Source organism: Aquabacterium soli (genome assembly GCF_003933735.1).
GTDB classification, from domain to species: Bacteria; Pseudomonadota; Gammaproteobacteria; order Burkholderiales; family Burkholderiaceae_C; genus Aquabacterium; species Aquabacterium soli.
Genome location: NZ_RSED01000002.1, coordinates 55,588 through 280,851, shown reverse-complemented (window position 1 = coordinate 280,851; position 225,264 = coordinate 55,588). Strand labels below are relative to the sequence as shown.

205 protein-coding genes and 5 tRNA genes (2 of these 210 cut by a window edge) are annotated in these 225,264 nt (G+C 66.1%); 129 read left to right on the top strand and 81 right to left on the bottom strand.

All coding sequences use genetic code 11. From position 1 onward, the window contains the following. Window positions 1-236, bottom strand: partial view of a LuxR C-terminal-related transcriptional regulator gene (locus EIP75_RS03480; RefSeq protein ID WP_125241838.1) — the start only. 505 nt of this gene lie to the left of the window's left edge; the window shows 236 of its 741 coding nt (coding positions 1-236); it begins with the start codon at window positions 234-236; its stop codon lies off the left edge, out of view. 207 nt (window positions 237-443) lie between these two features. On the opposite strand from EIP75_RS03480, the gene surE reads away from it, so the two are divergent. Genes surE through rlmD form a run of 4 tightly spaced genes read left to right on the top strand, consistent with a single transcriptional unit; the run spans window position 444 to window position 4,538 of the window. After that, window positions 444-1,217 carry a 5'/3'-nucleotidase SurE gene (surE, locus tag EIP75_RS03475; protein ID WP_125241837.1) on the top strand — a complete coding sequence of 258 codons (774 nt, stop codon included), beginning with the start codon at window positions 444-446 and terminating at the stop codon, window positions 1,215-1,217. After that, complete coding sequence (gene pcm, locus EIP75_RS03470; protein ID WP_125241836.1) at window positions 1,214-2,062, top strand: protein-L-isoaspartate O-methyltransferase; 849 nt, start codon at window positions 1,214-1,216, stop codon at window positions 2,060-2,062. The genes surE and pcm overlap by 4 nt, the downstream gene beginning before the upstream one ends. A gap of 23 nt (window positions 2,063-2,085) precedes the next feature. Beyond that, on the top strand, window positions 2,086-3,024 hold the full coding sequence (locus EIP75_RS03465) for a peptidoglycan DD-metalloendopeptidase family protein (RefSeq protein WP_125241835.1): 939 nt from the start codon (window positions 2,086-2,088) through the stop codon (window positions 3,022-3,024). 56 nt (window positions 3,025-3,080) lie between these two features. Continuing rightward, window positions 3,081-4,538 carry a 23S rRNA (uracil(1939)-C(5))-methyltransferase RlmD gene (gene rlmD / locus EIP75_RS03460; RefSeq protein ID WP_125241834.1) on the top strand — a complete coding sequence of 486 codons (1,458 nt, stop codon included), beginning with the start codon at window positions 3,081-3,083 and terminating at the stop codon, window positions 4,536-4,538. A gap of 12 nt (window positions 4,539-4,550) precedes the next feature. Here the strand turns inward: rlmD and EIP75_RS03455 are convergent, their stop codons facing one another. The 7 genes from EIP75_RS03455 to EIP75_RS03425 all read right to left on the bottom strand — a co-directional run bounded on the left by EIP75_RS03455 (window position 4,551) and on the right by EIP75_RS03425 (window position 9,374). Further along, window positions 4,551-4,832, bottom strand: coding sequence for a cysteine-rich CWC family protein (locus tag EIP75_RS03455; RefSeq protein ID WP_125241833.1), 282 nt, complete (start codon window positions 4,830-4,832; stop codon window positions 4,551-4,553). Next, on the bottom strand, window positions 4,829-5,188 hold the full coding sequence (locus EIP75_RS03450; protein WP_420797143.1) for a tRNA-binding protein: 360 nt from the start codon (window positions 5,186-5,188) through the stop codon (window positions 4,829-4,831). Before EIP75_RS03450 ends, EIP75_RS03455 begins: the two co-directional genes overlap by 4 nt. Further along, window positions 5,176-5,682 (bottom strand): RDD family protein, encoded by a 507-nt coding sequence (locus EIP75_RS03445; protein ID WP_125241832.1) that lies wholly within the window; start codon window positions 5,680-5,682, stop codon window positions 5,176-5,178. The genes EIP75_RS03450 and EIP75_RS03445 overlap by 13 nt, the downstream gene beginning before the upstream one ends. A gap of 12 nt (window positions 5,683-5,694) precedes the next feature. Beyond that, the gene (locus EIP75_RS03440) at window positions 5,695-6,105 is read right to left on the bottom strand and encodes a polyhydroxyalkanoate granule-associated phasin (RefSeq protein WP_125241831.1); all 411 of its coding nucleotides are present in this window, start codon (window positions 6,103-6,105) and stop codon (window positions 5,695-5,697) included. A gap of 173 nt (window positions 6,106-6,278) precedes the next feature. Then, entirely contained in the window at window positions 6,279-8,078 is a 1,800-nt protein-coding gene (locus EIP75_RS03435; RefSeq protein ID WP_125241830.1) for a PhoH family protein, read from the bottom strand. Window positions 8,079-8,387: 309 nt separating this feature from the next. Next, on the bottom strand, window positions 8,388-8,867 hold the full coding sequence (locus EIP75_RS03430; protein ID WP_125241829.1) for a peroxiredoxin: 480 nt from the start codon (window positions 8,865-8,867) through the stop codon (window positions 8,388-8,390). A gap of 132 nt (window positions 8,868-8,999) precedes the next feature. Then, on the bottom strand, window positions 9,000-9,374 hold the full coding sequence (locus EIP75_RS03425; protein WP_125241828.1) for an Mth938-like domain-containing protein: 375 nt from the start codon (window positions 9,372-9,374) through the stop codon (window positions 9,000-9,002). A gap of 178 nt (window positions 9,375-9,552) precedes the next feature. Here EIP75_RS03425 and EIP75_RS03420 point away from each other — a divergent pair, with 178 nt between their 5' ends. The 10 genes from EIP75_RS03420 (at window position 9,553) to EIP75_RS03375 (ending at window position 21,384) form a co-directional block, all read left to right on the top strand. Beyond that, the gene (locus EIP75_RS03420) at window positions 9,553-10,776 is read left to right on the top strand and encodes a pyridoxal phosphate-dependent aminotransferase (protein WP_125241827.1); all 1,224 of its coding nucleotides are present in this window, start codon (window positions 9,553-9,555) and stop codon (window positions 10,774-10,776) included. A 103-nt stretch (window positions 10,777-10,879) separates the two neighbouring features. Continuing rightward, entirely contained in the window at window positions 10,880-12,199 is a 1,320-nt protein-coding gene (locus tag EIP75_RS03415; protein ID WP_125241934.1) for a homoserine dehydrogenase, read from the top strand. A 152-nt stretch (window positions 12,200-12,351) separates the two neighbouring features. After that, window positions 12,352-13,773, top strand: a complete 1,422-nt coding sequence (gene thrC, locus EIP75_RS03410) for a threonine synthase (protein WP_125241826.1) — start codon at window positions 12,352-12,354, stop codon at window positions 13,771-13,773. 41 nt (window positions 13,774-13,814) lie between these two features. Further along, window positions 13,815-15,083, top strand: a complete 1,269-nt coding sequence (locus EIP75_RS03405; protein ID WP_125241825.1) for a molybdopterin molybdotransferase MoeA — start codon at window positions 13,815-13,817, stop codon at window positions 15,081-15,083. A 6-nt stretch (window positions 15,084-15,089) separates the two neighbouring features. Continuing rightward, on the top strand, window positions 15,090-15,347 hold the full coding sequence (locus EIP75_RS03400; RefSeq protein ID WP_125241824.1) for a MoaD/ThiS family protein: 258 nt from the start codon (window positions 15,090-15,092) through the stop codon (window positions 15,345-15,347). Between the two features lie 2 nt (window positions 15,348-15,349). After that, on the top strand, window positions 15,350-15,916 hold the full coding sequence (locus EIP75_RS03395; protein ID WP_233584652.1) for a molybdenum cofactor biosynthesis protein MoaE: 567 nt from the start codon (window positions 15,350-15,352) through the stop codon (window positions 15,914-15,916). Continuing rightward, complete coding sequence (gene crcB, locus EIP75_RS03390; RefSeq protein WP_233584651.1) at window positions 15,913-16,293, top strand: fluoride efflux transporter CrcB; 381 nt, start codon at window positions 15,913-15,915, stop codon at window positions 16,291-16,293. Before EIP75_RS03395 ends, crcB begins: the two co-directional genes overlap by 4 nt. A 151-nt stretch (window positions 16,294-16,444) precedes the next feature. Beyond that, entirely contained in the window at window positions 16,445-17,611 is a 1,167-nt protein-coding gene (locus EIP75_RS03385) for a GGDEF domain-containing protein (RefSeq protein ID WP_125241823.1), read from the top strand. 122 nt (window positions 17,612-17,733) lie between these two features. Further along, window positions 17,734-20,328 carry an ATP-dependent chaperone ClpB gene (clpB, locus tag EIP75_RS03380; RefSeq protein WP_125241822.1) on the top strand — a complete coding sequence of 865 codons (2,595 nt, stop codon included), beginning with the start codon at window positions 17,734-17,736 and terminating at the stop codon, window positions 20,326-20,328. A 123-nt stretch (window positions 20,329-20,451) separates the two neighbouring features. Next, window positions 20,452-21,384 carry a PEP-CTERM sorting domain-containing protein gene (locus tag EIP75_RS03375; protein ID WP_125241821.1) on the top strand — a complete coding sequence of 311 codons (933 nt, stop codon included), beginning with the start codon at window positions 20,452-20,454 and terminating at the stop codon, window positions 21,382-21,384. Here the strand turns inward: EIP75_RS03375 and EIP75_RS03370 are convergent. Beyond that, window positions 21,374-22,435 (bottom strand): MBL fold metallo-hydrolase, encoded by a 1,062-nt coding sequence (locus EIP75_RS03370; RefSeq protein ID WP_125241820.1) that lies wholly within the window; start codon window positions 22,433-22,435, stop codon window positions 21,374-21,376. The two genes, EIP75_RS03375 and EIP75_RS03370, sit on opposite strands and share 11 nt — an antisense overlap. A gap of 98 nt (window positions 22,436-22,533) precedes the next feature. Between EIP75_RS03370 and EIP75_RS03365 the strand changes: the two genes are divergently transcribed. Further along, window positions 22,534-22,953, top strand: coding sequence for a host attachment protein (locus tag EIP75_RS03365; protein ID WP_158622729.1), 420 nt, complete (start codon window positions 22,534-22,536; stop codon window positions 22,951-22,953). Between the two features lie 82 nt (window positions 22,954-23,035). Here the strand turns inward: EIP75_RS03365 and EIP75_RS03360 are convergent, their stop codons facing one another. From EIP75_RS03360 to EIP75_RS03345, 4 genes are all read right to left on the bottom strand, one after another. Further along, a complete protein-coding gene (locus EIP75_RS03360) occupies window positions 23,036-24,562 on the bottom strand; it encodes a fumarate hydratase (RefSeq protein ID WP_125241818.1) in 1,527 nt (508 codons plus the stop codon). A gap of 124 nt (window positions 24,563-24,686) precedes the next feature. Next, window positions 24,687-26,369 carry a GGDEF domain-containing protein gene (locus EIP75_RS03355; protein ID WP_158622728.1) on the bottom strand — a complete coding sequence of 561 codons (1,683 nt, stop codon included), beginning with the start codon at window positions 26,367-26,369 and terminating at the stop codon, window positions 24,687-24,689. A gap of 247 nt (window positions 26,370-26,616) precedes the next feature. Continuing rightward, window positions 26,617-27,117, bottom strand: a complete 501-nt coding sequence (locus EIP75_RS03350; protein WP_125241816.1) for a DUF2062 domain-containing protein — start codon at window positions 27,115-27,117, stop codon at window positions 26,617-26,619. Window positions 27,118-27,133: 16 nt separating this feature from the next. Beyond that, entirely contained in the window at window positions 27,134-27,736 is a 603-nt protein-coding gene (locus tag EIP75_RS03345; protein ID WP_125241815.1) for a TIGR00645 family protein, read from the bottom strand. Between the two features lie 149 nt (window positions 27,737-27,885). On the opposite strand from EIP75_RS03345, the gene acs reads away from it, so the two are divergent. Together acs and EIP75_RS03335 are read left to right on the top strand one after the other, a co-directional pair. Then, window positions 27,886-29,877: an acetate--CoA ligase gene (gene acs / locus EIP75_RS03340; protein ID WP_125241814.1), complete on the top strand. Its 1,992-nt coding sequence runs from the start codon at window positions 27,886-27,888 to the stop codon at window positions 29,875-29,877. A 216-nt stretch (window positions 29,878-30,093) separates the two neighbouring features. Further along, window positions 30,094-31,746: an MFS transporter gene (locus EIP75_RS03335; protein ID WP_125241813.1), complete on the top strand. Its 1,653-nt coding sequence runs from the start codon at window positions 30,094-30,096 to the stop codon at window positions 31,744-31,746. Between the two features lie 99 nt (window positions 31,747-31,845). Here the strand turns inward: EIP75_RS03335 and EIP75_RS03330 are convergent, their stop codons facing one another. Next, window positions 31,846-32,163, bottom strand: coding sequence for a c-type cytochrome (locus EIP75_RS03330; protein ID WP_199758477.1), 318 nt, complete (start codon window positions 32,161-32,163; stop codon window positions 31,846-31,848). Between the two features lie 132 nt (window positions 32,164-32,295). Here EIP75_RS03330 and EIP75_RS03325 point away from each other — a divergent pair, with 132 nt between their 5' ends. Then, the gene (locus EIP75_RS03325; protein WP_125241812.1) at window positions 32,296-32,559 is read left to right on the top strand and encodes a TIGR04438 family Trp-rich protein; all 264 of its coding nucleotides are present in this window, start codon (window positions 32,296-32,298) and stop codon (window positions 32,557-32,559) included. A gap of 61 nt (window positions 32,560-32,620) precedes the next feature. Here EIP75_RS03325 and ilvD (EIP75_RS03320) read toward each other — a convergent pair whose 3' ends face one another. Both ilvD (EIP75_RS03320) and EIP75_RS03315 read right to left on the bottom strand, forming a co-directional pair. After that, on the bottom strand, window positions 32,621-34,321 hold the full coding sequence (gene ilvD, locus EIP75_RS03320) for a dihydroxy-acid dehydratase (RefSeq protein WP_125241811.1): 1,701 nt from the start codon (window positions 34,319-34,321) through the stop codon (window positions 32,621-32,623). A gap of 45 nt (window positions 34,322-34,366) precedes the next feature. Continuing rightward, window positions 34,367-35,740: a chloride channel protein gene (locus tag EIP75_RS03315; RefSeq protein WP_125241810.1), complete on the bottom strand. Its 1,374-nt coding sequence runs from the start codon at window positions 35,738-35,740 to the stop codon at window positions 34,367-34,369. Between the two features lie 62 nt (window positions 35,741-35,802). Between EIP75_RS03315 and EIP75_RS03310 the strand changes: the two genes are divergently transcribed. Further along, window positions 35,803-36,312, top strand: coding sequence for a MarR family winged helix-turn-helix transcriptional regulator (locus EIP75_RS03310; RefSeq protein ID WP_125241809.1), 510 nt, complete (start codon window positions 35,803-35,805; stop codon window positions 36,310-36,312). Window positions 36,313-36,629: 317 nt separating this feature from the next. Continuing rightward, complete coding sequence (ilvD, locus tag EIP75_RS03305) at window positions 36,630-38,489, top strand: dihydroxy-acid dehydratase (RefSeq protein ID WP_125241808.1); 1,860 nt, start codon at window positions 36,630-36,632, stop codon at window positions 38,487-38,489. Window positions 38,490-39,254: 765 nt separating this feature from the next. On the opposite strand, the gene EIP75_RS03300 is transcribed toward ilvD (EIP75_RS03305), so the two are convergent. Beyond that, window positions 39,255-40,523, bottom strand: a complete 1,269-nt coding sequence (locus EIP75_RS03300) for a putative Na+/H+ antiporter (protein ID WP_125241807.1) — start codon at window positions 40,521-40,523, stop codon at window positions 39,255-39,257. Window positions 40,524-40,570: 47 nt separating this feature from the next. Here EIP75_RS03300 and lgt point away from each other — a divergent pair, with 47 nt between their 5' ends. Beyond that, a complete protein-coding gene (gene lgt, locus EIP75_RS03295; protein ID WP_125241806.1) occupies window positions 40,571-41,413 on the top strand; it encodes a prolipoprotein diacylglyceryl transferase in 843 nt (280 codons plus the stop codon). Between the two features lie 163 nt (window positions 41,414-41,576). Here the strand turns inward: lgt and EIP75_RS03290 are convergent, their stop codons facing one another. From EIP75_RS03290 to EIP75_RS03275, 4 genes are all read right to left on the bottom strand, one after another. Beyond that, window positions 41,577-42,377 carry an ABC transporter ATP-binding protein gene (locus EIP75_RS03290; protein ID WP_199758476.1) on the bottom strand — a complete coding sequence of 267 codons (801 nt, stop codon included), beginning with the start codon at window positions 42,375-42,377 and terminating at the stop codon, window positions 41,577-41,579. 27 nt (window positions 42,378-42,404) lie between these two features. Beyond that, complete coding sequence (gene ntrB / locus EIP75_RS03285) at window positions 42,405-43,346, bottom strand: nitrate ABC transporter permease (protein ID WP_125241804.1); 942 nt, start codon at window positions 43,344-43,346, stop codon at window positions 42,405-42,407. Window positions 43,347-43,578: 232 nt separating this feature from the next. Beyond that, the gene (locus tag EIP75_RS03280) at window positions 43,579-44,802 is read right to left on the bottom strand and encodes a CmpA/NrtA family ABC transporter substrate-binding protein (RefSeq protein WP_420797142.1); all 1,224 of its coding nucleotides are present in this window, start codon (window positions 44,800-44,802) and stop codon (window positions 43,579-43,581) included. A gap of 266 nt (window positions 44,803-45,068) precedes the next feature. Then, the gene (locus EIP75_RS03275) at window positions 45,069-45,698 is read right to left on the bottom strand and encodes an ANTAR domain-containing response regulator (protein ID WP_125241802.1); all 630 of its coding nucleotides are present in this window, start codon (window positions 45,696-45,698) and stop codon (window positions 45,069-45,071) included. Window positions 45,699-45,753: 55 nt separating this feature from the next. Between EIP75_RS03275 and tsaD the strand changes: the two genes are divergently transcribed. From tsaD to EIP75_RS03150, 25 genes are all read left to right on the top strand, one after another. After that, complete coding sequence (tsaD, locus tag EIP75_RS03270) at window positions 45,754-46,863, top strand: tRNA (adenosine(37)-N6)-threonylcarbamoyltransferase complex transferase subunit TsaD (RefSeq protein WP_125241801.1); 1,110 nt, start codon at window positions 45,754-45,756, stop codon at window positions 46,861-46,863. An 82-nt stretch (window positions 46,864-46,945) separates the two neighbouring features. Further along, on the top strand, window positions 46,946-48,130 hold the full coding sequence (locus tag EIP75_RS03265) for a helix-turn-helix transcriptional regulator (protein WP_125241800.1): 1,185 nt from the start codon (window positions 46,946-46,948) through the stop codon (window positions 48,128-48,130). Window positions 48,131-48,335: 205 nt separating this feature from the next. After that, window positions 48,336-48,605 (top strand): 30S ribosomal protein S15, encoded by a 270-nt coding sequence (rpsO, locus tag EIP75_RS03260; protein WP_125241799.1) that lies wholly within the window; start codon window positions 48,336-48,338, stop codon window positions 48,603-48,605. 192 nt (window positions 48,606-48,797) lie between these two features. Continuing rightward, the gene (pnp, locus tag EIP75_RS03255) at window positions 48,798-51,089 is read left to right on the top strand and encodes a polyribonucleotide nucleotidyltransferase (protein ID WP_125241798.1); all 2,292 of its coding nucleotides are present in this window, start codon (window positions 48,798-48,800) and stop codon (window positions 51,087-51,089) included. After that, window positions 51,089-51,844, top strand: coding sequence for a triose-phosphate isomerase (gene tpiA / locus EIP75_RS03250; protein WP_125241797.1), 756 nt, complete (start codon window positions 51,089-51,091; stop codon window positions 51,842-51,844). Before pnp ends, tpiA begins: the two co-directional genes overlap by 1 nt. Before the next feature lie 36 nt (window positions 51,845-51,880). Continuing rightward, on the top strand, window positions 51,881-52,234 hold the full coding sequence (secG, locus tag EIP75_RS03245) for a preprotein translocase subunit SecG (protein ID WP_125241796.1): 354 nt from the start codon (window positions 51,881-51,883) through the stop codon (window positions 52,232-52,234). 143 nt (window positions 52,235-52,377) lie between these two features. Continuing rightward, window positions 52,378-52,462 (top strand) — tRNA-Leu (locus EIP75_RS03240). Between the two features lie 265 nt (window positions 52,463-52,727). Continuing rightward, window positions 52,728-53,090 (top strand): NADH-quinone oxidoreductase subunit A, encoded by a 363-nt coding sequence (locus EIP75_RS03235; protein WP_125241795.1) that lies wholly within the window; start codon window positions 52,728-52,730, stop codon window positions 53,088-53,090. A gap of 54 nt (window positions 53,091-53,144) precedes the next feature. Further along, window positions 53,145-53,621 (top strand): NuoB/complex I 20 kDa subunit family protein, encoded by a 477-nt coding sequence (locus EIP75_RS03230; protein ID WP_125241794.1) that lies wholly within the window; start codon window positions 53,145-53,147, stop codon window positions 53,619-53,621. 35 nt (window positions 53,622-53,656) lie between these two features. Then, window positions 53,657-54,268, top strand: a complete 612-nt coding sequence (locus EIP75_RS03225) for an NADH-quinone oxidoreductase subunit C (protein WP_125241793.1) — start codon at window positions 53,657-53,659, stop codon at window positions 54,266-54,268. 2 nt (window positions 54,269-54,270) lie between these two features. After that, window positions 54,271-55,524 carry an NADH-quinone oxidoreductase subunit D gene (locus tag EIP75_RS03220; protein WP_125241792.1) on the top strand — a complete coding sequence of 418 codons (1,254 nt, stop codon included), beginning with the start codon at window positions 54,271-54,273 and terminating at the stop codon, window positions 55,522-55,524. 36 nt (window positions 55,525-55,560) lie between these two features. Then, a complete protein-coding gene (gene nuoE, locus EIP75_RS03215; RefSeq protein ID WP_125241791.1) occupies window positions 55,561-56,046 on the top strand; it encodes an NADH-quinone oxidoreductase subunit NuoE in 486 nt (161 codons plus the stop codon). A gap of 24 nt (window positions 56,047-56,070) precedes the next feature. Continuing rightward, window positions 56,071-57,414: an NADH-quinone oxidoreductase subunit NuoF gene (gene nuoF / locus EIP75_RS03210; RefSeq protein WP_125241790.1), complete on the top strand. Its 1,344-nt coding sequence runs from the start codon at window positions 56,071-56,073 to the stop codon at window positions 57,412-57,414. Window positions 57,415-57,504: 90 nt separating this feature from the next. Continuing rightward, a complete protein-coding gene (gene nuoG / locus EIP75_RS03205) occupies window positions 57,505-59,829 on the top strand; it encodes an NADH-quinone oxidoreductase subunit NuoG (protein WP_125241789.1) in 2,325 nt (774 codons plus the stop codon). Window positions 59,830-59,848: 19 nt separating this feature from the next. Then, window positions 59,849-60,946, top strand: coding sequence for an NADH-quinone oxidoreductase subunit NuoH (gene nuoH / locus EIP75_RS03200; RefSeq protein WP_125241788.1), 1,098 nt, complete (start codon window positions 59,849-59,851; stop codon window positions 60,944-60,946). A gap of 14 nt (window positions 60,947-60,960) precedes the next feature. Continuing rightward, entirely contained in the window at window positions 60,961-61,458 is a 498-nt protein-coding gene (gene nuoI, locus EIP75_RS03195; RefSeq protein ID WP_125241787.1) for an NADH-quinone oxidoreductase subunit NuoI, read from the top strand. Between the two features lie 10 nt (window positions 61,459-61,468). Further along, entirely contained in the window at window positions 61,469-62,128 is a 660-nt protein-coding gene (locus EIP75_RS03190) for an NADH-quinone oxidoreductase subunit J (protein ID WP_125241786.1), read from the top strand. After that, window positions 62,125-62,436: an NADH-quinone oxidoreductase subunit NuoK gene (gene nuoK, locus EIP75_RS03185; protein ID WP_125241785.1), complete on the top strand. Its 312-nt coding sequence runs from the start codon at window positions 62,125-62,127 to the stop codon at window positions 62,434-62,436. Before EIP75_RS03190 ends, nuoK begins: the two co-directional genes overlap by 4 nt. A 27-nt stretch (window positions 62,437-62,463) precedes the next feature. Further along, window positions 62,464-64,500, top strand: coding sequence for an NADH-quinone oxidoreductase subunit L (gene nuoL / locus EIP75_RS03180; protein WP_125241784.1), 2,037 nt, complete (start codon window positions 62,464-62,466; stop codon window positions 64,498-64,500). A gap of 24 nt (window positions 64,501-64,524) precedes the next feature. Then, the gene (locus EIP75_RS03175; protein ID WP_125241783.1) at window positions 64,525-66,003 is read left to right on the top strand and encodes an NADH-quinone oxidoreductase subunit M; all 1,479 of its coding nucleotides are present in this window, start codon (window positions 64,525-64,527) and stop codon (window positions 66,001-66,003) included. Window positions 66,004-66,022: 19 nt separating this feature from the next. Further along, on the top strand, window positions 66,023-67,504 hold the full coding sequence (gene nuoN / locus EIP75_RS03170; RefSeq protein ID WP_125241782.1) for an NADH-quinone oxidoreductase subunit NuoN: 1,482 nt from the start codon (window positions 66,023-66,025) through the stop codon (window positions 67,502-67,504). Window positions 67,505-67,534: 30 nt separating this feature from the next. Further along, on the top strand, window positions 67,535-67,846 hold the full coding sequence (locus EIP75_RS03165; protein WP_125241781.1) for a DUF2818 family protein: 312 nt from the start codon (window positions 67,535-67,537) through the stop codon (window positions 67,844-67,846). Then, window positions 67,846-68,463: an NUDIX domain-containing protein gene (locus EIP75_RS03160; RefSeq protein ID WP_125241780.1), complete on the top strand. Its 618-nt coding sequence runs from the start codon at window positions 67,846-67,848 to the stop codon at window positions 68,461-68,463. The genes EIP75_RS03165 and EIP75_RS03160 overlap by 1 nt, the downstream gene beginning before the upstream one ends. Window positions 68,464-68,695: 232 nt before the next feature. Next, window positions 68,696-70,192 (top strand): PhoX family protein, encoded by a 1,497-nt coding sequence (locus tag EIP75_RS03155; RefSeq protein WP_125241779.1) that lies wholly within the window; start codon window positions 68,696-68,698, stop codon window positions 70,190-70,192. A gap of 47 nt (window positions 70,193-70,239) precedes the next feature. After that, window positions 70,240-70,824, top strand: coding sequence for a PEP-CTERM sorting domain-containing protein (locus EIP75_RS03150; protein WP_158622727.1), 585 nt, complete (start codon window positions 70,240-70,242; stop codon window positions 70,822-70,824). A 96-nt stretch (window positions 70,825-70,920) separates the two neighbouring features. On the opposite strand, the gene EIP75_RS03145 is transcribed toward EIP75_RS03150, so the two are convergent. Then, window positions 70,921-72,387 carry an FAD-binding oxidoreductase gene (locus tag EIP75_RS03145; RefSeq protein WP_125241777.1) on the bottom strand — a complete coding sequence of 489 codons (1,467 nt, stop codon included), beginning with the start codon at window positions 72,385-72,387 and terminating at the stop codon, window positions 70,921-70,923. Window positions 72,388-72,393: 6 nt separating this feature from the next. Then, window positions 72,394-72,876: a DUF2069 domain-containing protein gene (locus EIP75_RS03140; RefSeq protein ID WP_125241776.1), complete on the bottom strand. Its 483-nt coding sequence runs from the start codon at window positions 72,874-72,876 to the stop codon at window positions 72,394-72,396. A gap of 107 nt (window positions 72,877-72,983) precedes the next feature. Here EIP75_RS03140 and EIP75_RS03135 point away from each other — a divergent pair, with 107 nt between their 5' ends. The 3 genes from EIP75_RS03135 (at window position 72,984) to aroC (ending at window position 76,017) form a co-directional block, all read left to right on the top strand. Next, window positions 72,984-74,168: a YihY family inner membrane protein gene (locus tag EIP75_RS03135; RefSeq protein WP_233584650.1), complete on the top strand. Its 1,185-nt coding sequence runs from the start codon at window positions 72,984-72,986 to the stop codon at window positions 74,166-74,168. 174 nt (window positions 74,169-74,342) lie between these two features. Next, window positions 74,343-74,810: a CBS domain-containing protein gene (locus tag EIP75_RS03130; protein ID WP_125241774.1), complete on the top strand. Its 468-nt coding sequence runs from the start codon at window positions 74,343-74,345 to the stop codon at window positions 74,808-74,810. Between the two features lie 100 nt (window positions 74,811-74,910). Further along, window positions 74,911-76,017: a chorismate synthase gene (gene aroC, locus EIP75_RS03125; protein WP_125241773.1), complete on the top strand. Its 1,107-nt coding sequence runs from the start codon at window positions 74,911-74,913 to the stop codon at window positions 76,015-76,017. A 337-nt stretch (window positions 76,018-76,354) separates the two neighbouring features. Here the strand turns inward: aroC and gloA are convergent, their stop codons facing one another. The 4 genes from gloA to EIP75_RS03105 form a co-directional block, all read right to left on the bottom strand. Further along, window positions 76,355-76,759 (bottom strand): lactoylglutathione lyase, encoded by a 405-nt coding sequence (gene gloA / locus EIP75_RS03120; protein ID WP_125241772.1) that lies wholly within the window; start codon window positions 76,757-76,759, stop codon window positions 76,355-76,357. Window positions 76,760-76,866: 107 nt separating this feature from the next. Next, a complete protein-coding gene (locus EIP75_RS03115; protein WP_125241771.1) occupies window positions 76,867-78,714 on the bottom strand; it encodes a chorismate-binding protein in 1,848 nt (615 codons plus the stop codon). Window positions 78,715-78,783: 69 nt separating this feature from the next. Further along, a complete protein-coding gene (locus EIP75_RS03110) occupies window positions 78,784-79,281 on the bottom strand; it encodes a disulfide bond formation protein B (RefSeq protein ID WP_125241770.1) in 498 nt (165 codons plus the stop codon). Window positions 79,282-79,286: 5 nt separating this feature from the next. Next, entirely contained in the window at window positions 79,287-79,745 is a 459-nt protein-coding gene (locus EIP75_RS03105; RefSeq protein WP_125241769.1) for a RidA family protein, read from the bottom strand. Window positions 79,746-80,035: 290 nt separating this feature from the next. Between EIP75_RS03105 and EIP75_RS03100 the strand changes: the two genes are divergently transcribed. Beyond that, window positions 80,036-82,114 carry a putative bifunctional diguanylate cyclase/phosphodiesterase gene (locus EIP75_RS03100; protein WP_125241768.1) on the top strand — a complete coding sequence of 693 codons (2,079 nt, stop codon included), beginning with the start codon at window positions 80,036-80,038 and terminating at the stop codon, window positions 82,112-82,114. Between the two features lie 19 nt (window positions 82,115-82,133). Here EIP75_RS03100 and EIP75_RS03095 read toward each other — a convergent pair whose 3' ends face one another. The 5 genes from EIP75_RS03095 to EIP75_RS03075 form a co-directional block, all read right to left on the bottom strand. Continuing rightward, window positions 82,134-83,312, bottom strand: coding sequence for an SGNH/GDSL hydrolase family protein (locus EIP75_RS03095; RefSeq protein WP_158622726.1), 1,179 nt, complete (start codon window positions 83,310-83,312; stop codon window positions 82,134-82,136). Window positions 83,313-83,453: 141 nt separating this feature from the next. Beyond that, on the bottom strand, window positions 83,454-84,062 hold the full coding sequence (locus tag EIP75_RS03090) for a chemotaxis protein CheB (protein WP_125241766.1): 609 nt from the start codon (window positions 84,060-84,062) through the stop codon (window positions 83,454-83,456). Next, on the bottom strand, window positions 84,059-84,898 hold the full coding sequence (locus EIP75_RS03085) for a CheR family methyltransferase (RefSeq protein ID WP_125241765.1): 840 nt from the start codon (window positions 84,896-84,898) through the stop codon (window positions 84,059-84,061). The genes EIP75_RS03090 and EIP75_RS03085 overlap by 4 nt, the downstream gene beginning before the upstream one ends. Window positions 84,899-84,910: 12 nt before the next feature. Further along, a complete protein-coding gene (locus tag EIP75_RS03080) occupies window positions 84,911-88,351 on the bottom strand; it encodes a response regulator (protein WP_125241930.1) in 3,441 nt (1,146 codons plus the stop codon). A 208-nt stretch (window positions 88,352-88,559) separates the two neighbouring features. After that, window positions 88,560-89,492, bottom strand: coding sequence for a LysR family transcriptional regulator (locus tag EIP75_RS03075; protein WP_125241764.1), 933 nt, complete (start codon window positions 89,490-89,492; stop codon window positions 88,560-88,562). Between the two features lie 120 nt (window positions 89,493-89,612). On the opposite strand from EIP75_RS03075, the gene EIP75_RS03070 reads away from it, so the two are divergent. Next, on the top strand, window positions 89,613-90,263 hold the full coding sequence (locus tag EIP75_RS03070) for a glutathione S-transferase family protein (RefSeq protein ID WP_125241763.1): 651 nt from the start codon (window positions 89,613-89,615) through the stop codon (window positions 90,261-90,263). A 2-nt stretch (window positions 90,264-90,265) separates the two neighbouring features. Beyond that, the gene (locus EIP75_RS03065) at window positions 90,266-91,213 is read left to right on the top strand and encodes a pyridoxamine 5'-phosphate oxidase family protein (protein WP_125241762.1); all 948 of its coding nucleotides are present in this window, start codon (window positions 90,266-90,268) and stop codon (window positions 91,211-91,213) included. A gap of 24 nt (window positions 91,214-91,237) precedes the next feature. On the opposite strand, the gene EIP75_RS03060 is transcribed toward EIP75_RS03065, so the two are convergent. The 3 genes from EIP75_RS03060 to EIP75_RS03050 form a co-directional block, all read right to left on the bottom strand. Next, a complete protein-coding gene (locus EIP75_RS03060; RefSeq protein WP_125241761.1) occupies window positions 91,238-93,952 on the bottom strand; it encodes a DNA internalization-related competence protein ComEC/Rec2 in 2,715 nt (904 codons plus the stop codon). 87 nt (window positions 93,953-94,039) lie between these two features. Then, window positions 94,040-94,450, bottom strand: a complete 411-nt coding sequence (locus tag EIP75_RS03055; RefSeq protein ID WP_125241760.1) for a globin family protein — start codon at window positions 94,448-94,450, stop codon at window positions 94,040-94,042. Between the two features lie 92 nt (window positions 94,451-94,542). Continuing rightward, window positions 94,543-95,397 (bottom strand): hypothetical protein, encoded by an 855-nt coding sequence (locus tag EIP75_RS03050; RefSeq protein WP_233584649.1) that lies wholly within the window; start codon window positions 95,395-95,397, stop codon window positions 94,543-94,545. A gap of 210 nt (window positions 95,398-95,607) precedes the next feature. On the opposite strand from EIP75_RS03050, the gene EIP75_RS03045 reads away from it, so the two are divergent. From EIP75_RS03045 to EIP75_RS03025, 5 genes are all read left to right on the top strand, one after another. Next, complete coding sequence (locus tag EIP75_RS03045; protein ID WP_125241759.1) at window positions 95,608-99,099, top strand: transglutaminase family protein; 3,492 nt, start codon at window positions 95,608-95,610, stop codon at window positions 99,097-99,099. A gap of 58 nt (window positions 99,100-99,157) precedes the next feature. After that, window positions 99,158-101,752, top strand: coding sequence for a circularly permuted type 2 ATP-grasp protein (locus EIP75_RS03040; RefSeq protein ID WP_125241758.1), 2,595 nt, complete (start codon window positions 99,158-99,160; stop codon window positions 101,750-101,752). A 16-nt stretch (window positions 101,753-101,768) separates the two neighbouring features. Then, complete coding sequence (locus tag EIP75_RS03035) at window positions 101,769-102,731, top strand: transglutaminase family protein (protein ID WP_125241757.1); 963 nt, start codon at window positions 101,769-101,771, stop codon at window positions 102,729-102,731. 348 nt (window positions 102,732-103,079) lie between these two features. Then, window positions 103,080-104,513, top strand: a complete 1,434-nt coding sequence (locus EIP75_RS03030; RefSeq protein ID WP_125241756.1) for a circularly permuted type 2 ATP-grasp protein — start codon at window positions 103,080-103,082, stop codon at window positions 104,511-104,513. A 197-nt stretch (window positions 104,514-104,710) separates the two neighbouring features. Continuing rightward, complete coding sequence (locus tag EIP75_RS03025) at window positions 104,711-105,673, top strand: alpha-E domain-containing protein (protein WP_125241928.1); 963 nt, start codon at window positions 104,711-104,713, stop codon at window positions 105,671-105,673. Window positions 105,674-105,722: 49 nt separating this feature from the next. Here the strand turns inward: EIP75_RS03025 and EIP75_RS03020 are convergent, their stop codons facing one another. From EIP75_RS03020 to argA, 7 genes are all read right to left on the bottom strand, one after another. Next, window positions 105,723-106,121 carry a hypothetical protein gene (locus EIP75_RS03020; protein ID WP_125241755.1) on the bottom strand — a complete coding sequence of 133 codons (399 nt, stop codon included), beginning with the start codon at window positions 106,119-106,121 and terminating at the stop codon, window positions 105,723-105,725. 73 nt (window positions 106,122-106,194) lie between these two features. Next, complete coding sequence (locus EIP75_RS03015) at window positions 106,195-107,361, bottom strand: SGNH/GDSL hydrolase family protein (RefSeq protein ID WP_125241754.1); 1,167 nt, start codon at window positions 107,359-107,361, stop codon at window positions 106,195-106,197. 158 nt (window positions 107,362-107,519) lie between these two features. Continuing rightward, entirely contained in the window at window positions 107,520-108,155 is a 636-nt protein-coding gene (locus tag EIP75_RS03010; RefSeq protein WP_125241753.1) for a DUF599 domain-containing protein, read from the bottom strand. Then, complete coding sequence (locus tag EIP75_RS03005) at window positions 108,152-108,592, bottom strand: DUF6691 family protein (protein ID WP_420797141.1); 441 nt, start codon at window positions 108,590-108,592, stop codon at window positions 108,152-108,154. Before EIP75_RS03005 ends, EIP75_RS03010 begins: the two co-directional genes overlap by 4 nt. Then, the gene (locus EIP75_RS03000) at window positions 108,592-109,035 is read right to left on the bottom strand and encodes a YeeE/YedE family protein (protein WP_125241752.1); all 444 of its coding nucleotides are present in this window, start codon (window positions 109,033-109,035) and stop codon (window positions 108,592-108,594) included. The genes EIP75_RS03005 and EIP75_RS03000 overlap by 1 nt, the downstream gene beginning before the upstream one ends. Before the next feature lie 14 nt (window positions 109,036-109,049). Then, window positions 109,050-109,322: an oxidative damage protection protein gene (locus tag EIP75_RS02995; protein WP_125241751.1), complete on the bottom strand. Its 273-nt coding sequence runs from the start codon at window positions 109,320-109,322 to the stop codon at window positions 109,050-109,052. Window positions 109,323-109,358: 36 nt separating this feature from the next. After that, window positions 109,359-110,741: an amino-acid N-acetyltransferase gene (argA, locus tag EIP75_RS02990; RefSeq protein WP_125241750.1), complete on the bottom strand. Its 1,383-nt coding sequence runs from the start codon at window positions 110,739-110,741 to the stop codon at window positions 109,359-109,361. Window positions 110,742-111,069: 328 nt separating this feature from the next. On the opposite strand from argA, the gene EIP75_RS02985 reads away from it, so the two are divergent. Then, window positions 111,070-111,771, top strand: a complete 702-nt coding sequence (locus EIP75_RS02985; protein WP_125241749.1) for a hypothetical protein — start codon at window positions 111,070-111,072, stop codon at window positions 111,769-111,771. Between the two features lie 3 nt (window positions 111,772-111,774). On the opposite strand, the gene EIP75_RS02980 is transcribed toward EIP75_RS02985, so the two are convergent. After that, the gene (locus EIP75_RS02980; RefSeq protein ID WP_125241748.1) at window positions 111,775-113,259 is read right to left on the bottom strand and encodes an amidase; all 1,485 of its coding nucleotides are present in this window, start codon (window positions 113,257-113,259) and stop codon (window positions 111,775-111,777) included. Window positions 113,260-113,368: 109 nt separating this feature from the next. Continuing rightward, window positions 113,369-114,421, bottom strand: coding sequence for a diguanylate cyclase (locus EIP75_RS02975; RefSeq protein ID WP_158622725.1), 1,053 nt, complete (start codon window positions 114,419-114,421; stop codon window positions 113,369-113,371). Window positions 114,422-114,621: 200 nt separating this feature from the next. Here EIP75_RS02975 and hrpA point away from each other — a divergent pair, with 200 nt between their 5' ends. The 4 genes from hrpA (at window position 114,622) to EIP75_RS02955 (ending at window position 121,046) form a co-directional block, all read left to right on the top strand. Continuing rightward, entirely contained in the window at window positions 114,622-118,566 is a 3,945-nt protein-coding gene (hrpA, locus tag EIP75_RS02970) for an ATP-dependent RNA helicase HrpA (RefSeq protein ID WP_125241746.1), read from the top strand. Further along, window positions 118,563-119,429 (top strand): EamA family transporter, encoded by an 867-nt coding sequence (locus EIP75_RS02965; protein ID WP_199758471.1) that lies wholly within the window; start codon window positions 118,563-118,565, stop codon window positions 119,427-119,429. Before hrpA ends, EIP75_RS02965 begins: the two co-directional genes overlap by 4 nt. A gap of 152 nt (window positions 119,430-119,581) precedes the next feature. After that, a complete protein-coding gene (gntA, locus tag EIP75_RS02960) occupies window positions 119,582-120,406 on the top strand; it encodes a guanitoxin biosynthesis heme-dependent pre-guanitoxin N-hydroxylase GntA (protein ID WP_158622724.1) in 825 nt (274 codons plus the stop codon). Between the two features lie 10 nt (window positions 120,407-120,416). Then, window positions 120,417-121,046: a DUF1989 domain-containing protein gene (locus EIP75_RS02955; protein ID WP_125241744.1), complete on the top strand. Its 630-nt coding sequence runs from the start codon at window positions 120,417-120,419 to the stop codon at window positions 121,044-121,046. A gap of 99 nt (window positions 121,047-121,145) precedes the next feature. Here EIP75_RS02955 and EIP75_RS02950 read toward each other — a convergent pair. Next, a tRNA-Pro gene (locus EIP75_RS02950) sits at window positions 121,146-121,222 on the bottom strand. 210 nt (window positions 121,223-121,432) lie between these two features. On the opposite strand from EIP75_RS02950, the gene EIP75_RS02945 reads away from it, so the two are divergent. Then, complete coding sequence (locus EIP75_RS02945) at window positions 121,433-121,651, top strand: hypothetical protein (RefSeq protein WP_125241743.1); 219 nt, start codon at window positions 121,433-121,435, stop codon at window positions 121,649-121,651. A gap of 12 nt (window positions 121,652-121,663) precedes the next feature. Here EIP75_RS02945 and pncA read toward each other — a convergent pair whose 3' ends face one another. Both pncA and EIP75_RS02935 read right to left on the bottom strand, forming a co-directional pair. Then, window positions 121,664-122,380 carry a bifunctional nicotinamidase/pyrazinamidase gene (gene pncA / locus EIP75_RS02940; protein WP_125241742.1) on the bottom strand — a complete coding sequence of 239 codons (717 nt, stop codon included), beginning with the start codon at window positions 122,378-122,380 and terminating at the stop codon, window positions 121,664-121,666. Between the two features lie 66 nt (window positions 122,381-122,446). Next, entirely contained in the window at window positions 122,447-123,397 is a 951-nt protein-coding gene (locus EIP75_RS02935; protein ID WP_125241741.1) for a LysR family transcriptional regulator, read from the bottom strand. Between the two features lie 108 nt (window positions 123,398-123,505). Between EIP75_RS02935 and EIP75_RS02930 the strand changes: the two genes are divergently transcribed. Continuing rightward, window positions 123,506-124,747, top strand: a complete 1,242-nt coding sequence (locus EIP75_RS02930) for an MFS transporter (RefSeq protein ID WP_199758470.1) — start codon at window positions 123,506-123,508, stop codon at window positions 124,745-124,747. A 26-nt stretch (window positions 124,748-124,773) separates the two neighbouring features. Here the strand turns inward: EIP75_RS02930 and EIP75_RS02925 are convergent, their stop codons facing one another. Continuing rightward, entirely contained in the window at window positions 124,774-125,754 is a 981-nt protein-coding gene (locus EIP75_RS02925) for a LysR family transcriptional regulator (protein ID WP_125241739.1), read from the bottom strand. A gap of 148 nt (window positions 125,755-125,902) precedes the next feature. Between EIP75_RS02925 and EIP75_RS02920 the strand changes: the two genes are divergently transcribed. The 4 genes from EIP75_RS02920 to EIP75_RS02905 all read left to right on the top strand — a co-directional run bounded on the left by EIP75_RS02920 (window position 125,903) and on the right by EIP75_RS02905 (window position 132,963). After that, a complete protein-coding gene (locus EIP75_RS02920) occupies window positions 125,903-126,958 on the top strand; it encodes an NAD(P)-dependent alcohol dehydrogenase (protein ID WP_125241738.1) in 1,056 nt (351 codons plus the stop codon). 224 nt (window positions 126,959-127,182) lie between these two features. Further along, complete coding sequence (locus tag EIP75_RS02915) at window positions 127,183-130,401, top strand: efflux RND transporter permease subunit (protein ID WP_420797140.1); 3,219 nt, start codon at window positions 127,183-127,185, stop codon at window positions 130,399-130,401. Then, window positions 130,391-131,548, top strand: coding sequence for an efflux RND transporter periplasmic adaptor subunit (locus EIP75_RS02910; RefSeq protein WP_125241737.1), 1,158 nt, complete (start codon window positions 130,391-130,393; stop codon window positions 131,546-131,548). Before EIP75_RS02915 ends, EIP75_RS02910 begins: the two co-directional genes overlap by 11 nt. Next, the gene (locus EIP75_RS02905; RefSeq protein WP_199758469.1) at window positions 131,545-132,963 is read left to right on the top strand and encodes an efflux transporter outer membrane subunit; all 1,419 of its coding nucleotides are present in this window, start codon (window positions 131,545-131,547) and stop codon (window positions 132,961-132,963) included. The genes EIP75_RS02910 and EIP75_RS02905 overlap by 4 nt, the downstream gene beginning before the upstream one ends. Window positions 132,964-132,980: 17 nt before the next feature. Here EIP75_RS02905 and EIP75_RS02900 read toward each other — a convergent pair whose 3' ends face one another. Beyond that, on the bottom strand, window positions 132,981-133,319 hold the full coding sequence (locus tag EIP75_RS02900; RefSeq protein ID WP_125241736.1) for a hypothetical protein: 339 nt from the start codon (window positions 133,317-133,319) through the stop codon (window positions 132,981-132,983). 250 nt (window positions 133,320-133,569) lie between these two features. On the opposite strand from EIP75_RS02900, the gene EIP75_RS02895 reads away from it, so the two are divergent. The 7 genes from EIP75_RS02895 to EIP75_RS02865 are packed head-to-tail and all read left to right on the top strand — an operon-like array spanning window position 133,570 to window position 141,516. Then, on the top strand, window positions 133,570-134,091 hold the full coding sequence (locus tag EIP75_RS02895; RefSeq protein ID WP_125241735.1) for a MarR family winged helix-turn-helix transcriptional regulator: 522 nt from the start codon (window positions 133,570-133,572) through the stop codon (window positions 134,089-134,091). A 17-nt stretch (window positions 134,092-134,108) separates the two neighbouring features. Continuing rightward, window positions 134,109-134,708 carry a 5'-deoxynucleotidase gene (yfbR, locus tag EIP75_RS02890; protein ID WP_125241734.1) on the top strand — a complete coding sequence of 200 codons (600 nt, stop codon included), beginning with the start codon at window positions 134,109-134,111 and terminating at the stop codon, window positions 134,706-134,708. Between the two features lie 55 nt (window positions 134,709-134,763). Beyond that, window positions 134,764-135,885: an LD-carboxypeptidase gene (locus EIP75_RS02885; protein ID WP_125241733.1), complete on the top strand. Its 1,122-nt coding sequence runs from the start codon at window positions 134,764-134,766 to the stop codon at window positions 135,883-135,885. 29 nt (window positions 135,886-135,914) lie between these two features. After that, window positions 135,915-137,735 carry an extracellular solute-binding protein gene (locus EIP75_RS02880; protein WP_125241732.1) on the top strand — a complete coding sequence of 607 codons (1,821 nt, stop codon included), beginning with the start codon at window positions 135,915-135,917 and terminating at the stop codon, window positions 137,733-137,735. 5 nt (window positions 137,736-137,740) lie between these two features. Then, entirely contained in the window at window positions 137,741-138,787 is a 1,047-nt protein-coding gene (locus tag EIP75_RS02875) for a microcin C ABC transporter permease YejB (RefSeq protein WP_125241731.1), read from the top strand. A gap of 12 nt (window positions 138,788-138,799) precedes the next feature. Continuing rightward, window positions 138,800-139,882 (top strand): ABC transporter permease, encoded by a 1,083-nt coding sequence (locus tag EIP75_RS02870; protein WP_420797139.1) that lies wholly within the window; start codon window positions 138,800-138,802, stop codon window positions 139,880-139,882. Further along, entirely contained in the window at window positions 139,879-141,516 is a 1,638-nt protein-coding gene (locus EIP75_RS02865; protein WP_125241729.1) for an ABC transporter ATP-binding protein, read from the top strand. The genes EIP75_RS02870 and EIP75_RS02865 overlap by 4 nt, the downstream gene beginning before the upstream one ends. On the opposite strand, the gene EIP75_RS24025 is transcribed toward EIP75_RS02865, so the two are convergent. After that, on the bottom strand, window positions 141,510-142,334 hold the full coding sequence (locus EIP75_RS24025; RefSeq protein WP_158622723.1) for a response regulator: 825 nt from the start codon (window positions 142,332-142,334) through the stop codon (window positions 141,510-141,512). The two genes, EIP75_RS02865 and EIP75_RS24025, sit on opposite strands and share 7 nt — an antisense overlap. Further along, the gene (locus tag EIP75_RS02855) at window positions 142,331-143,797 is read right to left on the bottom strand and encodes a PAS domain-containing sensor histidine kinase (RefSeq protein ID WP_125241728.1); all 1,467 of its coding nucleotides are present in this window, start codon (window positions 143,795-143,797) and stop codon (window positions 142,331-142,333) included. The genes EIP75_RS24025 and EIP75_RS02855 overlap by 4 nt, the downstream gene beginning before the upstream one ends. Window positions 143,798-144,072: 275 nt before the next feature. On the opposite strand from EIP75_RS02855, the gene EIP75_RS02850 reads away from it, so the two are divergent. After that, entirely contained in the window at window positions 144,073-145,653 is a 1,581-nt protein-coding gene (locus EIP75_RS02850; RefSeq protein ID WP_125241727.1) for a methyl-accepting chemotaxis protein, read from the top strand. Between the two features lie 6 nt (window positions 145,654-145,659). Here the strand turns inward: EIP75_RS02850 and EIP75_RS02845 are convergent, their stop codons facing one another. Beyond that, window positions 145,660-146,211 carry an NADPH-dependent FMN reductase gene (locus EIP75_RS02845; RefSeq protein ID WP_125241726.1) on the bottom strand — a complete coding sequence of 184 codons (552 nt, stop codon included), beginning with the start codon at window positions 146,209-146,211 and terminating at the stop codon, window positions 145,660-145,662. Window positions 146,212-146,412: 201 nt separating this feature from the next. On the opposite strand from EIP75_RS02845, the gene arfB reads away from it, so the two are divergent. After that, complete coding sequence (arfB, locus tag EIP75_RS02840) at window positions 146,413-146,832, top strand: alternative ribosome rescue aminoacyl-tRNA hydrolase ArfB (protein WP_125241725.1); 420 nt, start codon at window positions 146,413-146,415, stop codon at window positions 146,830-146,832. 26 nt (window positions 146,833-146,858) lie between these two features. On the opposite strand, the gene EIP75_RS02835 is transcribed toward arfB, so the two are convergent. The 4 genes from EIP75_RS02835 to EIP75_RS02820 form a co-directional block, all read right to left on the bottom strand. Next, entirely contained in the window at window positions 146,859-147,251 is a 393-nt protein-coding gene (locus tag EIP75_RS02835; protein WP_125241724.1) for a tautomerase family protein, read from the bottom strand. Between the two features lie 69 nt (window positions 147,252-147,320). Further along, window positions 147,321-147,737, bottom strand: coding sequence for a MarR family winged helix-turn-helix transcriptional regulator (locus tag EIP75_RS02830; protein ID WP_125241723.1), 417 nt, complete (start codon window positions 147,735-147,737; stop codon window positions 147,321-147,323). A gap of 84 nt (window positions 147,738-147,821) precedes the next feature. After that, entirely contained in the window at window positions 147,822-148,205 is a 384-nt protein-coding gene (locus EIP75_RS02825; RefSeq protein WP_125241722.1) for a VOC family protein, read from the bottom strand. 18 nt (window positions 148,206-148,223) lie between these two features. Next, window positions 148,224-149,480 (bottom strand): MFS transporter, encoded by a 1,257-nt coding sequence (locus EIP75_RS02820; protein ID WP_125241721.1) that lies wholly within the window; start codon window positions 149,478-149,480, stop codon window positions 148,224-148,226. A gap of 94 nt (window positions 149,481-149,574) precedes the next feature. Between EIP75_RS02820 and EIP75_RS02815 the strand changes: the two genes are divergently transcribed. Further along, window positions 149,575-150,453: a LysR family transcriptional regulator gene (locus tag EIP75_RS02815; RefSeq protein ID WP_125241923.1), complete on the top strand. Its 879-nt coding sequence runs from the start codon at window positions 149,575-149,577 to the stop codon at window positions 150,451-150,453. A gap of 12 nt (window positions 150,454-150,465) precedes the next feature. Here EIP75_RS02815 and EIP75_RS02810 read toward each other — a convergent pair whose 3' ends face one another. After that, window positions 150,466-151,215: an SDR family oxidoreductase gene (locus tag EIP75_RS02810; protein ID WP_125241720.1), complete on the bottom strand. Its 750-nt coding sequence runs from the start codon at window positions 151,213-151,215 to the stop codon at window positions 150,466-150,468. A 91-nt stretch (window positions 151,216-151,306) separates the two neighbouring features. On the opposite strand from EIP75_RS02810, the gene EIP75_RS02805 reads away from it, so the two are divergent. From EIP75_RS02805 to kefC, 3 genes are all read left to right on the top strand, one after another. After that, window positions 151,307-151,660, top strand: coding sequence for a winged helix-turn-helix transcriptional regulator (locus EIP75_RS02805; protein ID WP_199758468.1), 354 nt, complete (start codon window positions 151,307-151,309; stop codon window positions 151,658-151,660). A gap of 80 nt (window positions 151,661-151,740) precedes the next feature. Beyond that, a complete protein-coding gene (kefF, locus tag EIP75_RS02800) occupies window positions 151,741-152,358 on the top strand; it encodes a glutathione-regulated potassium-efflux system oxidoreductase KefF (protein ID WP_125241718.1) in 618 nt (205 codons plus the stop codon). 5 nt (window positions 152,359-152,363) lie between these two features. Further along, the gene (gene kefC, locus EIP75_RS02795) at window positions 152,364-154,220 is read left to right on the top strand and encodes a glutathione-regulated potassium-efflux system protein KefC (protein WP_125241717.1); all 1,857 of its coding nucleotides are present in this window, start codon (window positions 152,364-152,366) and stop codon (window positions 154,218-154,220) included. A gap of 3 nt (window positions 154,221-154,223) precedes the next feature. Here the strand turns inward: kefC and EIP75_RS02790 are convergent, their stop codons facing one another. Beyond that, window positions 154,224-154,910, bottom strand: coding sequence for an LON peptidase substrate-binding domain-containing protein (locus EIP75_RS02790; RefSeq protein ID WP_125241716.1), 687 nt, complete (start codon window positions 154,908-154,910; stop codon window positions 154,224-154,226). Between the two features lie 99 nt (window positions 154,911-155,009). Here EIP75_RS02790 and EIP75_RS02785 point away from each other — a divergent pair, with 99 nt between their 5' ends. Further along, window positions 155,010-155,927 carry a metallophosphoesterase gene (locus tag EIP75_RS02785; protein WP_158622722.1) on the top strand — a complete coding sequence of 306 codons (918 nt, stop codon included), beginning with the start codon at window positions 155,010-155,012 and terminating at the stop codon, window positions 155,925-155,927. A gap of 43 nt (window positions 155,928-155,970) precedes the next feature. On the opposite strand, the gene fabI is transcribed toward EIP75_RS02785, so the two are convergent. Further along, window positions 155,971-156,759 (bottom strand): enoyl-ACP reductase FabI, encoded by a 789-nt coding sequence (fabI, locus tag EIP75_RS02780; protein WP_125241714.1) that lies wholly within the window; start codon window positions 156,757-156,759, stop codon window positions 155,971-155,973. A gap of 370 nt (window positions 156,760-157,129) precedes the next feature. Between fabI and rimP the strand changes: the two genes are divergently transcribed. From rimP to EIP75_RS24270, 10 genes are all read left to right on the top strand, one after another. Then, a complete protein-coding gene (rimP, locus tag EIP75_RS02775; RefSeq protein WP_125241713.1) occupies window positions 157,130-157,711 on the top strand; it encodes a ribosome maturation factor RimP in 582 nt (193 codons plus the stop codon). Further along, on the top strand, window positions 157,708-159,186 hold the full coding sequence (nusA, locus tag EIP75_RS02770; RefSeq protein WP_125241712.1) for a transcription termination factor NusA: 1,479 nt from the start codon (window positions 157,708-157,710) through the stop codon (window positions 159,184-159,186). The genes rimP and nusA overlap by 4 nt, the downstream gene beginning before the upstream one ends. A 64-nt stretch (window positions 159,187-159,250) precedes the next feature. Next, the gene (infB, locus tag EIP75_RS02765) at window positions 159,251-162,286 is read left to right on the top strand and encodes a translation initiation factor IF-2 (RefSeq protein ID WP_125241711.1); all 3,036 of its coding nucleotides are present in this window, start codon (window positions 159,251-159,253) and stop codon (window positions 162,284-162,286) included. Between the two features lie 96 nt (window positions 162,287-162,382). Beyond that, a complete protein-coding gene (gene rbfA, locus EIP75_RS02760; protein ID WP_125241710.1) occupies window positions 162,383-162,748 on the top strand; it encodes a 30S ribosome-binding factor RbfA in 366 nt (121 codons plus the stop codon). Window positions 162,749-162,772: 24 nt separating this feature from the next. After that, window positions 162,773-163,876, top strand: coding sequence for a tRNA pseudouridine(55) synthase TruB (gene truB, locus EIP75_RS02755; protein ID WP_125241709.1), 1,104 nt, complete (start codon window positions 162,773-162,775; stop codon window positions 163,874-163,876). Between the two features lie 53 nt (window positions 163,877-163,929). Further along, window positions 163,930-165,762 (top strand): translational GTPase TypA, encoded by a 1,833-nt coding sequence (gene typA / locus EIP75_RS02750; RefSeq protein ID WP_125241708.1) that lies wholly within the window; start codon window positions 163,930-163,932, stop codon window positions 165,760-165,762. A gap of 138 nt (window positions 165,763-165,900) precedes the next feature. Then, complete coding sequence (locus tag EIP75_RS02745) at window positions 165,901-167,559, top strand: GMC oxidoreductase (RefSeq protein WP_125241707.1); 1,659 nt, start codon at window positions 165,901-165,903, stop codon at window positions 167,557-167,559. A 148-nt stretch (window positions 167,560-167,707) separates the two neighbouring features. Beyond that, window positions 167,708-168,838, top strand: coding sequence for an enoyl-CoA hydratase/isomerase family protein (locus EIP75_RS02740; protein WP_125241706.1), 1,131 nt, complete (start codon window positions 167,708-167,710; stop codon window positions 168,836-168,838). 37 nt (window positions 168,839-168,875) lie between these two features. Then, window positions 168,876-169,946, top strand: a complete 1,071-nt coding sequence (dusA, locus tag EIP75_RS02735) for a tRNA dihydrouridine(20/20a) synthase DusA (protein ID WP_125241705.1) — start codon at window positions 168,876-168,878, stop codon at window positions 169,944-169,946. A gap of 104 nt (window positions 169,947-170,050) precedes the next feature. Further along, on the top strand, window positions 170,051-170,740 hold the full coding sequence (locus EIP75_RS24270) for a hypothetical protein (protein ID WP_199758467.1): 690 nt from the start codon (window positions 170,051-170,053) through the stop codon (window positions 170,738-170,740). A gap of 45 nt (window positions 170,741-170,785) precedes the next feature. Here the strand turns inward: EIP75_RS24270 and EIP75_RS02725 are convergent, their stop codons facing one another. The 3 genes from EIP75_RS02725 to earP all read right to left on the bottom strand — a co-directional run bounded on the left by EIP75_RS02725 (window position 170,786) and on the right by earP (window position 173,752). Next, complete coding sequence (locus EIP75_RS02725) at window positions 170,786-171,799, bottom strand: GGDEF domain-containing response regulator (RefSeq protein WP_338014891.1); 1,014 nt, start codon at window positions 171,797-171,799, stop codon at window positions 170,786-170,788. 178 nt (window positions 171,800-171,977) lie between these two features. Further along, window positions 171,978-172,532 carry an elongation factor P gene (gene efp, locus EIP75_RS02720; RefSeq protein WP_125241703.1) on the bottom strand — a complete coding sequence of 185 codons (555 nt, stop codon included), beginning with the start codon at window positions 172,530-172,532 and terminating at the stop codon, window positions 171,978-171,980. A 56-nt stretch (window positions 172,533-172,588) separates the two neighbouring features. Further along, window positions 172,589-173,752 carry an elongation factor P maturation arginine rhamnosyltransferase EarP gene (gene earP / locus EIP75_RS02715; RefSeq protein WP_125241702.1) on the bottom strand — a complete coding sequence of 388 codons (1,164 nt, stop codon included), beginning with the start codon at window positions 173,750-173,752 and terminating at the stop codon, window positions 172,589-172,591. 21 nt (window positions 173,753-173,773) lie between these two features. Here earP and uvrC point away from each other — a divergent pair, with 21 nt between their 5' ends. The 7 genes from uvrC to EIP75_RS02680 all read left to right on the top strand — a co-directional run bounded on the left by uvrC (window position 173,774) and on the right by EIP75_RS02680 (window position 179,686). Next, window positions 173,774-175,747 carry an excinuclease ABC subunit UvrC gene (uvrC, locus tag EIP75_RS02710; RefSeq protein ID WP_125241701.1) on the top strand — a complete coding sequence of 658 codons (1,974 nt, stop codon included), beginning with the start codon at window positions 173,774-173,776 and terminating at the stop codon, window positions 175,745-175,747. Beyond that, window positions 175,734-176,306: a hypothetical protein gene (locus EIP75_RS24405; RefSeq protein WP_233584647.1), complete on the top strand. Its 573-nt coding sequence runs from the start codon at window positions 175,734-175,736 to the stop codon at window positions 176,304-176,306. Before uvrC ends, EIP75_RS24405 begins: the two co-directional genes overlap by 14 nt. A 33-nt stretch (window positions 176,307-176,339) precedes the next feature. Beyond that, complete coding sequence (gene pgsA / locus EIP75_RS02700) at window positions 176,340-176,909, top strand: CDP-diacylglycerol--glycerol-3-phosphate 3-phosphatidyltransferase (protein ID WP_125241700.1); 570 nt, start codon at window positions 176,340-176,342, stop codon at window positions 176,907-176,909. A 199-nt stretch (window positions 176,910-177,108) separates the two neighbouring features. After that, window positions 177,109-177,411: an HU family DNA-binding protein gene (locus EIP75_RS02695; protein ID WP_476561135.1), complete on the top strand. Its 303-nt coding sequence runs from the start codon at window positions 177,109-177,111 to the stop codon at window positions 177,409-177,411. 25 nt (window positions 177,412-177,436) lie between these two features. After that, window positions 177,437-177,512: transfer RNA gene (locus tag EIP75_RS02690), tRNA-Val, on the top strand. 131 nt (window positions 177,513-177,643) lie between these two features. Continuing rightward, on the top strand, window positions 177,644-179,572 hold the full coding sequence (locus EIP75_RS02685; protein ID WP_125241698.1) for a SurA N-terminal domain-containing protein: 1,929 nt from the start codon (window positions 177,644-177,646) through the stop codon (window positions 179,570-179,572). A 38-nt stretch (window positions 179,573-179,610) separates the two neighbouring features. Then, window positions 179,611-179,686, top strand: a tRNA-His gene (locus tag EIP75_RS02680). 72 nt (window positions 179,687-179,758) lie between these two features. Here the strand turns inward: EIP75_RS02680 and EIP75_RS02675 are convergent. Then, the gene (locus EIP75_RS02675; RefSeq protein ID WP_125241697.1) at window positions 179,759-180,688 is read right to left on the bottom strand and encodes a LysR family transcriptional regulator; all 930 of its coding nucleotides are present in this window, start codon (window positions 180,686-180,688) and stop codon (window positions 179,759-179,761) included. A gap of 100 nt (window positions 180,689-180,788) precedes the next feature. Between EIP75_RS02675 and EIP75_RS02670 the strand changes: the two genes are divergently transcribed. The 7 genes from EIP75_RS02670 (at window position 180,789) to EIP75_RS02640 (ending at window position 186,070) form a co-directional block, all read left to right on the top strand. After that, on the top strand, window positions 180,789-181,343 hold the full coding sequence (locus EIP75_RS02670; RefSeq protein WP_125241696.1) for a flavodoxin family protein: 555 nt from the start codon (window positions 180,789-180,791) through the stop codon (window positions 181,341-181,343). 15 nt (window positions 181,344-181,358) lie between these two features. Then, window positions 181,359-181,565, top strand: coding sequence for a tautomerase family protein (locus tag EIP75_RS02665; protein ID WP_125241695.1), 207 nt, complete (start codon window positions 181,359-181,361; stop codon window positions 181,563-181,565). After that, a complete protein-coding gene (locus tag EIP75_RS02660) occupies window positions 181,562-181,930 on the top strand; it encodes a nuclear transport factor 2 family protein (RefSeq protein ID WP_125241694.1) in 369 nt (122 codons plus the stop codon). The genes EIP75_RS02665 and EIP75_RS02660 overlap by 4 nt, the downstream gene beginning before the upstream one ends. A gap of 80 nt (window positions 181,931-182,010) precedes the next feature. After that, the gene (locus EIP75_RS02655) at window positions 182,011-183,660 is read left to right on the top strand and encodes an isovaleryl-CoA dehydrogenase (RefSeq protein ID WP_125241693.1); all 1,650 of its coding nucleotides are present in this window, start codon (window positions 182,011-182,013) and stop codon (window positions 183,658-183,660) included. 106 nt (window positions 183,661-183,766) lie between these two features. After that, on the top strand, window positions 183,767-184,066 hold the full coding sequence (locus EIP75_RS02650) for an iron uptake protein (RefSeq protein WP_125241692.1): 300 nt from the start codon (window positions 183,767-183,769) through the stop codon (window positions 184,064-184,066). Window positions 184,067-184,086: 20 nt separating this feature from the next. Next, the gene (locus tag EIP75_RS02645) at window positions 184,087-185,760 is read left to right on the top strand and encodes a PepSY-associated TM helix domain-containing protein (protein WP_125241691.1); all 1,674 of its coding nucleotides are present in this window, start codon (window positions 184,087-184,089) and stop codon (window positions 185,758-185,760) included. Continuing rightward, window positions 185,753-186,070 carry a DUF3325 domain-containing protein gene (locus EIP75_RS02640; protein WP_125241690.1) on the top strand — a complete coding sequence of 106 codons (318 nt, stop codon included), beginning with the start codon at window positions 185,753-185,755 and terminating at the stop codon, window positions 186,068-186,070. Before EIP75_RS02645 ends, EIP75_RS02640 begins: the two co-directional genes overlap by 8 nt. 19 nt (window positions 186,071-186,089) lie before the next feature. Here the strand turns inward: EIP75_RS02640 and EIP75_RS02635 are convergent, their stop codons facing one another. The 3 genes from EIP75_RS02635 to EIP75_RS02625 all read right to left on the bottom strand — a co-directional run bounded on the left by EIP75_RS02635 (window position 186,090) and on the right by EIP75_RS02625 (window position 188,805). After that, complete coding sequence (locus EIP75_RS02635) at window positions 186,090-186,833, bottom strand: hypothetical protein (protein ID WP_125241689.1); 744 nt, start codon at window positions 186,831-186,833, stop codon at window positions 186,090-186,092. 119 nt (window positions 186,834-186,952) lie between these two features. Next, window positions 186,953-187,156: a ribbon-helix-helix domain-containing protein gene (locus tag EIP75_RS02630; protein ID WP_125241688.1), complete on the bottom strand. Its 204-nt coding sequence runs from the start codon at window positions 187,154-187,156 to the stop codon at window positions 186,953-186,955. Window positions 187,157-187,290: 134 nt separating this feature from the next. After that, a complete protein-coding gene (locus EIP75_RS02625) occupies window positions 187,291-188,805 on the bottom strand; it encodes a galactose oxidase early set domain-containing protein (RefSeq protein ID WP_125241687.1) in 1,515 nt (504 codons plus the stop codon). Window positions 188,806-188,973: 168 nt separating this feature from the next. Between EIP75_RS02625 and EIP75_RS02620 the strand changes: the two genes are divergently transcribed. Further along, a complete protein-coding gene (locus EIP75_RS02620; RefSeq protein ID WP_125241686.1) occupies window positions 188,974-189,615 on the top strand; it encodes a YbhB/YbcL family Raf kinase inhibitor-like protein in 642 nt (213 codons plus the stop codon). Then, a complete protein-coding gene (locus EIP75_RS02615) occupies window positions 189,615-189,989 on the top strand; it encodes a RidA family protein (RefSeq protein WP_125241685.1) in 375 nt (124 codons plus the stop codon). The genes EIP75_RS02620 and EIP75_RS02615 overlap by 1 nt, the downstream gene beginning before the upstream one ends. Here the strand turns inward: EIP75_RS02615 and EIP75_RS02610 are convergent, their stop codons facing one another. The 4 genes from EIP75_RS02610 to EIP75_RS02595 all read right to left on the bottom strand — a co-directional run bounded on the left by EIP75_RS02610 (window position 189,990) and on the right by EIP75_RS02595 (window position 193,706). Beyond that, window positions 189,990-190,631: a peroxiredoxin gene (locus EIP75_RS02610; RefSeq protein WP_125241684.1), complete on the bottom strand. Its 642-nt coding sequence runs from the start codon at window positions 190,629-190,631 to the stop codon at window positions 189,990-189,992. 35 nt (window positions 190,632-190,666) lie between these two features. Next, window positions 190,667-191,323 carry an RBBP9/YdeN family alpha/beta hydrolase gene (locus EIP75_RS02605; RefSeq protein WP_125241683.1) on the bottom strand — a complete coding sequence of 219 codons (657 nt, stop codon included), beginning with the start codon at window positions 191,321-191,323 and terminating at the stop codon, window positions 190,667-190,669. Between the two features lie 162 nt (window positions 191,324-191,485). Further along, window positions 191,486-192,775 (bottom strand): O-acetylhomoserine aminocarboxypropyltransferase/cysteine synthase family protein, encoded by a 1,290-nt coding sequence (locus EIP75_RS02600; protein ID WP_125241682.1) that lies wholly within the window; start codon window positions 192,773-192,775, stop codon window positions 191,486-191,488. 106 nt (window positions 192,776-192,881) lie between these two features. Next, the gene (locus tag EIP75_RS02595; RefSeq protein WP_125241681.1) at window positions 192,882-193,706 is read right to left on the bottom strand and encodes a dienelactone hydrolase family protein; all 825 of its coding nucleotides are present in this window, start codon (window positions 193,704-193,706) and stop codon (window positions 192,882-192,884) included. 98 nt (window positions 193,707-193,804) lie between these two features. Here EIP75_RS02595 and EIP75_RS02590 point away from each other — a divergent pair, with 98 nt between their 5' ends. Continuing rightward, a complete protein-coding gene (locus EIP75_RS02590; RefSeq protein WP_125241680.1) occupies window positions 193,805-195,061 on the top strand; it encodes a cystathionine gamma-synthase family protein in 1,257 nt (418 codons plus the stop codon). 22 nt (window positions 195,062-195,083) lie between these two features. Here the strand turns inward: EIP75_RS02590 and EIP75_RS02585 are convergent, their stop codons facing one another. Beyond that, window positions 195,084-195,986 carry an AEC family transporter gene (locus EIP75_RS02585; RefSeq protein WP_125241679.1) on the bottom strand — a complete coding sequence of 301 codons (903 nt, stop codon included), beginning with the start codon at window positions 195,984-195,986 and terminating at the stop codon, window positions 195,084-195,086. Window positions 195,987-196,154: 168 nt separating this feature from the next. On the opposite strand from EIP75_RS02585, the gene EIP75_RS02580 reads away from it, so the two are divergent. Both EIP75_RS02580 and xerD read left to right on the top strand, forming a co-directional pair. Next, the gene (locus EIP75_RS02580; protein WP_233584661.1) at window positions 196,155-196,781 is read left to right on the top strand and encodes a chalcone isomerase family protein; all 627 of its coding nucleotides are present in this window, start codon (window positions 196,155-196,157) and stop codon (window positions 196,779-196,781) included. Beyond that, window positions 196,738-197,682, top strand: a complete 945-nt coding sequence (gene xerD, locus EIP75_RS02575) for a site-specific tyrosine recombinase XerD (RefSeq protein WP_125241677.1) — start codon at window positions 196,738-196,740, stop codon at window positions 197,680-197,682. The genes EIP75_RS02580 and xerD overlap by 44 nt, the downstream gene beginning before the upstream one ends. A 15-nt stretch (window positions 197,683-197,697) precedes the next feature. Here the strand turns inward: xerD and EIP75_RS02570 are convergent, their stop codons facing one another. After that, window positions 197,698-198,564, bottom strand: a complete 867-nt coding sequence (locus EIP75_RS02570; protein ID WP_125241676.1) for a ferritin-like domain-containing protein — start codon at window positions 198,562-198,564, stop codon at window positions 197,698-197,700. Between the two features lie 68 nt (window positions 198,565-198,632). Next, window positions 198,633-199,475, bottom strand: a complete 843-nt coding sequence (locus EIP75_RS02565; RefSeq protein ID WP_125241675.1) for an undecaprenyl-diphosphate phosphatase — start codon at window positions 199,473-199,475, stop codon at window positions 198,633-198,635. Window positions 199,476-199,691: 216 nt separating this feature from the next. Between EIP75_RS02565 and EIP75_RS02560 the strand changes: the two genes are divergently transcribed. The 5 genes from EIP75_RS02560 (at window position 199,692) to EIP75_RS02540 (ending at window position 203,516) form a co-directional block, all read left to right on the top strand. After that, window positions 199,692-201,269 carry a protein adenylyltransferase SelO gene (locus EIP75_RS02560; RefSeq protein WP_125241674.1) on the top strand — a complete coding sequence of 526 codons (1,578 nt, stop codon included), beginning with the start codon at window positions 199,692-199,694 and terminating at the stop codon, window positions 201,267-201,269. Continuing rightward, window positions 201,266-201,667: a peptide-methionine (R)-S-oxide reductase MsrB gene (msrB, locus tag EIP75_RS02555; RefSeq protein ID WP_125241673.1), complete on the top strand. Its 402-nt coding sequence runs from the start codon at window positions 201,266-201,268 to the stop codon at window positions 201,665-201,667. The genes EIP75_RS02560 and msrB overlap by 4 nt, the downstream gene beginning before the upstream one ends. Window positions 201,668-201,716: 49 nt before the next feature. After that, the gene (locus EIP75_RS02550) at window positions 201,717-202,367 is read left to right on the top strand and encodes a septation protein A (RefSeq protein ID WP_125241672.1); all 651 of its coding nucleotides are present in this window, start codon (window positions 201,717-201,719) and stop codon (window positions 202,365-202,367) included. After that, window positions 202,364-202,648 (top strand): BolA family protein, encoded by a 285-nt coding sequence (locus EIP75_RS02545; RefSeq protein WP_125241671.1) that lies wholly within the window; start codon window positions 202,364-202,366, stop codon window positions 202,646-202,648. The genes EIP75_RS02550 and EIP75_RS02545 overlap by 4 nt, the downstream gene beginning before the upstream one ends. Before the next feature lie 67 nt (window positions 202,649-202,715). Next, window positions 202,716-203,516, top strand: a complete 801-nt coding sequence (locus EIP75_RS02540) for a peptidylprolyl isomerase (RefSeq protein WP_125241670.1) — start codon at window positions 202,716-202,718, stop codon at window positions 203,514-203,516. Here EIP75_RS02540 and EIP75_RS02535 read toward each other — a convergent pair. After that, window positions 203,506-206,667, bottom strand: coding sequence for a proline dehydrogenase family protein (locus tag EIP75_RS02535; protein WP_125241669.1), 3,162 nt, complete (start codon window positions 206,665-206,667; stop codon window positions 203,506-203,508). The two genes, EIP75_RS02540 and EIP75_RS02535, sit on opposite strands and share 11 nt — an antisense overlap. Before the next feature lie 89 nt (window positions 206,668-206,756). Then, on the bottom strand, window positions 206,757-207,506 hold the full coding sequence (gene trmB / locus EIP75_RS02530; RefSeq protein WP_125241668.1) for a tRNA (guanosine(46)-N7)-methyltransferase TrmB: 750 nt from the start codon (window positions 207,504-207,506) through the stop codon (window positions 206,757-206,759). A gap of 244 nt (window positions 207,507-207,750) precedes the next feature. Here trmB and EIP75_RS02525 point away from each other — a divergent pair, with 244 nt between their 5' ends. Both EIP75_RS02525 and EIP75_RS02520 read left to right on the top strand, forming a co-directional pair. Beyond that, window positions 207,751-208,482, top strand: a complete 732-nt coding sequence (locus EIP75_RS02525) for a hypothetical protein (RefSeq protein WP_125241667.1) — start codon at window positions 207,751-207,753, stop codon at window positions 208,480-208,482. 233 nt (window positions 208,483-208,715) lie between these two features. Further along, window positions 208,716-209,477 (top strand): PEP-CTERM sorting domain-containing protein, encoded by a 762-nt coding sequence (locus EIP75_RS02520; RefSeq protein WP_158622721.1) that lies wholly within the window; start codon window positions 208,716-208,718, stop codon window positions 209,475-209,477. A gap of 49 nt (window positions 209,478-209,526) precedes the next feature. Here EIP75_RS02520 and EIP75_RS02515 read toward each other — a convergent pair. Together EIP75_RS02515 and EIP75_RS02510 are read right to left on the bottom strand one after the other, a co-directional pair. Beyond that, a tRNA-Gly gene (locus EIP75_RS02515) sits at window positions 209,527-209,600 on the bottom strand. Between the two features lie 42 nt (window positions 209,601-209,642). After that, window positions 209,643-210,572, bottom strand: coding sequence for an aspartyl/asparaginyl beta-hydroxylase domain-containing protein (locus EIP75_RS02510; protein ID WP_125241665.1), 930 nt, complete (start codon window positions 210,570-210,572; stop codon window positions 209,643-209,645). Between the two features lie 179 nt (window positions 210,573-210,751). Here EIP75_RS02510 and alaS point away from each other — a divergent pair, with 179 nt between their 5' ends. From alaS to dut, 8 genes are all read left to right on the top strand, one after another. Continuing rightward, window positions 210,752-213,379: an alanine--tRNA ligase gene (alaS, locus tag EIP75_RS02505; RefSeq protein WP_125241664.1), complete on the top strand. Its 2,628-nt coding sequence runs from the start codon at window positions 210,752-210,754 to the stop codon at window positions 213,377-213,379. Between the two features lie 143 nt (window positions 213,380-213,522). Continuing rightward, window positions 213,523-214,077, top strand: a complete 555-nt coding sequence (locus EIP75_RS02500) for a PEP-CTERM sorting domain-containing protein (RefSeq protein WP_125241663.1) — start codon at window positions 213,523-213,525, stop codon at window positions 214,075-214,077. Between the two features lie 287 nt (window positions 214,078-214,364). After that, window positions 214,365-215,267 carry a metal-dependent hydrolase gene (locus EIP75_RS02495; RefSeq protein WP_158622720.1) on the top strand — a complete coding sequence of 301 codons (903 nt, stop codon included), beginning with the start codon at window positions 214,365-214,367 and terminating at the stop codon, window positions 215,265-215,267. 178 nt (window positions 215,268-215,445) lie between these two features. Continuing rightward, window positions 215,446-216,345, top strand: a complete 900-nt coding sequence (locus tag EIP75_RS02490) for a metal-dependent hydrolase (RefSeq protein ID WP_125241661.1) — start codon at window positions 215,446-215,448, stop codon at window positions 216,343-216,345. 119 nt (window positions 216,346-216,464) lie between these two features. After that, window positions 216,465-217,529 carry a helix-turn-helix domain-containing protein gene (locus tag EIP75_RS02485; protein ID WP_125241660.1) on the top strand — a complete coding sequence of 355 codons (1,065 nt, stop codon included), beginning with the start codon at window positions 216,465-216,467 and terminating at the stop codon, window positions 217,527-217,529. Between the two features lie 7 nt (window positions 217,530-217,536). Continuing rightward, window positions 217,537-218,178, top strand: a complete 642-nt coding sequence (locus EIP75_RS02480) for a carbonic anhydrase (RefSeq protein WP_125241659.1) — start codon at window positions 217,537-217,539, stop codon at window positions 218,176-218,178. A 16-nt stretch (window positions 218,179-218,194) separates the two neighbouring features. Continuing rightward, window positions 218,195-219,430 (top strand): bifunctional phosphopantothenoylcysteine decarboxylase/phosphopantothenate--cysteine ligase CoaBC, encoded by a 1,236-nt coding sequence (gene coaBC / locus EIP75_RS02475; protein ID WP_125241658.1) that lies wholly within the window; start codon window positions 218,195-218,197, stop codon window positions 219,428-219,430. 46 nt (window positions 219,431-219,476) lie between these two features. Beyond that, the gene (dut, locus tag EIP75_RS02470) at window positions 219,477-219,935 is read left to right on the top strand and encodes a dUTP diphosphatase (RefSeq protein WP_125241657.1); all 459 of its coding nucleotides are present in this window, start codon (window positions 219,477-219,479) and stop codon (window positions 219,933-219,935) included. Between the two features lie 15 nt (window positions 219,936-219,950). Here the strand turns inward: dut and EIP75_RS02465 are convergent, their stop codons facing one another. Continuing rightward, window positions 219,951-220,484, bottom strand: coding sequence for an FKBP-type peptidyl-prolyl cis-trans isomerase (locus EIP75_RS02465; protein WP_125241656.1), 534 nt, complete (start codon window positions 220,482-220,484; stop codon window positions 219,951-219,953). A gap of 67 nt (window positions 220,485-220,551) precedes the next feature. Here EIP75_RS02465 and EIP75_RS02460 point away from each other — a divergent pair, with 67 nt between their 5' ends. From EIP75_RS02460 to EIP75_RS02450, 3 genes are all read left to right on the top strand, one after another. Beyond that, window positions 220,552-221,763 carry a JmjC domain-containing protein gene (locus EIP75_RS02460; protein ID WP_233584644.1) on the top strand — a complete coding sequence of 404 codons (1,212 nt, stop codon included), beginning with the start codon at window positions 220,552-220,554 and terminating at the stop codon, window positions 221,761-221,763. Between the two features lie 11 nt (window positions 221,764-221,774). After that, window positions 221,775-222,293, top strand: a complete 519-nt coding sequence (locus EIP75_RS02455; RefSeq protein ID WP_125241654.1) for a hypothetical protein — start codon at window positions 221,775-221,777, stop codon at window positions 222,291-222,293. Between the two features lie 159 nt (window positions 222,294-222,452). Next, complete coding sequence (locus tag EIP75_RS02450; RefSeq protein ID WP_125241653.1) at window positions 222,453-222,704, top strand: hypothetical protein; 252 nt, start codon at window positions 222,453-222,455, stop codon at window positions 222,702-222,704. Between the two features lie 203 nt (window positions 222,705-222,907). Here EIP75_RS02450 and bamC read toward each other — a convergent pair whose 3' ends face one another. The 3 genes from bamC to EIP75_RS02435 all read right to left on the bottom strand — a co-directional run. After that, window positions 222,908-224,056 carry an NlpB/DapX family lipoprotein gene (gene bamC, locus EIP75_RS02445; protein WP_125241652.1) on the bottom strand — a complete coding sequence of 383 codons (1,149 nt, stop codon included), beginning with the start codon at window positions 224,054-224,056 and terminating at the stop codon, window positions 222,908-222,910. Between the two features lie 92 nt (window positions 224,057-224,148). Further along, the gene (dapA, locus tag EIP75_RS02440; RefSeq protein ID WP_125241651.1) at window positions 224,149-225,030 is read right to left on the bottom strand and encodes a 4-hydroxy-tetrahydrodipicolinate synthase; all 882 of its coding nucleotides are present in this window, start codon (window positions 225,028-225,030) and stop codon (window positions 224,149-224,151) included. Window positions 225,031-225,057: 27 nt separating this feature from the next. Further along, window positions 225,058-225,264 carry the 3' portion of an SDR family oxidoreductase gene (locus tag EIP75_RS02435; RefSeq protein WP_125241650.1) on the bottom strand. 606 nt of this gene lie beyond the right edge of the window, so 207 of the gene's 813 nt are visible here — the last part of the coding sequence; its start codon lies beyond the right edge, outside the window — the gene reads right to left on this strand; the stop codon is at window positions 225,058-225,060.

The window sequence follows — 225,264 nt, the reverse complement described above, 5'->3', positions numbered from 1 at the left end:
GAGAGCAGCTCCAGCCCGCTGCCGTCGGGCAACTCAAGATCCACCAGGATCAACTGGAATGGATCGGGGGTGGCCGCCGCACGTTGCCCGGCCGCATGCCCCAACAGCCGACGCACGGCCTCCAGATCACCGGCTTCGGTGATGCTGCTGACGTCGCTGAAGCTCTCTCGAACCACGCGACACAAGAAACCCCGGGCGACCGGGTTGTCTTCAAGAATCAGTACTTTGACTGCCATGACTTGCTCCCGAGGGGGCCGACCGGCGCACCCCCTGGGTTGAAAACGCTGCGCCCGAACGATGCTGATGCCGCACCTTGCCGAGGAAGGCTCCCCTGTTTCCAACCAAAATGAACCGCCCTCATTATCATCTTGTGCGAGCGGATGCGACAGACCCCCAAGGGGGGCCTTCACCGCCGAACGTGTCTGCCCGCCTACAATGTGCCCATGCGTATCTTGATCGCCAACGACGATGGCTACCTGGCCCCTGGCCTCGAAGCCCTCGTGCAGGCCTGCCAAGGGCTGGGCCATGTGGATGTCTTTGCCCCTGAGCGCAATGCCAGCGGCACCTCCAACTCGCTCACCCTGCACCAGCCCTTGACCGTGCACACGGCCCGCAATGGTTTTCGTTTTGTTACAGGAACACCTTCCGATTCCGTGCACCTGGCCCTCACCTCTGGCTTGATCGAAACCCCTGACTTGGTGTTGTCCGGAATCAACAATGGCGCCAACATGGGCGACGACACGCTCTATTCGGGCACCGTCGCCGCGGCCACGGAGGGCTTCCTGTTCGGCGTGCCCTCCATCGCGTTCTCGCTCACTGACAAGGGCTGGGCCCACCTGGACACTGCGGCCACCGTGGCCCGCCGGGTGGTCGAGCACGTGCTGGCCCGCCCTCCGGGCACCGGGCCCTGGCTGCTCAACGTGAACATCCCGGCCATTCCCGACTGCGACCGCGCGCCCTGGCACATCACCCGCCTGGGCCGCCGCCATGCCAGCCGCCCGGCGATCTCCACCACCAACCCCCGTGGCGAGCCCATCTACTGGATCGGCCCGGCTGGCGAGGCGCGCGATGAAAGCGATGGCACCGACTTCGGCGTCACGCGTCAGGGCGGCGTGTCCATCACCCCTTTGCAGGTCGACATGACCGACCACGCCGGGTTGCCGCGCTGGCGCGACTGGGTGGGGGCGCCCGTCGACGACCAGGGCTCGGCCGCATGAGCACTCCGCCTGGCGGCCCGCGCACCCGGCGTTTCCCGCTGAGTCTGGACCGCGTGGCGGCCCCTGCCAAGGCTGCGCCTGCGCGTGAATTGCTGCGCCCGCAGGCCCCGCTGGAGCAGGCGGCACGCGACAAACGCCAGCACAGCACGCCGCAGGGCCTGGGCATGGATTCCCGCGCCGTGCAGCGCCGCATGGTTGATCGCCTGCAAGCCGATGGCATCCGCAATCCGCGCCTGCTGCAAGCCTTCGGGACCATTCCGCGCCACTGGTTCGTCGATTCGGCCCTGGTCAACCAGGCCTATGAAGATACCAGCCTGCCCATCGGGCTGGGACAGACCATCTCCAAGCCTTCCGTCATCGCCTCGATGGTCGAGTTGCTGTGCACCCGGCCTGGCCTGGCGCCCGATGCGGCCTTTCCGCTGGGGCAGTGCCTGGACATCGGCACAGGCTGCGGCTACCAGGCGGCGCTGCTGTCCTGCCTGGCGCGGCGCGTGGTGTCCATTGAACGCCTGCGTGATCTGCACCTCAAGGCCCGCACCAACCTCGACCGCCTGCGCGCGGGCCTGCCCGGATGGCAGGACGTGCGCCTGGTCTATGGCGACGGCATGCTGGGCCATGCGCCCAACGCACCCTACGACACCATCATCGCCGCGGCGGGCGGGGCAGCCTTGCCACCAGCCTGGCTCGACCAGTTGGCCCCCGGAGGCCGCCTGGTGGCTCCGACGGAAGACCCCAGAACCGGCACCCAGATCCTGACCATCGTCGACCGCCTGCCTTCCGGGCAATTGCAGCAGGCGACGGCAGGTCAGGTGCTCTTCGTGCCTCTAAAATCAGGCACGACGTGATGTCTCGGCTTGTTTGCTTCAACATGCACCAAACGCAAAATATCTTCAAGCTGTTGACCGCTGTCGCGGTCGTGGCCACCTTCGCGGGCTGTTCCACCCCCATCAACAAGGCGCCGGTCGAAGACCGCGGGCGCGTCGGCACGGGCCTGAGCCCCAGCCGGCTGCCGCCGGGCGCCGAGAACGCCGGCAAGGCGGGCTACTACACGGTCAAGCCGGGCGACACGCTGATCCGCGTGGCACTGGAAACCGGGCAGAACTGGCGCGATCTGGCCGCCTGGAACAACCTGGACAACCCCAACCTGATCGAGGTGGGGCAAGTGCTGCGCGTGCTGTCGCCTTCGGTCGATCCCAGCACGGTGACGGCTTCCACGCCGACGGCAGGCAATGCCTTGCCGGCGGCCAAGCCCATCACCAGCTCGAAGCTGGAGGCCCGCAGCCTGGATGCCAAGCCCTTGCCGCCCGCTTCGGGCAGCAGCACGGCCGCAGCCGCCAGTGGCGCGTCCAAGCCGGCGTCGGCCGGCAGCGACGCCGCCTCGGCAGGGACGCCAGCCGCGACACCTCCCACCGCAGCGCCCGCCGCGGACCGCGACGCTGACGAACCGGCTTGGCAATGGCCTGCCTCCGGCCCCTTGCTGGGCAGCTTCGAAGAAGGCAAGCGCAAGGGCCTGGTCATCGGAGGCAAGGCGGGGGATCCGGTCTTCGCCGCGGCCGATGGCCGAGTGGTCTACGCCGGCTCTGGCCTGCGTGGCTACGGCAACCTGATCATCGTCAAGCACAACGCCCAGTACCTCACGGCCTACGCCCACAATCAGACACTGCTGGTCAAGGAAGACCAGGCTGTGCGCAAGGGCCAGAAGATCGCCGAGATGGGCAGCACCGACACCGACCGCGTGCAGCTGCACTTCGAGGTGCGCAAGCAGGGCAAGCCCATCGATCCGGCCAAGTCGCTGCCGACGCGCTGAGCCTTGGGCCGCACGGACCGCTGAAAACCGGCCTCATCCCCTGAGACAATCGGGGGATGACCGACGAGATTCTTTCCACTTCCGCGCCGTCCCCCCAGGCACCCACCCCCGCCGCACCGCTGCCGGCTGACGCCGAAGCACTGGCGGTGCCCCCCCATCTGCAATGGCTGAAGGTCGAATCGCTCGACCTCGAAGCCCAGGGCGTGGCCCACCGGCCTGACGGTAAGGTGGTGTTCATTGAAGATGCGCTGCCCGGCGAAGAGGTGCGCGTGAGCGTCACGCGCCGCAAGAACAACTGGGAGCAGGCCACCATGGCCGAGCGCCGCAGCGAGAGCTCGCAGCGCGTCACGCCGCGCTGCACCTACTTCGGCCTGTGCGGGGGCTGCAAGATGCAGCACTTCCACCCGTCGGCCCAGGTGGCCGTCAAGCAGCGCGTGCTGGAGGACAACCTCTGGCACCTGGGCAAGGTGCGCGCCGAGACGCTGCTGCGCCCGATCGAAGGCCCCACCTGGGGCTACCGCTACCGTGCCCGCCTGTCGGTGCGCCATGTGGCCAAGAAGGGCGCCGTGCTGGTGGGCTTTCATGAGCGCAAGTCGCGCTATGTGGCCGACATGCTCACCTGCGAGATCCTGCCGCCCCACGTCAGCCGCCTGATCGCGCCTTTGCGCGAGCTCGTCTATTCGATGGACCAGCGCGACCGTCTGCCGCAGATCGAAGTGGCCGTGGGCACGCAGGTGACGGTGCTGGTGCTGCGCCACCTTGAGGCGCTCAGCGCCGCCGACATCCAGCGCCTGCGTGATTTCCAGGCCGAGCACAGCGCGTGGAATGAAGGCCGCTTCCCGCTGTCGTGGTGGCTGCAGCCCAAGGGGCCCGACACCGTGCACCCGCTGGACGAGCACCTGCCCGGGCTGGATTACACCCTGCCCGAGTTCGGCATCACCATGCCGTTCAAGCCCACGGACTTCACCCAGGTCAACCACCACATCAACCAGGTGCTGGTCAGGCGGGCGCTGCGCCTGCTGGATGTGCGGGCCGACGAGCGCGTGATCGACTGGTTCTGCGGCCTGGGCAACTTCACCTTGCCGCTGGCCACGCAGGCGCGCGAGGTGCTGGGCATCGAGGGGAGTGAACAGCTGGTGGCCCGCTCGCGTGAGAACGCGCGCGCCAACGGCCTGCACGACAAGACCAGTTTCGTGGCCCGCAACCTGTTCGAGATCACGCCGGCCGAACTGACCAGCTACGGCCACGCCGGCAAGTGGCTGGTGGACCCACCGCGTGAAGGGGCCTTCGCGCTGGCCAAGGCCGTGGCCGATCTGCACCAGGATCCGTCCCTGGCGCCGGATTGGGTGCCGCCGCAGCGCATCGTCTACGTGAGCTGCAACCCGGCCACGCTGGCGCGCGATGCCGGGCTGCTGGTGCACCAGGCCGGTTACCGCTGTGTGCTGGCCGGTGCTGTCAACATGTTTCCGCACACGGCCCACGTCGAAAGCATGGCGGTGTTCGAGCGGGCTTGAGCCGGGCGTTGCTCAGCGCTTTGGCGTTGTGCTGGCCGAGGTGTGGGGCGCCTGATCGGGCGCATCGGCCGCCGCCGGCGTGGTTCCTGCCTTCAACTGCGCGCACCGGGGGCACAGGCAGGATTGCCCCTGGTTGCTGGATACCTGGGCGCGTGCCCAGGGCGACACCGTCACCTCCCGGCACCAGCAGGGCGTGTCGAAGCTGCCTGCCTGCGCAGGCGCGCAGGCGTTGGGGCCGCCGCACAGGGGGCAGCTGCGGTTGGGCAGAGGTGCCCCGATAGCCTCGGGTTTCACAGCAGCCGCGTGCCCAGGGGCACGTCCTGATCGGGCACGCACAAGGCCACGTGGCCCTGCGCGTTGTGAAAGCCGGTGACCAGGCACTCGGACATCAACGGCCCGATCTGCTTGGGCGGGAAGTTGACCACGGCCATCACCAGGCGGCCCACCAACTGCTCGGCCGCATAGAGCGCCGTGATCTGCGCGCTGGATTTGCGGGTGCCGATCTCAGGGCCGAAATCCACGTGCAGGATGTAGGCCGGCTTGCGGGCTTGCGCGAAGGGCTCTGCGCTGAGGACGCGGCCCACGCGCAGTTCCACCTTCATGAAGTCATCCCAGGTGATCGTGGGCACGGATGAGGTCAGGTCGGCCATGCGGTGTCGTCGTGTCGTGCGGCGGGCGCGCCATTGCTGGTGGATGTGGTGGGTTGGGGCTCGACGCCGGTGCCCGGCACGCGGATGACCAGCGTGCCGGCCAGCTTGTCGTGCCAGCCCTGCTTGCGCGCGTCCCAGCCTACCCACAGCAGGCCCAGCGCCAGCGGGGCCGCGGCGACATAGTAGCCGGCGTAGCGCAGCAGCAAACGTGGCATGGGCACCGGCCCCAGGGTTTGTGCATCCACCACCTTCAGCTTGAGCAGCATCTTGCCCGGCGTCGCTGACCGGAACAGCCAGAACCCGATGACCAGGGCGATGGGCAGCACCCACTCCACCAGGAAGCGCAGCGGTGTGTAGGGCGCATCGGGCAGCATGGCCTGCGGCCCGACCAGCAGCGCCAGCAAGGTGTAGACGATGAGGCACAGCCAGACAGTGTCGATCAGCGATGCGGCGACGCGCAGCCAGAAGCCGGCATAGTCAGGTGGTGTGCTCATGGGCCCATTGTGTCAGCGCAGCTTGGTGCGGTTCAAGCGCTTGGCATTGGCCACGGCGCGGCGGTGCACCGGGGCCATGCCCTGGCCCAGGATACCGATGGTGGCTTTTTGCCATTGTTCCAGGGCGTTGGTGGATGAGCCACCCACGCGGCTCCAGGGCATCCAGAACGATTGCATGGCGGTGGCCATCATCTGCTGCTGCACGCGCCAGGCCTGCAGGTACATCGCCATCCATGATTCCTGAAAAGCAGCGACCTTTTCCGCGCCCATCTGCTGGAACTCCTTGCGGTCTCGCGCGTTTGGGGTGTGTCCTGCCAGCGCCATGCGTGTCAAACGGTGGGCGACGACCTGGGGTGCGGCCAGGGCCAGTTCTGCGGTCTGCGTGGCGAGGGAGCGGGATCCGCGTCGCGAAGATGTGGTCATGTCGAGGACTCCTGGTGTGCGGGCGTGTCTGGACAGTGTGCCTGGGTGCTTGGGCGGCTCCAACCGCGGCGGCATTTGCCCTCGCTGCATGCAAGGCGGCTCGCCCATGAATGGGGCATGAAAAACGGCCCCGAAGGGCCGTTGGACAAGTGAAGAGCGTAGGCGCCTGGGCGTCAAAGCACCTCGGAGGCGAAATCCGCCAGGCGCGAGCGTTCGCCGCGTGCCAGCGTGACGTGCCCGCTGTGCGGCCAGCCCTTGAACTTGTCGACCGCGTAGGTCAGGCCCGAACTGCCCTCGGTGAGGTAGGGCGTGTCGATCTGCGCGAGGTTGCCCAGGCAGATGATCTTGGTGCCGGGGCCGGCACGGGTGATCAGGGTCTTCATCTGCTTGGGCGTGAGGTTCTGCGCCTCGTCGATGATCACGATCTTGTTGAGGAAGGTGCGCCCGCGCATGAAGTTCATGCTCTTGATCTTGATCTTGCTGCGCACCAGCTCGTTGGCGGCCGCGCGGCCCCACTCGCCCGCGCCACCGCTGCTGCCATCGCCACGCGAGAGCACTTCGAGGTTGTCGTCGAGGGCGCCCATCCAGGGCGACATCTTCTCTTCCTCGGTGCCGGGCAGGAAGCCGATGTCCTCGCCCACCGGCACCGTCACGCGGGTGACGATGATCTCGGTGTAGCGACGGTCGTCGAGCACCTGGCTCAGCGCGGCGGCCAGGGTCATCAAGGTCTTGCCGGTGCCGGCCGAGCCGGTCAGCGTCACGAAGTCGCATTCCGGGTCCATCAGCAGGTTCAGCGCGAAGTTCTGCTCGCGGTTGCGGGCGGTGACGCCCCACACGGCGTTCTTCTGGTGCGTGAAGTCCTTCAGTGTCTTGAGCGTGGCCGTCTTGCCGGTGATCTCGGTGACCTTGCCGTACCAGGCGGCGGCGCCCGGCGTTTCGAGGTAGACGAACTGGTTGACCAGCAGCACCGGCACCATCGGCCCGCTCACGCGGTAGTAGGTGATGCCCCCTTGCTGCCAGCTCTCCATGCCCTTGCCATGGCGGTCCCAGAAATCGGCCGGCAGCGGCAGCACGCCGGTGTAGAGCAGGTCGCCGTCGTCCAGCGTCTTGTCGTTGAAGTAATCCTCGGCGGGCAGGCCCAGGGCACGCGCCTTGATGCGCATGTTGATGTCCTTGGACACCAGCACCACATCGCGGGTGGTGTGGGTGCTGCGCAGCGCCTGCACCACACCCAGGATCTGGTTGTCGGCCTTGCCGGGAGGCAGGCCGATGGGCAGTTGCGCGTCCAGGCCGGTGGTCTGGAAGTACAGCTTGCCGGCGGCCTCCACGTGGCCTGTCTTGGCCAGGTCGATGCCCACGGCCGGGTCGGCCTGCTGGCGGCTGCCCATGTCGGCGGCCAGCGCGTCCAAGTCGCGGCTGACCTGTCGGGCGTTGCGCGCCACCTCGGTCATGCCCTTCTTGTGGCCGTCCAGCTCTTCGAGCGTGATCATCGGCAGGTAGATGTCGTGCTCGTCGAAGCGGAACAGCGACATCGGATCGTGCAGCAGCACGTTGGTGTCCAGCACGAACAGCTTGGCCGGGCCGGCGATCTTGCGGCGGCGCGTGGTGCCGCTGGTGCCCGTGGCGCGTCCCGGGGCGGCGCTGGCGGGCTTGTCGGCCGGGGCGGTCGGGGTGTCCGAACCTGTGCGCTCAGCCACTGGGCTGGCCACGGGCGATGCCACGATGGCAGGGCGCTGGGGCGGTGTGCCGCGTGTCGGGGCATGGGCCGGTTGTTCGGCGGCAGCGGGGCGCGGCACCAGTTCGAGCACAGGTGCCTGCGCCACCACGATGCGGGGGGCTGCGGGCGGGATGGACACTGCACTGGTGGATTTGGAGCCGCGTTTCAACCCGGTCTTGGCCGGTTTGGGCTGGGACTCGTAGTCCACTGTGGTGAGCATGTCAGCGCGTTTGGCAGGCGGCTTGGGAAGGGGCATGGTGGTGTCCGTCTTTCTTCAGGCTAGGCACAAACAAAAAGGCCGCACAACAGAGTGTGCGGCCTAGACCTTGAGCCGGGGTGCTCCGCCGACCGTTGAGGCCGGGGAGACGAGTCAGCGTGGTATCGATGACAACCCAGATGCATGAAACCCATTATGCACACTCGGTGGCCTGGGCCATCCGGGTCCCCATGGATGTAGGGGGGGCACAACAAGCACCGGCTGTCACGCAATTCACGAAAGATTGCGTTTACGCTTTCTGGCTGGCGTGTGCATCACGAAGACGCACACGGACACAGCATGCGCAGATCAGGCGGCTTCCTTCTTGAGGCCCTTGACGGCGTCGAGGACCTCGTCGACGTGACCGGCCACCTTGATGCCACGCCATTCGGCGCGCAGGATGCCGCCGGCATCGATCAGGAAGGTGCTGCGCTCAATGCCCTTGACCTTCTTGCCGTACATGATCTTGTTCTTGACCACGCCGAACATGTGGCACAGCTTTTCTTCGGTGTCGGCGATCAGTTCATAGGGCAACTCGAGGTTCTCCTTGAACTTGTCGTGCGACGCCATGTTGTCTCGCGAGACGCCGAAGATCACCGCGCCGGACTTGACGAATTCCTTGTGCTTGTCGCGGAATTGCATGGCCTCGGTGGTGCAGCCCGGGGTATGGTCCTTCGGGTAGAAGTAAAGGATCACAGTCTGACCCTGGAAGGTCTGAGGCGTGAACTTCACACCACCCGTGGCAGCTGCTTCGAATTCCGGCAAAGGTTTGTTGAGAGCGGGTGTCATGTTGTAGTGCTGATCTACCTGCGTGAATAACTTCCGATTATAAAACGAGCTTGCGGTCCATCCCCGACCCGAGGGACCGAACCCCTCCAGAAAATGTAAGATCCGCGGTTTTTCGCCTGGTTCATAGGGGCGTCAGGGGTGGATGATCAGTGCCGCCAGCACCTTTCGCCCCTCGGACATCAGCACGTTGTACGTGCGACAGGCGGCCGGCGTGTCCATGGTCTCGACGCCGATGCCCGCGTCGATCAGCGGGCGCAGCACCGACGGATGGGCAAACCGCAGGGCGGGGCCGCTGCCCAGGATCACCAACTCCGGCTTGAAGGGCAGAATTTCCGCGATGTGGTTTGCCGTCAGCTCTTCCATGGTGGCGGGAGCCCAGGCCGTGAGCGGAGCATGGCCGGGCACCAGCACGCTGCTGGTGTGGGGCTGGCCGTTCACGGACACCTGCGTCCGCGTGACCGCGTGGATGATGTTGGTGCCTTCGGGTAGATCAGGTTGGAATTTCATCTGGGAAATCGGCGCTTGGCCATCCGTTCCCGCGGGTGCGGGCAGGGTCTGCGTGTGGTTAAATTGTAGGTTCCCCTAGAAAACCCGCGCTTCATGCCCGATTAGGACGTGACTGCGCGCGAAGTTTCGCCGCACATCCCCGCTGTTTTCCGCCATTGCCGCCTCTGTGGAGTCCGTTTTGAAGCCGATCGCCAAGTCCAGCAAGCTCGCCAGCGTCTGTTATGACATCCGTGGGCCCGTGCTGGAAAAGGCGCGGCAGATGGAAGAAGACGGCCACAAGATCATCAAGCTCAACATCGGCAACCTGGCCGTGTTCGGGCTGGAGCCGCCCGACGAGATCGTGCAGGACATGATCCGCAACCTGTCGAGCGCGGCTGGTTACACCGATTCCAAGGGCCTGTTCGCCCCGCGCAAGTCGGTGGTGCATTACTGCCAGGAAAAAGGCATCCAGGGCGTGACCGTCGACGACGTCTACCTCGGCAACGGCGCATCCGAGCTGATCGTCATGTCGCTCAACGCCTTGCTGAACGATGGCGACGAGGTGCTGCTGCCAGCGCCCGACTATCCCCTGTACACAGCGGCCGTGTCGCTGTCAGGCGGTCGTCCGGTGCATTACATCTGCGACGAGCAGGCCGAGTGGTACCCCGACATCGCCGACATCAAGGCCAAGATCACGCCGCGCACCAAGGCCATCGTGGTCATCAACCCGAACAACCCCACGGGTGCGCTCTACCCCGACAGCCTGCTGCAGGAGATCGTCGACCTGGCCCGCCAGCACGACCTGATCGTGCTGGCCGACGAGATCTACGACAAGACCCTGTACGACGGCAACACGCACACCTCGATCGCGTCGCTGGCCGACGACGTGCTGTTCCTCACCTTCAACGGCCTGAGCAAGAACTACCGCTCCTGCGGCTACCGTGCAGGCTGGATGGTGGTGTCCGGCGAGAAGCGCCATGCGCGCGACTACATCGAGGGCCTGAACATGCTGGCCTCGATGCGCCTGTGCGCCAACACGCCGGGCCAGCTTGCCATCCAGACCGCCCTGGGCGGCTACCAGAGCATCAAGGACCTGGTGGTGCCAGGCGGCCGCCTGTGCAAGCAGCGCGACCTGGCCTATGAGCTGCTCAACCAGATCCCTGGCGTGAGCGTGGTCAAGCCCAAGGGCGCGCTGTACATGTTCCCGCGGCTTGACCCGAAGCTCTACCCGATCGCCGACGACCAGCAGTTCGCCTACGAGCTGCTGGCCGAAGAAAAGGTGCTGATCGTGCAGGGCACGGGCTTCAACTGGATCCACCCGGACCACTTCCGCCTGGTGTTCCTGCCCAACAGCGATGACCTGAGTGATGCCATCGGCCGCATCGCGCGCTTCCTGGACAACTACCGCAAGCGCCACGCCTGAACACCACGCCGGCTTTTTCAAGCCGGCGCCCATTTCAAGAACCAAGAGACGCGGCCCACCAGGCTGCGCACCCCTGAGAGAGAAACGCATGAGCCAACCACAACTGCGACCCGTGCGGGTCGGCCTGCTGGGCATCGGAACCGTCGGTGGCGGCACCTTCACCGTGCTGCGCCGCAACCAGGAAGAGATCCGCCGCCGTGCGGGGCGTGGCATCGAGATCGCGATGGTGGCCGACCTGAACGCCGACCTGGCCCGCCAGGTGGTGGGTGACGCCGCGCAGATCGTGTCCGACGCCCGCCAGGTGATCGCCAACCCCGACATCGACGTGGTGGTGGAACTGATCGGCGGCTACGGCGTCGCCAAGGCTTTGGTGCTGGAAGCCATCGCGGCCGGCAAGCACGTGGTCACGGCCAACAAGGCCCTGCTGGCCGTGCATGGCACCGAGATCTTTGCAGCGGCGCGCGCCAAGGGCGTGATCGTGGCGTTCGAAGCCGCGGTGGCCGGTGGCATCCCCATCATCAAGTCACTGCGCGAGGGCCTCACGGCCAACCAGATCCAGTGGGTGGCCGGCATCATCAACGGCACCACCAACTTCATCCTGTCCGAGATGCGCGACAAGGGCCTGGATTTCGACGTGGTGCTGAAAGAGGCACAACGCCTGGGCTATGCCGAGGCCGATCCCACGTTCGACATCGAAGGCGTCGATGCCGCCCATAAGGCCACGCTGCTCAGCGCGATCGCCTTCGGCATCCCGGTGCAGTTCGACAAGGCCCACGTGGAAGGCATCACCAAGCTGTCGGCCACCGACATCAAGTACGCAGAGCAACTGGGTTACCGCATCAAGTTGCTGGGCATTGCGCGCCGCCGTGACAGCGGCATCGAGCTGCGCACCCACCCCACGCTGGTGCCGATGCGCCGCCTGATCGCCAATGTGGAAGGTGCGATGAACGCGGTGCTGGTGCAGGGCGATGCCGTGGGCACGACCATGTACTACGGCAAGGGTGCCGGCGCCGAGCCTACCGCTTCCGCCGTGGTGGCCGATTTGGTCGACATCGCCCGCCTGATCGATGCCGCCCCTGAGGCGCGCGTGCCGCACCTGGCTTTCCAGCCCGATTCGATGTCGGCGCTGCCCATCCTGCCGCTGGATGAAGTGATCACGTCGTTCTACCTGCGCCTGCGCGTGGCCGACAAGGCGGGCGTGCTGGCCAAGCTCACGGGCATTCTGGCCGAGCAGGGCATCAGCATCGACGCCGTGATCCAGCGCGAGGCCGATGAGGTCAGCGGCGAAGGCAACCAGACCGACCTGATCATCCTGACGCATGACACGAAGGAAGGCAGCATGAACCAGGCGCTGGCTGCGATGCAGGCCCTGCCGACGGTGCTCGCCCCGATCGTGCGCCTGCGCAAGGAAGAGCTGGCTTGATGTGACCCACCCCCTACGCGCTTCGCGCGCCCCCTCAAGGGGGCGACACCATTGGACAGGCAGAGCCGGATCCTTGGTGTCTGCTGGATCGATCGTGTGGGGGTATTTGGCGGGCATGTGCATTGCTGCGATGCTTTCCGTAAGGAACTGACATGAAATACATCTCGACGCGCGGCGATCAGACCGAACGTGGTTTTTCTGAAATCCTGCTCGAAGGCCTGGCGCCCGATGGCGGGCTGTACCTGCCGGTGCACTACCCGCAGGTCGATGCGGCCCTGCTGGCCAAATGGCGCGGGCTGCCTTATGCCGAGCTGGCCTACGAGATCCTGTCGCTGTACATCGACGACATCCCGGCTGCCGACCTCAAGGCCATCGCCGCCAAGACCTACACCAAGGCCACCTACGGATTCGACGAGATCACCCCGTTGAAGCTGCTGGAGCCGGGTGTGGCCCTGCAGGCCCTGTCCAACGGCCCTACGCTGGCCTTCAAGGACATGGCCATGCAGCTGCTGGGCAACCTGTTCGAGTACGAACTGAGCCGCCGCGGCGAGACGCTCAACATCCTGGGCGCCACCTCGGGCGACACCGGCAGCGCGGCCGAGTACGCCATGCGCGGCAAGAAGGGCGTGCGCGTGTTCATGCTCAGCCCCCACGGCCGCATGAGCGCCTTCCAGCAGGCCCAGATGTTCAGCCTGCAGGATCCCAACATCCACAACCTGACGGTCGAAGGCGTGTTCGACGACTGCCAGGACATCGTCAAGGCCGTGTCCAACGACCTGGCCTTCAAGCGCCAGTACAAGATCGGCACCGTCAACTCCATCAACTGGGCGCGCCTGCTGGCCCAGGTGGTGTACTACTTCGCCGGCTACTTCTACGCCACGAAATCGAACGACGAGAAGGTCAGCTTCACGGTGCCCTCGGGCAACTTCGGCAACGTCTGCGCAGGCCACGTGGCCCGCATGATGGGCCTGCCCATCGACAAGCTGGTGGTGGCCACCAACGAGAACAACGTGCTCGACGAGTTCTTCCGCACCGGCAATTACCGCGTGCGTGGCAGCGCCGAGACCTTCGAGACCTCGTCGCCTTCGATGGACATTTCCAAGGCCTCGAACTTCGAACGCTTCATCTTCGATCTGTTGGGCCGTGACGGTGCGCGCACCAAGGCCTTGTTCAAGGACGAGGTGGAGCAGCGCGGTCTGTTCACCGTGGCTGCCGACGAGTTCGCCAAGGTGCCAGCTTACGGGTTCGTGTCTGGCACCAGCACGCACGCTGACCGCCTGGCCACCATCCGCGATACCTTTGAGCGCTTCGGCGCGATGATCGACACCCACACGGCCGACGGCCTGAAGGTGGCCCGAGATCATCTCGATCCCACCGTGCGCATGATCGTGCTGGAGACGGCGCTGCCGGCCAAGTTCGAAGAGACGATCGTCGAGGCCACCGGCCAGAAGCCTGCGCGCCCCTTCTGGATCGCCGGACTGGAGGGCCTGGAATCGCTGCCCAAGCGCTTCACCGTAGTGCCGGCCGACGCGAAGGTGATCAAGGACTACATCGTCCAGCATTGCAACGACTGACAGCAGGCTGAGCTTTCTTGCTCCACGGGGGTGACGTGACGATGGCTTTCAAACCGCTGATGCCCCTGGACGAGGCCTGGTCGCGTCTTCAGCTCGTTGCAGAGCAGCATGTGAAGGCGATCGGCGGCGGTGCCGGCCTGCCTCAGGAATCCGTTGCCAGCTTCGATGCCCTGGGCCGGGTGCTGGCGCAGGATGTGGTGTCCGCCGTGGATGTGCCTCCGCTGGACAACAGCGCGATGGACGGCTATGCCGTGCGCACGGCCGAGGTGGGCCAGCCCTTGCCGCAGGCACAGCGCATCGCCGCAGGCGAGATTGGTGCGGCCTTGCCACCAGGCACCTGCGCCCGTATTTTCACCGGCGCACCCGTGCCCGAAGGCGCCGATGCGGTGGTGATGCAGGAGCAGGCCACGGTGGGTGACGACGGCCGCGTTGGATTCAGCCAGCCCGTCGAGCCAGGCCAGAACATCCGCCGCCGGGGCGAGGACATCGCCACCGGGCAGACCGTGCTGTCCGCCGGTCTTCGCCTGGGGCCGGCCGCGCTGGGCGTGGCCGCCTCCGTGGGCGCCGAATCGCTCCAGGTGTTCCGTCGCCCTCGTGTGGGCGTGCTCACCACCGGCAGCGAACTGGTCATGCCCGGCCAGCCATTGCCGGCGGGCGCCATCTACAACAGCAACCGCCATACCCTGCGCGGCCTGGTGCAGGCCATCGGCGCGCAGGGCAGTGACCTGGGGGTGGTGCCCGACGATTTGCAGGCCACCCGCGACGCGCTGCGCGAGGCGGCGCGCCACCACGACCTGGTCATCACCAGTGGCGGCGTGTCGGTGGGCGAAGAAGACCACCTGCGCGCTGCCGTGCAGGCCGAAGGCGGGCTGGATTTCTGGGCCCTGGCCATCAAGCCGGGCAAGCCCTTCGTGCTGGGCTGGCTGAACCGAGATGACGGCACCCGCGCGCTGTACATGGGCCTGCCGGGCAACCCGGTGGCCAGCTTCGTGACCTTCCTGTTGCTGGTGCGCCCCGTGCTGGGCGTGCTGGCCGGCGAGGCCTGGACCTTGCCGCGCGCGCTGCCCTTGCGTGCCGACTTCACCTGGGCACGGCCTGACAAGCGCCGCGAGTTCCTGCGCGCGCGCCTGAACGAGCAGGGCGGCCTGAGCCTGTTCCCGCACCAGGGCTCGGGCGTGCTTACCTCGGCCGCCTGGGCGGGCGGCCTGATCGACCTGCACCCGGGCCAGACCGTGGCCGCAGGCGACACCGTGCCCTTCGTGCCCTTGGCACAATGGCTGCAGCCTTCGGGCACCCAGACCCAGGGCTGAATGATCATGAAGATTTCCGTGCGTTATTTCGCCAAGGTGCGTGAAGCCTTGGGTCCGGGCGAGGACCTGTCCTTCGAGGCGGATGGCCCGGCCACCGTGGGCGCCCTGCGCGACTGGCTGGCGGCGCGCTCGCCGAGGCATGGCGCGGCGCTCAGCCACGAGCAGGCCGTGCGCACGGCCTGCGACCAGGTGATGTGCGGCGCTGACGAGGCGCTGTACGACGGGGCCGAGGTGGCCTTCTTCCCGCCGGTGACCGGGGGCTGACGGTGGCCGGGCCCCCGCCAGCACACATCCCGCACCGCCATGTGGCCGTGCAGGAGGCCGATTTCGACCTGGGCAACGAGGTGGCCGCTTTGCGTGAGGGAGACACGGGCATTGGCGCCGTGGCAAGTTTTGTGGGCACGGTGCGCGAGTGGGCGCTTGATGGGGCTGCTGCCGCGCCCACGTCCGGCCTGGTGCTGGAGCACTACCCGGGCATGACCGAGCGCAGCATCGAGGCCATGGTCGACGAGGGCATCCGCCGGTTCGGGTTGCGCGGCGTACGCGTGATCCACCGCGTCGGGCCGCTGGCCCTGGGTGATCAGATCGTGCTGGTGGCCGTGAGCGCGCCGCACCGGCGTGCGGCTTTCCAGGGCTGCGAGTTCCTCATGGATTGGCTCAAGACCCAGGCTCCTTTCTGGAAGAAGGAAGTGTCTGCGCAGGGCGCCCAGTGGGTGGATGCGCGCGAGCAGGACGATGCCGCGCTGGCGCGCTGGGGCGAGGTCCCGGGCGCCGTGCCGAACGCAGCGGGTGGCCCCGATGCCGAAGGTCAAGGCCAAGGGAGCAAGGCGTGATTTCTCTGTGGTTCGCGTTGTACGTGGCAGCGGGGGCCATGGTGGGCGCCTGGGCCCGCTGGCTGGCGGCTGTGTGGATCAATCCGCTGTGGATGGGCTTCCCGTTGGGCACGCTGGCGGTCAACCTGATCGGCGGGCTGCTGGCGGGGGCGGCCTATGTGGTGTTCGGGCGCCAGCCCAACGAGGCGGCCCGTCTGCTGCTGGTGACAGGCTTCCTTGGTGGGCTGACCACCTTCTCGTCCTTCTCGATGGAATCGCTGGCGCTGCTGGAACGAGGGCGGTGGCCCCTGGCCCTGGCCCACACGCTGCTGCATGTGGTGGGCGCCCTGGCCTGTGCGGCACTGGGCGCCAGGCTGGCACGCGGCTGGCTCGGCTGACCGGTCAGAGTGCGATCGGGCGCAAGCATCCAAGCACGCGCCGCCACCCTCCCATCTACCGATATTTCCGCATGGTGCATTGTGGTGCGTGTGCGCAAGATGTGAGGCATAGTCCAACCTGACAGGACAGGCGGCAACAAAAAGTGCGGGCATGCTGGTCGTAGACATCCTTACTTGCTATGCGGTGGCGGGCATCGGCTCGGTAGTGGGCCTGGGGCTGATGAGCTTCATCCAGACCGACCAGCCCCGCCTGCTGCAGACCCTGAACATCTACCGGTGGGCCTTTGCCGCGCTGTCGGTGATGTCGATCATCCTGTTTGCGCCGCCCCCCCAGGTGCCCGCCTTGACCAAGGCCTTGATTGGCTTTGCCGGCATGGGCGTGTGCCTGATCGCCTGGGCCTTTCGCCAGCTCAACGGCCGCCGCACGCACCCTTACCTGGGCGCCGGCCTCACGCTGGTGGTGGGGGCTCTGCTGTGGGCGGCTGCCCTGCTGCCCGAGGCCGAGTACGTGCGGGCCGTGGCCGTGATCTTCGCGGTGTTGAGTGTGGCGATGGCGGTGGACCAGGGCTGGCTGATCATGAGCAGCGTGCGCGGGCACATCAGCGAACTGAGCCTGATGGGCGTGGCGCTGGCCTTCGCGCTGCACTGGCTGGTGGTGGCCTACCACGCGTTCACGGTGCCCGGGCCTTACCCGCCCGACTGGCTGCATGGGCCGGTGTGGCTGCGGCCGGTCAGTGGCATCGGTGTGGCGCTGCTGCCGCTGGCCGTGGCAGCGCTGGCGTTCTCGACGATCAACGCGCGCCTGAGCCAGCAGTTGCGGGCGAGGGCCTTGTCCGATGACCTGACGGGTGCCTTGTCGCGCAGGGGCCTGCGCGAGCTGGGTGAGCGCATGCTGGCCATCCAGCAGCACCAGAGCAGCCAGATCGCGGTGCTGATGATGGACCTGGACCATTTCAAGGCGGTCAATGACCGCTACGGGCACCTGATCGGCGATGACGTGCTGCGGCATGTGACCCAGGTGATACGCGACCGGCTGCGCGATGACGCCCTGCTGGCCCGCTATGGCGGCGAGGAGTTCACCGTGCTGCTGCCGGTCAAGAGCGCCCAGGAGGCCTACGGGGTGGCCGAGCGCCTTCGCAAGGCGGTCGAGACGCACCCCTGCGAAACCAAGGTGGGCCCCATCCGGATCACGATCAGCATCGGCGTGAGCTTCCACCAGGCGTCCACCTCGCTGGAGGAAGACCTGGCCAAGGCGGACGGGCGGCTGTACGTGGCCAAGAACAATGGGCGCAACCGGGTCGAGTTCGCCGAGGGCTGACGGCTGGGGGCGCGCTGCCCCTTGAAATCCCCCGCCTCGGGCCCATTTCAGTCGGTAGTTCAATATCCATCGCGGCCTCCCGGGCACCATAGGCAAGCCCACCGGCCGCCCCAGGAGCCCCTATGCGACTCGACAAGCTCACCACGAAATTCCAGGAAGCGCTCACCGAGGCCCAGAGCCTGGCGGTGACCCGCGACAACCCCTACATCGAGCCGGCCCACATTTTGTTGGCCATGCTCCAGCAGGACGATGGCCCCAAGGCATTGCTTGAACGCGCCGGTGTCAAAGTGCCTGCGCTGGCAGCCGGTCTGGCCAAGCAACTCGACAAGCTGCCCCAGGTTCAGGGCGGTGAGCAGGTGCAGGCTGGCCGCGATACCGTCAGCCTGCTGCAGGGCGCCGAGAAGGAAGCCCACAAGCAGGGCGACCCGTACATCGCCAGCGAGATGTTCCTGCTGGCCCTCAGCGAGCACAAGGGCGAGACGGGCGAGCTGGCCCGTGATTTCGGCCTGACCCGCAAGGCGCTCGAAACCGCCGTGAAGGCCGTGCGTGGCGACCAGAAGGTCGACAACCCTGAGGCCGAAGGCCAGCGTGAATCCCTCAAGAAGTACACGCTGGACCTGACCGAGCGCGCCCGCCAGGGCAAGCTCGACCCGGTCATTGGCCGCGACGAAGAGATCCGCCGTGCCATCCAGGTGCTGCAGCGCCGCTCCAAGAACAATCCCGTGCTGATCGGTGAGCCGGGCGTGGGCAAGACCGCCATCGTCGAAGGCCTGGCGCAGCGCATCGTGGCCGGCGAGGTGCCCGATTCGCTCAAGAGCAAGCGTGTGCTGGTGCTGGACATGGCCCTGCTGCTGGCCGGTGCCAAGTACCGTGGTGATTTCGAAGAGCGCCTCAAGGGCGTGCTCAAGGAAGTGGCCAAGGACGAAGGCCAGACCATCATGTTCATCGACGAGATCCACACCATGGTGGGTGCGGGCAAGGCCGATGGTGCGATGGACGCGGGCAACATGCTCAAGCCCGCCCTGGCGCGCGGCGAGCTGCATTGCATCGGCGCGACCACGCTGGATGAATACCGCAAGTACATCGAGAAGGACGCCGCCCTGGAGCGCCGCTTCCAGAAGATCCTCGTGGGCGAGCCCACCGTCGAGGCCACCATCGCCATCCTGCGCGGTCTGCAGGAGAAGTACGAAGTGCACCACGGGGTGGAGATCACCGACCCGGCCATCGTGGCCGCGGCCGAGCTGTCCAACCGCTACATCACCGACCGCTTCCTGCCCGACAAGGCCATCGACCTGATCGACGAGGCTGCGGCCAAGATCAAGATCGAGATCGACTCCAAGCCCGAGGCGCTGGACCGTCTGGATCGCCGCCTGATCCAGCTCAAGATCGAGCGCGAAGCCGTCAAGCGCGAGAAAGACGAAGCCTCCATCAAGCGCCTGGGGCTGATCGAGGACGAGATCAAGAAGCTGCAGAAGGAAATCGCCGACCTGGAAGAGATCTGGAAGGCCGAGAAGGCCCAGGCCCAGGGCTCGGCCCATGTGAAGGAAGAGATCGACAAGATCCGCTTCCAGATCGAGGAGTTCAAGCGCAAGGGTGATTTCAACAAGGTGGCCGAGCTGCAGTACGGCAAGCTGCCCGCGCTTGAAAAGAGCCTGAAGGAAGCCCAGGACAAGGAGAACACCAAGGCCAAGGACGCCAGCAAGCCCACGCTGCTGCGCACCCAGGTCGGTGCCGAAGAGATTGCCGAGGTGGTGGCGCGTGCCACGGGCATCCCCGTGTCCAAGCTGATGCAGGGCGAGCGCGACAAGCTGCTCACGATGGAAGACAAGCTGCACGAGCGCGTGGTGGGCCAGGAAGAGGCCATCGTGGCCGTCTCCGATGCCATCCGTCGATCGCGCGCTGGCTTGTCGGATCCGAACCGTCCATACGGCTCCTTCCTGTTCCTGGGCCCGACCGGCGTGGGCAAGACCGAGCTGTGCAAGGCGCTGGCCGGCTTCCTGTTCGACAGCGAGGAGCACCTGATCCGCATCGACATGAGCGAGTTCATGGAGAAACATTCGGTGAGCCGCCTGATCGGCGCGCCTCCGGGCTATGTGGGCTACGAAGAAGGCGGCACGCTGACGGAGGCCGTGCGCCGCAAGCCCTACAGCGTGGTGCTGCTCGACGAGGTCGAGAAGGCCCACCCGGATGTGTTCAACGTGCTGCTGCAGGTGCTGGACGATGGCCGCCTGACCGACGGCCAGGGCCGCACCGTGGACTTCAAGAACACCGTGATCGTGATGACCAGCAACCTGGGCTCGCACCAGATCATGCAGATGGCGGGGCAACCTTCCAGCGACATCAAGGACGCGGTGTGGGTGGAGGTGAAGCAGCATTTCCGTCCCGAGTTCCTCAACCGCATCGACGAGGTGGTGGTGTTCCACGCGCTGGACCAAGCCAACATCGAATCCATCGCGAAGATCCAGCTCAAGGGCCTGGAAAGGCGCCTGGAGCAGATGGAGATGAAGCTGGACGTGTCGCCGCAGGCCCTGGTGGAACTGGCGAAGGTGGGCTTCGATCCGGTGTTTGGTGCGCGGCCGCTCAAGCGGGCCATTCAGCAGCGCATCGAGAACCCGGTGGCCAAGTTGATCCTGCAGGGCAAGTTCGGACCGAAGGACGTGATCCCGGTGGTGACGGACGGGGAGGGGGGCTTCAGGTTCGAGCGCACGGTGCACTGACGCTGCCACTGTGGTGAGCCACCCTCAGACAGAGGGTAGGGGACTCTTTTTGTTACCAAACGTGCTCAGTTTTGGCAGAATGTGAACGCTGGCACCCGCCAGCGTCCACAACAAGGGAGTCTCATGCCGCGTCTGCACTCGGCCATGATGGTCATCATGGCTGCCCTGTCCGTCTCTACCGCCCAAGCCGGTTCTCAGGCGTCTGCCAGCCTGACCGGACTGACATTCACGCTGATCGATCTGAATCCCACCGATGGTGTGGAAGCGTCTTTCAGCTTCACCAACGCCATTGGTTCCACCAGCTTCGCCCTGAATGCGATCGATACCGCACAAGGAGCCTCCGAAGGTGTCTCGTCAACCCGCTCTGGCACATTCAGTTTCTCCCGTGATGAGTGGGTTTCGTTGACCAACGCCAATGCCCACGGGGTGATTGGTGAGGAGGTGCTGGCCGTCAGCGGCGTTGCCAATGGTCCTTCGACCTCCTTCAATGCGTCGGTGTCCACGGGCTCGCCCAGCAACTACTATTACGGTGCGCCGGTCAACCTGTCGCTGTCCGCCAACACCCTGCTGTTGATTGACTCGCAGTACGACCTCAAGGCCTCGGCCAACAATCCTTCGGCCTGCAGTTATTACTACAACTGCTCGACCGAGTCGGCCAAGGCCACCGTCACTTCATCGCTGAGCTACAACTACACAGGCAGTTCCGTCAGTGCCAGCTACAACGGCGTTGAGACCCGCTCTCTGCAGGCCGTGGCGCAAGGTGGAACCACCTCGTACGTCTACGTTTACGACCCTTTGCTCGGGTATTCGGTGCCGGTGTACACGACAACACCCTCCACGGAGCAGTTCCTTGAGGAGTCAGGTGTGCTGCGCAGCGTGTTCAGCAATTCGAGTGGCCTGACGCAGTCCGCAGCGTTCTACCTGAGCGCGTCGGTGACGGGCTCGGCCACCACGCCTGTGCCGGAGCCGGCCTCTTACGTGCTGATGCTTCAGGGGCTGTTGCTGGGCGGCTGGGCTCTGGCGCGTCAGCGCCGCGCCAAGAGCGCTACAGCCTAGGTGTCAGACGCCGAGTGCCGCCCACCGGCAGCACGAAGAAGCGCTGCTCGCCGACCCTTGCGGCGGCCAGCGCTTTTTTCAATGCCCGTGGCGGTTCGTCCAGTGCTTCGTCGGTGAGCTGGAAAGTGCCCCAGTGCACGCCCAGCGCCTGCTTGGCGCCCAGGTCCTTGAAGATCTGCACAGATTCGGCCGGGTTGCAGTGCTGATCCCTCATGAACCAGCGCGGCTCATAGGCGCCGATGGGCAGCAGGGCGATGTCGAAGCCGCCACCCAGGCCGGGCGCGTGGTCGATGGCGAAGTGCTGGCGGATGTCTGCAAAATCCTTCGAGTAGGCGGTGTCTCCCGCGAAGAAGAGGTGGCAATCCGGTGACAGCACGGCAAAGCCGCCCCACAGGCTGCGCAGCGCGTCCGTTGCGGTGCGGGCCGACCAGTGCTGGGCCGGTGTCAGCACGATGGGGATGCGGGCGTTCTGCTCGGTGGCGTGGATCATGTGGCGGTCCCACCAGTCCAGCTCGATCACGCCATGGATGCCATGACGCTCGAACCAGGCCTTGTGGCCCAAGGGCGTGATGAACATGGGCGGGCCACCGGCCTGCTTCGCCAGCGCGAGCAGCGAACCCTCGTCCATGTGGTCGTAGTGGTTGTGGGACAGCAGCACCACGTCGATGTGAGGCAACTGCGCCAGTCGAAGGCCCGGCGGCGTGTGGCGGCGCGGGCCCGCCCATTGCACAGGGAAGCAGCGTTCAGAGAACACCGGGTCGGTCAGGAAGTTCAAGCCGCCGATCTGAGCCAGCACGGTGATGTGCCCCACCCAGGTGATGGCCGGTGCCATGGCCATGCCGGCCTTCGCGTTGGCGTGGATGAAGGCCAGGTCCGGCTCCACCACCGGTATGGAGTCTTTCGGGGGCTTGGGTTCGCCTTTGCGCCAGGCTCCCCAGCGCCAGCGCAGCAGTTCGTGCCAGCGCTTCTCCCGGAACTCCAGGTAGTTGTTCTGGAAGCCACCCGGGCGGTGGTGAGGCTTGGTGGGATCGAAGTAGGGATTCCGCTTCATGGTCGCCATCGTAACGGCCAGCAGCATGCCTGAGTGCCGGGCACATGGGTTGCCCATGAAGGGCATCGCCACCCCTGAGGCGAAGAATGGAGCACCCAATGAAAAAAACCTGGATCGTGGTGGCGGACGAAGCCATTGCACGTCTGCTGGAAGTCGATGACCGCATCCTCAAGCCGGTTGAAGAGTTGACCGACCCCGATGCCCATGCCAAGGCTGCGGAGATGCGCCATGACGCCCACGGGCGCCGTGGCAACAGCATCACCGCGTCTGCGGGCGAGGCAGAACTCCACCAGGAGGGGCAGCGATTCGCCAAGCAGGTGGCTCAGCGCCTGGCGCAGTTCCATCAGGAAGGGCGATTCTCGTCCTTGAAGGTGGTGGCCGCGCCTCGCTTCCTGGGCTATCTACGCCAGGCCTGGAGCCCTCAGGTGGCCGGGATCATCGCCGATGAGCTCGACAAGGATCTGGTGAAGGCCAGCTTCGATGAGCTCGAAAAGCGGCTGCTGCCGGCCCATGCCTGAGTTCGCCGATCCCTGATCGCGATTGGCGAGTGCAAAAAAACCCGGCCAGGGATGGCCGGGTTTTTTTGTGGATGGCATGTGGTCAGCCCACCGCCACCGGGATCTTGCCGATCCTGGCCTGCCACAGCTTCGGCCCCTCGATGTGGGCGCTGGTGCCGCCGGCATCCACCGCCACCGTCACCGGCATGTCGACCACGTCGAACTCGTAGATGGCTTCCATGCCCAGGTCGGCAAAACCGACCACCTTGGCACCCTTGATGGCCTTGGACACCAGGTAGGCGCTGCCGCCCACGGCCATCAGGTAGGCCGATTTGTGCTTCTTGATCGATTCGATGGCGATGGGCCCGCGCTCGGCCTTGCCCACCATGGAGATGAGCCCTGTCTTCTCCAGCATCATGTCGGTGAACTTGTCCATGCGCGTGGCGGTGGTGGGGCCGGCGGGGCCGACCACCTCATCGCGCACGGGATCGACCGGGCCCACGTAGTAGATGACGCGGTTGGTGAAATCGACGGGCAGTTGCTCGCCCTTGGCCAGCATGTCCTGGATGCGCTTGTGAGCAGCATCACGGCCCGTCAGCATCTTGCCGTTGAGCAGCAGGGTGTCGCCTGGCTTCCAGCTGGCCACCTCGGCGGGTGTGAGCGTGTTCAGGTCGACGCGCTTGGATTTGTTGTAGTCAGGCGCCCAGTGCACGTTGGGCCACAGGTCCAGGCTGGGCGGATCCAGGTAGACGGGGCCGCTGCCGTCCATCACGAAGTGGGCGTGGCGAGTGGCCGCGCAGTTCGGGATCATGGCGATGGGCTTGGAGGCTGCGTGCGTGGGGTAGGTCTTGATCTTCACATCCAGCACGGTGGTCAGGCCGCCCAGGCCCTGCGCGCCGATGCCCAGGGCGTTGACCTTCTCGTACAGCTCGATGCGCAGCTCTTCGAGCTTGTTCTGCGGGCCGCGCTCGAGCAGTTCGTACATGTCGATGTCGTCCATCAACGATTCCTTGGCCAGCAGGGCCGCCTTCTCGGCGGTGCCGCCCACGCCGATGCCCAGCATGCCGGGCGGGCACCAGCCGGCGCCCATGGTCGGCACGGTCTTGAGCACCCAGTCGACGATGTTGTCCGACGGGTTGAGCATGTAGACCTTGGACTTGTTCTCGGAGCCGCCGCCCTTGGCCGCGACCGTCACATCGACCGTGTCGCCGGGCACCAGTTCCATGAAGACCACGGCAGGCGTGTTGTCCTTGGTGTTCTTGCGCTCGAAGATGGGATCGGACAGCACCGAGGCGCGCAGCTTGTTGTCCGGGTTGTTGTAGCCACGGCGCACGCCTTCGTCGACCGCCTCTTGGATGCTGCGGTTGCCGAAACCTTCCCACTTCACGCTCATCCCGATCTTCAGGAAGACGTTGACGATGCCGGTGTCCTGGCAGATCGGGCGGCGACCCTCGGCGCACATGCGCGAGTTGGTCAGGATCTGCGCGATCGCGTCCTTCGCAGCCGGCGATTCTTCACGCTCGTAGGCTCGGGCCAGGTGGGCGATGTAGTCGGCCGGGTGGTAGTAGCTGATGTACTGCAGGGCAGCAGCGACGGATTCGACGAGGTCGTCGTGGCGGATGGTCGTCATGGTGGGCTTGGGCTTGTGGCTTGAGCAGGGGGCACCCCGGGGAAGGGTGGTCGGGTGACGGCGGGCATTTTACCGCGCATGCTCCCGCAGTGGTGGCGCGAGTTGAGCCTTGCCGCGCCCTGCCTCAGCCTGGATGCTCGGCGGCGTGAGGCTGGGCGATGCCGGGCGCAGGGCTGTGCATCACCGTGGCCATGCCGCTGTGAGCCGCCCCTGGCGTCAGGAATGTGCAGGTGCGGTCGCGGCCCTGTGCCTTGGCCTGGTACAGGCGTTGGTCTGCCAGGTCCACCAGCTTTTCGAGCGGCAGCCCCTCCTCGAAGGCGGCCAATCCGCATGAGAAGGTGACGCGCAGCCGCGGCACGCTGGCAGACATGCCGGTGCGGCCCACTTCCAGCCGCGCCCGTTCAATGCCCAGCGCCGCAGCGTCCAGGTCGCTGTCGTTGAGCAGCACCAAAAATTCTTCGCCGCCCCAGCGGGCCACCACATCGGTGTCGCGCAGGCCGGCCTTGAGCGCCTGCGCGAAGTTGCGCAGCACTTCATCACCCACGCCATGGCCGTGCGTGTCATTGACCGCCTTGAAGTGGTCCAGGTCGATGAGGGCGATGCAGGCGGGCGCGCCGGAGCGTGCCCCCAGCCTGATCTGCTGATTGAGCAGGTCCATCATGTGGCGGCGATTGACCAGGCCCGTGAGCTCGTCGCGGGTGGCCAGCATCTGGATGCGCTCAAGCGCTTCAGCCAGCTCGTTCTTGCGCCGCATCAGCGAGTTGCGCAACTGGCCCAGTTGGTGCGCCAGCCAGGACATCACGGCCAGCACCACCACCATCACGCCGAAGGTCACGCCCTGCAGCTTGAGCTGGCCCGGGTCGGTCTCGGTCCGGGCCACGGCCAGCATCGACACCGAAAACGCCACCGCGGCGAAGGCGCTGATGCGCGCCACCTGCGTCGGGGTGATCACGAACATGCCGAACATCTCCAGCGTGACCAGCAAGGTCAGCGCCAGGCCGCGGCCGATGCCGCCCAGGTAGTAGCCGAAGGCCAGGAACACCACGCAGACCAGCAGCTTGGGCTCGGTCATGGTGCGGTCGCCCAGGTTCTTGTTCAGGCCCGATCGGGTGACAAGGTAGAAGCCGATCACGGTGGTGGTGGCCAGGCAGGTCATCCATCGCGCGGCCACCGCGTCGATCAGGCCGAGCGTGGCACCGTACTCCAGTGCTGCGATGCCTGTCATGGCCGCAACACAGGCGATCAGAAACCGCAGGATGAACACGCCCTGGGACGGGTCATCGGACAGCAGCCAACGCCTGGCGGCGCTCCAGCGAAGGTGGCGCAGGCGGCCTGTGGACCACAGGGGGAGCAAGGGCGCGGCCGTCAGGCCTGCCAGGGCCGCCAGCAGGGTGTCGTCCAGGCGGGTGGTCAAGCCGGCGACCAGCAGCGCGGCGCCCACCGCGAAAGCGGTGAGCGCGCCGGCATGCCGCCACGCACTGCCGCGCAGGTGTGAGCAGGCCAGCAGCAGCGAGGGCAGCACACAGGCCAGCAGCCACCACCGATCTGTCGCGTGGGCCAGCGAGGCCACGCACACAAGCGCTGCGACGCTCAACAAGGTCAGCGGTCCGAACAGGACGGGGTCGAAGCGGTGCACGGGAATACCGCGCCGCGCGATGGCGGGCAGCAGGGCGCTGGCCGCGATGGTGGCTGCGATCATTCCCAGCACGCCGCCCCAAGGGAGCTTGTGGAAACTGGCTGCCACGGCCAGCAACACCCATGCCGCTGCATGCCGCACCACCGCATGGGTCAGCACACCGCTGACCACGCGGAGCCTGCGGTTCGCCCGCGCCGCTGCGTGAGCGGGGACGGGCGAGGCGTGCGGAACATCATTGACCATCGTTACGGCTGTCGATTCGATGGCGCCGGTACTGTCATGGTGCCTCGATGGCGCCATTGTCCGTGAAGCGATTTACTTGCGCGTCAGGGCGCCTGCCAAGGCTTCGTCCACTCTTGCCAACTATGCACGCGGTGGTTGATTTCGTGTGTTTCACAACGCCCAACAGGCGTTTCAATCACGGGTTGGCTGCGGGAGGGCGTGGCCAGCACAGCCAGACCAGGGCGTAACCCACCGCCGCTGTGATGCTGGCCATCACGGCCAGGCCGGTCAGCAGGGGCACGCCCATCGCTGCTGCCCAATGTATGGCCTGGGCAAACCAGCTGCCGGCGCTTTCCAGGGTGTCCAGCGTCTCGTGCCGGTGGGGCAGCAGATAGCCGCCAATCTGATAAGCCAGCCAGTAGATGGGCGTGACCGTCAAGGGATTGGTCACGAAGGTGCACGCCGCACTCACTGGAACGTGGCCGCGCAGCAGCACCGCCCCGGCGATGGCGAACAGGAACTGCGCCACAGGCAGCAGCAGCCCGATGAACAGGCCTACCGCCACGCCCCGCGCCACGCTGCTGCGGTTCAGATCCCACAGGCTGTCATCGCCCAGCCAGGGGCGCACCGGGCTCAGCCAGCGGTAGGCCAGGATCTGGTCCTTTTCCGGCATCCATCGGCGCTTGGGCGTGGTCATGGCTGGGTGGGTTCGGTCAGTGCGCTGCGGGTTCGGGCGGGTGGGGCGACTGGAGCAGCTTGTCGGTGGCGGCGATGGCCAGGGCCGACAGCAGGAAAGTCACGTGGATCAGCGTCTGCGCGATCAGCACCCTGTCAGTGTAGTTGTCGGCATTGATGAAGGTCTTGAGCAGGTGAATCGACGAGATCCCGATGATGGCGGTGGCCAGCTTGACCTTGAGCACCGAAGCGTTCACATGGCTGAGCCACTCCGGCTGATCAGGGTGGCCTTCCAGGTTCATGCGCGACACGAACGTTTCATAACCCCCCACGATCACCATGATCAGCAGGTTGGAGATCATCACCACGTCGATCAGGCCCAGCACCACCAGCATGATGGTGGTCTCGGTGAGCTGGGGTGGCGCACCTTCGACCACCTTCTGTCCCGTGGCCGTGATGATGGCCTGCAGGGCGTGCTGGTTGCCGAAAGCCGCTTCGATCAGGTGGACGAGTTCCACCCAGAAGTGGTACACATAAACCGCCTGCGCCAGGATCAGACCGATGTACAGCGGAAGTTGAAGCCAGCGGCTGGCGAAGATGACGGAAGAGAGAGGGCCGAGTTTGGCGCGTGGATTGGACATGTGTCAGATTGGTGCAGGGATACTACGTAGCAGCAAATTCTAAAGTTACACGAAAGTTCCGGGTGGACGGGGCCTTTGCATGCATGACGTGCAGCCCGGTCCTCGATCATGCGCCACAAGCGCGATTGCAGCATCGGAGTGAGCATCAGATGACAACCGGCAGCCCCCAGCACGACACCCCTCACCACGCACAGACCGTTCCCGTTCCCGCGGAGTTCGCCCGCCACGCCCACATCGGCAGCCGTGCCGCGTATGACGATCTCTGCGCCCAGGCGCAGGCCGATTACCCTGGCTACTGGGCTGGCCTGGCCCGCGAGATGGTGAGCTGGAAACAGCCCTTCAACCAGGTGCTCGACGAGAGCAACGCCCCTTTCTACCGGTGGTTCGCCGACGGCACGCTCAACGTGTCGTACAACTGCCTGGACCGCCACGTCGAGGCCGGCCTGGGCGACAAGACCGCGATCATCTTCGAAGCCGATGACGGCACCGTGACCCGCCACAGCTACAAACAGCTGCTCGAGAAGGTGTCCCAGCTGGCCAACGCGCTCAAGGCGCAAGGTGTGCAAAAAGGCGATCGCGTCGTCATCTATTTGCCGATGTCGGTCGAGGGCGTGATCGCCATGCAGGCTTGCGCCCGCATCGGCGCCACGCACTCGGTGGTGTTCGGCGGCTTCTCCGCCCAGAGCCTACGTGACCGCGTCGAAGACGCCGGCGCCGTGCTCATCATCACCGCCGACGAGCAGCAGCGCGGCGGCAAGAGCCTGCCGCTCAAGGCCATCGTCGACGAAGCCCTGTCCCTGGGCGGCTGCGACAGCGTGCGCCGTGTCATCGTCTACCGCCGCACCGGCGGCAAGGTGGCCTTCGACGCCGGCCGCGATGTATGGTTGCACGAGGTGATGGCGGCCGAGTCCACCACCTGCGAGCCCGAGTGGGTCGAGGCCGAGCACCCGCTCTTCCTGCTCTACACCTCGGGCTCGACCGGCAAGCCCAAGGGCGTGCAGCACTGCACCGGCGGCTACCTGCTGCAGGCGGCGCTCACCACCAAATGGACCTTCGATCTCAAGCCCGACGACATCTTCTGGTGCACGGCCGACATCGGCTGGGTCACCGGCCACACCTATGTGGCGTATGGCCCCCTGGCCAACGGCGGCACGCAGATCGTGTTCGAAGGCGTGCCCACCTTCCCGGATGCAGCCCGCTTCTGGCGCATGATCGAGGCGCACAAGGTCACCATTTTCTACACGGCGCCCACGGCCATCCGTGCGCTGATCAAGGCCGCTGAGATCACGGCCGAGGTGCACCCGCGCAACTTCAACCTGGGCAGCCTGCGCCTGCTGGGCACGGTGGGCGAGCCCATCAACCCTGCCGCCTGGGATTGGTACCACCGCGAGATCGGTGGCGGCCGCTGCCCCATCGTCGACACCTTCTGGCAGACCGAGACCGGCGGCCACATGATCACGCCGCTGCCTGGCGCCCACGCACTCACGCCGGGTTCTTGCACCTTGCCCTTCCCGGGCATCGATGCGGCCGTGGTCGACGAAACCGGCAAGGAAGTGCCCTGGGGGCAAGGCGGCGTGCTGGTCGTGCGCAAGCCCTGGCCCGCGATGATCCGCACCATCTGGGGTGATCCGGAACGCTTCAAGAAGAGCTACTACCCGGCTGACCTGGGCGGGACCTTCTACCTGGCCGGCGACGGCGCCATCCGCGATGTGGAAACTGGGTACTTCACCATCACCGGTCGCATCGACGACGTGCTGAACGTCTCCGGCCACCGCATGGGCACGATGGAGATCGAGTCGGCGCTGGTGTCGCACCCGCTGGTGGCCGAGGCCGCCGTGGTGGGACGACCCGATGACCTGACCGGCGAGGCCATCTGCGCCTTCGTGGTTCTCAAGCGCGCCCGCCCCAGCGGCGAAGAGGCCCGCAAGCTCGCGGCCGAGTTGCGCAACCACGTGGCGCAGGAGATCGGCCCGATCGCCAAGCCCAAAGACATCCGCTTCGGCGACAACCTGCCCAAGACCCGCTCCGGCAAGATCATGCGGCGCCTGCTGCGCGTGATCGCCAAGGGCGATGCGGTCACACAAGACACCAGCACGCTGGAGAACCCGGCCATCCTGGAGCAGTTGGCCCAGGCCAACTGACACGCGACGAGGGAGAAGGGCGGGGCGACCTGCCTTGGTGGATACCCTGCCTGGTTTTTCGGGTGATGGTCTGAATCGGCGGATACCCTGGGGTCAATCCGTGTGGTTTTGCCGGGTGTATCCGCATTCCCCCTCATTACATCCGTTCACAACCCCCCTAAATTGGGGGTGAGAAGGTCACAAACCTTCGTTTCGCAACGATGAGGAGCATCCCACATGGCAACAGCAGCAACCAACACCCCGATGACGGCGGAGGAGAAGAAGGTCATCTTCGCCTCCAGCCTGGGCACCGTCTTCGAGTGGTATGACTTCTACCTCTACGGCTCGCTGGCGGCGATCATCGCCAAACAGTTCTTCGCGGGCCTTGATCCCACATCCGCCTTCATCTTTGCGCTGCTGGCCTTTGCCGCGGGCTTCATCGTGCGGCCTTTCGGGGCGCTGGTGTTCGGTCGCCTGGGCGACATGATCGGCCGCAAGTACACCTTCCTCGTCACCATCCTGCTGATGGGCGCCTCCACCTTCCTGGTGGGGATCCTGCCCAACTACAACTCGATCGGCGTGCTGGCTCCTGTGGTGCTGATCGTTCTGCGCATGCTGCAGGGCCTGGCCCTGGGCGGCGAGTACGGCGGTGCCGCCACCTACGTGGCCGAGCATGCACCGCATGGCCGTCGCGGCGCCTACACGGCCTGGATCCAGACCACCGCCACGCTGGGTCTGTTCCTGTCGCTGCTGGTGATCCTGGGCACCCGCACCATCACCGGTGAAGAGGCCTTCGCCGACTGGGGCTGGCGCATCCCATTCATCCTCTCCGTGCTGCTGCTGGGCATCAGCGTGTGGATCCGGATGAGCATGAATGAAAGCCCCGCCTTCAAGAAGATGAAGGCCGAGGGCAAGACGTCCAAGGCGCCGTTGTCCGAATCCTTCGGCCAGTGGAAGAACCTCAAGATCGTGATCCTGGCCCTGGTGGGTCTGGTCGCCGGCCAGGCCGTGGTCTGGTACACGGGCCAGTTCTACGCGCTGTTCTTCCTGACGCAGACGCTGAAGGTCGATGGCGCCACCGCCAACATCCTGGTTGCCATCTCGCTGCTGATCGCCACGCCGTTCTTCGTCGTGTTCGGCACGCTGTCGGACAAGATCGGCCGCAAGCCCATCATCCTGGCGGGCTGCCTGATCGCGGCGCTCACCTACTTCCCGCTGTTCAAGGCGCTGACGGTGGCGGCCAACCCGGATCTGGCACATGCGCAGGCCAACGCCCCGGTGACGCTGATCGCCAACCAGTCGGAGTGCTCCTTCCAGTTCAACCCGACGGGCACCGCCAAGTTCACCAGCTCTTGCGACATCGCCAAGCAGGTGCTGGCCGCCGGTTCGGTGAACTACGAGAACGTGGCTGGCACGGGCAACGCCCAGATCAAGGTGGGTGACAAGGTCATCGAGTCCTACACCTCCAAGGGCCTGCCTGCGGATGAGGCCAAGGCCAAGGACGCTGCCTTCAAGAAGGAAGTCACCGCCGCCATCAAGGAAGCAGGCTATCCGGCCAAGGCCGATCCGGCCAAGCTGAACAAGCCGGTGGTCATCGCGATCCTGACGCTGCTGGTGATCTACGTGACCATGGTGTACGGCCCGATCGCGGCCATGCTGGTGGAAATGTTCCCCACCCGCATCCGCTACACCTCGATGAGCCTGCCGTACCACATCGGCAACGGCTGGTTTGGCGGCCTGCTGCCTACCACCGCCTTTGCCATCGTGGCGCAGACCGGCAACATCTACAACGGCCTGTGGTACCCCATCATCGTGGCGCTGATCACCTTCGTGGTGGGCCTGCTCTTCGTGCGGGAAACCAAGGATGTGGACATCTACGCCGGCGACTGACGCTGGTTCGGGCACCCGCCTTTGCTGGCGGGCGCCCCCAAAGAAAAAGCCCCGCAGTGCGGGGCTTTTTTTATGAGAGGCCGGTGATGCCCCCGAGGATCACTTCAAGGTGAGGATCCACTTGACCAGTTGCTTGGCTTCGGCCTCGGAGACCTGAGGGTTGGCCGGCATGGGCATGGTGCCCCACACGCCGCCGCCGCCCTTGGTCACCTTGGTGGCGAGCTGGGCTTCGATGCCCTTCTTGCCGGCGTACTTCTTGGCGATCTCCTTGAAGGAGGGGCCGACCACCTTCTTGTCGATGTTGTGGCAGGCCAGGCAGGCTTTGCTCTGGGCCAATTGCTGGGAGGCTTGAGCGGGCAGGCTCAGGGTGGACAGCAGGGCGATACTGGCCAGCAACGGGGACAGCAACAGTCTCATCGGGGGACGTCCTTTCAGTTCTAGGGGGCTGCATTGCATGCAGACCGACTTTATAAACGTTTATCTGGGCCCCGACGGTTGACGGAGGGTGTTCAAATTGGGTTGAAACAACCCTGATTTGAGGGAGTGGGTATGTGGTTTGTTGTGATTGGCGTGGCGCTGATGGTCATGAACATCGCCGGAATCGGTCCTGTGGCCGAGTGGACCTGGAAGTGGGATGGCGATCTGTGGAAGTTCCTGCTGCCGTTCGGCCTGGCCGTGGCGTGGTGGTTCTGGGCAGATGCCAGCGGTTGGACGCAGCGCAAGGCGATGGAAAAAGTCGACGCCAAGCGGGGCGCCCGTCGAGACAAGCAGTTGGACGCCCTGGGCATGGGGCCCAAGAAGTCAAAGCGCTGACGAGTACTTGTTTTCGCCTGCCGAAAGGCCGCACCCCGTGCGGCCTTTTTCATGTGCTTCGTCAGCGATCGAACTTGTCCAGCACGGCGCCCGAGCTGGCGCTGGACGCGTTGAAAGCGAACTTGGCCAGCACGCCGCGCGTGTAGCGCGGGGCGGGGGCCTTCCATGCGGCACGGCGGCGGGCAATCTCGTCATCAGCCACATGCAGCTCCAGCACCAGCTGGTGTGAATCGATGGTGATCGAATCACCCTCCTGCACCAGCGCGATCAGGCCTCCGGCAGCGGCCTCGGGCGCCACGTGGCCCACCACCATGCCCCAGGTGCCACCCGAGAAGCGCCCGTCGGTGATCAGCCCTACGCTCTCGCCCAGGCCCTGGCCGATCAGCGCGCCGGTGGGCGCCAGCATTTCGGGCATGCCGGGGCCGCCCTTGGGGCCCAGGTAGCGCAGCACCATCACGTCGCCCGCCTGGATCTGCTTGCCCATGATCGCGGCCAGCGCGGATTGCTCATCGTCGAACACGCGGGCCGGGCCGGTCATCACCGGGTTCTTCAGGCCGGTGATCTTCGCCACGCAACCTTCTGGCGCCAGGTTGCCCTTGAGTATGGCCAGGTGGCCTTGTGCATAGACCGCATCCTTGATCGGGCGGATGACCTTCTGGTCGGCCCGTGGCTCGTCCGGCACATCGGCCAGCACCTCGGCCATGGTCTGGCCTGTGATGGTGAGGGCATCGCCATGCAGCAGGCCGGCGTTGAGCAGCAGCTTCATCACCTGGGGGATGCCGCCGGCGCGGTGCAGGTCGATGGCCAGGTACTCGCCGCTGGGCTTCAGGTCACACAGCACGGGCACCTTCTGGCGGATGCGCTCGAAGTCGTCGATGGTCCACTCGACCTCGGCCGCGTGGGCGATCGCCAGGAAGTGCAGCACCGCGTTGGTGGAGCCGCCCGTGGCCATGATCACCGCCACGGCGTTCTCGATGGCCTTCCTGGTGACGATGTCGCGCGGCTTGATGTCCTGGCGGATGGCCTCGACCAGCACACGGGCGCTCTCGCGGGTGTTGAGGGCCTTCTCGTCTTCGACATTGGCCATGGTGCTGCTGTAGGGCAGGCTGATGCCCAGGGCCTCGAAGGCCGATGACATGGTGTTGGCCGTGTACATGCCGCCGCAGGAGCCGGTGCCGGGGATGGCGCGCTTTTCGATCTGGCAGAAGTCCTCTTCGGACATCTTGCCGGCGGTGAACTGCCCCACGGCCTCGAACACACTGACGATGTTCAGGTCCTTGCCCTTGTAATGGCCAGGCAGGATGGTGCCGCCGTACACGTAGATGGCGGGTACGTTGGCGCGCAGCATGCCCATCAGTCCGCCGGGCATGTTCTTGTCGCAGCCGCCGATCACGAGCACGCCGTCCATCCACTGGCCGCCCACGCAGGTCTCCACGCAGTCGGAGATCACCTCGCGCGACACCAGCGAGTACTTCATCCCCTCGGTGCCCATGGCCATGCCATCGGAGATGGTGGGCGTGCCGAACACCTGCGGGTTGGCGCCGGCGGCCTTCAGGCCCTCGATGGCGGCGTCGGCCAGCTTCTGCAAGCCGGAGTTGCAGGGCGTGATGGTGGAGTGCCCGTTGGCCACACCCACCATGGGCTTGACGAAGTCTTCCTGCTGGTAGCCCATGCCGTAGTACATGGAGCGGTTGGGCGCGCGGGCAACGCCTTCGGTGATGTTCCTGGAACGGCGGTTCAGGCTCATGGTGTCGGGCTTCATTCGGTGGACAGCGATGGCCGCTGCGGGGAAAAAAGGGGGCTGAACCTATTGTCGGTCAGCAGGCAGGGTGGTGTCGCTGAGGGTGTCCCCGGGCGCGGTCGGGGCATGGGCTTGCTGCCTCGGGCCCAGCATGTGGTCGGCCAGTTGCGGGTAGAGCGAGGGCCCAAGCAGTCTCGACAGGCCACTGGCCAGCAGCGCGCAGGCCATCAGGCTGAGCACCATGGTGTGGCCATCCACCATTTCCATCACGATGATGAAGGCCGTGATCGGTGTCTGCGTGGCCGCGGCCAGAAAGCCCACCATGCCCAGGGCGATCAGGGCCGTGGCGGCGGGGTGCCCGGTCCAGGCGGCGACGTCGCTGCCGATGCCCGCGCCGATGGCCAGGGCCGGCGCGAAGATGCCGCCCGGTGCGCCGCTCCAGGCCGACAGCCAGGTGGCGATGAAGCGCAGCGGCACATACAGGGCCGAGGTGGTGTCCTGGCCTTCCAGCAGCAGCCGCGTGGGCTGGTAGCCGCTGCCCAGGGTGGCACCCTGGCTGGCCACGCCGATCAGGGCCACGGCAAAGCCGCAGCCGGCGGCGAAGCGCACTGGGTAGCGCTGGCGCCAACGGCTGAACCGATCACGGCCCTGGCCCGTCAGCGAGCGGATCAGCAGGCGAGAGAACAACCCGCCCAGCAGCCCGCTCAGCAGGACCACCAACAAGCCTGGCAGCAGCAGCGACCACGACAGCGAAGCCACCTGCATCACGCCGAAATACGCGTTGTTGCCATAGACGGACACCGCCATCAAGCCGGCCAGCACGATGGCCGCCATCAGCAAGCCGCTCGACCGGTGCTCAGGCCGCCGCGTGAGTTCCTCGATGGCGAACATGACGCCGCCCAAAGGAGTGTTGAACGCCGCGGCCACGCCGGCGGCCCCTCCAGCGACCATCAGCCCGTGCTCGTTGATGGCGGTGCGGTCAGGCAGCCATCGACGCGCATGGTGCATCACGCCCGCGGCCACCTGCACCGACGGGCCTTCACGCCCGACGGACAGGCCGGCCACCAGCGAGCCCGCAGTGCCCAGGATCTTGGCCAGCGACAGCTTCAGGGAGACGAAGCGCCGCCGCTCCTCCGGGGGCAGTCCGGGCTCCAGCGCCGCCAGTACCTGGGGTATGCCGGATCCAGCTGCACTGGGGCACCAGCGCCTGACAGCCCACACGACGAACGCCGTGCAGGCCGGCGTCCACAGCAGAGGGCTCCACCAGGCGCGCGTCTGCATCGCGTAGAACACCTCCAGTGCCAGCTCACCCAGCCAGGTCAGGGCGACCACGCTCAGGCCCGACAGGGCCGCGAACAGCAGTACCACCGCGCGGGCGGCCCAGCGGCGCCAGTCGTACAGCTCCTCGCGCAGCGCGTCTGCAATAGGGCGTTCACGCATGTTCATGGCTCCCCGAGCGAGGGCAGTTCCGGCACAATCGCCCCACCCACGAGCGCCCCAACATGACACCCCTTGACGCCGCCACGCCAGAGCAGGGCCCGCATGAGCCCATCAAACCTTCTGCCACACGCGTGCTGCGGCAGTTTCGGGTGGTCTTCAACGCGGTCAAGACCCACTTCCAGCAGGTCGAGAAGCAGGCGGGCATCGGCGGCGCCCAGGTCTGGGCGTTGAGTGTGGTGCAGGCCCATCCCGGCATCGGGGTCGGAGAGCTGGCCAAGGCCATGGACATCCACCAGTCCACTGCCAGCAACCTGGTCAAGGCCCTGGTGTCGCGGCAATTGCTGGCCACCAGCCGTGATGTGCAGGACCGCCGTGCCGTGTGCCTGTCGGTCAGCGAGGCTGGGTTGGCCGTGCTCAATGCCGCGCCCGCGCCGTTCGCGGGTGTGCTGCCCGATGCGTTGAACACACTGGACGAGGCCACGCTGGCCCGGCTCGACAAGGATCTGGAGCGGCTCATCAAGGTCCTGGGGGGCGATGCCAACGCGGCACAGACGCCCCTGGCACCGCTGTAGTCCTGATGTTCTGGCATTGCATTTGATCAAATATAATGCCCGCGCTGACAAACGGCAAGAGTCGCCAGCGCAGCCGGAAGCGATCTTGCAGGCCCCGCCTTGGCGGGGTCTTTTTTTTGACCAGCCGCTGTTGCCAGGCGCCTGGGGGCGCCAACCGTTCCACACGGGATGAAGCACAGTCCTTGGCACGCCTTCAAGTGCGTGGGCGATAATTGCGCTCTGCCCAGAGCGTGGCTCAGAAGGCGTTCGCACCAAGGTGCGGGTGGCCTGCACCCCCGTGGCCCGCTTCACTCTGCGATATTTTTCAGCCCCCCACGATGCCCGCATACCGTTCCAAAACCTCCACCGCCGGTCGTAACATGGCTGGGGCGCGCTCCCTGTGGCGCGCCACCGGCATGAAAGATGAAGACTTCTCCAAGCCCATCATCGCGGTGGTCAACTCCTTCACCCAGTTCGTGCCCGGGCACGTGCACCTGAAGGACCTGGGCCAGCTCGTCGCGCGCGAGATCGAGGCGGCGGGCGGTGTCGCCAAGGAGTTCAACACCATCGCGGTCGATGACGGCATCGCCATGGGCCACGACGGCATGCTGTACTCGCTGCCCAGCCGCGACATCATCGCGGACTCGGTGGAGTACATGGTGAACGCGCACTGCGCCGACGCCATGGTGTGCATCTCCAACTGCGACAAGATCACCCCCGGCATGCTGATGGCTGCCATGCGGCTGAACATTCCGGTGGTGTTCGTTTCCGGCGGCCCGATGGAAGCCGGCAAGACGCGCCTGGCCAACCCCGTCACCAAGGTCATGGAGTTCAAGAAGCTCGACCTGGTGGACGCCATGGTGATGGCCGCCGACAAGTCCTACTCCGACGCCGAAGTGGCCGAGGTGGAACGCTCTGCCTGCCCGACCTGCGGATCGTGTTCGGGCATGTTCACGGCCAACTCCATGAACTGCCTGACCGAGGCGCTGGGCCTGTCGCTGCCGGGCAATGGCACCGTGGTGGCCACGCACGCCGACCGCGAGCAGCTGTTCAAGCGCGCCGGCCGCCGCATCGTCGAGCTGGCCAAGGAATACTACGAGCAGGACAACGAGCGCATCCTGCCGCGCTCAGTGGGCTTCAATGCCTTCGAGAACGCGATGACGCTGGACATCGCCATGGGCGGCTCCACCAACACCATCCTGCACCTGCTGGCCATTGCCCGCGAAGCCGAGATCGACTTCACGATGGCCGACATCGACCGCCTCTCACGCGTCGTTCCCCAGCTGTGCAAGGTGGCACCCAACACCAACAAGTACCACATCGAAGATGTGCACCGCGCAGGCGGCATCATGGCCATCCTGGGCGAGCTGGCCCGCGCCGGCAAGCTGCACACCGATGCGCCGACCGTGCATTCGCCGACGCTGGGCGATGCCCTGGCACAGTGGGACATCGCCGTCACGCAGGACGAGGCCGTGCGCCACTTCTACATGGCCGGCCCGGCGGGCATCCCCACCCAGGTGGCCTTCAGCCAGAACACGCGCTGGCCCAGCCTGGACCTGGACCGCGCCGAAGGCTGCATCCGCTCCAACGAGCATGCCTTCTCGCAGGAAGGTGGCCTGGCCGTGCTGCGCGGCAACATCGCGCTCGATGGCTGCGTGGTCAAGACCGCTGGCGTCGATGAAAGCATCCTGGTGTTCGAGGGCACGGCCCATGTCACCGAATCACAAGACGAAGCCGTTGAGAACATCCTGGCCGGCAAGGTCAAGGCTGGCGACGTGGTGATCGTGCGCTATGAAGGCCCCAAAGGGGGGCCCGGCATGCAGGAGATGCTCTATCCCACCAGCTACATCAAGTCGCAGGGCCTGGGCAAGGTCTGCGCTCTGCTGACGGATGGCCGCTTCTCGGGCGGTACCTCGGGGCTGTCCATCGGCCACTGCTCGCCGGAGGCTGCCGCGGGTGGTGCCATCGGCCTGGTGCGCAATGGAGACAAGATCCGCATCGACATCCCGCAGCGGTCGATCAATGTGCTGCTGTCCGACGCCGAGCTGGCGGATCGCCGTGCGGAGCAGGATGCCAAGGGCTGGAAGCCTGCCAAGGTGCGCCCGCGCAAGGTGTCCGCAGCATTGAAGGCTTACGCGATGCTGGTCACGTCTGCCGATACCGGGGCGGTGCGGGATCTGTCGCTGCTGGATGATTGAGCTGGTGGCAGGGTTCTAGCGCCTTGCCTATCGGGCTCTCATCTCAAGCCGCTCTTCGGAGCGGCTTTTTCTTGGTCGACGTTGGTTTGAGCATTTTGTCGTGAGAGCGCGGGGCGCAGGATGTGTGGGCATCCGGCCGAGCGCCTATGTTGTCGATCCTGCCTGCGGCAGGACTGCCTTGCGATGCTCGCGACGAGGTGGGGCCGCAGAACTCGCTACGCGGCTTCGCCACTTCGCTCAAACAGCTGCGACCAGTCAGATGAACGAAGCGCGCTGCGCGCGCCCACCTCGCCGCTGCGCTTCTCAGCGCCAACGAAGGCGCCCGGCCGGCTGCCCCCACATCCCTTCTTCGCCCCGCTGGTGGCGTGCGGAGAAGTCCGTGGCGTGCAGCCTTCTGCGCGCATGGAATGGCCGCAAGCGTTCTGTTGAAACGTCAGGCCGTGCAAGTCAAAGGACAACACCCTCCGCATGCGGCAAGCGGGGCATCTAAGGGCTGAGGGGGCCTCTGGCCGGGCGCCTTGTTGGCGTCGGAGGCGCGCAGGGAGGGAGAGGTCTGCCCCTCGCGCAGCGAGGGGATGGCGAGCATGTTTGAGCCCGCAGGGCGAGTTGCGCAGCCACCTGTCCCGTACGAGCACCGGCGAGCAGTCACGCCGAAGGCGGGCCCGCCAACATTGAAGCCCGGCCAGAGGCCTCCTCAGACCCCGCCCCGCGTTCTCACGGTAAAGCGATCAAACCGTCGCAAGCGAGAGAGCAAGCAAACAAACTTCAAAGAAGCCAGAACGCCAGCAAGGCCACCAGCGTTGGTGGCAAAGCGGCCAAAGCCAGCCCGCCCACGCTGATGGACTGGCCTTCAAACGCCCCCTTGAGGATGGACGCCCCCGCCGGATTGGGTGCATTGGCAATGATCGTCAGCCCGCCCCCAGTCACGGCCCCCGCCACCAGCGCGTACTTGAACTCATCGCTCAACCCCGGCACCAGCGATCCGAGGTAGGTCAGCGCCGCGTTGTCGGTGATGGCCGTGAGGGCGGTGGCCCCGAAGAACACGGCGTTGTGGTCCATGCTGAGCAGCAGCGGCTCCAGCCACCACTGCTGCTGGCCGCCCAGCACCACCAGCCCGCCCAGGAAAAAAGCCACCAGCAGTCCTTCCCGCAGGATCAGCCGGTCCTGGTAGCGCTCGTAAGCCGCCGTGAACCCCAAAAAGAACAGGAACAGGCCGATGAAGACGGCAGGGTAGTGGGCGAACACCACGATGCCGGTCAGGAACAACAGGTGGATCACCGTGACCGGCCAGGGCGGCAGGGTGTGCGTGTCGGGTTGCCCCAGCTCGACCTGGCCGGGCAGGGCCAGCAGCTCGCGGCGGAACATCAGCACCAGGGCCACCGTGTTGACCACCACGGCCAACAGAGCCTTGTCGCCGAAATTGAAGAACATGTAGCTCAGGTCCCAGCCCCAGGCAGCGGCCACCATCAACACCGGTGGCGCTGCATAAGGCGTGAGCGTGCCGCCGATGGACACGTTCACGAAGAGCACCCCCAGCGTGGCGTACTTGAGCCGCTCGGACACCGGGTGGGCATAGACCCGTTCACGCAGCAGAAGGGCGGCCAGCGTCATCGCCGCCGGTTCAGTGATGAACGAGCCCAGCAAAGGCACCACCGTCAGAACCACCAGCATGAAGGACATGCCGGGGGGCAGCGGCAGCCACCGTGCCAGCGTGCGCACCAGCCAGCCGGCCAGCTGAAGGATGGGTTTGCTGGCCGCGGCCACCATGATCGCGAAGACGAACAACGGCTCGGTGAAGTTGCGCGATTCCAGGTAGCTGGTCGCGGCCTGCTTGCCCTCGAGGGCGAACATGGCCAGCACCAGCACCATGGCCCAGAAGCCGAACACGACCTCGACCTCGGCCAGCAGGTGCCACAGGCCGGCGTGGCCAGGCCGGCTGTCGGCCAGGCGATCGAAGAATTTGGTCGAGAAGGTGTGCAGCAGCGCGATCGCGAACAGGGCGGCGCCGACGATCTGGATCGTGCTCGGGTTCATCCGGTCGATGCTACCAGCAGGCACCGCATGGGTTATCGTTCGCACCCATGCTGATCCACCCGCACATCGACCCCATCGCCCTCGAACTGGGGCCCCTCAAAATCCACTGGTACGGACTGACCTACCTGGTGGCCTTCGCCGGTTTCTACCTGCTGGCCACGCTGCGCGCGCGCAAGGCGCCTTATGCGCAGACAGGCTGGAACCGCCAGCAGATCGAGGACATGCTGTTCTTCGGCGTGCTGGGCGTGGTGCTGGGCGGACGCCTGGGCTACGTGCTGTTCTACAAGCCGATGCATTTCCTCAGCCACCCGGCGGAGATCTTCGCGGTGTGGCAGGGCGGCATGTCCTTCCACGGCGGCTTGCTGGGTGTGATCGGCGCCATGGCCCTGTACGCCTGGAAGACCCGCCGGCACTTCTTCGAGGTGGCCGACCTGGTGGCGCCCTGCGTGCCCGTGGGACTGGCCTCCGGCCGCATCGGCAACTTCATCAATGGCGAGTTGTGGGGCCGCCTGGCCGATCCCAGCCTGCCCTGGGCCATGGTGTTCCCGGCGGCCGGCCCCGATCCTCGCCACCCGTCACAGCTCTACCAGTTCGGCATGGAAGGCCTGCTGCTGTTCGCCTTCCTGTGGTGGTACGGCCGCAAGCCCCGCCCGCTGGGTGCCGTCGCCGCCTGGTTCCTGATCGGCTATGGGACCTTCCGCTTCATCGCCGAGTACTTCCGCGAGCCGGACGATTTCCTGGGGCTTCTGGCACTGAACATGAGCATGGGCCAGTGGCTGTGCGTGCCCATGATTGGTGCCGGCGTGCTCTTCCTGGTGCTGTCACGCCAGGGCGTGTGGCAGCGCCAGGCCGATGCATTGGCCTCCAAACAGCCCGCCGTCAGCCCATGACATAAAAAAACGCCCCCGGGTGATGAGACCCGAGGGCGGTAAAGAGGTCTGTGGAGTTTTCGCGGACCCACTGACCCCCGCTGAGGAGGACCCCGACGGTCTGGCGAACATCGGGGGCCCACGTCTAAAAAGCAAGCGGTGTGCCAGCTTTTGTGGAGCGGGGTCAGGCGGCCTGCTTGTGGCCCACGCCGTGGCGCGTGTACAGAAAGTCCAGCACCTCTTTGCGGCAGTGCATGTAGGTCGGGTCCTCGGCCAGTTCCACTCGGTTGCGCGGGCGGGCCAGGGGCACGCTCAGGATCTCGCCGATGGTGGCGGCCGGGCCGTTGGTCATCATCACGATGCGGTCCGACAGCAGCACGGCCTCGTCCACATCGTGGGTCACCATCACCACCGTGCTCTGCGTGCGGGCCACGATCTTGAGCAGTTCGTCCTGCAGGTGGGCACGGGTCAGGGCGTCCAGGGCGCCGAAGGGCTCGTCCATCAGCAGCACCTTGGGCTCCATGGCCAGTGCCCGGGCGATGCCCACGCGCTGCTTCATGCCGCCGGAGATCTCGTTAGGGCGCTTGTGCGTGGCGTGCCCCATGTTGACCAGCTCCAGCGCGTCGTTGGTGCGCTTTTTCAGCTGCTCCTTGCTTTCCTTGCCGCCGAACACGCGCTCCACCGCCAGGTGCACGTTCTGGTAGCAGGTCAGCCAGGGCAGCAATGAGTGGTTCTGGAACACCATGCCGCGCTCGGGGCCGGGCCCTGCGATCTCCTTGTTGTCGCAGATCAGGCCGCCGCTGCTGGGCATCAGCAGGCCGGCGATCAGGTTCAGCAGGGTGGACTTGCCGCAGCCCGAGTGGCCGATCAGCGCGACGAACTCGCCCTTGTCGATGCCCAGGTTGATCTCGCGCAGGGCGTGGAAGCTGCCCTTCTTGGTGTTGAACACCATCTCGGCGTTCTGGATGTCGATGAATTGGGTCATGACGATGCTCCTGAAATGGGGCCGGGGTTATTCAAAGCTGAAGCGCTTGGCGACGGCCACCAAGGCGTTTTCCAGCAGCAGGCCGACCACGCCGATCACGAAGATCGCGATGATGATGTGCTGCACGTTCAGGTTGTTCCACTCGTCCCAGACCCAGAAGCCGATGCCCACGCCGCCGGTCAGCATCTCGGCGGCCACGATCACCAGCCAGGCCGTGCCCACCGACAGGCGCACGCCGGTCAGCATGTAGGGCAGCACCGAGGGAAACAGGATCTTGGTGACGATCTTCCACTCGCTCAGGTTCAGCACCTTGGCCACGTTGAGGTAGTCCTCGGGCACGCGCTGCACGCCCACGGCGGTGTTGATGATCATCGGCCAGATCGAGCAGATGAAGATCGTCCAGATGGCGGCCGGATCGGCCGACTTGAACACCAGCAGGCCGATCGGCAGCCAGGCCAGCGGCGAGACCGGGCGCAGCAGGCTGATGATCGGATTGAGCATGCTGCTGATGACCTTGGAGCGCCCGATGATGAAACCCAGCGGGATGCCCACCAGCGCGGCCAGGCCGAAGCCCATGGCCACGCGCTTGAGCGAGAACAGGATGTTCCAGCCGATGCCCTGATCGTTCGGGCCATTGCTGTAGAAAGGATCCGAGAACAGCACGACGGCGGCCTTCCAGGTGGCGGCCGGCGTCGGGAAGGTGGCGCTGTTCATCGTCAGCAGCGCCCAGATGCCCACCAGCAGTGCAAGCCCTGCAAGCGGCGACAGCGTCTTGAGGATCAGTGCGCCCCAGTCGGTGGGTATCTTGGGTGGGGCGGCAGGCTTGGCTGCAGCCGTGGGCGCAACCGAGAGAGAGGTGAGGGCGGTGGCGGATGTCATCGGGCTGCTGGAAGACGGCGTGGCGGGCGCGCGGGAAGCCTTGTGGGCCTCGCTGGCGTCGAGGGGGCTGTGGAAGACGGCACTGACCATGGTGGACTCCTGGTGCGGGGTCAAAAGGAAGGCGAGCCAAGCGCAGGGCCTGCCCGATTCGATGTCTGCAAAAAGTCGGCCATCGGTGCCATCCATCGGGTGGATGACCTGGATCGTGTCCGGTGCCTTCGTGGGCGCCCCGGGGCCGGGTCTCAGCGGGACTCAGTGGTTCTTGAAGCGAAAACGTCGAATCGGGCAGGTTGCACAACTGGGTGATCAAGGTGCCTGCGGGTCAGGCCTTGATCTTGAAGCTGTCGGCGTACTTCTTGGGGTCCTTGCCGTCCCACACGGTGCCGTCGATCAGCTTGCTGGTCCGCATCACATCCTTCGGGATGCTCACGCCCACGGCCGTGGCGGCCTGCTTGTACAGATCGATCTGGTTGATCTGCTTGGCCACGCCCAGGTAGTCCGGGTGGTCCTTCAGCAATCCCCAGCGCTTGTGCTGGGTCAGGAACCACATGCCATCGCTCAGGTACGGGAAGTTGACCTTGCCGTCGTTGAAGAACTTCATGTGGTTGGGGTCGTCCCAGGTCTTGCCCAGGCCGTTCTGGTAGCGGCCCAGGATGCGCTGGTTGATCGCATCGACGCCGGTGTTCACGTAGGACTTGGCCGCCACGGTCTCGGCCATCTTCAGCTTGTTCTGCAGGCCGGCGTCGATCCACTTGCCGGCCTCGAGCACCGCGCTGATCACGGCGCGCGCCGTGTTGGGGTACTTCTTGGCGAACTCGGCCGTGGTGCCCAGCACCTTTTCGGGGTGGTCCTGCCAGATGTCCTGCGTGGTGACAGCCGTGATGCCGATGCCGTCCATGATGGCGCGGTGGCCCCAGGGCTCGCCCACGCAGTAGCCGTCCATGTTGCCCACACGCATGTTGGCCACCATCTGGGGCGGCGGCACGGTGATGACCTTGGCATCCTTCATCGGGTTGATGCCATAGGTGGCCAGCCAGTAGTACAGCCACATGGCGTGTGTGCCGGTGGGGAAGGTCTGCGCGAAGGTGTACTCGCGCTTGTCCTTGGCCATCACCTTGGCCAGCGAGGCGCCGTCGACTGCGCCGGCATCGGCCAGCTTCTTGGACAACGTGATCGCCTGGCCGTTGTTGTTCAGGGTCATCAGCACGGCCATGTCCTTCTTGGGGCCGCCGATGCCGAGGTGCACGCCGTAGATCAGGCCGTACAGCGAGTGCGCCATGTGCAGGTCGCCATTCACCAGCTTGTCTCGCACGCCCGCCCAGGACGCTTCCTTGGTCGGAATGATCTTGATGCCGTATTTCTTGTCGATGCCCAACACCGAGGCCATCACGACGGAGGCGCAGTCGGTCAGCGGGATGAAGCCGATCTTGACTTCTTCCAACTCAGGCTTGTCGGAGCCGGCGGCCCATACAGCTGACTGGAGTCCGGGCACAGCGCCGACGGCACTGGCGGCGGCTGCGGTTTTCAAGATGGTGCGGCGGGTCATTTTCAGATCCTGCGAGTTCATGATGGCAAGCGTTCCTGTTTTGCGAAAACAAAAAAGGTGTCTCGGTAGGCCGGCCGCGCACGCGCAGTTGACCTATCGATGACACCTTTGTCGGGAAGCTTGGTAACCCAGCATTGGGTCCCAAAGCACGCAAAGTCGCCGTTGACTTTGCTTGTCCTTGTTTATGCAATCGCTGTGCCAGCTTTCAGGTCGCCTTTTTGCGCCGATGTGGTGCAGTGCTTTGTGCACATCCCGCGCACGGCAGATCAACCCAGCAGGTCGGCAGCGTCGATCAGGCGTTGCGCCACTTCCGACAGCTTGATGCCCTTGTCCATCGCGGCCTTGCGCAGGCGCGCGTAGGCCTCCTGCTCGCTCAGGCCCTGGCGCGTCATGAGCAGGCCCTTGGCGCGGTCCACCACCTTGCGCTCTTCCAGCTGGTTCTTGGCATCGGCCAGTTCGCGGCGCAGTTTTTCTTCCTGCTCGAAGCGGGCCATGGCCACCTCGATCACCGGCTTGATGCGCTCGGACGGCACGCCCGAGGCCACATAGGCCGACACGCCAGCCGCGATGGCGCGGCGCACATGGCTGGTGTCCTCGTCATCGGAAAACATCACGATGGGACGACGCTCTTCGCGCGTGGCCATCACCACATGTTCCAGGATGTCGCGCCCCTGTGATTCGGCATCCACCACGATCATGTCGGGCTGGATCTGCGCAATCCGTTCGGGCAGGAAGCGATCGCCAGGCAAGGTGGCCACCACGTTGAAGCCCGCCTCCAGCAGGGCCATGCGCAGAATGCGGGAGCGCTCGACCTCTGCCACCTCCTCGTCGTCGGGCTCGACGGACAAGGGCACGGGCAGAACGATCACCAGCCTCAGGTCTTGCGCATTGCTCATGGGGCGGCATCATGCAACAAGTACGCCCGGCGTGGCATCCGCCTACACTGGCGGGATGTCAGTTGTTACCCACATTCCAGGCGAGCCTGCGGCCCCCCTGGCCGAGCGCCTCGTTCTGGGCATCGAATCATCCTGCGATGAAACCGGCGTGGCGTTGGTGGCGCTGCCCGCCCAGGGCCCGGCCCGCCTGCTGTCCCATGCCCTGCACAGCCAGATCGACATGCACCAGGCCTATGGCGGCGTGGTGCCTGAACTGGCCTCGCGCGACCACATCCGCCGCGTGGTGCCGCTGGCCCGCCAGGTGCTGGCCGAGGCCGGGCGTGCGCTGCCCGATGTCGACCTGATCGCGTACACCCGGGGCCCTGGCCTGGCGGGGGCGCTGCTGGTGGGGGCGGGCGTGGCCTGCGCCCTGGGCGTGGCGCTGGACAAGCCCCTGCTGGGCGTGCATCACCTGGAGGGGCATCTGCTGTCGCCTTTCCTGTCGGCGGATCCGCCGGAGTTTCCTTTCGTGGCGCTGCTGGTGTCGGGTGGGCACACCCAGCTGATGCGCGTGGACGGTGTCGGCTGCTACGAAATGCTGGGCGAGACGGTGGATGACGCTGCAGGCGAAGCCTTCGACAAGTCAGCCAAATTGATGGGCCTGCCTTACCCGGGCGGCCCGCACCTGTCCAAGCTGGCCACTGAAGGCCGCGCCGATGCGTTCGAGCTGCCCCGGCCCATGCTGCACAGCGGCAACCTGGATTTCTCTTTCGCAGGCTTGAAGACGGCCGTGCGCACGCATCTGGTGCGCCAGAACCTGCTGGACGACACCGCTGCGCTGGCCGCAGCCGAAACCCGCCCCCTGCTGGCCGATCTGGCAGCCTCAGCCCAGGCGGCCATCGTCGAGGTGCTGGTCAAGAAATCGCTGGCCGCGCTCAAGGCCACGGGGCTGAAGCGGGTGGTGGTGGCCGGCGGGGTGGGGGCCAACCGCCTGCTGCGTGAGCAGCTCGATCAGGCCTGCGCCCGGCGGGGCGTGCGCGTGCACTACCCGGAAATGCATTTGTGCACGGACAACGGCGCCATGATCGCGCTGGCCGCGGCCATGCGGCTGCAAACCGGCCTGGCCCAGCCCACGCGCGAGCCCGTGTTCGACGTCAAGCCGCGCTGGGATCTGTCGGCGGCTTGAGATAGCAGCCACAGCTGGCAATTGACTTGCGTTCTTCCCCGTTGGATCATGACCCCAAGAAAAACGGACATATGGGGGTGCGATGCAATCAGCGCGCGAGTTCGACGATCTCATGGCGTCGCTGTACGAGGCGGCATTGCAGCCATCTTTCTGGGCCGAGGCGCTGAGTAGGCTGTCGCGCTGGGTGGGCGGAGCCGATCTTTGCCATGTCCTGGGATGGGATGTACAGGATGGCAGTGCGCTGTTCCACCTGGATGTCTCCCCGATCTATGACGCGGACGCGCTGCTCGGCCATGACCACCTCTATTTCGGCACCTACCGCGCCATGGATCCCAGGATGTCGCTGCTCGAGCGCCCGTTGGCGAGAAGCGCGGTCGCGGATCATCAGTTTCTGGAGTCCGACTTCGTGTCGCGCAGCGAGTTCTATCAGGATTACCTGATGGGCATCAAAAGGGTCCGATGGTCAGCGGGCGCCCGGCTTTACCGGGATGATTTGCTGTGTTTCGACCTTGCGATCGAACGGGTGCACGATCGGCCGCCGTTCTCGCCAGCCGATCTGTCGCGGCTGGATCAGGTCATAGGACACCTGAGACGCGCTTTGCTGCTGTACTGGCGCATGGTCGAGAGGGACATGCACCATGCCTTGTCTGCCAGATGCGTGAACACCGTGGACCATGGTCTGATCGCCCTGGATTCCTTTGGCAGGATCGTGTCCATGAATGCCCGGGGCGAGGCCATGTTGCGCAATGGTCGCTACGTGCTGCAGAAGGAGGGCCTTCTCTTGGCAGCCTCCGCGGTGGAATCGCGTGGCTTGAGAGCCGCGTTCGATCAGGTGGTGCATGCAGAGGTGGCGTCGAGCCTTCGGCTCTTCGGCTTGCGCTCGAAGGCTGACGATGACCAGGGTTCATGCGCCGTCATGCTGGTGCGCGCGCCGGTTGCCAGGCCTGCGACAAAGGCGGGCTCCTGGTTCTCCTCCTGCGCCCACGTCATCTGTCTCCTGTCCTGCCAATCCGATGAGCGCTCTCCGAATGCCTATCAGCTCATGGACCTTTTCGGATTGACCGCGGGCGAAGGTCGGGTCGCGCGCCTGCTGGCTCGGGGATTGACCGCAGAGGAGTGCGCGCATGAACTGGGCTTGAGCGTCAACACGCTGCGCACCCACATCAAGGCTGTGGTTCAGAAGTCGGGTGCCCGCAGTCTCGCGGATCTGTACCGTTGCTTGGCGAGGCTTCCATCCGCGAGATACCCCCAGGACCACCGCCGGTAGGTGTTGCAGCCGCAGGTTGCGGCGGGTGCAGTCAGGGAAGTTTCTGCTATACTGGTGAGCTTGCCGTACCGCAATGTGCGGCATTTCGCACGGCCCGGGTCGGTTTCACCTGGCGCCGCAAGTTCAACGCGGAAACCGAAGCAGTTGCTTGGATGACCCCAAGCCCAACTGCCAAGGCTCTGCACATGCTGTTAGGAAACACACCATGTCCGTCGCCGACCTCAACAAGGCCGAGATCGTCAAGTCGAACGCCCGTGCCGCCAACGACACCGGCTCCCCCGAAGTGCAAGTGGCCCTGCTGACCGCTCGCATCAACGAACTGACCCCGCACTTCAAGACCCACAAGAAGGACCACCACGGTCGTCGCGGTCTGCTGCGCATGGTCAGCCGTCGCCGCAAGCTGCTCGACTACCTCAAGTCCAAGGACGCCAGCCGCTACGTGGCCCTGATCCAGAAGCTGGGCCTGCGCAAGTAAGCACCGCATGACGACAAAAAGCCTGTCTGGTTTCGACCCAGCACAGGCTTTTTGTTTTTCAACGCCAGCCACTCGATTCGAGCGATCGCTGTGTCATTCCAACAGGCTCTCGGCTTTCAAGGCCGGCCAAGGCCCTGCTGGAATGGCATCGCGACAGAGTGAACGGCACCTCACCACACGGAGAACACTTCCATGAGCTTGTTCAACAAAGTCACCAAATCCTTCCAATGGGGCGATCGCACCGTCGTGATGGAAACGGGCGAAATCGCCCGTCAAGCCTCCGGCGCCGTCGTCGTTGACATCGAAGGCACCGTCGTGCTGGCCACCGTGGTGGCCGCCAAGAACGCCAAGCCCGGCCAGGATTTCTTCCCCCTGACCGTCGACTACATCGAGAAAACCTACGCCGCCGGCAAGATCCCCGGCAGCTTCTTCAAGCGCGAAGCCAAGCCCAGCGAGCACGAGACACTCACCTCGCGCCTGATCGACCGCCCCATCCGCCCGCTGTTCCCTGAAGGCTTCTTCAACGAAGTGCAGCTGGTCATCCATGTGGTGTCGCTGAACCCCGAGGTCTCGTCCGACATCGCCGCCATGATCGCCTCCAGCGCTGCGCTGTCGATCTCCGGCATCCCCTTCAACGGCCCCATCGGTGCCGCCCGCGTGGGCTACATCAATGGCGAGTACGTGCTGAACCCGGGCCCGGCCCAGATCGCCGAGTCCAAGATGGACCTGATCGTCGCCGGCACCGAAACCGCCGTGCTGATGGTCGAATCCGAAGCCGACCAGCTGTCGGAAGACGTGATGCTGGGTGGTGTGGTCTACGGCCACGACCAGGGCAAGATCGCCATCGCCGCCATCCATGAACTGGTGCGCGACGCCGGCAAGCCCGAATGGCAGTGGGAAGCCCCCGCCAAGGACGAAGACTTCATCGGCAAGGTCAATGCCCTGGCCGAAGAAAAGCTGCGCGCCGCCTACCAGATCCGCTCCAAGCAGGCCCGCACGCAAGCCACCCGCGCCGCCTACGCTGAAGTCAAGGCCGCCCTGACGGCCGAAGGCATCGTGTTCGACGGCGTCAAGGTCGAAGGCCTGCTGTTCGACATCGAAGCCAAGATCGTTCGCAGCCAGATCCTGGCCGGCGAGCCCCGCATCGACGGCCGCGACACCCGCACCGTGCGCCCCATCGAGATCCGCACCGGCGTGCTGCCGCGCGTGCACGGCTCGGCCCTGTTCACCCGTGGTGAAACCCAGGCCCTGGTCGTCGCCACGCTGGGCACCGAGCAAGACTCGCAGCGCATCGACGCCCTGACCGGCGACTACCGCGACACCTTCCTGTTCCACTACAACATGCCTCCGTTCGCCACTGGCGAAACGGGTCGCGTGGGCACCCCCAAGCGCCGCGAGATCGGCCACGGCCGCCTGGCCAAGCGCTCGCTGGTGCCTCTGCTGCCCCCGAAGGACGAGTTCGCCTACACCGTGCGCGTGGTCTCCGAGATCACCGAATCCAACGGTTCGTCGTCGATGGCTTCGGTCTGCGGCGGCTGTCTGGCGCTGATGGACGCCGGCGTGCCCATGAAGGCGCACGTGGCCGGCATCGCCATGGGCCTGATCAAGGACGGCAACAAGTTCGCCGTGCTGACCGACATCCTGGGCGATGAAGATCACCTGGGCGACATGGACTTCAAGGTGGCCGGCACCACCGGCGGCATCACCGCCCTGCAGATGGACATCAAGATCCAGGGCATCACCAAGGAAATCATGCAGGTGGCGCTGGCGCAAGCCAAGGAAGCCCGCCTGCACATCCTGGGCAAGATGGTCGAAGCCATGGGCACGGCCAACACCGAGGTGTCCGAGTTCGCTCCGCGCCTGTACACCATCAAGATCAACCCCGAGAAGATCCGTGACGTGATCGGCAAGGGCGGCGCCACCATCCGTGGCCTGACCGAAGAGACCGGCTGCCAGATCAACATCGGCGAAGACGGCACCGTCACCATCGCCTCCACCGATGCTGCCAAGGCCGACATCGCCATCAAGCGCATCAGCGAGATCACGGCCGAGGTCGAGATCGGTGCCATCTACGAAGGCGCGGTCACCAAGCTGTTCGACTTCGGTGCCCTGGTGAACCTGCTGCCCGGCAAGGATGGCCTGCTGCACATCAGCCAGATCGCCCACGAGCGCGTCGAGAAGGTCTCCGACTACCTGCAAGAAGGCCAGGTCGTCAAGGTCAAGGTCCTCGAGACCGACGAGAAGGGCCGCATCAAGCTGTCCATGAAGGCGCTGACCGAGCGTCCCGAAGGCCTGCCCGAGCCCCGCTTCGAGCGCGGCGACCGTCCTGATCGCGGTGACCGTGGCGACCGCGGTGGCCGTGGCGACCGCGGCGATCGCGGCGGTGACCGTGGTGAGCGCCGTGACCGTGCGCCCCGTGCCGAGCAGCAAGCTGCCGACCAGGGTGGCGATGCGGGCGACCAACAACAGCAGCAGCAACAGTGATGTCGGGCGCCAAGAAACTGGTCGTCGGCAACTGGAAGCTGCAGGGCAGCCGTTCGGCCAACGCCGAGCTGCTGCAGGGGCTGCTGGCGGCCGACCTGTCTGCATCGGCGCCCCGCGCCGACGTGGCGGTCTGCCCGCCGTTCGTCTACCTGGCTGAAGTGGTGTCGGCCCTGCAGGGCAGCGCCATCGCGGTCGGCTCGCAGGATGTGTCCGCGCAGGGGCAGGGCGCCTTCACGGGTGAGGTGTCTGCCGCCATGGTGCGCGAGCTGGGTGCTCGCTACGCCATCGTCGGCCACTCCGAGCGCCGCAGCTACCACGGCGAGAGCGACCAGCTCGTGGCCGACAAGGCCAAGGCGGCCCTGTCACACGGCCTGGTGCCCATCGTCTGTGTGGGCGAAACCCTGGCCGAGCGCGAGTCCGGCGAGACCGAGGCTGTCGTGGGGCGTCAGCTCCAGGCCGTGATCGACACCCTGGGTGCCGATCTGGCCCGGGTGGTGGTGGCCTATGAGCCCGTCTGGGCCATCGGCACCGGCAAGACCGCTTCGCCCGAGCAGGCTCAGGCCGTGCACGCGTTCCTGCGTGCGCGCCTGACGGCTGCCCAGGCCGATGCCGCCCGCGTGCCCCTGTTGTATGGCGGCAGCGTCAAGCCCGACAACGCCGCTGAATTGTTCGCCCAATCGGACATCGACGGTGGCCTGATCGGCGGCGCATCTCTCAAGGCTGCGGATTTCGCGGCCATCGCGCGGGCCGCCTGACGCCCGCGTGTCTCGAAGGTTGAGGAGTTTTCTTTCATGCAGATGTTACTTATCCTGGTGCAGATCGCGTCCGCGTTCACCATGATCGTGCTGGTGCTGGTGCAGCACGGCAAGGGTGCCGACATGGGTGCTTCCTTCGGCAGTGGCGCCTCCGGCAGCCTGTTCGGGGCCACCGGCAGCGCCAACTTCCTGTCGCGCTCCACGGCTGTGGCGGCCACGGTGTTCTTCGTGAGCACCCTGGCGCTGGCGTATGTGGGCAGCAAGGGCGGCATGGTCGCACCGCAAGGCAGCGTGCTCGATCAGGCGGCCAGCGCACCGGCTTCGGCTGCGGTGGTGCCTTCGGCGCCGGCGATCCCGGCCTCGGGCGCGGCACTGATCCCTAGCAAATGATCGTGAACCGGAGGGCAATGCCTGAGCAAATCAGGCAGCGCCCTCTGGGGTAACCCGCGAAAACGGGTTACAATGAGAGGCTTCGGTGAGCAACACCTCACGCAGGCCGAAGCAGTGATAAAACCGGTCTTCGGGCAGGTTTTGCCGACGTGGTGAAATTGGTAGACACGCTATCTTGAGGGGGTAGTGGCGAAAGCTGTGCGAGTTCGAGTCTCGCCGTCGGCACCAGAGAATTCAACAGAGTCTTCGTGCCCTCACACATGATCAGCCCGTTTTGCATGAACCAGGTTGATCAGGGGCAGGCAAGTGTCCGCTTCCGGTCTGGCAGTGGTTTTGTCGCAGTCGTGATGGGTGGTACGCAAGACTCAAGCGGGCGCGTTGAGGGTTTGGCAAGAACGGTCACGTTCGATCGCTAGGCTCACAGCGCGCTTTTTTGTTGTGCGGTTTTTGTTGTCCGGTTTGATGACCATCAAGCAGCAAAGGGATCTGATCCATGTTCAGCCTTGAGCAATACCTTCCTGTCATCCTGTTCATCCTCGTCGGCGTGGGTGTGGGTGTGGCCCCACAGTTGCTCGGTTTCCTGATGGGCCCCCGCCGCCCGGATCCGGCCAAGAATTCGCCGTACGAGTGCGGCTTCGAGGCCTTCGAGGATGCGCGCATGAAGTTCGACGTGCGTTACTACCTCGTCGCCATCCTGTTCATCCTGTTCGACCTCGAAATCGCCTTCCTGTTCCCCTGGGCCGTCGCGCTGCGGGAAATCGGCGCCGTGGGCTTCTGGACCATCATGCTGTTCCTGGGCATCCTGGTGGTGGGCTTCGTCTACGAATGGAAGAAGGGCGCCCTGGATTGGGAGTGATCTCCCGTTCAGGAACCGTTGTCGTCGAGCATCAGCATTCAAGGTAGCTTCATCATGGGTATCGAAGGCGTCTTCAAGGAAGGCTTCATCACCACCACGGCCGACACGCTCATCAACTGGTCCAAGACCGGTTCGATGTGGCCCATGACCTTCGGTCTGGCATGTTGCGCGGTCGAGATGATGCACGCGGGTGCCGCCCGCTACGACATTGACCGTTTCGGCATGTTGTTCCGTCCCAGCCCCCGCCAGTCCGACCTGATGATCGTGGCCGGCACCCTGTGCAACAAGATGGCGCCGGCCCTTCGCAAGGTGTACGACCAGATGGCAGAGCCCCGCTGGGTGCTGTCCATGGGCTCGTGCGCCAACGGCGGCGGCTACTACCACTACAGCTATTCGGTCGTGCGTGGCTGCGACCGCATCGTCCCGGTCGATGTGTACGTGCCGGGCTGTCCGCCCACGGCCGAGGCCTTGCTCTACGGCATCTTGCAGCTGCAAGCCAAGGTCCGACGAGAAAACACCATCGCCCGCTGAGCCCGCAACGCCCGTTCAAGCCCTAAGTCCCCACCATGAGCCTGAAACTCGACACCCTTGAAGCCGCGCTGCACAGCGTGCTCGGCGACGCCGTGGCCCGCCTTGAGCGGGTGCGCGGCGAGCTGACCCTGACCGTCAAGGCGGCCGATTACCTGCAGGTGGCCACCACGCTGCGTGACCACGCCCAACTGCGCTTCGAGCTCCTGATCGACCTGTGCGGCATGGACTATTCGGCCTACCGAGACGGCGCCGAATCGCAGTTCATCGACGGCCCGCGCTACGCCGCCGTGCTGCACCTGCTGTCGGTCGAGAAGAACTGGCGCCTGCGCGTGCGCGTGTTCGCCCCCGACGACGAGCTGCCCATCGTGGCCTCCGTCAACCCCGTCTGGAACGCTGCCAACTGGTTCGAGCGCGAAGCCTTCGACCTGTACGGCATCGTGTTCGAAGGCCACGAAGACCTGCGCCGCATCCTGACCGACTACGGCTTCATCGGCCACCCCTTCCGCAAGGACTTCCCGGTCTCGGGCCACGTCGAGATGCGCTACGACGCCGAGCAAAAGCGCGTGATCTACCAGCCGGTCTCGATCGAGCCGCGCGAGATCACCCCGCGCATCATCCGTGAAGACAACTACGGTGGCTTGAAGTAATCATGGCTGACATCAAGAACTACACCCTGAACTTCGGTCCGCAACACCCGGCCGCACACGGCGTGCTGCGCCTGGTGCTCGAGCTGGACGGCGAAGTCATCCAGCGCGCCGACCCGCACATCGGCCTGCTGCATCGGGCCACCGAGAAGCTGGCCGAATCCAAGACCTTCATCCAGTCGCTGCCCTACATGGACCGCCTGGACTACGTCTCGATGATGTCCAACGAGCACGCGTACTGCCTGGCCATCGAGAAGCTGATGGGCATCGAGGTGCCGCTGCGGGCCCAGTACATCCGCGTGATGTTCTCCGAGATCACCCGCGTGCTGAACCACCTGATGTGGCTGGGCGCGCACGGTCTGGACTGCGGTGCGATGAACATCTTCATCTACTGCTTCCGCGAGCGCGAAGACCTGTTCGACCTGTACGAGGCCGTGTCGGGTGCGCGCATGCACGCGGCCTACTTCCGTCCGGGCGGCGTCTACCGCGACCTGCCGGACACGATGCCGCAGTACAAGGTCAGCAAGATCAAGAACCAGCGCGCCATCAACGACCTGAACAAGAACCGCCAGGGCACGCTGCTGGATTTCGTCGACGACTTCACCCAGCGCTTCCCGCGCCTGGTCGATGAGTACGAGACCCTGCTGACCGACAACCGCATCTGGAAGCAGCGCACCGTCGGCATCGGCGTGATGACCCCCGAGCGCGCCATGAACATGGGCCTGACGGGCGCCATGCTGCGCGGCTCCGGCATCGCCTGGGACCTGCGCAAGACGCAGCCCTACGAGGTCTACGACCGCCTGGATTTCGACATCCCCATCGGCAAGAACGGCGACTGCTACGACCGTTACCTGGTGCGCGTCGAAGAGCTGCGCCAGTCCAACCGCATCATCAAGCAGTGCGTGGACTGGCTCAAGGCCAACCCGGGCCCGGTCATCACCGACAACCACAAGGTGGCACCGCCTTCGCGCGTCGAGATGAAGTCCTCGATGGAGCAGCTGATCCACCACTTCAAGCTGTTCACCGAAGGCTTCCACGTGCCTGAGGGCGAAGCCTACGCCGCCGTCGAACACCCCAAGGGCGAGTTCGGCATCTATCTCGTCAGCGACGGGGCCAACAAGCCCTATCGCCTCAAGATCCGCGCCCCCGGTTTCGCGCATCTGGCCGCCCTCGACGAAATGTCGCGCGGCCACATGCTGGCAGACGCCGTGGCCATCATCGGCACGATGGACATCGTGTTCGGAGAGATCGATCGATAGTCAACCCTGGCATCAACCAGCGAGACAGACTCCCCTATGTTGAGCGAACAAACCAAAGCGCGTTTCGACCGCGAAATCGCCAAGTACCCGGCCGACCAGCGCCAGTCCGCCGTCATGGCGTGCCTGACGATCATCCAGGAAGAGCGCGGCTGGGTGTCACCCGAAAGCGAGCAGGAGATTGCCGAGCACATCGGCATGCCCGCCATCGCCGTGCACGAGGTGACGACCTTCTACAACATGTACAACCAGCAGCCTGTGGGCCGCTTCAAGGTCAACGTCTGCACCAACCTGCCGTGCCAGCTGCGTGACGGCGCCAAGGCGCTGGAGCACCTGTGCCACAAGCTGGGCATCGAGGCTGGCGGCACCACGGCCGATGGCCTGTTCACCGTGCAGCACGGCGAGTGCATGGGCGCCTGCGCCGACGCCCCCGTGATGCTGGTCAACGACCTGCAGATGGTGAGCTTCATGAGCGAGGAGCGGATCGACGATCTGGTCGACACGCTCAAGTCGCAGGCCCGTTGAACGCCAGGCCAAGGACACACCGACATGCTTGACCTTTCCAAATTCCAGTCGACCGGCCAGGAAACCGTGTTCCACGGTCGCCACATCAGCCCCCAGATCTATGCCGACCTGAACGGCAGCAACTGGGGCCTGCAGGATTACCAGGCGCGCGGCGGCTACCAGGCCTTGCGCAAGATCCTGGGCCTGGACGGCGGCGAGGGCATGACGCCCGAGCAGGTGATCGCCGACGTGAAGCTCTCGGCCCTGCGTGGCCGTGGCGGCGCCGGTTTCCCCACCGGCCTGAAGTGGAGCTTCATGCCCCGCGCCTTCCCGGGCCAGAAGTACCTGGTCTGCAACTCCGACGAAGGCGAGCCGGGCACGTGCAAGGACCGCGAGATCCTGATGTACAACCCGCACATCGTGATCGAGGGCATGGCCATTGCCGCGTACGCGATGGGCATCAGCGTGGGCTACAACTACATCCACGGCGAGATCTTCGAGGTGTACAAGCGCTTCGAGGCCGCCCTGGAAGAGGCCCGTGCCGCAGGCTTCCTGGGCAACAACATCATGGGCAGCAACTTCAGCTTCCAGCTGCATGGGCACCATGGTTTCGGCGCCTACATCTGCGGTGAAGAAACCGCGCTGCTCGAATCGCTCGAAGGCAAGAAGGGCCAGCCCCGCTTCAAGCCGCCGTTCCCGGCCAGCTTCGGCCTGTACGGCAAGCCCACCACCATCAACAACACCGAAACGTTTGCCGCGGTGCCCTGGATCATCCGCAACGGCGGCCAGGCCTTCCTCGATGTGGGCAAGCCCAACAACGGCGGTACCAAGCTGTACTCGGTCAGTGGTGACGTCGAGCGCCCCGGCAACTACGAGATCCCGATGGGCACGCCGTTCTCGACGCTGCTCGAGCTGTGCGGTGGCGTGCGTGGCGGCAAGAAGCTCAAGGCCGTGATCCCCGGTGGATCGTCGTCGCCCGTGCTGCCTGCCCACATCATGATGGACTGCACGATGGACTATGACTCCATCGCCAAGGCCGGCTCCATGCTGGGTTCGGGCGCGCTGATCGTGATGGACGAGACCCGCTGCATGGTCAAGAGCCTGCAGCGCCTGTCGTACTTCTACATGCACGAAAGCTGTGGCCAGTGCACGCCCTGCCGCGAAGGCACGGGCTGGCTGTGGCGCATGGTCGACCGCATCGAGACGGGCCACGGCCGCGTCGAGGACATCGACCTGCTGAACTCCGTCGCCGACAACATCCAGGGGCGCACCATCTGCGCCCTGGGCGATGCCGCCGCCATGCCGGTGCGCGCATTCATCAAGCACTACCGCGATGAATTCCTGCACCACATCGAACACAAGACCTGCACGGTCCCGACCTATGTCTAAGTGCCCCCACGCTCCTTTGTCGCTGCCCCCCGAGTGGGCTGGGCTTGCTTGGGGCGGCCCGGCGCAAGCCCGTACTGGTGAGTAAAAGCTATGGTTGAAATCGAACTCGACGGACAGAAGGTCCAGTGCCGTGAAGGCAGCATGGTGATGCATGCCGCCGAACAGGCCGGCACCTACATCCCGCACTTCTGCTATCACAAGAAGCTCTCGATCGCCGCCAACTGCCGCATGTGCCTGGTGGACATCGAGAAGGCGCCCAAGCCCATGCCTGCCTGCGCCACGCCTGTGACGCAAGGCATGATCGTGCGCACCAAGAGCGACAAAGCCATCAAGGCCCAGCAGGGCGTGATGGAGTTCCTGCTGATCAACCACCCGCTGGATTGCCCGATCTGCGACCAGGGCGGTGAGTGCCAGCTGCAGGATCTGGCCGTGGGTTATGGCGATTCGTCCTCGCGCTACAAGGAAGAAAAGCGCGTGGTGTTCCGCAAGGACGTGGGCCCGCTGATCTCGATGGAAGAGATGAGCCGCTGCATCCAGTGCACCCGCTGCGTGCGCTTCGGCCAGGAGATCGCCGGCGTGATGGAGCTCGGCATGATCCACCGTGGCGAGCACTCCGAGATCACCACCTTCGTGGGCAACACGGTCGATTCCGAGCTGTCGGGCAACATGATCGACATCTGCCCCGTCGGCGCGCTGACCAGCAAGCCCTTCCGCTACCAGGCCCGCACCTGGGAGCTGTCGCGCCGCAAGAGCGTCAGCCCGCACGACAGCACCGGCGCCAACCTGGTCGTCCAGGTCAAGAACGGCAAGGTGCTGCGCGTGCTGCCGCTGGAGAACGAAGACGTCAACGAATGCTGGATCGCCGACCGCGACCGTTTCAGCTACGAGGCCGTCAACAGCGAAGACCGCCTGACCAAGCCCATGCTCAAGCAGGGCGGCCAGTGGCGCGAGGTCGACTGGACCACCGCGCTCGAGTACGTGGCCAACGGCCTGAAGGGTGTCAAGAACGACCATGGCGCCGCCGCCATCGGCGCACTGGCCACCGAGCACAGCACGGTTGAAGAGCTGTACCTGCTGGGCCAGCTGGTGCGTGGCCTGGGCAGCGAGAACGTCGACACCCGCCTGCGCAACGCCGAATTCACGGCAGGGCAGGGCGCCCGCTGGCTGGGCCTGCCCATCGCAGCCCTGTCCACGCTGGACGCGGCCCTGGTGGTCGGCTCCTTCCTGCGCAAGGACCACCCCCTGTTCGCCTCGCGCCTGCGCCAGGCGGCCCGCAAGGGTGCTGCCATCAGCGCCATCGGCGCCACCACCGACGACTGGCTGATCCCGCTGGCGCAACGCGTCACCGTGGCACCGAGTGCATGGGCCCAGGCCCTGGCCGACGTGGCCGTGGCGGTGGGCGAGGCCAAGGGCGTCGCCGCTCCGGCCCAAGGCAATGCCACGCAGGCTGCACAGGCCATCGCGCAATCGCTGATCGACGGCACGCACAAGGCCGTGCTGCTGGGCAATGCCGCCGCGCAGCACCCCAACGCCTCGGGCCTGCAGGCCCTGGCACAGTGGATCGCCGAACAGACCGGGGCCACCCTGGGCTTCCTGGGTGAATCGGCCAACACCGTGGGCGCGCAACTGGTGGGCGCACAGCCAGGCCAGGGCGGCCTGAACGCCGGCGAGATGCTCAACGGCCAGGCCCTGAAGGCCGTGCTGCTGCTGGGCGTCGAGCCCGCGTTCGACACCGCCAACCCGACCGCCGCCCGCGCCGCCATCCATGGCGCGCAGATGGTCGTGTCGCTGTCGCCCTTCAAGAACTCGGCCACCGACCTGGCCGATGTGATCCTGCCCATCGCCCCGTTCACCGAAACCTCGGGCACCTTCGTCAATGCCGAAGGCCGCGTGCAGAGCTTCCATGGCGTGACCAAGCCCCTGGGCGATGCACGCCCGGCCTGGAAGGTGCTGCGCGTGCTGGGCACGATGCTGGATCTGCCGGGCTTCAACGCCGACACCTCCGAGCAGGTCAAGGGCCAGGCCCTGGGCGATCTGTCGACCATCCCGTCCCGCCTGTCCAACCAGACCTCGGCCGCCGCCACGGTCAACGCCTCGACGGGCGGCCTGGAGCGCATCGCCGAAGTGCCCATCTACAGTGCCGACGCGTTGGTGCGCCGCTCGCCCGCGCTGCAGGCCACGGCCGACGCAGCCGCCCCGGTGGCCAGCCTGCCGCAGGCCCTGTGGGCCGAGCTGGGCCTGGCCGAAGGTGCGCAAGGCGCGCAGGTCAAGGTCTCGCAGGATGGCGGCTCTGCCGTGCTGAACGCCGTGCTCGACGCCAGCCTGCCCGCCAACGTGGTGCGCGTGCCGACCGGCCATCCGCTGACCGCCTCGCTGGGCGCCGCCTTCGGCACCGTGCGTGTCGAAAAAGCCTGAAGCAGGGGGATAGAACACCATGATTGACACCCTCTACAACGCTGGCGCCGCCAACCTGGGCGCTGCCTGGCCCCTGGTCTGGGCGCTGATCAAGATCGTGGCGCTGCTGCTGCCCTTGCTGGGCTGCGTGGCCTACCTGACCCTGTGGGAGCGCAAGGCCATCGGCTGGTCGCAGATCCGTCCAGGCCCCAACCGCACCGGCCCCGCCGGCCTGCTGCAGCCCATCGCCGACGCGGTCAAGCTGATCTTCAAGGAGATCATCGTGCCCACGGCAGCGCACAAGGGCCTGTTCTTCCTGGGCCCGATCATGACGATCATGCCGGCCCTGGCCGCCTGGGCCGTCATCCCCATGGGCCCGGATGCCGCGCTGGCCAACGTCAACGCCGGCCTGCTGTTCCTGATGGCCATCACCTCGCTCGAGGTCTATGGCGTGATCATCGCCGGCTGGGCCTCGAACTCGAAGTACGCCTTCCTGGGTGCGCTGCGCGCCTCGGCCCAGATGGTGTCCTACGAAATCGCCATGGGCTTTTGCTTCGTGGTGGTGCTGATGACGGTCGGCTCGCTCAACATGACCGACATCGTGGTCAGCCAGAACACCGGCATGTTCGCCAGCATGGGCGTGAACATCCTGTCGTGGAACTGGCTGCCGCTGCTGCCGATCGCCGTGGTGTACTTCATCTCGGGCCTGGCCGAAACCAACCGCCACCCCTTCGACGTGGTCGAAGGCGAATCGGAAATCGTGGCCGGCCACATGGTCGAGTATTCGGGCATGGCCTTCGCCATGTTCTTCCTGGCCGAGTACGCCAACATGATCCTGGTGTCGGCCCTGGCCGTGCTGATGTTCCTGGGCGGCTGGGCCGCGCCGGTGTCCTTCAGCGCCTTCGGCATGGACACGCCGGGCTGGATCGAAAGCTCGATCTGGTTCTGGAACTGGGTCTGGCTGTTCGGCAAGACGTTTGTGGTCGTGACCCTGTTCCTGTGGGTGCGTGCCTCGTTCCCGCGCTTCCGTTATGACCAGATCATGCGTCTGGGCTGGAAGATCTTCATCCCTGTCACCCTGGTGTGGCTGGTGGTCGTGGGCCTGTGGATCCAGTCGCCCTGGAACATCTGGAAATAAGGAAGGGACACACCATGTCTACATTGGCGTCCTTCAAGGATTTTTTCTCAAGCTTCCTGCTGGTCGACTTCCTCAAGGGATTCGGCGTGACGGGCAAGCACTTCCTGTCCAAGAACATCACCATCCAGTTCCCGGAAGAAAAGACACCGCTGTCGCCTCGCTTCCGCGGCCTGCACGCCCTGCGCCGTTATGACAACGGCGAAGAGCGCTGCATCGCCTGCAAGCTGTGCGAAGCCGTCTGCCCGGCCATGGCCATCACGATCGAATCCGACGTGCGTGACGACGGCACCCGCCGCACCACGCGCTACGACATCGACCTGACCAAGTGCATCTTCTGCGGCTTCTGCGAAGAAAGCTGCCCGGTGGATTCGATCGTCGAGACGCACATCTTCGAATACCACGGCGAAAAGCGCGGCGACCTGTACTTCACCAAGGACATGCTCCTGGCCGTGGGCGACCGCTACGAGAAGGACATCGCTGCCACCAAGGAGGCGGACGCGAAATACCGCTGATCCGAGACCCATGCAAACAACGACCCTGCTTTTCTACATCTTCTCGCTGGTGCTGGTGTATGCGGCCTTCCGCGTCATCACCGCCAAGAGCCCCGTCAGCGCGGCGCTGCACCTGGTGCTGGCCTTCTTCAACGCCTCGTGCGTTTGGATGCTGCTGCAAGCCGAGTTCCTGGCCATCGCCCTGGTGCTGGTCTACGTGGGCGCGGTGATGGTGCTGTTCCTGTTCGTGGTGATGATGCTGGACATCAACATCGACTCGCTGCGGCGCAATTTCTGGAAGCACTTCCCGGTGGCGGGCATCATCGGCGCGATCATCGCCGTCGAGATGGCCTTCGTGCTGGTGCGTGGCTTCGACGTCAAGCAAGCCGCCCCCTTCGCGCCTGAAGTGGCCAAGGTGGCCAACACCAAGGCCCTGGGCATCGACCTGTACACCAACTACCTGTTCCCTGTGCAGGTGGCGGCCGTGATCCTGCTGGTGGCCATCATCGCCGCCATCGCCCTCACGCTCCGCGCCCGCAAGGACGCCAAGGGCCAGAACCCGGCCGAACAGGTCCGCGTCAAGAAGGCCGACCGCCTGCGCATCGTCAAGATGGCGCCGGTCATCGAGCAGCCCTCCGCGCCGCCCGCCGATGCCGCTGCTTCGGCACCTACCCAAGGAGGCCAGGCATGACCGGCATCACCCTCGGACACTACCTGTCGCTCGGCGCGATCCTGTTCTCTCTGTCGGTGATCGGGATCTTCCTGAACCGCAAGAACCTGATCGTGCTGCTGATGGCCATCGAGCTGATGCTGCTGGCCGTCAACCTGAACTTCGTGGCCTTCTCGCACTACCTGGGCGACATGGCCGGACAGGTCTTCGTTTTCTTCATCCTGACCGTCGCGGCCGCTGAGTCGGCCATCGGTCTGGCCATCCTGGTCGTGCTGTTCCGCAATCGCTCGTCGATCAATGTGGACGAACTCGACACGCTCAAGGGCTGACCGGCCGACGCTAGGAGAGACACAACAATGTCAGAACTTTCTCTCAACTCGCTGCTGGCGGTGCCCCTGGCGCCGCTGGTCGGTGCCATTGCCGCAGGCCTGTTCGGCAAGGTGATCGGCCGCCGCGGCGCGCATGTCATCACCATCCTGGGGGTGCTGGTGTCCTTCATCATCTCCGTGATGGTGCTCAAGGACGTGGTGGGCGGGGCCCGCTTCAACGCCACCGTCTACGAATGGATGACGCTGGGCACGCTGAAGATGGAAATCGGCTTCATGGTCGACGGCCTGACGGCGATGATGATGTGCGTGGTGACCTTCGTGTCGCTGATGGTGCACATCTACACCATCGGCTACATGGAAGAAGACGACGGCTACCAGCGCTTCTTCAGCTACATCTCGCTGTTCACCTTCTCGATGTTGATGCTCGTGATGAGCAACAACCTGCTGCAGCTGTTCTTCGGCTGGGAAGCGGTGGGCTTGGTGTCCTACCTGCTGATCGGCTTCTGGTTCAAGAAGTCCACGGCCACCTTCGCCAACATGAAGGCCTTCCTGGTCAACCGCGTGGGTGACTTCGGCTTCATCCTGGGCATCGGCCTGCTGCTGGCCTACACCGGCACGCTCAACTACACCGAGCTGTTCGCCAAGGCGGGCTCGCTGACCGGCCAGACCCTGCCGGCCACCGACTGGCAGCTGATCACTGTGATCTGCGTGTGCCTGTTCATCGGCGCGATGGGCAAGTCGGCGCAGTTCCCGCTGCACGTGTGGCTGCCCGATTCGATGGAAGGCCCCACGCCCATCTCCGCGCTGATCCACGCCGCCACCATGGTGACGGCCGGCATCTTCATGGTCACGCGCATGTCGCCGCTGTTCGAGCTGTCCGACGCCGCGCTGAACTTCATCCTGGTGATCGGTTCGATCACGGCGCTGTTCATGGGCTTTCTGGGCATCATCCAGAACGACATCAAGCGCGTGGTGGCTTACTCCACGCTGTCGCAGCTGGGTTACATGACGGTCGCCCTGGGCGTGTCGGCCTACAACGTGGCTGTGTTCCACCTGATGACGCATGCCTTCTTCAAGGCACTGCTGTTCCTCGGCGCGGGCTCGGTCATCATCGGCATGCACCACGACCAGGACATCCGCAACATGGGTGGCCTGTGGAAGTACATGAAGATCACGTGGATCACGTCGCTGCTGGGCTCGCTGGCCCTGATCGGCACGCCGTTCTTCGCGGGCTTCTACTCCAAGGACTCGATCATCGAGGCCGTGCACGTGAGCACGCTGCCGGCGGCCGGGTTCGCCAACTTCGCGGTGCTGGCGGGTGTGTTCATCACGGCCTTCTACAGCTTCCGGATGTACTTCCTGGTCTTCCACGGCAAGGAGCACTTCCACCACAAGCCCTTCCCGGGCGAGCATGATCACCATGATGCGCACGACGAGCACGGTGATCACGGTCATGGCCATGGCCATGACGACCACGCGCACACGCCGCACGAATCGCCCTGGGTGGTGACGGCGCCGCTGCTGCTGCTGGCGATCCCGTCGGTGGTGATCGGCTTCCTGGCCATCCAGCCCATGCTGTACGGTGACTTCTTCAAGGACGCGATCTTCGTGAACCATGAGCTGCACCCGGCCATGGAAGAGCTGGCGCACGAGTTCCACGGCGCCACCGCCATGGCCATCCATGGCCTGACGACGCTGCCGTTCTGGCTGGCGCTGGCCGGTGTGGTCACGGCCTTCGTGTTCTACATGCTGTACCCGCAGATCCCGGCGTTCTTCGCCCGTGTCCTGCGTCCGCTGATCGTGATCGGCGAGAACAAGTACTACCTGGACTGGTTCAACGAGAACGTCATCGCCCGTGGTGCGCGCCTGCTGGGCCGCGGCCTGTGGAAGGTCGGTGACCAGACGCTGATCGACGGCCTGCTGGTCAACGGCTCGGCCAAGCTGGTCGGCCTGACCGCCTCGCTGGTGCGCCTGTTCCAGACGGGTTACCTCTATCACTACGCACTGGTCATGATCCTGGGGGTGTTCGCCCTCATGACCTGGTTCGTGTTCTGGCAGCACTGAGCACGGGGCCGGCATATGCAAACAATGAGCAACATCCTTTCCCTGTCCATCTGGGTGCCAGTGGCTTTCGGCCTGCTGCTGCTGGTCGCTGGCCGCCAGGACAACGCCAAGGCCGCGCGCTGGATCGCCCTGATCGGCGCCATCGCGGGCTTCCTGGTCACCCTGCCGTTGATGATCGACTTCGACACGACGACTGCCGCGATGCAGTTCGTCGAGAAGGCACCCTGGATCGAACGCTTCAATGTGTTCTACCACCTGGGCGTTGACGGCATCTCCATGTGGTTCGTGCCCCTGACGGCCTTCATCACCATCATCGTGGTGCTGGCCGGCTGGGAGGTCATCGAAGACCGCCCGCACCAGTACTACGGCGCCTTCCTGATCCTGTCGGGCCTGATGGTCGGCGTATTCTCCGCACTGGACGGCATGCTGTTCTATGTGTTCTTCGAGGCCACGCTGATCCCGATGTACATCATCATCGGTGTGTGGGGCGGCCCGCGCCGCGTGTACGCGGCCTTCAAGTTCTTCCTGTACACGCTGCTCGGCTCGCTGCTGATGCTGGTGGCGCTGATCTTCCTGTACTACAAGTCGGGCGGCTCCTTCCAGATCACCGACTGGCACAAGCTGCCGCTGGCCTCGCTGCCGCAGTCGCTGCTGTTCGGCGCCTTCTTCGCGGCCTTCGCCGTGAAGGTGCCGATGTGGCCGGTGCACACCTGGCTGCCGGATGCCCACGTGGAAGCGCCCACAGGCGGCTCCGTCGTGCTGGCCGCCATCATGCTGAAGCTGGGCTGCTATGGCTTCCTGCGCTTCGTGCTGCCCATCGTGCCCGATGCGGCCCACCAGTTCGCACCCGTGGTGATCACGCTGTCGCTGATCGCGGTGATCTACATCGGCCTGGTGGCCATGGTCCAGCAGGACATGAAGAAGCTGGTGGCTTACTCGTCCATCGCGCACATGGGTTTCGTGACCCTGGGCTTCTTCATCTTCAATGAGCTGGGCATCGCCGGCGGCCTGGTCCAGATGATCGCCCACGGCTTCGTGTCGGGCGCGATGTTCCTGGCCATCGGCGTGCTGTATGACCGCGTGCACTCGCGAGAGATCGCCTCCTACGGCGGCGTGGTCAACACCATGCCCAAGTTCGCCGCCTTCGTGCTGCTGTTCGCCATGGCCAACTGCGGCCTGCCGGGCACGGCGGGTTTCGTGGGCGAGTGGATGGTGATCCTGGGCGCCGTGCAGTACAACTTCTTCATCGGTCTGTTGGCCGCCACCGCCCTGATCCTGGGCGCGGCCTACACGCTGTGGATGTACAAGCGCGTGTACTTCGGTGACGTGACCAACGACGACGTGCGCAACCTGAAGGACATCAATGCGCGCGAGTTCCTGATCATGGCCATCCTGGCTGTGGCCGTGCTTTGGATGGGCATCCAGCCCAAGCCCTTCACCGACGTGATGCACGTCTCGGTGACCGAGCTGATCAAGCACGTGTCGCAAAGCAAGCTGAATTGACGACGAAGGTTCACACCAAATGAACAACATGAACTGGCTCGCGGTGGCGCCCGAGATCCTCCTGCTGGCGATGACCTGCGTCATCGCCCTGGTGGATCTGTTCGTCACATCCCCCCGCCGGCGCCCCACCTACCTGCTGAGCATGCTGACGCTGGCCTGCGTGGCCGGCCTGCACATCGGCTACCTGGACAACCCCGTGTCGGGCTATGCCATGCAGGGCATGCTGGTGACCGATGCCATGGGCCACCTGCTGGCCCTGAGCGCGACGCTGGCCGTGATGGCCAGCCTGGTCTACGCCCAGGTCTATGCCGGCGACCGGGACATCCTCAAGGGTGAACTGTTCACCCTGAGCCTGTTCTCGCTGCTGGGCATCTCGATCATGATCGCCGGCAACAACTTCCTGGTGATCTACCTGGGCCTGGAGCTGATGTCGCTGTCGCTGTACGCCCTGGTGGCGCTGCGCCGTGACCATGCCCAATCCACCGAAGCCGCCATGAAGTACTTCGTGCTGGGTGCGCTGGCCTCGGGCTTCCTGCTGTACGGCCTGTCGATGATGTACGGCGCCACCGGTTCGCTGGACCTGGCCGAGGTCTACAAGGCCACGCTGACGGGCCAGATCAACAAGCAGGTGCTGACCTTCGGCCTGGTGTTCATCGTGGCCGGCCTGGCCTTCAAGCTGGGCGTGGTGCCTTTCCACATGTGGGTGCCCGATGTGTACCAGGGCGCCCCCACGGCCGTGACGCTGATGGTGGCCGGAGCGCCCAAGCTGGCCGCATTCGCCATCACGGTGCGCCTGCTGGTCGAAGGCCTGATCAACTCTGCCACCGACTGGCAGCAGATGCTGATGGTGCTGGCCGTGTGCTCGATGGTGGTGGGCAACCTGGCCGCCATCGCGCAGACCAACCTCAAGCGCCTGCTCGCCTATTCCGGTATCGCGCAGCTGGGCTTCATGCTGCTGGGCTTCGTGCCCAGCGTGGTGGCCGGCAACACGGTGTCGGCCGGCAATGGCTACGGCTCGTCGCTGTTCTACGTGCTGACCTATGTGCTGACGACCCTGGGCACCTTCGGCCTGGTGATGCTGCTGTCGCGTCCGGGCTTCGAATCCGAGCAGGTGTCCGATCTGGCCGGCCTGGCCAAGCGCAGCCCGCTGCTGGCCGCCGTGATGGGCGTGTTCATGTTCTCGCTGGCTGGCATCCCGCCGACCGTGGGCTTCTACGCCAAGCTGGCCGTGCTTCAATCGCTGATCACGACCAACTCGCCGGGGCTGATCGTGCTGTCGATCGTGGCCGTGCTGCTGTCGCTGGTCGGTGCCTTCTACTACCTGCGCGTGGTCAAGGTCATGTACTTCGATGAGCCCACCGACACCACGCCGCTGGTGGCGGGTGGCGAAGCACGTGCGCTGCTGTCGGCCAATGCCGCGGCCATTTTGCTGCTGGGCATCCTGCCGGGTGGCCTGATGGCCCTGTGCGCCCGCGTGATCACGCAGTCGCTGGCAGGCTGAGCCTGCTTGCTGCAGTGAAGCGCTGAGCTCATGAACGGCCTGGTGCCCGCCTGGGCGGTCTTCAGTGTGATGGCGGCGGCCCTGGTGGCCGCCAACTTGCCGTTCCTGAACCAGCGCCTGTTCCTGGTCGGGCCAGTGCGTCGGCCCAAGCCCACAGGCTGGCATGTGCTCGAACTGCTGGTCTATGCCGTGCTGGTGGCCTTGCTGGGCCGATGGCTGGAAAGCCATGTGGGCCAGCCCGCGCCACAGCGCTGGGAGTTCTATGCCATCTGGGGCTGTGTCTTCCTGACATTGGCTTTTCCCGGCTTCGTGTGGCGCTACCTGCGTCGTGGGGGGCGGTGATGAGCCAGGAGTCCATCAAGGCGGCAGGCATCGTCTCTGACGACGACGCCCACCTGCGCGAAACCCATCTGCACACCGACGTCATCCAGCAGGGCAAGTTCCTGCAATGGCGCCGCGACCGGGTGCAACTGCCCGATGGCCGGGAGGCCACGCGCGAGTACGTGGTGCACCCGGGCGCCGTGATGGTGGTGCCCATCCTGCCCGACGGCCGCCTGGTGATGGAGCGCCAGTTCCGCTACCCCGTGGGCATGACGATGATCGAGTTCCCGGCGGGCAAGCTGGACGCGGGTGAGGGCGCTCTGGCCTGTGCGCAGCGCGAGCTGCTGGAAGAAACGGGCTATGTGGCCACGCAATGGGCCCGCGCCGGCCTGATGCACCCGGTGATCGGCTATGCCAACGAGTTCATCGAGATCTGGTTCGCCCAGGGCCTGACGCTCACCGAACGCCACCTGGACGATGGCGAGTTCCTGGACGTCTTCGCTGCCACGCAGGACGAGCTGGAAGCCTGGATGCAGCAGGGCCGCCTGACCGATGCCAAGACCATCGTCGGCATGATGTGGCTGCGCCAGTGGCGCGCAGGCGCCTGGCCGCTGGACTGGCAGAACCTGCCCGCCTGAAAGACGGCGCGCAGGCGCGTTGCCCTGCCGCATCGACTGGTTCCCGAATCGCCCCCCTATGTGCGGGGGGGTACGCGCTTTGTGACATCCAGGCCTGGCGACGGTGGTCTGTTCGGCTCATTCATCGCAGCGTCCCCATCGTCGACCATTCACCTGACATTCATAAGCTCCTCAGCGGTTCCCCACCACGGCCCATCCAGGCCGGACCCCAACCGCTGTACCAGGAGTCTTCATGCCCACGTCCCCCTTTCTCTCCAGCCGCCGCAGCCTGCTCAAGGGCGCCGGCGCTGCCGCCGCATTGCCCTTCGTCGGCGCACTGACCGCACTGCATGCACGCGAGGCGCTGGCCGCCGGCACCACCACCCGCATCGCCAGCCCCTACGGCCCCATCGCCCCGGTCAATGACCTGACCACCGGCCTGCCGCTGCTGCAATTGCCCGCCGGCTTCACCTACAAGAGCTATGGCTGGACGGGTGACCTGATGGCCAACGGCAAGGCCACGCCCGGCTCGCACGACGGCATGGCCGTGGTGCAGACCCGCAAGGTGGGCCGCAGCACCGAGTTCGTGCTGGTGCGCAACCACGAGCGCGGCACCGGCAGCGATGCCACCTTCTTCGGCGCCCCCGGCGTGTACGACAACTCGCCCAGCTCGGCCGGTGGCAGCAGCTACTCGGCCGGTGGCACCACCAACCTGGTCTTCCGCGACGGCAGCTGGCTCAAGACCGAGCCCAGCCTGGGCGGTACCCGCACCAACTGCGCCGGCGGCCCCACCCCCTGGGGCACCTGGCTGAGCTGCGAAGAAGTCGGCTCCGACTCCGTCAGCGCTGGCGGCAAGAAGCATGGCTATGTCTTCGAAGTCACGGCCGACCCGCTGCAGACCACGGGCGAGCCCATCATTGCCATGGGCCGCTTCGCCCACGAGGCGGTGGGCGTGGACCCGAGCACGGGCATCGTCTACCAGACCGAAGACAGCAGCGGCAAGTCCGGCTTCTACCGTTATGTGCCGGTGAACCCCACCGGCGCCATCGGTTCGCTGGCCCAGGGCGGCGTGCTGCAGATGGCCAAGGTCGTCGGACAGAACAACGTGAGCGTGATCGGTGCCCAGCTGGGAGACACCTATGCGCTGGAGTGGGTGACCATCGCCAACCCCGATGCCAACCGCGCCAGTGCCACCGGTTTGAATGGCCAGACCATCAGCAACGTGGCGGGTCCTTTCGCACAAGGCTGGCAACAAGGCGGGCTGCGGATGAACCGCGGTGAAGGCGTGTGGTACTTCAACGGCAAGCTCTACGTGATGGACACCTCCGGTGGCCCCGTCTCGCAAGGCACCATCTGGGAGCTGAACCTGCGCACCCAGGTGATGACCTGCATTTACTCGTCGCCGAGTCTCAACGTGGGCACCATGGGCGACAACATCACGGTCAGCCCACGCGGTGGTCTGCTGATCTGTGAAGACGGCGGCAACGTGACCGACGAGTTCGGCACCGGCCTGCGCCTGATGTCGCTGCACGGCGATGGCCAGGTCTCCATCTTCGCCAAGAACAACGTCAACACCACGCAGGCCCAGATGACCGCTGCCGGCAAGCAGACCTCGCTGGCCGGTGACCACCGCGGCAACGAGTTCTGCGGCGGCTGCTTCGACCCGACCGGCCGCTACCTGTTCGTCAACATCCAGACCCCTGGCATCACCTTCGCCATCACGGGCCCGTGGGCCAACGGCTCGCTCTGATGCCCTGTGTCCATCAGCATTACCCAACACGTTCCAAAGGCATTCAGATGAAACTGCATCACATCGCTCTGGCCATCATGGCCGCCGCCACCGTCGGCAGCCAGGCCCAGGCCGCCGTCTTCAACGGCGCCACCACGGCCGGTGGCAACACCGTCTTCGAGCAAACACTGGGCTCTGACCTGAGCTTCGACCTGGACCTGCTGTCCAAGGCACCGGTCACGCTGAACTTCACCCTGGAATCCAGCGACTTCAGCGGTGACGCACTGACCTTCAGCGCCCTGGTGCGCAACCTCACGGGCCTGGGCTTCGGCAACGTCAGCGTGACGCTGTCGGGCATCACCTTCGCCAGCAACGGGGGCACCTTCGCCACCGACGGCTTCGCCGCCGTGAGCGCTTCGGGCAGTTCGGCCACCCAGGCCTGGGCCACCTTCACGCCGGACCTGACCAGCGAGTTCTACGTCGGCAATCCGCTGGGCAAGGCCGGTCAGGCCAACTGGACGCTGAACCTCGACGGCCTGCACGCTGGCAACCAGTTCTCGGTGACGGTCGCCGTGCCCGAAGCTGAAACCTACGCCATGGTGGTGGCGGGTCTGGCCGTGATGGGCCTGGCTGTGCGTCGTCGCAAGGCCTGATCGTTTCGATAACTAGAAAGCGAAGCACTGGCGCAGGAGCATGCGCCGGTGCACTGGTGTGTCTTGGGAGATTGGGGCGCCTTCGGGCGCCCTTTTTCATGGCTCGTCGTGAGGTCGCAACACGCGGCCCGGATTGAACAGGCCCTGAGGGTCGAGGGCCTGCTTGATCGACCGCATCATGGCCAGCGCCTCGGGCGGCTTGCGCCGCGCCAGCTCATCGCAGCGCAACTGGCCGATGCCGTGCTCGGCCGACAAGGTGCCACCGAATCGGTCCACCAGATCGAACACCACCTGGTTGGCCTGGTACTCAAAGGCCAGCAGGGCCTCACCCTGGGATTGGCCCGCCGGCGGCTGCACGTTGTAGTGCAGGTTGCCATCGCCCAGGTGGCCGAAGCAGACCACGCGGCTGTCGGGCCAGCGCGCCTGCAGTTGCTGGCCCGCCTGTTCGACGAAGGCCGGGATGGCCGATGTCGGCACGGCGATGTCGTGCTTGACCATCAGGCCTTCGGTGCGCTCGGCCAGCGGGATGGTTTCGCGCAGTTGCCAAATAGCTTTGCGTTGCGTATCGCTGGCGGCGAGGCTGGCGTTGCTGATCTCTCCGGCCTCGAGTGCGCCGGCCAGCAGGGCCTGCAGGCGCTGATCGGCATGGTCTTGCGAATCGGGGCTGGCGTGTTCGATCAGCACTGTCCAGGGCGGGGCGTGCCCCTGGTTGCGCAGGGCATCGGTGCAGCGGCTGATGTCCGGGTGGTGGCGGGCCACCAGGTCCAGCGGCAACGCTCCCATGGCCTCGAAGGCCGTGAGGCCGGCATCGAGCAGCCCACGCGCACGCGACAGCAGGGCCACGGCGTCGGCCAGGCTGTTGCAGGCGGCCAGTGCGGTGGCCTGCCCGCGCGGGCGCGGGTACAGGCGCAGGGTGGCGGCCGTGATCACGCCGAGCGTGCCTTCGCTGCCGATGAGCAGACCGCGCAGGTCGTAGCCGGTATTGTCCTTGCGCAGGCCGGACAGGCTGGACCACAGGGTGCCGCTGGCGGTGACCACCTCCAGGCCCAGGCAGAGCTCGCGCGCCGTGCCATAGCGCAGCACCTGGGTACCGCCGGCGTTGGTGGCCAGGTTGCCGCCGATGGTGCATGAGCCCTCGGAGGCCAGGCTGAGCGGAAAGAGCAGGCCGTGGTCCTGCGCGGCCTGCTGCACCTGCGCCAGGGTGCAGCCGGCATCGGCGGTCAGGCTCAGGTTGGCTGGATCGACCGCGCGCACCTGCTTCAGCCGGGTGAGGTTGAGCAGCAGTTGCCGGCCACTGGTGTCGGGGATGGAGCCGCCGACCAGGCCGGTGTTGCCGCCTTGAGGGATCAGCGCAACACCATGCGCGGCGCAGGCCCGCACCACCGCCTGGACCTGCGCCACGCTGTCAGGCCGTGCGATCGCCAGGGCCTGCCCGCGGTAGCGGCGGCGCCAGTCCAGCTCGAAGGGTTCGCGGTCGTTGGCTGACAGGCCCTGATCCGGGCGCAGCAGGCCGGTGGGGCCGAGCAGGGCGCCCAGGTCGTCGAGCCAAGCTGTGCGGTTCATGGACGGTCAGGGTTCGGCGCCGGCAGCGCCCCTCTTGGTCTTGGGTGGCAGCACCTTCAGGCGCAATCGCACGTACACAGCGCAGGCGGCGAAGAGCAGCACGCTCAGCCCCGTCTCGGCCATGGCCAGCATCTGCGACAGGCCGGCATCGCCCGTGGCGCGCACCACGCCTTCGGTGAAGTACAGCCACACCAGCAGCGACAGCCAGCGGTAGGTGTAGAGGCGGTGCTTGAGCAGACCCGCCACGGCCAGGGTCAGGGGCAGCACCTTGAGCGCCAGGGCACCGGTGCCACCGGGCAGGGGCGCGAGCCACAGCTCCCAGGCCACGCCGAGTGCGATCAGGCACGCTGTCAGGCCCACGGCCAGTGCGCGAACCAGGCCGATGTGGCGCAGGCGCTCTGGCGTGTGCGTGCCGGCCAGGGCCTCGACGGGCTCATGCGCTTGAGAGGCCAGGGGTGATGCCAGGGAGCGGGCGGTGGGGTCGGTCATGGCGGGGCAGGGCGGCGTCCCTCCAAGTGGGGAGCCGGTGGGGTGGCATGATAGCCCCCATGACTTGGTACCGGCGTTTTCTTGTGCTGCTGCAGCACTGGCCATGGATGGCCACCCTCCAGACCTTGCGCCTGAGATTTCGCGAAGATCGGCTGGGCGTCACGGCCGGCAGCCTGACCTTCACCACCACCATTGCGCTGGTGCCCTTGTTCACCGTGATGCTGGCCCTGTTCAGCGCCTTCCCGGTGTTCGCGCGCTTTCGCAAGGCACTGGAGACCCAGTTCCTCAGCGGCCTGGTGCCCGATGTGATCGCCAAGCAGGTGATGCTGCTGCTGACGCGGTTTTCGGGCAAGGCCAGCCAGCTGGGCGGCGTGGGCCTGATCGCCCTGGGCCTGACGGCCATGTTCCTGATGCTGACCATCGACCACACGCTCAATGCAATCTGGCGGGTGCGCACGCGGCGGCCCATCGCGCAGCGGGTGCTGGTGTACTGGGCCGCGCTCACGCTGGGGCCGTTGCTGATCGGCGCCAGCCTGACGGTCACCTCGTACGTGTTGTCGGCCTCGCGCGGCTGGGTGGGCGAGTTGCCTGGCGGTGTCAGCGTGCTGCTGGGCATGATCGTGTTCGTGGTGCAGACCGCGGGCTTTGCGGCCTTGTTCCGGTATGTGCCCAACACCCATGTGCGGTGGGAGCATGCGGCGTCGGGCGCGCTGTTCGTGTCCGTCGGGCTGGAGCTGGCGCAGAAGGTGCTGGCCTTGTACTTGTCGAATGTGCCGGTGTACGCCACCGTGTATGGGGCGTTCGCCGCGCTGCCGATCTTCCTGGTCTGGATCTTCCTGAGCTGGCTGATCGTGCTGCAGGGCGCGGTGGTGGCGGCCTATGCGCCCAGCTTGCTGTCACGCGTCAAACGCTGGCCGGATGCGCCGGGCTACCGCTTCCAGATGGCGCTGGCGCTGCTCAAGACCCTGGCCGATGCGCAGCACACGGCCACGGCCGGTCACTCGGGCTTGCGCCTGGCGCAGATCCTGCGCACCGACCCGCTTCAGCTGGAACCGGTGCTCGACACCCTGGTGACCCTGGACTGGGTGGCCCGCCTGGACGAGCCCGAGTCGGATGATGGCGGACGCTTCGTGCTGCTGTGTGATCCGGCATTGACGCCGGTGGCACCGCTGGTCAGGCAACTGCTGCTGGGGCCCGACAACTGGAGCCTGGCGTTCTGGCGGCAAGCCCGTTTCGACGACCTGTCGCTGGCGGCGGCACTGGGGCAAACACTGAGCAAAGACGCGCCCTGAACCTGGGTTTAACAGTGGCGCTCGTGTTGGATCGGGGCTATATTGACTCGACGCGAAGTCGGATCCGTGCGCGGCCAACAGCTGCTTGCGGCACACTGTGACCCCACACCTCGTGGCCCGGTGGCGTGATCCGCCCGCGGTGCCGCAGATTCCCGCCCCCAAGGAGACTTCCCCATGAAAGTCAGCGACATCCTCCGCGTCAAAGGCAGCACGCTGTTCACCGTCCGCCCGGAGGACCCTCTGTCCGAAGCGGCCACCACCATGTCGCAGCACGACATCGGCTCTCTGGTGGTGATGGAGCATGGTGAACTGGTGGGCATGCTCACCTTCCGCGAGGTGATCCAGGCCGTGGTGCGCAACGATGGGGCCTTCGGCTCGCAAGCCGTGCGCTCCGTGATGGACGACCACCCGCTGACCTGCACCCCCGACACCGAGATCGACGAAGTGCGCCGCATGATGCTCAACCGCCATGCGCGCTACATGCCCGTGCTGACCAACAAGACGCTGGCCGGTGTGATCTCCTTCTACGACGTGGCCAAGGCCGTGGTCGATGGCCAGGATTTCGAGAACCGCATGCTCAAGGCCTACATCCGCGACTGGCCGGTTGAAGAAGGCCAGGGCGAGCGCCAGGCCCTGCTCTGATCGTCGGCCTTTCAGGGCCGCACCATCCCCCAGACCCGGCCTTGGCGCCGGGTTTTGTCTTGGGGGACAATAACGGTTTCCCCACGCATCCCTGATCTCCATGGCCGGCAGCACCTTCGGACACCTGTTTTCCGTCTCCAACTTCGGCGAATCGCATGGCCCGGCCATCGGCTGCGTGATCGACGGCTGCCCCCCCGGCATGGCCCTGACCGAGGCCGACATCCAGCATGATCTGGACCGCCGCCGCCCCGGCACCTCGCGCCATGTCACCCAGCGCAATGAGCCCGATGCCGTCGAGATCCTGTCAGGCGTGTACGAGGGCAGGACCACGGGGGCGCCCATCGCCCTGCTGATCCGCAACACCGACCAGCGCAGCAAGGACTACGGCAACATCCTGCAGACCTTCCGCCCTGGCCACGCCGACTACACCTATTGGCACAAGTACGGCATCCGTGATCCGCGGGGCGGTGGCCGCTCGTCGGCACGTCTGACAGCACCCATGGTGGCGGCTGGGGCCGTGGCCAAGAAGTGGCTGAAAGAGCACCATGGCGTGTCCTTCCGCGCCTGCATGACCCAGCTGGGTGAGTTGCCCATCGCTTTCGAGGGCTGGGAGCATGTCAGCCAGAACCCATTTTTCGCGCCCAATGCCAGCCAGATCGAGGCACTTGAGGCCTACATGGACGATCTGCGCAAGCAGGGCGATTCTTGCGGCGCGCGGCTGTATGTCGAGGCCACCGGCATGCCGGTGGGCCTGGGCGAGCCCTTGTTCGACAAGCTGGACGCCGACATCGCCTTTGCGATGATGGGCATCAATGCGGTCAAGGGTGTGGAGATTGGCGCTGGCTTTGGCTGCGTCACGCAGAAGGGCAGCGAGCACGGCGACGGGCTCACGCCCGAGGGCTTCATGTCCAACCACGCGGGTGGTGTGCTGGGCGGCATCTCGACGGGGCAGGATCTGCGCGTGTCGATCGCGATCAAGCCGACCAGTTCGATCCGCACGCCGCGGCCTTCGATCGATCTGGAAGGGAACCCTGCGACGGTGGAGACCTTCGGGCGTCATGATCCCTGCGTGGGCATTCGCGCGACGCCGATCGCGGAGGCGATGCTGGCGCTGGTGGTGATCGACCATGTGCTGCGGCACCGGGCACAGTGTGGTGATGTGTCGGTGAGCACGCCGAAGATTGCGGCACAGCGGCCGTCTGAGTGATCTGCTGAAGCCTGGCTTTCCTTGGCCTTCGTTGGCTTGAGCGCCTTGCCACAAGAGCGCGGGGCACGGGATGTGGTGGCAGCCGTCCGGGCTTCATTGTTGTCGGTCACGCCTTCGGCGTGCTTGCGCACATGCCCACCTCGCCACTGTGCTGCTCAGCGCCAACAAGGCGTCCGGCCGTCTGCCCCCACATCCCTCTTGTGCCCCGCTGGTGGCGTGCCAAGAGGGGCGCGCGCGCGCGCGACGGTTTGCGCGTTTGGATCAACAGGCTCTTCGCTGTGCCGAGCGGAGCATCAAAGGGGCTTCAGACCCCGCCCCACGCTCCAACGACAAACGCTCAGATCGGCGATCCGTGCTGAATCAGCTCAACCTTGTACCCATCGGGATCCGTCACAAAAGCAATCACCGTATTGCCCCCTTTGACAGGCCCGGGCTCGCGCGACACCACCCCGCCCAATGAGGCACCCAACCCACGAACCTTCTCGCAGACGGCGTTGATGTCATCCACGCCCAGCGCGATGTGCCCATAAGCCGTGCCCAGCTCGTACTTCTCGGTGCCGTAGTTGTAGGTGAACTCCAGCTCGGCATGCTCGGGGTTGGGGCCGTAGCCCAGGTAGGCCAGGGTGTATTGCTGATCGGGCCGGTCGACGGTGCGCAGCAGGGTCATGCCCAGGGCCTGGGTGTAGAAATCGATGGAGCGCTGGAGCTGGCCAACGCGCAGCATGGTGTGCAGCAGGCGCATGGAGGTCTTTCAAGGGGACGGCAGAAGGGCGACAGTCTGCCAGGGATCGGGGCTGGTCGGTGGGCGGCCGCCGGGAAACCCGGTGGGGTGCTCTGCCAAATTGGCCCCTACGCCGCCAGCACCACATCCACCCAGCCGCGCACGCTGTTGAGCAGGGCAAGCCCCTCGGCTCGGGGCACGTCGCCCACCAGCAGCACACGCTCTCGCAGGCGGCCCTCGGCCAGCAGGGATTCGCGCATCACGCCAGGCAGCAGCCCGCAATGCAACGGGGGCGTGAACCACTGCCCATCCAGCTTCAAGGCGACATTGCCGATGGTGAACTCGGTCAGCTCGCCGCACTCGTTGTGCAGCAGGGTGTCGAAGACTCCTGCCGGTGGCGCGAAAGGCGCATAGGCCTGGCGCTGGGTGGTCTTGTGGCGGATGAACTCGTCCCGATCGGCGCGGGGCAGGGCGGTGGTGGCCAGCACCACGGGGCGAGGGCCGTCAGGCGGTGAGGGCAATGGCGAGGCCTCGGCCAGCGGGCAGCCACGGGCGTCCAGCAGCAGCCGCAACTTGAACACACCGGTGGGATGGGCCTGTGCGATGGTCTGCAGGGCCTGCAGGCAGGCGGCCTCGATGCGGTCGTTCCAGGCAAAGCCGAAGTGCTGTGCGCTGCGTGCCAGGCGTGCCAGGTGAGCCTCGATGCGGGCGACGGCGCCGTCCTGCAATCGCAGGGATTCAAGCAGCTGGAACGGCCGGTCGGCGCGCCGCAGGAAGGCCTGCTTGGCCTGCCATTCGAGCGCCTCGCCCTCGGGCGTGGCGTCCAGTGTGATGCCGCTGCCAATGCCGCAGCGCAGCGTCCAGGGGGCGGGCGGGGGCGGCGTGTGCACGGCCACGGTGCGGATGGGCACGTTCAGGGTGACGCGCCCGCCAGGCGCCATCACGCCCGAGGCGCCGCAGTACACGCCCCGCGGCCCGGTTTCCATGCGCGCGATGTGGTGCATGGCCTGGCGCTTGGGTGCGCCGGTGACGGAGCCGCAAGGAAACAGCGCGGCGAACACTTCGCTCAGGTGCACGCCGGGCCGCGTGCGGGCCGTGACGGTGGACGTCATCTGCCAGACCGTGGGCAGGGCCTGCACATCGAACAGGGTGGGCACGGCCACGCTGCCCACCTGGGCCACGCGCGACAGGTCGTTGCGCAGCAGGTCCACGATCATCAGGTTCTCGGCCCGCTCCTTGGGGCTGGTGCGCAGGTGCTCGGCCCCCTGGGCGTCCTGCGCCGGGTCGGCTGACCGAGGCGCGGTGCCCTTCATGGGGCGGGCCATGAGTTGCTCGCCATCCCAGTCGAAGAACAGCTCGGGTGACACGCTGAGCACGGCGCCGGGCTGGCGGGCCGCAGCCCGGTTGTCCAGCATCAGGCCATAGCCTTGCGGCTGGCTGCGTTGCAGGGCGCGGAAGTAGCTGTGCAGGGCCTGTGTCAGGTGCGGGCCGTCCGCGGCATCCGCCTCGAAAGTGCCCTTGAGCGTGGCGGTCAGGTTGATCTGGTAGACCTCGCCATCACGGATCAACTCGCGGATCTGCTCCACCTGCTGGTGCAGGCGGGCGTCGTCCAGGCTGGACTGCCAGGCGCCGGCCTGCCAGCCAGGTGTTGCCGTGCACGGTGTCCCGTCCTCCGGCCAGGCCTGGGCCTGGGCCTGGTCGAACACGGCCCACACGGCGTACGGCGTGTCGGGTGGCAGGGCCTTGACGGGCAGGTGGGCATCCAGGCCCGGGGCGGCCTCGTAGGCGACCCAGCCCACGCACCAATCGCCCCCTCGCGCGGCTTGATGGGCGGCGTCCAGCAGGGCAGGCACCTGCGATGGGTCGTGTGCCACCAGCCATTGCCGCGGCTGGTGGAAAGCCAGGCGGCGGCGTGCGCCCGCGTGATCGGGAAAATCGATCAGCGCGGTGGGGAGGGTGGGGTCGACGTCCAGCATGGCTGCAGTACAGGGCCGGGCGCCCCGCCTGTCAAGGCATGAGGCACCGCGGCAGGGCGTGGCCCTCGTTCAGTTGAAGAGGCGGTTGCGGCGCGACAGGGCGCAGGCCAGGGCCACCACGCCGGCCACGGCGAACAGCGCCAGGCTCCAGAACTCGAAAGGCACGCCCAGCAGCTGGGTGGCCGCGTCGGCACAGGAGGCGCGCACCTCGAAGACCTCGGGCCAGCGTGTGTCCAGGCCCAGGCCCCCAACGATGCGGTCGGCCAGGGTGAGCGCGCAGGAGGCCGTCTTGGCCGCCACGAAGTGCTGCCACAGGGCGGCGGCCACGCCACCGGCCGACACCGGCACCACCAGCACCGCCAGCACGCGTCGCGCGGTGGCAGAGGGCAGGGCGGCCGCCACCAGCGACAGCACGGCGATCACGATGAACAGCAGGCGTTGCAGGATGCACCAGGGGCAGGGCTCCATGCCGAAGCGGTGCTGGGCCACGAGGGCGCCGGCCACGGAGGCTGCACACACCAGGCCCAGCAGGGCCAGCACCTTGCGGGAAGGGGACTGCGCTGTCATGGGGCTCAGTCGCGCACTTCGGCGATCAGTTCGATCTCGACGCAGGAGCCCAGTGGGATCTGGGCCACGCCGAAGGCGCTGCGCGCGTGTCGGCCGGCATCGCCGAAGACCTCGGCCAGCAGGTCTGAACACCCATTGGTGACCAGGTGCTGCTCGGTGTAGTCAGGCGTGCTGTTGACCAGGCTCATGACCTTGACGATGCGCACCACCTTGTCCAGGCTGCCGGCGGCGGCGTTCAGCGTGCCCAGCAGGTCGATGGCCACGGCCCGGGCGGCCTGCTGGCCTTCCGACGTGGTGATGTCCTTGCCCAGCTGGCCCACCCAGACCTGGCCGTCCTTCTTGGCGATGTGGCCCGAGAGGAACACCAGGTTGCCCGTGCGGGCGAAGGGCAGGTATGCGGCGGCGGGCACGGCCACGGGGGGCAGTGTGATGCCGAGGGCGGACAGGCGGTCAGCGATGGACATGGTGTTATGGAGGCGGCTGGAGGCGGCGATTGGCTGCGCTGGGGGATGGGATACCGGGCACTGCGGTGAGGTTCCGTCAGGCCAGGCCTGATCCTACACCGGGGCCAACGGATGGTCTGTGATGCGAGATGACGTCCCGTGCCGTGGCTGGGTTTCCCCTGCTAAAGGCAGCGGGCAGGCCGGTCGATAAGCACATGGGGCCCTGCGTCGGGATGCCCCACAGTCCGGAGACAGACAACTACATGCAGCAAGACAGCCCTGAAGGTTGCGCGGAATCCTTCACGGACCTCATGCCCTCGCCCCATTCGCGGGCGACCTTCCCGACGACAGCCTTGCAGCTGGAGGCGGCAGAAAACCTCAACCAGATCGGGTTGCTGACCTGGGAATTCGGTCAGCCTCTGGTCAAGCTCAGCGCGATTGCCTGCGGCCTGCTTGCCCTGCCCGAGTCAGTGTCTCTGGACACCCTGCTGGACCTGCTCGATCCGAAAGAGCGGCCCAACCTGCAGGCGCATTGGCAGCAGGTGCTGAACGGGGGGCAGCGCAATGTGGTGGCCGAATTCGCCGCCTGCCTGCCCGATGGCCGCCGCCGTTTTGGCGCCAACGCGCTGTTCGAGCGCGGCGCGGATGGGGCCCTGCGGTGCTGTGTCGTGGCCCTGCAGGACATCACCAGCCATGACGCGATGATCCAGGCCTTGTCCGACAGCGAGACGCGCCTGGAAGAAGCCCAGCAGATCGCCCAGTTCGGCTACTGGGAGTGGGATTTCGAGCAGCGCCGCGCCGTGCTGTCGGACCAGGCCGTGAAGATGTGGGGCCTGCCGCCCGACTGGCAGGCCGATGAGCGAGGCCTGCTGGGCCTGCTGCCGGCCGACCAGCGCGAGTGGGTGGGGCAGCTGTACGCCGAGGCTTTCTCCAAACGCGAGACCTCGCTGCGCTACGAGGTGCGCAAGAGCGATGCCGAAGGTAACGTGCGAGAGTTCCATTCGCTGGTGAAGATCGATTACGGCGCCAGCGGCAAACCCCGTCGGCTGCTGGCCACCCTGCAGGACATCAGCGAGGTCAAGTCGTACAGGCGCCAACTGCATTCACTGTCCTTCTTCGATACCGTCACGGGGCTGCCCAACAGGGCCCTGTTTGTGGATCGACTGAACCAGGCGCTGACGGACGCGTCCTGGCACAACCAGCAACTGGGCCTGCTCATGCTGGACCTGGACCGCTTCAAGGACATCAACGATTCCCTGGGTCACACCGCGGGCGATGCCTTGCTGCAACAGGCTGCCCAGCGCCTGCAGCAGGCCATGCGCGAGTACGACACCGTGGCCCGGCTGGGTGGTGACGAGTTTGCGGTGCTGCTGCCCGAGGTGCGCCATGCCACCGACATGGGCTCGATCGCGCAGAAGGTGCTGAGCGCCTTCGCGCGGCCGTTCGACCTGGGTGGGCAGGAGGTGTTCGTCACGGCCAGTGTGGGCGGCGCCTTCTACCCGGCCGATGCACAAGACGCGGTGCAGTTGATGCAGTACGCCGATGCGGCCCTGTACCACGCCAAATCGCAAGGCCGCAACAACTTCCGCTTCTACTCGAAGGAGCTCACGCGCCAGGCGTCTGAGCGGCTCAGCCTGGAAAGCGAGTTGCGCAAGGCGATCGAGATGGACGAGCTGGAGCTGTACTACCAGCCCAAGTTCGACCTGGCCAGCGGCGTGCTGGTGGGTGCTGAGGCGTTGATGCGCTGGAACCATCCCTACCGGGGCATGGTGCCGCCATTGAGCTTCATCTCGATGGCCGAGGACACCGGCCTGATCGTGCCCATGGGGGCCTGGGCCCTGCGCAGCGCCTGCGCGGCCGCCACCACCTGGAACGCGGGCCGCAGGCTGCCGCTGAAGATCGCCGTGAACCTGTCGGCCCGTCAGTTCGTGGGCACGCCGTTCTCGGTGACGGTGAGCGAAGCGCTGCGCAGCACAGGCTGCCGCCCCGAATGGCTGGAGCTGGAGATCACCGAGAGCCTGCTGCTCGATGGCCGCGACGAGATCCTGGCCATCCTGCAGGACATCGCGGCGCAAGGCATCAGCATCGCGCTGGACGATTTCGGCACCGGCTATTCGGCCCTGAGCTACCTGACGCGCTTCCCGGTGGACACGCTCAAGATCGACCGGTCCTTCATCAAGGACCTGCCGGGTGATCGCAGCAGCGCCGAACTGGTCAAGGCCATCGTGTCACTGGGCCACAGCCTGGAGATGAACCTGGTGGCCGAGGGCGTGGAAACGCGCGAGCAGGCCGATCACCTGGTCGGCCTGGGCTGCCAGCTGGTGCAGGGCTACCTGTATGGCAAGCCCGTGCCCCATGGCCTGTTCTCGGAGATGGTGGCGCTGGCCTGAGCGCGCATAAGCACCTACATCAGGGCGCGGTCACCACCTTGCTGAACTCCAGCCCCAGCACGCGGCTGGCCGCATCGGTCGGGTGGTTCTTGTCCCAGTACAGGTAGTTGTCAGGATCGTCGCAAACGGTCTTGACGTACTCGGTGCCGACGAACTTGCCGCTGTAGCAGGAGTCGGTCACGTTGACGCCGCGTGCCTTGGCATTGGCGGTTTCCACGCGCAGGAAGGTCAGCGAATCGAAGGTGCGCAGGTCGATGCCCGGCAGATCCTGCCGAGCCTTGGCCAGCATCTTCAGCATCTCGGCCTTGAACTCTTCGGCGCGCCGCAGGGTGGCCGGGCTGTAGGTCTTGTCGCGCTTGTTGAAGCCGGCCGACTGCGGCGTGAGGCTGAAGTCAGGCATCAGCGGCACCAGGAAGTGCCGCGAGCCACGCTGGTACAGCGACCTGATCGCCTTGGACAGGTTGTTGGCCGCGTTCTTGGCCGTGTACGTCGAGTACATGCTCAGGCCTTCGAAGAAGTCGTTCGGGCCGGCCCACACGAAGTACAGCGCGTCCGGGTCGTTGCGGCCGATGCCCTGCTTTGACAGGGTCTTGTGGAACTCGTCGATCTGGAACAGCGTGCCCTTCTGCCATGACCAGAAGGGCAGCAGGTTGCCGTAGCCTGTCTGGCCCCCGGAGAAGCTGTAGTTGGTCAGGGGCAGGCGCAACTGGTTGGCCATCACTTCCAGCGCCACCACGCCGTTGCTGAATCGGCCTTGGTAACTGGGCTCGACGGGCATGCCGAACTGCGTCATCTCTTTCGTCATCTTGAACAGGTTGCCCGTGTCGGACATGCTGTCGCCGAAGGCGAAGATCTGGGTGTAGTTGTTGGGGAAGTAGGTGTCGTCGTGCGAGGGGGGCACGCGGAAGGTCGGGTTGATGGCGCTTGGCGGCGTGATCGACCACTTGCGCACACGCGGCACCCATTCTTCGATCGGGCCGTAGTAGTCGCCCAGGAAGGGCACGTTGTTGAACACATAGCCCAGCGTGCCCAGGAACTCCTTGCTGGTGACCGGTGCGATGAAGCCGGCGTACATCGTCAGCGGCGTCAGGGTTTCGGCAACGTAGAGCTCGGGCGGGATGGCTTGGGCGCTGGTGCCGCCCCATGCCAGGGCTCCCGCGACGACCATCCGTCGGATGAAGGGGTGTTGGAGGTGCATGGTTGATCCCATATTCGTGTGACATCACTTGAACTCAGATGACGCAACGACCGGGATAGGTAAACCCCCTGACCCTCCCTTGAATGGGTGGTGTTGGATGCCCCTTGATTGAGGGGCCGCCAGATACGCTGGGTTACAGCCTTACAGCCCGCTGAGCAGCCTGGCGATCTGTGCCAGGCTCATCACGGCCGAAGGGGTGACCGTGGCCAGGGCCGCTTCGGGCATGAACGACAGTTGCGCGTCGGCCGGGTCCTGCACGATGGTCTGGCCCTGGGCCTCGTGGATGGCCTTCAGCCCGGCCGCGCCGTCATGGTTGCCGCCCGTCAGCACGATGCCCAGCAGGCATTCGCCGTAGATGTCGGCGGCCGATTCGAACAGCACGTCGATGGCCGGGCGGGAGAAGTTCACCAGGGCATCCGCCGACAGCGCCAGGTGAGGCCAGGCACCGGGACCGCGGTCCAGCAGCAGGTGGTAGTCAGGGGGCGCGAAGTAGATGGTGCCGGGCACCACGGGCTCCTTGTCCTGGGCCTCGCGGCAGGGCAGTGCACACTTGCTGGCGAAGATGTCGGCCAGCAGGCTGGGCCGGTCGCGCGGCAGGTGCAGCACCACGAACACCGGCACCGTGGCCTGGCGCTGCAACGCTGGCAGCAGCACGGACAGCGCGTCGACCCCACCGGCCGAGGCCCCGATCACGATGCCGCTGATGCGGCGCGGATCGATCGAGGTGCTCTCGGCGGCCGGGGCGCTCATCGGAGTTCCTTCTTCTGGAAGATGCGCTCGTGGCGGGCCACTTCGTCGAAGGCGTTGGCGTAGGCCGAAAAGCTGAGCGATTCCTTCGAGCCCAGCCCCAGGAAGCCCTTGCGGCACAGCGATTCGTTGAACAGGCCCAGGGCGCGGTCCTGCAACTCGCGGTTGAAGTAGATCAGCACGTTGCGGCAGGACACCAGCTGCATCTCGGCGAACACGCTGTCGGTGGCCAGGCTGTGGTCCGAGAACACCATGTGCTTCTTGAGCGATTTGTCGAACACGGCACGCCCGTAGGCTGCGGTGTAGTACTGCGACAGCGAGCTGTGGCCACCCGAGCGCTGGTGGTTGTCGGTGAAGCCGGCGATGCGGTCGATGCCGTACACGCCCGCCTCGGCCTTCTGCAGCGCGTGGGCGTTGATGTCGGTGGCGTAGATCAGGCTGCGTTCGAGCAGGCCTTCCTCCTGCAGCAGGATCGCCAGCGAATAGACCTCTTCGCCCGTGCTGCAGCCGGCCACCCAGATCTTCAGCGACGGGTAGGTGCGCAGGACGGGCACCACTGCTTCGCGCAGGGCCTTGAAGTAGGCCGGGTCGCGGAACATCTCGCTGACCTGCACGGTCATGTAGTCGAGCAGGGCCGGGAAGGTGCCGGGCTCGTGCAGCACCTTGTCCTGCAGCTGCGACAGGCTGGTGCAGTTGAAGCGGTCCATCGCCGACTTCAGCCGGCGCTTGAGCGACGAGCCGGCGTAGGCCCGGAAGTCGTAGTGGTACTTCAGGTAGATGGCATCGAGCAGCAGCTGGAACTCGATGTCGGCATCCTTGGGCTGAACCACGTCGTCCATGTCGCTCGCCCCCTACTTCGGCATCCAGACACGCACCAGCGACAGCAGCTTCTCGACATCCAGCGGCTTGGCGATGTAGTCGTTGGCACCGGCGGCCAGGCAGTCGTCCTGGTCGTTCTTCATGGCCTTGGCCGTGAGCGCGATGATGGGCAGCTTCTTCCACTCGGCGCGCTTGCGGATCTCGCGCATGGCCGTCAGGCCGTCCATCTCGGGCATCATGATGTCCATCAGCACCAGGTCGATGCGCGCGTTGCCGGCGGTGCCTGCACCTGCCAGGGCTTCGAGTGCCTCCAGGCCATTGCGGGCGATCTGCACCGCGATGCCCTTGGGCTCGAGCACGCTGGACAGCGCGAAGATGTTGCGCACGTCGTCTTCGACCACCAGCACGCGGCGGCCATCGAGCGCCACCTCGCGGTCACGCACCTCGCGCAGCATGCGCTGGCGTTCGGGGGGCAGACTCGATTCCACCTGGTGCAGGAAAAGGGTGACCTCGTCGAGCAGCCGCTCTGGCGAGCGCACGTCCTTGATGATGATGGAGCGCGAGAAACGGCGCAGGCCCTGCTCTTCATCGCGTGTCAGGCTGCGGCCGGTGTAGACGATCACCGGCGGGAAGGACACATCCTCCTGGCTGGCCATCTTCTCGAGCAGCTCGTAGCCGCTCAGGTCCGGCAGGCTCAGGTCCATCACCATGCAGTCGAAGGTGGTGGTCTGCAGCTGGGCCAGGGCCTCGGCGGCGGTGGCCACGCCGGTGATGCTCACATCCTGCGAGCCCAGCAGCTGCTGGATGCTGTCGAGCTGGCGCGGATCATCTTCGACCACCAGCACGCGCTTGAGGCCTTGCGAAAGCTTGGCCTCCAGGCGCTCGAAGGCCTCGATCAGCTGTTCGCGCTTGACGGGCTTGAGTGCGTAGCCCACCGCGCCCAGCTCCAGCGCTTCCTGCACGTAGTCAGCCACGGAGGCCACGTGCACCGGGATGTGGCGCGTGAGCGGGTTGCGCTTGAGCTGGTCCAGCACGCCCAGGCCGGAGTGGTCGGGCAGGTTGATGTCCAGCAGGATGGCATTGGGGCGCAGGCTCTGCGCCGCGGCCAGGCCTTCGCTGGCGCTGGTGGTGACCACGCACTGGAAGTGCATCTCGTGGGCCAGGTCACGCAGGATGGCCGCGAAGCGCACATCGTCCTCGATGACGAGGATGTGGCGGGTGTTGGGCTCAAGGTGGTCGCGGTCGTCCTCGACCACCGCGGTGCCGAGGGCAGGGCGGTGCGGCAGGGCCGTGGCAGGTGCCGCCGCGGCAGCATGGGCTGCATGGGCGCTCGGATCCAGCTGGCGCGGAGCAGGTGCCGGCCTGGCCGGGGGCATGGTGGGCGAGGCCGTGGTGTTGGCGGCCCGCTCGGCCAGGGCCTGGTCAATGCCGCCCTTGACGGGCAGTGTCAAGGTGAACAGGCTGCCCTGGCCCGGGGTGCTCTGCACGGTGATGTCGCCGCCGAGCAGGCGGGCCAGATCGCGAGAGATGGACAGGCCCAGGCCTGTGCCGCCGTACTTGCGGTGGGTGCTGCCATCGGCCTGGCGGAAGGCCTCGAAAATGATTTCCTGCTGCTGCGGCGCGATGCCGATGCCGGTGTCCTGCACGGCGAAGACCACGTGGCCAGCATCGCCGTTGCGCACCCGCATCGTCACCTGGCCCCGGTCGGTGAACTTCAGTGCGTTGGACAGCAGGTTCTTGAGGATCTGGCCCAGGCGCTGGGCATCGGTTTCCAGGCGCTCGGGCGCGCCGGGTTCGATCTCGACCTGGAAGGCCAGGCTCTTCTGGTCGGCCAGCGGGCGCAGCGTGGAGGCCAGGGCCTCGACCGTGCGCTTGAGAGGCACGGACTCGTTCACCATCTCGACCTGGCCGGCCTCGATCTTGGACAGGTCCAGGATGTCGTTGATCAGCGTGAGCAGGTCGTTGCCGGCCGACGAGATGGTCTGCGCGAACTTGACCTGTTCGGGCGTGAGGTTGCCGCCCTTGTTGTCGGCCAGCAGCTTGGACAGGATCAGCGCCGAGTTCAGCGGCGTGCGCAGCTCGTGGCTCATGTTGGCCAGGAACTCGCTCTTGTACTGGTTGGCGCGCTCCAGCTCGGTGGCGCGTTCGTTGAGCGCCGATTGCGACTGCGTCAGCTCGTCGCGCTGGTTCTCCAGCAGGTTGGCCTGCTGCGACAGCTGCGAATTGGTCTGCTCCAGTTCGGCCTGCTGGGCCTCCAGTTGAGTCTGGGATTCCTTGAGCACGCGGCTCTGTTCTTCCAGCTCTTCGTTGTTGACGCGAAGCTCTTCCTGCTGGGCCTGCAGCTCTTCGGATTGGCGCTGGGTTTCTTCCAGCAGCTCTTCCAGGCGGGTGCGGTCACGCGAGGCGCGTATGGCCACGGCCAGCGATTCAGAGACACGGTCGACCAGTTCGCGGTCGGCCGCCAGCACGGGGTGGAAGAAGCCCAGTTCGACCACGGCGTAGACCACGCCATCGACACTGGCCGGGGCGATCAGCAGCTCGGCCGGCTGGCCGCGGCCCACGCCCGAGCCCACGGTCAGATAGCCCTCGGGCACCTTGCGCACGTGCATGGGGCGGTCCAGCGTGGCGGCCTGGCCCAGCAGGCCGTCGCCAGGGCGCAGCACCTCGTCGCGCTGATCGGGCGTCAGGGCGTGGCTGGCGAAGCGGCGAAAGCCATCGCCCTCCGCGATGTAGACGGCGCCCACCTGGGCATCCAGGTAGCCCGACAGAAAGCCCAGCACCTTGTCGCCCAGCACGTCCAGGCGCTGTTCGCCTTCCAGCTGGCTGCTCAGGCCCATCTGGCCGGCCCTGATCCAGGCCTCGGTTTCGCGGGCCCGGAAATCTCGCGAGGTCATCGCGGCCGAGGCGGCCACCAGCATCAGCAGCAGGCCGGAGCCGGCGAAGGTCACGATGATGGTCAGGTCTGCGGCGGAGCGCCACTCGCTCTGGCGCTGCGCCACCAGCGTGCGCTCTTCCATCTGCATCTCGGCCAGCACGTTGCGGATGCCGTCCATGGCCAGCTTGCCGCGGTCAGAGCGCACCACGGTCAGCGCCTCACCCGTCTTGCCCTGGCGCCTCATCTCGATGGTTTCGCGCAGTTCGTCCATCTTCTCCTGGGTGAAGCGCTTGAGCGTGCTCAGGCGTTGCTGCTGTGCGGGGTTGTCGCTGGTGAGCTCGCGGATGCGCTCGAGCTTGCCAGGCAGTTCGGCCCGTGCCTTGGTATAGGGCTCGAGATAGGCTTCCTGCCCCGTGAGCAGGTAGCCGCGCTGGCCAGTCTCGGCGTCCTTCATGGTGGAGATCAGCGATTGCAGCTGTTCCATCACGTCCATGGTGTGGTTGACACGGGCGGCGGTGTCGGCGCTGCTTTGCAGCGAGCGGTAGGTGAAGAAGGCGATCAGGAAGATGGCCAGCACCTTGAGGATGACGGCGGCCATGGGGCCCGGCGGCAGCGGCGCTCCACGGCGGCGCCCTCTGGCAATCTCGGCCGCTTCGGCCGTGGTGCCATGGTGGGCAGCGGTATGGGTGCCCGCCGGGTGCTGGAATTCTGACGACATCAATGCTCCTCCTCGCACAGGGCGAGCGTGGATCATACCGACCGCCTTGGTGGCCCTCACGGGCGGGGTCATGCGAGGAGATGTGCACTCACCCGCGGCCGGGGTTGAGCGATGGATGCGCTCTCAGCCGCGTTACTGCGAAGTCGACGAAAGCCCGGACCTTGGCCGCCGCCAGGCGCCCTTCGGGGTAGACCAGTTGCACGGGGATGGGCGGTGGCTCGAACGGTGCCAGCACGATGCGCAGGCGGCCGGCGGCCACGTCATCGGCGACCTGGTAGGAGAGCGCCCGTGCCAGGCCCTGGCCGGCTCGTGCGGCCATGATGCCCACCTCGCCGCCGTTGACGCTCAGGCGGATGCGCGGTTGGGCGCCCTGCTGCAGCTTGCCGGGCGCCGTGTCCGGATGCTGCACCAGTGACCAGCGCGGCGACGGGCCCTCCACGATGGTCGAGCCGACGGCGTCGTGCTCGCTCAGGTCGTCAGGGCGCACGGGCTCGCCACGCCGTGTCAGGTAGTCGGGAGAGGCCACGATCACGCGCCGCACCTCGCCCACGCGCACGGCCGTCAGCGACGAATCAGCCAGGTGCGCGATGCGCACCGCCACGTCCATGCCTTCGTCGAGCAGGTTCACCACCCGGTCCACGAAGAGAGCGCGCGCGGTGAGCTGTGGATAGGCCTGCAGGAAATCCAGCAGCAGCGGCCCGATGTGCATGCGCCCGAACATCAAGGGTGCCGTCACCATCAGGTGGCCTTGCGGTGCCACATGGGCGCCCCCGGCGATGGCCTCGGCCTCGTCCAGGTCGGCCAGCACGCGGCGGCAGTCGGCCAGGTAGCGTTCCCCTACCTCGGTCACGCGCACCAGGCGTGTCGTGCGGTGCAGCAGGCGGGCGCCGAGGTGCTGCTCCAGCGCGGCCACGGCCCGCGTGATGGCCGGTGCCGACAGGCGCAGGTGTCGTGCGGCGCCAGCAAAACTGCGGGCCTCGGCCACGGCCACGAAGATGCGCATAGATTCAAGTCGGTCCATTCCTTCATTGTTGCATCTGGTGCAATGATGAATTATGAAATTCGGGTATTCCTGTGGGCCGTTGAACTGAATAAGCTGAGTGCTCTGGTCATTTCGATGAATTTGATGGAGCTGCCCGCCATGAGCCTCACCACCGCCGCCCACCCTGCCCAGCCCATCAGGCTGTACCACTTCGCACTCTCGGGTCATGCGCACCGGGTCGAGCTGTTCTTGTCGCTCCTGGCGCTGCCCACTGAGATCGTGCCGGTCAACGTGCTGAAGCGTGAGCAGAAGACACCGTCCTTTTTGGCGATGAACCCTTTTGGCCAGGTGCCGGTGATCCAGGATGGCGAGGTGACGCTGGCCGACAGCAACGCCATCCTCACCTACTTGGCGCGCCGCTACGATGCTTCCGGCCAGTGGTGGCCGCAGGATGCAGTGAAGGCTGCCGAAGTGCAGCGCTGGTTGAGCGTGGCGGCGGGCCCTCTGCTGCAAGGTGCTGGCAATGCGCGCATTGCCGTGCTGTTCGGCCGCCCCATGGATCCACGGGCACTGGAGATCGCCGGGCAACTGTTGTGGGTGATGGAGCCGTTGCTGGCTCAGCAACGCTTTCTGGTGGCGGGCGACGCGCCCACCCTGGCCGACATCGCGTTGTACACCTACACGTCGCACGCCCCGGAGGGCGGGGTGTCGCTGCAGCCCTACGAGAACGTGCGCCGCTGGCTGGCAGAGATCGAAGCGCTGCCGGGGTTTGTCGGCATGCAGCGTTCGCCCGAGCACAAGGCGGCCTGACCATGGTCACCACGTCCACCCTTGAATCGCCTTTCCATGAGGGCGAGCAGCGCCTGCAGTCCCTGACCGGCGTGCAGGAGACCATGGAGCAACGTGGCCGCGCCATGATCCGCGACCACATGCCTGACCAGCATCGCCGCTTCTTCGAGCAATTGCCTTTTGTGCTGGCCGGGGGCCTGGATGCGCATCGGCAACCCTGGGCCACGGTGTGGTCCGGGCTGCCGGGCTTCATGCAATCCCCTGATCCGCACCGTCTGGACATCCGGGTGCGGCACCTGCCCGGCGATCCACTGGCCGCCGAGTGGCAAGCCGGGTCTGCCATCGGATTGCTGGGCATCGAGCCGCACACGCGGCGGCGCAACCGGATGAACGGCACGGTGGTGCGTGCGGATGCCGATGGGTTCGACGTGGCGGTGCGTCAGAGCTTCGGCAACTGCCCCAAGTACATCCACCCGAGGCAGGTGCGGTGGACAGGCGCGGCCTCGGCCCATGCTGCGGTGGAGCCGGTGGGTGCGCAGCTGCAAGGCGCTGCCTTGCGGATGGTGTCGGCGGCGGACACCTTCTTCATCGCCTCATCTTCCCCGGCCGCCGGCGAGCCTGGACAGGGGCGTGGAGACGGCGTGGATGTGTCGCACCGCGGAGGCCCTGCGGGATTCGTGCACGTGGCGGAAACGGCGGAAGGCTCGGTGCTGACGGTGCCCGACTACGTGGGCAACTTCCTGTTCAACACGCTGGGCAACATCCTGCGGCAACCGCGTGTGGGCCTGCTGTTCATGGATGTGGCCCGTGGTGATGTGCTGTGGCTGGCCGGCCGGGGCGAGGTCGACCTGGATCCGCAGGCCGCCGCGGCGTTCGAGGGCGCACAGCGGTTGCTGCGCGTGCGCATCGAGCAGGGCTGGCTGGGGCGTGGGGTGATGCCGCTGGCGTGGGATACGCAGGCGGTGTCTTGAGTGTGTGGCTCCTAGCAGAGGCGGCTACGCATCGGCCTCGGTTTTGGTGCGGCGTTTGCGTCGGACTGGCTTGCGTGCTGGGCGCGGCTCTTCTGGCGCGCTGTCCGCCACTTCATCGGGCGCTTCGGCCTGGGTTGGCATGGTGCGCCAGTATCCACCCGACAGCTCCCGCCAGCAGCGTCCATGCTGTGTGGCCGGCCCCATGTCCGTGCGCCAGACCCAGGCGCCGCAGGTGGTGGACCGCACCACCTCGATGCGCCGCCGGTGGTAGCGCGACATCACATCCGCATGCGGGTGCCCGTAGCGATTGCGCGCGCCCGACTGCACCACGGCCAGCTGCGGCGCCACGGCCTCGATGAAGCCCGTGGTGGACGAGGTATGGCTGCCGTGGTGCGGCACCATCAGCACCTCGCTGGCCAGGCCGGCCGGGCCCAGTGCCTCGACCATGCCGGCCTCTCCCTGCGCCTCGACATCGCCGGTCAGCAGCACGCTGCGCCTGCCTTGTGCTGCCTGCACCCTCAGCACGCACGACATGGCGTTGTCCGAGCGCCGGCCTTGCTCCTGCTCGGCCCAATCCTCGCGTGAGGGATGCAGCACCTCGAAGCTCACGCCGTCCCACTGCCAGCGCTGGCCGGCGTGGCAACGCTGATGGGGTGGTACCAGCCCCTCACGGTCTCGCACCGACAGCAGTTCATGGCCGTCCTCCAGCGAACTCATCAGTGCCGACACGGGCAAGGACTTGACCACCGAAGCGGCCCCGCCCACGTGGTCGATGTCGCCGTGGCTGATGAGCAGGGTGTCCAGCCTGGTCACCCCCTGGGCACGCAGCAGGCCGATCAGCACGCGGCGGCCGGCGTCGTTGCCTGGCGATGTGCGTGGGCCGGCGTCGTAAAGCAACGCGTGGCGTGCCGTGCGCACCAGCACGGCCGTGCCCTGGCCGATGTCGACCGCCATGATCTGCGCATGGCCCTGCGGCGGACCCGGCAAGGGCAGGCTGGCGCTGGTGGGCCACAGCAGGAAGAGCACAGCGGGCAGGGCGACCAGCTTCCAGCTTTTGGGCACGGGGGCCAGCAGCCAGGCCCCACCCATCAACCCGAGCGCGCCGGCCCAGAAGACCACCATCGCGCCAGACACCGATGCCCAGCGCCATTCGGCCAGTGAACTCAAGGCAGACATCAGGCCGTTGACCAGCGGCACGAGCAGATCCCACAGCCCGGGGATCACCAACCCGATCAAGGCCATTGGCGTGATGATGAAGCTGAACACGGGGATGCAGACCAGGTTGGCCAGCAACCCCACCACCGACACCTGCTGGAAGAACACCAGCGACAGCGGCGCCAGGCCCGTCGATGCCACGATCTGAGTGTGCGCCATCTCCCGCCCCATCCGTTGGAGGCGCTGGCGCCATGGCAGCCCCGGTGGCGTGGTGCTGTCCTGCCCGGACAGCATCAGCAGGCCCACCGCGGCGAACGACAGCCAGAAGCCGGCCTGGTTCAGGGCCCAGGGGTCCAGCACCGTGACCATCATGGCCGCCGCCAGCAGCACCACCGGCCAGGGCCAGCGGCGGGCGCCCATGCGCAGCAAGGCCACCACCGCCAGCATCACCACGGTGCGCTGCGCCGGGATGCCCCAGCCCGCCAGCAGGGCATAACACCAGGCGCCCAGCACGCCCGAGATCTGGGCAATCGCAGGCGTGGGGATCAGATGCACCAGGCCGGGCCGTCGCCGCCAGAACCAGGACACGCCGCCAGACACTGCCAAGCCCATCATGGTGATGTGCAATCCCGATATCGCGGCCAGGTGGGCTGTGCCCGTGTCCCGCAGTGCGTCCCAGTCATCGGCGCCGATGGCCGATTGCTCGCCGATGGTCAGGCCTGCGATCAGGCCCGCCACACGTGCATCGGTCACGTGCGTGTTGATGCGTTCACGGAGCTGGGTGCGCCAGCGGTCGATCAGGCCGGGCGACCAAGCCGTCGCAGGCCGCAGCAGCGTCGATGGCGGCACGCCACGTGTGACGACCTTGCCCTGGGCGCGCAGGGCGTGCTCGAACATCCAGCGCTCGCTGTCGAAGCCACCCGGGTTGACCAGTCCATCCGGCGCCTGCAGCATCACAGTCCAGCGCCAGACCTGGCCGGGCATCAGGGGCGGGGCTGTGGCTGCGGCGTCTTCATCATTGTCATCCTCGGCCGAGGCAGGGCGGGTGCGGTAGCCTTTCGTGGATGGGGTACCCCAGGACAGGCTCACGCGCTCAGGCAGGACGGCATGGGACGCCATGCCCGGCAGGCGCCATCGATCACCGGCCTGCCATTGGCGGGGTGTGCTGGCGCTGTTTGATGGGGATGCCGGGCGATCACGGGTGCCTGGCCCGGTCTCCTCGACCGACAGCACCTCGACCTCCACACGGCGGCCCCAGGCCTGCTGCTGCGGCATGGCATCGACACGCCCTGTCATGACCACGGCGCGCTGGCTCCAGGCCTCGGGCCAGACCTGCGCCAGCCGCTGGGCGGCACGCCATTGCGCCTGGCCCCAGCCGGTGCTGGCCATGCACAGGCAGACCAGCAGGGCCCCGCGCCAGCCCCGTCGGCAGGCGGGGGCCCGCCATGACAGCACGCCGGCCACCAGAAAGAACAGCAACGGCAGGCCCAGCCCCCATCGGCCATCGCCCACCGAGCGTTGCTGCAGCTGCACGGCCACGCCCAGCAGCCATGCGCCCAGCGCGGCCACCCAATGGACCAGCATCGGCCCTCTCCCTCACGTTTTTTGTTCGGGAGAACTTAGCACCCAGGGCGATCGGGGCAGGCCCTCTGAAGGGGGATGTGGGCAGTCTCAAGCAGCGTGCGCCGCGTCCTTCATCACCTGCGCCATCACGCCATACACCTCCGTCCAGGCGGCCCGCACGTCGGGTGTGAAGCCTTCGCCCAGGCCTTGCTCCAGCGTCAGCAGCAGGGCACCGCCCACGGTGCCGTAGTGCGCGTCCTGTACCCCGTAGTCCCTATGGCGGCGGCCCAGTCCCTGCAGGATGGGCACCAGGGTGCCCAGGTCGTTCAGCTTGCCCACGGCCGCGCCGATCATCTGCATCAGCTTGTGGCCCTGGGCTTGCATGTCGCCCTTGAACAAGGGCTTGAGTGTGGGATCGGCGTTGAACAGGTTCTGGTAGAACAAGGCGGCAGCCTGCGGGGCGATCGCAGCCACCTGGGCCCAGGATTGCTGGACCAGGGTGATGGTGTCGGGGGACATGGGCGTTTCCTCGTGCGTGGTGAGGGGGCAAGAGGTCTTATCGCAACAAGCGTGCCGCGTCGACAATGGCGCGGGAGACGGCGAGCCCTCCCTCAGCCCTGGATCAGCCTGGCCGCGTGCGGCAGTGAGCGCGCCTCGGGTACCCAGCGGTCCAGCACGGCGCCCAGCGCGACGGCCAGCAACAGCACGGCCAAGGCGCCGCGCCAGGTGTGGCGCAAGGCGCTGCTGAGCCAGCCTTCCATGAACCCCTTGTAGGCCAGCGTGCCCGCCAGAGAGGCCAGCCCAACCTCCACGGCGACGGCCAGCAGCACCTCCACCCCGAACATCATCAGCACGCCGGTGCCGATCAGTCCCCCGAGCAGCGCGATCAGGCCCAACAGCACGGCCAAGGGCACGATCACCACGGCGCCTTCGTCCAGGCCGTCGAGCACAGAGCCCGCGCCCTTTGCCAGCGAGCCCAGGCCGTTGCCAATGCCTTCGCCGATGCCTTCCGCGGCTGTCAGGTCCCAACCGGCATCCGCCCCACCGCCCGCGAAGTCGCCACCCCCGCCGCTGCTGAACGAGGGTTCATGTGCGCCGGCTGAGGAGGGCGAGCCATGGGGCAGCTCAATGCTGGGTGCATCCAGTCCATCCAGCGGCGATTCGCGACGGGCCAGCGCCCCGGCCCACCAGCGCAGCAACAGCAGATAGACGCCGTAGGCCACCGGGCAGGCCAGGCTGTAGCGCAGGGCCAACGACGCCACGCCAGCGTGCATCAGCAGGGCCGAGACCAGCCACAGGGCCGCCAGCGTCAGCAGGGCGATCATGGCGATGTGGGCGCGCAGCCAGTAGCGCTGGCGCAGTTCGGCCCGCAGTTGCTGCCGGCTGGCGTGTGCCCGTCGCAGGCGGTGCGCAGGTTCGGTCCAGGCTGTCTTGCGCTTGGACGTGGTCGGTGTGGTCGGGGGCATGGGCCTCGGATCTCCTGTGTTGTGTTCTGTCAAGCGTATCGGCCATACACCGTGGCCTTGCCAGGCTACAAGCCGCTGCGCTGGCCGGCGTCACACCTTGCGGCTACGCTCGGGCCAGGCCTCAGCCAGTGCACCATCTTGGCCCACAACTTGCTGGGGTTTCCACCAACGAAAAAATCTTTGTCGGTCCAGATCGAACCGGAGTCCCGTGTGTCCATCCACGTCGCCCTGAATCACGTCACCCATTACACCTACGACCGGCTGGTGAACCTCTCGCCCCAGGTCGTCCGCTTGCGGCCCGCGCCCCATTGCCGCACCCGCATCCTGTCGTACTCGCTCAAGGTCGAGCCGGCCAACCACTTCATCAACTGGCAGCAGGATCCGTTCTCCAACCACCTGGCCCGCCTGGTGTTCCCGGACCAGACCCGTGAGTTCAAGATCACGGTGGACCTGGTGGCCGAGATGGCCGTCTACAACCCCTTCGACTTCTTCCTGGAGCCGGAGGCAGAGAACTACCCCTTCACCTACGACGAGGCCACCAAGCGTGACCTGGCCCCCTACCTGGCCCTGGGCGAGCTGACGCCGGCGTTCAAGGCCTTCGTCGATAGCATCGACCGCAAGGAGGTGCGCACCATCGATTTCCTGGTCGGCCTGAACCAGCGCCTGCAGCAGGACATCGCCTACACCATCCGCATGGAGCCCGGCGTGCAGACGCCGGAAGAAACGCTCAAGCTCAAGCTGGGCTCATGCCGTGACACCGGCTGGCTGCTGGTGCAGACCCTGCGCCACCTGGGCCTGGCCGCGCGCTTCGTGTCGGGCTACCTGATCCAGCTCAAGGCCGACGTGGCCTCGCTCGACGGGCCCTCGGGCACCGAGGTCGACTTCACCGACCTGCACGCCTGGTGCGAGGTCTACCTGCCCGGCGCCGGCTGGATCGGGCTGGACCCGACCTCGGGCCTGATGGCCGGCGAAGGCCACATCCCGGTGGCCTGCACGCCCGAGCCCACCAGCGCGGCCCCCGTCACCGGTGCGGTCGATGAATGCGAGGTGAGCTTCGCGCACCACATGGAGATCACGCGGATCTACGAATCACCGCGTGTCACCAAGCCCTACACCGATGACCAGTGGGATGCCATCGATGCCCTGGGCCACGAGGTCGACGCGCAACTCAAGCAGGACGATGTGCGCCTGACCATGGGTGGCGAGCCCACCTTCGTGTCGGTGGATGACCGTGATGGCGCCGAGTGGAACACCGACGCCCTGGGCCCCACCAAGCGGGGCCTGGCCACAGCCCTGGTGCACAAGCTGCGAGCCCGCTATGGCGAGGGCGGCTTCCTGCATTTCGGTCAGGGCAAGTGGTACCCGGGCGAGCAATTGCCGCGCTGGGCACTGTCCATCTACTGGCGCCGTGATGGCCAGCCCTGCTGGCAGGATCCGACCCTGTTCGCCGACGAACGCAACTCGCTGCATTACGACAGCGACGATGCCAAGCGCTTCATCGACCTGCTCTCCAGCAAGCTGGGCGTGGGCCCCGACCACGTCGAGCCCGGCTATGAGGATGTCTGGTACTACCTGTGGCGCGAGCGCCGCCTGCCGGTCAATGTGGACCCGCTGGATTCGCGGCTTGACGACGAGCTCGAGCGCGTGCGCCTGCGCCGCGTGTTCGACCAGGGGCTGGGTCATGTCACGGGCTACGCCTTGCCCCTCAAGCGCGACTGGCCCACCGGCCTGAGCGGCCCCCAGTGGGTGACCGGCCCGTGGTTCTTCCGCGAAGAACGCATGTACCTGTACCCGGGCGATTCGCCCATGGGCTACCGCCTGCCGCTGGATTCGCTGCCCTGGGCGACCAGCGGCGATAGGCCCTACATGCACGAGCACGATCCCTTTGCGCCCAAGCCGGCCCTGCCCACGGCCGCCGCCTTGCGCGCGCAGTACGCCGGCCGTGGCGCTGCGAGCCATGTCGCACCGGGTGGGTTTGCAGAAGGCGGCCCAGGTGAGGGCGGTTTCTCGGGCACCCGCGCGGGTGATCTGTCGGTGACTGCCGGCCCCGATGGCCCGTCCACCCCCGACCTGACCGATCCCGGCACCCACCCGAACCGCTTCCAGTCGGCCCACTGGATCACGCGCACGGCGCTGGTCGTCGAAGCCCGCAACCCGGACCGCTCCAGCGGCCCCAAGGTCGAGACCAACGGCAAGGGCGGTGGCGTGCTCTATGTGTTCATGCCGCCCTTGAGCAAGCTGGACGACTACCTGGACCTGCTGGCCGCGGTCGAGGCCACGGCCGCCGAGCTGGCTGTGCAGATCGTGCTGGAAGGCTACCCGCCCCCGCGCGATCCGCGCCTCAAACTCCTGCAGGTCACACCCGACCCGGGCGTCATCGAGGTGAACATCCACCCGGCGTCTAACTGGGACGAGCTGGTGGACCACACCGACTTTCTCTACCAGGCGGCACACGAGACCCGCCTGTCCACCGAGAAGTTCATGGTCGATGGCCGGCACACCGGCACTGGCGGCGGCAACCATTTCGTGCTGGGTGGGGCCACGCCGGCCGACAGCCCCTTCCTGCGCAAGCCCACGCTGCTGTCCAGCCTGCTGACCTTCTGGCACAACCATCCCTCGCTGTCCTACCTGTTCTCGGGCATGTTCATCGGCCCGACCAGCCAGGCGCCGCGCATCGACGAGGCGCGCAACGACCAGGTCTACGAGATCGAGATCGCCTTCAAGGAGATCGAGCGCCAGGTGGCGCTGTGGGGCGAGTGCCCGCCATGGATCATCGATCGCACCTTGCGCAACCTGCTGATCGACGCCACCGGCAACACGCACCGCAGCGAGTTCTGCATCGACAAGCTCTACTCGCCCGACGGTCCCACCGGGCGCCTGGGCCTGCTGGAGCTGCGCGCCTTCGAGATGCCGCCGCATCCGAAGATGAGCCTGGTGCAGCAGTTGCTGCTGCGCGCGCTGGTGGCCTGGTTCTGGCGTGAGCCCTACACCGGCCATGGCGCCCGCCGCCTCACGCGCTGGAACACCGGCCTGCATGACCGCTTCATGCTGCCCAGCTTCGTGCAGCAGGATTTCGCCGATGTGCTGACCGAACTGGGCCAGGCCGGCTTCGCCTTCGACCCTGAGTGGTTCTCTCCGCACTTCGAGTTCCGCTTCCCCTATGTGGGCGAGGTGTCCGTGGCTGGCGTGCGCATGACCGTGCGCACTGCGCTGGAGCCCTGGCACGTGATGGGCGAGGAGGGCTCGCCCGGCGGTACGGTGCGCTTCGTCGACTCGTCGCTCGAACGCCTGGAGGTGCGTGTGACGGGGCTCAACGGCAACCGCCATGTGCTCACCGTCAACGGCCAGGTGCTGCCGCTGCATCCCACGGGCCGCGTCGGCGAGTTCGTGGCCGGCGTGCGCTACCGTGCCTGGCAGCCGCCCTCGTGCCTGCACCCGACCATCGGGGTCGATGCACCGCTCACCTTCGACCTGGTCGACACCTGGCTCAAGCGCTCGCTGGGTGGCTGCCAGTACCACGTGGCGCACCCGGGTGGGCGCAACTACGACACCTTCCCGGTCAACAGTTACGAGGCCGAAAGCCGCCGCCTGGCGCGCTTCTTCCGCCTGGGCCACACCCCTGGGCAGATGAGCATCACCGTGCCCGAGCCCGGCCTCGAACACCCGCTGACCCTGGATTTGCGCAAGGTGAAACGAAGCTGAGGCCCTGAGGAAACACTCCCCACCACCTGTTGCCGCATCCGGGACAATCGGGGTCACCATGACCATCTCCCTGCCCCTGTTCGACGCCGATGCCTTGCCCGACACGCCCCAGGCGCCTGCTGAACTGCTGGCGCGTGCCCGCAGCGTGGAGGCCGGGCATTACGACGAGCTGCGCGACGACGACGGTGGGCTGAGGCCGACCTGGCAGGCCTTTGCCGAGCACCTGGGCGGCTCGGTCGATGAGCTCAGCCGCCGGCAATCCGAGCTGGCCCAGCAGATCCTCGAAGACGGCATCACCTACAACGTCTACAGCGCCCCCGGTGGCAACAGCCGCCCCTGGTCGCTGGAGGTGCTGCCCATGTTGATCGGCCCGCAGGATTGGGCCCACATCGAGCGCGGCGTGGCCCAGCGCGCCCACCTGCTCAACGAGGTGCTGCTCGATGTCTATGGCGAGCAGCGCCTGCTCTGCGAGGCCTTGCTGCCTTCAGCGCTGGTGCTGGGGCATCCGGGCTACCTGCGCAGCCTGCAGGGCGTCACGCCGCCGGGCGGTGTCTACCTGCATGTGATGGCCTTCGACCTGATGCGGGGCGACGATGGGCGCTGGTGGGTGGTGTCTCAGCGCACCCAGTCGCCCTCCGGCCTGGGCTATGTCATGCAGAACCGCATGATCGTCTCGCGCCTGTTCCCGGAGGCCTACCGCTCGATGAGCGTGCAGCACCTGGCCAGCGGCTACCGCCGCCTGGTCGACACGCTGCAATCCCAGGCTGAAGCCTGCGCCGGCGGCGAGGTGCCCCGGCTGGCGCTGTGGACGCCCGGTCCCTACAACGAGACCTACTTCGAGCACGCCTACCTGGCGCGCTACCTGGGCCTGCCCCTGGTCGAAGGCGGCGACCTGATCGTGCGCGACGAGCGGGTCTACCTCAAGACGGTGCAGGGCCTGGATCCGATCCACGGCCTGCTGCGCCGCCTGGACGACGATTTCTGCGACCCGCTGGAGCTGCGCTCCGACTCCACGCTGGGCGTGCCCGGCCTGCTGCAGGCCGTGCGCGCCGGCAACGTGGTGGTGGCCAATGCGCTGGGCACGGGCTTCCTGGAGTCGCCCGCCATCCATGGATTCCTGCCGGCCTTGTCGCGCCATGTGCTGGGTGAGGAGCTGGCCTTGCCCTCGCTGCCCACCTGGTGGTGCGGCGAAGAAGCCGCCTGGGAATCGGTGGCGCCAGAGCTGTCCAGCAAGGTGGTCCGCTCGACCTACCCCGGTGGTGGGTTCAGTGACGATGCTGGCGCGCGCCCAGGCATGGACGCGGTGCTGGGCCCTACCTTGTCGGCCACCGGGCTCAAGGCCCTGCGTGACCGCATCGAGCGCAACCCGTCGGCCTACACGGCCCAGAGCTTCGCGTCCTACTCGCAGACGCCGGTCTGGTCGCAAGGGCAGTGCATGCTGCGCGGCACCTCGCTGCGCGTCTACGCGCTGGCCGATGGCCTGGGTGGCTGGCAGGTGCTCCCTGGCGGCATGACCCGCATCGGCTCGCGCGAGGCGGGCTATGTGTCGATGCAGTTGGGCGGCAGCAGCCTGGACACCTGGGTGCTCACCGATGAGCCGGTGGACACCTTCTCGATGCTGCCGCACCCGCTCACCGCCGAGGACGTGGTGCAGCGCCAGCGCCCCGTGGCCAGCCGCACCGGTGAGAACCTGTTCTGGATGGGCCGCTACACCGAGCGTGTCGAGCAGCAGTTGCGCCTGGTGCAGGCCCTGCTCAAGCTGCTGGGCGAAGACGACGAGCACGATGCCGGTGTGCTGGAGGCCTTGTCGGCCCTGGCTTCGTCCGCGGGCCTGGTGCCCCAGGGCTCGCCCAGCCTGCTGAAATCGCCCCGCGTGTTCGAGCGCGCCGCGGTGGAGGCCCTGGCCGATCCGCTGGCCAAGCAGGGCGCCTGCAGCCTCGCCTTCAACCTGAGTTCGCTGGAGCGCACCGCGCATGCGCTGCGCGATCGCCTGTCGCCCGAGCACGACCGCCTGCTGCGCGCGCTGGCGCCCGATTTCGCCCGGCGCCTGACCCGGGGCGGCGAGCCGGCCCGCGACCTGGGCGAGGCCCGCGAAGCGCTGGACCACCTGGCCATGCAACTGGCCGCCGTCACCGGCGCGCAGAACGACCGGATGACGCGCGACGCCGGCTGGCGCCTGCTCACCGTGGGCCGCCTGGTCGAGCGCCTGGGCGGCTACGCCAGCATGCTGCAGGCCTTCGTGCAGCATGGTGCGGTGCACAGCGCGCTGGGCTTCGACATGCTGCTGATGCTGTTCGACAGCACCATCACCTTCCGCGCGCGCTTCCAGCGCCGGCTGGAGTGGCCGGCCCTGGTGGCCACCCTGGTGATCGACGAGGCCAACTCGCGCGCCATGGCCTGCGTGCTGCGCCGGCTGCGCACCGAGATGGGCAAACTGCCTGAACGCGCCAACCCCCTGAGCGACCTGCTCGACCTGCTGCCCGTCGAGGGCGTGGGCCTGAACCTGGCCGACATGGCCACGCCCGGCGTGGGCGAGGCGGCCGTCGAAGCCTTGGCCCAGCGCCTGATGGAGGCCAGTTGGCGCCTGTCGGACGAAGTCGGCCTGCGCTACTTTGCCCACTCCGAGCCCACCGAGCAGACCATCAGCGCCTGACACCCCAATGAACGCCATGGCCGCTGCCACCGTCACCGACGCCGACGCCCCCGCCGAGCCCAGTGCCCGCCTGAGCGTCGAGCACGAAACCCGCTACGAGTACGCCTACCCGGTGGAAATGGCGCACCACATCGCATGCCTGCGCCCGCTGTCGGATGCGGCCCAGACCCTGCGCGTGTTCGAGATGAGCGTGCTGCCCCAGCCGGCGCAGCACAGCACTCGCCGTGATGCCTACGGCAACAGCCGGGCCTACTTCGCGCTGAACGTGCCGCACACCGAGCTGGTGGTCAAGGCGCGCAGCGAGGTCGAGATCCGCAGCCGCTACCACGGGCTGCGGCCCGAGCAGAGCCTGCACATCGCCCGGGTGCGCGAGCGGCTCACCTACCGCAAGAAGGCCGCGTTCGAGCCGGCGTCCGAGTTCTCGTATGCCTCGCCCTATGTGCCCCTGCATGAGGAGTTGCGCGCCTACGCACGCGAATCGCTGCATCCCTCGCGACCCATCGCCCAGGGCGCCATCGAGCTGATGCACCGCATCCACAGCGATTTCCGCTACGCGCCGGCCTCCACCGACATCTCCACGCCCTTGCTGGAGGTGCTGCACCGGCGCGAGGGCGTCTGCCAGGATTTCGCGCACCTGATGCTGGGCTGCCTGCGTGCCTGCGGTCTGGCTGCGCGCTACACCAGCGGCTACCTGCTCACGCAGCCGCCGCCGGGCCAGCCCCGCCTGCTGGGGGCAGATGCCTCGCATGCCTGGGTCAGCGTGTGGTGCCCGGGCCTGGACGCGCCCCGTGCTGGCGAATGGCTGGGCCTGGACCCGACCAATGACTGCCTGCCCGGGCTGCACCACATCCGTGTCGCGTATGGGCGCGATTTCGGGGATGTCACGCCCTTGCGGGGCGTGATTCGGGGTGGGGGCAAGCACACCCTGTCGGTGCGTGTGACCACCCTGCCGCTGGACGAACCCCGCGAAGCAGCCTGACCGACTGCTGATGCAACTTGCCCCAGGGTGGGGCGCGTCAGCCAGTCGAATGGCTGACCAGGTGAATGGCGATGGTGGGCATGGGGCTGCGCGAATCCTGATCTGCACCAAAGTGGCGTGTCAGACAGCCCTGACAGTTCGAACAGATTCCCCTGGCTGATCAAAAGATACATTTTTGGTGCAATCGGTAAATTCGATGACAAGAGCGCACCGTTTTGAGACATTGGCATCTGACGGTCGCGCATTGCGTCTCCAGCCCCACATCGCCAGGCGCGGCCCGCCTGGCATAGTCCCTGCTAAGTCAGGCTTGTCAGCGTTTTATGGACATCCCCCACAAGGGACCAGCCGATGCGATTCTTCGATGAAATGAACGCCACCGCCGACCAGGTGCGCGACCACTACAGGGTGTACGAGCGCTGGCTCGACCGACAGCCGCGCGAGATGATGCAAGCCCGGCGCGAAGAAGCCGAGACCATCTTCCGGCGCGTGGGCATCACCTTCGCGGTGTACGGCGACAAGGACGAGACCGGTGCCGGCACCGAGCGCCTGATCCCCTTCGACCTGATCCCCCGCATCATCCCCGCCAATGAGTGGCGCGAGATGGAAAAAGGCCTGCGCCAGCGCGTCACGGCCCTCAACCGCTTCATCGAAGACGTCTACCACGGGCAGGAGATCCTCAAGGCCGGCGTGGTGCCCTCCGAGCCGGTGCTCAACAACGCCCAGTTCCGCAAGGAAATGGTCGACCTGAAGGTGCCCGGCGGCATCTACTCGATCATCGCCGGCATCGACATGGTCCGCGCCTGCAACCCAGACGGCAGCGGCACCTACTATGTGCTCGAAGACAACCTGCGCGTGCCCAGCGGCGTGAGCTACATGCTTGAGAACCGCAAGATGATGATGCGGCTCTTCCCGGACCTGTTCGCCGAGCACCGCGTCGCGCCCGTCGCGCATTACCCCGACCTGCTGCTCGACACCCTGCGCGCCATGGCGCCGGCGTCCGTCAACGAGCCCACGGCCGTGGTGCTCACACCGGGCATGTACAACTCTGCCTACTTCGAGCATGCCTTCCTGGCCCAGCAGATGGGCATCGAGCTGGTCGAGGGGCAGGATCTCTTCGTCAAGGACGATTTCGTCTACATGCGCACCACGCGCGGCCCGGTGCGGGTGGATGTGATCTACCGCCGGCTCGATGATGATTTCATGGACCCCGAGGTCTTCCGCAAGGACTCGACCCTGGGTGTGGCCGGTCTGCTGCGCGCCTACCGCGCCGGCAACGTCACGCTGGCCAATGCCTTCGGCACGGGCATCGCCGACGACAAGTCCATCTACCCCTACGTGCCCAAGATGATCGAGTTCTACCTGGGCGAAAAACCGATCCTGCAGAACGTGCCCACCTATGTGTGCCGCGAGAAGGACGACCTCAAGTACACGCTCGACAACCTGGCCGAACTGGTCGTCAAGGAAGTGCACGGCGCCGGTGGCTACGGCATGTTGGTGGGCCCGGCCTCGACCAAGGCCGAGGTGGAGGATTTCCGCAAGGCCCTGCTGGCCAACCCGAGCAACTACATCGCCCAGCCCACCCTGTCGCTCTCGACGTGCCCGACCTTCGTCGACAGCGGTGTCGCACCGCGCCACATTGATCTGCGCCCCTTCGTGCTGTCGGGCAAGAAGGTGCAGATGGTGCCGGGCGGGCTCACACGTGTGGCCCTGAAGGAAGGCTCATTGGTGGTCAACAGCTCGCAGGGCGGCGGCACCAAGGACACCTGGGTGCTGGAGGCATGACGGCGCCAGCGCACTGAAACACGCAACGAACGCACGAACGCACTGACGGACGAACCAACCCGGCCACTGGCCGACCACCTGAAGGGAGAAGGCCCATGCTGAACGAACGCATCGAGAAACGCCTGCCGCCCCACCTCGTCCACGCTGAACATGAGACGCTGCCCCATGCGGGCGCACCCTTGCTGGAGATCAAACCCATGCTGTCGCGCACCGCTGACCACCTCTACTGGATGGCCCGCTACATGGAGCGGGCCGAGAACACCGCACGCCTGCTGGACGTGAACTACCAGACGGCTTTCCTGCCGCAGTCGCCGGATGCCGCGATCAACGGCTGGCGGGGCCTGCTGAGCATCAGCGAGCTCACGGAGGACTACGCCAAGCGCCTGGGCGAGATCACGCCCAAGCAGGTGATGACCTACATGGTCAGCGACGCGCAGAACCCGTCGAGCATCCTGAACTGCCTGCGTGCGGCACGTGAGAACGCCCGCGCCGTGCGGGGCGCCCTGACCACCGAGGTGTGGGAGACCACCAACCAGACCTGGCTGGAGTTCAACCGCCTACTCAAGGAGAACGCGCTGGCCAAGGACCCGGGCGAGCTGTTCGAGTGGGTGAAGTTCCGCTCGCACCTGTCGCGCGGCGTCACGCTGGGCACCATGCTGCAGGACGAGTCCTTCCACTTCCAGCGATGCGGCACCTTCCTGGAGCGGGCCGACAACACGGCACGCCTGCTGGACGTGAAGTTCCATGCGCGCAACACCGAGTTCTTCGGGCCGTCCGTGGGCAACGAGAGCAAGGAAGTGGATTTCTACCACTGGTCATCCCTGCTGCGCAGCGTGTCGGCCTTCGAGGTCTACCGCAAGGTCTACCGCAACGTGATCCGGCCCGAGAAGGTGGCCGAGCTGCTGATCCTGCGCGCCGAGATGCCCCGCTCGCTCGTGTTCTGCGTCGACGAAGTGGTGAACAACTTGCGCGCCGTGGCCAACGACCACAGCCATGAAACCCTGCGCAAGGCGGGCCGCCTGCGTGCCGACCTGCAGTTCAGCCGCATCGACGAGATCCTGGCCACCGGCCTGCACGCCTACCTGACGCAGTTCCTGGACCGGGTGGGTGATCTGGGCTTCGGCATCAGCCGCGACTTCCTGATGCCCACATCGGCTTGAGCCTTGAGGGCCTCTGAGGCAGCCTCTCGGGGCTGACCTCCATTTCCGCTCAGCCGCCCGACGCGGGCTGCGCGGCCGTGTAATCCACGTAGGCCCCGGCGATGGGGTCGTAGCGGCGCAACTTGCCGTCCCCCTGAACCTCGAAACGGTCCAGCACCGGGCCGGTGCCGGGGTCTCCGGGGCAGCCTTCGCCATGCTTTTCCCGCACGGCGATCTCGAAACGCTCGTCCAGGCGCTGCTCGACGGCGAACGACAGGCACTCACCCTGCCGTGACGCCGGGTAGAGCCCATCGGCATTCACCTTTTTGGCCAGCAGGTCCACGGCCTGGTCTTCCGACAGCTCACGCTTGGTGCACGCCGGCAACGCGAGGGCCACCACCACGGCGATCGCCATGGCTGTGATCAAGGGCTGGGCATGGGGCATCGAGGAGGTGCGGGCATGGTTCATGTTCGCATCAGTGTGCGACAGCCCGCCTCTCCTGGCAAATGCCCCCCTTTGAAGCCGTGGCCTGGCCGGGGAATCAGCGCGAGGGCAGTGCGGGGCCCACCACCGCTTCGGCGAAGGCCGTGCCGATCACGATGGAGCCTGCCTCGGTCGGGTGGTTGGTGTCCCAGAACAGGTACTGCGTGGGATCGGCGCACACATCGCCCGGCAGGCCCATGAACTTGGGCGTGTAGCAGGCATCCGTCACGTTGTAGCCTTCAGCCGCTGCCTGCGCCACGCGCTGCTGGGAGTAGGTGTAGGTGTCGAAGGTGCGTACCTTGGCATCCGGGTACTGCTTGGCGAAGGCCTTGAGCATGGCCGTGAGCGCGTTGGCGTACTCGATGCTGCGGTTCTTGGCGTCGGTCATGTAGGTGCGCTGCAGCTTGACGTGCTGCTTGGCCGATGGCGTGATGCTCAGGTCGGGCATCAGCGGCACGAAGAAGTGCCGGGCACCGCGCTTGTACAGCGAGGTCATGCCCTGCTTGACGTTGGCCGTCACCGTCACCGCGGTGGACTTCAGGTAGATGTTGTTGCCCCAGTAGAAATCATCAGGGCCCGTCCAGATCACGTAGAGCGCGTTGGCATCGGCCTTCTTGGTGCTGCCACCCAGGTTGCCCAGGTAATCGTTGATCTGCTTGAGCAGGCCATGCTCCATCGCGTAGAAGGGCAGCAGGCTGCCCGTGCCCGATTGCGCACCGCCGAAGGCGTAGTTCAGCAGGGGCAGGTTCAGCGCATTGCTCATGGCCTCCACCACCACCTGGCCGTCAGAGAAACGGCCGCGGTCGTTCGGTGCAGTGGGCAGGCCGATGCCGCCCAGCTTGCGCGTCACCTCGAACATGTTGCCCGTGTCGCTCATGCTGTCGCCGAAAGAAATCGTCTGGCTGTAGCTGGTCGGGTAGGTGATGGCGGGCGGTTGGGCCGGCGTGGCCACGGGCTTGAGCGTGGGCGCCTTGTTGATCGCCAACTGGCGAGTGGTCTCGGCATAGGGCGACATGAACGGCACGCCCAGGTCGATCAGGCTCTTCCAGGTCTTGGGCCCGGCGATCGCGACGGTGTAGACCAGCTCGGGCGTGATCAGCACGTCGCCGGCGGTGAAGATCGTGAAGGCCAGCGGATCGGCCGTCAGGGCCTGCGCGGGGGCGGTGGCGCCGAGAGCGGCCATGCCCAAGGCGATGGGCGCGAGAACACGGTGACGGATGGGCATGGAGGCTCCTGAGTCACGCCAGTGGCGTTACCTGTTATGTAAAGTAACGTTTAGCGTGCCATGAAGCCTTGGCCTTGTCTGCCGTTGCTGGCGACAACCGAGGGTTTCACCCCTCGCTCATCCGTGGGGTTTGTGCTTGACGTGAATTGAAAGTTGCGTCAGGCACTGAACCTGTCAAAGCCCACGAGTACGGCCACCAGGGCCAAGGCCGCGATGGGGCCGGCCAGCGGGTGTGCAACGCCCGCCACCAGCGGTGCCACCATCAGCAGGCCGCGCAGGCCCCAGCTGTACAGCACGCCTGCTCGGCGCAGGTAGGTCACACCGGTGGCCTGCCATTGCGCCCGCTCGTTCGAGCCGACCGGCAGGGCACCGATGAAGCTGGCGTGGTTGTAGTAGCGCACCGCCATCGTGGAGCAGGCCAGCGCGGCAAACAGCGTGGCCATCAAGGCCAGTTCCAGCATCAGCCTGGGCGTGAATGCGAAAGGCTCGCTCGGTTCGTGGTTGAGCAGAGGTGCACCGATCAAGGTGACCGTGCCCATCAGGCCAATGGCCGCCGTCGATGCCGTGAGCGTGGATGACATCAGCGAGTTGCGCAGGGTCTGCACCGCCAGGATCTCGGAGCCGGGTTGCTCGGCCAGCGCGTTGAGCCATGCTGCGCGCAGGCGTGCATGCGCGGCGCGCGAGAGCGTGTCGGGCATGTTGCGCCCCGGCAGCCATTGCAGTGCTTCGTAGAGCAGCACGATGACCAGGGTGGCCCCGGCGGCCAGCCAGGTCCACAGCGGCGCAGCGCTCATGCGCGGCGCTCCAGGATCTCGAACACCACCATGCCGCCCAGCATGGCCAGCACGAACACCAGGGCCTGGTCCAGCCCCATGCCCAGCGCCACGATGGCCGGGCCCGGGCAGAATCCGGCCAGCCCCCAGCCGATGCCGAAGAGCAGGCTGCCGCCCATCAGGCGCCAGTCGATGCGGGTGGCGGTGGGCAGGTGCATGGGCTCACCGGTGAGCAGGGCGTTGCGGCGGCGCGCGGCCAGCGTGAAGGCTGGCAGGCCCACCGCGATGGCCCCGCCCATCACGAACGCGAGGGACGGATCCCAGGCGCCGGCCAGGTCCAGGAAGCCCAGCACCTTGGCGGGGTTGGCCATGCCCGAAATCAGCAGGCCCAGGCCGAAAACCAGGCCTGCGATCAGCGCGGTGACGAGGGGCAGGCGCGCGTGGGTACGGTCGTTCATCAAGGCATCCGGATCAGATGGCGCACCACATAGACCGTGGCGAAGCCTGCGGCCATGAACCCCAACGTGGCGGCCAGCGAGCGCGGCGACAGCCGGGACAGGCCGCAAACGCCATGGCCGCTGGTGCAGCCGGCGCCGTAGCGGGTGCCCAGGCCCACCAGCAGGCCGGCGGCGATGAGCAGCCCTTCAGGGGCTTCGATGCGCACGGCCGGCAGCGGCGCGGCCAGGGCATAGAGCCAGGGCGAGGCGACCAGGCCGATCAGGAACGCGGCGCGCCAGGCGATCTCACCCGGGGCCGGGCGCAGCAGGCCACCCAGGATGCCGCTGATGCCCGCGATGCGGCCATTGAGCAGGATCAGCAGGGAGGCGGCCAGGCCGATGAGCGCGCCGCCGGCCAAGGCGGTCCAGGGCGTGAAGTTCGGCCAGTCGATGGTGATCGGCATGGGCTTGGGTCAGTTCACGCCGAAGGGGGCACGTAGCCCTGCACCTGGTCGCCACCGCCACCGAAGAAGAACTGCTCCATCTGGCGCGCCAGGTACTGGCGAGCGCGGGCATCGGCCAGGTTCAGGCGGTTTTCATTGACCAGCATGGTCTGGTGCTTCATCCACAGCTGCCAGGCTTCCTTGCTGATCTCGTTGTAGATGCGCTTGCCCAGCTCGCCGGGATACGGTGCGAAATCCAGGCCCTCGGCTTCCTTGTTGAGGTGCTTGCATTGGATGGTGCGTGCCATGTTCTAGTCTCGTCGCGATCAAAAAAAGGGGGTTAGTTACTTCAGGTTCTTGACCAGCACTTGCGAGCGCCGGTCCCACTTGTAGTTGCGCTTGCGGGCTTCGGGCAGCCAGTTCGGGTCCACCGGCGAGAAGCCGCGCTTGTTGAACCAGTGCATCGTGCGCGTGGTCAGCACGAAGATGGACGACAGGCCCATGGCGCGCGCACGCTGCTCGATGCGTTTCAAGATGCGCTCGCCATCGCCCTGGCCCTGCACGTGCGGCGACACGGTCAGTGCCGCCATCTCGGCCGTGCCGGCCTCAGGGTAAGGGTACAGCGCCGCACAGCCGAAGATCACGCCATCGTGCTCGATCACGGTGTACTGCGACACGTCGCGCTCGATCTCGGTGCGGCTGCGCTTGACCAGCGTGCCGTCCTGCTCGAAGGGTTCGATCAGCTGCAGGATGCCGCCCACGTCGTCGGACGAGGCTTCGCGCAGGCTCTCGAGCTTCTCGTCGACGATCATGGTGCCCAGGCCATCGTGCGTGAACACCTCCATCAGCAGCGCGCCATCCACCTTGTACGGGATGATGTGCACGCGCTCGACGCCGCCTTCGCTGGCCTTGACCGCATGCTGCAGGTAGAAGGCCGTGTCGGTGGGCTGCAGCGGGTTGGGCAGGGCGGCCAGCAGCCGCTTGGCATCCAGCAGGGCCAGTTCCTGGTCGATCTCGGCATCGGGGTCGTGCTGGGCGGCCTCCAGTTCCACGGCACGCTGGGGCTCCTGCACGATGCCCTGCAGGATGCCGCGCACCTCGGTCACGAAGATCAGCTTGTCGGCCTGCAGGGCGATGGCGGCGCTGGTAGCCACGTCTTCCATGCTCAGGTTGAAGGCCTCGCCGGTGTGCGAAAAACCGAAAGGCGAGAGCATCACCATCGCGCCGGCATCGATGGCGCGTCGCACGGACACGGCGTCGATCTTGCGCACCAGCCCGGTGTGGATGAAATCCACCCCATCGACGATGCCCACGGGGCGCGCGGTGACGAAGTTGCCCGAGATCACACTGATCGAGGCACCGGCCATGGCCGTGTTGGGCAGCCCTTGCGAAAAAGCTGCTTCGATCTCATAGCGCAGTTGGCCGGCGGCCTCTTGCGCGCAGTCGAGCGCCACCGAATCGGTGATGCGCATGCCATGGCTGAAATGGGAGGTGTGGCCCTTGGCTCGCAACTGCTCTTCCAGCTGCGGGCGGAAGCCATGGGCCAGCACGATGCGGATGCCCATGGCCTGCATCAGGGCCATGTCCTGCACGAAGCTGGTGAGCTTGCCAGCGGCGATCAGCTCGCCCGACAGTCCCACGACGAAGGTCTTGCCCCGGTGAGCGTGGATGTGCGGCGCCACGGCACGGAACCAGGGCACGAAGGTGTGAGGAAAGACCAGGTCCATGGACAGGTGGGGGAGAGGCTTGGATGTGGACGCAATTTGGGCGTAATGGTACGGGTATTGCGCGGGCTTGGTGGGCGCCGGTGCAGGCATGGTGAACGTGCAAGGGGCCTTGCGCCTGCTGCTGCACGGCCACTGCCGTGGTCAGCTGCCGTTCATGTCATGGTTTCATCACGGAATTCTGATAGGCGGCGAGGGGATTTCCAAGGGTATCGGACACTCGCGGGCACGTGAAGAGGTAAGCTTGCCGAAGTTTGCCTAGGCAATAACCCCATGGCCCCTCACTGGATCTGAGCTGAGGCATTTGCTGCTTTCCCCTATGAGTTCTCGCATGTTTTCCACCGGCGTTGTGCCGGCCCACGCCCGGCCTTTGGTGTCCACCCTGGTCACGGCCGCCGCGGTGGCCCTGACGCTGGGCATCCTGCTGCTGCTGGCGCCGGGCGTTGTCACGCCGGGCCACCTGATCGCGCTCATCGAAGAGGATGGCCCGCTGGAGGTGGTCACCGTCGTCATCTGGATGGTGTCGGCGGTCTACCTGCTCTGGCCCGGGAACAGGCCGCGCCTGCCGGCCTGGTCGTTCGGCTTTTTCTGCTTCACCCTGGGCATGCGTGAGAACGGCTTGCCGGCCTCGATCGTGCCGCATGGACGCCGGTTGATGCAGTTGGGCTTTTACCTGCACGGGCCCGAAAGCCTGGCTTACCGCGTGGTCGCCGGGCTGGTTCTGCTGGCTGTCCTGGCTGCGGCGGTGCATGTCGTGGTGTTCGTGGGGCGTGAGTTCATCCAGCGTCGCGGCTGGGTGCAGGTGGACACGGGCATGTTCATCCTCGGGATGGGCGTGCTGGTGGCCTCGCAGATCGCGGAAAGCCTGCAAGATCGTCCGGCCCTGGCAGCGGGCTTGTTCCCGCAAGGCTGGAACGCCATGCTGAGCCTGGAGAGCCTGGAAGAAGGCTGGGAAGCGCTTGGCGCGCTCTTCGTGCTGGCGGCGGTCCACCTGTCACGCCGCCTGGGACGGCGGACGAACGGTTTTGACTGAGTTTCAAATGGCTGGGCGCCGTCCGAACCAGGGCCGCGCCTGCTCCAGCTGAGCCGCCAGGCGCAGCAGCATGGCCTCGCCATCCAGACCCGCCACGAACTGCACGCCCATGGGCATCCCATCCGGTGTCCAGTACAGAGGCACCGACATCGCAGGCCGCCCCGTCAGGTTGGCCAGTTGCGTGAAGGGCGTCCAGGCCAAGTTGTTGATGATGGTGTTCTGGAAGAGGGCGGTCTTGCGCAGCAGGCCCGACAGCCCCAGCATGGCCACCAGATCGCTGGCGATGTGCAGGGTCTTGGACGTGGCCAGGTGCCCGATGGGAATCGGCGGCGAGGCCAGCACCGGCGACAGCCACAGGTCGTATTGGCCGTGAAAGCGCGCCAGCGCCCGGTTGTGCTCGTTCCAGCGGGCTTCGCTGAGCAGCAACTCCACCGCAGGCACGCTGCGGCCCACGGCGGCCATGGCGCGGGTATCGGGCTCGAACGCTGAAGGCTTGATGCCATGCACCTGCTCCAGCTCGCACACCAGAGCAGCCTGGCGGCTGAACCAGGCCAGCAGGAAATCCTTGGCCAGGCCCAGGCCATCCACGGGGAGCTTGGCCTCTTCGACATGGTGCCCCAGGGACTCCAGCAGGGCCGCGGCATCCTTCACAGCGGCAATGGCCTCGCTGCTCACCGGCGTGCCGATGGGCGATTCGGTGCTGAAGCCGATCTTCAGGCGCCCGGGGGCCTGCTGGATCGCCTGCAGGTAGGGCTGTGGCGGGGCCGGCATGTGGTACGGGCCATGCGCTTCGGGGCCCTGCAGCACATCGAGCATGGCTGCCGAATCACGCACGCTGCGGGAGAGCACCCCCTGTACCGCGGCGCCGTTCATGCCTTCCGCGGCGCCAGGCCCGGATGACACCCGCCCGCGCCCGGGCTTGAGCCCGAACAGGCCGCAGGCCGCGGCCGGGATGCGGATGGAGCCGCCGCCATCATTGGCGCCCGCCACCGGCACGATGCCGGCCGCCACCGCGGCGGCCGACCCACCGGATGAGCCCCCCGGTGTGCGCGACAGGTTCCAGGGGTTGCGCGTGGGGCCGAAGGCCAGTGGCTCGGTCACGTTGCGCGCGCCGAACTCGGGCGTGTTGGTCTTGCCGAAGATCACCAGGCCGGCGTCCTGCCAGCGGCGCACCACATCGGCCGATTCCGGCGCGGGCACGCGCGACAGGGGCTTGCTGCCGCACGAGCTGGGCAGGCCGGCCAGGTCCTGGAACAGGTCCTTGAGCAGGAAGGGCACGCCGGCAAAAGGCGCCTGGGTGTCGAATGGCTGTGCGCAGCGCTGGCGGGCCTGCTCGTCCAGGCGTCTGACCACGGCGTTGAGCTGGCCGTGCGTCTGGTCGGTGCGGGCCAGGGCGGTGTCCAGCAACTCTTGAGGAGAGACCTCGCCGCGCCGGACCAGATCGGCCAAGCCCAGGGCGTCGTGCTGGATATAGTCTTCGAACTTCATGGGCCCCGTTCCTTCTTGATGAGGGGGCATTGTGGCGGCAGGCGCGCGGCGGCTCGACCGCTTTTCCCAGTGACGTGGGCTCAGGGTTTGCACTGGCGGCGGCTTGGCGTCAGGCCAGGGAGGTTCGGTCGCGGCCTTCGGCCTTGGCTCGGTAGAGGGCCTGGTCGGCGCGGTCGATGGTCTGCTCGATGGTGGCGGGGGCTTCGTGCAGGGCCACGCCTGCGGAGCAGGTGATGCGCACGCCAGGCAGGGCATCCGGCGATGGCACCTCGGCCAACCTTTGTCGCAGCCGCTCCAGCCCGGTCAAGGCCTGCTCGGCCGTGGTCGCCGGCATCATCAGCAGGAACTCCTCGCCGCCCCAGCGGGCCAGTACGTCGATCTCGCGCAGGGCCTCGCGGGCGGTTCGGGCAAAGTGCCGCAGGGCCTCGTCGCCCCCCTGGTGGCCATGGTCGTCGTTGATGCGCTTGAAGTGGTCCAGGTCCAGCACGGCGATGCACAGCGGCTGACCCAGGCGGCGGCGCCGCTTGGCCTCTTCGGCCAGCAAGTCCTGCATGTGGCGGCGGTTGGCCAGGCCGGTCAGCTCGTCGGTGGTGGCCAGGGCATGCACCCGGGCCAGGGCCTCGGCCAGTTCCATACGGCTGCTCACCAGCTTGCGCCGTATGTTCGAGCCGATCAGCGCCATGCTGGTGGACGTGCCCAGGATCAGCGCCACATAGACCAGCTCCAGCAGGTCGGCCGACAGGCCGCGCGGCGCTTCGTCATATCGGCTGAGCACGAGCATGGCCGTGCTGAGCACGGCCATCGTGCAGCCGGTGAACATCGCGAACTGCGGGCCGTTGAGGTTGAACTGCCCGAACATGATGATCAGCGGCAGGATGCACAGGATGAAGCCGCGCACCTCCTGGTGGGCAAAAGCGTAGACCAGCACCGTCAGCAGGGCGGAGTACAGGCTCTGCGCCATGACCATGGATGGGTCCTTCAGCCTGGCCGACCAGCCCGAGCGCGCCAGCGCATAGAACATGATCGGCCCCACCACCATCCACGGCGTGGTCCACACCACGCCGGCGCGGAACAGGTTCAACTCGATGCCCCATTGCAGAAGCACGGCATTGGCCAGGTAGATCAGTTGCCCCAGCAGCATCAGCGCCAGGGGGCGGCGCATGTCGGGCGCCTGTCCAAGCAGCAATTTTTTGCAAGACGGGAAGCGAGGGGGCATGGGTGAGGGCAGGCGTCGGGTCGCTTTTCCGGTTATCGGCAGATGCTGGGCTGAACTGGATCAGGCAAACCGCGCGCCCGGGCGGGCGAACGGCAGGCGGCGGATAATCGCGCTCTTTTCGCCCGCTCTTGGCCTTGCATTCTTCCGTGTCCGCTACGCTGCCCCCCATCACCTTTCCAGAATCCTTGCCGGTCTCGGGCAAACGCACCGAGATCGAGGCGGCCCTGCGCGATCACCAGGTGGTGATCGTCTGCGGCGAGACGGGCTCTGGCAAGACCACCCAGTTGCCCAAGATCGCGCTGACCATGGGGCGGGGTAACTGGGGCCAGCCGCGCGAGCCGCAACAGGGCCGGCGCCGCCCGCCGATCATCGGCCACACGCAGCCGCGCCGCATCGCGGCCTCCAGCGTGGCCAAGCGCATCGCCGAAGAGCTGAACACCCCGCTGGGCGAGGTGGTGGGCTACAAGGTGCGCTTCCAGGACCGGCTGCAGCCCGGGGCCAACGTCAAGCTGATGACGGACGGCATCTTGCTGGCCGAGACGCAGTCCGACCCTGATCTGCGCGCCTACGACACCCTCATCATCGACGAGGCCCACGAGCGCAGCCTGAACATCGACTTCCTGCTGGGCTACCTGCGGCAGTTGCTGCCGCGCCGGCCCGATCTGAAGATCATCGTCACCTCGGCCACGATCGACGCCGACCGCTTTGCGCAGCACTTCGCATCCAGCAAGGGCCCCGCGCCGGTGATCATGGTCTCGGGCCGGCTGTTCCCGGTGGAGCAGCGCTGGCGGCCGTTCGAAGACAGCCGTGAGTACGGCCTGAACGAGGCCATCGTCGACGCGGCTGACGAGCTCTGGCGCGAGGGCTCGGGCGACATCCTCGTCTTCCTGCCCGGCGAGCGCGAGATCCGCGAGGCGGCCGACCACCTGCGCAAGCACATGGCCAACCAGCGCCAGCAGGTCAACGTGCTGCCTTTGTTTGCACGCCTGAGCCAGCAGGAGCAGGACGAGGTGTTCCGCACCGGCGGGCCGCGCCGCATCGTGCTGGCCACCAACGTGGCCGAAACCTCGCTGACGGTGCCGGGCATCCGCTACGTGATCGACTCCGGCCTGGCGCGCGTGAAGCGCTACAGCTTCCGCAACAAGGTCGAACAGTTGCAGATCGAGCCCATCAGCCAGGCGGCGGCCAACCAGCGCGCAGGACGCTGCGGCCGGGTGGCCAATGGCATCTGCATCCGCCTGTACGACGAGAAGGAGTTCAACGCCCGGCCTCGCTTCACCGACCCCGAGATCCTGCGCAGCTCGCTGGCCGGCGTGATCCTGCGGATGAAGTCGCTGCACCTGGGCCTGGTCGATGAATTCCCCTTCATCGAGCCTCCGCTGCGCAAGGCCATCGCCGACGGCTACCAGTTGCTCAACGAACTGGGCGCGGTGGACGATGCCAACGAGATCACCCCGCTCGGCCAGACCCTGGCGCGCCTGCCGCTGGACCCGCGCGTGGGCCGCATGATCCTGGAAGCGCGCGAGCGCCAGGCCCTGGCCGAGGTGCTGGTGATCGCCGCCTCCTTGAGCGTGCAGGACGTGCGCGACCGCCCCATCGAGCACCAGCAGGCGGCCGATGAAAAGCACAAGAAGTTCGACGACGAGAAGTCGGAGTTTATGGGCACGCTCAAGCTGTGGAAATGGCTGGACGAATCGCGTGGCGGCCATGGTCACCATGCGCCCGGCCAGCCAGAGCAGCACAAGCTCAGCCACCGCAAATACGAGGCTCTGCTGCGCGAGAACTTCATCAACCCGCGCCGCGTGCGCGAGTGGAAGGATGTGCACTCTCAGCTCAGCACCGTGGTCACCGAGCACCAGTGGCGCCTGAACGCCAGCCCCGCCACCTACGAGCAACTGCACCTGTCGCTGCTGTCCGGCCTGCTGGGCAATATCGGCGTCAAGAGCGAAGATGAAGACTGGTACCTGGGCGCGCGCGGCATCAAGTTCCACAAGCACCCCGGCGCCAACCTGAGCAAGAAGCCGGGCCGCTGGATCCTGGCGGCCGAACTGGTCGAGACCACGCGCCTGTACGGACGCGGCATCGCCACCATCGAGCAGCCCTGGGTGGAGCGCATGGGCGGCCACCTGCTCAAGAAACAGCTGCTCGATCCCCACTGGGAGAAGAAGGCCGCGGAGGTGGTGGCGCTGGAGCGCGCCACGCTGTATGGCCTGGTGGTCTACGCCAACCGGCGCGTGAACTTCGGCCTGGTCGATCCGGTGCAGGCGCGCGAGATCTTCATCCGCGAAGGCTTGGTGGCAGGCGAGTGGGACACGCGCCTGCCCTTCCTGGCCCACAACCGCAAGATGATCGCGCAGGTGGAGCAACTCGAGCACAAGTCGCGCCGGCAGGACGTGCTGGTCGACGACGAGCTGATCGTCGGCTTCTACGACGCGCAGGTACCGCCCGAGGTGGTCAGCGGCCACAGCTTCGAGCGCTGGTACCGCGTGGCCAGCCGCGAAAACCCCAAGCTGCTGCACCTGAGCCGCGAAGAGCTGATGCGCCACGAGGCCGCCGGCATCACCAGCGCCGCCTTCCCGAAGATGATCCGCGTGGGCGGCGTTGATTGCGTCGCCACCTACCTGCACGAGCCCGGCGATGCGCGCGATGGCGTCACCGTGACGGTGCCCATCTTCGCGCTTAACCAGGTCAGCGAAGACCGTGGCGAGTGGCTGGTGCCCGGCATGCTCAAGGACAAGGTGCTGGCGCTGGTCAAGAGCCTGCACCAGAAGCCGCGCGCGCGCCTGGTGCCGCTGCCGGACTACGTGGACAACTTCATCGAACACGCACCCTTTGGCGAGGGCGGACTGCTGGACGTGCTGCTCAAGGCCGTGCGCGACCGCACCCAGCTCGACATCAAGCGCGCCGATTTCAAGCTGGACATGCTGCAGCCGCACCTGTTCATGAACTACCGCGTGGTGGACGAGCATGGCCGGCAGCTGGGCATGGGCCGCAACCTGCCGGCGCTCAAGGCCGAACTGGGGCAGCTGGCTCGAGGGGCCTTCCAGGCGCTGGCGGCGTTGAAGGCGCAAGCCGTGGCGCAGGGCGGGCAGGGCGAAGAGTCCGACGCCCCGGCTTCGATTGCCGGCAAGGGATCGAACGGTGCGGAGGCCGGGCGTGTGCGTTCCGCCGACGCCGGTGCCACCTCGGCCAAGGGCGGCGGCGCCCGCCGCGACGAGCCGGCCCCCAGCCGCGTCACCGCCATCCAGCCGCTGACGGACTGGACCTTCGGCGAGCTGCCCGAGCTGATGGAGATCCAGCGCGGCGGCCACACCCTGGTGGGCTTCCCGGCCCTGGTGGACAGGGGCACGCATGCGGAGATCGAAGTTTTCGATGAACCCGGCGTGGCCGCCACCAAGCACCGCGCCGGCCTGCGTCGCCTGATCGCGCTGCAGCTGAAAGAGCCGCTGAAGTACCTGGACAAGAACATCCCCGATCTGCAGAAGATGGCGATGGCCTACATGAGCCTGGGCACGGCCGACGAGCTGCGCGAGCAGATCGTCGAGGTGGCGCTGGACCGCGCATTCCTGCTCGACCCGTTGCCCAGTGACGCGGCGTCCTTCAAGGCCCGCATCGAAGAAGGCCGTGGCCGCCTGAACCTGATCGCGCAGGAGGTGGCCCGCCTGGCCGGCACCGTGCTGATCGAGTACGCCGCCGCGCTGCGCAAGCTCAAAGATGCCCGCCCGCCCAAGGATGTGGCGGATGACATCCAGGCCCAGTTGCAACGCCTGATGCCCAAGCGCTTCGTCGCGCGCAGTGACTGGGCGCAGCTGCAGCACTTTCCGCGCTACCTCAAGGCCATCACCCTGAGGCTGGACAAGCTCAAGGGCGACCCGGCCCGAGATGCCCAACGCCTGGCCGAGCTGCGTCCGCTGGACCAGCGCTACACCCGCCGGCTGGCCGAGCTGAAAGGCACGCCCGACGCGCGCCTGGATGAGTTCCGCTGGCTGCTCGAAGAACTGCGTGTGAGCTTCTTCGCGCAGGAGCTGCGCACGCCGCAGCCCATCAGCGTCAAGCGCATCGACAAAGCCTGGGCACAGATGTCGCTGTGAACGCCTCGCCCGATCAACGCCTGGCGATACCGGTGGCTGCGCTGCTGTTGTCTCAGGTGTCGGTCAACCTGGGCGCCGCGTTCGCGAAGCACCTGTTTCCCTTGATCGGGCCCGAAGGGGTGACCGCCTTGCGCACCAGCATGGCGGCGGGCCTGCTGCTGGCACTGTGGCGGCCCTGGCGCGTCAAGACCGGTGTGGTCTCCCTGGGCCCGCTGCTGGTCTACGGCGCCGCCCTGGGACTGATGAACGTGCTGATCTACCAGGCCTTCGCCCGGATCCCGATCGGCATTGCGGTGGCCATCGAAGTGACCGGCCCGCTGGCGGTGGTGCTGTTCAACTCCCGACGCCTGCACGATTTCGTGTGGCTGGGCCTGAGCTGTGTCGGGCTGTGGATGCTGCTGCCCTTGCGATCGTCCGTGGCGCTGGACCCCATCGGCGTGGCCTGTGCCTTGGGCGCGGCGGCTTGCTGGGCGCTGTACATCGTGGCTGGGCGGCGCGTGGCGGGCAGCCTGGGTAGCGGTGCGGTGGCGTGGGGCATGGTCATCGCGGCCCTGCTCACCTTGCCGATCGGCATCGTGCACGCCGGCACTGCCCTGTGGTCTCCAGGCGTGCTGTGGGCGGGGCTGGGCGTGGCCCTGCTGTCGAGCGCCTTGCCCTATTCACTGGAGATGGTGGCCCTGCGCCAACTGCCCGCTGTGTTGGTGGGCTTGTTGCTGAGCGCAGCGCCGGCGGTTGCCGCGGTGGCCGCCTGGCTGGTGATCGGTGAGGTGCTGACAGCGTCTCAGTGGCTGGCGATCGGCTGCATCGTGGCCGCGTCTGCGGGCAGTGCCTTCACGGCGCGGTCATCGGCGCTGACAGGGTAGGCCACACCCGCCGTCAGGCGGCGCCCACGCTTGCTGTCAGGCATGGCCGGCTGGTACGCCGTGTGCCAAGGCATGGAATCAGGTTTTCACCCAGGTTTTCCATGCTGAGCACTCATCTTCCATCCGGTCATTCATCACTTCTAGCACCCACATTGCCCGACGCCGGCGATCACCCCACGCCGTGGACCAGCGCCGTGCGGCCCTGGAACCCGCTTCACGACGACGCCTGTGCCAGGCAGTTCAGCAGTTATCTCAAGCCCTCGGCCGAGGGGCTTCAACGCGCCCTGGACGATTCGCAGCCCAGCGATGCGGCGGACCAGGCCATTCACGGCCGGCTGAAGGAGAAGATCCTCGGCAACGACTTTCCCTGTGTGGCCGCGCGCTCCGTGATGAACCGGGGCACCTACCGCTTTGGTGTCTATGAATCGCTCGGAACACCTCAGGCGGCCTTTGCGTTGTGCCACGACCTCTATGAGTTCACGCACGAGTTTCCCACTGGCCTGCATCCCTTCACCAGCTACATGGCTGCGTTCAAGGGCCCTGCGGTGCACAGCGAGTGCGATTTCGAGAAACTGCTGTGGGAGCAGCTCCAGTTGATGCATGGCATCGATGCACGTTACTTCGATTGGGACGGGTCCGTCAGCAAGGATCCCGACAGCCCCAACTTCTCCTTCAGCGTGGGCGGCCGGGCCTTCTTCGTCGTGGGGCTGAACCGCTGTGCATCCCGCCACGCCCGCTACACGGGTGAATCGTTCATCGTCTTCAACCCACACGATCAGTTCGAAGCGCTGCGGGCCAGTGGCAAGTACGAGCAGTTGCAGAAGGCGATCCGCCAGCGCGACATCGCAGTGCAGGGGTCCATCAACCCCATGCTGCAGGACTTCGGCTCGCAATCCGAATCGCGCCAGTACGCAGGCCGGGCCGTGCCTGCACAGTGGCGCTGCCCGTTCCATTCCCAGGCCAACCCCCACGCTTGAAAGGCATGCCATGACGATCACGCTTGAGAAAAGCCCAGCCCATGCCAGTGGTGCCTCCGATAAGACCTGCCGCATTCCCCCGCAAAGCGGCACCGCGTTCGAGTTGCGCAAGGGGCAGATCCTGCGGGTGATCGACCCGATGGGCGAGCAGGTGGCCGATCTGTTCGCCATCAACCAGCGCGACCACGGATGCACCTTGTCGTCCGGGCGCAGCCTGGACTACGCCAGCAAGATCTACCTGAGCGAGGGCGATCTGCTCTACGCCAATGACAGCCAGGTGATGTTCACCATCGTGAAAGACACCGTGCGCAAGCACGACTTCCTGCTCACGCCCTGCAGCCCGGAGATGTTCAAGATCCTCTACAAGCATGTGGGCCATCACCCCAGCTGCTACGAGAACCTGAGGCTGTCGCTGGCGCGTTTCGGCATCGAAGGGCATCAGATCGGCACCACCTTCAACATCTTCATGAACGTCAACATCCATGAAGGGGGACGGATCAGCGTCGATGCGCCCACATCCAAGGCTGGTGACTACATCGAGTTGCGCGCCGAGATGGACCTGATCTGCGGCTTGACGGCCTGTTCGGCCGAAGGGTCCAACAACGGGAGCTTCAAGCCGATCGACTATGTGATCGTTTGATTGTCGGCGGTGTGTCGCCGCAGCGGCGCCCCAGCCCTGGACAGGGGCGCCGAAGAAAAAACGGGCCAGCATCGATGGATGCTGGCCCGTTGAAATGAGTGGTCGGGGCGGTGGGATTCGAACTCACGACCCTCTGCTCCCAAAGCAGATGCGCTACCAGGCTGCGCTACGCCCCGACTGAGCCTTGCATTATAGCGTTTTCGCAGGCCCTCGCCCAACAAACAGTGTCGCCGTTGAGACGGATGCCCGTGGAAACAACATCGTTCTATTAATGAACAGTTGTGCGGCATTGGTCACGCCATCGCCCAGGGTAGAGCCTTGATCCCTCTGCCGGGCCTGCCGATAATCAAATCATTCGCACAAATGAACAGGAAAGGACCCGGACCGTGAGCGCACGACGCATGCTGAAAGTCGACATGAATGGCGAGCCGGCCGAAGTGGTCGTCACCGAGGTGACGCCTGGCCGCTGGAGCTGGTCGATCAGAAGGGAAGGGCAGTCCCTTGTCGGCAGCACGATGCCGTTGCCCACCGGCCAGGCTGCGATGCAGGCCGCGCTGAACGAAGTCAGGAATGCTTCTGCGCAGGAGCCTCATAAGACTGCCTGACGCGACCCCGTCTCAACCCGCGGCGATGTCGCCAGACTGGATGCGCTTCACGCCCTTGTCCGTCATCTGCTTCCATGCAGCAGCCAGGGAACCATGGAGGTCGATGCCGCGCGTCGCGTCCTCGATCACATAAGCCTCGAAACCGGCCTTGCGCGCGTCCATCGCGGTCCAGGCCACGCAAAAGTCGGTGGCCAGGCCCGTGATGAACACGGTCTTGATGCCACGCGCCTTGAGGTAGCCCGCCAGGCCGGTGGCCGTCTTGTGGTCGGCCTCTTCGAAGGCCGAGTAGCTGTCCATGCCCTGGTGGTATCCCTTGCGGATGATCAGTTGCGCGGTGGGCACCTTGAGCTCCTTGCCCAGCTCGGCGTCTGCGGTGCCCTGCACGCGGTGATCCGGCCACAGCACCTGCGTGCCGTACGCCAGCTTGGTGGTCTCGAAAGGCTTTTTGCCCGAGTAGGCGCTGGCAAACGACGCGTGGCCCGCGGTGTGCCAATCCTGCGTGACCACGATGTTCTCGAAGGCCGGGGCCAGGGCATTGATGACCGGGATCACCTCGTTGCCGCCTTTCACGGCCAGGGTGCCGCCGTCGAGGAAGCAGTTCTGCACATCGACCACGATCAGCGCGGCCTTGGTGCCGGGCTTGATCTTGCCGGCCGCGAACACGGGCAGGCCAAGGCTGCTGGCCAGGCCCAGCGCGGCGGTGGATTTCAGGAGACTTCTGCGTTGCATGGCATGGATTCCGTCGGGGTGGTTTGAGAATGGACCACCTCTGCAAGCATGAAGCGTGCGCATGGGCTACAGGCTGCCTACGCTGATGGGCACGGCCACCTTCATCGCCTCGATGAAGCGCCGCAACTTGGCCGGGTAGAAGCGGGCGTGCGGGTACACCAGATAGACAGGCAGGGGTGCCGGCAGCCAGTCAGGCACCAGTTGCACCAGCCGGCCTTCGGACAGGTCGTCCCGCAGCAGCCAGGTCGATGCGGCGCAAGCGCCCAGCCCTGCCAGGGCTGCGGTGCGCAGCGCATACAGGCTGTCGGTGCCCATGCGTGGGCGGATCGGCAAGCGATAGGGCTCGCCGCCGAGCGCGGGTGTCAGCAGGATCTCCGTCCGGTAGAAGGTGCGCAGCGCCAGCCATGGCAGTGCCGCCAGTTCTGACGGGTGGGCAGGGATGGTCTGGCCGATCACCGACGGTGCGGCCACCACGATCCGCGGCACCTCCGACAATTTGATGGCCACGACCGAAGGGTCGGTCACCTCGCCGACCTGGATGGCGCAGTCGATGTCTTCGGTGATGAAGTCCGGGCGGCGGTCGTGGAGCAGCCAGTCCACGGTCACGCCCGGGAAAGCCTGCAGGTAATCGACCATCGGCCCCACCAGCAGATCCTGCCCCAGCGCATGGGGGGCCACCACGCGCAGCCGGCCCTCGGGCGCATCCCCCGCGCCACGCAGGTCGGCCTCGAAGCTGGCCCAGTTCTCCAGCAACTCCTTGGCGCGCGTGTAGCAGCGCTCGCCATCTTCGGTCAGCTGCATGGCGTGGGTGGAGCGGCGCAGCAGCCGCAACCCCAGTGAGCGCTCCAGAGCCTGCAGCCGGCGGCTCACCGTGGGCTGGGTGGCGCCCATCTGCTGTGCTGCTGCAGACAGGCTACCGGCCTCGACGATGTGGACGAAGGTCTGCATCAGTGCGATCCGGTCTGGAGCGGCAGAGGCGGAGGCCGAGAGAGGGGCGGGAGGCAGCTTGGGAGGCATGGTGCCATTTTATGCGTTGGGCGTATGAGCAATGTGCGCCGTAGGCCTCTACACGGCGCCTTTGTGCTTATGCACACTGGCGTCACATTGAGTTTTGAGGGTTTTCATATGGCTTATATTCATGAAAAGCATAGTGAGTGCCAAGACGAGGCCTCAGCCTTGCCCTTGTCGCTGATCCTGCTGCTGGCGACGGGGGCCGGCTTGGCGGTGGCGTCCCTGTATTACAGCCAGCCCATGCTCGGCATCCTGGGCACTGACATCGGCGCGTCGGCGCGGGCCACCGGCTTCGTGCCCACCCTGACGCAGCTCGGCTATGCGCTGGGCATCCTGCTGCTGGCCCCGCTGGGCGATCGCTTCGATCGCCGCCGCATCATCCTGATCAAGGCCGCCGTGCTGTGCGCTGCACTGCTGGTGGCCGGCGCATCGCCCGGCATCGGCGTGCTGCTGGCCGCCAGCCTGGTGGTGGGCGTGTCGGCCACCATGGCGCAGGACATCGTGCCTGCTGCCGCCACGCTGGCCCCTGAAGCCAGCCGTGGCAAGGTGGTGGGCACGGTGATGACCGGCCTGCTGCTGGGCATCCTGTTGTCGCGGGTGGTGAGCGGTTTCGTGGCCGAGCATTTCGGCTGGCGCGCCATGTTCCTGGCGGCGGCGGGCAGCATTGCGCTGATCGGCCTGGCCGCCTGGCGTGGCCTGCCGCGCTTCAAGCCGACCACGGGCCTGGCCTATCGGCACCTCATCGCTTCGCTGGGCCAGTTGTGGCAGCGCCATCCTGCGCTGCGCCGTGCGGCCTGGGCGCAAGGGCTGTTGTCGGTGGGCTTCAGCGCCTTCTGGTCGACGCTGGCGGTGATGCTGCACGGCGAGCCCTTCCACCTGGGGGCTGCGGCCGCCGGGGCGTTCGGGCTGGCCGGTGCGGCAGGAGCCCTGGCCGCGCCCATCGCCGGCCGCCTGGCCGACCGCCGGGGGCCGGAGCTGGTCACCCGACTGGGCGCAGGGCTGGTGGTGCTGTCCTTTGCCTCGATGGCGCTGGCGCCGCTGATGCCGGTGCAGGCTCAGCTGGGCTTGCTGGTGGCGGCGGCCATCGGCTTTGACCTGGGCATCCAGGCCTCGCTGATCGCCCACCAGACCATCGTCTATGGCATCGATGCCGGTGCCCGCAGCCGCCTCAACGCGGTGCTGTTCACCAGCATGTTCATCGGCATGGCCGCGGGCTCGGCCTTGGGTGCCATGCTGCTGGCGCAGTGGGGCTGGATGGCGGTCGTGGCTCTGGCCACGGTGTCGTCGCTGCTGGCCTTGGCCGTGCGGCTGTGGCGTGGCCCGGCCGTGGGACTGGTGCGCACGTCGTTGGGCTGATCATGCTTTGAAGCCCGGCGCCCAGGCTAGCCGGGCTTGCGGCCGGCCAAGGCCTTGCGCCCTTTGGCCTCGGCCGCCGCCAGTTCCTTGGCGCCCAGCACGAAGGCGGGGTTGTCCTTCATCATCTCCACCGCCAGGTCGATGAAGGCCCGCACCCGCGCCGGCTGCGAGCGCCGGCTGCCGTAGTACACGTGCAGGCCCAGGTGATCGGACATGTGCTTCGTCAGCAACGGCACCAGTCGGCCGCTGCGGATGTGATCGGCGGCGCTCACGCCGGTGAGCACCGCGATGATCTGTCCGGCCAGCACGCCGTCCATCTCCAGCGCTTCGTCGTTGGTGCAGAAGGCCGGCACCACGTCGAAATCGACGATGCTGTCGTCCACCTTGACATGCCAGGGCACGGCGCGCCCCGTGCTGGAGCTGCGGAACACGCTGCAGCGGTGGTTGGCCAGCTCTTCCAGGCTGGCCGGCATGCCATGTCGCTCGAGGTAGGCCGGCGTGGCACAGGGGATCAGCTGCAGCGGGAACAGCTGCCGTGCGATCACGCCTTCCGCTGGCGCCGTGCCGATGCGAAAGCCCACGTCGACCCGGTCTTCCACCCAGTTGCCGATGCGGTCGTCCATCTGCACATCGGGCTGCACACCGGGGTGGCGGCGGCAGAACTCTTCCAGCACAGGCCACAGCACCTGCCGGAAGGATGACCGCGGCCCGACGATGCGCAAGGGGCCGGCGATGTCGTCCTTGGCGCGGCGAGGGATCTGCAGGGCCCGGTGCAGGCCCTGCAGCGAGGGCTGCACCGCCTCCAGGAACTGGCGCCCGTCGTCTGTTAGCGAGATGTTGCGCGTGGTGCGGTGGAACAGCCGCACGCCCAGGTGCAGCTCCAGCTGGGCCAGGGCCTGGCTGGCTGCCTGGGGCGTGATGCCCAGCGCCACGGCCGCGCGCCGCAGGCTGCCCAGCTCCGCGGCATTGACGAAGGTGGTGATGGAGCGCAGTTCATTGATCGGCATGAGGCATCTTTGGCGTCGGATTGGCAAGTTTAGATTGCGGATCATTCAAGCGATTGCCCACTAGTCTTTTGCCAATGGGTTTTCTACAGTCTGGCACCGGCGGACGCCGCCGACCTCCTATCACCTGACACTGAGAAAGCAGCAGACCATGGTCATGAACGTTCGCGGCTATGCCGCCCATTCCGCCGAGTCCCCCCTGGGCCTGTTCAGCTTCATCCGCCGTGACCCGCGTCCCAACGATGTGGTGATCGATATCCTCTTCAGCGGCGTGTGCCACTCCGACATCCACAACGTGCGCAACGACTGGGGCAATGCCAAGCACCCCATGGTGCCGGGCCACGAGATCATCGGCCGGGTGGTCGAGGTGGGCAGCGCGGTCAGCCGCTTCAAGCTGGGTGACCACGTGGGGGTCGGCTGCATGGTCGACTCCTGCCAGCATTGCGGGCCCTGCGGCCATGGCCTGGAGCAGTACTGCGAGAACGGCAACACGCTGACCTACAACGACGTCGATCCGCACGATGGCATGCCCACCTATGGCGGCTATTCCGAGCGCATCGTGGTGTCCGACAAGTTCGTGGTCAAGGTGCCTGAAGGGCTGGACCTGGCCGCTGCGGCGCCCTTGCTGTGCGCGGGCATCACCACCTGGTCACCGCTGCGGCACTGGAAGGTGGGGCCGGGCAGCCGCGTGGCCGTGGTCGGCCTGGGCGGGCTGGGCCACATGGCACTCAAGCTGGCCAAGGCCCTGGGCGCGCATGTCACCTTGTTCAGCCGCTCGCCGGGCAAGGACGACGATGCCCGCCGTCTGGGCGCCGATCGCGTGGTGATCTCTACCGACAAGGCCCAGATGGCCGAGGTGCGCGGCCAGTTCGACCTGATCATCGACACCGTGCCTTACGTGCATGACCTCAATGCCTATGTCAAGACACTGGCGCTGAGCGGCTCGCTGGTGCTGGTGGGCTACCTCGGGCCTCTGCAGGACATGCTGAACACCGGTCCTTTGGTGCTGGGCCGCAAGTCCGTGGCTGGCTCGGTGATCGGCGGCATCGCCGAGACCCAGGAGATGCTCGACTTCTGCGGCGTGCACGGCATCACCTCGGATGTGGAGGTGATCAACATGCAGGACATCAACGAGGCCTACGAACGCATGCTCAAGAGCGATGTCAAGTACCGCTTCGTGATCGACATCGCGTCACTCAGGGCTTGAGCATCCAGGCCTGAACGCAAGCTGAGAAAAGCGCATGAGCTCATGCGCGAACTGGATGAGGCGGCGCCTGGCAAGGAACTTGTTATGCATGATCCTGTCCGAGCCAAGCCTCACCGTGATGCAGCTTGCTGCCTTGTCCTTTTTCCTGATGGCCGTGGGCGCCATTTCTTCTTCCCGATGACACAACAACGACCCACCGCGTTCCGGCGCATCGGAGCCCGGCCATGCTGATCAATGCTGTCCGCGTGGCGCTGCGCCGCCCCTACACCTTCGTCGTGATGGCGGTGCTGCTGCTCATCTTCGGGCCGCTGGCGGCTGTGCGCACGCCCACCGACATCTTTCCGGACATCAAGATCCCCGTGATCGCGGTGGCCTGGCAATACACCGGGCTGCCCGCCGATCAGATGTCGGGCCGCATCTCGACGCTGTTCCAGCGCTTCCTGACCACCACCGTCAACGACATCGAACACATCGAGGCGAACACCTACCCGGGTGTGAGCGTGGTCAAGATCTTCTTCCAGCCCGGTGTCGATGTGGCGGTGGCCAATGCCCAGGTCACGGCCGTCTCGCAGGTGGCCTTGCGCCAGATGCCCGCCGGCATCACGCCGCCACTGATCCTGAACTACAACGCAGCCACGGTGCCCATCCTGCAGCTGGCCTTGTCGGGCAAGGGGCTGTCGGAGCAGCAGTTGTTCGATCTGGGCTTCAACACGGTGCGCACGCCACTGGTGACCGTGCCCGGTGCGGCCATCCCGCTGCCCTATGGCGGCAAGCAACGCCAGGTGCAGATCGACATCAAGCCCAGCGCGCTGCAGGCGCGGGGCCTGTCGGCGCAGGATGTGGCGGCGGCGCTTGCCGCGCAGAACGTGCTCACGCCCATCGGCACGCAGAAGATCGGTGAGCTGGAGTACGCGCTGCAGCTCAACAGCGCCCCCTCGGCCATCGAAGAGCTGGGGCGCCTGCCCGTCAAGGTGGTCAACGGCAGCACCATCTACCTGCGCGATGTGGCCGAAGTGCACGATGGCAACGCGCCGCAGACCAACATCGTGCACGTCGATGGCGGGCGCTCGGTGCTGATGTCAGTGCTCAAGAACGGCTCTGCGTCCACGCTGGCCATCGTCGACGGCGTGCGTGCCAAGCTGGCCGAACTGAAGGACGCCTTGCCCGAGGCACTGCAGGTGCTGCCCATCAACGACCAATCGGTGTTCGTGCGGGCGGCCGTCAAGGCCGTGGCCATGGAAGGTGTCATCGCCGCCGCACTGACCAGCGTGATGATCCTGCTGTTCCTGGGCAGCTGGCGCTCCACCGTGATCATCGCGGTGTCGATCCCGCTGTCCATCCTGGGTTCGATCATCGGCCTGTCGGCCATCGGTGAAACGCTCAACCTGATGACCCTGGGTGGCCTGGCGCTGGCCGTGGGCATCCTGGTCGACGATGCCACCGTCACCATCGAGAACATCAACTGGCACCTCGAGCAGGGCAAGGATGTCGAGAGCGCCATCCTCGATGGTGCACAGCAGATCGTCGCGCCGGCCTTCGTGTCGCTGCTGTGCATCTGCATCGTGTTCATCCCGATGTTCTTCCTGGAGGGCGTGTCGCGATTCCTGTTCGTGCCCATGGCCGAGGCCGTGATCTTCGCGATGGTGTGCTCCTTCATCCTGTCGCGCACGCTGGTGCCCACCATGGCCAAGTACCTGCTGCGACCGCACGCGCCGCACACGGACATGCACGGCAACGACACTGCCTTGCCGCGCTCCAGCAATCCGCTGGTGCGTTTCCAGCGGGGCTTCGAGGCCCGCTTCGAGCGTTTCCGCGCGGGCTACCATGGCCTGCTCGATGGCGCGCTCAGGCACCGCAAGGTGTTCCTGATCGGCTTTTCAGGCGTGGTGCTGCTGTCTTTTGCGCTGGTGCCCTTCATCGGCAGCAACTTCTTCCCGCAGGTCGATTCGGGCCAGATCCTGATGCATGTGCGTGTGCCGATCGGCACGCGGGTGGAAGAGACGGCGGTGCGTTTCGCGCGCATCGAGCAGGCCATCCGCCGCATCGTGCCGCCTCATGAGATCGCCGCGCTGGTGGACAACATCGGCATGCCCAACAGCAGCATCAACCTCACCTACAACAACACCGGCGTGATGGGCTCGCACGATGGCGACTTCCAGATCGCCCTGAGCGAAGACCACCGCCCGACGGCCGACTACGTGCGTGAACTGCGCGAGGTGCTGCCGCGTGAGTTCCCGGACACCACCTTCTCATTCCCCCCGGCCGACATCGTCAGCCAGATCCTGAACTTCGGCGCGCCTGCGCCCATCGACATCCAGGTGAGGGGGCGCAACGTGGAGGCCAACTATGCGTATGCACAGCAGGTGCTCAAGCGCGTCAAGGCCATCCCGGGCGTGGCCGATGCGCGCATCCAGCAGTCCAACAAGGCGCCGATGTTCAATGTGGATGTGGACCGCACGCAGGCGCAGCTGCTGGGCTTGAGCACGCGCGACGTGACCAACAGCCTGGTGGTCAACCTGGCCGGCAGCAGCCAGGTGGCCCCCACCTACTGGCTGAACCCTGCCAACGGCGTGAGCTACCCGATCGTGATGCAGACGCCGCAGCACGAGCTCGATTCGCTGGCCGCCTTGTCGAACCTGCCCGTGGGCAATGGCGTGTCGCCCAACGCCACCACGCTGGGTGGCCTGGCGCGTCTGGATCGCGCCACAGGCAGCGCGCTGATCAGCCAGTACGACATCCAGTCCATGGTGCAGATCCACGCGTCCACGCAAGACCGCGATCTGGGCGCCGTGGCCCGCGACATCCGGCGCGTGCTGGCCGAGACAGCGGCCGACGTGCCCAAGGGCTCGAACGTGCAGATCCTGGGCCAGGTGCGCACCATGGACCGTGCCTTTTCAGGCCTGCTGTTCGGGCTGCTGGGCGCGGTCGTGCTGATCTACCTGCTCATCGTGGTGAACTTCCAGTCGTGGCTGGATCCGGCGGTGATCGTCTCGGCGCTGCCTGCTGCACTGGCCGGCATCGTGTGGATGCTGTTCGCCACCAACACCACCCTGTCGGTGCCCGCGCTCACGGGCGCGATCATGTGCATGGGCGTGGCCACGGCCAACAGCGTGCTGGTGATCAGCTTCGCGCGTGAGCGCCTGGCCGTGCTGGGCGACGCGACGGCGGCCGCGCTCGAGGCCGGTTTCGTGCGTTTCCGCCCGGTGCTGATGACGGCCCTGGCCATGGTCATCGGCATGCTGCCCATGGCGCTGGGGGCAGGCGAGGGCGGTGAGCAGAACGCCCCGCTGGGCCGCGCCGTGATTGGCGGCCTCATCTTCGCGACGATCGCCACGCTGGTCTTCGTGCCCGTGGTGTTCAGCCTGGCGCATGCCCGTGATGGCCGCCGTACCGCCCCGACCCCGTCGCTGCCTGATTCTGGAGTTCCCTCTCATGCCCACTGAAGTGTCTCGCCCCAAACAACGGGTCTTTGCCCTGGCCGCGGTGGCGCTGGCCATCGCGGTGGTGGCCGCCGGCCTGGTCGATCGCCACCTGCATGCCGAGCAACTGGACCAGCGCGCGGCGGCTCAGGCCGTGCCCACGGTGGCCGTGGGTGTCCCCGTGCCGACGGCGGGGGGCGCCCTGGAGTTGCCCGCGCGCATCGAGGCCTGGTCCCGTGCGCCGATCTACGCCCGCGTCAGCGGCTACCTCAAGCAATGGAACGTCGACATCGGTGCGCCGGTCAAGGCGGGCCAGGTGCTCGGTGTGATCGAGACCCCGGATCTTGACCAGCAGCTGCTGCAGGCCAAGGCCGAGCTGGCCACCGCGCGCAGCAACGCCGCGTTGGCCACCACCACCTCGCAGCGCTGGCAAGCGCTGCTGGCCACCGATTCCGTCTCCAAGCAGGAGGCCGATGAAAAGGCCGGAGACCTGTCGGCCAAGCAATCGGCCGTCAACGCCTTGCAGGCCAATGTCGACCGCGTGCAGTCGCTGCAGCGCTACACCAGCCTGGTCGCGCCCTTCGACGGCGTGGTCACGGCGCGCAACACCGATGTGGGCGCGCTGATCGGTGTCGGCGGAACGCCGGGCAGCGAGCTGTTCGTGGTGTCCGACATCCGGCGGTTGCGGGTGTATGTCAATGTGCCGCAGCGGCAGGTGGCGCAGGTGCGGCAGGGGGCCTTGGCCGAGATCACCGTGCCTGAACGCCCTGGCCGCACCTATGCGGCCAAGGTGCAGTCGCTGTCCCAGTCCATCAGCATGGCGTCTGGCGCCATGCTGGTGCAGCTGGCCGTGGACAACACAGCCGGCGAGTTGCTGCCCGGCGGCTTTGCCTCGGTGCGTTTCGATGCGAAGGCCGATGCCGCCGGCTTGAGCGTGCCGCCAGGTGCGCTGATCTTCGGCAAGCAGGGCGTGCGGGTGGCCACGGTGGACAGCACCGATCGTGTGCGGCTCAAGCAGGTCACCATCGCGCGTGACCTGGGGGCCAGTGTCGAGTTGGCAGGCGGCCTTGGCAAGGACGACCGCGTGATCCAGAACCCGCCCGATGGCGTGTCCGAGGGCGACCGGGTGCGAGTGGCCTTGGCCGACAACACGAAGAAGGCTGCACCGTGAGAGCCGACCTTCTTGCAGCGACCCTGGCTGTGGCCATCGGAAGTGTCGGCTGCAGCCAGGCGCCCGTCGCCGACACGCCGCAGCTGCCTTTGGCATCGGCCTTCAAGGAAGCACGTGGCCCGTGGGTCAGCGCCGAACCGGCTGACAACGTGCCGCGCCCCGCCTGGTGGGCGCTTTACGGCGATCCCGAGATGGACGCGCTGCAACAGCAACTGCTGGCGAACAGCCCTGACCTGGGCAGTGCGCTCGCGCGCTACCAGCAGGCCAGCGCGGCCACCGATGCGCTGCGGGCCGCACAGTCGCCGTCATTGGGCACCTCGCTGAACGCGCAGCGCATCCGCCAGTCAGAGCGCCGGCCCCTGCGGGTGCTCGGCCCTACCTCGCCTGACTATTACAACAGCGGCACGCTCGGCCTGGATTTCCAGTACGAGCTGGACCTGTGGGGCCGTGTTCGCCAGCAGGTCGGTGCGGGCGAGGCGCTGCAGCAGGCCGCCCAGGCCGACCTGGCCAATGCACGCCTGGCCTTGCAGGCCCGCCTGGCCGACACCTTGATCGCGCTCCGGGGCCTGGACCGCGAGGCCGCGCTGCTGCGTGAAACCGAGGCGGCCTATGCGCGCGCCGCCGAAACGATCGGCCGCCGCCACCAGGGCGGCATCGCCTCCGGGCTCGACCTGGCACGGGCCCAGAACCAGCTGGCGTCCACGCGATCGCAACTGCGTCAGCAGCAGGCGCAGCGCGCTTTGCTGGAGCATGCCATCGCGGCCCTCGTGGGCGCCAATGCGTCGAGTTTCTCGATCGAGCCCAAGGCGGTCGAGGTCGCGATGCCTGTGGTTCCAGTCGGGCTGCCGTCCACCCTGCTGCAGCGCCGGCCCGACATCGCCGCGGCCCAGCGCCGTGTGTCGGCCGCGAACGCCAGCGTCGGCGTGGCGCGATCGGCCGTGTTTCCGAGCCTGGTGCTGGGTGCGCAGGCGGGCTACCAGAGCAGCGATCTGGACCGCTTCATCCAGGCCCCCAACCTGTTCTGGGCCATCGGCCCCACCTTGCTCGTCAACCTGTTGGATGGTGGACGCCGAAAGGCCGACATCTCCCGCGCCGAGGCCTCGCTCGACGAGGCCGGCCAGAACTACCGTGGCGTGGTGTTGACGGCCTTCCAGCAGGTGGAAGACCAGTTGGCCCTGCTGAGCCAGTATGGCGAGGCGGCAGATGCCGAGCGAGACGCTACGGCGGCGGCCCAGCGCTCACTGGATCTGGCCAGCAACCGCTACCGCGAAGGCGTGGCCAGCTACCTGGATGTGGTGGCAGCCCAGACCGCGAACCTGCAGGCACGCCGCAATGCGCTGGATCTGGACACCCGCCAGCGCCGTGCGTCCGTGCAGTTGGTGCGGGCGCTGGGGGGTGGCTGGTCGCAGCCTTGAAAAAGGGCGGTGTGCCGTCAGGGCTGCGAGGCGCTGCGGCAGGCTTGGGCTGCTTGGCGCATGATGGATTGCGTCGTTGCCAGTTGCTCCGGCGTGGCCGCTGACACGGAGGTGTTCAGCACGTCGTCGGGCATGGCGTCTGCCACGCGCCGCGAATAGCAGCCACAGAACTGGCGAATGCCTGCATCGGTCTGGGCGGCCTGGGTGGGGTCGGCACGCTGTGTCTGGATGCAGCGTTCCGCCGTGGTGGCCGCGAACTGGTCACGCTGCTCACGAGCGACCTGGCCTTGTGCGAACGACGGCACCGAGATCATGCAGGCGAGGGCGGCAAGCACGAGTGTTGCAAGGCGTTTCATGGCGTCTCCTGTGGGGTCTTAGACCGCCAGCATGTCACGTCCGCGATGACCCCGTCGGGATCCCCCGCTTGATGCGCGGCAGGGGTGTTGAAAAGCCCCAATCCCGCAGGGCGGGCCGGTGCTATAGTCCCGCTACGCCCGGGGAGGGCGAAGGGCGCGAGCCCCCCATGCCACCGCCCCGATCACGCACAATCGTACGAACAACACCTCGCTCGGCCGGACGGTGAACAGCCCCCGGCCGTTCTTGTTCATGAGCCCACGTCGACCATCCACGCCTGAGGTGTACCTCCCGCCCGCCGAAGACGCGCCCTTCAACCCCCGGGTGCCTGGCATCGACTATGGGGTGCTCGATGGTTTGCTGGGCTATGCGGTGCGCCGTGCCCAGATCGTCCAGTACGAGCTGTTCATCGCCGCGCTGACGCGCTGGAACATCACGCCGCCGCGTTTTTCCGCGCTGGTCATCATCTCGCGCAACCCCAGCCTGAAGCTCACCGAACTGGCCAATGTGCTGGGCATTGCCCGCTCTGGTGCCGTGGCGCTGATCAATTCGCTCGAAAGCATGGATTACGTGCGCCGCGTGCCATGCCCCACTGACAAGCGCGCCCTGGGGCTCGAACTGACGGACCAGGGCCGCGCCGATCTGGACGCCATCATCGCCGCCGTGGTCGAGCAGGACCGCCGCTCCGGCAGCGCGCTGAGCGCCGACGAGCAGGCCCAGTTGATCGCGCTGCTGGGCAAGATCACCACGGCCGGCGGCGCGTCCGCCGCCTGACCTAGCCCGATACCGCCATGGCCACCCCGCCAGTCAGCCCCTTTTACGCGCATCTTTCGCGCCTGCGCTTCATCAAGCGCTGGGGGCTGATGCGCAACGCCATTGAAGAAGATGTGGCCCAGCACAGCTGGGAGGTGGCCGTGCTGGCCCATGCGCTCGCGCTCATCGCGCGTGACGTGCTGGGCAAGCCCATCGACCCCAACGCCGTGGCCGTGCGGGCGCTGTTCCACGATGCCACCGAGGCCATCACGGGCGACCTGCCCACGCCGGTGAAGTATTCGCCGGCCATGCGCCAGGCCACCGCCCACCTGGAAGAGCAGGTGGGCCATGAAATGCTCAAACTGCTGCCGCCGGCCTTGCAGCCGGGGGTGCAGTCGGCCATGGACCACGCCCAGTGGCCGGAGGCCGAGGCCGTGCTGGTCAAGGCGGCCGACAACCTGTCTGCCTGGCTCAAGTGCCGTGCCGAGCTGCGCTATGGCAACCGCGAGTTCGAGCAGGCCGCGCAACAGATCGAGCGCAAGCTCCGCGACCACATGCTGCCCGAGGTGCGCTACTTCCTGGACACCTTCGGCCCCGCCTACGACCTCACGCTCGACTCGCTGATGCGGGGCGAGTGAGGCCGCTGGCCTGAACCACGCCGTACCAACGCCGTACCAACGCTGTACCCACGCCATGTCTGCACGCCCTGCCGCCAAGAAGTCCGCCTCCCGCAAGAACGCTGCCGCGGCCGCCCATGACCATGGCGACCATGGCCACGCGCACGCGCACGCGCACGCGCACGCGCACGCGCACGCGCACGAGCACCATGACCACGGCTGTGGCCCCGATTGCGGGCACGACCATGGCGACATGCTGCAGCGCCCGCGCCGCCTGACGGTCTTCAGCCCAGCCGGTGTCGTGGCCAAGGCCGCGCAGGGGCGCCGAGCCGTGAAGCGGCTCAAGGCTCTGGGCTTCGACGCGTCGCTGGATACCGATGCCCTGAGCAAGCACCAGCGCTTTGCCGGCGAGGACGATGTGCGCCTGGCCGCCCTGCACCGTGTGGCCGAGGACGCACCCGACGTGGCCCTGGCCGCCCGTGGCGGCTACGGCCTGATGCGCCTGCTCGACCGCATCGACTGGCCCCTGATCGCCCGCAGCATTGAGCGCGGCACGGCCTGGGTGGGCTACAGCGATGTCACCGCCTTCCAACTGGCCGCGCTGGCGCACAACGCCGCTGGCCCGGCCTCAGCGCCGCACGGCATCACGGCGGGCCTGTGGGCAGGCCCGATGGCGTGTGGGGACTTCGGCAGCGACGACAACCCGGACGGCGGCGACGACGTCACCCAGGAATGCTTCGTCGAGGCCATGACCGGCCAGCTAGAGGCCGTGGGCTTTCGCACCGAGGCCGGCTTCGACGGGCTGGAAACGGCCGGGCGCCTGTGGGGCGGCAACCTGTCCATCCTGCAGGCCCTGTTGGGAACGCCGCACTTTCCCAAGATCAAGAACGGCGTGCTCTTCCTGGAAGACGTGAACGAGCATCCCTACCGCATCGAGCGCGCACTGCTGCAACTGCACCAGGCCGGCGTGCTCGACCAGCAGAAGGCCATCGTGCTGGGTGCCTTCACCGAATACCGCAAATCGCCGCTGGACCGGGGCTACACGATCAAGTCCACCATCGAGCACCTGCGCAGCGTCACGCGCACACCGATCCTCACCGGGCTGCCCTTTGGCCACGTGCCGACCAAGCTGTCACTTCCGCTGGGGCGGAAAGTCAATGTGGTGGTTCAGGGACGCGATGTCTTCGTGATGTGGTAGCCCGTCAGGGATGGTGCAGAATCAACGCCATGCGTTTGTTCTGGACCTTCCTTCTGTTCAGTGCCTGTCTGCCAACCTGGGCTGCCCATGCGTATGCCCAGTTCGGCGACATCAAGTACCCCGCAGGGTTTGATCACTTCGACTATGTCAACCCATCGGCCCCCAAGGGGGGGGAGATTTCGCTGATCGCACCTCTGCGCATCAGCAATTTCGACAAGTACAACCCGTTCACCCTCAAGGGCACATCCCCTCCCGGGTTGTCGGACCTGTTGTTCGAAAGCCTGTTGACGGGCACGCTCGACGAGCCGACCACGGCTTACGGCCTGCTGGCGGAAGACGTTGCCGTGGCGCCGGATGGCCTGTCCGTCATCTTCCGCCTCAATCCCAAGGCGCGTTTCTCCAGCGGGGACGCCGTGCTGGCTGTTGACGTCAAGACATCCTTTGACCGGCTGGTCAGCAAGGAGGCTTCGCCGGTGTACAAGGTGGCCTTCGGTGACGTCAAGGGCGTGACGGTGCTGGACCGCCGCACGGTGCGCTTCGACTTCAGGCGCCGCAGTGCTGAACTGCCCTTGCTGGCCGGGAGCGTGCCCATCTTCAGCCACAAGTGGGGGCTTCAGCCCGATGGCAAGCTCAAGCCCTTCGACAAGATCATCACCGATCAGCCCATCAGCTCTGGGCCTTACCGCATTGGCCGGGTCACGTTCGGCAAGGACGTCACCTATGAGCGTGACCCCCACTACTGGGCCGCACAGCTCAACGTGCGCAAGGGGCAGTTCAACTTCGATCGCATCACCTACAAGATTTACCAGGACGACACGGCACGCCTGGAGGGCTACAAGGCCGGCGAGTTCGACTTCATCCAGATCAGCAGTGCCCGGGAGTGGGCACGCCGCCTCACCGGGGTCAAGTTCGACAATGGTGAACTGGCCAAGGTCGAGTTCAAGCACCGCAATGCCGTGGGGGTGCAGTCCTACATCTTCAACACGCGCCTGGCCAAGTTCAAGGATTCCCGCGTGCGTCAAGCCATTGGCCTGGCGATGGATTTCGAGTGGATGAACCGCCAGCTGTTTTTCAACTCTTACTCCCGAGTACGAGGCTATTTCACAGGCGGCGATTTCGAGGCCAAGGGCTTGCCGGGGCCGGATGAACTGGCGCTGCTGGAGCCCCTGCGCAAGCATGTGCGGCCCGAGGTGTTCACGCAGCCGGTGCCCCAGCCGCCGAGCACGGCAGCGCCGTCCAGCCTGCGCGCTAATCTGCGCAAGGCCCGTGAGCTGCTGGCGCAGGCCGGCTGGACCTACCGCGACGGCGCTCTGCGCAATGCCCAGGGCCAACCCTTCACGATCGAGTTGCTTGATGACATTAGCCAGGGCGCATCCATGGCGCGGGTCGTCACGCCATTCACGCAGAACCTGGCCAAGCTGGGCATCGAGGCGCGTTACAAGGTGATCGACTTTGCCTTGCTTCAAAAGCGTCTGGACACGTTTGATTTCGAGTTGATGAGCCTGAACCTGCGAGGCAGTCTGTCACCGGGCGCGGACCTGCTCGATCAGTTCAGCTCGAAGTCGGCCGGCACGGAAGGCTCCTCTAACTTTGGTGGCGTCAAGAACGAGGCGGTGGATCAACTGCTCGACAAGGTGCTGAGCGCGACGACACGGCCTGAGCAGATCGCATCTCTGCGCTCGCTCGACCGGGTGCTGCGTTTCGAGTTCTACAACGTGCCTGCCTGGTATTCCGGCGTGCATCGCATTTCCTACCGGCAGCGCTTGTTCGAACAGCCCGCAGTAGCCCCCACCTACTACCAAGCCGAGGATTGGGCCTTGTCCACTTGGTGGGCCGCACAGAAAAGGTGACATCAATGTGGGCTTATGTACTCAGGCGCTTGCTGCTGATGATCCCGACGCTGCTGGGCGTCTTGATCATCACGTTTGCTGTGACTCAGTTCGTGCCGGGGGGGCCGGTTGAGCAGATGGTGTCCCAACTCAAGTCTGGCGGGGCTGTGGGAGGCGGGGAAAGCGCTGCCTCAGGTGGCGCCGGGTATCGGGGCCGCCAGGGGGTGGACCGTGCGCAGGTGGAAGAGATCAAGAAGCTGTATGGTTTCGACAAGCCGCCCCTTGAGCGCTTCGTGCAGATGCTGGTGTCTTTCGCCAGGTTCGACCTGGGTAAAAGTTTCTACCATCACAAAGACGTCTGGGAGCTCGTGAAGGAGAAGCTGCCGGTGTCGATCTCTCTGGGCCTGTGGACCTTTTTCCTGAGCTACCTGATCTCGGTGCCGCTGGGCATTGCCAAGGCAGTGCGTGCGGGTTCGCGATTCGATGCCATCACCAGCCTGTTCGTGCTGGTGGGGTATGCGATACCGGGTTTTGTGCTGGGCGTGGCATTGCTGGTGTTGTTCGGGGGAGGGAGCTTCCTCGCCTGGTTCCCGCTGCGCGGGCTTACCTCGTCGAACTGGCATGACCTGAGCCTGGGCGCGAAGGTGGTGGATTATCTCTGGCACATTGCCTTGCCGGTGACGGCCAGCGTGCTGGGCAGTTTCGCGGTGCTCACCATGCTGACCAAGAACTCCTTCCTGGAAGAAATCCGCAAACAGTACGTGCTCACCGCGCGTGCCAAGGGTCTCGGAGAGCGCAGCGTGCTCTGGAAGCATGTGTTCCGCAATGCACTCATCCCGCTGATCACGGGCTTTCCGGCTGCCTTCATCGGCGCGTTTTTCACCGGTTCGCTGCTGATCGAGACGCTGTTCTCGCTCGATGGATTGGGCCTGCTCAGTTACGAATCCGTCATCCGGCGCGACTACCCCGTGGTGCTCGGTACGCTCTACCTGTTCACGCTGATCGGGCTGGTGACCAAGCTCATCGGTGACCTCTGCTACGTGTGGGTGGACCCGCGCGTGAAGTTCGATTGACGGACGATGACCATGGCCACCTCCGCTTCCACGTCCGCCGCTTCCCCAACGTCCGTGTCCGCACCCGTGTCCCTGTCTCCATCGCGGCGGGCCTGGCTGCGCTTCAAGCGTCACCGTCTGGGTTACTCAAGCCTGATCATCTTCAGCATCCTGGTGGTGCTGAGCCTGTTTGCCGAGCTGTTGTCTAACGACAAGCCCATCATTGCGCGTTACGACGGCCATTGGTATGCGCCCATTTTCCAGAACGTGCCCGAGACGCAATTCGGTGGCGACTTCGAAACCACCACCGACTACCTCGATCCGTTCATCGTGGCCCAGTTCAAGAAGCCTGGCAACTTCGCGATCTACCCCCCCAACCGCTATCACTTCAACACCATCAACTACTTCGCCAAGGAGCCCAATCCGTCGGGGCCCTCATCGGACAACTGGCTGGGCACGGACGATCGCGGACGCGATGTCTTTGCTCGGCTGCTCTATGGCTTTCGCATCTCGGTGATGTTCGGCCTGGCCTTGACGGTGTGCGGCGTGCTGCTGGGTGTCTTGACCGGCGCACTGCAAGGCTTCTATGGCGGAAAGACCGACCTGATCGCGCAGCGCCTGATCGAGATCTGGGGCGCCATGCCCGAGTTGTATCTGCTGATCATTTTCGCCGCAGTGTTCGACCCCAGCCTGGGCCTGTTGTTGCTTTTGCTCAGCCTGTTTGGCTGGATGGGGCTGTCCGACTACGTGCGAGCAGAGTTCCTGCGCAACCGCCAACTGGACTACGTGCGCGCGGCCAAAGCCCTCGGACTGAGCAACGGCCAGATCATGTGGCGCCATGTGCTGCCCAACAGCATGACGCCCGTGGTGACTTTCCTGCCTTTCCGCATGAGCGCGGCCATCCTGGCGCTGACCTCCCTCGATTTTCTGGGGCTGGGGGTCCCGCCGGACACACCCAGCCTGGGCGAAATGCTGGCGCAGGGCAAGAACAACCTGGATGCCTGGTGGATCTCGTTGTCCACGTTCTCGGTGCTGGTCACGACCCTGCTGCTGCTGACCTTCATGGGCGATGCCCTGCGTGATGCGCTCGATCCGCGCAAGGAGATGGACGCATGAGCGGCAACACCGGCCAGGGCGCCCGCCCCTTGCTGTCCGTGCGCGATCTGCGCATCGGCTTTGGCAGCAAGACCGTGGTGCACGGCGTGAACTTCGACATCCAGCCGGGCGAAAAGCTGGCGCTGGTGGGTGAATCCGGCTCGGGCAAGACCATCACCGCCTTGAACCTGCTGCGCCTGGTGCCCCAGGCCTGGACCACCGGCAGCGCCGTGCTGGACCTGGCGCCCGATGGCCCTCGCGAGCTGCTGACCCTGCCGGAGCGCACACTGCGCGGCATCCGCGGCAAGGACGTCGCCGTGATCTTCCAGGAGCCCATGACGGCGCTGAACCCGCTGTTCACGGTGGGTGACCAGATCGCCGAGGTGGTCGAGCTGCACCAGGCGGTGTCGCGGGCCCAGGCCTGGCAGCGCGCGGTCGAGCTGCTGGCCAGCACCGGCATCCCCGAGCCCGAGCGCCGCGCCAACGCCTTCCCGCACCAGTTGTCGGGCGGGCAGCGGCAGCGCGCCATGATCGCCATGGCCCTGGCCTGCGAGCCCAAGCTGCTGCTGGCCGACGAGCCCACCACGGCGCTCGACGTCACCCTGCGCCAGCAGATCCTCGATCTGCTGGCCGATCTGCAGCGCCGCCATGGCATGGCCGTGCTGATGATCACGCACGATCTGAACCTCGTGCGCCGCTTCGCCGACCGTGTGGCCGTGATGGAGCAGGGCGTGCTGGTGGAGCAGGGCACCGTGGCCGAGGTCTTTGCCAACCCGCAGCACGCCTACACCCGCAAGCTGCTCGACAGCCGGCCTGCGCGCGACGTGGTCGAGGCCGTGCCCCAGGCCCAAGCGTTGATCGAGGCGAAAGGCCTGCGCGTGAGCTATCCCGTGCCCCGCCCGGGCATCCAGGGCTGGTTCAAGCAGGGCGAGTTCGTGGCCGTCAAGGGGGCCGACTGGCGTTTGGATGCGGGTCAGACCCTGGGTGTGATCGGCGAATCGGGCTCCGGCAAGTCCACGCTGGCGCTGGCCGCGCTCGGGCTGCAGCCATTCACAGGGCAGCTTGCCGTCAAGGGTCAGCCCTGGCGTCTGGATGCCCGTGCAGACAAGCCGCTGCGCCGTGTCGTGCAGGTGGTGTTCCAGGATCCGTTCTCGTCGCTGTCGCCCCGCATGACGGTGGGCGAGCTGGTGGGCGAGGGCCTGGGCATCCACCACCCTGAACTGAGCGATGCCCAGCGCCGCGAGCGTGTGCTGAGCACCCTGGCCGAGGTGGGCCTGACCGAATCCGCCTTCCCGCTGCTGCTGGAGCGTTACCCGCACGAGTTCTCGGGGGGCCAGCGCCAGCGCCTGGCCCTGGCGCGGGCCCTGGTGGTCGAGCCCGCGGTGCTGGTGCTCGACGAGCCCACGAGCGCGCTGGACGTCACCATCCAGAAGCAGGTGCTGGCCTTGCTGCAACGCCTGCAACGCGAGCGGGGCTTGAGCTACCTGCTGATCACGCACGATGTGGAGGTGGTGACGGCCATGGCGCACCACATCATCGTGATGAAGGATGGCGACATCGTCGAGGCCGGCCCGGCCGCTGCCTTGCTGGCGTCACCGCAGCATCCCTACACGCGCACCTTGCTGTCGTCCGCGCAGCCCGTGCCGGTTCAGTGAGCCGGGGTGCCCTGCGCCCCCGGGACCCCTGAGAGGCAGCACCGTATCTCGGCCAACAGGGCGCTGGTGTCCATCGGCCTGAACAGGAAGCGGTCTGCGCCGAGCGCCAGGCCCTCGTCGCGCACGGCCGCATCCCAGTGTGTGGTGGTCAGGAACATGAAGGGCACCTCGCGCAGGCGGGCATCGGCCTTGACCTGGCGAAGGAACTCAAAGCCGTGGGTGCCGGTCAGCCCCACGTCGGAGATGATGAGCGACGGGTGCTCGCGCACGGCCATGTCCAGCGCCTCGGGCACCTCATGCGCGGTCAGCACCCGGTACCCCAGGGGCTCGAGCAGGTCGCGCTGGAAATGCAGGTTGATGTCCTGGTCGTCCAGCACCAGCACCGCGGCGCCCTGTGGGTGGCGCGCCGTGGACGGGGTGGTGGCGCCCTTGACGAGGGACCCTGGTGGCGCCTGGGCCAGGATGGTGGCGATGGTGTTGGCCAGTTCCGCCGGGTCGATGGGCTTGGCCACATACCCATCGAAACCCGCCGCGAGCACTTTCTCCCGGTCACCCACCATGGCGTAGGCCGTCACCGCGATCAGCGGGATCCGGCGCAGGGCGTCGTCCTGTTTGAGCCGCTGCGCCAGGGCATAGCCGTCCAGGCCGGGGATCTGGATGTCGCACAGGATCAGATCGGGTTGGCTCGTGCGTGCCAGATCGAGCCCCAGTGTGCCGTCCCTGGCCTGGATGGGCTCGTGCCCGAATGCCTTGAGCATGTAGGTCATCAGCTCCATGTTGACGGGGTTGTCCTCGATGACCAGGATGCGCGCGTTCATGGCCGGTCCTCCGTGTCGATGCAGAACGAGAAGCGGCTGCCCACACCCTGCGTGCTCTGCAGCTCGATGCGGCCTTCAAGCAGTTCGGCCAGCTTGCTGCACAGGTACAAGCCCAGGCCGGTGCCTTCGATCTCGGACGACGCGCTGCCCACCTGCATGAACGCCTGGAACAGCCGCTCCTGGTCTTGCGGCGAGATGCCCACCCCGGTGTCGGCCACGGCCACCTCGGTGTGCGTGTGCCCGTCTGTCTGATGCTGCGTCACCTCGATGCGGACCTGCCCCTGGCGCGTGTATTTCACGGCGTTGTTGGCCAGATTGATGATGATCTGGTGCAGGGCGCGGCGGTTCGTGGGGGCGACCACGGGCGCCTCGGGCATGTCCGTCAGCAAGGCCAGTCCTTTGGCCTGCGCCGCGGGCCGCAGGGCGGTCACCACTTCATGGACCACGTCCTGCCACACCACCGGCTCGATCGACATCTCCACCCGCTCCGATTCGATCCTGGCCAGGTCGAGCAGGTCGTTGATCAGGGACAACAGGTGCTTGCCGCTGGACTGCACGGCCGTGAGCTGTTTCTCTTGATCCTGCGTGAGCGGGCCCGGCAGCTTCATCAGCATCAGGCCGGTGAAGCCGATGATGGCGTTCAGCGGGGTGCGCAGCTCGTGGCTCATGGTGGCCAGGAAGCGGTTCTTGGCCTGGTTGGCGCGCAGCAGTTCGTCGTTCTTCTCGCGCAGCGCCTGCTCGAAGCGCTTGCGCTCTGTGATGTCGCGGATGGCTGCGCTGACCAGGGTGCTGTCGTCTGTTTCCAGCGGGCTCAGGCTGATCTCCACAGGGAACTCGGAGCCATCCTTGCGCCGCCCGAACAGCTCCAGGCCGGCGCCCATGGGCCGCAGGCGTGGTGCCGACAGGTAATTGCCCCGGTGTTGCGTATGGCGGTGGTGGTAGCGCTCGGGCACCAGCACCTCGATGGGTTGGCCCAGCAGTTCCAATCCCGCATAGTGGAAAAGACGTTCGAGCTGACGGTTCACCAGGATGATGTGGCCGGCGTCATTGACGATCACGATCGCGTCGGGCATGGACTCGAGCACGTCGCGGTAGCGTGATTCGACATGGCGCGCCGTGCGCCGCACCCGCTGGCTGGTGATGTCGGTGAAACGGTGCAAGGTGCCCCAAGGCTCGCCGTCGTCGCCCAGCAGAGGCCGGGTGGCCGCGTTGACGTAGATGAGGATACCGCTCTTGCAGCGCCGCACGCTTTCTTCGCCGCCCTCCGCGATGGCGGCGGCCCTTTCCTTGCCGAAGGGCTGGATCAGATCTGGCAGGCTGGCACCGGTCGCTTCTTCGCTGGAGTAGCCGAGCACTGCTTCTGCCCGCTGGTTCCAGAGCATGATCTCTTCACGCGGTGTCCGCGTGACGACGAGCGCATCCGGGGATTGCTGCACGAGCTGTATCCAGAGTTCCCTGTTCATGTTCTTTCCCCATCCCGGGGGTTTTCGTGGGCTGCGTCAGCACTCGGCGCATGTCGGGACAGTATGGCTATCCGGACACTGTTTCTCCCTCATAAGCCCGCCCGCTGACAGGGGCATCGCGCCCTGTCGTGCGGGGCTGTGTCAAGTTACCGCCAACCCTTGCCGATAAGGCGGAGTACCGGCTGCTGTTCTGCCGTGCCTTGGTCGCATCCGCCCGGCACGACGCATCCTGAAAGGGAGCTGGCTCATCACGACATCAACGAAACGAGGGTGCCATGGACTTTTTCAGGAATCTCAAACTGGGTAAGCGCCTCGCGCTGGGCTTCGCCGCCCTGATCGCGCTCAGCCTGGTCACGGCCGGCATGGGTATCCAGCGGATACGCGCCGTGGACGCGATCGCTGACCAGTTGGGCGGGGTCGATGCTGAAATGCTGATCCTCACACAGCGTTGGGCGCGCGCCATCGAGGCCAATTCGGCCCGCACCTGGGTGCTCTTCTTCGCCACCGACGAGGCCGCCGTGGCCCGCGTGAAGGACGAGCTCAAGAGCACCGTGAGCGCCACGACCGAGCGCATCAAGCGCATGAACGAGCTGGCCTCCACCGACGAGGCGCGCCGCCTCATCGGGGTCATCAGCACACAGCGCGAAGCCTTCCAGACACAACGCAATGCGCTGCTCAAGCGCAAGGAGGCGGGCGAGAACGTCAACGCCGAGGTGCTGGACAAGGTGTTTCCGGCCGCCAAGGCCTACCTGGCGTCGGTGGAAGAGCTGGCCGAATACCAGCGCCATTTCATGGATGCCACCCGCGACGAGGCCAAGTCCGTCGCCAGTCAGGGCGTGACCGCGCTGGCCATCGGCACCGTGCTGGCCGTGCTGGCCGGCAGCCTGCTGGCCTGGGGGCTGACACGCTCCATCGTGGTGCCGGTGCGCCGGGTACAGGCTGCCGCAGAAGCGGTGGCTTCAGGCGACCTGAGCGTGCATGTGCAGGCCGACACCAAAGACGAGCTGGGCCAGCTCACCGATTCGGTGGGCCGCATGGTGGCCTCGCTGCGAGGCATCGTGCTGTCGGTGCGCAACAGCTCCGATTCGATCGCCACGGGCTCGGCCCAGATCGCCACGGGCAATGCCGATCTGTCGCAGCGCACCGAAGAACAGGCCAGCAACCTGCAGGAAACCGCTGCGTCGATGGAGCAGCTCACCGCCACGGTCAAGCAGAACGCCGAGACCGCGCGTGAGGCCTCTCACCTGGCCACCAGCGCCTCGGCCGTCGCGGTCGATGGCGGTGCTGTCGTGGGTCAGGTGGTGGCCACGATGGAAGACATCACGGCCAGTTCACGCAAGGTGGCCGACATCATCGGCGTGATCGATGGCATCGCTTTCCAGACCAACATCCTGGCGCTGAACGCCGCGGTGGAAGCTGCGCGTGCCGGCGAGCAGGGCAGGGGCTTTGCGGTGGTGGCCGGCGAGGTGCGCTCGCTGGCCCAGCGCAGCGCCCAGGCGGCGCGCGAGATCAAGAGCCTGATCGGCGAGAGCGTCGAGAAGGTCGAGAACGGTTCGCGGCTGGTGCACACCGCGGGCGAAACCATGGGCAAGGTGGTCAGCCAGGTGCAGCGCGTGTCCGACCTGATCGGCGAGATCACCTCGGCCAGCATGGAGCAGAGCACCGGCATCGGCCAGATCGGCGATGCCGTCAACCAGCTGGACCAGGTCACGCAGCAGAACGCGGCACTGGTGGAAGAATCCGCCGCAGCGGCCGAAAGCCTGCAACACCAGGCGGCGCAGTTGGCCCAGGTGGTGTCGCAGTTCCGTCTGTCACCGGGTTCTGCCGGCTACCAGCTCGAAGCCCCTGCCCATTGACGGGGATCAGCCCGTGTGGCGCTTGACCCAGGCCACGTACTGGTCCACCCAGCCCTGAACGAACTGCTTGCTGGCCTCGCCGATCTGACCATTGGCATCGATCAGGCCATCCTTGTGCTGGATGAAGGCTTCGGGCGCCCCCAGGGTGGGCACGTCCAGGTAGGCCAGGATGTTGCGCAGATGCTGCTGCGCCAGTGCCGTGCCGATGGCGCCGATCGACACACCGATCACGCCGGCAGGCTTGCCTTTCCAGACACTCTGGCCATACGGGCGCGAGGCATGGTCCAGCGCGTTCTTGAGCACGCCGGGGATGGAGCGGTTGTACTCGGGCGTCACGAAGATCAGGCCCTGCGCGGCACTGATCTCGCCCTTGAGCCGCTTGACCGACTCGGCCGGCGAGCCGTCGTCGTCCTGGTTGTACAGCGGCAGATCGCCGATCTCCACGAACTTGAACGAGAACTCCGGCGGGGCAAGTTTCACCAGTGCATGCGCGAACTGGCGGTTGAATGAGTCGCGGCGTAGGCTGCCGACGACCACGGCGATCTGGTACTGGGCCATTCGAATCTCCAGGAAAAGTGGACGAACCATCGACGTCTGACCGCGTCTTCATCGCATCTTGGCGGGGGCGGGTTCACTATAAGGGCTGAGGTCGGCAGCGCTTTCGATGCCCTTCAAAGCCTCAGGCCACACAGGGATGAAAAGCTGCTCGGGCGGCCACCACTTGGCACTACAGTGACGGTTCTTCCGCTCTGCACCGCCATGCCCTCTGCCGCCCCCCTCATCACCCTGGTCGAAGACGAGATCGAGTTCTCGGCCATCCGTGCCCAGGGCGCGGGCGGGCAGAACGTCAACAAGGTGTCCAACGCGGTGCACCTGCGTTTCTCGATCCAGGCTTCGTCATTGCCAGAGCACATCAAGGAGCGCCTGCTGGCCCTGAATGACCAGCGCATCACGGCCGACGGCGTGGTGGTGATCAAGGCGCAGACCAGCCGCAGCCTGGAGCGCAACCGCGCAGAAGCCATCGAGCGCCTGCAGGCCCTGGTCGACAGCGTGGCCGTCACCCCCAAGAAGCGCCGGCCCACACGGCCCACGCTGGCCTCGAAGCGGCGGCGCCTGGAGGGCAAGGCGACCCGCTCGGGCGTCAAGCAGCTGCGGGGCAGGGTGTCGGGCGGGGACTGACGGGGCCGCTCGCGGGGGGCGGTTGATCAAGCGTGCTGGTAGCGCCATTCCTGCGTGCGGCCCCCATAACCGTAGGCGGCGGCCCGGACGTCCTGCACGTGGATGTAGCTCTCTTCGTGCAGGTCACCCAGCAGCGCGGCAAAGCCATCGAAGGCCTCGCGGATGTACTGAGCCTTCTCGGCCTTGGTGTTGGTCTCGTCGGTGATCCTGATGTCGAAGTAGACACTGTGCTTGCCCTGCTCGGCCAGGCTGCGTCCGCCCACGATCCAGTCGTCGCGGTGCACATAGTCGATGGCGATGGCCGTGACCTTCGGGTCCTTGCGCAGGATGCGGCTGGTCAGCGCCAGCAGCAGATCGGCGATGCGGCGCGACAGCTCAGGTGAACGTTCGGCGCTGACTTTGACGTGGAGGATGGGCATGGTGGCCTTTCAGGTAATTTGCTATGCAACTATGTGGATTGAAAAAAGAAGCCGCATGGGCTTTCCCGCTCATTCCAGGGCCGAGCGCACGCCCTTGATCTGGTCGACGGTGTCTGTGAAGCGTTGTCCGCCCAGCACCTTCTTGAGGCGGGCGGTCACCACGCCGCTGGCTTCGTTCAGTGCGGTCTTGATGCGCATGGCCTGCGGCGTCGGGAAGATGGCCACCTCGCGGCCATCGCTGCCGGCCTTCTGACGCTCGACATGCCCCTTGGTTTCCAGATGATCCAGCGCGCGCGTGGCGGTGGAGCGGGAGATCGACAAGGCGCTGGACAGCTCGCGTTGCAGCAAGCCGGGCTGGTCCAGGAGGGCGCGCAGCATGAAGGCCTGTGGCGGCGTGAGATCGAAGGGCGCGAAGGCCTCGGTCCACTCCTTGTCGAGCCGGCGGGCCAGGGCCGCGGTGTTGAAGTAGAGGCATTGATCGAACATGGCGCCAATGTAGCGCCAATTGATTCGCTATGCAACTACATTGGCGCGTTACCCATTCACCGCACGGGGCCCATGCTGGCCAGGCTAGGTGATCAGGTTGGAGATCTCGACCAGGTTGTCGTCCGGGTCGCGGACGTAGACCGACCGGATCGGCCCCGTCGCGCCTGTGCGCTCGACGGGGCCTTCCTCAATGGGCACGCCCAGCGCCTGCAGTTCGGCCACCACCTCGTCCAGCGGCGTGGCCGCGATGAAGCACAGGTCGGCGGAGCCAGGGGTGGGGCGCCGTGCCTTGGGCTCGAATTCCTGGCCCTGCTGGTGCAGGTTGATCTTCTGCTGCCCGAACGCCAGGGCCTTGCGCCCGCCCTTGAAGCTCACCACCGACATGCCCAGCACGCGCTGGTAGAAGTCGCAGGTGCGCGGGATGTCGGCAACGGTGAGTACCAGATGGTCCAGGTGGTCGATGAGCATGGTTCGTGTCCTTGGGGATCAAGCTTGTGTCGGCGCTGTGGCCTGCCCTGGGGCAGGCGAGCCGGCTTGGCGCGCGCCCGCACGCAACCGCAGTGCGCAGGCCAGCATGATGGCCAGGGCGCCCAGCGCGAAGGCGCACACAGCGCCCCAGCCGCCGTGCTCCCAGAACCAGCCGCCCACCGAGCCCAGCACGCTGGAGCCCACGTAGTAGGCCAGCAGGTACAGCGAGGCCGCATGGCCCTTGTGGGCCCCGGCCATGCGCCCCACCCAGCCACTGGCCACCGAATGGGCCATGAAGAAGCCGATGGTCAGCAGCACGATGCCGCCGATGGCCCCTGCCAGGTTGGGCAGCAGGCTCAGCAGCACCCCGGCGGCCGTGGTCAGCACGCCCGCCACCAGCACCGGTGCCTGGCCCAACCGGTCCGCCATGCCGCCGGCCAGCGATGACGACGCGATGCCGAACACATAGGCGCAGAAGATCAACCCGATCTGCGTGGGGCTGAGGTCAAAGGGCGGGGCCATCAGGCGAAAGCCCGCATAGTTGTAGACCGTGACGAACACGCCCATGCACAGGAATCCGGTCGCGAACAGCAAGGGCAGGTGCGGATCACGCAGTTGCCTTTGCCAGATGCGCAGGTGCTCTGCCAAGGGCAAGCCCTGGCGCCTGACGGCGTGGCGCGAGGGAGGCAGCAGCAGCGCGAAGCCTGCCGCGGCAACCAGGCACAGCACACTCAGGGAGCCCATGGCCATGTGCCACGACGACACATCCGCGATGATGCTGGTCAGCACGCGGCCGGCCATGCCACCAAAGGCGGTGCCGCTCACGTACAGTCCGATGGACAGGCCCAGGCCGCGCGGGTCGATCTCTTCGGCCAGGTAGGCCATGGCCACGGCGGGCACGCCGCCCAGGCTCAGGCCGGCCAGTGCGCGTGCCAGCAGCAGCCCATGCCAGTCGGGCAGCAGGGCTGCGGCCAGGTTGCACAGGGCGGCCAGGGTCATCGAGCCGAACATCACCAGCCGGCGGTCCCGCCCTTCGGCCAGGGCGCCGGCACACAGGATGGCCACGGCCAGGCAGCCGGTGGACAGCGACAACGTCAGCGAACTGGCGGCCGGGCTCACGTGGAACTGCTGCGCGAACTGCGGCAGCAGGGGCTGCACGCAGTACAGCAATGAGAACGTGGAAAACCCCGCCAGGAACAGCGCGATGTTGATGCGCCAGTAGGTGCGGGAGCCCGGCAAAGCCCAGCCGGAGGGGGATGGCTTGCTCGCAGACATCGTCACAACCTCTTTCAGGCCGCCAGTATCGGCTTGACCTTGCCATCCGTCCAATATATTTTAAAGGCCTACTTCATATGTTTTGAGTATGGCCATCGAGTTGAGGCACCTGCGCTATTTCCTGGCGGTGGCGGAAGAGTTGAACGTCACCCGGGCTGCCGCCAGGCTGGGCATCAGCCAGCCGCCACTGAGCCAGCAGATCAAGGAGCTCGAGCGCGATGTCGGGGCGGCGCTGTTCCTGCGCACGCCGCAGGGCATGGTGCTCACAGAGGCCGGCCTGGCCTTCCAGGCCGAGGCCCGCCCGCTGATGAGCGGGCTGGAGCACGCGCGCGCCGCGGCGTTGCGCGCTTCCCGTGGCGAGACAGGGCAGTTGCGGGTCGGCTTCACCGGCTCGGCCGCCTTCAACCCGGTGGTGGCCAACATGATCCGCAACTACCGCCGGGCCTGGCCGCACGTGCGCCTCACGCTGGAAGAGGCCAACACCACCCGCCTGGTCGAAGGCCTGGCCCAGCAGGCGCTGGATGCCGCCTTCATCCGCCCAGGCCCCTCGGGGTTGGATGGCCTGCGCCTGCGGCGCTTTGGCGACGAGACCATGAAGGTGGTGCTGCCGGTCAGCCACCCACTGGCGCGGCGCCGGCGCCTGCGGCTCTCGGCCCTGGCGTCAGAGCCCTTCGTGCTGTTCCCGCGTGCGGTGGGCCTGAGCCTGTATGACGCCGTGCTGACCGCCTGCCGCGAAGCGGGCTTCGAGCCGCAGCTCAGCCAGGAGGCCCCGCAGATCTCGTCGGTGGTCAACCTGGTGGCGGCGGAGCTGGGGGTCTCCATCGTGCCCGCTTCCATTGCGCAGGTGGCGGTGCGCGGCGTGCGCTATGCGGACATCGACGGACCAGGCCCGCGCGCGCGCCTGGCCCTGGTCGCCAGGCAGGACGATACCCGGGCCGTGGTCGGCAACTTCATGGCGCTGGACGAGGGGTGACCGGCGCGGTGCTCAGAGGTTGCCCACGCCGCCATCGACCTGCAGCTCCGTACCCACCACGAAGCTGGATTCGTCCGAGGCCAGGAACACGGCCGCCTGGGCCTGCTCCAGCGGAGTGCCCATGCGCCCGATGGGTACCAGCGCACGGATCTGCGCCTTCAGTGCCGCTTCATCATCACCCGACAGGCCCAGTTTGCCCAGCGCCGAGGTGGCCGTGGGGCCCGGGCTCAGGCCATTGACGCGGATGCCGCGCCCGGCCCATTCGCCCGACAGTGTGCGTGCCAGCGACAGCAGGCCGGCCTTGCTGGCCGCATACACGCTGCTTTGCGGCAGGCCGATGTGCGCGCTCACCGAGCCGCACAGGATCACCGACGAAGGGTTGGCCAGCAGGGGCAGCAGGGCCTGCAGCAGGAAGAAGGGGCCTTTCAGGTTGGTGCCCATCAGGCGGTCGTAGGTGCTCTCGTCCCAATCCTCCACGGAGCGGTGGGTCACGTCGCCGGCATTGACAAACACCGCGTCCAGGCGCGCCCAATGCTGCCGCAACTGATCGGCCAGCGCGCGGTCGGCCAACTGCCCTGCATCGCTGCGGATCAAGAGGGCTTGGCCGCCCAGTTCCCGCCCGGCGGCTTCCAGCGCGCTGGCGCTGCGTCCGGTGATGGCCACCTTGGCGCCTTCGGCCAGAAAGCGCTGGGCCGTGACCAGGCCGATGCCGCTGGTTCCGCCCGTGATGAGGGTGTGCTTGTCCTGAAGTCTTGATGCCATGCCGGCCTCCTGTCAGTGATCGACGAAGGCCCATTGTTCATCCATTGGTATCCAAAGTATAGTAGGCACCGATTGGATACTTATGGAGTTCATGGACACCATGCCTGCCGTGCAGAACACCGTGGCTGACCGCTGTCCCATGGTCCGCTTTGTCGACCTGGTCTCGGGCAAGTGGGCCATCCCCATCCTGTACCGCCTGATCCTGATCGACAAGCCGGTGCGCTTCAGCGAACTGCAACGCGCCGTGGCGCCCATCACCCAGAAGGAGCTCACGCGGCAGTTGCGTGCGTTCGAGCAGCGGGGCCTGGTGCGGCGCCAGGTGTTTGCCGAAGTGCCGCCCCGGGTCGAGTACCAGGCCACGGCACTGGGCAAGACGCTGCGCGAGCCGCTGGCCGGCCTGGCGCACTGGATGCAAGCGCACGCGGCCGAGCTTCAGGCCGGCTGAGGGCGAAGCACGTCGCCTCGCTTGTGGTTACAGTCCTTCCCCATATGCCTGCCGCGCCTTCGCCTTACCGCCGCCTTCCCATGCCCGACGCGCCCAACATCCTGGTCCTGGTCGCCCACCCCGATCTCCGCCATTCCCGTGTGAACCGCCAGCTGATGCAGGCCGCCTCAGGGGCTGATCTGCCCAACGTGCAAGTGCGCGACCTCTACGCCCTGTACCCGGATCTGGCCATGGATGTGCAGGCCGAGCAGGCGCTGGTCGCCCAGGCCGACCTGATCGTCTGGCAGCATCCCCTGCACTGGTACAGCATGCCGCCGCTGATGAAGCTGTGGCTGGACGAGGTGCTCACCCTGGGCTGGGCCTACGGTCATGGGGGTGACGCCTTGCGCGGCAAGGATCTGTGGCTGGTGCTCTCCACAGGCGGGCCTGCCTCGGCCTACCATCCGCAGGGCTACAACCGGCATTTCTTCGATGCCTTCCTGCCGCCCTATGAGCAGACGGCGGCCCTGTGCGGGCTGCGCTTCCTGCCGCCGCTGGTGCTGCACGCCGCCCATGCCGCCAGTGCGGCCGAGGTGGCCGACCATGTCGGTGTGTACCGGCAACGCCTGGGCAGCTACCCTGCCTGGCCCGAGATCGACGAGATGGGCGATTGCCCTGAATGCCGGGTTCCGGCCACCGACCGTCCGCAGGAAGCCTGAGCACCATGGAACACAGCAACTGGCTGGCCGCAGCCCTGGTCTACCTGGCCGCCGCCATCATCGCCGTGCCCCTGGCCAAGAAGCTGGGCCTGGGCTCGATCATCGGCTACCTGGCCGCGGGCATCGCCATCGGGCCTTTCGGCCTGGGTCTGGTCAAGGACCCTGAATCCATCCTGCACGTGGCCGAGTTCGGCGTGGTGTTGATGCTCTTCCTGATCGGTCTGGAGCTGGAGCCGCCGCGCCTGTGGGGCTTGCGCCGCTCCATCTTCGGCTGGGGCAGCGTGCAACTGCTGGGCTGTGCGCTGGCGCTGGGTGGTGGGGCACTGGCCTTCGGTGTGCCCTGGCCGGTGGCGGTGGTGGCCGGCCTGGGCCTGGCCTTGTCGTCCACGGCGGTGGCCCTGCAGGTGATGCACGAGCGCAACCTGATGAGCACCTCGGGCGGCCAGGCGGGCTTTGCCATCCTGCTCTTCCAGGACGTGGCCGCCATCCCCATCCTGGCGCTGATCCCCTTGCTGGGCACCCATGCCGCAGCCGCGGGCAACCCCTGGCTGGAGGCGCTCAAGGCCGTGAGCGTCATCCTGGGCATCGTGGTGCTGGGGCGCCTGCTGCTGCGCCATGCGCTGCGCTGGGTGGCCCGCAGCCAGTCCACCGAGATCTTCACCGCGGCTGCCCTGGCGCTGGTGGTGGGTGTGGCCAGCCTGATGCAGGCCGTGGGCCTGTCGATGGCGCTGGGCGCCTTCCTGGGCGGTGTGCTGCTGGCCGAAAGCGAATACAAGCGCGAGCTCGAAACCGATGTCGAGCCCTTCAAGGGCTTGCTGCTGGGCCTGTTCTTCATGGCGGTCGGCATGTCCATCGACTTCCAGGCCTTGTGGGCGCAGGCCAGCTGGGTGGCCGCGCTGCTGGCCGGTTTCCTGGCGGTCAAGGCCCTGGTGATCTGGTTGCTGGGCCGCTCGGTGGGCGTGCCCGCAGGCGAGCGCCCGGTGTTCACCTTGCTGCTGGCCCAGGGGGGTGAGTTCGCCTTCGTGGTGTTCCAGCAGGCGGCCGGTGAGCAATTGCTCAGCCCGGCCATCACCTCCATCCTGATCGGCACCGTGGCCTTGTCGATGCTGGTCACGCCCTTGCTGCTGGTGCTGGTCGATCGGTGGGGGCCCCGGCTGGAAGCGGCGGGTGGCGATGCCCAGGCCGCCCAGCATGCGCTGTCTGAAGCGCAGGAGGCGCCCATCATCATCGCCGGCTTCGGGCGCTACGGCCAGGTGGTAGGCCGCCTGCTCTACGCCAACGGGATCAAAGCCACCGTGCTGGACCACGATGCCGAGCAGGTGGTCGCGTTGCGTCGCTTCGGCTTCCGGGTGCACTACGGCGATGCCACGCGGCTGGACCTGTTGCGCATCGCCGGTGCGGCGTCGGCCAAGGTGATGGTGGTGGCCATCGACGATGTGGAGCAGAGCCTCAAGCTGGTGGACATCGCACGCGAGCACTTCCCTGGCTTGAGCATCGTGGCGCGCGCCCGCAACGTGCAGCACTGGTACGCGCTGCGCGACCGTGGCGTGACGCTGGTCGAACGCGAGACGCTGGACGCGGCCTTGATGAGCGGCCGCAGCGTGCTGGAGCTGCTGGGCTGGCATCCCCACCAGGCGCGCCAGCTGGCGGTGCGCTTTCGCCGGCATTCCGTGTCTCAGCTCGAGCGCATGTGGCCCCATCACAAGGACGAAAGCATGCTGATGTCCATGGCCAAGCAGGGCCGCCAGCAGTTGGAAGAGCTGTTTGCGCAGGAGCGCGCGCAGGCCCGACAGGAGCAGCGCCGCCACAACTGGGATGCCGATGCCGACAAGCCCGGCGATCCAACCCCACCCGCCGCTTGAGGTTCAGCCCGGCACCCGGATGCCCAGGCGTTCCAACATGTCGTTGACCAGTTCCAGGCGCAGCAAGGGGTTGTCCAGTGTCATGCAGCGCTGCTTGATCTCGGCGGACACTGGCAACAGCTCGCACCATCGGTTGGACAGCCAGCCGCAGTCGTCCCACAGGTAGGGCTCCTGCAGGGGCAGGTCGCCCAGCCCTTCCGGTCGCATCGACAGGTTCTGCACCAGGTGCTGCAGCGCCTGCATGGCTGGCAGCAGGTCGTTGGGCACGGTCACGACGGGGTCGTCGGGCAGCAACTCTGCCTCGCCCATCCACAAGCCGTGGCGCAGTTGCTCGCTGGTGCGCAGCTTGAAGCGCTGGGTGCCGGTGCAGCGCACCATCATCAGGCCCTGTTGGGTGCGGTCCAGCTCATCGATGGTGGCCAAGGTGCCCACCATGTGGAATGCCTCGGGGGCATAGGCGGGGCCCGCGGACGCATGGCCGCCCGCAGGCCGCCGGGGCACCCGCACCTCACCGCCGCGCGTGAGGCACACCACGCCGAACGGGGTACCTGCTTCATGGCAGCGGCTGATCATGTCCAGGTAGCGCACCTCGAAGACCCGCAGTGGCAGGCGCCCGCCCGGAAACAGCACGGTCTGCAGCGGAAACAATGGCAGGCGCGTGGCCAGTGATGACGAGGCGGGGGCAACCATGAGATCCATTTTGCCCCTTGGGCGTGATTGGGCAAGGCGCCTGATCAAGAGCCTGTTCGAGCCATGGGAACTCCGACACGCACAGCCACTCTGTTACCCATGTTGCTGCCCGTTCCGGCCTATGAGCCCGCGTCCCTGTCCTGGTATCTGAAACTTGCGTTCGTGTGGTGCAGCTGGCTGAGTTGGCCCTTGCTGGGACGGCAAGTCTGGCGGCTGATAAGGCACTGGGCACGGTGGTCCGTTGCGCGGCGTGCACTCGCGCTGGCGCTGCTGCCCGTGGTGTTGGTCTTCATCGATGCGCGCTTCATCGAGCGTTACCGCATCACCGTGCAAGAGACGGCCATCCCCATCGGCGTGCCTGCCCGCGTGGCATTGATCTCTGATCTGCACCTGGGCCTGTACAAGTCACCCGCCTACCTGGATCGGGTGGTCGACCGGCTCAATGAGCTCAAGCCCGATGCCGTGCTGATCGCCGGTGACCTGACCTACGATCCGGACCGGGATCTGGCGACCTTGTTGGCGCCACTCAAGCGCTTGACCATGCCTGCCTATTCGGTGCCGGGCAACCACGACGAAGAGCGCCCGGGCCCGCGCCTGGACCACGTGCTGCATCACACACTTGAATCGCTGGGTGTGACGCCGGTCGAATACACCCACGCCGATCTGGGCAGCTTCACCCTGGTGGGCATGGGTGACCGCTGGGCCGGCAAGGACGGCATGGCGCCCGTGCAGGCTGCACCGCGAGGCAAACCCATCGTGGTCCTGATGCACAACCCGGATTCGGCCATGCAGCTCAAGCCGGGCATGGCCAGCCTGGTGCTGGCGGGGCACACGCACGGGGGCCAGACCCGCCTGCCGGGGTTCTACAAGAAGGTCATCAACAGCGAGCACGGTTTCGACCGCGGGCTGCACGCCTGGGCGCCCGTGCCGGTGTATGTCACCTCCGGCATGGGCGAAAGCAGGGTGCCCTTGCGCTGGCTGGTGCCGCCCGTGATCGACATCCTCGATCTGCATTGAGCGCGCAGGTGGCGGGGCGCCCGCTCACGTCCCACAAGCCCGGTCAGGCCAGGTCGCCCAGCCCGCCCATCACATGGCTGAAGCCGCCATCCACATAGGTGATCTCGGCGGTCACGCCCGCGGCCAGGTCCGACAACATGAAGGCGGCCACATTGCCCACGTCGTCGATGGTGACGTTGCGGCGCAGCGGGGCGTTCTGTTCGACCACATCCAGGATCTTGCTGAAGCCCTTGATGCCCGACGCGGCCAACGTCTTGATGGGGCCGGCCGAGATGCCGTTGGCCCGGATGCCCTTGGGGCCCAGGCTGGCGGCCGTATAACGCACGCTGGCTTCCAGCGAGGCCTTGGCCAGGCCCATGGTGTTGTAGGCCGGCACGATCCGTTCGGCGCCCAGGTAGGTCAGGGCCAGCAGGGCGGCCTTGTCGTTCAGGTAGGGCAGGGCGGCCTTGGCCAGTGCAGGGAAGCTGTAGCTGGAGATGTCGTGCGCGATGCGAAAACCTTCGCGCGACAGGCCTTCCAGGAAATCACCGGCGATGGCTTCGCGCGGAGCGAAACCGATCGAGTGCACGAAACCATCGAATTTGGGCCAGGCCTGGCCCAGGTCGGCGAACATCTGGGCGATCTGCTCGTCGCTGCCCACGTCGCAGTCGAAGATCAGGGTGGAGTCGAACTCCTTGGCGAAATCCGTGATCCGGTCCTTGAAACGCTCGCCCACGTAGCTGAAGGCCAGTTCGGCCCCTTCGCGCTTGCAGGCCTTGGCAATGCCATAGGCGATGGAGCGGTTGGACAGCAGTCCAGTGATCAGCAGTCGTTTGCCGGCGAGAAATCCCATGAGGTCTCCAAGGTGGGTGCTAGAACGGGCCGGATTGTGGCACGCACAGGGGCTTGCGCCTGAATTTAAGGGGCAAGCCTTGCTGAGGCTCATTCCTCAGGGTAAAATCCCGGATTGGCTCGCAAGCAACTTTCTCTTCAAGGCTGAATTCAGCCTGGGGTAGCCGCTTTGTTTCCTGCGCACAGGAGCTTGGTGGTGGCCCCGACGGGCGTTCTTGCGACACGTCTTTTGACACGTTTTGTGTGGGCGGAGGAATCCAGCCCATTTTTTTTGGTTTTTTCGGTTTTTCGCATTGGCGCTTGATGAGCCCCTCAGCCACGCAGGTGAGGGCGCTGGGTGAGAGCGTTCTGGCAGAGGTACACGAACAGGCATGAACTGGTTGAAGGCTGTTGAAGACACGGTGACCGGCCTCGGTTACGAGCTTGTGGACTGCGAACGCAGCCCGCAGGGATTGCTGCGCGTGTACATCGACCGCCTCCCGGACAAGGCCTACGACCTGCCAGGTGAGTTCGTCACCGTCGAAGACTGCGAAAAAGTCACCCGCCAGCTGCAGTACGCGCTGGAGGTGGCCAACACCGATTACGCCCGCCTGGAGGTCTCCTCCCCCGGGCTCGACCGTCCTCTCAAGACCGAGGCGCACTACGCACGGTTCGTCGGGGTCGAGATCGAAATCACGCTCAAGGTGCCCTTCCAGGGGCGCAAGAAATACAAAGGCGTGCTCGACGCCGTGCCCGCCCAGGGCGAGACGCCTGCCGGCTGGCAGATCGTCTTCAAGCAGGGCGAAGGCAAGAACGCCGTCGAGCAGGTGCTGGGATTCACGTTCGATGAAGTTCGCGAGGCGCGTCTGGTGCCCGTGGTCGACTTCAAAGGACGCGGCCGTCGGGCGGCAACCCCGGCTGTCGATGACGCTGCCGCCCCAGAGGTGCAGGAACTCGGAGATCAAAACAAATGAACCGTGAACTGTTGATGTTGGTGGACGCCATTTCGCGCGAAAAGAGCGTGGAACGTGATGTGGTGTTCGGCGCCGTCGAATCCGCGCTGGCCTCGGCCACCAAGAAGCTCTACACCGGCGAGGTGGACATCCGCGTGTCCATCGACCGCGAATCCGGTGTGTACGAAACCTTCCGCCGCTGGCATGTCGTGCCCAACGAGGCCGGCCTGCAACTGCCCGACGCCGAGATCCTGCTGTTCGAAGCCGAAGAGCAGATCCCCGACATCGAGGTCGACGACTACATCGAGGAATCGGTCGAGTCCGTGCCCATCGGCCGCATCGGCGCCCAGGCCGCCAAGCAGGTCATCCTGCAGAAGATCCGCGACGCTGAGCGCGAGCAGCTGCTCAACGATTTCCTCGCCCGTGGCGAGAAGGTTTTCGTGGGCACCGTCAAGCGTCTGGACAAGGGCGACATCATCGTCGAGTCGGGCCGTGTCGAAGGTCGCCTCAAGCGCACCGAGATGATCCCGAAGGAAAACCTGCGCACCGGTGACCGCGTCCGTGCCTACATCGCCGGCATCGATTCGGCCGCCCGTGGCCCGCAGATCATGCTGTCGCGCAGCGCGCCTGATTTCATGATCGAGCTGTTCGGCCAGGAAGTGCCCGAGATCGAGCAAGGCCTGCTGGAGATCAAGAGCTGCGCCCGCGATGCCGGATCGCGCGCCAAGATCGCCGTGCTCTCGCACGACAAGCGTGTCGACCCGATCGGCACCTGCGTGGGTGTGCGTGGTTCGCGCGTCACTGCCGTGACCAACGAGCTGGCCGGTGAGCGTGTGGACATCGTGCTGTGGTCCGAAGACCCGGCGCAGTTCGTGATCGGCGCCCTGGCGCCCGCCAACGTGCAGTCCATCTTCGTCGATGAAGAGCAGCACGGCATGGACGTGGTGGTCGACGAGGAGAACCTCGCCATCGCCATCGGCCGTGGCGGCCAGAACGTGCGCCTGGCCTCCGAGCTCACGGGCTGGAAGATCAACATCATGACGGCCGAGGAATCGGCCGAGAAGCAAGAGGTCGAGTCCACCTCGATCCGCAAGCTTTTCGTGGACAAACTGGATGTGGACGAAGAGGTCGCCGACATCCTGATCGCCGAAGGGTTCACCAGCCTGGAAGAAGTGGCCTACGTGCCGCTGCAGGAAATGCTGGAAATCGAATCCTTCGACGAAGACACGGTCAACGAACTGCGCAACCGTGCCAAGGATGCGCTGTTGACCATGGAAATCGCCAAGGAAGAAGAAGTAGAGGCGCTGTCCGAGAGCCTCAAGGGTCTGGAAGGTCTGACCCCTGAGCTGATCGCCAAGCTGGCCGAAGGTGGCATCCATACCCGCGACGATCTGGCCGACCTGGCCGTCGATGAACTGGTCGAGCTGACCGCCATCGACGACGAGCAGGCCAAAGCCTTGATCCTCAAGGCTCGCGAGCACTGGTTCGTCAACTGATCACTAGCGCCCTGAACTTCTCCAGACCTCGAACACCGCAAAGCACATCGCAAGGATCAACACAATGGCCGTGACCACCGTCGCACAACTCGCCGCGGAGCTGAACCGCCCGGCTGCGACACTGCTGGAGCAGCTTCATTCGGCGGGCGTCCCCAAGGCGCAGCCGGATGACGTGCTCACGGAAGCCGACAAGGAACGTCTGCTCGATCATCTGCGTCAGTCGCACGGCTCTGCCGGCGCCGACCGCAAGAAGATCACGCTGACGCGCAAGTCGACGACCGAGATCAAGCAGGCTGACGCCTCGGGCAAGGCCCGCACCATCCAGGTCGAAGTGCGCAAGAAGCGTGTGTTCGTCAAGCGCGAAGACGGCGTCGACGAAGCGACCGCCGCCGCCGAAGAGGCCGCCGATCTGCAGCGCCGCGAAGAAGAAGCCAGCGCCCAGGCCGAAGAGCTGCGCCGCCAGGAAGAAGCCCTGGCCGAGCAGCGTCGCCAGCGTGAAGAGCAGGAACGCGCCGAGCGCGAAGCCGCCGCGGCCCGTGAACGTGAAGCCCAGGCCGCCCGCGAAGCTGCCGAACTGGCTGCGCGTGAAGCCGCTGCCGCGGAAAATGTGTCGGCCGCGACCGATGCGGATGCCGCAAAGGCCGGCGTTGCCGCCCGCCGTGCCGCCTCGCAAGCCGCCGCTCAAGCCGAAGCCGCTGCCTTGAACTCCGCAGCCCGCGCCTCCAAGCAGTCGCGTGCCGATGCCGCCGCTGCTGCCGCTGCCGCGCAGGCAGAGAGCGCCGTGGCCGTGGCCGCGCCGGCTGAGGCCGCACCGGCTCCGGCCGTGGCCACCGCTGCCGCGCCGGCCGCTGCGCCCGCACCAGCCCCTGCACCCGCTCCGGCTGTGCGTGTGGTGAAGGCTGCCGACATCGAAGCCGAAGAACAGAAACGCCTGGGTGACCTCGAGCGCCGCCGCAAGGCTGCCGAGGCCGAAGCCGCCGCCATCCGCGCGATGATGGCCGCCCCCAAGAAGGTGCTGACCGCCAAGAAGCCCGAAGTGGCGCCCAAGCCGGCCGATGCCGCGGGCATCAAGGGCACCATCCACAAGCCCAAGACCGCCTCTGGCGCCCCCGCGCCCGCAGGTGCGGCCAAGCCTGGCGACAAGAAGTCGGTCAAGTCCGAGAAGCTGTCGTCCAGCTGGGCCGATGACGCCAAGAAGCGTGGCGCACCCACCGCCAACAAGGGCCGCAGCGATTCCGGTGCCGGCCGCAATGGCTGGAAGGCCCCGGGTGGCCGTGGTGGCCGCCGTGGTGGCGACCGTGGCGACAGCGCCTCCAACTTCGTGGCACCGACCGAGCCGCAGATCCTCGAGGTGCATGTGCCCGAGACGATCTCCGTGGCCGATCTGGCGCACAAGATGGCGATCAAGGCTTCCGAGGTCATCAAGCAGATGATGAAGCTGGGCCAGATGGTCACCATCAACCAGCAGCTGGACCAGGAAACGGCCATGATCCTCGTCGAGGAAATGGGCCACAAGGCCTTTGCCGCCAAGCTGGACGATCCCGATGCCTTCCTCGAGGAAGAACACGAAGACCAGTCCGCCGAGTCGCTGCCCCGCGCACCGGTGGTCACTGTCATGGGTCACGTCGACCACGGCAAGACCTCGCTGCTGGACTACATCCGCACCACACGCGTCGCCTCCGGCGAAGCCGGCGGCATCACGCAGCACATCGGCGCCTACCACGTGACCACGCCGCGCGGCATGATCACCTTCCTGGACACCCCGGGCCACGAAGCCTTCACGGCCATGCGTGCCCGTGGCGCCAAGGCCACCGACATCGTCATCCTGGTGGTGGCGGCGGACGACGGCGTGATGCCCCAGACCAAGGAAGCCATCCACCACGCCAAGGCGGCCGGTGTGCCCATCGTCGTGGCGATCAACAAGATCGACAAGCAAGGTGCCAACACCGAGCGCGTGACGCAAGAGCTGGTGGCCGAGCAGGTCCTGCCTGAAGCCTACGGCGGCGATTCGCCTTTCGTGCCCGTGTCGGCCAAGTCCGGCCAGGGCATCGACGACCTGCTCGAGCAGGTGCTGCTGCAGGCCGAAGTGCTGGAACTCAAGGCCCCGACGACCTCCATGGCCAAGGGCCTGGTGATCGAAGCGCGTCTGGACAAGGGCCGCGGCCCCGTGGCCACCGTGCTGGTGCAATCCGGCACGCTCAAGCGCGGCGACATCGTCCTGGCTGGCTCCAGCTATGGCCGTGTGCGCGCCATGCTGGACGAGAACGGCAAGGCCGCGACCGAGGCAGGTCCCTCCATCCCGGTGGAAATCCAGGGCCTGACCGAGGTGCCGGGTGCCGGCGACGAATTCATGGTGCTGTCCGACGAGCGTCGTGCCCGTGAAATCGCCACCTTCCGCCAAGGCAAGTACCGCGATGTGAAGCTGGCCAAGCAACAGGCCGCCAAGCTGGAAAACATGTTCGAGAACATGGGCCAGGGTGGCGACGTGCAGACGCTGGGCCTGATCATCAAGGCCGACGTGCAGGGCTCGCAGGAAGCGCTGGCCGCCTCGCTGCTCAAGCTGTCGACGGCCGAGGTCAAGGTGCAGATCGTGCACGCCGCCGTCGGTGGCATCAGCGAATCCGACGTCAACCTGGCGATCGCGTCCAAGTCGGTCATCATCGGGTTCAACACCCGGGCCGATGCCGGCGCACGCAAGCTGGCCGAGCACAACGGCGTGGACCTGCGCTACTACAACATCATCTACGACGCCGTGGACGATGTGAAGGCAGCCATGTCCGGCATGCTGGCCCCCGAGCAGCGCGAGGAAGTCATCGGTTCCGCCGAGATCCGCCAGGTGTTCATCGCCTCCAAGATCGGCACGATCGCCGGCTGTATGGTCACCAACGGTGTGGTCCGCCGCAGCGCCCGCCTGCGCCTGCTGCGCGAAAACGTCGTCATCTACACCGGCGAGCTCGAAGGCCTCAAGCGCTTCAAGGACGATGTCAAGGAAGTCAAGGAAGGCTTCGAGTGCGGCCTCAACATCAAGGGCTACAACGACATCAAGGAAGGCGACGTCCTCGAGTTCTTCGAAATCAAGGAAGTGGCCCGCACGCTGTAACCCTCCGAGCAGGCTCTCCCGCACAACCCCGCCTGCCCGCCGCAGGCGGGGTTTGTGCTTGAAAGAAGGCCCGGAAGTCCACGGCAGGAATTCACCATGCGCCATAAACGTTCCACCCCCAACCGCAGCATTCGCGTCTCGGACCAGATCCAGCGCGATGTGGCCGAGCTCATCCGTGAGCTCAAGGACCCGCGCATCGGCATGGTCACCATCAACAGCGTCGAGGTGACACCCGATTACGCCCACGCCAAGGTGTTCTTCTCCTTGCTGATCGGCAACCCGGATGATTGCGAAGCCGCCCTGAACGAGGCCGCGGGTTTCCTGCGCAATGGCCTGTTCAAGCGCCTGCAGATCCACACCGTGCCGACGCTGCACTTCCATTTCGACCGCACCACCGAGCGTGCGGCCGAGATGAGCGCGCTCATCAACAAGGCCGTGGCCGACAAGGCCAGGGAAGACTGAGCACACGCTGCCTGCTGTACGCCGATGACCGCCCAGACCGCTCCCCAGACCACCCAGGATGCCGCCACGGCAGGGGTGGGCTCGCCCGGTGGCTCCGCACCGGCCGGGGCACAGGCGCAGGGCGGCCGTCCTGCGCGCCTGCCGCGCCGTGCGCTGCACGGCGTGCTGCTGCTCGACAAGCCGTTGGGCTGGTCCAGCAACGACGCGCTGCAGAAGGTCAAGCGCCTGATGCGCGCCGAGAAGGCCGGCCACACCGGCACGCTCGATCCGCTGGCCACCGGCCTGCTGCCGCTGTGCTTCGGCGCAGCCACCAAGTTCTCGCAGGTGGCGCTGGACGCCGACAAGCGCTACACCGCCACGCTCAAGCTGGGCGTGCGCACGACCACGGGCGATGCCGAGGGCGAGGTGCTCAGCACCCGCCCGGTGACCATCACCTCCGACGCCATCGTCCAGGCCTGTGCCCGCTTCACCGGCCCCATCGACCAGGTGCCGCCCATGCATTCGGCGCTCAAGCACCAGGGCAGGGCGCTGTACGAATACGCCCGCGAAGGTGTCGAGGTCGAACGGCCGGCCCGCCGCGTGACGATTCACGGGATCGACATCCTGGATTGGCACGATGACGTCCTGATGCTCGACGTGCGCTGCTCCAAGGGCACCTACATCCGCACCCTGGCCGAGGACATCGGCGAGGCGCTGGGTTGTGGTGCCCACCTCACCGCCCTGCGCCGCACGGGCAGCGGCCCGGTGACGCTCGACGGCGCCGTGACGCTGGAGGCGCTGCAGGCGATGACGGAGCCTGAGCGGGACATCCTGCTCAAGCCGCTGGACGTGCTGGTGACCCATTGGCCCGACACGGTTTTGTCCGACGACGACGCAGGGCGTTTCCTGACCGGCTTGCGCCGCCGCACCACTTTGCCCAACATGGAGGCCGTGCGGGTGTACGGCCACAACCCCGCGGCCACGCGAGACCAGCGTCCGCGCATCTTTTTGGGCAGTGCCCACGTCAAGGAGGGAGAACTGATTCCCTCCCGCTTGCTGAGCCCGCTGGAGGTGCAAGGCCAGATCGATGCCCCGGCAGATGCCCCTGTTCCTGTCCCGATACCGGACGCACCGGCCACCACCTCCTGATCCCCCAGCCGCCGCCGCGGCCCGAACCGATTTCCAAAGAAACCGAGCCTCCCATGAGCACCCAAATCCGCAACATTGCGATCATCGCCCACGTTGACCATGGCAAAACCACCATGGTCGACCAACTGCTGCGCCAGTCCGGCACCTTCGCCGACCACGAGAAGGTCGTCGACACCGTGATGGACAACAACGCCATCGAACGCGAGCGCGGCATCACCATCCTGGCCAAGAACTGCGCCGTGAGCTGGGAAGGCACGCACATCAACATCGTCGACACCCCGGGCCACGCGGACTTCGGCGGTGAAGTCGAGCGCGCGCTGTCCATGGTCGACGGCGTGGTGCTGCTGATCGACGCGCAAGAAGGCCCGATGCCTCAGACGCGTTTTGTGACCAAGAAGGCGCTGGCCCTGGGCCTCAAGCCCATCGTCGTGGTCAACAAGGTCGACAAGCCGGGCGCCAAGCCCGATGCCGTGGTCAACGCCGCGTTCGATCTGTTCGATAAGCTGGGTGCCACCGACGAGCAGCTGGATTTCCCCGTGGTGTACGCCTCGGGCATCAACGGCTGGACCTCGCTGGAAGAAGGCGCGCCCGGTGAGAAATGGGGCGAGGACATGTCCGCCCTGTTCAACACCGTGCTCAAGCACGTGCCGGCCCAGAAGGGTGATCCGGCTGCCCCGTTGCAGCTGCAGATCTCGGCACTCGATTTCTCCACCTTCGTGGGCCGCATCGGCGTGGGCCGCATCAGCCAGGGCACGGCCAAGCCGGGCCAGGACGTGGTCGTGATGGAAGGCCCCGAGGGCAAGGCCATCAAGGGCCGCATCAACCAGGTGCTGACCTTCCAGGGTCTGGACCGTGTGCAGGTGACCGAAGCCGGTCCCGGCAACATCGTGCTGATCAACGGCATCGAAGATGTGAACATCGGCGTGACCGTGACCGATCCGGTCAACCCCCAGCCGCTGCCGATGCTGAAGGTGGACGAGCCCACGCTGACCATGAACTTCTGCGTGAACAACTCGCCGCTGGCAGGCCGTGAAGGCAAGTTCGTGACCAGCCGCCAGATCTGGGACCGCCTGCAGAAAGAGCTGCAGCACAACGTGGCCCTGCGCGTGAAGGAAACCGACGAAGACGGCATCTTCGAGGTGTGCGGCCGGGGCGAACTGCACCTGACCATCCTGCTGGAAAACATGCGCCGTGAAGGCTATGAGCTGGCCGTGTCCAAGCCCCGCGTGATGTTCAAGGACATCGACGGCGTCAAGAGCGAGCCGATGGAACTGGTCACCGCCGACGTGGAAGAAATCCACCAGGGTGGCGTGATGCAGGCCCTGGGCCTGCGCAAGGGCGAAATGATCAACATGGAGCCCGATGGTCATGGCCGCGTGCGCCTTGAGTACCGCATCCCGGCCCGTGGCCTGATCGGCTTCAGCAACGAGTTCATGAACCTGACGCGTGGTTCGGGCCTGATCTCGTCGATCTTCGATGGCTACGAAGCCCACAAGGGCGAGATTGGCGGTCGCAAGAACGGCGTGCTGATCTCGATGGACGATGGTGAAATCTTCACCTACGCCCTGGGCAAGCTGGACGACCGTGGCCGCATGTTCGTCAAGCCGAACGACCCGGTCTACGAAGGCATGATCGTCGGCATCCACAGCCGTGACAACGACCTGGTGGTGAACGCGACCCGCACCAAGCAGCTGACCAACTTCCGCGTCAGCGGCAAGGAAGACGCGATCAAGATCACGCCCCCCATCGACCTCACGCTGGAATACGGCGTGGACTTCATCGACGACGACGAGCTGGTCGAGATCACGCCCAAGAGCATCCGTGTTCGCAAGCGCCACCTGAAGGAACACGACCGCAAGCGCGCTTCGCGCGACGCCAACGCCTGAGGTGCTGGCTAGCCCTGATGGGGCTTTCCCGGGGTTTGGCGCCCCGGGTGAATAACTGGCCTGCACGGTGAATGCCGTGCAGGCGCTTGCTCTCTAGGATCCATCCATGTGTATTGCATATGGATTCAGGAGACAGCAATGAACAAGATGAGTCGGCGCCTCTGGGGGCAGCGTGTATTGGCCATCGGTGGCCAACTGGGCCTGGCCAGCGTGGCCATGCCCGCCCGGGTCCTGTCGATGGCTGCGCCCACGGCGGCGGCCCTGGCAGGCCTGATGACCGACGAGGCCTATGCCGCCCAGGGCGACGAACACGTCGCCAACCTGGTGGTCGGCTCCGGCTACGGTGGCGCTGTCACCGCCTTGCGCCTGGCCCAGGCCGGCCAGCCCGTCACCATGCTGGAGATGGGCCGCCTTTGGAACACCCCGGGCAAGGACGGCAAGGTCTTTTGCAAACCGTTTTCTCCCGATGACCGTGCGATGTGGTTCAAGGACCGCATCACCGCGGTGTTCTCGACCATCGGCACCATCATCCCCGTCAGCAGCCTGCTCAAGGTGCCTGTGGCCGCCGGGATCCTGGATGTGGTCTCGTCGCCCAACATGGATGTCTACCTGGGCCGTGGCGTGGGCGGTGGCTCGCTGGTGAACCTGGCCATGCTGATCACACCCTACCGCGAGACGCTGCAGCGCATCCTGCCCTCGAGCATCTCGATCGACGAGCTCTACAGCACCTACTATCCCCGTGCCCGCGCAGGCCTGGGCGGCAACATGATCCGCCCCGCCTACTACCAGGCCAGCGCGTACCACAAGTACGCCCGCGTGGCCTGCGCCCAGGCGGCCAAGGCCGGCTTCCAGTGGCGCACGCTCGACTCCGGCTACGACATGGCCTACATGGAGCAGGAAGAGGCGGGCCTGGTGCCCAAGTCGGCCCTGGGCAGCGAAGGCGGCTTCGGCAACAACTATGGCAAGAAGAGCCTGGACAAGACCTACCTGGCCGAGGCCGTGGGCACCGGGCTGGTCCGCATCCAGCCCCTGACCGAGGTGACGTCCATCTCGCGCGCTGGCGACGGCCGCTACCTGGTGTCCACCAAGCAGATCGACGTGACCGGCAAGGTGCTGGCCATCCGCACCATCAGCTGCGACCGGCTCTTCCTGGGCGGCGGCAGCATGGGCACCACGCAACTGCTGGTCAAGGCACGGGCCACCGGCACGCTGCCCAACCTCAACGAGCACGTGGGCACGCGCTGGAGTTCCAACGGCGAGATCTTCATGGTCCGCAATGTGTATACGTCGACCGGCAGCAAGACATCCGTCCTGCCCGCTACGGGCATCGATGCCTACGACCACCGCGGCAACCAGGTGTACTCGATGAACATCGCCATGCCGCTGGGCATCGACACCTTCAGCACGGCGCACATCACGATGACGCAGACGCCGGAGCTGGGCCGCTTCACCTACGACGCGCAGAAGCAGCAGTCCGTCCTGCAGTGGTCGACCAACGCCAAGACCGAGCCGGTCACCAGTGCGCGCTCGGTGTACGACCGCATCAACAAGGTCAACGGGGCCACCTACAACAAGAGCTGGTTCGGCGGCAAGCAGGTGGGCGACAACGCCACCTACCACCCGCTGGGCGGCTGCCCGCTGGGGCTGGCCACGAGCGACATCGGCGAGGTCAAGGGCTACCCCGGCCTGTACGTGATGGATTCGTCGCTGTTCCCGGATTCGCTGGTCGCCAACCCGGCGCTGTCGACGGCGGCCTTTGCCGAGCGCAACATCGAGCGCATCATCGCGGGGGCCTGACGGCTGCCCCTTCTGCCTTGCAGCACCTGCAGGGCAGAGCAGGCACAACGCACGCCCTCGGGCGTGCGTTTTCATGTGTGTTTGGGCTATCCTCCTGCCAGCCATCCGGGCGGGCTTCGTCCGGCATTTCACCGCAGTACGGAGCACGATGACATCGAACCGCTTGATTCAGACCGAGGTCATCGGTGGCCTGGGCGTGATCACCCTGGACCGCGCCCAGGCGCTCAATGCCCTGACGCTGACCATGGTGCGTGGCCTGCATGGCCAGTTGCTGGCCTGGGCCGACGACAAGGCCGTGCACGGCGTGCTGCTGCGCGGCTCCGCCCGCGCGCCGGTGGAAGGCAAGCCCACCGCCACGCACTTCTGTGCGGGCGGCGACATCCGCTTCATGCACCAGGCCGCCACCACGGGCGACCTGTCGATCGACGATTTCTTCACCGAAGAGTACGCGCTGGACCACCTGATCCATGTCTACCCCAAGCCCGTGGTGGCCTGGCTGGAAGGCATCACCATGGGGGGTGGCATGGGCCTGGCGCAGGGCTGCTCGCTGCGCGTGGCCACGGAGACCGTTCGCATGGCCATGCCCGAGACCCGCATCGGCCTGTTCCCCGATGTGGCCGGCGGCCACTTCCTGGCGCGCTGCAAGGGCCATGTGGGCGAGTACCTGGGCGTGGTCGGCCCGCACATCAACGCGGGCGACGCCCTCGCGCTGGGCCTGGCCGACATGCAGGCCGAGGCGGCCAGCCTGGCCGTGCTGCTCGAGGGCCTGCGCGACAGCCCGGTCGCCAGCGGCGCCGAACTCACCGAACGCGTTTGCGCGCACGCGGCGGCTCACCCAGCGCCCGGCCTGCACGCGCCCACCTTGTCGGGGCTGCATGCGCAGATCGACCAGCACTTCTCGCTGCCTGACGTGGCCGCGATCACCGCCTCGCTGCAGTTGGACGGCAGCGATTGGGCCCGCCACACGCTGGCCCAGATGGCGGGGCACTCGCCCTTGATGATGTGCGTCACGCTGGAGCAGATTCGCCGCGCGCGGGGCATGGCCCTGGCCGATGAGTTCCGCATGGAACGTGATATGGTCCGCCACTGCTTCAACCTGCGCAAGGGTGTGGTCAGCGAAACGGTCGAGGGTGTGCGCGCCCTGGCCATCGACAAGGACCATCAGCCCCGCTGGAATCCCGCCACGCTGGCCGAGGTCACGCCCGACATGGTGCAGGCCTTTTTCGAGCCGGTATGGCCGGCCCATGCCCACCCTTTGCGCGATCTGAAAGACGCTTGAGCGTCTGCCTTGCCGCCTCTGTTTCCGTTGTTTCCCCATGAGTGCCTTGATCGATCCGCACACCGGCCTGAGCCCCTGGCGCGCCTGTGTTGCGCCCATGCTGGACTGGACTGATGCCCATTGCCGGTACTTCCACCGCGAACTGAGCCAGCACGCGCGCCTGTACACCGAGATGCTGACCACCGGCGCGCTGGTGCACGGCAAGATGTACCGCTTCCTGGACTACAACGAGTCCGAGCACCCTGTGGCGCTGCAGCTGGGCGGCAGCGAACCGGCCGACCTGGCCGAGTGCGCCAAGCTGGCGCTCGAGCGAGGCTACGACGAGGTCAACCTGAACTGCGGCTGCCCCAGCGAGCGCGTGCAGCGCGGCGCGTTCGGCGCCTGCCTGATGAACGAGGCCACGCTGGTGGCCGATTGCATCAAGGCCATGATGGACGCCACGGGCAACGATGCGCGCATGCCCATCACCGTCAAGCACCGCATCGGCATCGACCAGATCGAGAGCTACGACTTCGTGCGCGATTTCGTCGGCACCATCGCCGACGTTGGCTGCCAGGTGTTCATCGTGCACGCGCGCAATGCCTGGCTCAAGGGCCTGAGCCCCAAGGAAAACCGCGACATCCCGCCGCTGCGTTATGAGTTCGTACACCGGCTCAAGCAGGATTTCCCGCACCTGACCTTCGTGCTCAACGGCGGCCTGGCCGACAACGAGCAGGCCCTGGCGCAACTGCAGCCGGGTGCCGTGATCGACGGCGTGGCGCTCGATGGCGTGATGCTGGGCCGCGCCGCGTACCACACACCCTGGCTGCTGTCCGAGTGGGACCAGCGCTTCTTCAACCAGCCGGCCCGCGAAACGCCCCTCACGCGCGAAGCCGTGGAGGCCACCATGGCCGCCTACACCGATGCCGAGGTGATCCGCACGCGCGGCTGGCCGCATGGCGAGGTGCGCTGGTCGCAGGTGATGCGCCATGTGCTGGGCCTGTACAGCGGCCTGCCCGGTGCCCGGCGCTGGCGGCAGGTGTGGTCTGATCACACGCTCAAGCACCACACGGCTGCCGAGGTGATGGCGCTGGCCCACCAGCGGCCGGCCTTATGTCGCCTGGCCTAGCGGTGCTTTCGCGGATGCCATAATCGTCCGCGACAAAAACATCACGGGGGACATGCAGAACGCATGTGAGCATGGCCCATCCCATCGATTCATAAGCCATCTCCATGACGCTGACGCCACGCTCCACGATCACCTTGTTCATCTCGCTGGCCGCCTGGGCATGCCCTTCGGTCTGGGCTCAAGACACTGTCTCCGCGGAGGCCGCCGCTTCAGCCCCGGCCAGCGCGGCATCGTCTCCCGCGACGGCGGCCTCTGCCGCTGCCGACAAGCCATCCGAGGTCGAGGCCTACATGGGCCGAGCCGGCGATGCGGTGATCGCGCCGCTGGGCGATCTGAACCTGGTGCGCGCGAAGATCCCCGCTGCGCTCAGGGAGGCCGCGGTAGCGCCTTATGGAGAGCCTGCTCCGCACGACTGCGGCAACCTGGCGGAACGCATCCGTGCCCTGGATGCGGCCCTGGGCGCCGATCTGGATGCGCCCAAGTCCGGCAACGAGGCCAGTCTGCTGGAGCGCGGTGTGGACCAGGTGGGCAAGGCCTCCATCAACATGATCAGCGACACGACGACCGGCATCGTGCCGTTCCGCGGCTGGGTGCGTCGCCTGACGGGGGCCGAGCGCCATTCCAAGCGCGTGGCGGCGGCCATCACGGCGGGTTCACTGCGCCGCGCCTACCTCAAGGGTTATGCACGCGCACAAGGTTGCCCGGCCACGGTGTCGTCTACCCCGGCAGCGGCCACAGCCAGTGCGGCCGCGCCGTCTGCGGTCCCGGCCGCAGCTGCGGCCTCTGCGCCCTGAGCAATGTGAGCTTGGGCGGCCTGCACGCCTGCAGCAGGTCCGACCTCAGACCTCCGTCAGCTTGCCCAGCCCGCTGTTCACTGCCCACAGGCCCTGCTGCAGGTGCTCGGTGGTGTCCAGCTGCATCTCGAAGCTGAAGAAGCGGTTGCGGCCCTGCACCTTGGCGGTGTACAGGGCTTCATCGGCCCGCATGATCAGGCTCTGCACGGTGGTGTCGTCGTCGGGCATCACGGTGGTGATGCCGCCAGACAGGGTCACGTGCTCGGCCACGGGTGAATCGGGGTGGGGCAGGCCACGTGTGCGCACCAGGCTTTGCAGGGCGCGGGCGAAGGTCATCGCACCGGCCTTGGGTGTGTTGGGCAGGATGATGCCGAACTCTTCGCCGCCATAGCGGGCCACGAAATCCGTGGGGCGCCGGCACACCAGGCGCAACAGGCGCGAGATGTTCTGCAGGCACTGGTCGCCTTCGACGTGGCCGATGCTGTCGTTGAAACGCTTGAAGTGGTCCACATCGCACAGGATCAAGGTGAGCGGCTTGTGCTCGCGCCGGCACTGGCCCAGCTGGGTGTGCAGCCGCTCGTTGAAAGCGCGGCGGTTGCCCAACCCGGTCAGGTCGTCCACGAAGCTCAGGTGCGACAGGCGCTCGTTGGCCGCGCGCAGTTCTTCGGTGGCTGCGATCAGCTGATTGCGCATGTTCAGCAGGCGGCGCAGGGCATGCAGCTTGGCGCGCAACACCACGGGTGAGATCGGCTTGATCAGGTAGTCGTCACCGCCGGCCTCGATGCCTTCCCAGAGGCTGAGTTCATGGTCCTGCGCTGACAGGAAGATAATCGGTGTCCAGCGGCTGCCTTCGGCATCGCGCACCTGGCGGGCCAGCCAGTAGCCATCCTCGCCGGGCAGCACCACGTCCAGGATCAGCAGGTCGGGGCGTTGGGTCAGGAAGAGCGCAAGGGCCTCGCGCGCAGTACCGGCCTCGAGCACCGTGTGCCCGTGACGGGTCAACTCTCGCGCCAAGCCTGTCTGTGCGCCTTGCTGGTGTTCAACCAGCAAGATGGTCATCGATGCGTCTTGCATTCAGCGTGTTCTCCCCCTACCGTCAGCCACCGTACCATGCGGCCCCCAACCATGGAATGCCATGTTTTTGGCGTATGGTGGCCGGAGCGTGGCAAATGTGCTGCAGTGCACAAAAAAAGACCGCCTAAGGGCGGTCTTTTCTCATCGCGAAAATACCAGGCGCTCAGACACGCTTCTTGTATTCGTGGGTGCGGGTGTCGATTTCAATCTTGTCGCCGTTTTCGACGAACAGGGGCACGGGGATCTCGAAGCCGGTGCCGACGATGCGGGCGGGCTTCATGACCTTGCCGGAGGTGTCGCCCTTGACGGCGGGTTCGGTTTCGATTTCGCGCACGATGGTGGTGGGCAGTTCGACCGAGATGGCCTTGCCGTCGTAAAACACGACTTCGGCTTCCATGCCGTCTTGCAGGTAGTTGATCGCGTCGCCCATGTTCTCGGCTTCGATCTCGAACTGGTTGTATTCGGCGTCCATGAAGGCGTACATCGGATCGGCGAAGTAGGAGTAGGTGCACTCCTTCTTGTCCAGCACGATCTGGTCCATCTTGTCGTCGGCCTTGAAGACCAGCTCGGCGCCAGCGCCGTTCAGCAGGTTCTTCATCTTGATGCGCACGGTGGCGGCGCCGCGGCCACCACGGCTGTATTCGGTCTTCAGGACGACCATCGGGTCCTTGCCCTGCATGATCACGTTGCCGGCGCGGATTTCTTGAGCGAGTTTCATGGGTGGAGTCCCGTGGAATAGGTTTGGCGCACCAAAAGTGCGAACAGCCTTCGATTTTAACCCGGCGCGGTGACGAATTGAAGTAGTTGCGTCACCAAGTCGGGCTGACGCGCCAGTTCGTCGCAGGATTCACGGCTGGCGGCGGCCCACTGGGCCCACGTCGCAGGGCCCCAGAGCGTGGCCAACGGGGCCAGTTCCGCATCCAGGCCTCCATCCGAGCCTGACCCGGCGGGCAACAGTCCGTTCCATGCGTGCCACAGGGCGCGGGTGGTGTGGGCAAGGTCGGGTGGCCAGTGCGCCATCCAGCGGGCCATGAAGGCGTCCAGCTTGCCCGCGTGCACCCCGTCATCCTGCGGGTAGATCTGCCAGATGTGGGGGCGGCCGGCCCACAGCGCCCGCACCGCTGAATCCTCGCCCCGCACGATGTTGAGGTCACAAGCCCACAGCAGCGTGTCGAAGGCCGGCTGTGCGAGGTAAGGCAGGGCGTGCAGGTGCAATCCCGGAAGGGGGGGCTGGCTGGCCGCGTTCACGGCCGCTGTGGCGGCGCCGGGGGTGAGCAGCACCAGTGTGTCGGCTCCGCCCGTCTGGGTGCTCAGGCGGGCCAATTGCGTGAACAGTGCCTGCACAGGCGCGCCCGGGTAACAGAAAACCGACACCACCCGCTGCCCTGGCTGCCAGGGCACACCGAGGGCCGCCAGGCGCTGGGCGCGTGTGGCGTCATCGGCCTGGGCCAGGTCCCGGGCATTGAGCAGACCAGGCTCGCGCAGCAACCCGCCCGTGCGAGCCGTGAACCCTGGGTAGAAAAAGTGCTTGCGCAGGCCGGCGCCCGGGCCGCTGAACACGGGCGACAACAGGCCGTGGCTGCGCTCTACATAACTCTCGGCGCTCAGGTACTCCAGGTTGATCCAGCGGGGCGGGTTGGAGCGCTGCATGCCGGCCACGAAACCTGCGGGCAGCTCGCAGCCGAAGGCTTCCACCACCACCTCGCCGGGCGAGGGCCAGCCGCCTGCCGGAGGCTGCTCATCGGTGGGCCACTGGACGGCTTCAATGCCAGGATGACCCGGGCCGCCGAGTTCGGGGGCCATCCACGCCAGGGCCGATGGGTCATCCACCCACAGGCGCACCTGGTGCCCGCGCGAGGCCAGATCGCGCGAAAGCCGCCAGCACACGCCCAGGTCGCCATGGTTGTCGATGACCTTGCAGAAGATGTCCCAGCGCATGGCTGGATTATCCTCCCGGCCATGACCCAGGTCCCCCGTCCTCCCGTCGATCCTGCCGACATGCCCGCTGCTGTGCCCTCCGAACCCGATGCCCGCGAGGCCATCTGGGAGCGCCTGCTGACCGAGGTGGCCTCGTTGCCGGGCCTGCCCGGCGTGTACCGCTACTTCGATGCACAGGGCGAGGTGCTCTATGTCGGCAAGGCGCGCGACCTGAAGAAGCGCGTCTCCAGCTACTTCCAGAAGACACACGGCGGCACGCGCATCGGCCACATGGTCTCGCGCATCGCGCGCATGGAGACCACGGTTGTGCGCAGCGAGGCCGAGGCGCTGCTGCTTGAGAACAACCTGATCAAGACGCTCAAGCCGCGCTTCAACATCTTGTTCCGCGACGACAAGAGCTACCCTTATCTCAAGATCGCCTCGCACGAGTTCCCGCGGCTGGCGTACTACCGTGGTGGGGTGGACAAGAAGCACCGCTACTTCGGCCCCTACCCGAACGCCTGGGCCGTCAAGGAAACCATCCAGCTGCTGCAGAAGGTGTTTCTGCTGCGCACCTGCGAGGACGCGGTCTTCAACCACCGCACGCGCCCCTGCCTGCTCTACCAGATCAAGCGCTGCAGCGGCCCCTGTGTCGACTTCATCACGCCAGATGATTACCGCCGCGATGTGGGGCAGGCCGAACGCTTCCTGCTCGGGTCGCAGCAGGAGGTGCTGGACACCATGCAGGCGCAGATGATGGATTACGCCGATCGGCTGGAGTTCGAGAAGGCCGCCGAGATCCGCAACCAGATCGGCGCCTTGTCCAAGGTGCTGCACCAGCAGTCGGTGGACACCGGCCTTGAGAAAGATGTCGACATCCTGGCCGTGCGGGTGGACGGGGGGCGCGCGTGTGTCAACCTGGCCATGGTGCGCGGGGGGCGCCACCTGGGTGACCGGGCTCATTTCCCCGTGCACGTGCAGGACCACGTGCTGGCGCCGGACGAGGCTGCGGCGCTCGACGAAACCCACGCCACCTCGGCCGACTTGGCGCTGGCCACCGAGGTGCGGGTGCTCGAGGCCTTCATGGCCCAGCACTACCTGGACGGCGGCATGCCGGCCATGCTGGTGCTCAGCCATGTGGTGGACCCGGCCCTGGTCGAGGCCTTGTCCGAGCAGGCCGGCCGCCGCGTCACGGTGGTCAGCCAGCCGCGCGAGCAGCGCCGGGCCTGGCTGGACATGGCGCTCAAGGGCGCTGAGCTGGCCCTGAGCCGCCTGCTCAGTGAAGAGGGCTCGCAACAGTCCCGCACGCGCGCCCTGGTCGAGGCGCTGGACCTGGCCATGGACGCCCAGGCCGAGGGTGATGCCCTGGCCACGCTGCGCGTGGAGTGCTTCGACATCAGCCACACGGCGGGGGAGGCCACGCAGGCCTCCTGCGTGGTCTACGAGGCCCACAAAATGCAGCCCTCGCAATACCGGCGCTACAACATCAACGACATCACCGGTGGCGATGACTACGCCGCGATGAAGCAGGTGCTGCTGCGCCGCTACGGCGGCGGCAAGCTCGAACGCATGCCCGACCTGGTGCTGATCGATGGTGGCAAGGGCCAGGTCTCCATGGCGCGCGAGGTGTTCGAATCGCTCGGTCTGGACCTGTCCCTGCTGGTGGGGGTGGAGAAGGGTGAGGGCCGCAAGGTGGGCCTGGAAGAGCTGGTCTTCGCCGATGGGCGCCCCAAGCTGCAGCTCGCGCCGAGTTCGGCCGCGCTGATGCTGGTGGCGCAGATCCGCGACGAGGCGCACCGCTTTGCCATCACCGGCATGCGCGCCAAGCGCGCCAGCGTGCGCACGGGCGGCAGCAAGCTCGAAGACATCCCCGGCGTGGGCCCCAAGCGCCGTGCCAAACTGCTGCAGCGCTTCGGTGGCGTGCGCGGCGTGGCCCAGGCCAGTGTCGATGACCTGGCCACCGTCGATGGCATCTCGCAAGACCTGGCCGAGGAGATCTACCGTGCCCTTCACTGACAAGACGTTTGTGTCCAGCCCCCTGCGCCTCGCCATCCGCTGGGGGCTGCGCAGCGTGGTGGCCGCCGGCCTGGCCCTGAGCACCACCGGCTGCGACACCTTGCGCACCATCGGCCGTCCGGACACCGTGCCCGGCGGCACGCCGACCAGCAGCCCTGGCAATGCGCAAGCCGACCGCGAAGCCACGCGTGACGGCTTGGGGCAGCCCCGTCCACTGGGCCCGCCCACGGCATCGCGCAGCATGGCCGAGGTGCGCCTTCAGGCGGCACGGCGCCTGGTGGCCGCCAACCCGCAGGGCACCTACACCGGCAAGCCGCCTGACATCCTGCTGGCCATCCCGGTGCTGACCGTAGAGCTCAACGCCGATGGGTCGATCCGCCGCATCGAGGTGATGCGCTACCCGCGCCAGGCCCGCGACACGGTGGACACGGCGATTGCCGCCGTGCGCCGCGCCGCGCCGTTCGGTGATGTGTCGCGCCTGCCCAAACCCTGGAAATTCAACGAGACCTTCCTGTTCAACGACCAGCGCAAGTTCAAGCCCATGACGCTGGACCGCTGAGCGCGCACCCACGCTTGCAGGCACAATCCCCGGATGTTCTGGAACCTCCCCACCTTGCTCACCTGGGCGCGGATCGTCGCGATCCCGCTGATCGTCGGCATCTTCTACCTGCCGATGCCATCGGCCGAGATCAACCTGTGGGCTTGTGGCCTGTTCATCGTCGTGGCACTGACCGACTGGCTGGACGGCTGGCTGGCCCGGCGGTTGAACCAGACCTCATCGTTTGGCGCCTTCCTGGATCCGGTGGCCGACAAGTTCCTGGTCTGCGCTTCATTGCTGATCCTGCTGGAGCTGGGACGTGTGAACGCGGTGGTGGCCCTGATCATCATCGGCCGCGAGATCGCCATTTCGGCATTGCGCGAATGGATGGCCCAGATCGGCGCCTCGCGCAGCGTCGCCGTGCACATGCTTGGCAAGCTCAAGACGGCGGCCCAGATGGCCGCGATCATGCTGCTGCTCTACGACGGCGACTTCGGGCCCCTGGGCGTGCATGCCCGCACTCTGGGCACCTGGCTGATCTACATCGCCTGCGGCCTGACGATCTGGTCCATGGCCTATTACCTCAAGCGGTCGATTCCGGACATCATCGCCAAGGCCCGCTAGAAGGTGCGTTTCACGCACGCTGACATGACGGGCGCAGGCCAGAATGTGCGCTGCGTGTCAAGCGAACATCCACGCCCTTGGGGGCCCCCTGGGTGCCCAATGATTGAGCATAGAATGGGTTTCGCAGGCGGGGGCTCCCCGCTGGTCTTGCGCCTGGCGCCTGATCACCGAGCAGCGCAGCGAGGACACACCAGGCTCGATTTTTGGCACCTTCCAGAGGGGATTTTTCGTGAACAAGTCAGAGTTGATTGATCACATTGCCAAGCAGGCTGATATTTCCAAGGCCGCTGCCGGCCGTGCGCTTGAGGCCGTGATCGGCGGTGTGCGCACCACCTTGAAGAAGGGCGGCACCGTGTCGCTGGTCGGCTTCGGCACCTTTGCCGTGACCACCCGTGCGGCGCGCACCGGCCGCAACCCTCGCACCGGCGAGGCGATCAAGATCAAGAAGGCCAAATTGCCGAAGTTCCGACCCGGCAAGGCCCTCAAGGATGCTTTGAACTAAACTACAAGGCTTCCCTTTTGTTGCCGGGTGCTTAGCTCAGTTGGTAGAGCGGCGCCCTTACAAGGCGTAGGTCGGGGGTTCGAGCCCCTCAGCACCCACCAACCGGCAACGCGTGTCATGCGTTTCAAAGGCGAACCTCGGTTCGCCTTTGTGTTGTTTGACGCCATTGTCAGTAACCACGTGTGCGGCCCACGCCGTGCTCCAGGCTTCTACAGGACCTCAAAGGCCCGCGATGTTCGATTTCGTCCGCAAGCACAACAAGCTCTTCCAGATCATCCTGGTGTTGCTGATCCTGCCGTCCTTCATCTTCCTTGGTGTCCAGAGCTCCGATCTTGGCGGTGGCGGCGATGTCGTGGCAAAGGTCGGAAGCCAGAAGATCATGCAAGCCGAACTGGACAATGCCGTGCGTACCATGGCCGAGCGTGTGCGCTCGCAGCAGCCCGATACCGATGCGGCCCTGTTCGACACGCCCGAGTTCAAGCAGCGCGCGCTGGACGCCCTGATCCACGACTACACCCTCAACGCTGCTGCATACGACCAGCGCGTGCGTGCTTCCGATTCGCGCCTGCAGCGCATCTTCGCCACCTCGCCTGATTTCGCACCGTTCCGCAATGCCGATGGCACGATCAACAGCCAACTGCTCGAAGCCCAGGGCATCTCGTCGGCCCAGTTCGCCGAGCGCCTGCGTCAGCAAATCACCGTGAGCCAGGTGATCGGTGGCGTGGAGAACACCGGTACCGTGTCCAAGGTGGCCAATCGCTTGGCCGTCGAAGCGCTGTTCCAGGTGCGTGAAGTGCAGTGGCGCAAGTTCGAGCCCAAGGCCTATGCCGCGCAACTCAACCCCACGCCCGAGCAACTGCGCAAGTTCTTCGACGAGCCCGCCATGTCTGCGGCGTTCCGCGAGCCCGAGCACGCCGACGTGCAGTACGTGGTGCTGGACCTGGATTCCCTGAAGAGCCGCGTGAGCGTCTCTGAAGACGATCTGCGCAAGTCCTACGAGCAGAACATCAAGAACTACACGCAGCCTGAAGAGCGCCGTGCCAGCCACATCCTGGTCAAGGCCGAGAAGAGCGCGCCTGCCGCTGACCGTCAGGCCGCCAAGGCCAAGGCCGAGAAGCTGCTGGCCGAGCTTCGCAAGAATCCCGCCCAGTTCGCCGAACTGGCCCGCAAGAACTCCGAAGACCCGGGCTCGGCAGCCAATGGCGGTGACCTGGAATTCTTCGGCCGCGGCAACATGACCAAGCCTTTCGAAGACGCGGTGTTCTCCCTCAAGAAGGGCCAGATCAGCGACGTGGTCGAATCCGATTTCGGCTACCACATCATCGAGCTCACCGACCTGCGTGGCGGCCAGGCCCAGCCTTTCGAAGCCGTTCGCGCCCAGATCGAAGACGACGCCCGCAAGCAACTGGCGCAGCGCCTGTACGCCGATGCGGCCGACAAGTTCACCAACATCGTCTACGAACAATCCGACAGCCTCAAGCCCGTGGCCGACGAGCTCAAGCTGACGGTGCAGACGGCCTCCAACGTGCTGCGCAACCCGGGCGCCAAGGACCAGGGCGTGCTGGGCAACACCCGCCTGCTGCAGGCCCTTTTTGATCCTGCCAACCGCAGCAAGGCCCGCAACACCGAAGCCATCGAGGCGGGCCCCAGCAAGCTGGTGTCGGCGCGCATCGTCAAGTACTACCCGGATGCCAAGCCGCCGTTCGAGCAGGTCGAGGCCAAGGTGCGTGAGCGCTGGATCACCCGCGAATCCGTGCGCGCGGCCCGCCTGGATGCCGAGCAGAAGCTGGCCGCTTGGAAGCAGGCGCCCGACAAGGCCGATCTGCCTGCCGCGGTGCAGATGTCGCGCCGCCTGGTGTTCTCGCAACCGCCCGCTGTGCTGGATGCCGCCCTGCGCCTGCCCGAGAAGCAACTGCCGGCCTGGCAGGTGGTGGACCTGGGCGACGAGGGCTTTGCCCTGATCAAGGTGAACAAGGTGCTGCCCCTGCAGATCGTGCCGGAAGAAGAGAAGGCCACCCAGACCCAGTTCACCAACTACTGGGCCAAGGCCGAGGCCGAGGCCTACCTGAAGGCCCTGCAGCGCGAGTACAAGACCAAGGTGCTCAAGCCCCAGGTCACCGATGCAGCGAAAGCTGGAGATAAATCGGCATCCGGCGGTTGAGAGGCCAGAAACCGGTCTATAATCTCAGTCTTTCGACGGTGGCTGTAGCTCAGTTGGTAGAGTCCCAGATTGTGATTCTGGTTGTCGTGGGTTCGAGTCCCATCAGCCACCCCATCGAATGATTGCCGAATCCGCAAATGCCTGACTTCCCCGGAAGTCGGGCATTTTTGTTTGGCGCCTCACCTTTCACGCAGCCTGTGCCTGTGCCCGCGGTGAGTGCTCGACCAGGAAGTCGATGAAAAGCCGGACCCGAAGCGGCATGTGCCTGGATGCCGGGTAGAGCACGGAGAAAGGCCGGGAGCGGCCGCCGTGGCGCTGCAGCACTTCAATCAGTGTGCCTTGCGCCAGATCCCGGGCCACCACAAAGCGGTGCACCTGCGCCAGCCCCGCACCCGCACGGGCCAGGCTGATGGTGGCCAGAACGTCTTCGGCCACCGTGTAGCTGCCACTGGTTTCGATCTGCACATCCTGGCCGTCCTGGCAGAACTCCCAGGGCACACGCTGCCCGGTGCGCGGCAGCAGGAACTGGATGCACTCATGCGAGGCCAGGTCGTCCAGCGACTCAGGCCTGCCGGCCCCCTGAAGGTACGAGGGCGACCCGACCACCACCAGGCCGGCGTCCATCAACGGGCGCGCCACCAGGCCGGAATCGGGCTGCACACGGGCGCGGATGGCCAGGTCGAAACCTTCTTCCATGAGATCCGCATTGCGGTTGCTCACCTGCACCTCCAGCCGCACTTTGGGGTAGCGCGCCCGAAAGCTGGGCAGGAGCGGCAGCAGAACGGAGTGTCCGAACGTGGTGGGGGCGCTGATGCGGATCAAGCCGGCTGGCTCGGTCTGCTGGCCCGTCAGTTCGCGTTCCGCCTCGAAGAGTTGTGAGAGTGCCTGCCTGCATTGCGCGTGGTAGGCGCGGCCTGCATCGGTCAGCCGGATCTTGCGGGTGCTGCGCACGAAGAGCCGCACGGCGAGGCGCTCTTCAAGGCGGCTGATGGCACGACTGACGGCCGCAGGCGTGATGCCTGCCCTGGCTGCCGTGGCGGTGAAGCTTTCAAGTTCCGCCGCCGTGCAGAACAGTTCGATGCTGCCCAGCATCACCCCCGAGGTGTCGCGATGCATGTTTACCTTATGTAATGAATGAAATGCATGAGGGCTAGTTTATCGACTTGGAGGTAATGAATAAGCTCGGTTCATTCATCCACTGGAACCGGGCGTCACCATGTCATCCTTGATCAGCATCGTCTCTCACAGCGGCTTCGGCCACACGGAAAAGTTGGCCCAGGCCGTGGCCCAGGGCAGTGGCGGCGCACTGCTGGCCATAGACCAGCACGGAGAGCTGTCGCCTGAGGGCTGGGCGCAGCTTGCGGCATCTCGGGCCATCGTGTTCGGCTCACCCACCTACATGGGCAATGTGAGCTGGCAGTTCAAGAGATTTGCCGACGCCAGCGCCGGCGTGTGGAGCCAGCAGGGTTGGAAGGACAAGCTGGCGGCGGGTTTCACCAACAGTGCCGGCATCAATGGTGACAAGCTGGCAACGCTGCACGCGATGTTCACGCTGTCGCAGCAGCACGGCATGCTGTGGATGGGCACGGGCATGCCGCCGGCAAACGCCAAGACCTCTACGCGTGACGACATCAACTACCTGGCTTCGTTTGCCGGCCTGATGGCTGCCACGCCTTCGGATGCCAGTGTGGACGAGCTGGCCTTGGGCGATCTGCTCACTGCCCGTGCGTTCGGTGAACGTGTGGCGGCCCTGGTGCGCCGCTACAACTGACCAGGGAGCCCAGACATGCCCTACGTCAATATCAAGGTCACGCGCGAAGGCGTGACACGCGAACAAAAGGCTGCACTGATCGCCGGCGTGACCGGACTGCTGGTGCGCATCCTGGACAAAGATCCCGCCACCACGCATGTGGTGATCGACGAGGTCGATCCGGACAATTGGGGCCTTGGCGGGCTGAGCGTGCCGGAGCACAGGGCGAGGCGCGCAGCATGAGCGGCCAAGCGTTCGACGACATCGTGTCGGTGCTCGGCGAGTATTTCGATGGTCTTCACCACAGCGATACGTCACGGCTCCAGCGTGTGTTCCATCCGCAGGCCCACTACTGCTGCGCAACGGATGGGCACTTGGTGATGCTGGACATGGCGCAGTACTTCCCGATGGTCGACCAGCGTCCGTCGCCGGCCAGCCAGGGTCACCAGCGCACTGACCGCATCCTGGGCATCGAGCTGGCCGGGCCGGTGACGGCCTTCGCGAAGGTGGAGTGTTCGATACCGGCAAAGCAGTTCACCGACTTCCTGACGCTGGTGAAGCTGGAGGGGCGGTGGCAGATCGTGGCCAAGGTGTTTCACTACCTGTGAGTACTAGATTACACAATTTGACTTTCAATGCAGTTATATGTAATTTTCGGCTGTGTTCCCTTAACGACGCAGCTTGCCCCATGTCTTCCATCAAATCCTGTTTCAGCACGCACGAGGTCCAGAACCAGCCCTCGCCACTGCCCAGCCTGAACAGCTGGCTCAGTGACCAGCCCCTTCGTGAATCCGTTGGCCTGAACGGCGGTGCCTGGGCTGGCGAGCAGCTGGCCCGCCACGGCGCCCTGGTTGGCGGTGAAATGATGGAACAGGGTGATCTGGCCAACCGCCATCGTCCGGTGCTGCGCACCTTCGACCGCCACGGGCGCCGCATCGACGATGTCGAGTTCCACCCCGCCTATCACGATCTGATGGGCCAGGCGATGCGCAGCGAAGTGCACAGCTTTTCCTGGCGGCATGAAGACCAGCCGGGTGCCCATGTCGTGCGGGCGGCGCTGATGTACCTCAACAGCCAGCCCGATGCGGGCACCGGTTGCCCCTTGACGATGACGCACGCGGCCATCCCCACGCTGCGCCATTCACCGACGCTGGCCGAACAGTGGATCCCTCGCCTGACCGCGAACGAGTACGACCCGCGGACCTTGCCCGCCGACCAGAAAACCGCCTGCACCATGGGCATGGGCATGACGGAGAAGCAGGGCGGCTCCGACGTGCGCAGCAACACCTCCAGGGCCATGCGCCAGGCCGACGGCAGCCACGAGATCGTCGGGCACAAGTTCTTCTTCTCTGCCCCGATGTGCGATGCCCATCTGGTGTTGGCCCAGGCCGATGGGGGACTGAGCTGCTTCCTGATGCCTCGCGTGCTGCCCGATGGCTCCTTGAACGCGGTCCGGATCCAGCGCCTGAAGGACAAGCTGGGCGATTGGAGCAATGCCTCGTCCGAGGTCGAGTTCCAGGGCGCCACGGCCCACCTGGTCGGGGCGGAAGGGCGGGGCGTTCCCACCATCATCGAGATGGTCAAGCTGACCCGGCTGGACTGCATGCTGGGCTCGTCCGCACAGATGAGGCAGGCCCTGGTGCAGGCCCTTCACCACACCAGCCAGCGCAAGGCTTTTGGCCGCCTCCTGCTGGACCAGCCGCTGATGCGCAACGTGCTCGCCGATCTGGCGCTCGAGAGCGAAGCGGCGGTCGCCTTGTCGATGCGGGTGGCCCGGGCGGTGGACGCCGCCCCTCGCGATGCGCACGAGGCTGCTCTTGCACGCATCGCCACGGCGGTGGGCAAGTACTGGATCTGCAAGCGCGCACCTGCCTTCGTCAACGAAGCGCAGGAGTGCCTGGGCGGCATCGGCTATGTGGAAGAGAACATCCTGCCGCGCCTGTACCGCCAGGCGCCGCTGAACTCCATCTGGGAGGGTAGCGGCAATGTGCAGTGCCTGGACGTGCTGCGGGCCCTGCAGAAGGACCCGGAGGTGCGAGAAGCGCTCTTCGCCGAGTTGCAGGGCGCCCGTGGTGCCAATCAAGCCTACGACCGCCATTTGCAATGGCTGAAGGATTCGTTCGACGACCTGGGCACGCTGGAGTTGAGAAGCCGCCTGGTGGTCGAACGTGCTGCACTGGCGCTTCAGGCCGCCACGCTGCTCAAGGCAGGTCAGGGAGAGATCGCCGATGCCTTCTGCCAGGCCCGCCTGGGCGGCGAGCAGGGCCTGGCTTACGGCACCCTGGCACCCCGTGCGCCGCTGAAATCGCTGATTGACCGGGCCATGCCAGGGGTGTGAGGCGCCCGCGGGGCCGCTCTTCAGAGATAATGAGAATGATTCCCAGTGTGAGTTGCCCTTTTGGGGGCGGCTCCTGGGCCGTTATCCCTCAGAAGTGAACCGTGACATGAGCTCCACCGCGGCTGCCTACCGCTGGCAACTGGTTTCCCGCATCTCAGCCGCCATGCTGGGCGGCTATGCCTTCACGTGGGGGCTGATGGCCCTGGGCATGGCCTCGCTGTTCGCCACAAGCATGGAATTTCACGATGCAGAGCACCTGAGCGCCATTGTGGGCTTCCTGGTGTTCCTTGGGCTCTTCCTGTGGGCCTTCGCCGCGCGCAGTCTGTGGCGTGTCTGGCTGGTGTTGGCCGGCGGCGGTGCCTTGATGGCCGGTGCCGCCTCGCTGGTTCAGCAGTCCTTGCTCTGAGATTGCAGGAGAGACCGACCATGTTCTCGAACTTCCGCCTCAGCATGGCCTGGCTGCACACCTGGTTCGGCCTGGTGCTGGGCTTCGTGTTGATGATCGCCTTCTTCTTCGGTGCACTCTCGGTGTTCGACCGAGAGATCGACCGCTGGGCCGTGCCTGCCTCGCGCTTCGAACCGCAGCCCATGCCTTCGTTCGACAAGATCCTCAAGCCGGTCTTCGAGAGCATGCAGCCCACGCGCGAGAGCATCGATGCCATGCGGCCGCAGGTCAATGGCCCCTTGCCCGAGCGCTTCGAGACGATCTCGACATGGGGCGCCTACACCACCCACCGTGATCCGGTGCTGGGCGTGTTCGCCGGCTACGAGGTGCCCAACGCCAAGGAGCCAGAGACCAACATCTGGGCCAACCGCACGATCGATCCGCGCACCGGCGCCTCGCTGCCTGATGACCATCTCAAGATCGGCAGCCAGTTCTTCTACCCGATGCACTACAGCCTGACCTTCCACTGGAAGGACCTGGGCTACTGGATCGTCGGCTTCTCGGCCCTCATCATGCTGGCGGCGCTGGTCAGCGGCGTGGTCATGCACCGCAAGATCTTCCGCGAGCTGTTCACGTTCCGCCCCAAGAAGGCCACGCAGCGCAGCGTGCTTGATCTGCACAACCTCACCGGCGTGGTGGCACTGCCCTTCCATTTCTTCTTCGCCTTCACAGGGCTGGTGATCTTCACGGGCATCTATTTCCCGATCACCCATACCCAGCTCGAGCCGCTGCATGAACTGCATGAGAAGCACGAGGCCGCAGAGACCGGTCTGCCCCATGACCGGGCGGGCGTGCCGGGCACCATCGCATCAGTGGACGCCATGGTGGCCGAGGCACAGCGTCGCTGGGCTGCCAAGGGCATGGCGGGCGATGTCGGCTTCCTGGCCGTGCGCCATGTCAACGATGCCAACGGCTACGTCAGCATCTACCGTGCCGGCACCGACCGCATCGCGCTCACGGGTGAGGGCATCCACTTCAAGGCCAGCACGGGCGAGGTGCTGCGCGAAGACCCGCCACAGACCGCCGTGGACAGCATCAACACCTTCCTGACCGGGCTGCACCTTCAGCATTTCCGGCATTGGCTGCTGCGATGGCTGTACGTGGTGGGGGGATTGTTGGGCTGCGCCTGCATTGCCACGGGCTTCGTCTTCTTCGTTGAAAAGCGCAAGAAGCAGCACGCCAGGCAAGGCAGCCAGGGCAGCCGCGTGGTGGATGCTCTGGCGGTCACCACCGTCACGGGCATGCTGCTCGCCACGCTCGGCATACTGATCGCCAACCGCCTGCTGCCCGATGCCCTGCCGGCAGGCTGGCCAGGCAAGGGCGACATGGAACGCTACATTTTCTGGGGCACCTGGACGCTGGCGTTGGCCCATGCGTTCGTGCGCAGCGCACCGGTGGCGCAAGGCCTGGCGAACCCCGCATGGCGCGAGCAGTGCTGGGTCGTGGCTGCCATGGCCGTGCTGGCCGTGGTGCTGAACTGGGTGACCACGGGCGATCACCTGATCAAGACGCTGGGCGCGGGTTACTGGCCGGTGGCGGGGGTGGACCTGTTCATGCTGGCGAGTGCCCTGGTGGCCGTGCTGACCGCGCGCCGGCTGAAGTCTGGCGACGGTGTTGCCGTGGCGGCCCACCGGGTGGAGGCGGCCCATGTCTGACGATTTGATGGCCACATGGCTGCTGTTGGGCGCCTTCGTGGCTGCCTTGGTGGGCATGGGCTGGTTTGCGCTGAGCCTTGATTCGCACTGGGAGCAGGTGCGCGGCCGTGCTCAGCAACCGGTGTCTGTGATCCGGCGCCTGCGTGTGCTGGGAAGCCTGGGGCTGGCCGTGTCGTTCGGGCTGTGCCTGAAGGTGGACCACGCGTCCATGGCCACCTTGGTGTGGGTGATGATGCTGGCCGCCGCTGCGGTGACCGTGGCCTTCACACTGACCTGGCGCCCGCACTGGCTGCGCAGATTGCCGGCCTGACGCCAGTCACGGCCGACGGCTATGCCGGTGGCTGGAGCAGCAAGGCTTTGGCAGCTTCAATGCGCAGGGCCAGTTCAACCGTGGGATCGTTCATCACCCGCAAGAGAAACTGATGCGCGTCTTGAGGCGGCGCCTGCGGCACGAGCGGGTCGGGGCTCGTGTGGGATCCTGCCGAGGCAGCATGGGCAGGCGCGGAAGCGCCCAGCAAAGCCACCAGCTCATCATGTTCGATGCTGCGCAGGCGGAGCAGCAGATCGGCCTGGCCCTCCGGGTTGGGAGGGATGTCCAGCCACGGGCTGTCGTTGAAGACGGGGGCCAGGTCTCGCGCGACGAATGCGGACCACTGGCCTGCCATGCGGGCAGGTGCCGGCACGGGCGCGGCATGTCGCCAGGTTGGCGGTGTGCCGCCTTGGGCCAAGGGCATCAAGGACACCCGCTCTGCAGGAACCTCTGCCCAATAGCGATGGCACAGAAGCGTCAGAAAGCCATGGGCCTGGTCGGCGGTGATGGCCTGCGACACCGAGAACCACAGCTGATAGCCGTCCACCCCATTGACGGCAATGGCTGGCGCCGGCAGGTTCAGGTCATCCTGCACGCCTTGCCACAGATGGGCCATGGCCGGCCAGTCCGCCGGGCGTGCGAGTTGCAGCACCAGGGCGCGTACCTGCCCTTGTGGGCCCACCAAATCGGGGCCCTGTGTGTGATCGCCTTGCGGGGACGGGAGGGCGTAAAGGCGCCGCCATTGGGCTTGCAGTCTGCTCATGAGCGCAAGCATAGCCTTGGGCGTGCTGCACAAGGCAGAACGCCGATGCGTGGGCATCGGCGTTTCGGGGGGGCGCTGTGGCAGCAGGCCCGCTTCAGGCCTGTGGACTCGGCAGGTACTCAGTAATACGAGGCGCTCATCAGCTGTTCGCCGCCGCTTTTCTGCCGCGTGCTGGATTGATCAAGAGCTTCTGCGGCCTTCTGGGCCGCAAGCCATTCCTGAAGGGCCTGCAGGATGATGGCGTTGCGGTTGGCGCCCCGCTTCAGCGCGGCTTCGCTGAGTTGCCGGCTGGTCTGGTCATCGATGTAAACGGTGTACTGCATGCCTGTCCTTCCAATGACGCTATCGTAGAAGGACGCCCCTGCGAATGCTTTAAGCCGTTCTGAATCGTTATTAAAAAAGTGAAAAAGACGATTTCGTTTTGCGAAAACTGGTACCCGGCAGGCAATCGAGTGACTCAGCCCAATCGCACGATGCGCGCCACCGAAGGCACCCCTGCGCTGTCGAACACGAACAGCATGTAGTAGCCCGGGGGGGCCACCTCGGCGGCAGGCGGCGCGGTGACCGTGAGCACCTTGCCACTGGCGCTGAAGTTCAACGGCAGGAAGCGCTGGTCGAAATCCACCGTGTGGGTGGCCGAGCCGGTCTTGACCAGGGTGACGCGGCTGATGCCCGTGGTGCTCACATCCACCTTGAAGCCTTGCTTCCAGGTCAGGGCCGTGGGGGCATTGGTGATCGATGGACGGGGGGCGAGGGTGCCCGTCCAGTCCTTCTTGTACAGGTAGGGCGGGGTGTAGATCTCGGCGTTGAGGTTGGTTGCCGGGCCGGGGGCGCCGCCGCCGGCCGTGAGCACGGTCGCATCGGGCAGCAGCAGCGACACCGAGTGGTACAGGCGCATCTTTTTCGCAGTGGTCGTGGCCGCCCATTTGCCGGTGGCCGGATCCCAGATCTTGCCGGAGTAGGCCACACCGAAGGCGATGTTGGACCAGATCGAGCCGCCACTGACGAAGACCTTGCCATCGGCCAGCACGGTGGCCGAGCCGTGGTAACGGTCCTGGCCAACGCCGGTGGCGGCGGTCGAGGTGGGCTGGCTGCCGTTGAGGTCGATCACCAGCGCGCGGTTGGATTTCCGCAAGGACAGGATCTTGCCGGGCGCGTACATCACGCTGGGCAGGTAGTAGTCACCGGCGGGCAGGGTGAGGGGTGTCTTGGCGATGGCGCCGTTGCCGGCTGGGTCCATGTAGTAGGTGCCGCCCCAGATCGTCGTCACGAAGACGCGGCCATTGGGGGCCTGCCACGCCAGGGGGTAGCTCCAGTTGCGGCTGCCATAGGCATCGTCGCTGGCGGCCCCTTCCAGGCTGCGCCAGCCCTGGCCTTCGGTATAGAGCTCGGGCGTGGGCACGGACAGCTCCGTCAGCGAGGCGCGCCCGCCCAGCACCAGCACCTGCCCGCTGGCCAGCGTGACCACGGTCGGGTACCAGCGCACGTCGCGCATGGGCTGTGGCGCCTGGTACAGGGCCGAGCTGCGGTAGTCGAACAGGTTGACGTCGTTGACCGAGTAGTTGCGCACGCCATTGACGGTCTTGTCGCCACCAGCCAGCAACACCGCGCCGCTGGCCGGCACGATGATCTGCGCGCTGCAGAAGGTGTCGGTTCCCGTGGTGTTGGGCAGCACCAGGTGCGACGGCGTGCCGGTGCCCAGCTTCGGATCCCACACGTCGTAGATGAACTGGCCGGTCTGCACGCCCTTGGCATCGGTGCCGTAGCTCATCACGCGACCATCAGGCAGCAGCACCACGTGGATCGGGATGAGCGGCCAGTTGACCACCGGGCCCATGGAGCCCTTGGTGAACGAATCCCAGGGCGCGGCCTGGGCGGTGTGCGTGGCCAGGCCGGTGAGCAGGCTGGCGCTCAGGCTCAGGAGTGACGCGGCCGACGCAAGTCGGCGGCTGGCAGGCAGACGCTTCGTCATTCAAACCCCTTGTTTGTTTTTGTTTCTGATGTGTCTATGCGCACGAAGGGTAAGAGGGGTGATACTTTGGGGTCAACCCTTGATCGCGGGGGCTTCACGAACTGCCCCGGCGCTGCGTTTGTTTCGGTTCAGGCATGACCTGAACCCCTCAGCCTTTTGGAGACCCCTGTGAAACTCACGAGCCAGAGCTTTACCGACGGTGCCGCCATTCCTGGCGAGTTCGCCTTTGCCGTGATGGACCCGAAGTCGCACGTGACCCTGTCGGCCAACCGCAACCCGCATCTGGCATGGACGGAGGTGCCGCAGGGTACCCAGTCCTTCGCCGTGATCTGCCATGACCCCGATGTGCCCAGCCAGGGCGATGACGTGAACCAGGAAGGGCGTGAAGTACCGCCCAGCCTGCCCCGGGTGGATTTTTTCCACTGGGTGTTGATCGATCTGCCGGCCGACACGCAGGAGATCGCCGCGGGCAGCCATTCGCACACCGTCAGCCCGAAGGGCAAGGCCGGCCCGCAGGCGCCGGGCGGCAAACCCTGGCGCCATGGCATCAACGACTACACCAACTGGTTCGCGGGCGACCACGACATGGAAGGTGACTACTACGGCTACGACGGCCCGTGCCCGCCCTGGAACGACAGCATCGTGCACCGTTACGTGTTCACGGTGTTCGCGCTGGACGTGGAGCGGCTGGACGTGGGCGGCGTGCTGACGGGCGCGGCGGTGCGCGCTGCACTCGAAGGCCATGTGCTGGCCAGCGACCAGATCACCGGCACGTACACGCTCAACCCGCGCCTGAAGGAGCAAGCTTGATGGCTGCCGGGATCGAGGCAGGCATCCAGCGCCTGCACGTAGGCAAGCGCCTGAGCGAGGCGGCCATCGCGGGCGGCACGGTGTACCTGGCCGGCCAGGTGCCCGAGCACCAGCCTGATGCCGACATCGAAGGCCAGACCGCCGAAGTGCTGAGGCACATCGACCACCTGCTGGCCGAGGCCGGCAGCAGCAAGCAGCACCTGCTGAGCGTGCAGATCTACCTCAAGGACATCACCGACATCGGGCGCATGAACGCCGTGTGGGATGCCTGGGTGGTGCCGGGTCACACACCGCCCCGCGCGACCGTGCAGGCGGCGCTGGCCGACCCGCGCTGGCGCATCGAGGTGGTGGTGGTCGCGCGCCAGCAGGCCTGATCAGCGGTTGGGCTGGGGCGTCAGACGCAGGTAGGGCGTGACGGCGGTGTAGCCCTTCGGGAACTTCTGCTTGATCACGTCCGGATCCTGCAGCGAGGGCACGATCACCACGTCGTCGCCGTCCTTCCAGTTGCCCGGCGTGGCCACGCTGTGGTACTCGGTGAGCTGCAGCGAGTCGATCACGCGCAGGATCTCGTCGAAGTTGCGGCCAGTGCTGGCAGGGTAGGTGATGACCAGGCGGATCTTCTTGGCCGGGTCGATCACGAACAATGAGCGCACGGTGGCCGTGGCGCTGGCGTTCGGGTGGATCAGGTCGTAGAGCTCGGAGACCTTGCGGTCGGCATCGGCAATGATCGGGAAGTTGACCGTGGTGCCCTGGGTGTTGTTGATGTCCGGGATCCAGCGGCTGTGCGATTCGACCGTGTCCACCGACAGGGCGATGACCTTGACGTTGCGCTTGGCGAACTCGTCTTTCAGCTTGGCCGTGAGGCCCAGCTCGGTGGTGCACACGGGTGTGAAATCGGCGGGGTGCGAGAAGAGCACGCCCCAGCTGTCACCCAGCCACTCATGGAAGTGGATGCGGCCTTCGGAAGAGTCCTGTTCAAAATCGGGGGCGGGGTCGCCCAGGCGCAGGCTTGGCATGTGATGTGTCCTTTCTTGGTTCAGATGGCCGTCATTCAAATGGCGTAATTGAGTTCGAGCGGGTGGGCGCGCTCCAGGCGGCGCTGGCGCTGCTGGTCGCGCACCAGTTGATCGACCTTGTAGCGGGCCCAGGGCCAGGGGCCATGGCCCGACTCGGCATTGATGTGGCCGGCCTGGCCGAGGTTGTGGAAGCGCGAGCCCCAGTGGGTGGCCCAGAGCTGGGCGCGCGTCAGCGGCATCCACGGGTCGTTCTCGCTGCCTACCAGCGTGCTCGGGATGCCCAGGCCATGGCGGGGCAGGCGCTCGTCGACGCCGAACTTGATCGGGTCGGCCGGGGCCACCAGCAGGGCCGAGTGGATGCGGGCCTGGCCTTGCGCCTGCCGCGGCCGGGTGGCCAGGTGGTGGGCCAGGGCCAGCGTGCCGAAGCTGTGGGCCACGGCGATCCAGGTGGTCTGCTCGGAGGCGCTGTCCACCACCTCGGTGATGCGGGCGGCCCAGGTGTCCAGATCGGGACGGTCCCAGTGGCGCTGCTTCACACGCACGGCGCCCCTGTACTGCGTCTGCAGCCAGGTCTGCCAATGCGTGGGGCCGCTGTCGTTGAGCCCGGGAATGATCAGGATGCGCACGGGCGCGCCTTCGTAGCGGCGTTCCTGGGTGCGAATCAGCGAAAGAGGGTGCAGGCCTTGGTCCATGGCTTCACGATAGGCACCCACCCAAGCGGCGTGAAGCGATCCTTTTGCATGGGGGTCATCGTTTTGCGCATAAACGATCCGCAATGGCGAAAGGTGTTCGCATAAGACAAAAAGCGCCCGGGGAGGGCGCTTTTGAGCCGCGAAGGGCTTGTGTGCTGGGTGTCAGGCTGCCTGCGCCAGGGCCTGGTCCAGATCGGCCAGCAGATCGTCGATGTGCTCGATGCCCACCGACAGGCGCACGGTGTCTTCCGTCACGCCCGTCTTGGCCAGTTCTTCGGGCGACAGCTGGCGGTGCGTGGTCGATGCCGGGTGCGTGGCCAGCGAACGCACATCGCCGATGTTGACCAGGCGGGTGAAGAGCTGCAGCGCATCCAGGAAGCGGGCGCCGCCTTCACGGCCCCCTTCGATGCCGAAGGTGAGGATGCCCGAGGCCTTGCCCGACAGGTACTTGCGCACCAGCGCGTTTTCCGGGTGGTCTTCCAGGCCGGCGTAGTTCACCCACTTCACCTTGGGGTGCTGCTTGAGGCGCTGCGCGATCTTGAGCGTGTTGTCGCTGATGCGGTCCATGCGCAGGGCCAGCGTCTCCACCCCCTGCAGGATCAGGAAGGCGTTGAACGGAGAGATGGCCGCGCCGGTGTTGCGCAGCGGGACCACGCGAGCCCGCCCGATGTAGGCCGCCGGCCCCAGGGCCTCGGTGTAGACCACGCCGTGGTAGCTGACGTCAGGCTCGTTGAGGCGCTTGAAGCGCTGCTTGTGCTGCGCCCACGGGAACTTGCCCGAATCGACGATGGCGCCGCCGATGCTGGTGCCATGGCCGCCCAGGTACTTGGTCAGCGAGTGCACCACGATGTCGGCGCCGTGCTCGATCGGCCGGCTCAAGTAGGGCGAGGGCACGGTGTTGTCCACGATCAGCGGGATGCCGTGGCGGTGGGCGATCTCCGCCACCTTGGCGATGTCGGTGATGTTGCCCGAGGGGTTGCCCAGCGATTCGACGAAGATCGCTTTGGTGCGGTCGTCGATCAGCGGCTCGAAGCTCTCGGGGTTGCGGTGATCGGCGAAACGCGTGGTGATGCCGAACTGGGGCAGGGTGTGCGCGAACAGGTTGTAGGTGCCGCCGTAGAGCGCGGTGGACGACACGATGTTGTCGCCCGCTTCAGCGATGGTCAGGATGGAATACGTGACCGCGGCCTGTCCCGAGGCCAGCGCCAGGGCGCCCACGCCGCCTTCGAGCGCGGCGACGCGCTGCTCCAGCACGTCCTGCGTGGGGTTCATGATGCGGGTGTAGATGTTGCCCGGCACCTTCAGGTCGAACAGGTCGGCGCCATGCTGGGCGCTGTCGAAGGCGTAGGCAGCCGTCTGGTAGATGGGCACGGCCACGGCGCGCGTGGTGGGCTCCGGCGAATAGCCGGCGTGCACGGACAGGGTCTCGAATTTCCAGTCGGATTTGCTCATGGTCGCCTCTTTTAGGGTGTGGGCGACCAGCTTAGGGGGGATCCGTTTTGCGCAAAAGCGCTGAAACCTCAGGTTTCAATGCGAAAAGCGCATATGTTGAGGGGCGTCATGGCCGCACGCCGTGGCGCTGGAACCAATCCAGCAGGCGTTGCCAGCCATCTCGCGCGTCATGGGCGCGGTAGCTGGGGCGGTAATCGGCAAAGAAGGCGTGGGGCGCCTCGGGGTAGACATGGATCTGCGAATCCCCTTGGCCGTGCTGCGCCAGCGCCGCCTGCATGCGCTCGACGCTGTCCGCCGGGATGCCGGTGTCCTGGCCGCCATACAAGCCCAGCACCGGGGCTTTCAGCTCACCCACCACATCGGCCGGTTGCCTGGGTGCCAAGGGCGAGGTCTTGCCTTCCAGTCGGCCATACCAGGCCACCGCCGCCTTCACCCGGGGTTGGTGCGCGGCGTACAGCCAGGTGATGCGCCCGCCCCAGCAGAAGCCGGTGATGCCCAGCGGGTTGGCGCTGCCGGACTGCTGCTGATCCACCCACGCCAGGGTGGCGTCCAGATCGGCCAGCACCTGCGCATCGGGCGTCTTGTAGACGTACTGCTGCATCAGTTCGTCGATGCTGCCCACCTGGGCTGGATCACCCAGTCGGAAATAGAGCGCGGGCGCAATGGCCAGGTAGCCCTGCTTCGCCAGGCGCCGGACCACGTCCTCGATGTGTTCATGCAGGCCGAAGATCTCCTGGACGACCAGCACCACCGGGTGCGGCCCAGGCGTGGCAGGCGCGGCGCGGTAGGCCGGCATCGTGCCGCCCTGCGTGGGGATCTTCACGGGGCCGGCCAGCAGGCCCTGCGAACTGGTGTGGATCGGGGCCTGTGTGCCAGGCTCTGCGGCCCGCGCGAAACGGGCGTGGTCGGGTGAACTGGGCGCTTGGGTCATGGAGGGATGTACAGGCGGCCGCTTGGTCGGCCGAGGGCATTGTGGTGCAATCAAACCATCCGCGAGCCAGGCTCGCCACATACCCTTTCAGCGCCCTCATGAGTCACAGCACGACACCCCCCGACGAATCAACCCTGAGCGGCCTGCTCCATGCCGATCGCCGTATCGGCAATGAGCATGCTGCCGTGCACAAGCCCCTGCACCCGTCGGCCACCTTCGCATTCAAGACTGCCAAGGACCTGGTGGCCGTGTTCCAGGGCGCCCAGCCCGGCTTTGTTTACGCCCGGCAGGGCAACCCCACCACGGCAGCGCTGGAGGCCAAGATCACCGCGCTGGAGGGCGGGCGCGGCACTGCCTGCTTCACCACCGGCATGTCGGCCATCACGGCCGTGCTGCTGACCTTGCTGCGCGCGGGCGATCATGTGGTCAGCAGCCAGTTTCTGTTCGGCAACACCAGCAGCCTGCTGCAGACCCTGCAGGGGCTGGGCGTGTCGGTGAGTTTCGTGGACGCCACCGATGCCGCCCACGTGCAGGCCGCACTGCGCCCTGAAACCCGGCTGGTGTTCGTGGAGACCATCGCCAACCCGCGCACGCAGGTGGCCGATCTGGCGGGCATCGGCGCCCTGTGCACCGATCGAGGGCTGGTCTATGTGGTCGACAGCACCATGACCACGCCGGTGCTGCTGCGCCCGCGCGAAGTAGGCGCCTCGCTGGTGGTGCATTCGCTCAGCAAGGGCATGGGCGGCCACGGACATGCGCTGGGCGGTTCGGTGACGGACACCGGCTTGTACGACTGGTCTGGCTACCCCAACATCGCCGAGCCCTACCGCAAAGGCGATCCGGGCAACTGGGGCCTGCAGCAGATCCGCAAGAAGGGCCTGCGCGACATGGGCGCCACCTTGCGGGCCGACGATGCCCACCGCATCGCCATCGGCATCGAGACCATGCGCCTGCGCGTGAGGCAGGCCAGTGCCAACGCGCTGGCGCTGGCCCAGTGGCTGTCCCTGCAGCCCCAGGTGGCCGCGGTGCATTACCCGGGTCTGCCGGGTCACGCGCAGCATGAGCGTGCTGCCGGCTTGCTCGACCAGGGGTTCGGGCCCTTGATGAGCTTCGAGTTGCAGGCCGGTGCCGACGTGTTCACCTTCCTGGATGCCCTGCGCCTGGTGATCCTGTCCAGCCACCTGGCAGACAACCGCACCCTGGCCATCCCGGTGGCGCACACCATCTTCTGGGAGGCCGGGGCCGAGCGGCGTGCGGCCATGGGCATCGCCGATGGGCTGATCCGCCTGTCGGTCGGCATCGAGGACGTGGCCGATCTGCAGGCCGATCTGGCGCAGGCCTTGTCAAGGATCTGATGGCCCCGCGCTGGCGCCCAGGTCAGCGCCAATACCCCAGGGCCGCGACCCACAGTGGCACGCTGGCCATGCCCAGCAGCGTCGACACCGTGATCAGGCCCGCCACGAACGGGCCGTTGCCGCCCATGCGCACCGCCAGCACGTAGCCGCTGGACGCGGTGGGCAGCGCGGCGAAAGCCACCAGCAGCGTGTGCTCCGGCAGCGACAGGCCCAGCCAGATGCCCAGCGGCAAGGCCAGCGCCGGCAGCACCAGGTGCCGGATCGCCAGCAAAGCAGAGGCCAGCGCGGGTGCGGCGGTCAGGCCCGTCAGCCGCAGACCGGCGCCCACGGCCAACAGGCCCAGGGGCAGGGCAGCCTGGCCGATGCGGTGGGTGCTTTCCTGGAACCACCAGGGCAGGCCTACGCCGCTGAGCTTGACCAGCAGTCCAGCCACGGTGCCCACGATCAAGGGGTTGCTGACCAGTTCCCGCCACAGGCTGTGTCCGCCGTGGCGTGCCAGCGACCACACTGCGCCCACGTTGCACAGCGGCACGCACAGTGCGATCAGCAAGGCCACCCAAGCCACGCCCTGGGTGCCGGCCAGGCGCTCGGCCAGTGCCAGCGCGATGTAGCTGTTGAAGCGAAAGGCCACCTGCGCGCCACTGGCATGCAGGCGCGCATCCACGCCCGGCGCTGCCCGCAGCGCCGTTGCCAGTGCAATGCCGGTCACGCACACCACCAGACCACCCGCCATCAACGGAGCGGCATCGCCCGGCTGCAAGGGGCTGCGCACGATGGACGAGAACAGCAGCGTCGGGAACAGCAGCCAGTACACCAGGCGCTCGACCACGTCCCACACGGGCCGCTGAAGCTGGGTGTACCGGCACAGCACAAAGCCCGTCATGATCAGAACGAAATCGGGCAGCAACAAAATCGGATCCAGCATGGGCCGCAAGCCTAACCGCAGCCGCGCCTGCGGCCTGGGGCAAACCCGCTCTTGTCAGCCGTGAAATCGCCCCAAACGTTGAAAAATCGCAGGACGGCTTCTTCTCGGGTGGATGGCTGTCCCAATTTGGAAAGGTGATGCCTTGTGTGGAACACGACGCGAATCGTGATGAGGGGGTTGGCCGCCGGCCGGCCATGGTGCGTTGCCGCCCTGGTGGCCGTGATGTCCGGCATGGCCGGTGTGGGCCATCTGCCGGGCGTATCCCAGGCCCACGCCGCGGTCCTGGAAAGCCAGCGCTTCGATGACAACGTGGTGGTGGCCGACCGCACCTTGCGCCTCAATGGCCTGGGCCTGCGCGGCGTGGCCTGGATCAAGGCCTTCGTGGCTGGGCTGTACGTGGCCGCGCCCTCGCGTGATCCGGGGCAACTGATGGCCATGCAAGGCCCCAAACGCCTGCGCCTGAAGATCATGCTGGAGGCTCCCAGCAAGGAGCTGTCCAAGGCTTTCTCGAAGGGCGTGCGCCGCAATGAAGTGGCTGCTGTGCAGGGCCAGTTGGGTGAGCGCATGGCGGTGTTCGCAGGCCTGATCGACAGCCTGGGCACCTTGAAGGTGGGCGATGCGCTGGACGTGGATTTCGTGCCGGGGCAGGGTGCCCAACTGCGGCACAACGGCAAGGCGGTGGGTGAGCCCGTGGCGGGCGAGGATTTCTACCGCGCCCTGCTCAAGATCTTCATCGGCGAGCGGCCGGTGGATGCCCGTCTCAAGGAAGGCATGCTGCGTGGCCGTGCCGAATGACCCCCACCTGGATCGCTTCCTCGATGCACTCTGGCTGGAAGACGGCCTGAGCGGCAATACGCTGGCCGCCTACCGCCGCGACCTGCAGGCCCTGGCGGGGTGGATGCTGGCCCATGCCGAAGGGCGTCCGCTGGTGCAGGCCCGAGAAACCGACCTGATGGGCTATGTGAGCGTGCGCCATGCAGGCTCCAAGCCGAGCTCAGCCGGGCGGCGGCTGAGCGTGTTCCGGCGCTTCTACCGCTGGGCCTTGCGCGAGCACCTGGCCACGGCCGATCCCACGCTCAAGCTCGACCCGCCCCGCCAGCGCCTGCGCACCCCCGCCACGCTGACCGAGACCCAGGTAGATGCCTTGCTGCAGGCGCCGGACCTGGGCGAGCCGCTGGGCCTGCGTGACCGCGCCATGCTGGAACTGATGTACGCGAGCGGCCTGCGCGTGAGCGAGCTGGTGGATCTGAAAGCCGTGCACGTGTCCCGCTCGGATGGCGTGGTGCGCGTGACGGGCAAGGGCAGCAAGGAGCGCCTGGTGCCTTTCGGGCAGGAGGCGGGCGAATGGCTCCGACGCTATGCCGACGAGGCCCGTGCCGCCATCCTGGGCGGGCAGGTCAGCGATGCGCTGTTCGTCACCGCGCGCGGTGGTGCCATGACCCGCCAGATGTTCTGGAAGCTGATCCGCAAGTACAGCATCGTTGCCGGCATCACCCAGCACCTGTCACCGCACACGTTGCGCCATGCCTTTGCCACGCACCTGCTCAACCACGGGGCCGATCTGCGCGTGGTGCAGATGCTGCTGGGGCACGCGGATATTTCAACCACGCAGATCTATACCCACGTGGCGCGTGAGCGGCTCAAGCAACTGCACCTGGCGCACCACCCGAGGGGCGGCGGCGAGCAGTCGGCTTGACCGCATCCCGTCATTTCAGCCATCTTCCCCGAGCAGGAAGCGCATCTCCGCGTCGGTGAAGCCGGCTTTCAGCCTGGCTTCCATGTTGTAAGGCGGCCTCAGGCGCGGCGCCTCGTAGCGCACAACCAGATCCGGGTAGACCGCCACCGGATCCAGCCCTTGCTGTGCGCACAGGTGGTGGAACCACCGGTTGCCGATGGCCACGTGGCCCACCTCGTCACGAAGGATGATGTCGAGGATGCCGACGGCGGCCTCGTCCCCCGCCTTGCGCAGCTTGGCCTGGATGGGCGGCGTCGCGTCCAGGCCCCGTGCTTCCAGCGTGCGCGGCACCAGGGCCATGCGCGCCAGGATGTCATGGGCCGTGCGCTCGCACATGGCCCACAGGCCGTTGTGCGCATCGAAATCGCCGTAGTCGTGGCCCAGGCCCTGCAGATGCTCGCGCAGCAGCGTGAAATGCAGCGCCTCTTCGCTGGCCACGCGCAGCCAGTCGGCATAGAAGTCAGCCGGCATGCCCTCGAACCGCCAGACAGCATCGAGCGCCAGGTTGATGGCATTGAACTCGATGTGGCAGATGGCGTGCAGCAGGGCGGCACGGCCTTCCAGGGTGAAGGGGGAGCGTGTCGGGACGTCCTTGGCCGCCACCAGCGCCGGCTTGGCAGGGCGGCCGGGCAGGGCGGCCCGCTGCGACTCACTGAGGTTAAGGAGGCCTTCGGTGCTGCTCTCTTCAGCCCACGCTGGGTGAGCGAGTGCCTGACGGTGCAGCGCGCGTGCAGCATCTGCCTTGGCGGCAGGGCTGGGCTGCAGCAGTGCGTCCAGCGCCTGCTGCCGCAACGACAAGGCAGGTGCTTCGGCGCTCACAGAATCATTCCCAAGGGCAGTCATCCCTCATTGTCGCGCGGCCTCGACCCATTCCCAGGGCCACCCCATCGGCCCGACCTGCTTCGTTCGCGTCAGTCTGCCCAGTTGACCCAGCCGAAGTGCCATGTCAGCAGCACGACCACGCCGAACACGATGCGGTACCACGCAAACGGCACGAAATCATGGCTGGACACGTAGCGCAGCAGCCAGCGCACGCACACCCAGGCCGACAGGAAGGCGAAGACCAGGCCGACCAGGAACAGCGGCAGGTCGGCCACCGACAGCAGGTGGCGTTCCTTGTAGAGGCTGTAGGCGCCCGCACCCATCAGCGTGGGGATGCCCAGGAAGAAGCTGAAATCGGTGGCCGCCTTGCGCGACAGGCCCATCACCATGCCGCCGATGATGCTGGCGCCCGAGCGGCTGGTGCCCGGCACCAGGGCCAGGCACTGCAGCAGGCCCACCAGCAGCGCGTCGCGCACGCTCATGTCGTCCACCGTGGCCACGCGCGGTGTGGCGCGGGCGGCCGGCCGGCGTTCGGCCCACAGGATGATGAAGCCGCCGATGATGAAGGTGGTGGCCACCACCTGCGGGGTGAACAGGTTTTCCTTGATGGCCTTGCCCAGCAGCAGGCCCATCACCACCGCTGGCAGGAAGCCGACGATCACGTTGACCGCGAAACGCTGGGCGCGGGCCTCGCTGCCGATGCCCCGGGCCGTGTCCACCAGCCGTTGCCAGTACACCAGCACCACCGCGAAGATCGCACCGGTCTGGATGGCGATGTCGAACACCTTGGCCTTGTCGGCCCCCACGTCCTGGCCGAATCCCAGCAACGAACCTGCCAGGATCAGGTGCCCTGTGCTGGAGATCGGCAGAAATTCCGTCAGCCCCTCGACGATGCCCATCAGGGCCGCTTTGATCAACAGCACGGTATCCACGTTGTATTTGTCCGTTCAAGCTTCATATGGCAGGTCAGCGAGCATCTTACCCAGCGTCCGTGACCACCCGCCCGCCGAGTCGCGGGGGGCCAAGGCCCCGGGCACCACGCGGTGGCCGGGCTGTGTCAGCATCCGGGGTGGATGTCGCAGGCAAGTGCCTCTGAGGCCGCTTCCTGCCGTCTGGTTCCCTGTTTTCCGTTCGTTCCGCTGTCCACCATGCCCTTGCCATCCGCCGACGCGTGGCTCAACCGCTACGCGGTCCTGAGCCAGCAGCTTTCCGATTCCGACCTGCGCGTCCCGCTGGGCACCGAGCAGCGCGGCCAGCCCCTGCCTGCGCCGCAGTGGGTGGACACCAGCGACAGTGCCGCGCAGGAGCTGGGCTGGCCCAGCGACTGGTGGCAGCAGTGGCCAGAGGCGCTGGAGGTGTTCACCGGCAATGCCGTGTGGCCCGGTATGCGCCCCATGTCCACCGTCTACAGCGGGCACCAGTTCGGCGTGTGGGCTGGCCAACTGGGTGACGGCCGCGCCTTGCTGCTCGGCGAGGTCGACACCCCGGCGGGCCCGCGCGAGGTGCAGCTCAAGGGCGCCGGCATGACGCCGTATTCGCGCCGCGGCGATGGCCGTGCGGTGCTGCGCTCATCGATCCGCGAGTTCCTGTGTAGCGAGGCCATGCATGCGCTGGGCATCCCGACCAGCCGTGCGCTGTGCCTGACCGCTTCGCCGCACCCGGTCTACCGCGAGACCCCCGAGACGGCCGCAGTGGTCACGCGCGTGGCGCCCAGCTTCATCCGCTTCGGCCACTTCGAGCACTTCGCCCACAGCGGGCAGCCTGGCCACCATCAGGCCCTGGCTGCGCTGGTGGATTTCGTGGTAAACCACCACCTGCCGCAGTTCGCCGACCTGCCACGCGCGGCCGACCAGCCCGCCGAACGTGCCGTGGCCTTGTTGCAGCATGCCGCCCTGACCACGGCCGACCTGATGGCGCAGTGGCAAGGGGTGGGCTTCTGCCACGGGGTCATGAACACCGACAACATGTCCATCCTGGGGCTGACCATCGATTACGGCCCCTACGGCTTCCTCGATGGCTTCGACCCGGACCACATCTGCAACCACTCCGATCACTCGGGCCGCTACCGCTGGCGGCAGCAGCCCGATGTGGGCTTCTGGAACGTGGGTGCGCTGGCCCAGGCGTTGGCGGCCCTGGTGCCTGATGCCGCCGAGAAGGGCAGTGATGGGCAGGAGCGCATCCTTGAGGCCCTCAAGGCCTATGAGGCGCGCTATGCCGAACAGATGACCGCACGCTGGCGTGCCAAGCTGGGCCTGCAGGGAGCGCAGCAGCCGCAGGATGTGGGCCTGATCCAGGACTGGCTGGCGCTGATGGCGCGCCAGCGTGCCGATTTCAGCATCACCTTCCGCCGTCTGGGCGCCTGGCGCGCCGACCTGCCGGCCGAGGCGCCCGAGAACGCGCCCGTGCGCGATCTGTTCGTCGACCGCGCCGCGTTCGATGCCTGGGCCGACCGCTATGGCCAGCGCCTGTCCCTCGAGGGGGCCCCCGGTGATGCCGACGCCCAGGCCGCGCGCCGCGCCAGAATGGACGCTGTGAACCCGTGGATGGTGCTGCGGAACCATCTTGCCGAAAGCGCCATCCAAGCCGCGCAGGCCGGTGATTTCAGCGAAGTGCGCCGGCTGCATCGCGCCCTGACGCAACCCTTCACCGAGCAGCCCGGCAACGCCCGGGATGCCGATTTCCCGCCCGACTGGGCCAATGCCATCGAGGTCTCCTGTTCATCATGAGCGACGACTACAAGGTCAAGAAAACCGATGCCCAGTGGCGCGAGCAACTGGATCCCATGCAGTACCAGGTCACGCGCCATGCCGCCACGGAGCATGCGTTCACCGGCAAGTACTGGGACCACACCGCCGACGGCATCTACCGCTGCGTGTGCTGCGGTGCGCCGCTGTTCGACTCGGGCACCAAGTTCGACGCCGGCTGCGGCTGGCCCAGCTATTTCGAACCCATCCGCGGCGAGATCATCGAGCGCGTGGAAGACCGCAGCCACGGCATGGTGCGGGTCGAGGTGCGCTGCAAGGATTGCGGGGCTCACCTGGGCCATGTGTTCGACGACGGCCCGGCGCCCACCGGCGAGCGTTTCTGCATCAATTCCGCCGCGATAGACTTCAAGCCTCGCTGACTTTCCCTTGATGCACTGCGGGCGCACTCCCTGCGCCACGCCCAATGCCATGAAACTGCTGCTGGATTTCCTTCCCATCATCCTGTTCTTCGCTGTCTTCAAATGGGGCGATGGCAACAGGGAACTGGCCGGCCAGTGGCTGACCCAGCACCTGGGCTTCATGGTCGCGGGCGGCGTGGTGGGTGCCAAGGAGGCGCCCATGCTGCTGGCCACCGTGGCCGTGGCTGCCATCTCCGTGCTGCAGATCGTGGTGATGAAGCTGCTGCGCAAGAAGATCGACACCATGCTGTGGGTCAGCCTGGTCACCGTGCTGGGCCTGGGCGCGCTCACCATCTATTTCCACAGCCCGACCTTCATCATGTGGAAGCCCACGGTGATCTACTGGGCGATGGGCGGCGGCCTGCTGGTCAGCGACATCATCATGAAGCGCTACGTGCTGCGCAAGATGATGAGCGCCTCCGACCTGGACCTGCCCGAGGCCATCTGGCGCAACCTGAGCTGGGCCTGGGTGCTGTTCTTCCTGGGCATGGGCGTGCTCAACCTGTACGTGGCCTACAACTTCTCCGAGAGCACCTGGGTGAACTTCAAGATGTGGGGCGGTCTGGGCCTGATGCTGGTGTTCACACTGGCGCAAGGTGTGTACCTGAGCCGCCACATGCCGCAGGCCAAGCCCAAGGCCGATCCCGGGGTGTCGCCATGAGCGCCGTGAACACACCACCATCGGGCGGCGTCACGGCTGCTTTGGTCGAGGCCACCCTGCGCGAGGCGCTGGCCCTTGAATCCATCGAAGTCACCGACGACAGCCACCTGCACGCCGGCCATGCTGGAGCACGCGAAGGACGCCATTTTTCGGTCCACCTGCGAGGCAGTTGCTTCAACGGCCTGTCACACGTGCAGCGTCATCGCCTTGTGTATGATGCCCTGCGCCACGTGATCCCCCAGGGGATCCACGCCTTGGCCATCAAGGCAGAAGCCTTGTAGGCCGCTCCAGAACGCTCAGAACGAACACCGCGACATGGTGTCGCGATCCAAAGGAATCCCTGTGCTGATGAACACCTCCCGTATCGCCAAGGCCGCGGCTGCGGCCGCCCTGGTCTTGGCCGCCCCCGTGGTGCTGGCCCAGAACATCGCCCTCGTCAATGGCAAGCCGGTGCCCAAGGCCCGCCTCGATGCCATGCTGACGCAGTTGGCCAAGCAGGGCCAGGCCCCGTCGCCCGAGCTGGAAGGCAAGGTCAAGGAGCAGCTGGTGCTGCGCGAGATCTTCGCGCAAGAGGCCGAGAAGCAGGGCATCGCCGCCTCCAAGGATTACCGTGAACAGATGGAGTTCGCCCGTCAGTCGGTCCTGATCCAGACCCTGTTCGCCGACTACGAGAAGAAGCATCCTTCGACCGAAGCAGAGGCCCGTGCCGAGTACGACAAGATCAAGGCCGCCAACGGCGACAAGGAATACCGTGCCCGCCACATCCTGGTCGAGACGGAAGACCAGGCCAAGGCCCTGATCGAGCAGCTCAAGAAGGGCGGCAGCTTCGAAGACCTGGCCAAGAAGAATTCCAAGGACCCGGGCTCTGCCGAGAACGGCGGCGATCTGGACTGGGCTGCTCCCGGCAACTACGTGCCCGAGTTCTCCGAAGCCATGACCAAGCTGCAGAAGGGCCAGTACACGCCAGTGCCGGTCAAGTCGCAGTTCGGCTTCCACATCATCAAGCTGGAAGACGAGCGCGCCACGCAGTTCCCGTCCTTTGACGAGGTCAAGGCGCAGATCATCCAGCGCAACACGCAGGCCAAGCTGGCCAAGTACCGCGACGACCTGAAATCCAAGGCCAAGACGGACTACAAGTTCAGCGAGTAAGCGGGTTCGTCAGCAGGGCGGCGTTGCCTCCGGCCGCCGCCGTGTTGGTGCACACCACCTGCTCCGTGGCAAAACGGGGCAGGTAGAGCGGCCCGCCGGCCTTGGGGCCGGTGCCGCTCAGGCCCTGCCCACCAAAGGGCTGCGAGCCCACCACCGCGCCCGTGATGCCGCGGTTCACATACACATTGCCCACCCGCGCGCGACGCGCCACGTACTCTGCACGGGCGTCGATGCGCGTGTGCACGCCCAGGGTCAGCCCGAAGCCGGTCGCGTTGATCTGGTCGATCAGCGCGTCGAGCGAATCGGCCTCGCAGCCCGGGCCCCAGCGCACCACATGCAGCACGGGGCCGAAGTGTTCATCGGTCAGCGCCGACACCCGCGGCAGTGTCCAGGCCGAGGGCACCACGAAGGGCCATGCACGGGCCACGGTGGGGGCGGGCGCCTCGGCGCGGCCGATCAGGTGCACGCCACTGCCATCGCGTTCGGCATCGGATGCCAGGGCGTCCAGGTGCGCCGCCAGGCGCTCGCGTGCGCGCTCGTCGATCACGGGCCCCACATCCGTCTGCCACTGAGCCGGATCTCCCACCACAAGGGTGCGCAAGGCACCGGCCAGCAGGTGCTCGAACGCATCGGCCACGGCCGTGTGCACACACAGCAACCGCAGTGCCGAGCAGCGCTGCCCGGCGCTGCCGAAGGCGCTGCCCAGCACGCTGTCGAGCAATTGCTCGGGCAGGGCGGTGCTGTCGGCGATCAGCGCGTTGAGCCCGCCGGTTTCCGCGATCAGCGGCACGATGGGGTGAGGGTGGGCCTGGCTCCGCTCGCTCAGCATCCGCTGCAGGGCCAGCCCGGTGGCCACCGAGCCGGTGAAGGCCACCCCGGCGCACAGCGGGTGGCGCACCAAGGCCGAGCCGATGGTGGCGCCATCGCCGCACAGGCAGCTCAGGGCATCGTGCGGTACACCGGCATCCTGCAAGGCCTGCGTGAAGCGCCGGGCGATCCGGGGCGTCTGCTCGGCAGGCTTGGCCGCCACGGTGTTGCCCATGGCCAGGGCCGCCATCACCTGCCCGCCAAAGATCGCCAGCGGGAAGTTCCAGGGCGCGATGCAGACCCACACGCCGCGTGCCCGAAGGCGCCATTCGTTGCGCTCTCCGGTAGGCCCTGGCATCGGCCGGGGTTGCAGCCAGTCCCGCGCATGTTGGGCGTAGTAGCGGGCGTAGTCGATGGTTTCCCGCACCTCGCTGATGGCGTCGCTCCAGCACTTGCCGCTTTCGAGCACCAAATCGGCTGCCCAGCTGTCGAGTTCCTGCTCCAGGCGTGATGCGACGCTCTCCAGCGCCTGGCAGCGTGCACTCCCGCGGGCCTCCCAGTCCGCCAGGCCTGCTTGCAGGCGCGCCATGGTCGGATCGATCTCTGCCACTGAGGCCGTGGCCGGCGCTTCAGCCGATCGCGATCTCGCTGCCGCCCATGCTGCAGCGAGCGCATCGCGGTGGGGACCGTGGTGGATGTCCCGGCCCCATGGGTTGGGCCGGGCCTGCCCATACAGCAGGCGCGGCGGCGTGACCGCAACCAAGTCGGTGCTGCCGGTGTGTGGCACCACCAGCAGGGGCGACATCAGCAGTTGCTCCAGTGGCACCAGCGGGTCGGCCAGCTGGTGTACGAACGACGCGTTGGCGCCGTTCTCGAGAAGCCGGCGCACCAGGTATGCCAGCAAATCCTTGTGCGAGCCCACCGGTGCGTAAACACGAAGGGCCATCGCGCTGGTGGCGCCGCCGGCTCCCGCCGGACTGGAGGCCAGGATCTCGCGCCATGTCGCTTCGCCCATGCCGTGAAGGCGCTGCCACTCCAGCCGATCTGCAGCAACCCCTGCGCGGCGAGCCAGTTGCATCACCGCGGCCACGGTGGCCGCGTTGTGGGTGGCGAACTGCGGCAGCACGTCCTGGTGATGCGTCAGCAGCCGGTGGGCGCAAGCCAGGTAGCTCAGGTCCGTATGAGCCTTGTGGGTGTAGACGGGAAACCCGGGCAAGCCCAGCTCCTGTGCGCGCTTGAGTTCGCCGTCCCAGTAGGCGCCCTTGACCAGCCGCACCGTCAGGCGCCTGCCGTGGGCGCGTGCCAGCCTGACCGCTTCGTCGATCGAGGGCAGGGCGCGGTGCTGGTAGGCCTGGATCGCCAGCCCCAGCCCCTGCCAAGCCGCCAGCCTTGGGTCTTCACGGCCCAGTGCCGACAGGTGTCCGAGCAATCGGTCCAGCACGACAAACTGCAACTCCAGCCGCCACGATTCTTCGGCATCGAGTGTGAGCTGCAGATCAGACTGCGCCGCCAGTTCGCACAGGTCTGCCAACCGAGGTATCAGATGCGCCAGCACATCATGGACGTGGGCGATCTCCAGGCGTGGGTGCAGGGCCGACAGCTTGATCGACAGGCCGTCGCCGGGATGCGCGGGGCCTGGATGATCGCGCGGCGGGCGCCCATCAGCCTGTGCCAACTGCTCAAGGGCGTGCCGATAGGCATGGTGGTAGCGATCTGCATCTGCCCAGGTGCGTGCACCTTCCCCGAGCATGTCGAAGCTGAAGCAAAGGCGTTGCGCGGGCTTGGCGGATTGCATGCGGCGCGCGCGGGCCAGGGCCTCGCCGATGTCCTGACCGAGCACGAACTGCTGTCCGAGCAACTGGACTGCCCGCACGGTGGCAGCCACCACCGTCGGTGCGCCCAGGCGCTGCAGCCATCCTTGCGGGCTGTGATCTACCGGCGGCAGCAGGGCCTTTCCCAAATCCAGCACACGGTGCGTGAGGCTGGCCACCAGACCTTGTTCGACCGGCGCGGAGGGGCCGGAGAGAACTTTGCTGGCGCCCCCTTTGAGCTGGTCGGCCGTCAGTGCCAGGGCAGTGTCCGTGTCGGGCACCCGCAGCAGTGCTTCGGCCAGGCGCATCAGGCCCAGGCCTTCCTGGGTGTTCAGCGGAAACTCATGCAGCAGCGATTCAAGTGCCCAGGGCGGGCCGGGATGGCCGCGTACCCCCTGCACCCAGGGTGTGCATTGCTCTCTCACGGCAGACCAGTCCAGCAGGCCGGACAACTGGGCCCTGAGGGCGGCCACGGCCTGGTTTTCATCACGCCATGGAGGCGGCAGGCGTTCGGCGGGCAAGGGAAGGCTCACGGGTGACGACCTCCTGCTGGGCGATGCCGTCAGGTTAGCGTCAAGTGGCGACAGCGTCCATGAACGTTGTCGCGGCGCGTTGCTGTCGCTCAGCGTTTGCGGAACACCAAGTCCCACACGCCATGGCCCAGGCGCAGTCCACGGTTCTCGAACTTGGTCAGGGGCCGGTAGTGCGGCTTGTCAGCGTAGCTGTCGGCGGTGTTGACCAGATCGGGCGCTGCGGACAGCACCTCCAGCATCTGCTGGGCATAGGGCTCCCAGTCGGTCGCGCAATGCAGGTAGCCTCCCGGGGCCAGGCGCGATGTCAGCAGGGCCACCAGTGGCGGCTGGATCAGCCGGCGCTTGTGATGGCGCTTCTTGTGCCAGGGGTCAGGAAAGAAGATGTGCACGCCCGACAGCGAGGCCGGTGCGATCATGTTTTCCAGCACTTCGACCGCATCGTGACGAATGATGCGGACATTGCTCAGCGACTGCTCGCCGATGCGCTTGAGGTAGGCGCCCACGCCCGGCTCGTGCACTTCGCAGCCGATGAAGTCGGTGTCGGGCAGCACGCCCGCGATGTGTGCCGAGGCCTCGCCCATGCCGAAGCCGATTTCCAGTACGACAGGTGCCACCCTGCCGAACGTGGCGGGGTAATCCAAGGGCTGTTGCTGGTAAGTCAGCAGGAAGCGTGGCCCCAGATCTGCCAGGGCTCGGTTCTGGCCATCCGTGGTGCGGCCGGCCCGCATCACGTAGCTGCGGATGGTGCGGCGAGGGGCGGGGCTTTCGAGCGAATCTGCGTCGGAAAGCGTCGAATCGGCGTGGTCTTCTTGCATGGTGGAAAGCAGGGCGCGGGACATGGTTGGCGGGACGCCAGACCGGGCCAAGGCTGCGGATTGTCCGTCAATCCGCAGCGAAAACAACACCCTAGGGTTGCGCCTGATGAGGCCCCCTCATTTGCGGGGGCGACAAAAGTCACGAACGGCCCCCCCGTTCAATGGGTTACGGGCAAACGCCTAATGCTGGACAGCAAGGAGGGAAGGCATGATGAGGACGTCGTTTGATAACAGTCAGTCAAAAAACTTTCCTCAACGGAGTAACACCATGATTTCTACTTTCAAGAGCGCTGTGGTTGGTTCGGTCCTTGCTGCTGGCCTGGCATTCAGTGGTGCGGCTTCTGCTGGCATCACCCTGGACACTTCGGCATTGAAGTCTGATGCCATCCTGCAACTGGGCAACGTGGCCTACAACGTTTCCAGCGCTGCCTACATCGAGTTTGGCGCCCTGGGCAACACCACGAAGCTGTCCGACGGTCAAGAGTGGAGCGAAACGTTGCAGAAGTACGTTCCGGTTCCTCGCTATAACATGCCCGTCACCAAGGCCACCGTCTCCATCGGCTGGGACCTGAAGATCACTGCCAACAGCGGCCAATCGTCGCGCTCGGCCCTGCAACTGAAGCGTGGCTACGTCAACGTGGTGCTGGCCAACTTCTCCATCGATTTCGACAAGGAAATCGTGTACGCCGACGTGTTCACCGACGGCAAGCTGACCAAGACCAAGGCCACCATCTATGATTTCGATGTGGTCGAACCCCAGAAGATCAGCTTCAAGAACCTGGTGCTGAACCAGAGCGTGAAGATCGGCAAGCTCAAGCTCACGCAAGAAGCGCAAAACCTGCTGGGTGACGGCCTGTACATCGAAGAAATCCTGCGCCCTCAGCTGGCCGCTCTGGACTTCGGTACCATCAGCGTCCTGGTGACTTCGTACAAGCGTACGCCCAAGGCCAACGCCACGCCTTTCACGGCTGCTGACATCCCTGCCAGCCCCGCTCCCTGATTTCCGCGCCAATCGGCGCTGAACAGATCAACCCGCTGACGCAAGTCAGCGGGTTTTTTGTTTCACGGGCTTCGTTGCATGAAGCGAGAGATTTCTGACGCTCGCTTGACGTTGCGCGTAATTTTCCCGGTTCGTGCCAATGGCGTTGTCTCCCAGTCCTGGTTTGTAACCAAAGGCACACCGATCCCAGGCATCATTCATTCATCTTTTTGTTTGCGGGAATGAAGATGAACATGCAGCTTTTCAAGCGCGGAGGCCTGATCCTCTCGGCCACACTGGGCTTTGGGTTCAGCAACATGGCGTCTGCGTTGTCGCTCGACACCACGTACCTGCAGGCCAATTCGACCCTGCAGTTCTCGTCCTCTGCATTCAATGCGACGAATCTGCTGGACATATCGTTCAGCACGATGGGCAATGCCTATCAAAGTGGCAGTGTGACCACCAAAGGTGTCACTGTTCCCACCTTCGTGCTGCCTGTCACCAACGCAGATGTGTCCATTGGCTGGAATCTGAAGGTGTCTCCCAATTCGGGTGACGCCACCGGCTCCGGCCTGTTGCTCACGCGTGGGTATGCGCAACTGGGTTTGGCCAATTTCTCCATCGACTACACCACGGACAAGGTTTTTGCCGACGTGATGTGGGGGGGCAAGAGCACCAACATGGCGGTGTACTCGTTCACGGAGCAAAGCGACCTGAAGATCGGCTTGAGTGGCCTGAGCCTGACCATGAACCAGACACTCGGCAACCTCAAGCTGACCAATCAAGCCGTGGACACATTCGCATCGGTGCTGGGCGTGGACGACGTCTTCAAGGGGGTCATGACAGGCCTTGATTTCGGAACGATCACCATCGACATCAAGACCGCATTGCGCAAGCCGATCTCCGACACCCCGCTGACAGCGGCGTCCATGGTGCCTGAGTCATCCACCTACCTGATGATGGCATTGGGTCTGGCAGGCATTGCGACGGTTGCTCGCCGCAAGCGGCGCGGCTAAGGGTCGTCGACACAAGGCAAAAGCTCCCTGGCCAGGGAGCTTTTTTGTTTGGAGCGGGCGATGGGAATCGAACCCACGTCTTGAGCTTGGGAAGCTCAGGTCCTGCCATTGAACGACGCCCGCCTGGCTGGTCACAGGGCGATTGTACTGGCAGGGTGGATGTCTTCAGAAAAAAAGCGCCCAAACCAGCAGCCCGATCAGGGCCCACTTGCCGACGTAGTACACCGTGCGGTTCTTCGCCTTCAGCGCCTTGCCTTTCAGGCGGATCTGGTAGGCGTGATAGAAGAATTTGTTGAGCCCCCCGATCGGTTCGCCTTCCACATTCTGTGTGGCCGATGCTGTCATCACCAGTGTCGCAAACACCTTGTTGATCCACCGCACAACGGGCGTGTAGACAGGTCGTTCGATGTCTGCGAACAGGATGATGCGAGGGTGGTTGGTGGTGTTCTCGGCGTAGTGGATGTAGGTTTCATCGAACATCACAACCTCGCCATCCTTCCAGTGGTAGCGGCCGCCGTCGACCTCGATGAAGCAGCCAGGGTCGTTGGGGGTGATCAGGCCCAGGTGGTAGCGCAGTGAGCCAGCATAGGGGTCGCGGTGTTTGACCAGCGTGGCGCCCGGCGGCAATGAGGCGAACATGGCCGCCTTCACGCCAGGGATCTGGCGCAGCAGCGCCACGGTCTTGGGACACATTTGCTGGGCAGATGGCAGGTCATCGCCATACCACTTCAGGTAAAAGCGCTTCCAGCCTGTGCGGAAAAATGAGTTGAAACCGATGTCGGTGTAGCCATCGGCGGCCTTGATGCTGCCTTGGCCATCAAGCTGAAGGGCCTCCTCGCGCATCACCTGCCAGTTTTCCTGCAGGATCTTCAGCTCTGGAAAGTCCTTCGGATCCAGGTAGGGTTTGGAGCCGACCTTGGAAAACAGCACCATCAGCGAGTTGAACGGTGCGATCAGCACCGTGAAATCGGTGAGTGCCCGGAGCATGCCGAAGCGCACCCTGCCGCGGAAGTGCGCATGCAGCGCAGCGGCAATGAACACCAGCAGTACCCAGTGACGGGTTTCGAGCGGCCAGAAATAGTGCGTGAAATTCATGGGGCGGACACCAGCGAGTCAACCGCCCATTGTCGCGCAAACCCCTGTCTGGTGCGATATCGCCCCCGTGACGCGCTTCGTGACAGGGGGCTCAAATCTATAATCAACGGTTCCGCCCCCAAGGCCCGCACACCCCATCTTTCGCTGGGGGCCAGTGCCTTTGCTCAGAAAGCCGCCGAATGAAAGCCGCAGAGATCCGCAAGACCTTCCTGGAGTTCTTCCAGTCCAAGGGCCACACCATCGTGGCGTCCAGCCCAGTGGTGCCGGGCGATGACCCCACGCTGCTGTTCACCAACGCGGGCATGAACCAGTTCAAGGATGTGTTCCTGGGCTTCGAAAAGCGCCCGTACACACGTGCCACCACCTCGCAGAAATGCATCCGCGCGGGCGGCAAGCACAACGACCTGGACAATGTGGGCTACACGGCGCGGCACCACACCTTCTTCGAGATGCTGGGCAACTTCAGCTTCGGGGACTACTTCAAGCACGACGCCATCCAGTACGCCTGGGAGCTGTTGACCACGCAGTTCAAGCTGCCCAAGGACAAGCTCTGGGTCACCGTCTACTCCGAGGACGATGAGGCCTATGAGATCTGGAACAAGGTGGTGGGCGTGCCCGCCGAGCGCATCGTGCGCATCGGTGACAACAAGGGCGGCCGCTACATGTCCGACAACTTCTGGATGATGGGCGACACCGGTCCCTGCGGCCCGTGCACCGAGATCTTCTATGACCACGGCCCCGAGGTCGCCGGCGGCCCCCCCGGCAGCCCCGATGAAGACGGCGACCGCTACATCGAGGTCTGGAACAACGTCTTCATGCAGTTCAACCGCACCGAAGACGGCGTCATGCACAAGCTGCCCAAGCCCAGTGTCGACACCGGCATGGGCCTGGAGCGCATCACGGCGGTGCTGCAGCATGTGCATTCCAACTACCAGATCGACCTGTTCCAGGCTCTGCTGGCCGCGGCCAAGAAGGCGGTGGATGAGGCCGGCGCCGGCGACAGCGATGCCGACAGCCCCAGCCTGAAGGTCATCGCCGACCACATCCGTGCGTGTTCCTTCATCGTGACCGACGGCGTCATCCCCAGCAACGAAGGTCGCGGCTATGTGCTGCGCCGCATCACTCGCCGGGGCATCCGCCATGGCTACAAGCTGGGCGCGCGCACCCCGTTCTTCCACAAGCTGGTGGGTGCCCTGGTCGAGCAGATGGGCGAGGCCTACCCTGAGCTGCGCCAGAGCGAGAAGCGCATCGTCGAGGTGCTCAAGACTGAAGAAGAGCGCTTCTTCCAGACCATCGCCAACGGCATGGAGATCCTGGACGGGGCCCTGGCCACGGGCGTGAAGCAACTCGATGGCGAAACCGCCTTCAAGCTGCACGACACCTACGGTTTCCCGGTGGACCTGACCGCCGACGTCTGCCGCGAGCGTGATGTCACGGTCGACCAGGCCGGCTTCGACGCCGCCATGGCCGAACAACGCCGCAAGGCCCGCGAAGGCGGCAAGTTCAAGATGGCCGCCGGCCTGGAATACAGCGGCGTGCCGACCGTGTTTCACGGTTATGACCACCTGTCGCAAGAAGGTGCCAAGGTCACCGCCGTCTATGTCGACGGTGCGCTCGTGGCCCAGGCCAACGCGGGCGACGATGCCGTCATCGTGCTCGACAACACCCCGTTCTACGCCGAATCCGGCGGCCAGGCTGGCGACAGCGGTGAGCTGCGCAATGGCACCAGCCGCTTCATCGTCGAAGACACGCAGAAGATCCAAGCCGATGTCTACGGACACCATGGCCGTGTGGTCGAGGGCGGCATCAAGGTGGGCGACACCCTCAACGCCCGTGTCGATGCCGATGTGCGTGCGCGCACCATCCGCAACCACAGCGCCACCCACCTGATGCACCTGGCCCTGCGCAAGGTGCTGGGCGAGCACGTGCAGCAAAAGGGCTCGCAGGTCACGGCCGAGCGCACGCGCTTCGACTTCGCGCACAACGCCCCGATGACGGACGACGAGATCCGCCAGGTCGAAGAACTCGTCAACGCCGAGATCCTGGCCAACGACGACACCAGCGCCCAGGTGATGGACCTGGAATCCGCCCAGAAGAGCGGCGCCATGATGCTGTTCGGCGAGAAATATGGCGACGAGGTCCGCGTGCTGAGCATCGGCACCTCCAAGGAGCTGTGCGGCGGCACCCACGTCAAGCGCACCGGTGACATCGGCCAGTTCAAGATCGTGGCCGAAGGCGGTGTGGCCGCAGGCGTTCGCCGCGTGGAGGCCGTGACGGGCGCCAACGCGCTGAGCTACACCCAGGGCCTGGAAGGCACGGTCAAGGGCCTGGCCGCCTTGCTCAAGGCCGCGCCAGCCGAGGTACCGGCCCGCGTGGCCGCTGCGCAAGACCAGATCCGGGCGCTGGAGAAGGAAATCGCCGCGCTCAAGGGCAAGCTGGCCTCCAGCCAGGGCGACGAACTGATGCTCAAGGCCGTGGACATCAAGGGCATCAAGGTGCTGGCCGCCACGCTCGATGGCGCAGATGCCAAGACCTTGCGCGAGACCATGGACAAGCTCAAGGACAAGCTCAAGACGGCGGTCATCGTGCTGGCCGCGGTGGAGGGCGGCAAGGTGCAGATCGCGGCTGGCGTCACGGCCGACAGCACGGGCAAGGTCAAGGCCGGCGAGCTGGTCAACTTCGTGGCTCAGCAGGTGGGTGGCAAGGGCGGTGGCAAGCCGGACATGGCCATGGCCGGCGGCACGGACGCCACGGCGTTGCCGCAGGCTCTCGACGGCGTGCAGGCCTGGGTCAGCGAGCGCCTGTGATCATAGGGGGCTGGTGCCCCCTAGCCTTTGGGAGGCCGCCGGATCAACGGGTGTGTACGCTTCAATGACTCGAGATGACCACCATGGCGCGAAACATTCGCGTGCCGGTGGGCATCGTGTCCTCATCATTGAAGGGAGCTCCCATGTTCAAACCTGTTGCGAAGATGCTCGGCCTGGCCGTGCTCGCAGCGTCCGCATCCGCGGCGTCTGCGGCACTCATTTCTTCCGGTGTGGCCGACGTCACCGGAACCTGGAGTTTCGACTTCGACACCGGCACCCAGGGCAACTACATCACCGACAGTGGTCAGGATGCCTGGTGGGAACAGATCACGTCGACCACGCGCCAGCTCGTGCCCACGAATGGCGCGCAGATCGTCAACCTGGGCAACATCACCTTCGCCACCCTGACCGACTCGGCGTTGGAGGGCCTCACCTATGGTTCGACGCCCATCGTGGGCAGTGATGTGGGCAATGTGCTGACCTTCGGCAATGTGTTCGCGGTCAAAACCAGTGACGGCAACTACGCCAAGGTGCTGGTGTCCGCCCCGTTTTTCGACGCCACCAACAACAACGGCCTGATCTTCTACTACGAGACTTATTCGCCCGCCGTTCCTGAGCCAGGCAGCGTGGCGATGGTGCTGGCCGGGGTAGGGGTCGCCGCGTGTGGCGCTCGCCGCCGCAAGCATCTGCCGATCTGATCGATTCCGCGCCAGCGGGCGCTGGCCTTCCAAGCGCTCTGTGCCTCACGGCCAGGGCGCTTTGTCGTTGCCCAAGGCGTTTTTACATCTCCATCGCAAGCGCCCCTGAACGTGAGTCCCGTGCCTGACGCATCAATGCATGTGCGTTAACACGCGGACTTTTTGGGCTTGCGGGGCATTTAATGTCGGCGCCGATTCCCCCGTGTCACCCCGCATCCTGTTATTGAGGGATAGTCCCGTCTAAAGTAAGGGCATCGTGGATCCGAAGTCCCACGGAGGAGATGACGATGACCGACAACATGAAGACCCCATCCACCGGCGTGCACCCCATCGTGCCGCGTGAAAAACTCCAGTTCAATCTGGACGATCCCAGCATTGGCAAGCATTGGATGGGCAACGACGCCTTCCAGAGCCGTTTCTGGGATGCGCTGTCTTTGACTTTCCCGCCTGGTGAAAAATACTTCATGAATTGCGTGCGCGATTTCCGCGACCAGATTCAGGATCCCCAGCTGCTGCAGGACATCAAGGACTTCAACCGCCAGGAAGCCCAGCACAGCATGGTCCACCGCCAGGACAACGAGCGCCTGCGCCGCCAGGGCGTGGATGTGGACAAGCACACCGCCTATGTGGACGACATGCTCAACAAGGGCTTCCGCGCCAAGTACAGCAAGGGCTACAACCTGGCCATCACCTCGGCGCTGGAGCACTTCACCTCCATCATCGCCCACAGCCTTTTCGACAAGCGTGACGTGATGAAGCAGGCCCATCCCAATGTACGGGCCATGTACTCCTGGCACGCCATCGAAGAGGTCGAGCACAAGGCCGTGGCCTATGACGTGATGGTGGATTACGCCAAGGTGGGCTACTTCAAGCGTGCAGGCGCCCTGGTGCATGCCACCTTCCTGTTCCCCAAGATCATCTTCGTGATCCAGCGCCAGTTGATGATCCATGATGGCTACACGGCTTGGCAGCGCCTGAACCTGATGCGCAAGGGCATCTGGTGGTTGATCAAGCCGGGCGGCCTGCTGCAGCCCATGCTCAAGCACTACTGGACGTACTACAAGCCCGGTTACCACCCCTGGCAGGAAACCGAGCAGCCGGGCTACGAGCAATGGCTGGCCGCGTTCAACGCCAGCGGCGATCCCATCAAGGCCAGTGAGCAGACGCGCGTCGACATGGCGCTGGCCTGATCCCCCTGCACGCTTCACATCAAAGGCCCTTCGGGGCCTTTTTCGTTGTGAGGTGCGGGAAAACCCCTTACAGCATCTGTCGTAAAAGCATCCCTGGTGTCATCGGCCATCCTGTCGGCTGTCGGCTTCATTTCCTAAAGTGAGGCCATCGTCAGACAAAAAGTACCGAAGAGACACCATGGCCACACCTGACCAATCCGCACAGCACCCCATCGTGCCGCGTGAGCGCCTGAACTTCCACCTGGACGATCCCGACATCCCGAAGTACTGGTTCGGCGGCGACCCGTTCAAGACCCGCCTGTTCGACGCCATGTCGCTGATTTTCCCGCCGGGCGAACGCTTCTTCATGACCAGCGTGCGCGACTACCGTGACCGCATCACCGACCCCAAGCTGCTGGACGAGATCAAGGGCTTCAACCGCCAGGAAGCCCAGCACAGCATGGTGCACAACCAGTACAACGACCGCCTGCGTGCCCAGGGCATCGACGTGGACGGCATGATGAAGTGGCTGGAAGACCTGCTCTTCGTCAAGTACCGTGGCTCGCGCAGCCGTGAATACACGCTGGCCATCACCTGTGCACTGGAGCACTTCACCTCCATCGGCGCCCACCCCCTGTTCGACAAGCGGGACGTGCTGCGCGATGCCGATCACCGCGTGCGCGCCATGTACTCGTGGCATGCCATCGAAGAAGTCGAGCACAAGGGCGTGGCCTACGATGTGATGCTGGACTACGCCAAGGTGGGCAACTTCACCCGCATCTTGGCCATGCTGGAAACGTCGATCATCTTCCCGGTCGTCATCCACCGCTTCCTGGACCAACTGCTCAAGGCGGACGGGTTCTCGTGGTGGGAGCGTCGCAAGATGCACCTCAAGGGCTTCTGGTGGGTGCTCAAGCCGGGTGGCCTGATCGCCCCGATGATCAAGCATTACTTCCCGTACTACCGGCTCAATTTCCACCCCTGGCAGGAAACCGAGCAGCCTGGTTACGAGCAGTGGCTGGCTGCCTTCAACCTGCACCGCGATCCGATCGAGGCCAGTGAACTGATGCGTGCGGCCATGGGGGCAGGGGCACGCTGAAATCCGCCTGGCGTTTGACGTCCGCCGGCAGTGCACCGACACGTTGACATTTCCCGGCGCGTGGTCGCGTTAGTTGGTTAGACTTCGGCACATCCTGCCTGGGTGTGCCGATTTCTTTTATGCGTATTCCCATCCCCAATGCCATGCTCGAGGCCCTGGGCATCAAGCCCATCCCGCTGTTCATGCTCTCAAGCTGGATCAAGGCGGCGGCGAAGTGCGGCTTCAACGTCCAGCCCCTGTTCAAGGAAGCGGGCTTCAAGATCGACCTGATCCGCCTTGAAGACGCCCGTGTCTCGCCGCTGCAACTGATCTCCGTGCTGGAGCAGTGCGTGGCCATGTCGCCCGACAAGTACTTTCCGCTGGTGCTGGGCGACACCTTCGCCTTCGAATCCCTGCCCGAGTTCGAAACCCTGCTGACCACCAGCGCCAACCTGCGCGATGCGTTGAAGGTGGCCGATCTGGCGCGGCGCGTCGTGCTGCCGTGGATCAAGATCGAACTGGTGGAGGAGGGCGAGGTGGCACGCGTGTTCATCGGTTTCGACGTGCCCGTGCCCAACATCGACAGCTTCGGCTTGCCTCTGCACTTGGTGTCCCAGGGCATCCTGGCCAGCGTGCGCAAGTTCGGGCGCAACCTGCAGGGCAGCGAGGACGGCTTCATCGGCGTGGAACTCAAAGGGCCGCCGCCCGATGGCTATGCCGACGAGATCCGCCGGTATTTCAATGTGCCGGTGTCCTTCAACCAACCGCATGATGCGTTGGTGTTCGAGCGCCGTATCCTGGACACGCCTCTGGAAGGGGCTTTTCCGATGCTGCACGAGCAGGCCCATTTTTTGGCCGAGCAGCGCCTGGGCAAGGAGGTGCGCCGCCAGGGCGTCGCCGCCGAGATCGAGGATCTGATCTCTCGCGAGCCCGATCTGCTGGCGCTGGGCATCGAGGACATGGCAGAGCGCCTGAACCTGCACGCCCGCACCCTTCAGCGCCGCCTCAAGGACGAGGGCGACAGCTACCTGCACGTGCAGGCCCGCATGCGCCACCGCCTGGCCTGCCAGTGGCTCAAGCAGGGCACGGTGTCCATCGACGACATCAGCGCCCGCCTGGGCTTCTCCGATCGCCGCGCCTTCACGGCCGCCTTCAAGCGCTGGGAGGGCACCACGCCCAAGGCCTGGCGCGAGCAACAGAACTGATTCCATCGTGACCATCACCGCACAAGAAGCCCTTGATCGCCTGCGCGAGGGCAACCAACGCTTCGTGGCCAGCCTGCAGAGCGACGACCCCCTGCCGGCGCGGCGTTTCGAGCTGTCCCAGGCCCAGGAGCCCATCGCCATCATCCTGGGCTGCTCGGATTCGCGTGTGCCGGCCGAGATCGTGTTCGACCAGGGCCTGGGTGATCTGTTTGTGATCCGCGTGGCCGGCAACGTGGTGGCGCCCTCGCAGGTGGGCAGCGTGGAGTTCGCCGCCTCGCGCTTCGGCACGCGGCTGGTCGTGGTGCTGGGGCATTCGCGCTGCGGGGCGATCCTGGCCACCATCGAAGAACTGCAACGTCCGGCCGAGAATCAATCACGCAACCTGGCCGCCATTGTCGACCGCGTGCGCCCCTCCGTCGAGGGGCTGATGAAGACCGAACTGCGCCATGACCTCGATGCCCTGGTGCACCAGGCCGTGCGCAGCAACGTGGGCGTGTCGGTGGACCACCTTCGCCATGGCTCGCCCATCCTGGAGCAGTTGATCCAGGACGAAGGCCTGCTGGTGGTGGGGGCCGAGTATTCGCTGGAAACCGGTGAGGTCGAGTTCTTCGACCTGGGCAGCGGTCGCGGCTGCTGCCATCACCCCTGATGCTAGAGTCCGCCCCATGTCTGAACGCCAAGATCTTCAAGGCCGGCGCATCGTGCTGGGCCTGTCGGGCGGCATCGCCTGCTACAAATCGGCCGAACTGGTCCGCCTGCTGACGCGCCACGGCGCCGAGGTGCAGGTGGTGATGACGCCAGCGGCCGAGTCCTTCATCACGGCCGTCACCATGCAGGCACTGTCGGGCCGCCCCGTGGTGACCAGCCAGTGGGACGCACGCGAGCCCAACAACATGCCCCACATCAACCTGGGGCGCTGGGCCGAAGCCATCGTGATCGCACCCGCCAGCGCGGACCTGATGGCGCAACTGGCGCAAGGCTGCTCCGACGAGTTGCTCAGCCTGCTGTGCCTGGCCCGCCCGCGCGAGACCTGCGCGCTGCTGGTGGCCCCGGCGATGAACCGCGAGATGTGGTCGCATCCGGCCACCCAGCGCAACGTGGCGCAACTGCGCGCCGACGCCACCCGCATCCTGGGCCCCGACGCGGGCGACCAGGCCTGTGGCGAGGTAGGCGACGGCCGCATGCTCGAAGCTGCAGAGCTGCTCGACGAAGTCATCACCCATTTCCAGCCCAAGGTGCTGGCGGGCAAGCGCCTGCTGATCACCGCAGGCCCCACCTTCGAGCCCATCGACCCGGTGCGCGGCATCACCAACCACTCCAGCGGCAAGATGGGCTTCGCCATGGCGCGTGCCGCGGCAGAAGCCGGCGCCCAGGTCACCTTGGTGGCCGGCCCGGTGCACCTGCCCACCCCGCGTGGCGTGACACGCTACAACGTGACCACGGCCCAGCAGATGCACGACCTGGTGCTGCCGCAGGCCGCCAGCCACGATGTGTTCATCGCGACGGCCGCCGTGGCCGACTGGCGCCCCGCCACGCTCAATGAGCACAAGATCAAGAAGGACGGCAAGAAGGCCGCGCCCACGTTCGAACTCACCGAAAACCCCGACATCCTGGCCGCCGTGGCCGCGCTGCAGCCTCCGCCCTATTGCGTGGGATTTGCTGCCGAAAGCGAGAACCTGCTCGAGCACGCCCGTGCCAAGCTCGTGCGCAAGCGCCTGCCGCTGATCGTGGGCAACCTGGGCCCGGCCACCTTCGGCCGGGACGACAACACCTTGCTGGTGGTCGATGCAGACAGTCACCACGCGTTGCCAGCGGGCGGCGGCAGCGCCGACAAACTGGCCCTGGCGCGCGAGCTGATGCAGGACATTGCCAAGCGCCTGCGGGTTGCTGCCGCACGCTGAGGCGTTGCTTGGATCGACCCCCCGCCCATCTCTCTGCTGAACCCCGATGACCACCGTATCCGTCGACCTGAAGATCCTGGACCCGCGCATGGCCGAGGTCCTGCCCGCTTATGCCACGCCCGGCAGCGCCGGCCTGGACCTGCGCGCTTGCCTGGACCAGCCCCTGGTGCTGCAGCCCGGCCAGGCCGAGCTGATCCCCACGGGGCTGTCACTGCACCTCGGCGATCCGAACCTGGCGGCCATGATCCTGCCGCGCAGCGGCCTGGGCCACAAGAGCGGCATCGTGCTGGGCAACCTGGTCGGCCTGATCGACTCGGATTACCAGGGGCCGTTGATGGTCAGTTGCTGGAACCGGGGCAGTGCCGCTTTCACGATCCAGCCGATGGAGCGCATCGCGCAACTGGTGATCGTGCCGGTGGTGCAGGCCCGCTTCAATGTGGTCAGCGAGTTCGGTGCCGGCACCGAGCGCGGGCAGGGCGGCTTCGGCTCGACGGGCAAGGCCTGAAGCCAGGCTCAGTGCTCAGTGCAGCGTGGCGCCGGGGGGCAGATCCTGGTCGCCACCGGGCGCGAAGCTGAAGATCGACTGGGCCACGGAGCCCTGCTCGATCTCTTCCTCGCTGGCCTCGCGCACATCGATCACCTTGAGTGACAGGTTCAGTGCGATGCCGGCCAGCGGGTGGTTGCCGTCGAGCACCACGTGCGTGTCGTACACCTCGGTGACGGTGTAGATCGCATCCTTGGGCATGTCCGGCGTCTGGCTGCCTTCTGGCGGGCCTTCGAACTGCATGCCTTCTTCCACCGTGTCGGGAAAGATCTCACTCGCTTCGAAGAAGACCAGTTCACTGTGGTAATCGCCGAAGGCGTGTTCCGGCTCCAAGTGCAATGCGGCTTCGAAGCCGATCGACTGGCCCAGCAGTGCTTCTTCAACCTTGCTGAGCAGGTCGTCTCCGCCGAAGAAAAACTCCATCGGCTCGTTCAATTCATCGATGAGCTCGCCTTGGGCGTCTTCCAGACGCCAGGTCAGGCTCACCACGCAGGGGTTGCGAATGTCCATGCCCCGATCATCTCACGCCGCACAATGGCGCCCTATGACCCGTCCAAAGACCCTGACTGAAAAACCGATGGCCCGCACTGCCGCCTCCCGCCCCGCCGATGCTGCCCTGGCCGCCCCCACGCCTTTGCTGGGTGGCCTGTCGCCCGAGGCGTTCATGCGCCGCCATTGGCAGAAGAAGCCCCTGCTGATCCGCCAGGCGGTGCCGGGCGTGAGGCCGCCACTGGGGCGGGCCGAGCTGTTCTCACTGGCCGGCCGTGACGATGTGGAGTCGCGGCTGATCGTCCATGAACCGGGCAGGACGGCCGGTAAGAAAGCGGCCTCAGCGCCCACCTCTGGCTGGCGCCTGGAGCACGGCCCCCTGGCCCGCAGGGCCCTGCCGCCTCTGACACAACCCGCCTGGACACTGCTGGTGCAGGGGCTGGATCTGCACGTGCCGGCGGCGCACGATCTGCTCACGCGCTTTCGCTTCGTGCCCGAAGCCCGGCTCGACGACCTGATGATCTCCTATGCCACCGATGGTGGAGGCGTGGGCCCGCACTACGACTCCTACGATGTGTTCCTGCTGCAGGTGCACGGCAAGCGCCGCTGGCGCATCGGACGCCTCAAGGACGACAACCTGCTGCCTGATGTGCCCCTGAAGATCCTGAGCCAGTTCGAAGCCGAGCAGGAGTGGGTGCTGGAGCCCGGCGACATGCTCTACCTGCCGCCGCGCTGGGCGCATGACGGCATCGCCGAGGGCGAGTGCATGACGTGCTCCATCGGGTTCCGTGCGCCCGATGCCAATGGCCTGGCAGCCGAGCTGCTGGTGCGCCTCGCCGAGAACCTGGACGATGCGCGCCGCCAGCTCTACCGCGATCCGGCGCAGCCCGCCACCACCGAGCCGGGCCGCATGCCTTCGGATCTGCAGGCCTTTGCCGCTGATGCGGTGATGCGTGCCCTGCGTGATCCCCTGCAACTCCAGGCGGCGTTGGGTGAGATCCTGACCGAGCCCAAGCCCAAGGTGTGGTTCGAATTGGGCGACCCGCTGCCTGAGGGCGCGGGCGTGGTGCTCGATGCCCGCACCCGCATGATGTACGACGACAAGCACCTCTTTGCGAATGGCGATTCCTGGCGCGCCGCAGGGGCTGATGCCAGGCTCTTGCGCCGCCTGGCCGATGCCCGTAGGCTGGATGCCCGCGCTGTCGCGGGTGCCAGCCCCGAGGCCCGCGAGCTGCTCGACCAGTGGGCCGAGGACGGCTGGCTTCATCCAGAGATCCCCGACAGCACCGATCAACACTGAGGATACTCGCCATGAACGTCCCTTGGTCCGATCCCGATCACGACAGTGGCCACATCGATGGCTGGGGGGGCTGGGCCGATGCTGTGCGCGCCTTGCTGGCCGAAGCGGGCGAGCATCCGGCATCGCTGTTGATGTTCGATGTGGATTACTCGCATTGGCCACTGGGTGAACTGGCATGTGTGCAAGCCCTTGAGCAGTGGGCCCTGGGTGGGCGGAACCTGCATTGCACGATGCTTGCCGACCAGTGGCAGCATGTACCTCGGCAGCACCCTCGGTGGATGCGCTGGCGCGTGACATGGGGGCACAAACTGAGTTGCAAGTCGCTGCCTGACGATGAGCAGTCGGCCTTGCAAAGGCTCCGCCCCATGCTCGTGCTCGAAGGGAAGCTGGGTATTTCGCTGCTTGACGAAGAGCATGGAACAGGCATTTGGAGCCGCTCTCCGAGCACCTTGCGGGAATGGTGGCAAGGTGGTGATGCGATTTCGCAACGATCCATGGACGCTATGCCGGCAACGACATTAGGTTTATAGGGAATTGCCCGAAGCAGCATATAATCTCGGTCTGAATGCGGCGCATCTCAATGGTTCGCTGCATCCAAACAACTGCTGACTCATATTCTTGGGGCCAGTGGTTCCAAGTACAGTTCCAATCGCTTTCCGGTTTTTGACACACCTTTTGAGGACACAAGCATGAAAAAGTCGCTCCTGCTGGCTTCGTTGATCGCTGCCATGGCTCTGGCCGCTTGCGGCAAGAAGGAAGAAGCTGCCGCTGACGCCGCCGCTTCCGCCGCTTCCGACGCCGCTTCGTCGGCTGTTGACGCTGCTTCCGCTGCCACCGACGCCGCTTCCGCTGCCGTCGATACTGCCGCTACCGCTGCTTCCGACGCCGCTTCGGCTGCTGTCGATGCCGCTTCCGCTGCTGCCAGCGCTGCGTCGAACTAATCTCTGTTCTCAGAGTCAAGAAAGCCGCTCTTGGAGCGGCTTTTTTTGTGCCCGAGTGTTTGATGGCGAGCTTTCCGTCTGCGTCATTATGAAATCGGCGATACAAGCCGTAAACAAAAAACCCGGCACTGCCGGGCTTTGTTTTTGAATCCCCCAATTGAAGGGGGATGAATATCTGCCACCGCTCGTGGCAGTGCCATGCTTCATTCCAAATTGGTGGCGAGTTGTTTTGCCACGTCCTTGGCGCCGTCGGTGTTGATGGCCTTGCCATCGCTGCCCAGCACCGTGACGGAAGCGCTGTTGCCTTGGCTGGCCACCTTGAGGCGGTACCGCGTGAGGGTGTCGGCGGTGGGCTTGCTGCTGAACCAGCCCGTCATGCGGGTGAGCAGGCCGGGCTTGTCTTCCGGCTTGGTGGAGGCCAGGCGAACCTCGAACACACCGGCGCTGCGGTCGCGGTCTTCCACCGTGAAGCCGCCGCGGTCCAGGGCCAGGCCCACACGGCGCCAAGCTTGATCGAAATTGCCAGAGAAGGCCACACCCAGGCCATCGGCCGTCAGGTTGCTGCGGGGGGCCGTGCTTGCGCTGGCGGCGCTCTGGTCTGCAGCCAGGGTGGCTTTCGCGGTTTCCTTGGGCGTGCCCAGCTTGACCATCAGGCGCGAGAGCATTTCTGCCTCGAGTGCGGGGTCGGAGGGGCGGGCCTTCCAGGTTGTCTGCTCCTTGCGGCCATCGGTGTAGATCTCGATCAAACCGTGGTGGCCGATGTAGACCTCGGAACCCTTGGAGGTACGCTCGATGCGGGTGCGGTACTGGTCGCGCTCGCCGGTGTCGTACAGGTTGTCGATGATCTTGCCGACCAGGTTGCGCAGGCCGTCCTGCTGCAGCTTGGCACGGTTCTCGGACCAGGTGGTTTCCATCAGGCCGGCTTGTGGCTGGTCGGTGGTCAGCTCGAAGCCGTTCTCGCCCCAGAACTCCCGGATCACGTTGTAGATCTGCTCGGGTGGTTGGTCCACGGTCAGCCAGCGGGTCTGGCCATCGCGCTGCAGCGTCACGCCGCCGATGGTGCCGGGTGCCACGGCGGGTGCCGCAGCGGTGGAGGGGGCTTGGCCTTGCTGTTGGGTGAATGTGCTGGCAGACACGGTGCCTGGCGAGGCCAGGGTGTAGCGGGCCTGGCCGCTCAGCTGTGTCAGGTCGGGCGGCACTTCGAGGTTCACGGCCTTGGCGCCGGTGGCCTTGTAGTCCACCTTGTCGTTGCTGAGCGCACTGCTCACCGTGGAGCAGCCAGTGGCCAGCGCAGACAGCACGCAGGCGGTTGCCACCAGGGTCTGGCGGGCGGAGATGTGTTGGATCGGCATGGTGACTCTGTGCGGTCCGTGAAGAGGGGCCGTGATGGGGCCGTGGAGGGGGCCGTTAAGCCGAGATGAATGGTCTGTGCAAGAGGGATCGATCACAGCACGCCGCTGTCGCGCAGTGCGGCTTCGACCGTGGCCTGGGCCGATTCGCCCAGCGTTGTCAGCGGCAGGCGCAGTGCGCCACCAGCCTTGCCCATGCGGGCCAGGGCCCATTTGACAGGGATCGGGTTCGGTTCGGTGAACAGGTGCTTGTGCAGGGGCAGCAACTGCATGTGCAGCTCGACCGCGCGCTTGGCGTCGCCGGCGATGGCCGCCTTGCACAGCTGGTGCATGGCCTTGGGCGCCACGTTGGCCGTGACGCTCACGTTGCCATGACCGCCCAGCAGCATCAGGGCCACCGCGGTGGGGTCGTCACCCGAGTAGATGCCGAAGCCCTTGGGGGCCTGCTTGATCAGCCAGGCGGCCCGCTCGAGGTTGCCGGTGGCTTCCTTGATGCCGATCACGCCGGGCACCTGCGCCAGGCGCAGGGCGGTCTCGGGCTGCATGTCTGCCACGGTGCGGCCGGGCACGTTGTAGAGCATCTGGGGGATGTCCACGGCCTCGGCGATGGCCTTGAAATGCTGGTAGATGCCTTCTTGCGTGGGCTTGTTGTAATAGGGCACGACCTGCAGGGTGCAGTTGGCGCCCACCTTCTTGGCGAACTCGCTGAGCTCGATGGCCTCGCGGGTCGAGTTGGCGCCGGCGCCGGCCATGATGGGCACGCGGCCTGCGGCCTGTTCGACGGACACGCGGATGATCTCGCAATGCTCGTCGACCGAGACGGTGGGCGACTCGCCCGTGGTGCCGACCACGCCGATGCAATCCGTGCCTTCGGCGATGTGCCAGTCGATCAGGCGGCGCAGGGCGTCATAGTCCACGCTACCGTCGTCGTGCATCGGGGTGATGAGCGCAACAATACTGCCAAGAATCGGTTTCATGTTCTGTGTCCTGAGAATCCGAAGATTCTAATGGGGCCGCACATCATTTTTGAGTGCGGCAAGGGCCAGGCGGTCGACCAGGGCGGGCGCCAGCAGCTTCATCCAGCGTCCGAGCTTGCCCTTGGCGGTCATCACGATGTCGCGCTGGCGTCGGGCCATGCCGTCGGCGATCAGTCGCGCACAGGTCTCGACGCTCATGGCGCCGCGCTCGTCCAGGCCGCTTTGGCCAGCGGC

Excerpts from the sequence above, each read along its gene's own strand:
- EIP75_RS03105 (WP_125241769.1), bottom strand. The coding sequence starts at position 79,745 with ATGTCCATCGCTGACCGCCTGTCCGCCCTCGGCATCACACTGCCCCCC.
- EIP75_RS02900 (WP_125241736.1), bottom strand. The coding sequence starts at position 133,319 with ATGAAACGCCTTGCAACACTCGTGCTTGCCGCCCTCGCCTGCATGATC.
- EIP75_RS02570 (WP_125241676.1), bottom strand. The coding sequence starts at position 198,564 with ATGACTGCCCTTGGGAATGATTCTGTGAGCGCCGAAGCACCTGCCTTG.
- EIP75_RS02520 (WP_158622721.1), top strand. The coding sequence starts at position 208,716 with ATGCAGCTTTTCAAGCGCGGAGGCCTGATCCTCTCGGCCACACTGGGC.
- EIP75_RS03025 (WP_125241928.1), top strand. The coding sequence starts at position 104,711 with ATGCTGTCGCGCACCGCTGACCACCTCTACTGGATGGCCCGCTACATG.
- EIP75_RS03080 (WP_125241930.1), bottom strand. The coding sequence starts at position 88,351 with ATGGCCGCCGTCATCCTCAAGGTGCTGGCCATCTTCCTGATCGCCTTC.
- nuoF (WP_125241790.1), top strand. The coding sequence starts at position 56,071 with ATGCTTGACCTTTCCAAATTCCAGTCGACCGGCCAGGAAACCGTGTTC.
- fabI (WP_125241714.1), bottom strand. The coding sequence starts at position 156,759 with ATGGGATTTCTCGCCGGCAAACGACTGCTGATCACTGGACTGCTGTCC.
- EIP75_RS02820 (WP_125241721.1), bottom strand. The coding sequence starts at position 149,480 with ATGTCTGCGAGCAAGCCATCCCCCTCCGGCTGGGCTTTGCCGGGCTCC.
- EIP75_RS02540 (WP_125241670.1), top strand. The coding sequence starts at position 202,716 with ATGAACACCTCCCGTATCGCCAAGGCCGCGGCTGCGGCCGCCCTGGTC.
- EIP75_RS03445 (WP_125241832.1), bottom strand. The coding sequence starts at position 5,682 with ATGAGCACACCACCTGACTATGCCGGCTTCTGGCTGCGCGTCGCCGCA.
- EIP75_RS03155 (WP_125241779.1), top strand. The coding sequence starts at position 68,696 with ATGCCCACGTCCCCCTTTCTCTCCAGCCGCCGCAGCCTGCTCAAGGGC.
- EIP75_RS02785 (WP_158622722.1), top strand. The coding sequence starts at position 155,010 with ATGTTGCTGCCCGTTCCGGCCTATGAGCCCGCGTCCCTGTCCTGGTAT.
- EIP75_RS03085 (WP_125241765.1), bottom strand. The coding sequence starts at position 84,898 with ATGGACGACGTGGTTCAGCCCAAGGATGCCGACATCGAGTTCCAGCTG.
- EIP75_RS02915 (WP_420797140.1), top strand. The coding sequence starts at position 127,183 with ATGCTGATCAATGCTGTCCGCGTGGCGCTGCGCCGCCCCTACACCTTC.
- ilvD (WP_125241811.1), bottom strand. The coding sequence starts at position 34,321 with ATGAAGCCCGACACCATGAGCCTGAACCGCCGTTCCAGGAACATCACC.
- EIP75_RS24270 (WP_199758467.1), top strand. The coding sequence starts at position 170,051 with ATGACGCTGACGCCACGCTCCACGATCACCTTGTTCATCTCGCTGGCC.
- rpsO (WP_125241799.1), top strand. The coding sequence starts at position 48,336 with ATGTCCGTCGCCGACCTCAACAAGGCCGAGATCGTCAAGTCGAACGCC.
- EIP75_RS03035 (WP_125241757.1), top strand. The coding sequence starts at position 101,769 with ATGGCCGCTGCCACCGTCACCGACGCCGACGCCCCCGCCGAGCCCAGT.
- EIP75_RS03345 (WP_125241815.1), bottom strand. The coding sequence starts at position 27,736 with ATGTCCAATCCACGCGCCAAACTCGGCCCTCTCTCTTCCGTCATCTTC.
- tsaD (WP_125241801.1), top strand. The coding sequence starts at position 45,754 with ATGTCAGTTGTTACCCACATTCCAGGCGAGCCTGCGGCCCCCCTGGCC.
- EIP75_RS03145 (WP_125241777.1), bottom strand. The coding sequence starts at position 72,387 with ATGAACCGCACAGCTTGGCTCGACGACCTGGGCGCCCTGCTCGGCCCC.
- EIP75_RS02580 (WP_233584661.1), top strand. The coding sequence starts at position 196,155 with ATGAGGGGGTTGGCCGCCGGCCGGCCATGGTGCGTTGCCGCCCTGGTG.
- EIP75_RS03150 (WP_158622727.1), top strand. The coding sequence starts at position 70,240 with ATGAAACTGCATCACATCGCTCTGGCCATCATGGCCGCCGCCACCGTC.
- dapA (WP_125241651.1), bottom strand. The coding sequence starts at position 225,030 with ATGAAACCGATTCTTGGCAGTATTGTTGCGCTCATCACCCCGATGCAC.
- acs (WP_125241814.1), top strand. The coding sequence starts at position 27,886 with ATGACAACCGGCAGCCCCCAGCACGACACCCCTCACCACGCACAGACC.
- EIP75_RS03230 (WP_125241794.1), top strand. The coding sequence starts at position 53,145 with ATGGGTATCGAAGGCGTCTTCAAGGAAGGCTTCATCACCACCACGGCC.
- rbfA (WP_125241710.1), top strand. The coding sequence starts at position 162,383 with ATGCGCCATAAACGTTCCACCCCCAACCGCAGCATTCGCGTCTCGGAC.
- EIP75_RS02675 (WP_125241697.1), bottom strand. The coding sequence starts at position 180,688 with ATGCATCGCGACACCTCGGGGGTGATGCTGGGCAGCATCGAACTGTTC.
- EIP75_RS03020 (WP_125241755.1), bottom strand. The coding sequence starts at position 106,121 with ATGAACCATGCCCGCACCTCCTCGATGCCCCATGCCCAGCCCTTGATC.
- EIP75_RS02955 (WP_125241744.1), top strand. The coding sequence starts at position 120,417 with ATGACGATCACGCTTGAGAAAAGCCCAGCCCATGCCAGTGGTGCCTCC.
- surE (WP_125241837.1), top strand. The coding sequence starts at position 444 with ATGCGTATCTTGATCGCCAACGACGATGGCTACCTGGCCCCTGGCCTC.
- EIP75_RS02490 (WP_125241661.1), top strand. The coding sequence starts at position 215,446 with ATGGCCACACCTGACCAATCCGCACAGCACCCCATCGTGCCGCGTGAG.
- EIP75_RS03465 (WP_125241835.1), top strand. The coding sequence starts at position 2,086 with ATGCACCAAACGCAAAATATCTTCAAGCTGTTGACCGCTGTCGCGGTC.
- rlmD (WP_125241834.1), top strand. The coding sequence starts at position 3,081 with ATGACCGACGAGATTCTTTCCACTTCCGCGCCGTCCCCCCAGGCACCC.
- EIP75_RS02610 (WP_125241684.1), bottom strand. The coding sequence starts at position 190,631 with ATGCCAAGCCTGCGCCTGGGCGACCCCGCCCCCGATTTTGAACAGGAC.
- EIP75_RS02525 (WP_125241667.1), top strand. The coding sequence starts at position 207,751 with ATGATTTCTACTTTCAAGAGCGCTGTGGTTGGTTCGGTCCTTGCTGCT.
- EIP75_RS02885 (WP_125241733.1), top strand. The coding sequence starts at position 134,764 with ATGTCTGCACGCCCTGCCGCCAAGAAGTCCGCCTCCCGCAAGAACGCT.
- EIP75_RS02980 (WP_125241748.1), bottom strand. The coding sequence starts at position 113,259 with ATGAAGTTCGAAGACTATATCCAGCACGACGCCCTGGGCTTGGCCGAT.
- EIP75_RS03370 (WP_125241820.1), bottom strand. The coding sequence starts at position 22,435 with ATGAAGCGGAATCCCTACTTCGATCCCACCAAGCCTCACCACCGCCCG.
- EIP75_RS02510 (WP_125241665.1), bottom strand. The coding sequence starts at position 210,572 with ATGAATTTCACGCACTATTTCTGGCCGCTCGAAACCCGTCACTGGGTA.
- EIP75_RS03010 (WP_125241753.1), bottom strand. The coding sequence starts at position 108,155 with ATGAGCGCTGCGCCGCTGTGGACCTGGCTGGCCGCCGGGGCCACCCTG.
- EIP75_RS03115 (WP_125241771.1), bottom strand. The coding sequence starts at position 78,714 with ATGCTGGACGTCGACCCCACCCTCCCCACCGCGCTGATCGATTTTCCC.
- kefC (WP_125241717.1), top strand. The coding sequence starts at position 152,364 with ATGGAACACAGCAACTGGCTGGCCGCAGCCCTGGTCTACCTGGCCGCC.
- EIP75_RS02790 (WP_125241716.1), bottom strand. The coding sequence starts at position 154,910 with ATGGTTGCCCCCGCCTCGTCATCACTGGCCACGCGCCTGCCATTGTTT.
- EIP75_RS03440 (WP_125241831.1), bottom strand. The coding sequence starts at position 6,105 with ATGACCACATCTTCGCGACGCGGATCCCGCTCCCTCGCCACGCAGACC.
- bamC (WP_125241652.1), bottom strand. The coding sequence starts at position 224,056 with ATGCCGATCCAACACATCTCCGCCCGCCAGACCCTGGTGGCAACCGCC.
- EIP75_RS02865 (WP_125241729.1), top strand. The coding sequence starts at position 139,879 with ATGAGCGGCAACACCGGCCAGGGCGCCCGCCCCTTGCTGTCCGTGCGC.
- EIP75_RS02605 (WP_125241683.1), bottom strand. The coding sequence starts at position 191,323 with ATGGACCAAGGCCTGCACCCTCTTTCGCTGATTCGCACCCAGGAACGC.
- truB (WP_125241709.1), top strand. The coding sequence starts at position 162,773 with ATGACCGCCCAGACCGCTCCCCAGACCACCCAGGATGCCGCCACGGCA.
- pnp (WP_125241798.1), top strand. The coding sequence starts at position 48,798 with ATGAGCTTGTTCAACAAAGTCACCAAATCCTTCCAATGGGGCGATCGC.
- EIP75_RS02650 (WP_125241692.1), top strand. The coding sequence starts at position 183,767 with ATGAGCTCCACCGCGGCTGCCTACCGCTGGCAACTGGTTTCCCGCATC.
- EIP75_RS02615 (WP_125241685.1), top strand. The coding sequence starts at position 189,615 with ATGGCTGCCGGGATCGAGGCAGGCATCCAGCGCCTGCACGTAGGCAAG.
- EIP75_RS03095 (WP_158622726.1), bottom strand. The coding sequence starts at position 83,312 with ATGCACCTCCAACACCCCTTCATCCGACGGATGGTCGTCGCGGGAGCC.
- EIP75_RS02500 (WP_125241663.1), top strand. The coding sequence starts at position 213,523 with ATGTTCAAACCTGTTGCGAAGATGCTCGGCCTGGCCGTGCTCGCAGCG.
- msrB (WP_125241673.1), top strand. The coding sequence starts at position 201,266 with ATGAGCGACGACTACAAGGTCAAGAAAACCGATGCCCAGTGGCGCGAG.
- EIP75_RS02655 (WP_125241693.1), top strand. The coding sequence starts at position 182,011 with ATGTCTTCCATCAAATCCTGTTTCAGCACGCACGAGGTCCAGAACCAG.
- EIP75_RS03325 (WP_125241812.1), top strand. The coding sequence starts at position 32,296 with ATGTGGTTTGTTGTGATTGGCGTGGCGCTGATGGTCATGAACATCGCC.
- EIP75_RS02995 (WP_125241751.1), bottom strand. The coding sequence starts at position 109,322 with ATGGCACGCACCATCCAATGCAAGCACCTCAACAAGGAAGCCGAGGGC.
- EIP75_RS02880 (WP_125241732.1), top strand. The coding sequence starts at position 135,915 with ATGCGTTTGTTCTGGACCTTCCTTCTGTTCAGTGCCTGTCTGCCAACC.
- coaBC (WP_125241658.1), top strand. The coding sequence starts at position 218,195 with ATGTCTGAACGCCAAGATCTTCAAGGCCGGCGCATCGTGCTGGGCCTG.
- EIP75_RS03100 (WP_125241768.1), top strand. The coding sequence starts at position 80,036 with ATGCCCTCGCCCCATTCGCGGGCGACCTTCCCGACGACAGCCTTGCAG.
- EIP75_RS03280 (WP_420797142.1), bottom strand. The coding sequence starts at position 44,802 with ATGACCCGCCGCACCATCTTGAAAACCGCAGCCGCCGCCAGTGCCGTC.
- EIP75_RS03425 (WP_125241828.1), bottom strand. The coding sequence starts at position 9,374 with ATGAAATTCCAACCTGATCTACCCGAAGGCACCAACATCATCCACGCG.
- EIP75_RS03290 (WP_199758476.1), bottom strand. The coding sequence starts at position 42,377 with ATGACCCAATTCATCGACATCCAGAACGCCGAGATGGTGTTCAACACC.
- EIP75_RS02870 (WP_420797139.1), top strand. The coding sequence starts at position 138,800 with ATGGCCACCTCCGCTTCCACGTCCGCCGCTTCCCCAACGTCCGTGTCC.
- nuoN (WP_125241782.1), top strand. The coding sequence starts at position 66,023 with ATGAACAACATGAACTGGCTCGCGGTGGCGCCCGAGATCCTCCTGCTG.
- EIP75_RS03375 (WP_125241821.1), top strand. The coding sequence starts at position 20,452 with ATGCCGCGTCTGCACTCGGCCATGATGGTCATCATGGCTGCCCTGTCC.
- EIP75_RS02920 (WP_125241738.1), top strand. The coding sequence starts at position 125,903 with ATGGTCATGAACGTTCGCGGCTATGCCGCCCATTCCGCCGAGTCCCCC.
- ntrB (WP_125241804.1), bottom strand. The coding sequence starts at position 43,346 with ATGGTCAGTGCCGTCTTCCACAGCCCCCTCGACGCCAGCGAGGCCCAC.
- EIP75_RS03220 (WP_125241792.1), top strand. The coding sequence starts at position 54,271 with ATGGCTGACATCAAGAACTACACCCTGAACTTCGGTCCGCAACACCCG.
- EIP75_RS02645 (WP_125241691.1), top strand. The coding sequence starts at position 184,087 with ATGTTCTCGAACTTCCGCCTCAGCATGGCCTGGCTGCACACCTGGTTC.
- nuoI (WP_125241787.1), top strand. The coding sequence starts at position 60,961 with ATGTCTACATTGGCGTCCTTCAAGGATTTTTTCTCAAGCTTCCTGCTG.
- EIP75_RS03405 (WP_125241825.1), top strand. The coding sequence starts at position 13,815 with ATGGCTTTCAAACCGCTGATGCCCCTGGACGAGGCCTGGTCGCGTCTT.
- EIP75_RS02845 (WP_125241726.1), bottom strand. The coding sequence starts at position 146,211 with ATGGCCCAGTACCAGATCGCCGTGGTCGTCGGCAGCCTACGCCGCGAC.
- EIP75_RS03190 (WP_125241786.1), top strand. The coding sequence starts at position 61,469 with ATGCAAACAACGACCCTGCTTTTCTACATCTTCTCGCTGGTGCTGGTG.
- EIP75_RS03060 (WP_125241761.1), bottom strand. The coding sequence starts at position 93,952 with ATGCTGGTCCATTGGGTGGCCGCGCTGGGCGCATGGCTGCTGGGCGTG.
- pgsA (WP_125241700.1), top strand. The coding sequence starts at position 176,340 with ATGTTCTGGAACCTCCCCACCTTGCTCACCTGGGCGCGGATCGTCGCG.
- EIP75_RS03050 (WP_233584649.1), bottom strand. The coding sequence starts at position 95,397 with ATGCCCCCGACCACACCGACCACGTCCAAGCGCAAGACAGCCTGGACC.
- EIP75_RS03435 (WP_125241830.1), bottom strand. The coding sequence starts at position 8,078 with ATGCCCCTTCCCAAGCCGCCTGCCAAACGCGCTGACATGCTCACCACA.
- EIP75_RS02660 (WP_125241694.1), top strand. The coding sequence starts at position 181,562 with ATGAGCGGCCAAGCGTTCGACGACATCGTGTCGGTGCTCGGCGAGTAT.
- gloA (WP_125241772.1), bottom strand. The coding sequence starts at position 76,759 with ATGCGCCTGCTGCACACCATGCTGCGCGTTGGCCAGCTCCAGCGCTCC.
- EIP75_RS02545 (WP_125241671.1), top strand. The coding sequence starts at position 202,364 with ATGAGCGCCGTGAACACACCACCATCGGGCGGCGTCACGGCTGCTTTG.
- nuoG (WP_125241789.1), top strand. The coding sequence starts at position 57,505 with ATGGTTGAAATCGAACTCGACGGACAGAAGGTCCAGTGCCGTGAAGGC.
- EIP75_RS02985 (WP_125241749.1), top strand. The coding sequence starts at position 111,070 with ATGTTTTCCACCGGCGTTGTGCCGGCCCACGCCCGGCCTTTGGTGTCC.
- secG (WP_125241796.1), top strand. The coding sequence starts at position 51,881 with ATGCAGATGTTACTTATCCTGGTGCAGATCGCGTCCGCGTTCACCATG.
- EIP75_RS03400 (WP_125241824.1), top strand. The coding sequence starts at position 15,090 with ATGAAGATTTCCGTGCGTTATTTCGCCAAGGTGCGTGAAGCCTTGGGT.
- EIP75_RS03090 (WP_125241766.1), bottom strand. The coding sequence starts at position 84,062 with ATGAGCGCCCCGGCCGCCGAGAGCACCTCGATCGATCCGCGCCGCATC.
- EIP75_RS02590 (WP_125241680.1), top strand. The coding sequence starts at position 193,805 with ATGAGTCACAGCACGACACCCCCCGACGAATCAACCCTGAGCGGCCTG.
- EIP75_RS02630 (WP_125241688.1), bottom strand. The coding sequence starts at position 187,156 with ATGCAGTACACCGTTTACATCGATGACCAGACCAGCCGGCAACTCAGC.
- pcm (WP_125241836.1), top strand. The coding sequence starts at position 1,214 with ATGAGCACTCCGCCTGGCGGCCCGCGCACCCGGCGTTTCCCGCTGAGT.
- EIP75_RS02740 (WP_125241706.1), top strand. The coding sequence starts at position 167,708 with ATGACATCGAACCGCTTGATTCAGACCGAGGTCATCGGTGGCCTGGGC.
- EIP75_RS03140 (WP_125241776.1), bottom strand. The coding sequence starts at position 72,876 with ATGACCGACCCCACCGCCCGCTCCCTGGCATCACCCCTGGCCTCTCAA.
- EIP75_RS02745 (WP_125241707.1), top strand. The coding sequence starts at position 165,901 with ATGAACAAGATGAGTCGGCGCCTCTGGGGGCAGCGTGTATTGGCCATC.
- thrC (WP_125241826.1), top strand. The coding sequence starts at position 12,352 with ATGAAATACATCTCGACGCGCGGCGATCAGACCGAACGTGGTTTTTCT.
- EIP75_RS03335 (WP_125241813.1), top strand. The coding sequence starts at position 30,094 with ATGGCAACAGCAGCAACCAACACCCCGATGACGGCGGAGGAGAAGAAG.
- ilvD (WP_125241808.1), top strand. The coding sequence starts at position 36,630 with ATGCCCGCATACCGTTCCAAAACCTCCACCGCCGGTCGTAACATGGCT.
- EIP75_RS02665 (WP_125241695.1), top strand. The coding sequence starts at position 181,359 with ATGCCCTACGTCAATATCAAGGTCACGCGCGAAGGCGTGACACGCGAA.
- EIP75_RS02895 (WP_125241735.1), top strand. The coding sequence starts at position 133,570 with ATGAGCCCACGTCGACCATCCACGCCTGAGGTGTACCTCCCGCCCGCC.
- EIP75_RS03360 (WP_125241818.1), bottom strand. The coding sequence starts at position 24,562 with ATGACGACCATCCGCCACGACGACCTCGTCGAATCCGTCGCTGCTGCC.
- EIP75_RS02485 (WP_125241660.1), top strand. The coding sequence starts at position 216,465 with ATGCGTATTCCCATCCCCAATGCCATGCTCGAGGCCCTGGGCATCAAG.
- xerD (WP_125241677.1), top strand. The coding sequence starts at position 196,738 with ATGCCCGTCTCAAGGAAGGCATGCTGCGTGGCCGTGCCGAATGACCCC.
- EIP75_RS03165 (WP_125241781.1), top strand. The coding sequence starts at position 67,535 with ATGAACGGCCTGGTGCCCGCCTGGGCGGTCTTCAGTGTGATGGCGGCG.
- EIP75_RS03135 (WP_233584650.1), top strand. The coding sequence starts at position 72,984 with ATGGCCACCCTCCAGACCTTGCGCCTGAGATTTCGCGAAGATCGGCTG.
- EIP75_RS02855 (WP_125241728.1), bottom strand. The coding sequence starts at position 143,797 with ATGAACAGGGAACTCTGGATACAGCTCGTGCAGCAATCCCCGGATGCG.
- EIP75_RS02465 (WP_125241656.1), bottom strand. The coding sequence starts at position 220,484 with ATGGACATTCGCAACCCCTGCGTGGTGAGCCTGACCTGGCGTCTGGAA.
- EIP75_RS24025 (WP_158622723.1), bottom strand. The coding sequence starts at position 142,334 with ATGAACGCGCGCATCCTGGTCATCGAGGACAACCCCGTCAACATGGAG.
- EIP75_RS03310 (WP_125241809.1), top strand. The coding sequence starts at position 35,803 with ATGACACCCCTTGACGCCGCCACGCCAGAGCAGGGCCCGCATGAGCCC.
- EIP75_RS02495 (WP_158622720.1), top strand. The coding sequence starts at position 214,365 with ATGACCGACAACATGAAGACCCCATCCACCGGCGTGCACCCCATCGTG.
- EIP75_RS02725 (WP_338014891.1), bottom strand. The coding sequence starts at position 171,799 with ATGACCATCTTGCTGGTTGAACACCAGCAAGGCGCACAGACAGGCTTG.
- aroC (WP_125241773.1), top strand. The coding sequence starts at position 74,911 with ATGGCCGGCAGCACCTTCGGACACCTGTTTTCCGTCTCCAACTTCGGC.
- EIP75_RS03005 (WP_420797141.1), bottom strand. The coding sequence starts at position 108,592 with ATGAACGACCGTACCCACGCGCGCCTGCCCCTCGTCACCGCGCTGATC.
- EIP75_RS03065 (WP_125241762.1), top strand. The coding sequence starts at position 90,266 with ATGGTCACCACGTCCACCCTTGAATCGCCTTTCCATGAGGGCGAGCAG.
- EIP75_RS02810 (WP_125241720.1), bottom strand. The coding sequence starts at position 151,215 with ATGGCATCAAGACTTCAGGACAAGCACACCCTCATCACGGGCGGAACC.
- EIP75_RS02925 (WP_125241739.1), bottom strand. The coding sequence starts at position 125,754 with ATGCCGATCAATGAACTGCGCTCCATCACCACCTTCGTCAATGCCGCG.
- pncA (WP_125241742.1), bottom strand. The coding sequence starts at position 122,380 with ATGCAACGCAGAAGTCTCCTGAAATCCACCGCCGCGCTGGGCCTGGCC.
- dut (WP_125241657.1), top strand. The coding sequence starts at position 219,477 with ATGACCACCGTATCCGTCGACCTGAAGATCCTGGACCCGCGCATGGCC.
- EIP75_RS03160 (WP_125241780.1), top strand. The coding sequence starts at position 67,846 with ATGAGCCAGGAGTCCATCAAGGCGGCAGGCATCGTCTCTGACGACGAC.
- EIP75_RS02975 (WP_158622725.1), bottom strand. The coding sequence starts at position 114,421 with ATGCGCCGCCCCCTGGCGCTGATGCTGCTGGGGCAACTGATCTACCTG.
- clpB (WP_125241822.1), top strand. The coding sequence starts at position 17,734 with ATGCGACTCGACAAGCTCACCACGAAATTCCAGGAAGCGCTCACCGAG.
- lgt (WP_125241806.1), top strand. The coding sequence starts at position 40,571 with ATGCTGATCCACCCGCACATCGACCCCATCGCCCTCGAACTGGGGCCC.
- trmB (WP_125241668.1), bottom strand. The coding sequence starts at position 207,506 with ATGTCCCGCGCCCTGCTTTCCACCATGCAAGAAGACCACGCCGATTCG.
- EIP75_RS03235 (WP_125241795.1), top strand. The coding sequence starts at position 52,728 with ATGTTCAGCCTTGAGCAATACCTTCCTGTCATCCTGTTCATCCTCGTC.
- EIP75_RS03350 (WP_125241816.1), bottom strand. The coding sequence starts at position 27,117 with ATGACCACGCCCAAGCGCCGATGGATGCCGGAAAAGGACCAGATCCTG.
- EIP75_RS03175 (WP_125241783.1), top strand. The coding sequence starts at position 64,525 with ATGAGCAACATCCTTTCCCTGTCCATCTGGGTGCCAGTGGCTTTCGGC.
- nuoL (WP_125241784.1), top strand. The coding sequence starts at position 62,464 with ATGTCAGAACTTTCTCTCAACTCGCTGCTGGCGGTGCCCCTGGCGCCG.
- EIP75_RS03015 (WP_125241754.1), bottom strand. The coding sequence starts at position 107,361 with ATGCCCATCCGTCACCGTGTTCTCGCGCCCATCGCCTTGGGCATGGCC.
- efp (WP_125241703.1), bottom strand. The coding sequence starts at position 172,532 with ATGAAACTCGCTCAAGAAATCCGCGCCGGCAACGTGATCATGCAGGGC.
- yfbR (WP_125241734.1), top strand. The coding sequence starts at position 134,109 with ATGGCCACCCCGCCAGTCAGCCCCTTTTACGCGCATCTTTCGCGCCTG.
- arfB (WP_125241725.1), top strand. The coding sequence starts at position 146,413 with ATGCCCTCTGCCGCCCCCCTCATCACCCTGGTCGAAGACGAGATCGAG.
- EIP75_RS02585 (WP_125241679.1), bottom strand. The coding sequence starts at position 195,986 with ATGCTGGATCCGATTTTGTTGCTGCCCGATTTCGTTCTGATCATGACG.
- nuoK (WP_125241785.1), top strand. The coding sequence starts at position 62,125 with ATGACCGGCATCACCCTCGGACACTACCTGTCGCTCGGCGCGATCCTG.
- EIP75_RS02455 (WP_125241654.1), top strand. The coding sequence starts at position 221,775 with ATGAACGTCCCTTGGTCCGATCCCGATCACGACAGTGGCCACATCGAT.
- EIP75_RS02450 (WP_125241653.1), top strand. The coding sequence starts at position 222,453 with ATGAAAAAGTCGCTCCTGCTGGCTTCGTTGATCGCTGCCATGGCTCTG.
- EIP75_RS02560 (WP_125241674.1), top strand. The coding sequence starts at position 199,692 with ATGCCCTTGCCATCCGCCGACGCGTGGCTCAACCGCTACGCGGTCCTG.
- EIP75_RS02460 (WP_233584644.1), top strand. The coding sequence starts at position 220,552 with ATGGCCCGCACTGCCGCCTCCCGCCCCGCCGATGCTGCCCTGGCCGCC.
- EIP75_RS02670 (WP_125241696.1), top strand. The coding sequence starts at position 180,789 with ATGTCATCCTTGATCAGCATCGTCTCTCACAGCGGCTTCGGCCACACG.
- EIP75_RS03040 (WP_125241758.1), top strand. The coding sequence starts at position 99,158 with ATGACCATCTCCCTGCCCCTGTTCGACGCCGATGCCTTGCCCGACACG.
- EIP75_RS02835 (WP_125241724.1), bottom strand. The coding sequence starts at position 147,251 with ATGCCCATCCTCCACGTCAAAGTCAGCGCCGAACGTTCACCTGAGCTG.
- EIP75_RS02935 (WP_125241741.1), bottom strand. The coding sequence starts at position 123,397 with ATGCCTCCCAAGCTGCCTCCCGCCCCTCTCTCGGCCTCCGCCTCTGCC.
- EIP75_RS02640 (WP_125241690.1), top strand. The coding sequence starts at position 185,753 with ATGTCTGACGATTTGATGGCCACATGGCTGCTGTTGGGCGCCTTCGTG.
- EIP75_RS02830 (WP_125241723.1), bottom strand. The coding sequence starts at position 147,737 with ATGTTCGATCAATGCCTCTACTTCAACACCGCGGCCCTGGCCCGCCGG.
- EIP75_RS02825 (WP_125241722.1), bottom strand. The coding sequence starts at position 148,205 with ATGCTCATCGACCACCTGGACCATCTGGTACTCACCGTTGCCGACATC.
- infB (WP_125241711.1), top strand. The coding sequence starts at position 159,251 with ATGGCCGTGACCACCGTCGCACAACTCGCCGCGGAGCTGAACCGCCCG.
- EIP75_RS03055 (WP_125241760.1), bottom strand. The coding sequence starts at position 94,450 with ATGTCCCCCGACACCATCACCCTGGTCCAGCAATCCTGGGCCCAGGTG.
- EIP75_RS02805 (WP_199758468.1), top strand. The coding sequence starts at position 151,307 with ATGGACACCATGCCTGCCGTGCAGAACACCGTGGCTGACCGCTGTCCC.
- EIP75_RS03430 (WP_125241829.1), bottom strand. The coding sequence starts at position 8,867 with ATGACACCCGCTCTCAACAAACCTTTGCCGGAATTCGAAGCAGCTGCC.
- dusA (WP_125241705.1), top strand. The coding sequence starts at position 168,876 with ATGAGTGCCTTGATCGATCCGCACACCGGCCTGAGCCCCTGGCGCGCC.
- earP (WP_125241702.1), bottom strand. The coding sequence starts at position 173,752 with ATGCGCTGGGACATCTTCTGCAAGGTCATCGACAACCATGGCGACCTG.
- EIP75_RS03385 (WP_125241823.1), top strand. The coding sequence starts at position 16,445 with ATGCTGGTCGTAGACATCCTTACTTGCTATGCGGTGGCGGGCATCGGC.
- EIP75_RS02635 (WP_125241689.1), bottom strand. The coding sequence starts at position 186,833 with ATGAGCAGACTGCAAGCCCAATGGCGGCGCCTTTACGCCCTCCCGTCC.
- EIP75_RS02600 (WP_125241682.1), bottom strand. The coding sequence starts at position 192,775 with ATGAGCAAATCCGACTGGAAATTCGAGACCCTGTCCGTGCACGCCGGC.
- EIP75_RS03130 (WP_125241774.1), top strand. The coding sequence starts at position 74,343 with ATGAAAGTCAGCGACATCCTCCGCGTCAAAGGCAGCACGCTGTTCACC.
- tpiA (WP_125241797.1), top strand. The coding sequence starts at position 51,089 with ATGTCGGGCGCCAAGAAACTGGTCGTCGGCAACTGGAAGCTGCAGGGC.
- EIP75_RS03070 (WP_125241763.1), top strand. The coding sequence starts at position 89,613 with ATGAGCCTCACCACCGCCGCCCACCCTGCCCAGCCCATCAGGCTGTAC.
- EIP75_RS03450 (WP_420797143.1), bottom strand. The coding sequence starts at position 5,188 with ATGGCCGACCTGACCTCATCCGTGCCCACGATCACCTGGGATGACTTC.
- EIP75_RS03315 (WP_125241810.1), bottom strand. The coding sequence starts at position 35,740 with ATGCGTGAACGCCCTATTGCAGACGCGCTGCGCGAGGAGCTGTACGAC.
- EIP75_RS02685 (WP_125241698.1), top strand. The coding sequence starts at position 177,644 with ATGTTCGATTTCGTCCGCAAGCACAACAAGCTCTTCCAGATCATCCTG.
- nuoE (WP_125241791.1), top strand. The coding sequence starts at position 55,561 with ATGTTGAGCGAACAAACCAAAGCGCGTTTCGACCGCGAAATCGCCAAG.
- alaS (WP_125241664.1), top strand. The coding sequence starts at position 210,752 with ATGAAAGCCGCAGAGATCCGCAAGACCTTCCTGGAGTTCTTCCAGTCC.
- EIP75_RS03030 (WP_125241756.1), top strand. The coding sequence starts at position 103,080 with ATGCGATTCTTCGATGAAATGAACGCCACCGCCGACCAGGTGCGCGAC.
- EIP75_RS02550 (WP_125241672.1), top strand. The coding sequence starts at position 201,717 with ATGAAACTGCTGCTGGATTTCCTTCCCATCATCCTGTTCTTCGCTGTC.
- EIP75_RS03275 (WP_125241802.1), bottom strand. The coding sequence starts at position 45,698 with ATGAGCAATGCGCAAGACCTGAGGCTGGTGATCGTTCTGCCCGTGCCC.
- rimP (WP_125241713.1), top strand. The coding sequence starts at position 157,130 with ATGAACTGGTTGAAGGCTGTTGAAGACACGGTGACCGGCCTCGGTTAC.
- kefF (WP_125241718.1), top strand. The coding sequence starts at position 151,741 with ATGCCCGACGCGCCCAACATCCTGGTCCTGGTCGCCCACCCCGATCTC.
- EIP75_RS03300 (WP_125241807.1), bottom strand. The coding sequence starts at position 40,523 with ATGAACCCGAGCACGATCCAGATCGTCGGCGCCGCCCTGTTCGCGATC.
- EIP75_RS03225 (WP_125241793.1), top strand. The coding sequence starts at position 53,657 with ATGAGCCTGAAACTCGACACCCTTGAAGCCGCGCTGCACAGCGTGCTC.
- EIP75_RS02875 (WP_125241731.1), top strand. The coding sequence starts at position 137,741 with ATGTGGGCTTATGTACTCAGGCGCTTGCTGCTGATGATCCCGACGCTG.
- EIP75_RS03265 (WP_125241800.1), top strand. The coding sequence starts at position 46,946 with ATGCAATCAGCGCGCGAGTTCGACGATCTCATGGCGTCGCTGTACGAG.
- EIP75_RS03075 (WP_125241764.1), bottom strand. The coding sequence starts at position 89,492 with ATGGACCGACTTGAATCTATGCGCATCTTCGTGGCCGTGGCCGAGGCC.
- argA (WP_125241750.1), bottom strand. The coding sequence starts at position 110,741 with ATGGACCTGGTCTTTCCTCACACCTTCGTGCCCTGGTTCCGTGCCGTG.
- EIP75_RS03330 (WP_199758477.1), bottom strand. The coding sequence starts at position 32,163 with ATGAGACTGTTGCTGTCCCCGTTGCTGGCCAGTATCGCCCTGCTGTCC.
- EIP75_RS02910 (WP_125241737.1), top strand. The coding sequence starts at position 130,391 with ATGCCCACTGAAGTGTCTCGCCCCAAACAACGGGTCTTTGCCCTGGCC.
- EIP75_RS02625 (WP_125241687.1), bottom strand. The coding sequence starts at position 188,805 with ATGACGAAGCGTCTGCCTGCCAGCCGCCGACTTGCGTCGGCCGCGTCA.
- EIP75_RS03110 (WP_125241770.1), bottom strand. The coding sequence starts at position 79,281 with ATGACAGCGCAGTCCCCTTCCCGCAAGGTGCTGGCCCTGCTGGGCCTG.
- EIP75_RS03000 (WP_125241752.1), bottom strand. The coding sequence starts at position 109,035 with ATGCCGATCACCATCGACTGGCCGAACTTCACGCCCTGGACCGCCTTG.
- nuoH (WP_125241788.1), top strand. The coding sequence starts at position 59,849 with ATGATTGACACCCTCTACAACGCTGGCGCCGCCAACCTGGGCGCTGCC.
- EIP75_RS02930 (WP_199758470.1), top strand. The coding sequence starts at position 123,506 with ATGGCTTATATTCATGAAAAGCATAGTGAGTGCCAAGACGAGGCCTCA.
- EIP75_RS02850 (WP_125241727.1), top strand. The coding sequence starts at position 144,073 with ATGGACTTTTTCAGGAATCTCAAACTGGGTAAGCGCCTCGCGCTGGGC.
- EIP75_RS03365 (WP_158622729.1), top strand. The coding sequence starts at position 22,534 with ATGAAAAAAACCTGGATCGTGGTGGCGGACGAAGCCATTGCACGTCTG.
- uvrC (WP_125241701.1), top strand. The coding sequence starts at position 173,774 with ATGACCCAGGTCCCCCGTCCTCCCGTCGATCCTGCCGACATGCCCGCT.
- typA (WP_125241708.1), top strand. The coding sequence starts at position 163,930 with ATGAGCACCCAAATCCGCAACATTGCGATCATCGCCCACGTTGACCAT.
- EIP75_RS02595 (WP_125241681.1), bottom strand. The coding sequence starts at position 193,706 with ATGACCCAAGCGCCCAGTTCACCCGACCACGCCCGTTTCGCGCGGGCC.
- nusA (WP_125241712.1), top strand. The coding sequence starts at position 157,708 with ATGAACCGTGAACTGTTGATGTTGGTGGACGCCATTTCGCGCGAAAAG.